Source organism: Shewanella acanthi (genome assembly GCF_019457475.1).
GTDB lineage: Bacteria > Pseudomonadota > Gammaproteobacteria > Enterobacterales > Shewanellaceae > Shewanella > Shewanella acanthi.
This window is the reverse complement of sequence record NZ_CP080413.1, coordinates 1,441,791-1,672,476: the sequence shown is the minus strand read 5'-3', so window position 1 is coordinate 1,672,476 and position 230,686 is coordinate 1,441,791. Positions and strand designations below refer to the sequence as shown.

General features: G+C 46.9%; 182 protein-coding genes, 11 tRNA genes and 3 rRNA genes (2 of these 196 only partly in view). 86 read left to right on the top strand and 110 right to left on the bottom strand.

Going from position 1 to position 230,686, the window contains the following annotated elements; translation table 11 throughout:
• The 3 genes from K0H61_RS07460 to K0H61_RS07450 form a co-directional block, all read left to right on the top strand.
• Positions 1-320 carry the final stretch of a dicarboxylate/amino acid:cation symporter gene (locus K0H61_RS07460; protein ID WP_220052056.1) on the top strand. It extends 997 nt beyond the left edge of the window, so only the last 320 of its 1,317 coding nucleotides appear in the window; its start codon lies off the left edge, out of view; its stop codon occupies positions 318-320.
• Positions 321-620: 300 nt separating this feature from the next.
• Complete coding sequence (locus K0H61_RS07455) at positions 621-1,295, top strand: response regulator (RefSeq protein WP_220052055.1); 675 nt, start codon at positions 621-623, stop codon at positions 1,293-1,295.
• A gap of 7 nt (positions 1,296-1,302) precedes the next feature.
• Positions 1,303-2,652 carry an ATP-binding protein gene (locus tag K0H61_RS07450; protein WP_220052054.1) on the top strand — a complete coding sequence of 450 codons (1,350 nt, stop codon included), beginning with the start codon at positions 1,303-1,305 and terminating at the stop codon, positions 2,650-2,652.
• A 14-nt stretch (positions 2,653-2,666) separates the two neighbouring features.
• Here K0H61_RS07450 and K0H61_RS07445 read toward each other — a convergent pair whose 3' ends face one another.
• Positions 2,667-3,362 carry a 2OG-Fe(II) oxygenase gene (locus tag K0H61_RS07445; protein ID WP_220052053.1) on the bottom strand — a complete coding sequence of 232 codons (696 nt, stop codon included), beginning with the start codon at positions 3,360-3,362 and terminating at the stop codon, positions 2,667-2,669.
• Positions 3,363-3,475: 113 nt separating this feature from the next.
• On the opposite strand from K0H61_RS07445, the gene K0H61_RS07440 reads away from it, so the two are divergent.
• The gene (locus tag K0H61_RS07440) at positions 3,476-4,738 is read left to right on the top strand and encodes an HD-GYP domain-containing protein (protein WP_220052052.1); all 1,263 of its coding nucleotides are present in this window, start codon (positions 3,476-3,478) and stop codon (positions 4,736-4,738) included.
• A gap of 69 nt (positions 4,739-4,807) precedes the next feature.
• Here the strand turns inward: K0H61_RS07440 and corA are convergent, their stop codons facing one another.
• From corA to cobB, 3 genes are all read right to left on the bottom strand, one after another.
• Positions 4,808-5,755 carry a magnesium/cobalt transporter CorA gene (corA, locus tag K0H61_RS07435; protein ID WP_220052051.1) on the bottom strand — a complete coding sequence of 316 codons (948 nt, stop codon included), beginning with the start codon at positions 5,753-5,755 and terminating at the stop codon, positions 4,808-4,810.
• Positions 5,756-5,988: 233 nt separating this feature from the next.
• Positions 5,989-6,438: an ATP-binding protein gene (locus K0H61_RS07430; protein WP_220052050.1), complete on the bottom strand. Its 450-nt coding sequence runs from the start codon at positions 6,436-6,438 to the stop codon at positions 5,989-5,991.
• Complete coding sequence (gene cobB / locus K0H61_RS07425; protein WP_220052049.1) at positions 6,435-7,169, bottom strand: Sir2 family NAD+-dependent deacetylase; 735 nt, start codon at positions 7,167-7,169, stop codon at positions 6,435-6,437. The genes K0H61_RS07430 and cobB overlap by 4 nt, the downstream gene beginning before the upstream one ends.
• A gap of 255 nt (positions 7,170-7,424) precedes the next feature.
• On the opposite strand from cobB, the gene fur reads away from it, so the two are divergent.
• Entirely contained in the window at positions 7,425-7,856 is a 432-nt protein-coding gene (fur, locus tag K0H61_RS07420; protein WP_220052048.1) for a ferric iron uptake transcriptional regulator, read from the top strand.
• Positions 7,857-7,923: 67 nt separating this feature from the next.
• Here the strand turns inward: fur and K0H61_RS07415 are convergent, their stop codons facing one another.
• From K0H61_RS07415 to K0H61_RS07390, 6 genes are all read right to left on the bottom strand, one after another.
• Positions 7,924-8,436, bottom strand: coding sequence for a GNAT family N-acetyltransferase (locus K0H61_RS07415; RefSeq protein WP_220052047.1), 513 nt, complete (start codon positions 8,434-8,436; stop codon positions 7,924-7,926).
• 335 nt (positions 8,437-8,771) lie between these two features.
• Positions 8,772-10,046, bottom strand: a complete 1,275-nt coding sequence (gene umuC, locus K0H61_RS07410; RefSeq protein WP_220052046.1) for a translesion error-prone DNA polymerase V subunit UmuC — start codon at positions 10,044-10,046, stop codon at positions 8,772-8,774.
• Positions 10,043-10,465 (bottom strand): translesion error-prone DNA polymerase V autoproteolytic subunit, encoded by a 423-nt coding sequence (umuD, locus tag K0H61_RS07405; protein WP_220052045.1) that lies wholly within the window; start codon positions 10,463-10,465, stop codon positions 10,043-10,045. Before umuD ends, umuC begins: the two co-directional genes overlap by 4 nt.
• A gap of 75 nt (positions 10,466-10,540) precedes the next feature.
• The gene (locus tag K0H61_RS07400; protein ID WP_220052044.1) at positions 10,541-11,020 is read right to left on the bottom strand and encodes a low molecular weight protein-tyrosine-phosphatase; all 480 of its coding nucleotides are present in this window, start codon (positions 11,018-11,020) and stop codon (positions 10,541-10,543) included.
• Between the two features lie 13 nt (positions 11,021-11,033).
• The gene (locus K0H61_RS07395; RefSeq protein ID WP_258406026.1) at positions 11,034-12,029 is read right to left on the bottom strand and encodes a hypothetical protein; all 996 of its coding nucleotides are present in this window, start codon (positions 12,027-12,029) and stop codon (positions 11,034-11,036) included.
• 94 nt (positions 12,030-12,123) lie between these two features.
• Complete coding sequence (locus K0H61_RS07390) at positions 12,124-13,056, bottom strand: DNA ligase (protein WP_220052043.1); 933 nt, start codon at positions 13,054-13,056, stop codon at positions 12,124-12,126.
• A 271-nt stretch (positions 13,057-13,327) separates the two neighbouring features.
• On the opposite strand from K0H61_RS07390, the gene K0H61_RS07385 reads away from it, so the two are divergent.
• On the top strand, positions 13,328-13,699 hold the full coding sequence (locus tag K0H61_RS07385; RefSeq protein WP_220052042.1) for a diacylglycerol kinase: 372 nt from the start codon (positions 13,328-13,330) through the stop codon (positions 13,697-13,699).
• A gap of 64 nt (positions 13,700-13,763) precedes the next feature.
• Here the strand turns inward: K0H61_RS07385 and hdfR are convergent, their stop codons facing one another.
• Positions 13,764-14,615, bottom strand: coding sequence for an HTH-type transcriptional regulator HdfR (gene hdfR / locus K0H61_RS07380; RefSeq protein WP_220052041.1), 852 nt, complete (start codon positions 14,613-14,615; stop codon positions 13,764-13,766).
• A 108-nt stretch (positions 14,616-14,723) separates the two neighbouring features.
• Between hdfR and K0H61_RS07375 the strand changes: the two genes are divergently transcribed.
• The 4 genes from K0H61_RS07375 to K0H61_RS07360 all read left to right on the top strand — a co-directional run bounded on the left by K0H61_RS07375 (position 14,724) and on the right by K0H61_RS07360 (position 18,112).
• Positions 14,724-15,185, top strand: a complete 462-nt coding sequence (locus K0H61_RS07375; RefSeq protein ID WP_220052040.1) for a MaoP family protein — start codon at positions 14,724-14,726, stop codon at positions 15,183-15,185.
• 23 nt (positions 15,186-15,208) lie between these two features.
• Complete coding sequence (locus K0H61_RS07370) at positions 15,209-16,177, top strand: ATP-grasp domain-containing protein (protein WP_220052039.1); 969 nt, start codon at positions 15,209-15,211, stop codon at positions 16,175-16,177.
• 387 nt (positions 16,178-16,564) lie between these two features.
• Positions 16,565-17,443: a DUF481 domain-containing protein gene (locus tag K0H61_RS07365; RefSeq protein ID WP_258406025.1), complete on the top strand. Its 879-nt coding sequence runs from the start codon at positions 16,565-16,567 to the stop codon at positions 17,441-17,443.
• A 246-nt stretch (positions 17,444-17,689) separates the two neighbouring features.
• Entirely contained in the window at positions 17,690-18,112 is a 423-nt protein-coding gene (locus K0H61_RS07360; RefSeq protein WP_220052038.1) for an HIT family protein, read from the top strand.
• A gap of 146 nt (positions 18,113-18,258) precedes the next feature.
• Here the strand turns inward: K0H61_RS07360 and sucD are convergent, their stop codons facing one another.
• The 8 genes from sucD to sdhC all read right to left on the bottom strand — a co-directional run bounded on the left by sucD (position 18,259) and on the right by sdhC (position 27,931).
• Positions 18,259-19,131, bottom strand: a complete 873-nt coding sequence (gene sucD, locus K0H61_RS07355) for a succinate--CoA ligase subunit alpha (protein ID WP_220052037.1) — start codon at positions 19,129-19,131, stop codon at positions 18,259-18,261.
• Positions 19,131-20,297, bottom strand: a complete 1,167-nt coding sequence (gene sucC, locus K0H61_RS07350) for an ADP-forming succinate--CoA ligase subunit beta (protein ID WP_220052036.1) — start codon at positions 20,295-20,297, stop codon at positions 19,131-19,133. Before sucC ends, sucD begins: the two co-directional genes overlap by 1 nt.
• A gap of 133 nt (positions 20,298-20,430) precedes the next feature.
• Positions 20,431-21,627: a 2-oxoglutarate dehydrogenase complex dihydrolipoyllysine-residue succinyltransferase gene (odhB, locus tag K0H61_RS07345; protein ID WP_220052035.1), complete on the bottom strand. Its 1,197-nt coding sequence runs from the start codon at positions 21,625-21,627 to the stop codon at positions 20,431-20,433.
• Positions 21,628-21,674: 47 nt separating this feature from the next.
• Positions 21,675-24,494 carry a 2-oxoglutarate dehydrogenase E1 component gene (sucA, locus tag K0H61_RS07340; protein ID WP_220052034.1) on the bottom strand — a complete coding sequence of 940 codons (2,820 nt, stop codon included), beginning with the start codon at positions 24,492-24,494 and terminating at the stop codon, positions 21,675-21,677.
• Between the two features lie 214 nt (positions 24,495-24,708).
• On the bottom strand, positions 24,709-25,416 hold the full coding sequence (locus K0H61_RS07335) for a succinate dehydrogenase iron-sulfur subunit (protein ID WP_220052033.1): 708 nt from the start codon (positions 25,414-25,416) through the stop codon (positions 24,709-24,711).
• Positions 25,417-25,427: 11 nt separating this feature from the next.
• Positions 25,428-27,194, bottom strand: a complete 1,767-nt coding sequence (gene sdhA / locus K0H61_RS07330; protein ID WP_220052032.1) for a succinate dehydrogenase flavoprotein subunit — start codon at positions 27,192-27,194, stop codon at positions 25,428-25,430.
• Complete coding sequence (gene sdhD / locus K0H61_RS07325) at positions 27,195-27,542, bottom strand: succinate dehydrogenase, hydrophobic membrane anchor protein (protein WP_011789070.1); 348 nt, start codon at positions 27,540-27,542, stop codon at positions 27,195-27,197.
• Positions 27,536-27,931, bottom strand: a complete 396-nt coding sequence (gene sdhC / locus K0H61_RS07320; RefSeq protein WP_220052031.1) for a succinate dehydrogenase cytochrome b556 subunit — start codon at positions 27,929-27,931, stop codon at positions 27,536-27,538. The genes sdhD and sdhC overlap by 7 nt, the downstream gene beginning before the upstream one ends.
• 415 nt (positions 27,932-28,346) lie before the next feature.
• Here sdhC and K0H61_RS07315 point away from each other — a divergent pair, with 415 nt between their 5' ends.
• The 4 genes from K0H61_RS07315 (at position 28,347) to K0H61_RS07300 (ending at position 37,362) form a co-directional block, all read left to right on the top strand.
• Positions 28,347-29,633, top strand: a complete 1,287-nt coding sequence (locus tag K0H61_RS07315; protein ID WP_220052030.1) for a citrate synthase — start codon at positions 28,347-28,349, stop codon at positions 29,631-29,633.
• A 296-nt stretch (positions 29,634-29,929) separates the two neighbouring features.
• Positions 29,930-31,006, top strand: a complete 1,077-nt coding sequence (locus K0H61_RS07310; protein WP_220052558.1) for an efflux RND transporter periplasmic adaptor subunit — start codon at positions 29,930-29,932, stop codon at positions 31,004-31,006.
• 12 nt (positions 31,007-31,018) lie between these two features.
• A complete protein-coding gene (locus K0H61_RS07305; protein WP_258406024.1) occupies positions 31,019-34,315 on the top strand; it encodes an efflux RND transporter permease subunit in 3,297 nt (1,098 codons plus the stop codon).
• Positions 34,312-37,362 carry an efflux RND transporter permease subunit gene (locus K0H61_RS07300; RefSeq protein ID WP_220052029.1) on the top strand — a complete coding sequence of 1,017 codons (3,051 nt, stop codon included), beginning with the start codon at positions 34,312-34,314 and terminating at the stop codon, positions 37,360-37,362. The genes K0H61_RS07305 and K0H61_RS07300 overlap by 4 nt, the downstream gene beginning before the upstream one ends.
• A gap of 69 nt (positions 37,363-37,431) precedes the next feature.
• Here the strand turns inward: K0H61_RS07300 and K0H61_RS07295 are convergent, their stop codons facing one another.
• Positions 37,432-38,511 carry a hypothetical protein gene (locus tag K0H61_RS07295; RefSeq protein WP_220052028.1) on the bottom strand — a complete coding sequence of 360 codons (1,080 nt, stop codon included), beginning with the start codon at positions 38,509-38,511 and terminating at the stop codon, positions 37,432-37,434.
• A gap of 12 nt (positions 38,512-38,523) precedes the next feature.
• The gene (yqfB, locus tag K0H61_RS07290; RefSeq protein ID WP_220052555.1) at positions 38,524-38,829 is read right to left on the bottom strand and encodes a N(4)-acetylcytidine aminohydrolase; all 306 of its coding nucleotides are present in this window, start codon (positions 38,827-38,829) and stop codon (positions 38,524-38,526) included.
• A 289-nt stretch (positions 38,830-39,118) separates the two neighbouring features.
• On the opposite strand from yqfB, the gene K0H61_RS07285 reads away from it, so the two are divergent.
• Positions 39,119-39,337, top strand: a complete 219-nt coding sequence (locus tag K0H61_RS07285; RefSeq protein WP_220052027.1) for a DUF2986 domain-containing protein — start codon at positions 39,119-39,121, stop codon at positions 39,335-39,337.
• Positions 39,338-39,426: 89 nt separating this feature from the next.
• Here K0H61_RS07285 and K0H61_RS07280 read toward each other — a convergent pair whose 3' ends face one another.
• The 3 genes from K0H61_RS07280 to K0H61_RS07270 form a co-directional block, all read right to left on the bottom strand.
• Complete coding sequence (locus K0H61_RS07280; protein WP_220052026.1) at positions 39,427-40,980, bottom strand: MATE family efflux transporter; 1,554 nt, start codon at positions 40,978-40,980, stop codon at positions 39,427-39,429.
• Between the two features lie 167 nt (positions 40,981-41,147).
• The gene (locus tag K0H61_RS07275; protein WP_220052025.1) at positions 41,148-41,765 is read right to left on the bottom strand and encodes an esterase/lipase family protein; all 618 of its coding nucleotides are present in this window, start codon (positions 41,763-41,765) and stop codon (positions 41,148-41,150) included.
• A gap of 315 nt (positions 41,766-42,080) precedes the next feature.
• Positions 42,081-43,322 (bottom strand): MFS transporter, encoded by a 1,242-nt coding sequence (locus K0H61_RS07270; RefSeq protein WP_220052024.1) that lies wholly within the window; start codon positions 43,320-43,322, stop codon positions 42,081-42,083.
• Between the two features lie 141 nt (positions 43,323-43,463).
• On the opposite strand from K0H61_RS07270, the gene K0H61_RS07265 reads away from it, so the two are divergent.
• Entirely contained in the window at positions 43,464-44,345 is an 882-nt protein-coding gene (locus K0H61_RS07265; protein ID WP_220052023.1) for a LysR family transcriptional regulator, read from the top strand.
• A 64-nt stretch (positions 44,346-44,409) separates the two neighbouring features.
• Here K0H61_RS07265 and K0H61_RS07260 read toward each other — a convergent pair whose 3' ends face one another.
• From K0H61_RS07260 to K0H61_RS07250, 3 genes are all read right to left on the bottom strand, one after another.
• The gene (locus K0H61_RS07260; protein ID WP_220052022.1) at positions 44,410-44,814 is read right to left on the bottom strand and encodes a YbaY family lipoprotein; all 405 of its coding nucleotides are present in this window, start codon (positions 44,812-44,814) and stop codon (positions 44,410-44,412) included.
• A 1-nt stretch (position 44,815) separates the two neighbouring features.
• Positions 44,816-45,682 (bottom strand): acyl-CoA thioesterase II, encoded by an 867-nt coding sequence (tesB, locus tag K0H61_RS07255; RefSeq protein WP_220052021.1) that lies wholly within the window; start codon positions 45,680-45,682, stop codon positions 44,816-44,818.
• 123 nt (positions 45,683-45,805) lie between these two features.
• On the bottom strand, positions 45,806-46,774 hold the full coding sequence (locus tag K0H61_RS07250) for an SDR family NAD(P)-dependent oxidoreductase (protein WP_220052020.1): 969 nt from the start codon (positions 46,772-46,774) through the stop codon (positions 45,806-45,808).
• 407 nt (positions 46,775-47,181) lie between these two features.
• On the opposite strand from K0H61_RS07250, the gene K0H61_RS07245 reads away from it, so the two are divergent.
• The gene (locus K0H61_RS07245) at positions 47,182-48,057 is read left to right on the top strand and encodes a 1,4-dihydroxy-2-naphthoate polyprenyltransferase (protein ID WP_220052019.1); all 876 of its coding nucleotides are present in this window, start codon (positions 47,182-47,184) and stop codon (positions 48,055-48,057) included.
• A 135-nt stretch (positions 48,058-48,192) separates the two neighbouring features.
• On the opposite strand, the gene K0H61_RS07240 is transcribed toward K0H61_RS07245, so the two are convergent.
• Together K0H61_RS07240 and K0H61_RS07235 are read right to left on the bottom strand one after the other, a co-directional pair.
• On the bottom strand, positions 48,193-49,008 hold the full coding sequence (locus K0H61_RS07240) for a DODA-type extradiol aromatic ring-opening family dioxygenase (protein WP_220052018.1): 816 nt from the start codon (positions 49,006-49,008) through the stop codon (positions 48,193-48,195).
• A gap of 95 nt (positions 49,009-49,103) precedes the next feature.
• The gene (locus tag K0H61_RS07235) at positions 49,104-49,583 is read right to left on the bottom strand and encodes a DoxX family protein (RefSeq protein WP_220052017.1); all 480 of its coding nucleotides are present in this window, start codon (positions 49,581-49,583) and stop codon (positions 49,104-49,106) included.
• Positions 49,584-49,777: 194 nt separating this feature from the next.
• Here K0H61_RS07235 and K0H61_RS07230 point away from each other — a divergent pair, with 194 nt between their 5' ends.
• Positions 49,778-50,680, top strand: coding sequence for a LysR family transcriptional regulator (locus K0H61_RS07230; protein WP_220052016.1), 903 nt, complete (start codon positions 49,778-49,780; stop codon positions 50,678-50,680).
• Between the two features lie 328 nt (positions 50,681-51,008).
• Here K0H61_RS07230 and gnd read toward each other — a convergent pair whose 3' ends face one another.
• Complete coding sequence (gnd, locus tag K0H61_RS07225) at positions 51,009-52,535, bottom strand: NADP-dependent phosphogluconate dehydrogenase (RefSeq protein ID WP_220052015.1); 1,527 nt, start codon at positions 52,533-52,535, stop codon at positions 51,009-51,011.
• Between the two features lie 292 nt (positions 52,536-52,827).
• On the bottom strand, positions 52,828-54,735 hold the full coding sequence (locus K0H61_RS07220; protein WP_220052014.1) for a propionyl-CoA synthetase: 1,908 nt from the start codon (positions 54,733-54,735) through the stop codon (positions 52,828-52,830).
• A 224-nt stretch (positions 54,736-54,959) separates the two neighbouring features.
• Between K0H61_RS07220 and K0H61_RS07215 the strand changes: the two genes are divergently transcribed.
• The 10 genes from K0H61_RS07215 to K0H61_RS07170 all read left to right on the top strand — a co-directional run bounded on the left by K0H61_RS07215 (position 54,960) and on the right by K0H61_RS07170 (position 67,126).
• A complete protein-coding gene (locus K0H61_RS07215; protein ID WP_220052554.1) occupies positions 54,960-56,672 on the top strand; it encodes a L,D-transpeptidase family protein in 1,713 nt (570 codons plus the stop codon).
• Between the two features lie 328 nt (positions 56,673-57,000).
• On the top strand, positions 57,001-57,408 hold the full coding sequence (locus K0H61_RS07210) for a MerR family transcriptional regulator (protein ID WP_220052013.1): 408 nt from the start codon (positions 57,001-57,003) through the stop codon (positions 57,406-57,408).
• Positions 57,409-57,684: 276 nt separating this feature from the next.
• Positions 57,685-58,854, top strand: a complete 1,170-nt coding sequence (locus K0H61_RS07205) for an isovaleryl-CoA dehydrogenase (RefSeq protein WP_220052012.1) — start codon at positions 57,685-57,687, stop codon at positions 58,852-58,854.
• Positions 58,855-59,054: 200 nt separating this feature from the next.
• Entirely contained in the window at positions 59,055-60,668 is a 1,614-nt protein-coding gene (locus K0H61_RS07200; protein ID WP_220052011.1) for a carboxyl transferase domain-containing protein, read from the top strand.
• Between the two features lie 17 nt (positions 60,669-60,685).
• On the top strand, positions 60,686-61,525 hold the full coding sequence (locus tag K0H61_RS07195; RefSeq protein ID WP_220052010.1) for an enoyl-CoA hydratase-related protein: 840 nt from the start codon (positions 60,686-60,688) through the stop codon (positions 61,523-61,525).
• Positions 61,526-61,594: 69 nt separating this feature from the next.
• Positions 61,595-63,640 (top strand): acetyl/propionyl/methylcrotonyl-CoA carboxylase subunit alpha, encoded by a 2,046-nt coding sequence (locus tag K0H61_RS07190; RefSeq protein WP_220052553.1) that lies wholly within the window; start codon positions 61,595-61,597, stop codon positions 63,638-63,640.
• A 23-nt stretch (positions 63,641-63,663) separates the two neighbouring features.
• Positions 63,664-64,596 carry a hydroxymethylglutaryl-CoA lyase gene (locus K0H61_RS07185; RefSeq protein ID WP_220052551.1) on the top strand — a complete coding sequence of 311 codons (933 nt, stop codon included), beginning with the start codon at positions 63,664-63,666 and terminating at the stop codon, positions 64,594-64,596.
• 193 nt (positions 64,597-64,789) lie between these two features.
• Entirely contained in the window at positions 64,790-65,488 is a 699-nt protein-coding gene (locus K0H61_RS07180; protein WP_220052009.1) for a CoA transferase subunit A, read from the top strand.
• Between the two features lie 35 nt (positions 65,489-65,523).
• Positions 65,524-66,180, top strand: a complete 657-nt coding sequence (locus tag K0H61_RS07175) for a 3-oxoacid CoA-transferase subunit B (protein ID WP_220052008.1) — start codon at positions 65,524-65,526, stop codon at positions 66,178-66,180.
• A 181-nt stretch (positions 66,181-66,361) separates the two neighbouring features.
• Complete coding sequence (locus K0H61_RS07170) at positions 66,362-67,126, top strand: sulfite exporter TauE/SafE family protein (protein WP_220052549.1); 765 nt, start codon at positions 66,362-66,364, stop codon at positions 67,124-67,126.
• A gap of 41 nt (positions 67,127-67,167) precedes the next feature.
• Here K0H61_RS07170 and K0H61_RS07165 read toward each other — a convergent pair whose 3' ends face one another.
• The gene (locus K0H61_RS07165) at positions 67,168-68,199 is read right to left on the bottom strand and encodes an HD-GYP domain-containing protein (protein ID WP_220052007.1); all 1,032 of its coding nucleotides are present in this window, start codon (positions 68,197-68,199) and stop codon (positions 67,168-67,170) included.
• Between the two features lie 186 nt (positions 68,200-68,385).
• Here K0H61_RS07165 and K0H61_RS07160 point away from each other — a divergent pair, with 186 nt between their 5' ends.
• Positions 68,386-69,960, top strand: a complete 1,575-nt coding sequence (locus K0H61_RS07160) for an ATP-binding response regulator (RefSeq protein ID WP_220052006.1) — start codon at positions 68,386-68,388, stop codon at positions 69,958-69,960.
• Positions 69,961-70,137: 177 nt separating this feature from the next.
• On the opposite strand, the gene K0H61_RS07155 is transcribed toward K0H61_RS07160, so the two are convergent.
• The 7 genes from K0H61_RS07155 to dapA all read right to left on the bottom strand — a co-directional run bounded on the left by K0H61_RS07155 (position 70,138) and on the right by dapA (position 85,404).
• Positions 70,138-70,815, bottom strand: a complete 678-nt coding sequence (locus K0H61_RS07155; RefSeq protein ID WP_220052005.1) for a type 1 glutamine amidotransferase domain-containing protein — start codon at positions 70,813-70,815, stop codon at positions 70,138-70,140.
• Between the two features lie 633 nt (positions 70,816-71,448).
• Positions 71,449-77,802, bottom strand: a complete 6,354-nt coding sequence (locus K0H61_RS07150; protein ID WP_220052004.1) for a transporter substrate-binding domain-containing protein — start codon at positions 77,800-77,802, stop codon at positions 71,449-71,451.
• On the bottom strand, positions 77,799-78,590 hold the full coding sequence (locus K0H61_RS07145; protein WP_220052003.1) for a substrate-binding periplasmic protein: 792 nt from the start codon (positions 78,588-78,590) through the stop codon (positions 77,799-77,801). Before K0H61_RS07145 ends, K0H61_RS07150 begins: the two co-directional genes overlap by 4 nt.
• Positions 78,591-78,866: 276 nt before the next feature.
• Positions 78,867-81,962: an efflux RND transporter permease subunit gene (locus K0H61_RS07140; RefSeq protein WP_220052002.1), complete on the bottom strand. Its 3,096-nt coding sequence runs from the start codon at positions 81,960-81,962 to the stop codon at positions 78,867-78,869.
• Positions 81,959-83,041 carry an efflux RND transporter periplasmic adaptor subunit gene (locus K0H61_RS07135; protein WP_220052001.1) on the bottom strand — a complete coding sequence of 361 codons (1,083 nt, stop codon included), beginning with the start codon at positions 83,039-83,041 and terminating at the stop codon, positions 81,959-81,961. Before K0H61_RS07135 ends, K0H61_RS07140 begins: the two co-directional genes overlap by 4 nt.
• A gap of 373 nt (positions 83,042-83,414) precedes the next feature.
• Positions 83,415-84,515 carry an NlpB/DapX family lipoprotein gene (gene bamC, locus K0H61_RS07130; protein WP_220052000.1) on the bottom strand — a complete coding sequence of 367 codons (1,101 nt, stop codon included), beginning with the start codon at positions 84,513-84,515 and terminating at the stop codon, positions 83,415-83,417.
• A gap of 4 nt (positions 84,516-84,519) precedes the next feature.
• Positions 84,520-85,404 carry a 4-hydroxy-tetrahydrodipicolinate synthase gene (gene dapA / locus K0H61_RS07125; protein ID WP_220051999.1) on the bottom strand — a complete coding sequence of 295 codons (885 nt, stop codon included), beginning with the start codon at positions 85,402-85,404 and terminating at the stop codon, positions 84,520-84,522.
• A gap of 172 nt (positions 85,405-85,576) precedes the next feature.
• Here dapA and K0H61_RS07120 point away from each other — a divergent pair, with 172 nt between their 5' ends.
• Together K0H61_RS07120 and bcp are read left to right on the top strand one after the other, a co-directional pair.
• Entirely contained in the window at positions 85,577-86,128 is a 552-nt protein-coding gene (locus K0H61_RS07120; RefSeq protein WP_220051998.1) for a glycine cleavage system transcriptional repressor, read from the top strand.
• Positions 86,128-86,595 carry a thioredoxin-dependent thiol peroxidase gene (gene bcp / locus K0H61_RS07115; protein ID WP_220051997.1) on the top strand — a complete coding sequence of 156 codons (468 nt, stop codon included), beginning with the start codon at positions 86,128-86,130 and terminating at the stop codon, positions 86,593-86,595. Before K0H61_RS07120 ends, bcp begins: the two co-directional genes overlap by 1 nt.
• A 201-nt stretch (positions 86,596-86,796) precedes the next feature.
• Here bcp and K0H61_RS07110 read toward each other — a convergent pair whose 3' ends face one another.
• The gene (locus K0H61_RS07110; RefSeq protein WP_220051996.1) at positions 86,797-87,888 is read right to left on the bottom strand and encodes an AI-2E family transporter; all 1,092 of its coding nucleotides are present in this window, start codon (positions 87,886-87,888) and stop codon (positions 86,797-86,799) included.
• Between the two features lie 246 nt (positions 87,889-88,134).
• Positions 88,135-88,356 carry a sulfurtransferase TusA family protein gene (locus K0H61_RS07105; protein ID WP_220051995.1) on the bottom strand — a complete coding sequence of 74 codons (222 nt, stop codon included), beginning with the start codon at positions 88,354-88,356 and terminating at the stop codon, positions 88,135-88,137.
• Between the two features lie 135 nt (positions 88,357-88,491).
• Here K0H61_RS07105 and bepA point away from each other — a divergent pair, with 135 nt between their 5' ends.
• From bepA to K0H61_RS07085, 4 genes are all read left to right on the top strand, one after another.
• Complete coding sequence (bepA, locus tag K0H61_RS07100) at positions 88,492-89,961, top strand: beta-barrel assembly-enhancing protease (protein ID WP_220051994.1); 1,470 nt, start codon at positions 88,492-88,494, stop codon at positions 89,959-89,961.
• A gap of 122 nt (positions 89,962-90,083) precedes the next feature.
• Entirely contained in the window at positions 90,084-90,434 is a 351-nt protein-coding gene (gene arsC, locus K0H61_RS07095; RefSeq protein WP_220051993.1) for an arsenate reductase (glutaredoxin), read from the top strand.
• 43 nt (positions 90,435-90,477) lie between these two features.
• A complete protein-coding gene (locus tag K0H61_RS07090; RefSeq protein ID WP_220051992.1) occupies positions 90,478-90,861 on the top strand; it encodes a DUF2069 domain-containing protein in 384 nt (127 codons plus the stop codon).
• A gap of 356 nt (positions 90,862-91,217) precedes the next feature.
• On the top strand, positions 91,218-93,170 hold the full coding sequence (locus K0H61_RS07085; protein WP_220051991.1) for a hypothetical protein: 1,953 nt from the start codon (positions 91,218-91,220) through the stop codon (positions 93,168-93,170).
• Positions 93,171-93,244: 74 nt separating this feature from the next.
• Here K0H61_RS07085 and hda read toward each other — a convergent pair whose 3' ends face one another.
• Together hda and K0H61_RS07075 are read right to left on the bottom strand one after the other, a co-directional pair.
• Positions 93,245-93,955: a DnaA inactivator Hda gene (hda, locus tag K0H61_RS07080; protein WP_220051990.1), complete on the bottom strand. Its 711-nt coding sequence runs from the start codon at positions 93,953-93,955 to the stop codon at positions 93,245-93,247.
• Between the two features lie 75 nt (positions 93,956-94,030).
• Positions 94,031-95,113, bottom strand: a complete 1,083-nt coding sequence (locus K0H61_RS07075; protein WP_220052547.1) for a DUF2066 domain-containing protein — start codon at positions 95,111-95,113, stop codon at positions 94,031-94,033.
• A 216-nt stretch (positions 95,114-95,329) separates the two neighbouring features.
• Here K0H61_RS07075 and K0H61_RS07070 point away from each other — a divergent pair, with 216 nt between their 5' ends.
• A complete protein-coding gene (locus K0H61_RS07070) occupies positions 95,330-96,568 on the top strand; it encodes a uracil-xanthine permease family protein (RefSeq protein WP_220051989.1) in 1,239 nt (412 codons plus the stop codon).
• A gap of 127 nt (positions 96,569-96,695) precedes the next feature.
• Here the strand turns inward: K0H61_RS07070 and K0H61_RS07065 are convergent, their stop codons facing one another.
• Positions 96,696-97,028 carry a Grx4 family monothiol glutaredoxin gene (locus K0H61_RS07065; protein ID WP_011622353.1) on the bottom strand — a complete coding sequence of 111 codons (333 nt, stop codon included), beginning with the start codon at positions 97,026-97,028 and terminating at the stop codon, positions 96,696-96,698.
• A gap of 371 nt (positions 97,029-97,399) precedes the next feature.
• Here K0H61_RS07065 and sodB point away from each other — a divergent pair, with 371 nt between their 5' ends.
• The 4 genes from sodB to K0H61_RS07045 all read left to right on the top strand — a co-directional run bounded on the left by sodB (position 97,400) and on the right by K0H61_RS07045 (position 103,056).
• The gene (gene sodB, locus K0H61_RS07060; RefSeq protein ID WP_220051988.1) at positions 97,400-97,984 is read left to right on the top strand and encodes a superoxide dismutase [Fe]; all 585 of its coding nucleotides are present in this window, start codon (positions 97,400-97,402) and stop codon (positions 97,982-97,984) included.
• Positions 97,985-98,237: 253 nt separating this feature from the next.
• Positions 98,238-100,172: a PrkA family serine protein kinase gene (locus tag K0H61_RS07055; protein WP_220051987.1), complete on the top strand. Its 1,935-nt coding sequence runs from the start codon at positions 98,238-98,240 to the stop codon at positions 100,170-100,172.
• A 67-nt stretch (positions 100,173-100,239) separates the two neighbouring features.
• Positions 100,240-101,511, top strand: a complete 1,272-nt coding sequence (locus K0H61_RS07050) for a YeaH/YhbH family protein (protein ID WP_220051986.1) — start codon at positions 100,240-100,242, stop codon at positions 101,509-101,511.
• Positions 101,512-101,520: 9 nt separating this feature from the next.
• Entirely contained in the window at positions 101,521-103,056 is a 1,536-nt protein-coding gene (locus tag K0H61_RS07045; protein WP_220051985.1) for a SpoVR family protein, read from the top strand.
• A gap of 79 nt (positions 103,057-103,135) precedes the next feature.
• Here K0H61_RS07045 and fadR read toward each other — a convergent pair whose 3' ends face one another.
• The gene (gene fadR / locus K0H61_RS07040; protein WP_220051984.1) at positions 103,136-103,858 is read right to left on the bottom strand and encodes a fatty acid metabolism transcriptional regulator FadR; all 723 of its coding nucleotides are present in this window, start codon (positions 103,856-103,858) and stop codon (positions 103,136-103,138) included.
• A 303-nt stretch (positions 103,859-104,161) separates the two neighbouring features.
• On the opposite strand from fadR, the gene nhaB reads away from it, so the two are divergent.
• The 3 genes from nhaB (at position 104,162) to K0H61_RS07025 (ending at position 109,297) form a co-directional block, all read left to right on the top strand.
• The gene (gene nhaB / locus K0H61_RS07035; RefSeq protein WP_220051983.1) at positions 104,162-105,766 is read left to right on the top strand and encodes a sodium/proton antiporter NhaB; all 1,605 of its coding nucleotides are present in this window, start codon (positions 104,162-104,164) and stop codon (positions 105,764-105,766) included.
• A gap of 94 nt (positions 105,767-105,860) precedes the next feature.
• The gene (gene dsbB, locus K0H61_RS07030) at positions 105,861-106,388 is read left to right on the top strand and encodes a disulfide bond formation protein DsbB (RefSeq protein WP_220051982.1); all 528 of its coding nucleotides are present in this window, start codon (positions 105,861-105,863) and stop codon (positions 106,386-106,388) included.
• 218 nt (positions 106,389-106,606) lie between these two features.
• Entirely contained in the window at positions 106,607-109,297 is a 2,691-nt protein-coding gene (locus K0H61_RS07025; RefSeq protein WP_220051981.1) for a PDC sensor domain-containing protein, read from the top strand.
• 6 nt (positions 109,298-109,303) lie between these two features.
• Here K0H61_RS07025 and K0H61_RS07020 read toward each other — a convergent pair whose 3' ends face one another.
• From K0H61_RS07020 to speA, 8 genes are all read right to left on the bottom strand, one after another.
• Positions 109,304-109,684, bottom strand: a complete 381-nt coding sequence (locus tag K0H61_RS07020; RefSeq protein WP_220051980.1) for a SpoIIAA family protein — start codon at positions 109,682-109,684, stop codon at positions 109,304-109,306.
• Between the two features lie 470 nt (positions 109,685-110,154).
• Positions 110,155-110,529, bottom strand: a complete 375-nt coding sequence (locus K0H61_RS07015; protein ID WP_220051979.1) for an iron chaperone — start codon at positions 110,527-110,529, stop codon at positions 110,155-110,157.
• 456 nt (positions 110,530-110,985) lie between these two features.
• Positions 110,986-111,342 (bottom strand): DUF3802 family protein, encoded by a 357-nt coding sequence (locus tag K0H61_RS07010; protein WP_220051978.1) that lies wholly within the window; start codon positions 111,340-111,342, stop codon positions 110,986-110,988.
• A gap of 117 nt (positions 111,343-111,459) precedes the next feature.
• Complete coding sequence (locus K0H61_RS07005) at positions 111,460-112,059, bottom strand: YceI family protein (RefSeq protein ID WP_220051977.1); 600 nt, start codon at positions 112,057-112,059, stop codon at positions 111,460-111,462.
• Between the two features lie 151 nt (positions 112,060-112,210).
• On the bottom strand, positions 112,211-112,663 hold the full coding sequence (locus K0H61_RS07000) for a YaiI/YqxD family protein (protein WP_220051976.1): 453 nt from the start codon (positions 112,661-112,663) through the stop codon (positions 112,211-112,213).
• 76 nt (positions 112,664-112,739) lie between these two features.
• Positions 112,740-113,378 carry a pyridoxamine 5'-phosphate oxidase gene (pdxH, locus tag K0H61_RS06995; protein WP_220051975.1) on the bottom strand — a complete coding sequence of 213 codons (639 nt, stop codon included), beginning with the start codon at positions 113,376-113,378 and terminating at the stop codon, positions 112,740-112,742.
• Positions 113,379-113,581: 203 nt separating this feature from the next.
• On the bottom strand, positions 113,582-114,517 hold the full coding sequence (locus K0H61_RS06990) for an adenosylmethionine decarboxylase (protein WP_220052546.1): 936 nt from the start codon (positions 114,515-114,517) through the stop codon (positions 113,582-113,584).
• 230 nt (positions 114,518-114,747) lie between these two features.
• Positions 114,748-116,661: a biosynthetic arginine decarboxylase gene (gene speA, locus K0H61_RS06985; protein ID WP_220051974.1), complete on the bottom strand. Its 1,914-nt coding sequence runs from the start codon at positions 116,659-116,661 to the stop codon at positions 114,748-114,750.
• Positions 116,662-117,848: 1,187 nt separating this feature from the next.
• Here speA and K0H61_RS06980 point away from each other — a divergent pair.
• The 5 genes from K0H61_RS06980 to K0H61_RS06960 all read left to right on the top strand — a co-directional run bounded on the left by K0H61_RS06980 (position 117,849) and on the right by K0H61_RS06960 (position 121,808).
• Positions 117,849-118,691, top strand: a complete 843-nt coding sequence (locus K0H61_RS06980; RefSeq protein WP_220051973.1) for a CvfB family protein — start codon at positions 117,849-117,851, stop codon at positions 118,689-118,691.
• A 132-nt stretch (positions 118,692-118,823) separates the two neighbouring features.
• On the top strand, positions 118,824-119,492 hold the full coding sequence (locus K0H61_RS06975) for a YceH family protein (protein ID WP_220051972.1): 669 nt from the start codon (positions 118,824-118,826) through the stop codon (positions 119,490-119,492).
• A 40-nt stretch (positions 119,493-119,532) separates the two neighbouring features.
• Positions 119,533-120,363 (top strand): ABC transporter permease subunit, encoded by an 831-nt coding sequence (locus tag K0H61_RS06970; protein ID WP_220051971.1) that lies wholly within the window; start codon positions 119,533-119,535, stop codon positions 120,361-120,363.
• Positions 120,360-121,265: an ABC transporter ATP-binding protein gene (locus K0H61_RS06965; RefSeq protein ID WP_220051970.1), complete on the top strand. Its 906-nt coding sequence runs from the start codon at positions 120,360-120,362 to the stop codon at positions 121,263-121,265. Before K0H61_RS06970 ends, K0H61_RS06965 begins: the two co-directional genes overlap by 4 nt.
• A gap of 264 nt (positions 121,266-121,529) precedes the next feature.
• Positions 121,530-121,808 (top strand): HU family DNA-binding protein, encoded by a 279-nt coding sequence (locus K0H61_RS06960; protein WP_220051969.1) that lies wholly within the window; start codon positions 121,530-121,532, stop codon positions 121,806-121,808.
• A gap of 595 nt (positions 121,809-122,403) precedes the next feature.
• Here K0H61_RS06960 and K0H61_RS06955 read toward each other — a convergent pair.
• The 9 genes from K0H61_RS06955 to K0H61_RS06915 all read right to left on the bottom strand — a co-directional run bounded on the left by K0H61_RS06955 (position 122,404) and on the right by K0H61_RS06915 (position 127,644).
• A tRNA-Leu gene (locus K0H61_RS06955) sits at positions 122,404-122,490 on the bottom strand.
• A gap of 125 nt (positions 122,491-122,615) precedes the next feature.
• Positions 122,616-122,702: transfer RNA gene (locus tag K0H61_RS06950), tRNA-Leu, on the bottom strand.
• A 61-nt stretch (positions 122,703-122,763) separates the two neighbouring features.
• Positions 122,764-122,837, bottom strand: a tRNA-Cys gene (locus K0H61_RS06945).
• Positions 122,838-122,858: 21 nt separating this feature from the next.
• Positions 122,859-122,934 (bottom strand) — tRNA-Gly (locus tag K0H61_RS06940).
• 236 nt (positions 122,935-123,170) lie between these two features.
• Positions 123,171-123,719, bottom strand: a complete 549-nt coding sequence (gene pgsA / locus K0H61_RS06935) for a CDP-diacylglycerol--glycerol-3-phosphate 3-phosphatidyltransferase (RefSeq protein ID WP_220051968.1) — start codon at positions 123,717-123,719, stop codon at positions 123,171-123,173.
• Positions 123,720-123,763: 44 nt separating this feature from the next.
• The gene (gene uvrC, locus K0H61_RS06930) at positions 123,764-125,596 is read right to left on the bottom strand and encodes an excinuclease ABC subunit UvrC (RefSeq protein ID WP_220051967.1); all 1,833 of its coding nucleotides are present in this window, start codon (positions 125,594-125,596) and stop codon (positions 123,764-123,766) included.
• 103 nt (positions 125,597-125,699) lie between these two features.
• Entirely contained in the window at positions 125,700-126,344 is a 645-nt protein-coding gene (gene uvrY, locus K0H61_RS06925) for a UvrY/SirA/GacA family response regulator transcription factor (RefSeq protein ID WP_220051966.1), read from the bottom strand.
• Between the two features lie 541 nt (positions 126,345-126,885).
• Positions 126,886-126,976 (bottom strand) — tRNA-Ser (locus tag K0H61_RS06920).
• A gap of 577 nt (positions 126,977-127,553) precedes the next feature.
• Positions 127,554-127,644, bottom strand: a tRNA-Ser gene (locus K0H61_RS06915).
• A 221-nt stretch (positions 127,645-127,865) separates the two neighbouring features.
• Here K0H61_RS06915 and K0H61_RS06910 point away from each other — a divergent pair.
• Both K0H61_RS06910 and fabA read left to right on the top strand, forming a co-directional pair.
• Complete coding sequence (locus K0H61_RS06910; RefSeq protein WP_220051965.1) at positions 127,866-129,593, top strand: AAA family ATPase; 1,728 nt, start codon at positions 127,866-127,868, stop codon at positions 129,591-129,593.
• 74 nt (positions 129,594-129,667) lie between these two features.
• Complete coding sequence (gene fabA, locus K0H61_RS06905) at positions 129,668-130,183, top strand: bifunctional 3-hydroxydecanoyl-ACP dehydratase/trans-2-decenoyl-ACP isomerase (protein ID WP_220051964.1); 516 nt, start codon at positions 129,668-129,670, stop codon at positions 130,181-130,183.
• Positions 130,184-130,282: 99 nt separating this feature from the next.
• Here fabA and rmf read toward each other — a convergent pair whose 3' ends face one another.
• The 5 genes from rmf to rlmKL all read right to left on the bottom strand — a co-directional run bounded on the left by rmf (position 130,283) and on the right by rlmKL (position 136,820).
• Positions 130,283-130,459, bottom strand: a complete 177-nt coding sequence (rmf, locus tag K0H61_RS06900; protein ID WP_220051963.1) for a ribosome modulation factor — start codon at positions 130,457-130,459, stop codon at positions 130,283-130,285.
• A 184-nt stretch (positions 130,460-130,643) separates the two neighbouring features.
• A complete protein-coding gene (locus tag K0H61_RS06895; RefSeq protein ID WP_220051962.1) occupies positions 130,644-132,476 on the bottom strand; it encodes a DUF3466 family protein in 1,833 nt (610 codons plus the stop codon).
• 28 nt (positions 132,477-132,504) lie between these two features.
• Complete coding sequence (locus K0H61_RS06890) at positions 132,505-134,430, bottom strand: ABC transporter ATP-binding protein (protein WP_220051961.1); 1,926 nt, start codon at positions 134,428-134,430, stop codon at positions 132,505-132,507.
• Between the two features lies 1 nt (position 134,431).
• Positions 134,432-134,656 (bottom strand): glutaredoxin family protein, encoded by a 225-nt coding sequence (locus tag K0H61_RS06885; protein WP_258406042.1) that lies wholly within the window; start codon positions 134,654-134,656, stop codon positions 134,432-134,434.
• Between the two features lie 22 nt (positions 134,657-134,678).
• Entirely contained in the window at positions 134,679-136,820 is a 2,142-nt protein-coding gene (gene rlmKL, locus K0H61_RS06880; RefSeq protein ID WP_220051959.1) for a bifunctional 23S rRNA (guanine(2069)-N(7))-methyltransferase RlmK/23S rRNA (guanine(2445)-N(2))-methyltransferase RlmL, read from the bottom strand.
• A 255-nt stretch (positions 136,821-137,075) separates the two neighbouring features.
• Between rlmKL and K0H61_RS06875 the strand changes: the two genes are divergently transcribed.
• The 3 genes from K0H61_RS06875 (at position 137,076) to K0H61_RS06865 (ending at position 137,401) form a co-directional block, all read left to right on the top strand.
• A tRNA-Met gene (locus K0H61_RS06875) sits at positions 137,076-137,152 on the top strand.
• A 62-nt stretch (positions 137,153-137,214) separates the two neighbouring features.
• A tRNA-Met gene (locus K0H61_RS06870) sits at positions 137,215-137,291 on the top strand.
• 33 nt (positions 137,292-137,324) lie between these two features.
• A tRNA-Met gene (locus tag K0H61_RS06865) sits at positions 137,325-137,401 on the top strand.
• A gap of 341 nt (positions 137,402-137,742) precedes the next feature.
• Here the strand turns inward: K0H61_RS06865 and K0H61_RS06860 are convergent.
• Together K0H61_RS06860 and K0H61_RS06855 are read right to left on the bottom strand one after the other, a co-directional pair.
• Positions 137,743-140,133: a TonB-dependent receptor gene (locus tag K0H61_RS06860; RefSeq protein ID WP_220051958.1), complete on the bottom strand. Its 2,391-nt coding sequence runs from the start codon at positions 140,131-140,133 to the stop codon at positions 137,743-137,745.
• 233 nt (positions 140,134-140,366) lie between these two features.
• A complete protein-coding gene (locus K0H61_RS06855) occupies positions 140,367-141,794 on the bottom strand; it encodes a Na+/H+ antiporter NhaC family protein (RefSeq protein ID WP_220051957.1) in 1,428 nt (475 codons plus the stop codon).
• 231 nt (positions 141,795-142,025) lie between these two features.
• On the opposite strand from K0H61_RS06855, the gene K0H61_RS06850 reads away from it, so the two are divergent.
• The 7 genes from K0H61_RS06850 (at position 142,026) to atcC (ending at position 148,288) form a co-directional block, all read left to right on the top strand.
• A complete protein-coding gene (locus K0H61_RS06850; protein ID WP_220051956.1) occupies positions 142,026-142,862 on the top strand; it encodes a helix-turn-helix domain-containing protein in 837 nt (278 codons plus the stop codon).
• Between the two features lie 108 nt (positions 142,863-142,970).
• Positions 142,971-143,750, top strand: a complete 780-nt coding sequence (locus K0H61_RS06845; protein ID WP_220051955.1) for an enoyl-CoA hydratase/isomerase family protein — start codon at positions 142,971-142,973, stop codon at positions 143,748-143,750.
• A 12-nt stretch (positions 143,751-143,762) separates the two neighbouring features.
• Positions 143,763-145,133: a phenylacetate--CoA ligase family protein gene (locus K0H61_RS06840; RefSeq protein WP_220051954.1), complete on the top strand. Its 1,371-nt coding sequence runs from the start codon at positions 143,763-143,765 to the stop codon at positions 145,131-145,133.
• 517 nt (positions 145,134-145,650) lie between these two features.
• Complete coding sequence (gene atcJ / locus K0H61_RS06835) at positions 145,651-145,935, top strand: cold adaptation protein ActJcold adaptation protein ActJ (protein WP_220051953.1); 285 nt, start codon at positions 145,651-145,653, stop codon at positions 145,933-145,935.
• 146 nt (positions 145,936-146,081) lie between these two features.
• Complete coding sequence (atcA, locus tag K0H61_RS06830; protein ID WP_220051952.1) at positions 146,082-146,624, top strand: cold adaptation protein AtcA; 543 nt, start codon at positions 146,082-146,084, stop codon at positions 146,622-146,624.
• A complete protein-coding gene (atcB, locus tag K0H61_RS06825) occupies positions 146,624-147,382 on the top strand; it encodes a cold adaptation protein AtcB (RefSeq protein WP_220051951.1) in 759 nt (252 codons plus the stop codon). Before atcA ends, atcB begins: the two co-directional genes overlap by 1 nt.
• 9 nt (positions 147,383-147,391) lie before the next feature.
• On the top strand, positions 147,392-148,288 hold the full coding sequence (atcC, locus tag K0H61_RS06820) for a cold adaptation protein AtcC (protein ID WP_220051950.1): 897 nt from the start codon (positions 147,392-147,394) through the stop codon (positions 148,286-148,288).
• 151 nt (positions 148,289-148,439) lie between these two features.
• Here atcC and K0H61_RS06815 read toward each other — a convergent pair whose 3' ends face one another.
• Together K0H61_RS06815 and K0H61_RS06810 are read right to left on the bottom strand one after the other, a co-directional pair.
• Positions 148,440-148,817 (bottom strand): TonB-dependent receptor, encoded by a 378-nt coding sequence (locus tag K0H61_RS06815; protein WP_220051949.1) that lies wholly within the window; start codon positions 148,815-148,817, stop codon positions 148,440-148,442.
• A gap of 145 nt (positions 148,818-148,962) precedes the next feature.
• Positions 148,963-149,352, bottom strand: a complete 390-nt coding sequence (locus tag K0H61_RS06810) for a hypothetical protein (RefSeq protein ID WP_220051948.1) — start codon at positions 149,350-149,352, stop codon at positions 148,963-148,965.
• 222 nt (positions 149,353-149,574) lie between these two features.
• Here K0H61_RS06810 and K0H61_RS06805 point away from each other — a divergent pair, with 222 nt between their 5' ends.
• Positions 149,575-149,925: a DUF2200 domain-containing protein gene (locus tag K0H61_RS06805; RefSeq protein ID WP_258406021.1), complete on the top strand. Its 351-nt coding sequence runs from the start codon at positions 149,575-149,577 to the stop codon at positions 149,923-149,925.
• A 125-nt stretch (positions 149,926-150,050) separates the two neighbouring features.
• On the opposite strand, the gene K0H61_RS06800 is transcribed toward K0H61_RS06805, so the two are convergent.
• Together K0H61_RS06800 and K0H61_RS06795 are read right to left on the bottom strand one after the other, a co-directional pair.
• Positions 150,051-150,446, bottom strand: a complete 396-nt coding sequence (locus tag K0H61_RS06800) for a hypothetical protein (RefSeq protein WP_220051947.1) — start codon at positions 150,444-150,446, stop codon at positions 150,051-150,053.
• 95 nt (positions 150,447-150,541) lie between these two features.
• Complete coding sequence (locus tag K0H61_RS06795; protein ID WP_258406020.1) at positions 150,542-151,141, bottom strand: GNAT family N-acetyltransferase; 600 nt, start codon at positions 151,139-151,141, stop codon at positions 150,542-150,544.
• Positions 151,142-151,413: 272 nt separating this feature from the next.
• Here K0H61_RS06795 and K0H61_RS06790 point away from each other — a divergent pair, with 272 nt between their 5' ends.
• Entirely contained in the window at positions 151,414-152,322 is a 909-nt protein-coding gene (locus K0H61_RS06790) for a LysR family transcriptional regulator (RefSeq protein WP_220051946.1), read from the top strand.
• A gap of 115 nt (positions 152,323-152,437) precedes the next feature.
• On the opposite strand, the gene K0H61_RS06785 is transcribed toward K0H61_RS06790, so the two are convergent.
• Positions 152,438-153,061, bottom strand: a complete 624-nt coding sequence (locus tag K0H61_RS06785; protein WP_220051945.1) for a 2OG-Fe(II) oxygenase — start codon at positions 153,059-153,061, stop codon at positions 152,438-152,440.
• 216 nt (positions 153,062-153,277) lie between these two features.
• Positions 153,278-155,416 carry a M3 family metallopeptidase gene (locus K0H61_RS06780; protein ID WP_220051944.1) on the bottom strand — a complete coding sequence of 713 codons (2,139 nt, stop codon included), beginning with the start codon at positions 155,414-155,416 and terminating at the stop codon, positions 153,278-153,280.
• Positions 155,417-156,019: 603 nt separating this feature from the next.
• On the opposite strand from K0H61_RS06780, the gene K0H61_RS06775 reads away from it, so the two are divergent.
• Positions 156,020-156,757, top strand: a complete 738-nt coding sequence (locus K0H61_RS06775) for a YccT family protein (protein WP_220051943.1) — start codon at positions 156,020-156,022, stop codon at positions 156,755-156,757.
• A gap of 132 nt (positions 156,758-156,889) precedes the next feature.
• Here the strand turns inward: K0H61_RS06775 and rrf are convergent.
• The 6 genes from rrf to gmhB form a co-directional block, all read right to left on the bottom strand.
• A 5S ribosomal RNA gene (gene rrf / locus K0H61_RS06770) occupies positions 156,890-157,005 on the bottom strand.
• A gap of 171 nt (positions 157,006-157,176) precedes the next feature.
• Positions 157,177-160,069 (bottom strand): 23S ribosomal RNA (locus K0H61_RS06765).
• A gap of 269 nt (positions 160,070-160,338) precedes the next feature.
• Positions 160,339-160,414: transfer RNA gene (locus tag K0H61_RS06760), tRNA-Ala, on the bottom strand.
• Between the two features lie 43 nt (positions 160,415-160,457).
• Positions 160,458-160,534 (bottom strand) — tRNA-Ile (locus K0H61_RS06755).
• Positions 160,535-160,604: 70 nt separating this feature from the next.
• Positions 160,605-162,147 (bottom strand): 16S ribosomal RNA (locus K0H61_RS06750).
• The 16S, 23S and 5S rRNA genes sit together here with 2 tRNA genes alongside, the layout of an rRNA operon.
• 731 nt (positions 162,148-162,878) lie before the next feature.
• A complete protein-coding gene (gene gmhB, locus K0H61_RS06745; protein ID WP_220051942.1) occupies positions 162,879-163,436 on the bottom strand; it encodes a D-glycero-beta-D-manno-heptose 1,7-bisphosphate 7-phosphatase in 558 nt (185 codons plus the stop codon).
• 296 nt (positions 163,437-163,732) lie between these two features.
• On the opposite strand from gmhB, the gene K0H61_RS06740 reads away from it, so the two are divergent.
• Both K0H61_RS06740 and K0H61_RS06735 read left to right on the top strand, forming a co-directional pair.
• Positions 163,733-164,404 carry a GntR family transcriptional regulator gene (locus K0H61_RS06740; RefSeq protein ID WP_220051941.1) on the top strand — a complete coding sequence of 224 codons (672 nt, stop codon included), beginning with the start codon at positions 163,733-163,735 and terminating at the stop codon, positions 164,402-164,404.
• A gap of 89 nt (positions 164,405-164,493) precedes the next feature.
• Positions 164,494-165,564, top strand: coding sequence for a ketoacyl-ACP synthase III (locus K0H61_RS06735; RefSeq protein ID WP_220051940.1), 1,071 nt, complete (start codon positions 164,494-164,496; stop codon positions 165,562-165,564).
• 135 nt (positions 165,565-165,699) lie between these two features.
• Here K0H61_RS06735 and K0H61_RS06730 read toward each other — a convergent pair whose 3' ends face one another.
• Entirely contained in the window at positions 165,700-166,320 is a 621-nt protein-coding gene (locus K0H61_RS06730; protein WP_220051939.1) for a lecithin retinol acyltransferase family protein, read from the bottom strand.
• A 221-nt stretch (positions 166,321-166,541) separates the two neighbouring features.
• Positions 166,542-167,537 carry an NADP-dependent oxidoreductase gene (locus K0H61_RS06725; RefSeq protein ID WP_220051938.1) on the bottom strand — a complete coding sequence of 332 codons (996 nt, stop codon included), beginning with the start codon at positions 167,535-167,537 and terminating at the stop codon, positions 166,542-166,544.
• A 237-nt stretch (positions 167,538-167,774) separates the two neighbouring features.
• Here K0H61_RS06725 and K0H61_RS06720 point away from each other — a divergent pair, with 237 nt between their 5' ends.
• On the top strand, positions 167,775-168,203 hold the full coding sequence (locus K0H61_RS06720) for a MarR family winged helix-turn-helix transcriptional regulator (RefSeq protein WP_220051937.1): 429 nt from the start codon (positions 167,775-167,777) through the stop codon (positions 168,201-168,203).
• A 54-nt stretch (positions 168,204-168,257) separates the two neighbouring features.
• Here the strand turns inward: K0H61_RS06720 and K0H61_RS06715 are convergent, their stop codons facing one another.
• The 11 genes from K0H61_RS06715 to smc form a co-directional block, all read right to left on the bottom strand.
• A complete protein-coding gene (locus tag K0H61_RS06715) occupies positions 168,258-168,944 on the bottom strand; it encodes an exonuclease domain-containing protein (protein ID WP_220051936.1) in 687 nt (228 codons plus the stop codon).
• On the bottom strand, positions 168,944-170,806 hold the full coding sequence (locus K0H61_RS06710) for a DUF294 nucleotidyltransferase-like domain-containing protein (protein WP_220051935.1): 1,863 nt from the start codon (positions 170,804-170,806) through the stop codon (positions 168,944-168,946). The genes K0H61_RS06715 and K0H61_RS06710 overlap by 1 nt, the downstream gene beginning before the upstream one ends.
• Positions 170,807-170,944: 138 nt before the next feature.
• Entirely contained in the window at positions 170,945-172,681 is a 1,737-nt protein-coding gene (locus K0H61_RS06705) for a sodium:solute symporter family protein (RefSeq protein WP_220051934.1), read from the bottom strand.
• A 12-nt stretch (positions 172,682-172,693) separates the two neighbouring features.
• Entirely contained in the window at positions 172,694-172,960 is a 267-nt protein-coding gene (locus K0H61_RS06700) for a DUF4212 domain-containing protein (RefSeq protein WP_220051933.1), read from the bottom strand.
• 461 nt (positions 172,961-173,421) lie between these two features.
• Positions 173,422-174,060, bottom strand: coding sequence for a thiol:disulfide interchange protein DsbA/DsbL (locus K0H61_RS06695; protein WP_220051932.1), 639 nt, complete (start codon positions 174,058-174,060; stop codon positions 173,422-173,424).
• Between the two features lie 157 nt (positions 174,061-174,217).
• Positions 174,218-175,069: a Rossmann-fold NAD(P)-binding domain-containing protein gene (locus K0H61_RS06690; RefSeq protein ID WP_220051931.1), complete on the bottom strand. Its 852-nt coding sequence runs from the start codon at positions 175,067-175,069 to the stop codon at positions 174,218-174,220.
• A gap of 66 nt (positions 175,070-175,135) precedes the next feature.
• Positions 175,136-176,341, bottom strand: a complete 1,206-nt coding sequence (locus K0H61_RS06685; RefSeq protein ID WP_220051930.1) for an HD-GYP domain-containing protein — start codon at positions 176,339-176,341, stop codon at positions 175,136-175,138.
• A gap of 225 nt (positions 176,342-176,566) precedes the next feature.
• Positions 176,567-177,040, bottom strand: a complete 474-nt coding sequence (locus K0H61_RS06680; protein ID WP_220051929.1) for a DUF2919 domain-containing protein — start codon at positions 177,038-177,040, stop codon at positions 176,567-176,569.
• Between the two features lie 165 nt (positions 177,041-177,205).
• Entirely contained in the window at positions 177,206-179,275 is a 2,070-nt protein-coding gene (gene ligA, locus K0H61_RS06675) for an NAD-dependent DNA ligase LigA (protein ID WP_220051928.1), read from the bottom strand.
• A gap of 94 nt (positions 179,276-179,369) precedes the next feature.
• The gene (gene zipA, locus K0H61_RS06670) at positions 179,370-180,386 is read right to left on the bottom strand and encodes a cell division protein ZipA (protein WP_220051927.1); all 1,017 of its coding nucleotides are present in this window, start codon (positions 180,384-180,386) and stop codon (positions 179,370-179,372) included.
• A gap of 26 nt (positions 180,387-180,412) precedes the next feature.
• Entirely contained in the window at positions 180,413-183,832 is a 3,420-nt protein-coding gene (gene smc / locus K0H61_RS06665) for a chromosome segregation protein SMC (protein ID WP_220051926.1), read from the bottom strand.
• 208 nt (positions 183,833-184,040) lie between these two features.
• On the opposite strand from smc, the gene cysZ reads away from it, so the two are divergent.
• Complete coding sequence (gene cysZ / locus K0H61_RS06660) at positions 184,041-184,820, top strand: sulfate transporter CysZ (protein ID WP_220051925.1); 780 nt, start codon at positions 184,041-184,043, stop codon at positions 184,818-184,820.
• Between the two features lie 107 nt (positions 184,821-184,927).
• Here the strand turns inward: cysZ and K0H61_RS06655 are convergent, their stop codons facing one another.
• Entirely contained in the window at positions 184,928-186,049 is a 1,122-nt protein-coding gene (locus K0H61_RS06655) for a beta-ketoacyl-ACP synthase III (protein WP_220051924.1), read from the bottom strand.
• A gap of 900 nt (positions 186,050-186,949) precedes the next feature.
• Here K0H61_RS06655 and cysK point away from each other — a divergent pair.
• Complete coding sequence (gene cysK / locus K0H61_RS06650; RefSeq protein ID WP_220051923.1) at positions 186,950-187,918, top strand: cysteine synthase A; 969 nt, start codon at positions 186,950-186,952, stop codon at positions 187,916-187,918.
• Between the two features lie 415 nt (positions 187,919-188,333).
• Here the strand turns inward: cysK and yfcC are convergent, their stop codons facing one another.
• Entirely contained in the window at positions 188,334-189,812 is a 1,479-nt protein-coding gene (gene yfcC / locus K0H61_RS06645; RefSeq protein WP_220052540.1) for a putative basic amino acid antiporter YfcC, read from the bottom strand.
• 308 nt (positions 189,813-190,120) lie between these two features.
• The gene (gene focA, locus K0H61_RS06640) at positions 190,121-191,083 is read right to left on the bottom strand and encodes a formate transporter FocA (protein ID WP_220051922.1); all 963 of its coding nucleotides are present in this window, start codon (positions 191,081-191,083) and stop codon (positions 190,121-190,123) included.
• A gap of 1,121 nt (positions 191,084-192,204) precedes the next feature.
• Here focA and pflB point away from each other — a divergent pair.
• Both pflB and pflA read left to right on the top strand, forming a co-directional pair.
• Positions 192,205-194,487, top strand: a complete 2,283-nt coding sequence (gene pflB / locus K0H61_RS06635) for a formate C-acetyltransferase (RefSeq protein WP_220051921.1) — start codon at positions 192,205-192,207, stop codon at positions 194,485-194,487.
• A 62-nt stretch (positions 194,488-194,549) separates the two neighbouring features.
• Positions 194,550-195,290 carry a pyruvate formate lyase 1-activating protein gene (gene pflA / locus K0H61_RS06630; RefSeq protein ID WP_220051920.1) on the top strand — a complete coding sequence of 247 codons (741 nt, stop codon included), beginning with the start codon at positions 194,550-194,552 and terminating at the stop codon, positions 195,288-195,290.
• A gap of 37 nt (positions 195,291-195,327) precedes the next feature.
• Here the strand turns inward: pflA and yfbV are convergent, their stop codons facing one another.
• Positions 195,328-195,771: a terminus macrodomain insulation protein YfbV gene (gene yfbV / locus K0H61_RS06625; RefSeq protein ID WP_220051919.1), complete on the bottom strand. Its 444-nt coding sequence runs from the start codon at positions 195,769-195,771 to the stop codon at positions 195,328-195,330.
• Between the two features lie 141 nt (positions 195,772-195,912).
• On the opposite strand from yfbV, the gene ackA reads away from it, so the two are divergent.
• From ackA to K0H61_RS06605, 4 genes are all read left to right on the top strand, one after another.
• A complete protein-coding gene (gene ackA / locus K0H61_RS06620) occupies positions 195,913-197,112 on the top strand; it encodes an acetate kinase (protein WP_220051918.1) in 1,200 nt (399 codons plus the stop codon).
• Between the two features lie 110 nt (positions 197,113-197,222).
• Positions 197,223-199,370, top strand: coding sequence for a phosphate acetyltransferase (gene pta / locus K0H61_RS06615; RefSeq protein WP_220051917.1), 2,148 nt, complete (start codon positions 197,223-197,225; stop codon positions 199,368-199,370).
• A gap of 474 nt (positions 199,371-199,844) precedes the next feature.
• Positions 199,845-200,276: a hypothetical protein gene (locus K0H61_RS06610; protein ID WP_220051916.1), complete on the top strand. Its 432-nt coding sequence runs from the start codon at positions 199,845-199,847 to the stop codon at positions 200,274-200,276.
• A gap of 540 nt (positions 200,277-200,816) precedes the next feature.
• Complete coding sequence (locus K0H61_RS06605; protein ID WP_220051915.1) at positions 200,817-201,041, top strand: hypothetical protein; 225 nt, start codon at positions 200,817-200,819, stop codon at positions 201,039-201,041.
• Positions 201,042-201,222: 181 nt separating this feature from the next.
• Here K0H61_RS06605 and K0H61_RS06600 read toward each other — a convergent pair whose 3' ends face one another.
• Positions 201,223-202,140, bottom strand: coding sequence for a class I SAM-dependent methyltransferase (locus tag K0H61_RS06600; protein ID WP_220051914.1), 918 nt, complete (start codon positions 202,138-202,140; stop codon positions 201,223-201,225).
• A gap of 6 nt (positions 202,141-202,146) precedes the next feature.
• Entirely contained in the window at positions 202,147-203,217 is a 1,071-nt protein-coding gene (locus K0H61_RS06595; protein WP_220051913.1) for an AI-2E family transporter, read from the bottom strand.
• A 97-nt stretch (positions 203,218-203,314) separates the two neighbouring features.
• On the opposite strand from K0H61_RS06595, the gene folX reads away from it, so the two are divergent.
• Positions 203,315-203,683 (top strand): dihydroneopterin triphosphate 2'-epimerase, encoded by a 369-nt coding sequence (gene folX / locus K0H61_RS06590; protein WP_220051912.1) that lies wholly within the window; start codon positions 203,315-203,317, stop codon positions 203,681-203,683.
• A gap of 115 nt (positions 203,684-203,798) precedes the next feature.
• The gene (locus K0H61_RS06585) at positions 203,799-204,689 is read left to right on the top strand and encodes a TIGR01777 family oxidoreductase (RefSeq protein ID WP_220051911.1); all 891 of its coding nucleotides are present in this window, start codon (positions 203,799-203,801) and stop codon (positions 204,687-204,689) included.
• Between the two features lie 136 nt (positions 204,690-204,825).
• Here K0H61_RS06585 and K0H61_RS06580 read toward each other — a convergent pair whose 3' ends face one another.
• The gene (locus K0H61_RS06580) at positions 204,826-207,366 is read right to left on the bottom strand and encodes an ABC transporter permease (RefSeq protein ID WP_220051910.1); all 2,541 of its coding nucleotides are present in this window, start codon (positions 207,364-207,366) and stop codon (positions 204,826-204,828) included.
• A gap of 2 nt (positions 207,367-207,368) precedes the next feature.
• A complete protein-coding gene (locus K0H61_RS06575) occupies positions 207,369-208,124 on the bottom strand; it encodes an ABC transporter ATP-binding protein (protein WP_220051909.1) in 756 nt (251 codons plus the stop codon).
• A 61-nt stretch (positions 208,125-208,185) separates the two neighbouring features.
• Here K0H61_RS06575 and K0H61_RS06570 point away from each other — a divergent pair, with 61 nt between their 5' ends.
• The 9 genes from K0H61_RS06570 to K0H61_RS06530 all read left to right on the top strand — a co-directional run bounded on the left by K0H61_RS06570 (position 208,186) and on the right by K0H61_RS06530 (position 221,231).
• Complete coding sequence (locus tag K0H61_RS06570) at positions 208,186-208,764, top strand: arylesterase (protein ID WP_434086615.1); 579 nt, start codon at positions 208,186-208,188, stop codon at positions 208,762-208,764.
• 181 nt (positions 208,765-208,945) lie between these two features.
• The gene (locus K0H61_RS06565; RefSeq protein WP_220051908.1) at positions 208,946-210,013 is read left to right on the top strand and encodes a DUF3083 family protein; all 1,068 of its coding nucleotides are present in this window, start codon (positions 208,946-208,948) and stop codon (positions 210,011-210,013) included.
• A 377-nt stretch (positions 210,014-210,390) separates the two neighbouring features.
• Positions 210,391-213,012: an SO2930 family diheme c-type cytochrome gene (locus tag K0H61_RS06560; protein WP_286670289.1), complete on the top strand. Its 2,622-nt coding sequence runs from the start codon at positions 210,391-210,393 to the stop codon at positions 213,010-213,012.
• A gap of 178 nt (positions 213,013-213,190) precedes the next feature.
• On the top strand, positions 213,191-214,462 hold the full coding sequence (locus K0H61_RS06555) for an SO2930 family diheme c-type cytochrome (RefSeq protein ID WP_220052536.1): 1,272 nt from the start codon (positions 213,191-213,193) through the stop codon (positions 214,460-214,462).
• Positions 214,463-214,730: 268 nt separating this feature from the next.
• On the top strand, positions 214,731-215,567 hold the full coding sequence (locus K0H61_RS06550) for an alpha/beta fold hydrolase (protein WP_220051907.1): 837 nt from the start codon (positions 214,731-214,733) through the stop codon (positions 215,565-215,567).
• Positions 215,568-216,135: 568 nt separating this feature from the next.
• The gene (locus K0H61_RS06545; protein WP_220051906.1) at positions 216,136-216,507 is read left to right on the top strand and encodes a hypothetical protein; all 372 of its coding nucleotides are present in this window, start codon (positions 216,136-216,138) and stop codon (positions 216,505-216,507) included.
• A 709-nt stretch (positions 216,508-217,216) separates the two neighbouring features.
• Positions 217,217-218,329, top strand: a complete 1,113-nt coding sequence (gene aguA, locus K0H61_RS06540; RefSeq protein WP_220051905.1) for an agmatine deiminase — start codon at positions 217,217-217,219, stop codon at positions 218,327-218,329.
• A gap of 219 nt (positions 218,330-218,548) precedes the next feature.
• Positions 218,549-220,255, top strand: coding sequence for an amidase (locus tag K0H61_RS06535; protein WP_220051904.1), 1,707 nt, complete (start codon positions 218,549-218,551; stop codon positions 220,253-220,255).
• Between the two features lie 760 nt (positions 220,256-221,015).
• Positions 221,016-221,231 (top strand): hypothetical protein, encoded by a 216-nt coding sequence (locus tag K0H61_RS06530; RefSeq protein WP_220051903.1) that lies wholly within the window; start codon positions 221,016-221,018, stop codon positions 221,229-221,231.
• A gap of 55 nt (positions 221,232-221,286) precedes the next feature.
• On the opposite strand, the gene K0H61_RS06525 is transcribed toward K0H61_RS06530, so the two are convergent.
• The 3 genes from K0H61_RS06525 to K0H61_RS06515 all read right to left on the bottom strand — a co-directional run bounded on the left by K0H61_RS06525 (position 221,287) and on the right by K0H61_RS06515 (position 226,164).
• Positions 221,287-222,306, bottom strand: a complete 1,020-nt coding sequence (locus K0H61_RS06525) for an AraC family transcriptional regulator (RefSeq protein ID WP_220051902.1) — start codon at positions 222,304-222,306, stop codon at positions 221,287-221,289.
• A 244-nt stretch (positions 222,307-222,550) separates the two neighbouring features.
• Positions 222,551-223,567, bottom strand: a complete 1,017-nt coding sequence (gene sohB, locus K0H61_RS06520) for a protease SohB (protein ID WP_220051901.1) — start codon at positions 223,565-223,567, stop codon at positions 222,551-222,553.
• A 113-nt stretch (positions 223,568-223,680) separates the two neighbouring features.
• Entirely contained in the window at positions 223,681-226,164 is a 2,484-nt protein-coding gene (locus K0H61_RS06515) for a VolA/Pla-1 family phospholipase (RefSeq protein ID WP_220051900.1), read from the bottom strand.
• 262 nt (positions 226,165-226,426) lie between these two features.
• Here K0H61_RS06515 and K0H61_RS06510 point away from each other — a divergent pair, with 262 nt between their 5' ends.
• Positions 226,427-227,164, top strand: a complete 738-nt coding sequence (locus K0H61_RS06510) for a YciK family oxidoreductase (protein WP_220051899.1) — start codon at positions 226,427-226,429, stop codon at positions 227,162-227,164.
• A gap of 80 nt (positions 227,165-227,244) precedes the next feature.
• Here the strand turns inward: K0H61_RS06510 and rluB are convergent, their stop codons facing one another.
• The 5 genes from rluB to rnm form a co-directional block, all read right to left on the bottom strand.
• Positions 227,245-228,120: a 23S rRNA pseudouridine(2605) synthase RluB gene (gene rluB / locus K0H61_RS06505; protein WP_220051898.1), complete on the bottom strand. Its 876-nt coding sequence runs from the start codon at positions 228,118-228,120 to the stop codon at positions 227,245-227,247.
• Positions 228,113-228,709, bottom strand: a complete 597-nt coding sequence (gene scpB, locus K0H61_RS06500; protein WP_220051897.1) for an SMC-Scp complex subunit ScpB — start codon at positions 228,707-228,709, stop codon at positions 228,113-228,115. The genes rluB and scpB overlap by 8 nt, the downstream gene beginning before the upstream one ends.
• A 3-nt stretch (positions 228,710-228,712) precedes the next feature.
• Positions 228,713-229,501, bottom strand: a complete 789-nt coding sequence (locus K0H61_RS06495; RefSeq protein ID WP_220051896.1) for a segregation and condensation protein A — start codon at positions 229,499-229,501, stop codon at positions 228,713-228,715.
• A 222-nt stretch (positions 229,502-229,723) separates the two neighbouring features.
• Entirely contained in the window at positions 229,724-230,344 is a 621-nt protein-coding gene (locus K0H61_RS06490) for an L-threonylcarbamoyladenylate synthase (protein WP_220051895.1), read from the bottom strand.
• A protein-coding gene (gene rnm / locus K0H61_RS06485; protein WP_220051894.1) for an RNase RNM crosses the window boundary here: on the bottom strand, positions 230,341-230,686 show its final stretch. 515 nt of this gene lie beyond the right edge of the window; the window shows 346 of its 861 coding nt (coding positions 516-861); its start codon lies beyond the right edge, outside the window; the stop codon is at positions 230,341-230,343. The genes K0H61_RS06490 and rnm overlap by 4 nt, the downstream gene beginning before the upstream one ends.

Here is a 230,686-nt window from a genome sequence, read left to right as displayed (position 1 = left end):
CGATTACCGATTATGCCGCCGTGGTGGTGACCGCGACATTAGCCTCAATTGGTACTGCGGGTGTCCCAGGTGTGGGATTAATTATGCTTGCCATGGTACTTAATCAAGTGGGATTACCTGTTGAAGGTATTGCGTTAATTATTGGCGTTGACCGCCTACTGGATATGGTGCGCACGGCCGTTAACGTCACCGGTGATTGTGTGGCTACAGTGGTGATTGCAAAATCCGAAGGCGAATTTAATGAGGTGGTATTTAACAATACTCAAGCAGGTAAAGTTGCCAGAAATTTTGACGAACAAGTTCACCGCGCTGAAACATAATAAGCGTCATTAATATGATACTGAATTAATAAAAACGCCCAATTACTGGGCGTTTTTATTTATCCTTTTAGAAGGATAGCATTTATATTACGTTCAATATTTTCATCGAAACATTCGCAATTATTGAACCTTATTGCCTCTCAAAACGAGCAAATTGACTAAAACTGCTTATCGATTTCACACAAATACTGCCATTGGTCAGCCATGGTTAAGTTCAATAAAGGTATCATAAGGCGAAATTTGGCTCATTACGTACAATTTGCGTACACTGAGTGCAATCGACATAAAGGCAAGTAGATTATGAGAATTTTGGTTGTAGAAGATGATCTGATTTTATCCCATCACTTAAAAGTGCAACTGAGTGATTTGGGCAATCAAGTTCAGGTTGCCATGACGGCCAAAGAAGGTTTTTATCAAGCCACTAACTACCCTATCGATGTGGCGATCGTGGATTTAGGCTTACCCGATCAGGACGGTATTAGTCTTATCCAGCAACTGCGTGATGCGGGACAAAAAGCGCCGATTCTTATCCTGACAGCACGGGTTAATTGGCAAGATAAAGTCGAAGGACTCAATGCAGGCGCCGACGACTATTTAGTGAAACCATTCCAGAAAGAAGAACTGGTTGCCAGACTCGATGCCCTAGTACGTCGCAGTGCTGGCTTTGTGAAACCTGTCATCACCAGTGGTGAATTAAAGCTCGACCTTGCAGCTAAGCAGGTGACCCTCAATGATGATGTGATGGAAGTGACCGCCTTTGAGTACCTTATCCTTGAGTATCTGATGCGCCATTGCCACGAGGTTGTCGCAAAACAACGGCTGCTCGATGTCATTTATGGCGATAAAGAAGGCGATCCCAATACCATCGAAGTGATGGTCAGCCGCCTGCGTAAAAAACTCACCCGCGATGGCATTGATAATCCGATAGTCACTATTCGTGGTCAAGGATATAAATTTAATTTGCCATGCCACTAATTGCACCATGCCACTAAAACTTAGACTCAAGAAACGTCTGCTCACACGGATGTTTCTCACCTCGCTGTCAATTATCGCCCTCGTTGGTTTTGGCCTAGCGTGGATGGTAAATATTCTCCATGCACAAAACAGCTATAACGAAGAAACCGCCAAACTGATTGCTGAAATTCCCCAAGTTGCGGCAGAGCTTAGGGAACATGACCTGATCCCCGACACCAGCGAATGGCTTGAGGAAAACAATAAGCAGGCACGCTATATCATCGCCAGCTGTGATGAAAAATTTAAACAGGTCTGGACCTCTTCCCTTGCGGTCGACCGCGGGCTATTCGATACCTGCGAACGCTTCAACGAAATCCGTAACGAATCCCCCCCCTATTACCTCACCATGGCCGATGATAGAGGCTATTTCGTTTACCTGTTGGCGGTTGAAATTGCAGGTGAACATTACAATCTTTTGGTCATGAAGGACGCCGCTAAACTTGAGCAGGAATACAGCAAATTCAGTAAGCGCACCTATATTCGCTTGACCATGGTTTTGGCATTAGCGCTCGTGTTACTCATCAGCGCCGCTTACTGGGGAATGCGTCCTTTGGTGCGGATGCAGAACGAACTGCAATCCATTAACCAAGGCAAAACTAAGTCATTATCCGAGGGCTATCCGGTTGAACTTGAAGGTGTAACCCAAGCGCTTAACCAAATGTTACAGCAATCGAGCGCCCAGCAGCAGCGTTATCAAAATGCAATGAACGACCTTGCCCACAGCCTCAAAACCCGCCTCGCTGCGGTGCATGCCATCACAGATGACAGCAGCCTTAATAAACAGGCCAGTGATGAGAAAATCATGGAACAAATCAGTCAAATGGATCAGTTGGTTAAATATCAGCTGAAACGCGCCATGCTGGGACGCCAAGGTCTTAAACATGAGAAGACCTTGATCCTGCCAGTGGTTGAACCACTTGCCCAAATGCTCTTTAAGATTTACCGCGAAAAACAGGTGCAATTTGAATGTAAGATCGCCAGCGAGTTGCTATTTCCCGGTAACAAGGGCGATTTGATGGAGTTGTGCGGCAACCTAATGGAAAACGCCTTTAGATTGTGTATCAGTCGCGTCAGAATCACTGCCCAGCACAATGAACGTGGGGAGTTTGAATTAACAGTCGAAGACGATGGACCCGGGGTTGAAGAAAATCTACGCCAAAAGATTTTGCAGCGAGGAGTTCGTGCCGACACCCAATCTCCCGGACAGGGCATTGGACTGGCGGTGTGTGACGAGATTGTCAGTAGTTACGGCGGCACGCTGAGTATCGACGAAAGCCCACTCGAAGGAGCCTGCTTTAGGATCAGACTCCCAGTTTAAGCCCTTATAATTGCTTAACTTTGAACCGAGTATAACTGCTCTGCACGGTTAAACATCAGCCATGACGTTGCAATATACTTATCATTACTAATGGGCATATTGCCGCGGTGTGAGTGGGTAAATCCAGCAGGTGCAATCACCATAGTGCCCTTTTTCGGGCGGATTTTACGCTGCTGATAAAAAAATTCGGTCTCGCCTCCCTCCTCTACATCGTTCAAATAGAACATGTAAAGCACCACTCGGTGCAGCGCCTCGTTGTGGCCTGCCTGAGGAAATTGCTCCGAATGCCAGTGGGGGTAACCGCCCTTATTTTGCTGGTATTTTTGAATATTAATGGTGCCGCTACGGTACAGATATTTCACAATAGCCTGTGCCCTTGGCATCCCCAAACGTTGAAAATTATCGGGGACAAGTGTTACAGCTTTACCCTGCTCGTCAGCAACAGCCACCGAAACGGCTCCCATCAATGCCATTGAATATTTTGCAAAATAATCGGTTGCGCCCTTTAATGTATAGGAGAGCAGCTCATTACGAAGGGGATGCATATCCGCATGGAGGTCAATTGTGAGATCACGACTTACCTTTTTTTCAGGATCGACGCCATAACCCGTTTGGCCATCGACAACGCCAGCATGTTGATTAAACGCCTGCATCAAGCGGTCGCACAGGTCATCGGGAATGGCATTTGGGTATACTTCAATAAAGTCCATACTTTCTCAATCTACAGCTATTTCAACGTCGATATGCTGACATGTAAGTTAAGTAATTGTAAAGCTGCATCATTAATATAAAATAACCACCATGGCTTTTTGATAACAAAAATATGAAGAAAAGTTGTAAAGTGTCAGTCAGTCAATTACAGATCGGAAACTTTGTACGTTTGCCAGTCTCTTGGAAGGATCACCCCTTTCTATTCAGCAGCTTTTTGATTAAGCAGTCTGCACAAATTGAACTGATCAAAAACCTCGGTATTCAGTTTGTTATTGTCGATTTGGAACGCAGTGATACACCGCCATTAACCGCTGCAGCAATCAACCCTCTAACGCAGCCTGCCAGTGCTGAAATCAATCAACTGAAAAAGGATATGGACGACTATAAGGCGGAACAAATCGAAGTCCAGAAAAAGCTTCGCCGTGATATCCACAAAACCGAGCAAAATTTTAATCGCTCTATCGCGATGATGCGAAACCTCATCGCCAAGTTGAGAAGTCGCCCCTTAAACGCGGTTGATGACGCGAAAGACTTAGTCAATAGCATTGTCGATCAGCTATTAACCTCAGATAACTTAGTGTTGCACTTAATGAGTGATGCTAAGCAGGATGAGGGAATTTATTATCACTCTTTAAACGTGTCGATTTTGGCCATGCTACTTGCAAAAGAATTTGGTTGGAATCGCAGTGAAATTGAACTTATTGGTTTAAGTGCGCTATTCCATGATGTTGGCAAATTAAAAATTCCTTCGCAAATCCTTAAAAAAACTACGGCTTGGACGGCACCTGAACTGAACTTTATAAAACAGCATTCACTCTTAAGCGTTGAACTGTTGAAGTTAGCCGAAAACTTTCCCCAAGAGGCGCTGCGCATTATTACCCAGCACCATGAATTTCTTGATGGCAGCGGCTATCCCAAGGGACTCTCTGAACAAGAGCTTGATAAGGTATCGCAATTATTAGCTGTTGTGAATGAATACGACTCACTCTGTTACCCGAGTAACCAAAGTAAACCGCGTATGCCTTATATCGCTCTAGGCTACTTATATAAGCATTACAAGACTAAATTGAATCAGGAATACGTCGGACAAATAGTAAAAATGCTGGGGATCTATCCACCGGGCAGTGTGGTCGAACTGTCGAGTGGCCAATATGCAATGGTGATGTCGGTCAATTTGAACAAATTACTTTGCCCTAAAATCATGGTCTACGATGCCATGATCCCTAAGGACCAAGCGCCAATTGTCGATTTAGAGCATGAAGGGATCAGCATTGTACGCTGCCTACCGCCCTCTGCATTACCCGAAAAAGTTCACGAATACTTAAATCCACGGGAGCGGGTCAGTTATTACTTTGGCAACGACAGCCGTAAATAGCCAACTGCGTTCAGTCGCCCATAAAAAAGCCGGATTAAATCCGGCTTTTTTATGGTGGTTAATTCTTAGTTAGAGCCAATGTTTACGCTTAAAGAAGAAGTAAGTGCCCGCGGCACTCGCTAACATCATTAATATTGCCATCGGGTAACCGTATTGCCATTCAAGCTCTGGCATGCTGCTAAAGTTCATCCCATAACTGCTGGCAATTAACGTAGGCGGTAGAAACACCACTGCGGCAACCGAGAAGATTTTGATGATCCGGTTTTGCTGCAAACCACTGAAACCCATGGCCGCATCCAGCAAAAAGTTTAATTTATCGAAAATAAACTGACTGTGGGGCATCAAGGATTCGATGTCTGACAACATTTCCCTTAGGTCTTTTAAATGCTCATCTGACAATTGCCCGCGGTAGTAGCGCTGCATATAACGCAGCGAACGCTGGGTATCGAGCAGACTCAAACGAATTTTACCGTTCGAGTCTTCCTGTAAGGTAATGAGTTTAAACACATCATCGAGCTCTTCACTGTCGAATACCTGCTCACCCACATTTTCGAGCACGGTATAGACATCCTCAATAAGGTCGGACAAATAATCTACCTTGAGATTAAACAGCGCGAGGAACAATTCCTGCGGGGTTGAAACCTCTAAACGCCCTAAACGCAGGTAGTTACGCAGCAAACGAATAAGACCCACATCCTCTTCACGGATAGTGAGCAAAAAATTACTACGTAAGTTAAAGGAGACGTTCACGCCGCGCACATCCTGCCCCACGCGCTGTGGGAACAGGGAATTAATATGCAGGCCATCGCTGTTTTGATAAAAACGCGCCGACGCCTCAATCTCATTGATATCTTCTTCGTCGGGGACTTCTTCAACGGAGAAATGACTTAACCATTCACGCTCTGCATCATCGGGTTTATAGAGATCTAACCAAATGGTCGAGGCAGGAATACTGTCATGTAGGTTGATTTCGGTCATCGTAAGCTGACGATTTTCATAGACATAGGCAGTAATCATTTATCCTCCTGAAAAAAACTTAAGCGAAAAAGCCACTTAAGTGCAGGCTTAAAAATTGTCGCTAGTTTACCGCAATCAATAACAATGAAAAGGCGAGCCAAGCTAAATTACTAAAATAAATGTCGGTTTATAGCTCAGTATTGGCGTGATCAGAGCAGTACGAAATGCGATTTACCACCTTGGTCAACTTACGTCTGCTCAAGCTATTTCTAGAACAACTTTACTGATGTCGTTTAAAAAGGCTCAAAGAGCTTCGCCATCCGCTGGATCTGATTAAGGGGAACTTGGTGCTGATTGCGCTCAGCGCACTGACGCTGGTGCGCCATATCAAGTGGATTACCAATGAGCATCATTCGTACCTGGTAACTAAGCGCTTTGGCCGCCGCCACATAAGCCATGTATTCCCAACCACAGATATTGGTATTATCGCAGATAACGATGGGCTCATTACGACCAAGTGCTTGAATAAATGCACTAAGATTACGCTGATGGTATTCGGGCAACTTTTTGGCATCAAAACGGTATTCCCCATCCTGATAAAAATAGCTATCAGTTGAGAAAATACCATGTTGTTTTAACCTGATGGCTTGCTCGAGCGGTAAACCTTGAATAAATTGGGTTATCCAATGGGATTTACCGCTCCCAGGTAGGCCGCGCATGATAATCGCAAGGCCTTGACTCATGATGCCGCCAAATCTGTTCCGACGACATTCCCCGATAAAATTACCTCCACCAGCTTAGGCACAATATCCCCCGCCTTGCCGGTTAAATGATATTGGAATTGACTGTGTCTATCGGCGGGCATTAGGTTCACTTCTACCGTTTGTTTACCGTGGTGATTAACAATATCGACAAAACCTGCGGCCGGATAAACCGTCCCCGAGGTGCCAATAGCAATAAACAAATCACAGTTGTCTAGTGCTTGATGAATTTTGTCCATGCCCAAGGGCATTTCACCAAACCACACCACATGTGGACGTAGACGCTGCGCAGGAATACAACAAGTACAGCAATTATTGGGCCCATAGGGCTCCCGCAGAGTAAAGGTTTGTTGGGAACGCGGGCAACGACCCTTTGTCAGTTCACCATGCATATGTAACAAGCGCTTTGAACCAGCTCGCTCATGGAGGTTATCAATATTCTGGGTAACCACTAACAACTGCCCAGGAAATTCCGCCTCTAATTTCGCTAACGCGACATGGGCAGCATTAGGTTCCACCGAGCCACTATTCAATTGCTGCCACCGACTGTTATAAAAACGCTCAACTAATTCGGCATCTTTTGCATAACCCTCCGGTGTCGCCACATCCTCAATATGATGCTCTTCCCACAGACCATCTTGATCGCGAAAGGTCCGTAATCCCGACTCGGCCGAAATCCCAGCCCCTGTTAATACCACAATATGCTGGTACATACTGTATCCCTTGTTTTTAATTATTGGTCTATTGTCACGAATTTTACCCTTCGTGAACATTATTCCTTTGTATAACCATACAAATACTATGCTTGAATTGCCGTAATTTATTGCAATTGCGCACTAAATAACACAATTTATCTGCATATAGTTCCATAAAGCATGATCAAAGGTTTCAGTTTTTAAACTGACCCCCTATAATGGCACTCACTATCCACGGATGAACCTATTGGTTCTGCAATCAAGAGATTAGCAATGACAGATGGAAATCAAGCGCTAAAAAAAGCCGGTTTGAAAATTACTCTGCCGCGAGTCAAGATCCTCGAACTGATGCAAGGACCTGAAAACCAACATATCAGCGCAGAAGATTTATATAAAAAACTGCTCGATTTGGGTGAAGAAATTGGTCTAGCGACAGTTTACCGTGTGTTAAACCAGTTTGATGATGCAGGTATTGTGACGCGCCACCATTTCGAAAGTGGCAAAGCCGTATTTGAGTTATCAACTCAGCACCATCACGATCACTTAGTGTGCCTCTCCTGCGGCAAAGTGATTGAGTTTTCAGATGAAGTTATCGAACGTCGCCAAGACGAAATTGCCATGAAGCACAATATCAAGCTGACTAACCACAGCTTATATCTTTATGGCCATTGCACTAATGAAAGTTGTGACCATAACGACGAATAACCTCAAATTGCATCTTGTTTGATGCTCACACCTTAATTAAAAACCAGCCTCGGCTGGTTTTTTACTGCTACACTTCTATCGCTGATAAATGCTTAGCGTATACATTAACCCTGTGGCCCATAAACTCATTCTGCTCACGCCATTGCATCCCCACCCGTTTGGCCACCATCTCAGAGCCAATATTCCCCTCTAAAATCAGTGCAATGGTTTTATTTATCCCAAACTTTGGGAAAGCTTTTAATGCGGCCTCAGCGGCTTCCGTTGCAATCCCTTGGCGCCAATACTCAGGGAAATAACGATAACCTATTTCCACTTCGTTGTATTCGGGAATAAATTTAGGGCCGCAGAAACCAATCACCTTATCATCGGCTTTGTGCACTACCGCCCAACGCCCAAAACCGTGCTGTTTATAATCCTGCTGGATAACTTGATGAAATATTTCCATCGCCTGCTCAGTGGATGTCAACGGCGCCATCGGAATATAGGTCAGCATTTCAGGGATGCTGTTCATCATAAACAGCGCATCTACATCCTCCTCACAAAAGGGGCGTAAAATCAGTCGTTCGGTTTGGGTGATCATTGCTATTATCCTTGGTGGAGCCGCCGCTTATTGACTAAGGTGCAATAACATGAGGCATTAGGTCCTGCTACGCCATTAGCTTAAAATCGTTAGCTTATTAATACTAAACAGTTTTTATTGAAATAACACCTCAAGATTACTGGGCCTTACTCACGCTGTATGACCCTGCTTCAGTATTATGCCTGCCACTCCTTACCCTCTTGTTAGCCTTTGTTGGGGAAGAACAATCGACTAGGCCCGTTTTGGGTTAACACGATTCTTTAGCCAACGCATATACGATGCGCTGTCGAATGCCCTCGCTGCGACGCAATATTAAACTCACTGGCAATCGGAGACTACTTAACAACAGGTAACTGCGTCCACTGGGTGGTATAACTCGGTGACAGATGTTCGCGCTTCATACCCCAAGTTTGAGCGATCCCTTGACCAGCAAAACTAATTTTGCCTAAACCACTGTGATTCACCCTATCGAGTAATTGCATCAGCTCCTTACTCTTTGGCCTCGATGCCACCCCGTCAAAGAGCTCCAATTGGTATACTCCTGGAGCATAAAAATCGCCGAGCATTACCCCAGCCTTAGCATAGGCATGACCTTCCCGCCATACACCTTGTAATAACGACTGCCCTAAGGCGATAAAGTCACGGGTATCATCGCTAGGCCGGACAAGGCTAGCTGTCAATGTTTTACTGTACTGCGGTGTGTTATCACTAAAGGGGCTGGTACGAATAAACACCGACATCGCCTTAGCATATTGCCGTTCGAGCCGTAATTTCTCACAGGCTCGATAGGTATATTCATTGATCGCCTGCTGCATGTCGGTGAACTCAAAGATTCGTTCACCAAAGGAGCGAGAGCTGATAATTTGCTGCTTAGTTGCCGCCTCAGGCTGTACATCCGCACAGGCAATACCATTTAATTCCCGCACCGTTCGTTCAACCGTCACCGAAAAAGTATCACGGATTAATTTGGGATGGGCATCGGCTAATTGCAGTGCAGTGTTTATCCCCAACGCCGCCAGCCGTTTTGACAGTCGCCGACCAATACCCCATACCTCCTCCACAGGTACCAACGCCATTAATCGACGTTGCCGCGCACTATCACGAAGATCGACCACGCCCTGTGTCGCGGGATATATTTTTGCGGCGTGATTTGCCAATTTCGCCAGAGTTTTTGTCGGCGCAATTCCAACACAAACCGTTATCCCAATCCACTTTTGAATACGACTACGGATCTCCAATGCAAGCTTCGGCACGCTAAGGCACTTGTCCAAATGTGCCATATCCAAAAACGCCTCATCGATGGAATAGACTTCGACTTGGGGCACCATTTGCTCGAGTGTGGTCATCACCCTCGCCGAGATATCCGCATAGAGGGCATAATTGGAGGAAAAAACAGCCACACTATGTTGCTCTAACAAAGAGCGCACTTGAAAAGCTGGCACTCCCATTTTAATGCCCAGTTGTTTCGCCTCTGCCGATCGCGCCACGATACAACCGTCGTTATTTGACAGTACAACGATAGGACGGCCAATCAGATCAGGCCTGAACATGCGCTCACAACTGGCGTAAAAATTATTGCAATCCACATGGGCGAAGAGCTGTGGTTTCATCGCAATTTTTTCACCACATTGGTCACCACCCCAAAGAGGCTCAGTTCAGACTCATCGTGGAGCATTATTGGTGAAAAGGCACCGTTACACGGATTCAGCTGTACTCGAGGATGGAGCTGCAATTGTTTAACGGTAAATTCGCCATTAATAGCCGCCACAACGATGTCACCATGGATGGCATCTAAGGAGCGATCCACCACCAGCACATCACCGTTGAAAATGCCCGCCTCAATCATCGACTCGCCCAGTACCCGTACGAAAAAAGTTGCAGCAGGGTGCTTGATGCACAGCTCGTTCAGATCAAGAGTTTGTTCAATATAATCCTGTGCAGGGGAAGGAAAACCCGCCGCCACTAAAGAGTTAAACAGTGGCAACTCAAGCCTAGTTTGCCCTTGGAAATCACCTAAGAATATTATCATGGTAAAAATCAACTATACTGTACATAAATACAGTATAGTTGATTTTTACCATGACGTGAACGTGTAAAAGAACTCCTAGTGATGTTGAGACGATAGATTATCGAGAAGTGCCTCCATACTCTCTTCTAGCAGATCAAGCACCCGCTCAAATCCTTGAGGGCCACCGTAATAGGGATCAGGAACTTCAGTCACACTGGCGTTCCCATAGGAAAGCATAAGTTGTAACTTATGCTGGTATTCACTTGGGCAGCGTTTACGCAATTCTGAAAGATTATGATTATCCGCAGCGAGGATAAGATCAAAGTGCTCAAAATCGGTATCTATGACCTGTCTAGCGCGCATGCCATTAAAGTTAAAACCGCGCTTTTTACCGGCTGCCATTGTGCGGCTATCGGGCGCATTACCTTGGTGATAATCGATAGTGCCTGCCGAATCGACTTCGATATCTAAGCGACGCGCAATAATTTTGGCGCGGCATACGGCCTCCGCAGTTGGCGAGCGGCAGATATTGCCCATACACACCATTAAAATTCGTCTTACAGGTTGATTTTTCATCGCCTAAACCTCGTTATTTTGTCACTACGGTAACTTGGCCAAAGGCGGGGGAAACACACTTCTTCACCTCGAAGTGATAACCATAGGGTTCCTTTTTTGCCTCAGTTATTTCCAGTATTTCATAATCATTGAGTTCAACCACAACTGAGTTTGGCAATTTCTCACAGCGGCTGCGCCCATCGGCTTCAAATTTATAGGCAAAGGAAGCTATCAAGCTGCGAATGCCGGTGTAATAGTTATGGCCGATGGCTTTAAGGGCTTGGCTGTCCTTTGAATCCGTTAAGGATTTTGAGGCTGAATGGTTAATTGCAGCTTGTTCGTTCATACCTGCTGCGTCATTTAGCTGGGCTTGTTTAGCCGCTTGCCGTTGATTAGACCAATCCGTTAGCCAATTTTCGCTGTCACTAATAATGATAAGGTTCGCCAGCAAAACCACTGAGAGTATTAATCGCACTAATGCGGTCGTCACCACAAAACGTTTTTTAGATCCCTGTTGGGAGGACTCTATACCTAGCAATTTAAGGCAAACATGGAAAAACAAGTAACCAGGGATGAATAACTGCAGCAGTAATAGGGCAATGATCGAAATCCCCACAAACCAAATAGGCAGATACAACAAAATCGCGAAGTTATGGGTATAGGACAAGTGTGAAGCGGAAACGCCAGTGATCTCATTCACCACACTGCCACTTGCTGCGAGGGCAAAATTGGCAATAACGGCATAAAACAACAGGAAAATCGCTTTACCCGCGAGGGAATGCCAAGCCACTGCAAATTTAGGCCAAAATTCGAGAATAAGTGCCAAAGCGGTAATCGTTGCCGCCAGCCAGACGTCATCTTGAAATATGATTAATGCTGATAGCGCCAAGAAGTAGTAACGCTGGGCCAATGACAGACTAAGGATAAATTGCCGTAACACCCTCAGCCTGTGTTTAATCACAGAGCCAATGGCGGCAGGATGAGTCAAGCCTTGAAAGGCATTACTGAGGCGATGACGCAGAGTAGCCAAGGTGTGCTCCATTAATTGTCGTCGTAATATCAATACGATAGCAAGGAATATCACATCTCGCTACGGGATTAGCCCCCTAAAACTGAGTTTCAAATTAAGGCGTAATCGGTACCTCATCACCTTGAGCTTCACTGTGAAGATCGCTGCGGATCCGTAAAAAACTCGCAAAACGCGGCAAACCATTTACGGTAAGACCGAGATATTTATAGGTTACAACGCTGCCGATTGCAGGGGGATGCTGCCTTTGCGCAACACTAAAACCAGTGCCTATGCTAAATATCCGTCCGTCAGCTGTTTTCACCTTCAGTGCCCCCATCTGCCCACTGAATTGGCCCTTTCCCTCAACATAACCAATAACCTCTGCCTCAGCATCTAAATAGCGTTTTAATTTCATGAGATGTGGGGTTCGGCCGACCTGATAAAGCGATGACTTTTTGTGGAGCATCACGCCCTCACCGCCCGCTTCGACCACCTCATTGAGTGTGTGATACAACGCATCAATGCTAGGTAAGGTCAACTGTTCAATCACCTGAATATAGGTTGAATCGTCGTTAACCAGTTGTAATGCTTGCTGATACCTTGAGGCAAAGTCCCCCTCGGCCTTGGGTAAATCAAACACCATAAAATGCACTTGACGCCAATCCTCATCCTTGGATTGAAATTGTCTGACGAGTGAGGAAATGGCCTCAAACTGACCTCGGCCAATCCAAAGCTCCCCATCCAAGGGCACAGGCGGAAAATCAGCAGTAAACCAGCTCGGCGCCGCGATCAAATATCCTTGGCGGGTATATAAACGCGTGCCATCCCAATAGCCACGAACACCATCGAGTTTCTCACTCACAAGATAGTCATCGATATGATAAACATCCTCGGCATTAAACACAGTCGCTAATTGAATTTGCGGTGCCATTTTAGTGGCTGCAGCTAGAGATGTGGCGTAAACCGCGGATAAAAGCACAAAAACCGTGACAACAGTGAATAGCCAATCCCTTATATGCCAGATGCAACATTGAATAAAAAGAGTCATTCCCTTGCCTCCTTCGCGTAGTGCTTAGCACCAAGCTTAGTCCCCACCTACCGATGTTGCGAGCTATGTTGCGAGCGATGTAAAGGACTTCAACGACGTGAGCACCCAGTAGATGGCCCGATTACAATCTCGGAGCTGGCTATTTATGCCAAGACTATATCGGGCTATACTGCGACCATTTTTGTATACGTATCGAAATAAAAACGCTATTTCATCATTGATTCAAATAGGAAATATCCTAAGAACTCACGTAAAACTCAATGGAATTATTATGAAACCCGCCAATAATCACGGTATCAAACGCATCTTCAGAGCAACGGGCTTTTCAATGAAGGGATTAAAATCGGCCTGGGTACATGAAGCCGCTTTCAGACAAGAGCTCATCCTTGCACTATTAATGCTTCCGATTGCACTTTTCGTGGATATCAGCACCATGGAACGCTTAATGCTGATCCTAACCCTATTTATTGTACTTATTGTTGAACTACTCAACTCCGCGATTGAGGCGGTAGTCGACAGGGTTGGCAGTGAAATTCATCCCTTAAGCGGTCAGGCGAAGGATATTGCCTCGGCGGCGGTGTTTATGAGTTTAACCCTATGCGGACTAACCTGGCTAATCGTGCTACTCCCACACCTATTTTAAGCAGTTGATGTAGCCTATGAATTGCAACGCCATTAGCTAAACACTAAAGGCGTTTTTGTATGAATTACAGACTTTTTTTATCGGTCAAAAATCGAATCGCCTGCTGAATTTGCTCTAATCTGTCGTTCTCGGCCCAATAGGCCACATACACGCTGCGGGAAATGGCGCTCGCCCCATTGACTAAATGTAACTGGCCATCCCTCAATAGTCCCTGTACTTGATGCTCAGGTAAAAATGCACACCCCCCATTATTCAAAATAAAGTCTAAGGCAATTCGGGCGGAGCTTGTATGCAGGGTTGGCACTGGCAATGCGGCATATTCCTGGGCATGAATAATGTTAAAAGCCGTGCCCCAATCGACCTTAACATATTGCCCTGGCGCTATACTGGCGGCGCTTAGATTAGCGGTACTTGAGACCAGCAATAAATTGATTTGCCCAAGTTGCACTAACTCAAATTGATCGAGTTTGGGAGGGTCAAACGAAATTGCTAAATCCAGGGTTCTGTCCATTAGTTGTCGGGTCATTACCGTTAATGGCAACACTTCGGTGCGAAGCGCCACCCCAGGTAACCCCACGTGCAAATGCTGTAAATGCCCCTGTAAATAGGCATCCCAAATATTAGGGCCTGCACCAATGGCAAGTTGCGTCGATTGTAGCTGGCTTAGGGATACGTCCTGTTTCGCCCGTTCCCAAGCCGTCAACACAGCTTCAGCATGGCCCAGCATGCGTTCACCCGCGGGAGTAGGCTGAATATTATTACGTTGTCGTTCAAATAGAGCGACGCCTAAAATGCCCTCAAGCTGTTTGACCCGAAAGCTTACAGCACTGCGGGTAAGGTACAGGTTTTCGGCGGCTTTACCAAAATGACGGGTACGGGAGACTTCAAGAAAGGTCTTTAGTAGATCGGTGTCCATAAAAATTCTTGACCAACATTGGCAAATTTTTTTGATTTATAAATCAATAATACTAGCCAATACTCCAGTTGCAAATCTTTGTATATCAAAAACTAGAAGGTCACTGCCATGTCTGAACAGTCATTTTCAAACGCGAACAAAACAGCAGAGTTATTAAACGGCCCAGTGTCGAGTTTTGCGTCCAATAAACGATTTTACGACGATGCCAATTTCCCCAAAGGTTTTAAACGCAGCGGCGACTTTACCAGTAGAGAAGCCGAACTCCTCGAAATGCATGGCCATGCCATGAAAAACCTCGCCGAAGGTAAGATCCTTCCCGTCAGTGCCGACGAGGCGCAATTTGTCGAAGTCATCAAAGGAAATATCGCTCCTAGTAGCATGTTGGAGCAGATCTGGTTAAAGTACCGCAGGCTCGCGCTAGGCAAACCCTTTTATGCCGTGGTGGGTACGGTACATTTACCGCCCGCGAAACCCGCCGAAGTCGAGCCCGAAGCGGCATTCGATGATGTTGATGTGGATGTCGAGATTGATGAAGAAGTTCAGGATGAGTCTGAACCCGAGGATAAATGATGAAAACTAAGGTTTGCGATTAAATGCGTGGTTGGATTTTATATAAAGAAACCGCGACTCAGCTAAAACCTGAATTGTATGAGATTGAACGTCTGTTAGCTGCTGCCAAAGCCGATAACATCGAGCTTGAGGTGTATGCGCCCGATGAGTTCGATCTCACCGTGACCCGTGAAGACAACAAAAGTATTCTGCTAAATGGTCAACCCGTTGAATTACCAGATTTTATTATTCCACGCATGGGCTCTGGTACCACCTATTTTGCCCTTGCGATTATTCGCCATTTAGAAAGATTAGGGGTCTATTGCCTCAATCCATCCAAGGCTATTGAGATTGTCAAAGACAAACTCTTTTCCCAACAATTGTTGGCTGAAAAGAATTTGCCCACACCTAAAACCATGCTGGTGAAATTCCCAGTCGACATCGAATTAGTCGAACGTCACTTAGGTTTTCCGGTGGTAATTAAAACCCTGTCGGGTTCCCAAGGGAGCGGCGTGTTTTTATCCCATAAGGCCCGAGAATTCGATGACTTAATGCAATTAATTGAGGCGACTAATAAAAACGCTAACATTATTCTGCAGGAGTTTATCGCTAACAGCCATGGCCGTGATTTACGGGTGTTCACTATTGGTGGTCGTGTCGCTGGCTGTTATGAACGCCGCGGACAGGAAGACAGCTTTAAGGCCAATGTCAGTGCGGGTGGTTCGGCGCGTCCATTTGAAATCACTCCCGAAATCGAGTGGCTTGCCACCCAAACCGCGAACATTTTGGACTTGGATGTCGCAGGTATCGATCTGTTGTTTGATAACGGTCACTATAAGATTTGTGAGGCTAACTCCTCACCAGGGTTTGAAGGCCTAGAATCTTGCCTAAACGTGGATATTGCCGCGCAAATTTTGCACTTTATCCGCATCCGTCTAGGGATGTTCAATAAGGATGAACCAAGTGCTGCAACGGCACGCACAGAGATTGAGCCAGCTGTTAACGCGAAGTAATCTCTCCTGCGGCTAACACTATGTTAGCCGCATTTATATCACCACTTAACCCACTGCTTACTCGTTTCATCCCAGTATATGGCGTTTTTAGCCTACAGACTGCGGGAAAAATACTAACGCTAAACCTAAGTAAACCACTCCTATCAACGGTTTTGCCTTTATTACGGAACCTGATAAGGTGCTGTGATTAAGCCCCCAAACTACCCGGCTATTCCCTACTATCGCAGCCATTATTGTTTTAAATCATAAAAAACTCATTTTTTTAAACAATTAATTCACAATCTGAAATATGCTGTTACACTCCAATTGACCTTCAGTAAAACCACCTTGAAATTTATTTAGACCCTATGTAATCGCAGGAAACAATAAAAACAGCTTGGAGTGACTTTGAATTTCTTACGCCCTATTTCACTGGCTAACACGCTGGCATTCGCAATATTGCTAAGCAGCAATGTCAAGGCAGGCGATCTGAGCATCGAGCTGGGTGGATTTTATTCGCAGTCTGATACCAATATGCAGGTCACTAATCCTTCCAGTGGAAACACCTTTACCCTAGATTACGAAACCGATTTGCAATTGGCAGAGAATGAGTTTTTACCCTTTTTTGAAGTCAATTATCACTTCTCTGAACGGCACAATGTTTACTTCGACTGGAAACAATTACACCGCAATGCCGAAACGTTAGCCCTAACAAAGCCCTTCCAAATTGAAATCAACGATACCATCTACGATATCAAGGCGGGGGGAAAGTTAAACTCAACCTTAAACATTGATATTCTGCGCTTAGGTTATGGTTATGATGCACTTCAAGGCAGCAATTACAATGTGGGCGTTTCCATTGGTTTACATACTATGTTTATCAAAACCGGATTTGAGGGCGTGATTGGCGTTTGCTCTGCATCTAATCTCGTAAACAATGTCTGCTCAAGCCAAGCGATTCCACAGATTATCGATGAAAATGTCACTGCGCCACTGCCAGACTTTGGACTGTACGCGAATTATGAATTCACGCCAGGTTGGAAGCTGACAAGCCACGCCCAATACTTTTACATCAAGCTCAATGATGTCAAAGGCGAGTTAGTGGATGTAAAGTTAGGCCTCGAAGCGCAAATAACCCCAGCTTGGCACATGAGCGTCGCCTACAACTACTACAAAGTCGATGTGGATATCGCCCAAAACTCGCCGGAAAAAGACACTCAAATTGCCGATTACAACATCTATTACAGTTTTATCGGCCCTATGCTATCGGTGAGTTTCTCCTTTTAAATATTAACCCACTACGTTTAGCCAAATTGGCGTACTGTAATGGGTAACACCAACACTCACTACCCACACTCAGAATCACTGCAATTAACACCTTAATTGGGCAGTTATTGCCTGATAAAAAGAAATACTTGATGGATGTTAGGTGCGCTTTTCAATCGCTTATCCATTTTGTATCTTAAGTACTGGATTAATATCACTGTGCTTAGTACCCGCACTCGCATGTCGCACAACATAAAGGAGTCTTAAGTGCACGAACCCTATGATAATGACAATGTCTTCGCCAAAATCCTTCGCCAAGAAATCCCCTCCATCAAAGTTTACGAAGATGAACATACACTGGCATTTATGGATGTGATGCCGCAGATTGATGGCCATGTTTTAGTGATCCCAAAGGAGCACGCGGCCACGATATTTGAACTGTCAGACACCGCTGCCCTTGCCTGCATGCGCACAGTGAAAAAGGTCGGAAAAGCGGTACAGGCTGCGATGGATGCGCCAGGGATCACCACCTTTCAACAAAATGGCAAAGGGATTGGCCAAACCGTGCCGCATTTTCATATCCATGTGTTACCCGGCTCATTACAGAATCTTCGCGGGCATGCGGTGCAATTTGCCGATCCAGAAGTGTTAAAAGCCTTTGCGGCAAAGATCATTTCCCATTTAGATTAAGCACTATCAATACGTTCACGCAGGGGAAACAACAGAGCAATTTAGACATTCAACTTACTGGTTTACTAAGTTGCCTACAGAGAAAAGTGCATAAATATCAACAACAAAAAAGGCGCCCTAGGGCGCCTTTTTTACACAAGGTTAGATTACCAACCTGTTTTTTCACGCAGTGCTTTACCGATATCAGCTAAAGAGCGAACAGTTGTTACGCCAGCAGCTTCTAATGCAGCAAATTTGTCAGCAGCAGTACCTTTACCGCCAGCGATGATCGCACCAGCGTGACCCATGCGCTTACCAGCAGGTGCAGTTACACCAGCGATGTAAGAAACAACAGGCTTAGTCACGTTTGCTTTGATGTAAGCAGCCGCTTCTTCTTCAGCAGTACCACCGATTTCACCGATCATCACGATGGCTTCAGTCTGTGGATCGTTTTGGAACATTTCCAATACGTCGATGAAGTTAGTACCTGGGATTGGGTCACCACCAATACCTACGCAAGTAGATTGGCCGAAACCTTCGTCAGTGGTTTGCTTAACCGCTTCATAGGTCAGCGTACCTGAACGAGAAACGATACCCACTTTACCTTTTAAGTGGATGTGACCTGGCATGATACCAATCTTACATTCACCTGGGGTGATAACACCTGGGCAGTTAGGACCGATCATGCGAACGCCAGTTTCTTCTAGCTTCACTTTCACTTCCAGCATATCCAGTGTTGGGATACCTTCAGTGATACAAACGATCAGCTCAATACCACCGTCGATTGCTTCAAGGATTGCATCTTTACAAAATGGTGCTGGAACGTAGATAACAGAAGCAGTCGCGCCAGTTGCAGCAACAGCGTCTTTCACAGTGTTGAACACTGGCAGACCTAAGTGCTCAGTGCCGCCTTTACCTGGAGATACACCACCAACCATTTGCGTACCGTAATCGATAGCTTGTTGAGAGTGGAAAGTACCTTGACCACCGGTAAAGCCTTGGCAAATTACCTTGGTATCTTTGTTAATTAATACAGACATTATTTGCCCTCCGCAGCTTTAACTACTTGCTCAGCCGCATCAGTCAGACTGTTAGCTGCAATGATATCAAGACCTGATTTAGCTAATACTTCACGGCCTAATTCAGCGTTAGTACCTTCTAAACGAACAACAACTGGAACCTTAACGCCAACTTCTTTAACAGCGCCAATGATACCTTCTGCGATCATGTCACAACGTACGATACCACCGAAGATGTTAACCAGAACGGCTTTAACATTGCTGTCAGACAGAATGATCTTGAATGCTTCAGCAACACGTTCTTTCGTCGCGCCACCACCTACGTCGAGGAAGTTAGCTGGCTTGCCGCCGTGCAGGTTAACGATGTCCATAGTACCCATCGCAAGGCCAGCACCGTTCACCATACAGCCAACGTTACCATCTAAAGCAACGTAGTTCAGTTCGAACATTGCTGCGTGAGCTTCACGGGCGTCATCTTGAGATGGATCGTGCATTGCTTTGATCTTTGGTTGACGGAACAGTGCGTTACCATCGATACCAATTTTACCGTCTAAGCAGTGCAGGTTACCTTCAGTGGTGATAACCAGCGGGTTGATTTCTAATAGAGCGAAATCGTGATCAACGAACATGTTCGCCAGACCCATGAAGATCTTAGTGAATTGCTTCATTTGAGTTGGGTTTAAGCCCAGTTTGAAGCCAAGATCACGTGCTTGGTATGGTTGAGGACCTGTCAGCGGATCGATGATCGCTTTGTGGATGAGTTCTGGCGTTTCTTCAGCCACTTTCTCAATCTCAACACCACCTTCAGTTGACGCCATGAACACTACACGACGGGTAGCGCGGTCAACGACTGCACCTAAGTACAGTTCATTAGCGATGTCGGTGCAGCTTTCTACTAAAATTTTAGCAACCGGCTGACCTTTCTCATCTGTTTGATAAGTAACCAGGTTTTTACCTAACCAGTGTTCAGCAAAAGCTCTGATTTCTTCTTTATCGCCAGTAACTTTAACGCCACCCGCTTTACCGCGGCCGCCTGCGTGTACTTGACACTTAACAACCCATAAATTTCCGCCAATACGACCCGCTGCTTCTACTGCTTCTTGAGCTGTATCACAAGCAAAGCCTTCTGACACTGGTAAACCATATTCGGCAAATAGAGATTTTGCCTGATACTCATGCAAATTCATGATGATCTATCCGTAAACTTCTAATCAAATCCAACTGGCCCTGTTATTAAGGCCAGTCACGAGGGTATGTCTTGCTATTGTCTTAAACCAGACTCGCGATGACCGAACTTTATCGGTCACCTATCGAGCTAGATTACAGATCCAGCAGCAGACGAGTTGGGTCTTCTAAGAAGTCTTTAATCGCAACTAAGAAGCCAACAGACTCACGGCCATCGATAATACGATGGTCATATGAGAGTGCTAGGTACATCATGGGCAGGATTTCAACCTGACCATTGACTGCCATTGGGCGGTCTTTGATGGCGTGCATGCCTAAGATCGCGCTTTGTGGCAGGTTCAGGATAGGTGTTGACATTAAAGAGCCAAACACACCACCGTTAGTGACTGTGAAGTTACCGCCAGTCATGTCGGCAACAGTCAGCTTGCCATCACGGCCTTTGATAGCCAGATCGCGCACTGCTTTTTCGATGTCAGCCAGGCTCATGGTATCGGTGTCACGCAGCACTGGCGTTACCAGACCACGTGGAGTCGAAACCGCGATGCTCACGTCGAAGTAATTGTGGTAAACGATATCGTCACCGTCGATAGACGCGTTAACTTCAGGGAAGCGTTTCAGGGCTTCAGTCACGGCTTTCACGTAGAAAGACATGAAACCTAAACGGATACCGTGGCGCTTTTCAAAGATATCTTGGTATTGCTTACGGATATCCATGATTGGTTTCATGTTCACTTCGTTGAACGTGGTGAGCATCGCGGTAGAGTTTTTCGCTTCGAGCAGACGGTTAGCGATAGTCTTACGTAAACGTGTCATTGGAACACGCTTCTCGCTACGACCTGCAGCTAAAGGTTGTACTGCTGGCGCTGCTGCGGCAGCTGGTGCTGCTTTTGGTGCAGACTTGATGAAGGCTTCAACGTCTTCTTTGGTCAGACGACCACCCACACCGGTGCCTTTGATTTTGCTGGCATCTAAGTTGTGCTCAGCCAGTAAACGACGTACTGATGGGCTTAACGCATCGTTAGACTCGTCAGTCGTAGCGGCAGCCGGCGCTGCAGCTTCGGCTTGTGCTTTAGTCACTTCTTGACCAGAAACCGCTCCGGCGATGAACTTAGCAATCACTTGCTCGCCCAGCACTGTGTCACCTTCTTGGAACAGGAACTCGCCGATGTGACCATCTTCTGGTGCAACAACTTCAAGAACAACTTTATCAGTTTCAATATCAACCAGATTTTGATCACGAGAAACTGGCTCACCCACTTTCACGTGCCAAGTGGCGATAGTTGCGTCGGCAACAGATTCTGGCAGTACGGGTACCTTGATTTCGATACTCATGAAAAACGATCCTTTTTATAAAATGTCTATGACTACAGTCTTAGCTATTACAGCTTTAGGGCACTGTTCACTAAAGATTCTTGTTGGTGAGCATGCAGCTCTGGGTAACCACAGGCTGGTGCAGCAGAAGCTTCACGGCCAGCGTAGGTCAGTTTTGCACCCTCAGGGATAGCAGCCCAGAAGTGATGTTGGCTAGAATACCAAGCACCCTGGTTTTGCGGCTCTTCCTGACACCAGACAAAATCCTTCACATGTTGGTAATCAGCTAATGCTGCAACCATTTCTTCATGTGGGAACGGATATAACTGTTCGACACGGATTATTGCGATGTTATTGATGTTTTCTTTACGGCGTTTTTCCAGTAGCTCGAAGTACACCTTACCGCTACAGAACACGACGCGATCGACTTTGCTCGCTTCTAACGTATCGATTTCACCGATCACGTTTTGGAAGGTGCCATTAGCCAATTCTTCCATGCTAGAAACCGCTAATGGGTGACGTAGCAATGACTTAGGTGACATCACCACCAGTGGACGGCGCATTGGGCGCACCACTTGGCGACGCAGCATGTGGTAAACCTGTGCTGGCGTTGATGGCACACACACTTGCATGTTGTGGTTAGCACACAGCTGCAAGAAACGCTCTAAACGGGCGCTTGAGTGTTCTGGACCTTGACCTTCGTAACCGTGCGGTAACAGCATGGTCAGACCGCATAGACGGCCCCACTTCTGCTCACCAGAAGACAGGAACTGGTCGATAACCACTTGGGCACAGTTAGCAAAATCGCCGAATTGAGCTTCCCAAATCGCTAGGCCACCAGGTTCAGCTGTCGCATAACCGTATTCGAAGGCCAGTACTGAGGCCTCAGATAATACTGAGTCAGTGATGTCGATTGGACCTTGGTCTTCAGACAGGTTGCGCAGTGGTAAATAGGTTGTCGCATCGTTTTGGTTATGCAGCACTGCGTGACGGTGGAAGAAAGTACCACGGCCAGAGTCTTGACCCGTAATGCGCACACGTTTTTTATCTTCAAGAATCGTTGCGTAAGCTAAGGTTTCAGCAAAGCCCCAGTCAAGCAGCTTCTCACCCTTTGCCATAGCAACACGATCGCCGTAGATTTTGGCAACACGTGAATGCAGTGGATGACTTTCTGGCACGTAGCTCAGTTTTTCTGCCAGATTTTGCAGACGATCAAGTGGAATAGCCGCTGCGTAGGTTTCGTCCCACTCACGGTTTAAGTAAGGGGTCCAATCCACAGTGTGCAGCGTCATTGGACGCCATTCTTTCACCACACAGTCACCTTGGTCTAAGGCGTCACGGTAGTTGTTGATCATCCCGGTCACTTCATCGGCAGCGATGCTGTTTTCGGCGATCAGTTTGTCAGCGTAAATCTTACGTGGCGTTGGGTGTTTCTTGATCTTGGCATACATCAGCGGCTGAGTTGCACTTGGCTCATCAGCTTCGTTGTGGCCATGACGGCGGTAACACACTAAATCAATCACCACGTCACGTTTGAACTCGTTACGATAATCAACAGCCAGCTGTGCAACAAAGGCAACAGCTTCTGGATCGTCAGAGTTAACGTGGAAAATAGGCGCCTGAACCATCTTAGCGATGTCAGTACAGTATTCAGTAGAACGCACATCGGTGTGGTTAGATGTGGTGAAGCCCACTTGGTTGTTAACCACGATACGGATGCTACCACCCACTTTAAAGCCACGGGTTTGAGACATGTTGAATGTCTCTTGCACGATACCTTGACCGGCAATCGCAGAGTCACCGTGGATAGTGATTGGCATCACTTGTAAACCGTCTTTGCACCCACGTCGGTCTTGACGAGCACGTACAGAGCCCATCACCACTGGGTTAACGATTTCAAGGTGAGACGGGTTAAAGGCCAGTGCTAAGTGCACGTTGCCGCCCGGCGTTTCAAAATCTGAAGAGAAACCTTGGTGGTATTTAACGTCACCAGAACCATGGGTATCAGCATGCTTACCCGCAAACTCGTCGAAGAGCTCTGCAGGACGCTTACCCAGAATGTTGATCAATAGGTTCAGACGACCACGGTGAGCCATACCCACGACGATTTCTTTTGTGCCCGCTTCACCTGCACGATAAATGATTTCGCGCATCATAGGCACCAGCGCATCACCGCCTTCTAGCGAGAAACGTTTTGCACCTGGAAATTTTGCACCAAGATATTTTTCAATACCTTCTGCAGCGTTCAAACCCTCAAGAATACGTGTCTTAACACCTTTGTCGTAGTGCGCTTTACCTAAGGTTGGTTCGAGACGTTGTTGGATCCAACGCTTCTCATCAGTATCGGTAATGTGCATGTACTCAGCACCGATAGAACCACAGTAAGTCGCTTTAAGCGCTTTAACGAGATCCGCAAGCTTCATGGTTTCGCCGCCGTGGGCGAAAGAACCTGTGTTGAATTCACGATCCATATCTTCCTTGGTCAGACCATGGAAGGCGGGATCTAAGTCAGCAACCGGCTCACGTTTCCATAGTTCGAGGGGATCAAGGTTAGCACCTTGGTGACCACGGAAACGGTGCGCGTTGATTAACTGCAACACTTTTACTTGCTTCGCATCTAACTCAGGATCGGTCACACGAGCAGCACTCTTATGACGACCTTCCATCGCGAGACTACGGAAGTAATCACGTACTTTTGAGTGGGCCGCTTCAGGCGCGTCTTTTGAGGCACCATTTACCGGAGGGAGGTTATCAAATACCGCACGCCAGTCTTCAGTAACTGACAATGGGTCTTCTTGATAGGCTTCATACATCTCTTCTACGTAGGTCGAGTTTGCACCACTTAAGTGAGATGATTCGAGCCAGGCTTTCATGATGCCTTGGTGCATTTCTATTCCTTTCAAACTATATACACGTGCTTTGCCATAGTATTGATATGCAATCATAAGCGCTGAACTTTGACGCATAATGTTTGCCGCTCTAGATTCCCAGATGTCACGGCGCGTAGTATTCCATCACATACACAAAAGAGTCACCTTCTGCAAACCAGAAAGTGACTCTTTAAGAGCTATATTGTTGTTAGACTTAGCTCGGGTTCCTGCATTACACAGCTCGCTTCAACAGCATTGACTTAATGTGGCCAATTGCTTTAGTCGGATTCAGACCTTTAGGACATACGTCCACACAGTTCATGATACCGTGGCAACGGAACACACTATAAGCGTCGTCTAGTTCAGATAAACGCTGTTCAGTCGCTGTATCGCGGCTGTCGATCAGGAAACGGTAAGCATGTAGCAGACCGCTAGGACCGATAAACTTATCAGGATTCCACCAGAATGATGGGCAAGCCGTAGAACAACATGCACACATGATACATTCGTACAGACCGTCTAAATGAGCACGCTCTTCAGGAGACTGTAAGTGTTCACGGGCAGGTTTCTTCTCATCGTTGATGAGGAACGGTTTGATCTTCTCGTACTGCTTGTAGAACTGAGTTAAATCAACGACTAAGTCACGAACCACTGGCATACCTGGCAGTGGACGGATTTCCAATTTCTTACCTTTGAAGGTCGAAACCGGTGTAATACAAGCCAGACCGTTTTTACCGTTCATGTTCACACCGTCACTACCGCAAACACCTTCACGGCATGAGCGACGGAACACTAAGGTTGGATCCTGTTCTTTTAACTTGATCAGTGCATCGAGCACCATCATGTCAGAGCCATCAGCCACTTCTAGGCTGTAATCCTGCATGTAAGGTTTGGTATCTACATCAGGATTGTAACGATAAACTGCAAATTCCAATTTCATCTATGCAACTCCTAGTAGGTACGTTTCTTCGGCGGGAAAGCTTCACGTAACTTAGGCGCCATGTTTACAGCACGACGATCCATGGTTTCAGTCACAGGATCAAACAGGGTGTGACATAACCAGTTATCATCATCACGCTCTAAAAAGTCTTCACGTGAGTGAGCGCCACGGCTCTCAGTACGGAAGTTAGCGGCATAAGCGGTGGCAATCGCCGTCGCCATCAGGTTGTCCAGCTCTAAACATTCAATACGTTGAGTGTTGAATTCACGAGAGTTGTCAGACAACTTGGCATTTTCTAAACGCTTACGGATAGCCTTTAACTGCTCTAAACCTTCTGCCATTGCATCGCCACGGCGGAATACAGAGAAGTTTAATTGCATACACAGTTGCAGATCTTTACGGATTTGCGCTGGATCTTCACCGTCTTTGTTGCTTTCCCAACGGTTCAGACGAGCCAGAGAAGCTTGAATTTCTGCATCGGTCGCATCTTTAGGATCCGCAGTCTCATCGAGCGCTTTACCTAAGTGTTGACCCGCAGCGCGGCCAAATACCACTAAGTCGAGCAGTGAGTTACCGCCTAAGCGGTTAGCGCCGTGTACAGACACACAGGCAATCTCACCTACTGCAAACAGACCCACAACGTCTTGCTCGCTGCCATCGTCGTTCTTACGAATAACTTGACCGCTCACCTTCGTTGGCAGACCACCCATCATATAGTGACAAGTTGGCAGTACTGGGATTGGACCATCGGCCGGATCGATATGCGCGAAGGTACGAGATAATTCACACACGCCAGGTAGGCGGGCTTCTAAGGTCTCTTTACCTAAGTGATCGAGTTTCAGTAAGCAGTGTGGACCTAATGGGCCATCTAAACCGCGGCCTTCACGAATTTCAGTCATCATTGAACGTGCTACTACGTCACGTGATGCTAAGTCCTTCGCGTTTGGCGCATAACGCTCCATGAAACGCTCGCCGTCTTTGTTTAGCAGATAACCACCCTCACCACGGCAACCTTCAGTCACGAGTACACCCGCGCCTGCAATACCCGTTGGGTGGAATTGCCACATTTCCATATCTTGCATCTGAACGCCAGCACGCATTGCCATACCCACACCGTCACCGGTATTGATGTGTGCGTTAGTGGTTGATGCGTAGATACGGCCTGCACCACCTGTTGCTAGAACAGTGGCCTTGGCTTTGAAATAAACGATTTCGCCGGTTTCAATTTCAATTGCAGTACAACCTACAATTGCGCCGTCGTCGTTTTTCACTAAATCGAGGGCATACCATTCAGAGAACACTTCTGTTTTGTGTTTTACGTTCTGCTGGTATAAGCAGTGAAGTAGCGCGTGACCAGTACGGTCAGCCGCGGCTGCAGTACGTGCAGCTTGTTCACCACCGAAGTTTTTAGATTGACCACCGAAAGGACGTTGGTAAATCTTACCGTTATCGAAACGAGAGAAAGGTAAACCCATGTGCTCGAGTTCAATAATGGCTTCTGGACCGGTTTGACACATAAATTCGATAGCGTCTTGGTCACCGATAAAATCAGAACCCTTAACGGTATCGTACATGTGTTGTTCCCAGTGATCTTCATGCGCGTTACCTAACGCAACGGTGATACCACCCTGCGCTGATACGGTATGAGAACGCGTTGGGAAAACTTTCGATAAAAGCGCACAGCTTTTACCTTCTTTAGAAATTTGCAGTGCTGCGCGCATACCCGCACCACCGGCGCCGATGACTACAGCATCAAATTCGCGTACTGGAATACTCACTTAGACACCCCACACAATAACAATGCCGGCCGCTAAATAGCAGAAAACGGTAACGACAAAGGTGAACTGTAAAACACCACGTAACGACGTGCACTTGACGTAATCGGTCAGCACTTGCCACACACCAATCCAGGCATGAACCAGCAGCGCAACCAGGGCAAGCAGTGTGAACACTTTCATAGGCAGAGCGCTAAACAGGCCATGCCATACGTCGTAGGTGAGAGGGGAACTACATGCAATAAAGCCAACCAAGAAAATGGTGTAACAGGCAAGAATCACTGCACTAGCGCGTAATAAAATGAAGTCATGAACACCACTGCGTCCAAAACTTGCTGCATTGGTTACCATACCCATAACCCCGCTAAAATTGAAAAGGCTACCGTCAACACAAACACAGCTTTTGCTGAGGCATTACCAGAAGCCAACTCTTCCCAACGACCAGTATCCATTACTAAGTGGCGTAAACCACCGAATAAGTGATAGGTCAACGCAGTCAAAATACCCCACATGATAAACTTCACAATGAAGTTATCGAACAGAGTTTGCACTGCCGCGAAGCTTTCAGCGGAAGCTAAAGATGAATTTAGCAACCAAATCAGAATGCCAACTGCAAATAGCATGATGACACCCGAAACACGGTGAAGAATTGACACAATCGCTGTTGCAGGAAGGCGAATGGTCTGCAGATCTAAATGGACAGGTCTTTGCTTTTTCACGTTCTGCTCACTCAGCTCCATTGAGCATTTTTTTTGTTATTTGAACCGCTTTTGTACAAACTTTAACCGTGATCGATGTCACAAAAAAAGTAAACACAAAAGCAAAGTTAAAACAAACAGTTAACTAGTTGAACACTCAATCATTTAACATCTAAATGTAGGGTATTTTATCGTCAATGTTTGCGGCCCTTATTAGGCGGAGGCAAGTATACTCGCGCGAAATGTCAAATACAAACATCACAGAATGCAAATTTTGTTTTTTTAGTGAGTTTTTGGCTTAACTGCCAGCGGTAAAGCGGGAAATAAAGCGGTTTATACCATGGTCTAACAAATTTAAACGCTTATTTAAATTGAAATGTGATCTGGATTGGCTGTAAAGTATTGCCCGTTTGACATGCCGCACTCAGCGATAAGAACGAAGTAAGGAGAACGGGGTATGGCTGAATTAAAAGCCAAATTAGAATTACCAGGTAACGACTCGATAGAATTGCCAGTTAAGCAGGGTTCCGCTGGTTTTGACGTAATCGACATCAGTAAGCTTGGCAGCAAAGGTTACTTTACTTTTGATCCAGGTTTTCTTGCGACAGCCTCTTGTGAATCTGCAATTACCTACATCGATGGTGATCAAGGTATATTGTTACACCGTGGCTATCCGATTGAGCAACTCGCCGTTGACTCCGATTACCTAGACCTATGCTATCTGCTGCTTTACGGTGAATTACCGACTAAAGAGCAATATGCTGAATTTGTTCACACAGTGAAAAACCACACCATGGTGCACGAGCAATTAGCCTTCTTCTTCAGAGGCTTCCGTCGTGACGCGCATCCTATGGCGATGTTATGTGGTGTCACTGGTGCATTATCTGCATTTTATCAAGACTCTCTCGATGTCAACGATCCTCGCCACCGCGAAATCGCTGCCTATCGTTTAGTGTCTAAAATGCCAACGATTGCAGCTATGTGCTACAAGTACTCTTCTGGCCAACCATTCGTGTACCCACGCAATGACTTGAGCTACGCAGGTAACTTCCTGAGCATGATGTTTGCTGTACCTTGCGAAGAATACAAAGTTAACCCAATCGTTGAACGTGCAATGGACAGAATCTTCATTCTGCACGCTGACCACGAGCAAAACGCTTCTACATCTACTGTACGTTTAGCGGGTTCTTCGGGTGCGAACCCATTTGCGTGTATCGCTGCAGGTATCGCTTCTCTGTGGGGTCCTGCCCACGGTGGTGCTAACGAAGCCTGTTTGCAAATGTTGGAAGAAATCGGTTCTGTTGACCGTATTCCTGAATTCATTGCTCGTGCAAAAGATAAGAACGACCCATTCCGTCTGATGGGCTTCGGTCACCGCGTATACAAAAACTTTGACCCACGTGCCAAAGTCATGCGTGAAACCTGTCACGAAGTGCTGAACGAACTGAAAGTCAAAGATCCATTATTAGATGTTGCAATGGAACTTGAGCGCATTGCGCTTGAAGACGAGTACTTCATTTCGAAGAAACTCTATCCAAACGTTGACTTCTACTCTGGCATCATCATGAAGGCCATTGGTATTCCAACGAGCATGTTCACTGTACTATTTGCATTAGCACGTACCGTAGGTTGGATTGCTCACTGGAAAGAAATGTTAGATCAACCAGGTCACAAGATCAGCCGTCCACGTCAGTTATACACTGGCGCGGTTGCCCGTGAATTTGTGAGCCAAGACAAACGCTAATCCGCGTTCGCCTTGATTGAGTTAAAGCGCCCAATGGGCGCTTTTTTTATGCCTTAACCATACTGGCCATCACCTCGAACGCGCACCCTGCCCTATACCGTATTTCACTTGGTCATTTAAACCTCAATCCGATTAGCAATTTTCATCACTTTTTAAACTTTTTAACTACATTTAGTAAATTCCATTAATCAGATTGTCATCAAATCAATGTAATTAATTGAAAATAAACACTTTAATTATTGGCACAGTTCGTGCTTTATGATGGCATCATAAAAATGACAATAGGTAATACCCCAATGGAAAACACCAAAATTGCTAAGTTTGCCCTCCCCGTGCTTTTAGTTTCGATGCTGGCAGGCTGTGGCGAAGAGGAAGTGGCCAAAAAAGAAGAAAAATATGCCATTCCCGTCGAAACCACCACAGTTGTGCAAGGCAATGTTTCCTCCTTCTACAGCACCACTGCGACACTCGAAGCGCCGCAGGAAGCCAATGTGGTTAGCCGTATCGCCGGATTAATTGAAGCGATTAATGTGGAAGAAGGCGACCGCGTTAAAAAAGGTCAGGTATTAGCTGTGATCGATGCAAAACGTCAACAATACGATTTAGACCGCTCCATTGCCGAGGTAAATATCATCGAGCAGGAACTAAACCGCCTGAAAAAGATGAGTAATAAGGAATTTATTAGCGCCGATTCCATGGCCAAACTGGAATACAACCTGCAAGCTGCAATCGCTAAACGGGATTTAGCAGAGCTGCAGGTAAAAGAAAGCCGTGTTGTTTCGCCCATCGATGGCATTATTGCTAAGCGTTATGTCAAAGCAGGCAATATGGCACAGGAGTTTAGCGAACTGTTTTACATCGTCAACCAAGATGAGCTACACGGCATAGTGCATTTACCCGAGCAACAATTAGCGAGTTTGCGTTTAGGCCAAGAGGCACAGATTTTCAGTAATCAACAGGCAAAAGAAGCTATTCACGCCAAAGTGCTGCGCATCAGCCCTGTGGTCGATGCACAAAGCGGTACCTTTAAAGTCACCCTTGCCGTTCCTAATCAAGACGCAAAACTAAAGGCCGGTATGTTTACCCGCGTCGAGCTTAAATACGATACCCATGAAAATGTTATTACCGTTCCTTACAGTGCACTGATTAATCAGGACAACAAACAAGCGCTCTATGTTATCGATGGTACTAATGCCGACCAGCACGCCAACCGCCGTGAAGTACAAATTGGTTACCGTGAAGGTGACTCGGTAGAAATCATTTCAGGTATTCAACCTGGCGAGCAGGTGGTGACCCGTGGTCAACAAAACTTGAAAGACCAATCCCTAGTTGAAGTGATCACCCCACTCGACTTAGCTAGCGCTAAGCAGTGATAGGAGTCTTTCATGTCGATGATTAGCACCTCGGTCAAACGGCCTGTCACCGTCTGGATGTTCATGCTGGCAGTAATTTTATTCGGTATGGTGGGATTTTCTCGCCTTGCCGTGATGCTACTGCCCGATTTAAGTTACCCCACCCTCACCATTCGTACTCAGTATGAGGGCGCGGCGCCCGTTGAAGTAGAACAGTTAGTCTCCAAACCCATTGAAGAAGCCGTTGGCGTCGTCAAAGGCCTACGTAAAATCAGCTCGATTTCACGCTCTGGCATGTCAGATGTGGTGCTTGAATTTGAATGGGGCACCACTATGGATATGGCGAGTCTCGATGTGCGCGAAAAACTCGACACTATTACCCTGCCACTCGATGTGAAAAAGCCGCTTTTACTGCGCTTTAACCCCAATCTTGACCCTATTATGCGTCTTGCGCTGTCGGTGCCCAACGCATCTGAAACCGAACTTAAGCAGATGCGTACCTACGCCGAAGAAGAGCTAAAGCGCCGCCTAGAAGCGCTCTCTGGCGTTGCTGCCGTGCGTTTATCGGGTGGCCTTGAACAGGAAGTCCATATTCAACTCGATCAACAAAAGCTCTCGCAACTAAACCTCAATGCCGACGACATTAAAAAGCGCATCAATGAGGAAAACATTAACCTCTCTGCCGGTAAAGTGATCCAGGGTGACCGCGAGTACTTAGTCAGAACCCTTAACCAATTCAACTCCTTGGAAGAACTAGGACAAGTGATTGTCTACCGCGAAGGACAAACCCTAGTGCGACTATTTGAAGTCGCGACCATCAGCGATGCCTTTAAAGAACGTAGCGACATCACCCGTATTGGCAGTCAAGAATCCATTGAACTGGCTATCTATAAGGAAGGCGACGCCAACACAGTCGCGGTGGCAAAAAAGCTGCGTGACGAGCTGGCGAAAATCAATCAGGACCCTGCGCAAAATAAATTAGAAGTGATTTACGATCAGTCCGAGTTTATCGAAAGCGCTGTCAGTGAAGTTACCTCATCGGCACTCATGGGCAGTATATTATCGATGCTGGTGATATACCTGTTCCTGCGCAATATCATCCCGACCCTTATTATCTCAATCTCCATCCCCTTTTCGGTGATTGCGACCTTTAACATGATGTACTTTGCCGAAATCAGCTTAAACATCATGTCCCTGGGCGGTATTGCGCTGGCCATTGGTCTGTTAGTCGATAACGCCATTGTGGTGCTCGAGAACATTGACCGCTGCCGCAGTGAAGGCATGAGTAAACTCGACGCTGCAGTTAAGGGCACTAAGGAAGTCTCGGGCGCTATTTTTGCCTCGACCCTGACAACCCTAGCGGTATTTGTCCCCTTAGTCTTTGTCGATGGTATTGCTGGCGCTCTGTTCTCAGATCAAGCCCTGACCGTCACCTTTGCTTTGCTCGCATCACTCCTTGTTGCCCTCACCTCTATCCCCATGCTGGCATCCCGTGAAGGCTTTAATACCCTGCCAGCGCTTATAAAAGCTCAGCCTAAGGATAAACCGACCACTAAAATGGGCAAATTAAAACACTACAGCGCCACCGTGTTTTCTCTCCCCATTTTGCTGCTATTTAGCTATGTGCCAAGCCTGTTACTGACGCTAGTCATAATCATCGGTCGCTTCGTATCATGGCTACTGGGTCTGGTTATGCGCCCATTATGTGCAGGCTTTAACTTTGTCTATCACTCAATTGAGCGGCTCTACCACAAGCTACTTGCCCAGGCGCTGGCAAAACAGTTCGCCACCCTGTTGCTGACTCTGGGGATTACGCTCTCCTGCATTAGCTTGCTGCCACGCCTTGGCATGGAGCTTATTCCACCGATGAATCAGGGGGAATTCTACGTTGAAATCCTCCTGCCACCGGGCACAGCAGTAAGCGAGACCGATAAAGTGCTGCAACAACTTGCCATGTCGATTAAAGACAGAGCGGAAGTGAAGCACGCTTACAGCCAAGCGGGTAGCGGCGGCTTAATGACCTCGGATACCTCACGTGGTGGTGAAAACTGGGGCCGGTTACAGGTGTTACTCAACGATCACACGGCGTTCCCTCAAATCACCCAAGTGCTGCGTGACGCCGCTCGCCGTATTCCTGAGCTTGAGGCAAAAATCGAGCAGCCAGAACTCTTTAGCTTCAAAACACCGCTGGAGATTGAGCTTACGGGTTACGACTTAAGCCTGCTTAAACGCAGCGCAGATACCCTAGTCAAAGCCCTGTCCGACTCCGACCGCTTTGCCGATGTGAATACCAGTTTGCGTGATGGTCAGCCAGAACTCAGCATTCGTTTCGACCATGCCCGCCTTGCCGCGCTGGGGATGGACGCGCCAACGGTCGCCAATCGTATCGCCCAGCGCGTAGGTGGCACTGTCGCAAGCCAATATACGGTGCGTGACCGCAAGATTGATATTTTGGTGCGCAGTGAACTGACTGAGCGCGACCAAATCAGTGATATCGATGCACTCATCATCAACCCAGACAGTGCCCAGCCGATAGCCCTGAGCGCGGTGGCCGAAGTCTCACTGCAATTAGGCCCATCGGCAATCAACCGTATTAGCCAGCAACGGGTTGCGCTGGTTTCGGCAAACCTCGCCTACGGTGATTTGAGCGATGGTGTGGCTGAGGCTGAAAAAATCCTCGCCCAGCAAGTACTTCCCGCTTCGGTACAGGCACGATTTGGTGGTCAAAACGAGGAGATGGAGCATTCCTTCGACTCTTTGAAAATCGCCCTCGTTTTGGCGGTATTCCTCGTTTACTTAGTGATGGCAAGTCAGTTCGAATCCCTGCTACATCCACTGCTCATCCTAGTTGCCGTACCTATGGCGCTCGCGGGCAGCGTGCTCGGACTTTTTATCACTCAAACCCATTTAAGTGTGGTGGTGTTTATCGGGCTTATCATGTTGGCTGGGATTGTGGTGAACAACGCCATTGTGCTGGTTGATAGGATTAATCAACTGCGCGCCGAAGGGGTCGAAAAGATTGAGGCAATTCGTGTTGCGGCAAAATCGCGCCTGCGCCCCATTATGATGACGACCCTCACCACCACCCTTGGCCTATTACCTATGGCACTGGGGCTGGGCGATGGTTCTGAGGTACGCGCGCCTATGGCGATTACGGTTATCTTCGGCCTGAGTCTTTCAACCCTACTAACACTCATTGTGATCCCAGTGCTCTATGCCCTTTTTGATCGTAAGGAGTTTGACCGCAAGGAATGTGAGCCCCTAGTAACCACGGCAGACCCCGAGGATACGCCGGTCGATACTGAAGTGGCTACGGAGGTTCGCCCATGAACCTCACCCATCTCGCCATAAAAAGGCCTGTGACCACTAGCATGTTTTTCCTGGCGATTCTGTTGTTTGGTCTTGCCTCAAGCCGGATGCTGCCGCTGGAAATGTTTCCCGGTATCGATATACCGCAAATCGTGGTGCAGGTGCCCTATAAGGGCTCGACCCCCGCCGAGGTTGAGCGCGATATCACCAAAGTGCTCGAAGAGTCCTTAGCTACTATGGGCGGCATCGATGAACTCGAATCCGAATCTTCCCAGGAAGGTTCGGAAATCGAGATCAACATGAAATGGGGCGAAAACGTCGCCACTAAAAGCCTAGAAGCGCGAGAAAAAATTGATGCGGTGCGCCATCTATTACCCAAGGATGTTGAGCGAGTGTTTATCCGCCAATTCTCCACCGCCGATATGCCAGTTCTCACCATTCGTATCTCGAGCGATCGCGAACTTTCTGGCGCCTTCGATTTACTCGACAAGCAGCTAAAGCATCCGTTAGAGCGGGTTGAGGGCGTCTCTAAGGTCAATCTTTACGGCGTTGAGCAAAAGCAAATTGAGGTGCGCATCAATGCCAATCGCCTTGCCGCCAGTGGTTATTCAGCAACTGATCTGCAAAGCCGTCTCACTCGGGAGAACTTTGTGATTAGCGCAGGCACACTGCGTTCTAACAATCTAGTGTACCAAGTCTCGCCCAAGGGGGAATTTAGAAACCTTGAGGATATAAACGCACTGGTTCTGCTTCCAGGCCTCACCCTTGGCGATATTGCCGATGTGCAATATGCCCTGCCCGAGCGCGGCGAAGGTCGCCATCTGGATCAGCACTACGCCGTGGGTCTAGATGTGTTTAAGGAATCGGGCGCTAACCTAGTGGAAGTGTCCGACCGGGTTCTGAAAGTGATTGAGCTTGCCAAACAGGATCAGCAGTTCCAAGGTATCCGACTGTTTATCATGGAAGATCAGTCGGCGGGGGTAAAATCGTCACTGTCCGATTTGCTAATTTCGGGCCTCATGGGGGCGCTACTGTCCTTTGTGGTGCTGTACCTGTTCCTGCGTAACTTTAAGATGACCTTGATTGTGGTGTCCTCAGTGCCTATCTCGTTGTGCATGACCTTAGCGGGCATGTATTTGCTGGGTTATAGCCTCAATATCCTGTCGATGATGGGCCTCTTGCTCGCCGTTGGTATGCTTATCGACAATGCGGTGGTGGTTACTGAAAGCGTGCTGCAGGAAAAACAAGGCAAGTCTTTGCAGCAGGCTAATGCCAGTGCGGTGATTGCAGGGGTCGATAAGGTGAGCATTGCGGTACTTGCAGGCACGTTAACCACCGCCATCGTATTTTTACCCAATATCTTCGGGGTAAAAGTTGAGCTGACCATTTTCCTCGAACATGTGGCCATTGCGATTTGTATTTCCCTCGCCGCATCCTTGTTAGTGGCTAAAACGCTTATTCCATTGATGTTGACTAAGTTCCACTTCGACATCACACCGGATAAGGAGCCCGGCAAACTGCAGCGCATTTACAACCAAAGTCTTGAATGGGTGTTGGTTCACCCTTGGCATTCTGGGGTGATTGCGCTGCTGTTATTGGCCTCAACCGTACTGCCGCTTAAACTCGTTAAACAGGATCAAGAGGATAGTCAAAGCAAGGAGCGAATTTACATCAACTACCAAGTGCAGGGTCGCCATCATCTGGATGTGACTGAAGCCATGGTGAGCCAAATGGAAGCCTATCTCTATAGTAATAAAGATAAATTCCATATCGACTCTGTCTACAGCTACTACGCACCCGATGACGCATCGTCGGTGATTCTGCTAAAAAAAGACCTACCGATGCCGCTCGACCAATTGAAAAAAGACATTCGCAGTGGCTTCCCTAAGTTCTCCATTGCTAAGCCACAATATGGTTGGGGTAACGATAACTCAGGGGTGCGTGTCACATTAACGGGCCGCTCAACCTCCGAACTCATCACGATAAGTGAACAAGTTATTCCGCTGCTCACAAACATTAAGGGCTTACAGGATGTACGCTCCGAGCTCAATGGCGCCCAGCAGGAAGTCGTTATTCGTATCGACAGACAGATGGCTGCAAGGCTCGACCTTAAACTTAATGAGGTTGCCTCAAGCATTTCGATGGCACTTCGTGGCTCGCCACTTCGCTCATTCCGCCATGATCCTAATGGTGAACTGCGCATCGAAATGGCCTACGAGAAAGCGTGGCAAAAATCCCTCGAAAAGCTCAAGCAACTGCCCATAGTGCGGATTGAGGAGAGGGTTTATACCTTGGATAATCTGGCAAAAATCGATATTCAGCCGCGCTTTGATACCATCAAACATTACAATCGCCAAACCTCATTATCGATTGGCGCCAACCTTGAAGATATGACCACCGAAGAGGCACAAACCAAGATCAAGCAAGTGATGGAGAATGTCCATTTTCCTGCGGGTTACGGCTATTCGCTGAGGGGGGGATTTGAGCGTCAAGATGAAGATCAGAGCGTGATGGCCATCAATATGCTGCTGGCGATTGCGATGATTTATATCGTGATGGCGGCGTTGTTTGAGTCACTGTTACTGCCTACGGCGATTATCACTTCCATTCTGTTTTCAATCACCGGAGTATTTTGGGCACTTCTACTCACAGGCACACCGATATCTGTGATGGCGATGATTGGTATCCTGATTTTGATGGGGATTGTTGTGAATAACGGGATTGTACTGGTTGACCAAATCAATCAGATGACGCCCGATTTGGATAAGTTATCGCAGACCATTCGCGAGGTGTGTATCACTCGCCTGCGCCCCGTACTGATGACCGTCGGCACCACAGTGTTAGGTTTAGTGCCGCTGGCAATGGGCGATACTCAAATCGGTGGTGGCGGCCCCCCGTACTCGCCAATGGCAATTGCGATCATTGGCGGCCTGTCATTCTCAACCGTGACGAGCCTTTACTTAGTCCCGCTATGTTATCAAGCCTTCTATCGCATGCGTCACCGCGCCGCAATTCGCCTAGGTGAGTCTAACCGTATCGCCCAAAAGCTATTACCTTGGACGGTATAATACCCTGAACCAGTCATAAAAAGATTGGACATAAAAAAGGCTGCATTGCAGCCTTTTTTATTTTAACTATTACTGCCTTAGCGGCACCACCATGACTTTACCTTGGGCAGTTTTAGCCCCCCTAAACACATCGGTTCCATTTAATGATAACAAAATGCCCGTAAATGGGTCTTCGGCTAAACGATACCAACGTCGTTCACCTGCTAAGGTAGAAAAGGATCTAAATGGCATAGGAAATACTTTTCCCTGAGTAAAATCAGTCTGCTCCTCAATATCATAGGCCAGCATGCTAAATACTTCTTGCATTCCCTCCTCAATATATTGGCGAAGTAACTTGCCATCCTCTGCTAACCATATTTTTGCCTGTTTAGCGGCAAGGCTGGCCTCATCCAATGGCTTATCCACTGCGGCTAACTCTCTATTGCGCTTTTTAATTTGCTTTAAACGCTCGCGATCATCCTTCGATAACGTCGCATACTTCGCATTGACTTGCTCAATGTAGGCCTGCTTTTCATCGTCTGAGCGAGCGTTATCTACGTAGGCATTGCCCTTAGATTGGTATAAAAAGCGATTTTGATACAGTAACTTTGGCTTTTCCCTGACGTCTGCACCTTGATATAATTGCACCTGTAACATCACATGCAGCATAGTGTTATCGGGCGTTAAGCTATATTCAGGCGTCAAGATCAATGCGGTGTCTTGCGCACCCAGTCCTAAACCTTTAACTCCCTTAACAGGAGGCTCCTGATAAACTTTAACAGTATTGTCAGCGAGTTGCGGCAAAGTAGTGATCAGCATTTGATATTGATGTTCATAGGCTTTTTGCAGCGTATCATCAGCTAACAATTGACGAATTTGCCCAATCGCCTCTTCGGCATCCGTTTCCCTGGATTCGTTTACCGCGGCTTCTGTTAACCCCACAATCAAACCACCAAGCGCCCCACCTGCAACCCCTGCTGCACCTAAAGTCCCAGGAGCACTTGTGAATACGTTGTATTGCGCACCTAATTGTTTATTCGATAGATCAACTACCAATTTTGCATTGTCGAACTTCGATTGCTCTTGGGTTTCAAGGTTCTTTTTGTAGGGTGTCATAGCACAGCCTGACAAGACACTCGCAGTCATTAGCGCAAGTACCGCCTTCTTCATTTCATTTCCTTATTATTGTTTTTTAGTGACGTAAAATTGGATCAAAAAGAGTTGTTCAACTTTTGGATAAATCTCGCTTATCACTTGGTGCAGCTCGGCTAAGCTCATATTTTCCTGCTGTGCATGTTCATCATTTAGCTCATAAAACTTAAGCGGTGTGACTGAAAGGATTTCGATATCACAAAACCAGCGGTCATCTTCAAAGGTCGAGACAGCGACTATCTGCCCAGCCTCGAAAGAGGATTCAGCCTCATCCCGCAGCGTAATGGTTTTTGCGCCGCTAAGAATGTCCGTTTCAAAGCGCTCGAAGAAGGTCATTTTACTTAACAAATCTGCACCCTAACATCTTGAATAAACAAGTCATAATCCGATTGCAATATAACGATTAATTAACAAATAAAACAGTGATTCAGGGGGGATAATGGCAACTTTTTGCCCGTCTTTTACTGACCATCAAGTGGAATGAGTAAACATGGAGGATTTTTCAGTTTTAGGGTAGAATCCATCCTCACTTGTGTAAAAGATTAGGCCCTGTTTGAAAGATTGAATAGCAGGATTTAATCACTAGGCGCTTGTCTTGGCGAGCGTAAACAGAATTAGAGATGTTATGAACAAGAAGCAAAAAATCGTTAAGAAAATGGCTAAACGCGAAAAAGCCAAGCAAAACAAGATTGAGAAACCAAAAGTTGGCGCCAAAGCCAAGTACATTTCTAAGGCTGAGCGTGCGCGTTTAGAAGCTGCTGAATTAGCGGGCGAAAGTACTCATGAAGAAAGTACTCAAGCTGAAGCGACGACTGAAGCTACTCCAGCAACCGCAGCCGAATGATCGACTAGGCTGGCTTTAGTCAACTTGGCGTTCATTAACAGCTGGTTTTGAACGTCCTCTGACTGCACGGCATCACGCCAGCCCCTAATCTATACGCCTTGGGTTTTCCCCTTATCAAATTCAATCGGGTTTGCCGCCTCACATTCCTGCTCCTCGGTCATTTGCCCCATTTGAGCTTGGGAAGAGGATAACGGACTGGTCGCCGTCGGCATATTCTGGCCTAGGCACTCGGCAATCTCGTCCTCATTTCCGTCAAGTAATTGCTGACATTTGGCCTTGGGATCAGTCAACTCTGCCGACGTCTGCTGCTCGCTTACGGCCCTCGCAGCTACCTTATCCACCAAACGGTAAGCCACCCACACACCTAAAACCCCAAACACAATCGAGCCCAGCACTTGGCCAATTAACACCCCATAAACACCGCCCCACTGCGCCCCAAAATACACAAAGGGCACAGTACCAATGGTCGCCTTACCCACATTAAATAGGGTTGAATACTTGGCCTTACCCAGATTATTAAAGGAAGCATTCGCGACAAACAAAATGCCCGAAAAGGCAAAAAATACCGCGATATAGCTGCAGAAAAACTCAATGAGCGCGGCGCTATCGCCTTTCATATCAAACAGGCTCACCACTTGGGATTTAAGCAGAAACAGCACCAAGGACATGCTCACCACATAGATGCTACAAAATCCGATGGCCTTAGTCAGGCTCTCCTTTACCCTATCGAAGCGCTGCGCACCAAAGTTTTGGCCAACGATGGGGCCAATTGCCCCCGACAGGGCGAAAATCATCCCAAAAGTGACCGGAATTAACCGCCCTAATACCGCCCAGCCCGCCACGAAGGCATCACCAAAATCGGCGATAGCGCGGGTCACAAAGGCGTTGCCGACAGGGGTCGCGATATTGGTCAACATCGCAGGGCCTGCGATGGCAAAGATAGGTTTTAAATCGGCTTTAAAGTGCGCAAAATTAAATTGTCCTAATAACTGATGTTTTACCACCACCCCACGTCCGGCAATGATAAACACTGTCACCCTCGCCAATACTGAGGCGAGTGCCGCGCCCTCAATCCCCATGGCAAGGAGGAAGATAAAAATCGGATCGAGAATCGCATTTACCGCGCCACCAGCGAGTGTCGACATCATCGAAAGTTTGGCATCCCCGACTGCACGCAGCGCGCCACCCAGTGCCATAGCAAGGCAAATAAAGGGTAAAGATGGCACCAAAATATACAGATAACTTGCGGCAAGTTCAGCCGTATGGCCACTCGCCCCCACTAGGGTTAACAACTCAGGAATAAAACAGGTCACTATGATACTCACCAACACGCTAATGATGGTCGTTACGGCGGCGCTGTTTAACAGTAATCGCTTGGCGAGAGTCACATCCTTAGCGCCAATCGAGCGAGACACTAATGCCCCCAAGGCAATTGATAATCCAATCCCAATCGATGTAGTGAAAAAGGAGATACTGCCCGCATAACCCACAGCAGCGGCGAGTTCATGTTCACCTAAGAGGCTTAAGAAAAAGATATCGAGCAAATCAACCACGAACAGCGCAGAAATCCCCACTGCGGCGGTCGAACTCATCACTAGGATATGGCGCAGAATCGAACCTTCAACAAACTTAGCTGGCGTCATTGTTAGGTGTAACCTCTTCCTTGGTATAGATGGCTGGTATAGACAAACTTGTTATAGGTGACTGGCATGCTGCTTTAACGATAAGGCATTTATGCAGCTTTGTTTATGATAACAAGGATTAACCGAATGTCTGCGAATTTATCATCACGTTTTTTGAGCATCACGCCTTACATATGCAAGCGCGCTAAAATCACTCCCGCAACCTGCTTACTGGAGGGCAAAAAGCTGTGAACTATGGGCAGCTTGACTTCATCGGTTAACCAATCGGCACTCACCTCTGATACAGACACCACCCCATCATTTTCGTCCCCATGAAATGGACCCTGTTTCCACGAAATTCCCATCACGCCCACAATACTGGTGGTGGGATATACGATGGCACCCACCGCCGCCATGCGCTCGCTTGAGGCGAGCATCTGCCCACAGTCACGGGTGAGGGTTCGAAACAATATATTGGGCGAAAGTTTTTGTGCCAATCGCGAAGGCATTATCGGCGAACCCAGCAGAAACACATGTTCGGGGGCGGGGATCATATCTTGCTGCAATCTGCCTAAGGCGGCTCTGATTAACACTCCACCCAAGGAGTGTCCAACAAGAATATAAGGGCCAAATGAGGCAAGTTCGCAAATGCGCTTTTCAAGCCTTGCCTGAATCGAACTAAAGGGCTCGATACAAACCAAATAGCCAAAACTTTGGGTATGACATCCCGCCTGCTCAAGCTGGTACATAAGCGGCCAACCCGAGAGAGGCGAGCGACCCATGCCATGAACAAAGAGTACGTTCATCTTTCCCCCAATTGTCATTAAAACATCTAACTTTCCTTTCCAGTACAGAGACAAGCCCCATTACACCATGTCAGTATGGGCAGGATAATGATGCTTGTAAGCTATCAATAGGCTTAGCCCATTTAAAACCATATCCTCAAATTAAAAGTCGATAAGCGTTTCGATTAAATATTGCCTAGAACAGCCAGCTTTCTTGATTTAACGATATTCGTCAGGCATTGCAATTCTATCGCCCTAGCTTGGCGGGGTTGAAGTAACATGAAAAAGCCAACACACTGGTTGGCTCTCACTCCTAACTCGACGCAAATTCAATTCCTAAGGTACCACTACGGTTTTCATCTGCATCTGATGGTACCTTAAGCGAATAATAGCCAAGGCAATAACTGCCAGCAGACTGATTGAACCAACCACGACCCCCGGCCATTCCGCCTCATGCCAAAATAGCATCAAATAAGGGCCACCAAGGGCAGCGCCTAGGTAATAACAGCAGAGGTAAAGTGCCGTTGCCTTAGCGCGGTCACGGCTGGCGCGCATGGCAACGAAGGAGTTGCAGCAGCTATGGGTCAAGAAGAAACCGCAGGCCGTCATCAAAAAGCCGATGCTAATCGCCAGTGTGGTATCGAGTAGGGTTAACAAACTGCCGCATAACATTAAGCACCAAGACCATTGATACAGCTTATGTTGGCCAAAACGAGCCAACCATTTGGCGGTAAAGTAGGAGGCCACAGTGCCGCTGGAATAACACAAGAAGATCAAGGTCGCCTGAAAACGTGTCCAGCTATAGGGCTCGGCCATCAAATGCAGCTGGATAAAGCTAAATTGATTCACCATCATCATAAAGGTGATGCCGCCGATGGCGTAGGCTAAGCGCATTTGCGGATCGGTAAGATGATGACTAAAACCATAAAAATCCTGCAGTAAACGCGAACGTTTAGACACAGCGGTCGTTTCACGGCTAAAGGCCTTTACCGCCCCCGAAGGCAATAAATAGTGACTCAGTGCAACGCCTGCAAGGGTGACTAAAAACATTAGCCACATGGACTCCTGCCATGTCAGATACTGGGACATCAAACCGCCAAACAGCCGACCGATAATGCCACCAATGCTGTTGGCCATAATGTAGATACCCGCCGCCTTAAGCAAAATGCTCGGCGATAACTGCTCCTTAAAATAGGCCATGGCAATGGCAGGCACCGCTGCGAGCAACACGCCCTGCAGTAACCGTACCGCCAGCAGCGCGGTAAAATCCCCCACCCAAATCAAAAGTAGGTTAGACAAGGCTAACAGCCACAGGCTAACGACAATCGGTGTATGGCGGCCGATTCGGTCAGAAACGATGGCGTAAATCAGTAGCGAAAACGCCAAGGAAAAACTGGTTGCCGAAAGGATAAGCGTCGCTTTCGAGCCTGTTACAGAAAAATATTCCGCGATCAGCGGCAACATACCCTGCATCAGATACAGATTCATATACACCACCACCGACGCCACACACAGGGCCCAAGTTAATCTGCTATCTCTTTGCTTAGTATCAATAATGGTATCTAACACGGCTTGCACATTCGCCTCTAAAACGTGGCAATCACTGGATAGACAAAGGTTAGCACCGGGCATAACATAACAATAATAGATAATTTATATCGATATTATTGATTTTTGTTATACAGCTAATTCGTTGATATCAGAGTATGGGTCACAGCCATGGATATTCGCCAACTCAAGCACTTAGACGCGCTTGCCAACACGGGCAGTTTTACTGCTGCGGCCAAAAAGCTCAATATGGCACAACCTGCCCTAAGCCAAAGTATCAAAAGGCTCGAACAGGCTTTAGGAGTAACGCTTATTAATCGCACCAGTAATAAAAACGATAAATTACTTGCGCTGACTGCCGAAGGCCTAGTACTGCACCAACACGCAATGCAAATCCTAAAACAAATCAAACAAGCCGAGGCGCAAATTCGCGCCATGGCTAACCTCACCTCCGGCGAAGTGCGCATTGCCGTGCCAGGCATGTTAGGTTCATTCTACTTACCCTCACGCTTGATGGCCTTTCGCCACCACTATCCCGAATTAAAACTGTCGCTATTTGAGGGCGGTACACGGGATGCGCTGCGGATGTTGCAACAGGAAGAAGTGGATATCGCCATTATCACGGCGCAGGACCTACAAAATGATTTTGATAGTCAGCTACTTATCCGCGAACAAGTCGTGATTGCCATGGGAACAGAGCATCCCTTGGCAGACCAGCCTTCGGTAACCCTTACAGACTTTTTCAACCACGAATTAGTGATGTTCAAGACGGGCTATTTTCACCGTGAATGGATTTTGTCACAGGCGAAGGAGCTTGGCATTAAGCCGAATATTGGCTTTGAAACAAATCTGATTAACTTGATAAAACAGATTGTGTCCCAAGGATATGGCATCACTACGGTCTTAGAAATGGCGATTAGCCAAAAGGATGACATTCTCGCTAAACCCTTCGACCCGCCGGTATTTTTAAACCTGCATATTGCTTGGAAAAAAGAGCGCCCCGTGAGTCAGGCTGACCGCGCCTTTGTGGAGTTTTTAATTAAAAATCGCTAAGTAAATGGCCATCTATCGCCTTTAAATCGCCCTTTCGACAAACATCGAAAGGGCCGAAGTTTACTCAAGGAGTGATCATTACCGCTTTCATCAACACTTCGGTGGTGAATTTGCCGTTATTGATCACCGGGAAACGGTCATAGGTTTGGAAAATCACTCTATCCTGGTATTTAATCATCGCAACCACGCCATAATTAATGCGCTTATCGATGGATTGAGCTGGCAGGAAAAATTTAAATGGCACAGGAGCGCGCGCGATTTGAAAACTCTTTTGAGCGACAATCACGCCAGGGGTATTTAAATCAATGATTGCAATAGTGATCTCACTCCCCTGTGGCAACAAAACCTTTTCTAAATAGCCTGCAGCACCATTGACCACTACAGGTTGTTCAGGTTCGACGGTGACACAAGCGCTCAACCCCAATGTCATCAGTGATAACAAAAAAAATAACCTAATTTTCATGAACATATTAATTACCTTTTACCATACGGATCAGCCCTTCTTGGGTCGTCGATGCCACTAATTGCCCCTGCTGATTAAAAAATTGTCCTCGCACAAACCCGCGGCCACCACTAGCATTAGGGCTATCAATGCTATAGAGCAGCCACTCGCCCATATTAATCGGTCGGTGGAACCACATTGCATGATCAATAGTCGCCATACGCATACCCGGCGTTAAAAACGACACGCCATGGGGCTGGGCTGAGGTCACCAAAAAATTAAAGTCCGAGGCATAGGCAAGTAGATATTCATGGATATGGGCATCGGTTGGCATAGTGCCATTAGCACGCAGCCACACATAGCGGTAGGGTTCTTTTTCCTTCGGCGCGAAGGGATGCAGCGGATTAACAAGGCGCATCTCAATTGGCGCATCGGCCATAAACTTCTCAAGAATGCGTGCTGGCACTTTATCGCGAAGAGTCAATGCCAGCTCGTTTTGATTGAGTAGCCCCTCCGGGCCTGGCACTTCTGGCATCACAGCTTGATGCTCAAAACCCTGCTCTGGGGCTTGGAATGAACAGGTCATATAAAAAATGGGGCGCCCTTTTTGAATCGCACGGACCCGTCTGGCACTAAAACTGCCGCCATCGCGCATATTTTCGACTTCGTAGACGATTGGCAACTTTTCATCGCCGGCACGCAAAAAATAAGAATGCAGAGAATGTACCTGACGGTCAGCGGCAACGGTTTGTTTTGCCGCACTTAAGGCTTGTCCCATCACTTGGCCACCAAACACGTGACCGAATCCTAAATCCTGACTCTGACCGCGGAAAAGACCGTTTTCAATCTGTTCGAGGGAAAGTAATGATAAGAGATCGTCCAATACCTGACTCATAGTGTCCTACTGTAAATTAGTCATTGAAGCTAAAGGGTAACTCAGTTCGACTAGGGCTGACCAGTAGTGCCACAAGATTGTTTATTCCAAAGTGGAACAAGTCATTCGCGAGCGCTATTGCACTTATTTAATTTTAATATGGTGTTCATGTGCACTCTGTTTTGCCCAAGCGAGCACCTTATCTTCTCCGCTCTGATATAAGTTGATAGGAAAAGCGCGGTAGAGCTGTGACCAAAGTTTGCCAAGCTTATCCGGCGTGCATTGCCCCTCAGAAAAATAAATAGGCTGAAACTCAGTGAACATGCCATGACTCACACTGCCCGCCCCCGCCAAGAGATGCTGACCATTGGGCGCGGCCTCACTCACTAAGAAAGCAGCTGTGGCGCACAGGGTCTCGAAGGAAAACAGCGGCTGAATCGCAGGTGCAAGGTGATCCCGCGTCATCGCCGTCAGTGCCTCAGGGCATAAACTATTCACATGAATATTGGCGGACTCTCCCTCCATAGCAAGACTGTTAACCATACCCACCAGAGCCATTTTCGCCGCGCTTAACTTAACCTGATGCAAATCACCAAAGAGCGCCGATACCGCCGTTGTCATCAAAATACGACCGTAGCCATGTAACTTCATCACAGGCCAAAGTGCTTGAGTCAGGTAAAAGCTGCCAAAGACATCGACATCGAACTGACGCTGCCAATCGGCGTCGCTGATATGCTCGAAGGCACGTGCGCCATACACCCCAGCGTTATTGATCAGGATATCAACGCGCTGCCAATATTTGAACACGTCATTAAGCATGCAATCTATGTCATCATTTCGACTCACATCGAGCTCATAGTAACGGCACTGAGCCCCCAATTTGACTAAGGTGTCATAGGTTTGCTGTAACTCATTATTGGTCCCATGCCATTTTTCACCATAAGGCATAGTGACTGCACAAGCATGAGTGACACTAGCGTTAGCATTACTAGCAATCTTGGGCTGATCGATAAGCACGAGTTTGGCTCCTCGCTCAGCCAGCATGATAGCATAGGCCCGCCCAATGCCAGCGCCAGCGCCAGTGATTAAGGCGACTTGATTATCGAAACGCATCTCTATCAATCCTTTTGATGATGCAACGAGTAAACCCAGCGTTTAATGATTTAGCGAATAAACGAAGGTGAATTGCGCACTTGTTAGAAATCGCAGTAGCGATGAAGCCAGCTATCTGCCTCATTACCCTCAATTGAATAGGGATAACATTATGGATTTAGCCTACTGCGGTAACCGCGTGCTTTTCCTCGCCATTTTTTGGATGGAATTTAAACTATAAAAACACAGGCAAGGGAGATTTTCTTTGACCTTGGCGACAAAATTTCGCCCTAAGTCCCTGACAATTGTGCGTCATTTCAAACTCTACTACATGCGTTTATTAGAGAGTGCTCACTTTCATGCAAAATCTTGTTATGCTAACAAGCCGCTTAAAGGATGATTTCTTCCCCAGATAACGACAGGACACCATGAATCCCTGGATTTTAGCCATTAGACCCCGCACTTTACCCGCAGCCATTGGCCCGCTGCTTATTGGTAATATTCTTGCGCTCCAACTTAACAGTTTTAGTTGGTTAGTCGCAGTGACCTCAATGTTGTGCGCAGTTTTACTGCAAATTGCTGTCAATCTTGCCAACGATTACTTTGATTTTAAAAACGGTATCGATACCGAAGCACGCATAGGGCCGGTGCGAGTCACCCAAAGTGGCATGATACCGCCTCATAAGGTGCGAAATGCCATGACCCTTTGCCTACTCTTAGCACTTGCGGTCGGTTCTTACTTGATTTTGCACGGTGGCTGGCCAATTGCCATTTTGGCGGCTGCAGCCATGCTTGGCGCCCTGGGGTACAGCGGAGGCCCCTACCCACTGGCCTCCCACGGTTTAGGTGAAGTGGCCGCCTTTGTGTTTTTTGGGCTCGTTGCTGTGGTGGGCAGCTACTATCTTCAAGCGGGTGCAACCACACTCGATGCTTGGCTATTGGGCTGCGCAATCGGTCTATTTAATGCGGCTATCATGCTGGTGAATAACACCCGCGATATCCAAACTGATACCCAAGCGGGTAAAAATACGCTGGCGGTTCGCATCGGTGAAGCGCAGGCTAAAGTGCTCTATCAAGCTCTTATTTATCTGCCATTTGGATTAGTGATTGCGGGATTTTTGTTGGGCATTCTTCCGGGCCTTCCGGTGCTGCTTGCGGGGCTGTCGCTGCTTATCGCCCGTAAACTCAGTGCCGATTTCTATGCGGAGTCAGGCGAAGCCTTAAACCCACTCCTTGGGCGCACCGCCAAACTGACGATGATTTTCAGTGCCCTGTTTAGTGTGGGACTCGTGTTTAGCGCCTAAGCACGCACATCGATACGAAATTAGATACACACATCCATAAAAAAGGTTCGCTCCACTCACTGGAACGAACCTTTTCTTTTGCCTCATCACATTTTGCGTTGTCACATCATCGCCCGTGACTAAAAGAAGCAAGGATTATTGCCACAGGTAACCAGAAATCCATGCATTAAACAGCGTGCCATTAAATACATGCTGCACTTTCGAGCTTCCCGCATGGGCTGCACCAAAACACACCAGCAGGGGTAATAAATGTTCTTCCCTTGGATGGCAGTATCGCCCCTCTGGAGCCCTTGACCAGTCATTCAACTTTAATGCTGGCGTCATTGCCGCAGAGTCAGCCATTAAGCTGTCCGTTAGCCATTTATCAAATGCACGGCTGCGGCTAATCACGGCACTGTCGCCCGAGAAAAACCCCCGCATATTGTGAAAAGACATTCCCGAACCCACGATTAATACGCCCTGCTCACGAAGTGGCGATAGCGCCTCGCCAATGGCGATATGGGTTTTAGGATCTAATCCCTGTACCAGCGACACTTGCACAACGGGAATACTAGCCTCGGGATACATGAGTTTCAAAGGCACAAAGGTGCCATGGTCAAAGCCTCGCTCATTGTCCAACTTAACCGCGATGCCCTTTGCTGCCACTAACTCGGCGATTGTCGTGGCTAATGCTGGATCACCTTGAGCTGGATAGGTCAGCGTGTAAGACTCGGGCGGAAATCCGTAATAATCGTAAATCATTCCAGGCGCAGGATTAGAAGAGACAGTAAATTCGGCCTCCTCCCAATGGGCGGTAATAAGCACAATCGCCTTAGGTGTAGGCAAAACCTCTGGCATTTCAGTTAAAAATGCCCGTAGCTCATCATGGTTTGCATCATTGAGCAGGGGTAAAGGCCCGCCGCCATGGGGTACAAACAGCACTGGCATTAAATTGTTATCGGTAGCTGACATCACATATCACCTAAGGCTTTATCGTTATTGTGGGTAAACATCATACTGAGCAGCATTGAGATGCGATCAGTGCTTTACATGATCAGTGCCATCATCTAAGAACCTAGGGCTGATTGTAATAACTGCTGTTGAAACCGCACCATTTTATCGACGGTTTCATCTAACTTAATGATCAAAAATAACACCGCCGAAAGGGTGAGTGCTGGAACGGCCTGAAATGCGGTTTCATAACTAAAGTGGTAATAAAGTGCACCCATCATGATGGCTAACAGCGCACTAGCCGACACCACTCGATAATCCCTAAATCCAAGTCCGAATGCGGCAACCACTTCAACGAGCCCCACGACATAGCCAAAACCCGTCGGCAAATTCATTAGGGTAAAAGGCACGTGGAAAAACGGCAGACTCAGCAATTTACCCATTCCTGAAATAAAAAATACGATGCTGATGGCAAGCGTTATAACAGCTGCCGCGCGATTTAGGGTGTGGGCGCAAAGGTACAGTTGTTGCGGATCCTTTGTAGACAAACCTTGCCCATCTTTGATTTTTGTAAAACAAGGATTAAACGCCGCCATAACCGCCTCCACATACTTTTGACTCATTAAAATTTCACATGCCCAGTAGCATCTTATGATGACTATCACCCTGGCGAGTCAAGATTATCCACCGACTAAAGTTAAATTAATATCGAATAATATCTAACAACTCATAAACTAAAAATTTATATGTTGAGTAGTGAATCATCGATGAAGGATAGGAGAGAAGGTAAGTGACCTTAGATCAGTTGCAAATGTTTAAATCCGTTGCCCTTTCGGGTTCACTTAAGGCAGCAAGCGATAAGTTGCATAAGACTCAGCCCGCGATCAGCCAAGGAATTAAGCAGCTAGAAAGCCAACTCGATATCGTGCTCTTTGACAGGCAAGGTTATCGGCTAGTATTGACTGAGCCTGGCCACAAACTCCTGCAATACGCCAAACGAGTACTCAACGAAGCCCAGGAAATGCGCCAAGTCGCCAAACACTTAGCTCGGGGCAATGAAGCCAGTGTTACCCTCGCCTTTGAAGCATCCTTTAACCTTGCCCGCATCTTGCCCATTCTTGAGCGTACCCAAAACGAATTCCCCTATACCCAAATCATTCTCAAGCAGGAGTTTTTAACCGGTGCGCTCGAATCCCTACAGACAGATAAAGCCGATATCGCCATCTCCGCCGGCGGAATCGAACCGATACGCGCAAGCCATGTTGAATCGGCTTATCTATTTTCAGGCAACTTATTGGATGTCGCTGCCCCGCGTTTGCTTGAACGCCACCCCGATCTTTCGGATGCAAGAGAACTCGTCAACGAATACCAAATCGTGATTCAAGATACGGGCGCTGGCACCGCCAATATTGAGTTCGGAGTACAGGATGGCCAACGAAAATGGTACGTCAATGACTTTTATACTAAAAAAATGCTTATTCAAAGCGGTATGGGCTGGGGAAAATTACCCCGCTACATGATCGAAGATAGCCTATCACAGGGGCATTTGAAGGCATTAGAACTACGCGAGCGCCAAAACCAAATCCGACTGAACTACTATGTAATGCGTAATCCCCACTCTCCCCTTGGTCCCGTTGCCGAAGCGCTGTGGCAACAATTAGTGGAATTCCCATCGACACAAAAACACACTTAATCTGAAATAAATCAATAAGCTGAACTTGAATACGCTTTATTCACAGATTAATTCTGTCTTCAAGTAATAAATGACTTATCACTTAACAATATTTATTTGTCATACAATACACGAAAATTGCACACTTAATTTGTAATACAATAAAAAATCGATACGTCATATTTGTAATACAATAATGCTTAATTCAATATTTGAGCAATTAACATCGGTAATTTAATTAGCCAGATATTTTAATTAATGTTAGCGACTGGATATTAAATCCCATTATCTGATTGCCAATAAAAACGCCCCTGTATGAAGGGGCGTTTTATTAGAGCAAATGAGCAAGTTAAACCTTAGAAAGTTTACGCTCCTTAGCGCTCCAATCTAAGTGGTATTTCTCACCCGCTGGGGTATCGATGCGCTCAAAGGTGTGTGCACCGAAGAAATCCCGCTGGCCTTGAAGTAAGTTAGCTGGCAGGGTTTCGCTACGATAGCTGTCGTAGTAGGCCAGCGCAGAACTGATACAAGGCACTGGAATACCCTGCACAATCGCCGCCGACAGCGCAGTGCGCCACGCACCTTGTTTTTGTGATAGCTGCTCAGCAAAGCTATCAGCCATCAATAAACAACTTAAATCTGCTTTCGCTTCATAGGCTTGAGTAATCGATTGCAGGAAAGTCGCGCGGATAATACAGCCTGCACGCCAAATCTTGGCAATTTCAGCGAAATCGAGTTGCCATTCCTGCTCTTTTGCCGTCATCGCCATCAGTTGGAAGCCTTGGGCGTAGCAGCACACTTTGGCGCAGTAAAGTGCACTCTCAAGTGCTTCAATCAATGCCGCTTTTTGCGCGTCATCTAGCGTGATAGCCGCAGGCCCTGCAAGTTTTGAACTCAATTGCACACGCAGGGATTTTTGAGTACTGACCGCACGGGCATAAACCGCTTCGGCAATAGTCGGCGCGGGGCAACCAATCTGTAAACTGCTCACTGCCGTCCAAAGACCCGTGCCCTTTTGACCGGCTTTATCGAGGATCATCTCAACCAGTGGCTTACCCGTCATTGGGTCAGCCTGTTTCAACACCTCTGCACTAATACCCATTAAATAGCTGTTTAAGCTACCTTTATTCCAACGTTCAAACACATCACCCACTTCGTCGGCGCTCATACCAAGGCCGTCATGGAGCAATTGATAAGCTTCACAGATAAGCTGCATATCGGCGTATTCAATGCCGTTATGCACCATTTTGACATAGTGGCCAGAACCCGCTGGACCAATATAAGTCGTGCAAGGCTCGCCTTCAGTCACAGGATTACCCGGCTCAAATCGCTCAATCGGCAGACCCGTTTGGGGATCAACCTTAGCGGCAATCGCCTGCCAAATCGGTGCCACATGTTGCCATGCCGACTCATCGCCGCTTGGCATTAATGACGGGCCAAAACGGGCGCCTACTTCACCACCTGAGACGGCGGAGCTGAAGAAAATAAACTGACCTTTGTAACGGGCTTCGCGCTCAACAGTGTCGGTCCAAAGGCTGTTACCGGTATCGATAACGATATCATCGGCTTCAATCCCTGCACTGATAAGGGCCTGACATACGCCATCGACCGGCGCACCGGCGGGAACAGAGAGAACGAAAATTCGGGGCTTAGCGAGACTTGCTAGCATTTCTTGGAAATTGGCGCAGCCTGTTATACGCAGTTCTTGGCCATTACGCTCTTGTTTTTCTTGCTGTAAAACACCATCAACTTTGGCGGTATCGAGGTCGAATGCACTGACGCGATATTGATTGTCTGCAATATTCAGTGCCAGATTTTTACCCATTACACCAAGACCAATTACGCCAACATCATTAAGTTTGCTGTGGTTTTGCATTATTTATTTCCCACGGGTCACACAGGTTAGATATAACCAATTTGGGGCGTGATTATATCGGTCTTTATAAGATAAATGCTAGCTGCATTCGGCGATGCATACGATTGGTATAATCGATTAATTGACAATTTGCTTTATTTCATTCCGAAATATCCAATTTATCATCAGCCTTAAATGTGAATCGCAATTTATCGAAATAAGGTAGGCGTCAAATACAGGTTAAATAATATTCATCACGATGAAATAAAAAAGCGACGGATATTTTCCATCGCTTTTTGAGTTGAGAAGTTAACTATTCGACTAACGCGTCGGCATACCCCATGCGTGTCAATGTGGTTCGAACGAGCTCTAAGGTTTGCGGATCTTCAATGGTTGCAGGTGCAGTATATTGCTGATTGTCCGCAATTTTGCGCATGGTTCCCCTGAGAATTTTACCCGAGCGGGTCTTGGGCAGCTTTTGAATCGCGCTCACTAATCGAAATGAGGCCACGGGACCAATTTCCTGGCGAACCAAGTGGATCAACTGTTGATACAACTCTGCATCACTGATGGTCACCCCCTTTTTTAATACCACTAGCCCGAGCGGTACTTGACCTTTGAGTTTATCCTCAACCCCTATCACCGCGGCCTCAGCCACGTCTGGATGCTGGCAAAGTACTTCTTCAAAGCGGCCAGTCGACAGCCTATGCCCTGCCACGTTAATGATGTCATCGATGCGGCTCATGATGTAAAGGTAGCCTTCGGCATCCTTGTAACCCGCATCCCCAGTAAGGTAATAACCCGGATACATAGATAAATAACTGTCTTGATAGCGTTTATCATTTTGCCAAAGGGTGGTAAGCGTACCAGGTGGTAGCGGCAATTTAATTACCACGTTACCCGACACATTGGCGGCTACCTGTTCTCCCATTTCATCAACCACTTCCACTTGATAGCCTGGCACGGCGCGACCTGGCGATCCCGCCTTCACGGCAATGGGTGATACGCCCATTAAATTAGCGGCCACCGGCCAGCCCGTTTCGGTCTGCCACCAATGGTCAATTACAGGTTTATGCAATTTTTCTTCCGCCCAGTGCAAGGTGTCAGGATCGCAGCGCTCTCCCGCGAGGAATACATTTTTCAAGCAACTCAAATCCAAACCTGAAACGTATTCAGCTTGGGGATCCTCACGTTTAATCGCACGAATAGCCGTAGGCGCAGTAAAAAAACTCTTCACGCGATATTTAGCAATGGTACGCCAAAACGCGCCCGGATCGGGTGTGCCGACAGGTTTACCCTCGTAAAGCAGGGTCGTTGCACCCGCCAATAAGGGTCCATACACAATATAGGAATGCCCCACGACCCAGCCCACATCGGAGGCTGCCCAAAATACATCGCCAATGCTGATATCGTAGATATTGGACATCGACCAACTAAGCGCAACGGCATGGCCTCCATTATCGCGCACCACACCTTTGGGTTGCCCCGTTGTACCTGAGGTGTAGAGAATATAGAGGGGGTCGGTCGCCTTCACCGTCACACACCCCACAGGCGTGGCGTCTTTAATGGACGTTTGCCAATCCCTGTCTCGCCCATCTTGCATTTGCGCCTCATACTGCGCTCGATTGAGGATTAAACAGTGCTCAACTTTATGCACCGCTTCATCTAAGGCTTTATCGAGTAGGGGTTTATAGGGAATAACTCCGGAAGGTTCGACCCCGCAGGACGCCGACATCACCAGCTTTGGCTTAGCATCGTTAATTCGTGTCGCGAGTTCATTGGCTGCAAAGCCGCCAAACACCACCGAATGAATTGCACCAATACGTGCACAGGCTAGCATCGCATAGGCCGTCTCGGGCACCATGGGCATATAAATCACCACCCTATCACCCTTTTCGATACCAAGACTCGTTAAATAGCCTGCGAGCCGTGACACCTGCGCCTGTAGCTCTTGGTAACTGATACTGTACTCTGTATCCGTGACCGGGCTAACATAATGAATCGCAATCTGCTCGCCCCTACCCGCAATGACATGCCTGTCAACGGCGTTATAGCATGTATTGAGCTCCCCCCTCGGAAACCAGCGGTAAAAGGGCGCATTCGTCTCATCAAGGATCTGCTCGCTGGGTTTAACCCATTCCAATTCCTTGGAGGCCTCTTGCCAGAACGCTTGTTTATTCTCGATAGAAGTTCGATGTAATTGTTGACCGACATCCAACATAGGGCCTCCCCAAATATGCATCATCTGCAGCGCAGATATTCCCCAAATCCTGTAGAGATTATGACGCGACCAAACACATTTCCCCATTAGACTAAGGGATAAACCATTGGTTGAAATCGCCAGAAATTTGAGAATAAAAAACAGTCAATTAACCTTGCTGAGGTTAACTTTTACACGGTATCTTATAGCGGAGAATGGTTTTTTCATGGAGAGAAATGCGTACTATGCCCCTATATCACCCAATGAAACGCTACTTGCTGTTGCTTCTCATGCTGCTTAGTTACAGCACTTTTGCCACCCCTTCACAGTTACAATCTTTACTTGAACCCATCACCATTGGCGAAAGTAATCAAATCGTCAACACCCCCATAATCAGCGCTAAGTTGCTTAATCATATTTATCAGGTCAGACAATACCAGCCACTGTGGAGTGATAAAGCCTATGCAGGCACTATGCTCGATGTGATTAAAAGTGCAGATGACGAAGGACTTGCGAAGGAAGACTATCACTATCAGCAGTTGGTTGAGTTATACGCCGAGCTAAACAGCTCAAATTGGGAAAATGACCTTCAAAGCAGCAGTTTCGAGCTACTACTGAGTGATGGCATTATTAGCTATGCCGTACATATGCTAAATGGCAAAATTAATCCAGGGATGCTGGGTAAAACATGGAACTACGATGAAACCCATCTGGATTTTGATACCACGCTTAAAAAGCTCGAGCAGCATATCCAAAACCACACAGTAGCCGCCGCTATTACTGGCCTTGCGCCAAAAATTGCTATTTATCCAGAGCTTAAGAGGCAACTGGCCCACTACCGTGAGCTTGCAGCCAAATACCCCTTTAGCGAGATCCCCTATACCGAAGTCATTAAGCCGGGGATGACCTCACCCTCACTGCAAGCCATTGCCACACGCCTTAGCCAATTGGGTTACCTTGAAGAACGACCCACTTTAACGGCAAGCACCACATCGCCTGACAATACTGTCGCGTCAGAAAACACCACAGCGCTCAGCTACGACAAAACGTTGGTCGATGCGGTGAAGCAATTTCAGTTTCAACACAGTTTGAATAATGATGGGGTGATTGGCGCAGGCACGATGGCGGCGCTAAACGTGCCCTATTCGCGCCTTGCCGATCAGATCCGAATTAACCTCGAACGTGCCCGTTGGCTGTCAGCGGATCTGTCGGCCAACTACTTAATTGTGAACCTCGCGGGTTACGAGTTAATGCTGTTTAGGGATAATGCCCTCAGCTGGCGCACCGATATCATCATTGGCAAAATCAACGCTAAGACGCCGCTGTTTAAGTCAAAGTTGAAGTATGTGGTCGTCAATCCGACGTGGACTGTCCCTCGCAGTATTTCATCTGAAATCATTAATCACCTGCGTAAAGACCCTGGTTATCTTGAGCAGAAAAACTTCAGCGTGGTCGATGCTGCAGGTAAACCAGTGGACGCCAGCGGTATTGACTGGTCAACAACCACCCGTAAAAACTTTCCCTACTGGTTTGTTCAGGGGCCAGGCAAAACCAACTCCCTCGGTGAGGTCAAATTTATCTTCCCGAATCAATACGCGATATACCTTCATGACACGCCAGGCAAGAGCTTATTCGATCAAACCGAAAGAGCCTTTAGCCACGGCTGTATTCGGGTGAAGGATCCGTTGGTTTTAGCTGACAAGTTATTAAGTGCCAATGCCAATTGGTCAAATGCGGCATTGCAGGAAAAACTCGCAACAGGGAAAACCGAGAATCTGTTCCTCGATGAGCCCCTCGATATCTTGATCATGTATTGGACCGTGGCAATTAAGGACGGAAATTTGAAGTTTTACAACGACGTCTATAAGCGCGACCCCGTACTCATTGACGCCCTAAACCGACCTGCGGCGCTGAGCGTGATGGCACAGGATGATATGGTTAATACCCTAGAAGAGTAATTCCAACTGCCCGTGGGCGTGACACCCCATGGGCATATTCCATTCACAACTACGCCAAGAAATGTAATAAAACTTCCACTGAATGGGTGATTTCATCCAAAATCCAATCCATCCCCTGCCATCATGTGATGCTCACGCAGTGCTTCGACAAACGCTAGCACCCACAAACCAGAAAAATTAAATACATAAATATTAGAAAGTTACAACCTCACCTAAGGTGCATCTGGCAACTAGGGTTGACAAAATTGGCACTACATGAACGACGCAATCTTTACCTTTACGTAAACTTCATATATCTTGCTAGGAAATGATTAATCAAGGTGCATGAATGAGCTCGAATAATACGTCACAAACGACTTACTCTATCAGTGATCTGTCAAAGGAATTTGATATCACGACCAGAAGTATTCGTTTTTACGAAGACCAAGGGTTATTAAAACCGAAACGCCGTGGCCAGACACGGATTTACAGTCTAAAAGACCGCGTTCGCTTAAAACTTATCCTACGTGGTAAACGCCTTGGTTTTTCCCTCGCCGAAACCCGTCGTTTATTCGAGCTCTACGATGCCGATAAGAGCAGCACCACACAACTACACACTATGCTAGCGCTGGTCGAAGAGAAAAAATCGGCACTGCAACAGCAGATGGATGACATCAAGGTAGTGTTGATGGAACTCAATTCGGCCGAGCAGCAATGCCGTCAAGCACTCGAAGAAAATAAAACCGTTAAAGCTTAATAAGATTCCCCCACGGTAAAAACCGTATGACGGGAACAAGCACTTACGGCTCTCTTAGTAGAATCAGTAAGTCGGTTCAGTTCGAGCCTTTATCAAGACTAATTTAACAAGACTGATAAAACAAAACGCTTCAACGAGACGTTTTGACATCGTTTTACCGCACTGCCACCGCAAGTTTTCATAGATAAAAAGTGGTAGTGACACAAAAATAATTAAACAAGACTCAAGCACTTAAATCATAAAAAAGCTAAAAAATGACCACAAAGGACACCAGCAATGAGCTCTCTCTACACTAGCCTTAACTTTGGCCTCGGCGAAGACGTCGATATGCTGCGCGACGCCGTTCAGGCCTTCGCCCAAAACGAAATCGCCCCTATCGCGGCTAGCGTCGACCGGGAAAATGCCTTCCCCAATGCCATGTGGCCAAAACTGGGTGAAATGGGATTACTTGGCGTTACCGTCGGTGAAGAATACGGCGGTGCCAACATGGGCTACCTCGCCCACGTGGTGGCCATGGAAGAAATCTCCCGCGCCTCGGCCTCAATCGGTCTAAGTTACGGTGCCCATTCAAACCTGTGCGTCAACCAAATTCACCGTAACGGTAATGCGGAGCAAAAGGCCAAATACCTGCCAAAGCTCGTCAGCGGTGAGCACATTGGTGCACTGGCAATGAGTGAACCTAATGCCGGCTCAGACGTAGTTTCAATGAAACTTAATGCCCGCAAAGAAGGCGACCGCTACATCCTTAACGGTAACAAGATGTGGATCACCAACGGCCCCGATGCCAATACCTATGTGATTTACGCTAAAACCGATTTATCAAAGGGTCCACACGGGATCACCGCCTTTATCGTTGAGCGCGGCTTCAAAGGCTTTAGTCAGGCACAAAAGCTCGACAAATTAGGTATGCGCGGCTCTAACACCTGCGAACTGGTGTTTGAAGACGTTGAAGTGCCAGAGGAAAACATCCTCGGCGGCCTCAACAATGGCGTAAAAGTCCTAATGAGTGGCCTGGACTACGAGCGCGTGGTGCTCTCAGGTGGCCCACTTGGGATCATGAACGCCTGTATGGATATAGTCATTCCATACATCCACGAGCGTGAGCAATTTGGCAAATCCATCGGTGAATTCCAATTAGTCCAAGGCAAATTAGCCGACATGTACACCGGCATGAACGCGGCTAAAGCCTATGTTTACAACGTGGCTAAATCCTGCGATCGCGGCGAAACCACCCGTAAAGATGCGGCAGGCGCCATTCTTTATAGTGCAGAGCTCGCCACAAAAATGGCATTGGACGCCATTCAATTATTAGGTGGAAACGGTTACGTCAACGAATACGCCACCGGTCGCTTACTGCGTGATGCCAAGCTTTATGAGATTGGCGCTGGCACCTCAGAAATCCGCCGTATGCTCATTGGCCGAGAACTATTTAACGAATCTAAATAGTCAGTACGGTTGAAGCCTTGCCCTAAAGCTCAGCCAAGTTTGGGTGTTTAGCCAACTTCGATATAACAGAGTGCTAAACGCCCTAAACCAAGAGCCAGTACCAAGCGCCCTTAATTAGAGTAAAGAGCGAGAGTAAAAAGCAAGCGCAATGGCCCCAGCACCCATTGATACTGAATTTCCGCTTTAGAAGGACATAAAAAGTGACGCAATTAAGCAGTCGTATCAACGCCCGTAGCGATGAATTTAAAGCCAAATCCGACGACATGGCCGCCCTCGTGGCCGATCTCAAAACCAAACTTGCCAAGATTGAGCTTGGTGGCGGCCCTGTAGCACTTGAGCGCCATATCGCCCGCGGCAAGTTGTTACCCCGACAGCGGGTTGAGAAACTGCTCGATGCCGGTTCGCCCTTTTTAGAAATCTCCCAATTTGCCGCCTTCGAAGTGTACGACGAAGAGGTCCCCGCAGCGGGAGTGATTGCCGGTATTGGCCGTGTAAGTGGTGTGGAATGCATGATCATCGCCAACGATGCCACAGTGAAAGGCGGCACCTATTATCCGCTCACCGTGAAAAAACACCTACGCGCGCAAGACATTGCCAGCCGTTGCCACCTACCCTGTATCTATTTAGTCGACTCGGGCGGTGCTAACCTGCCCCGTCAAGACGAAGTGTTTCCCGACCGCGATCACTTTGGCCGTATTTTCTACAATCAGGCGCAAATGTCCGCCAAGGGCATTCCGCAAATCGCCGTGGTAATGGGGCTTTGTACCGCAGGCGGCGCCTATGTGCCTGCCATGGCGGACGAATCCATAATTGTGAAAGAACAAGGCACTATCTTCCTCGCAGGCCCACCATTGGTGAAAGCCGCCACGGGTGAAGAAGTCAGCGCCGAAGAATTAGGTGGCGCTGAAGTGCACACTAAGATTTCAGGCGTTGCCGATCACCTAGCGCAAAACGATGAGCATGCCCTTGAGCTTGCCCGCCGTGCGGTGCTGCGTCTCAATCACCATAAAGAAGTCAAAGCGCTACTAAGTCCTAAGGAAGTTAAACCGCCCAAATACGATATTAATGAGCTCTACGGCATCGTCGGGACCGATCTTAAAAAGCCATTTGATGTGAAAGAAGTGATTGCCCGTTTAGTGGACGATTCGGATTTTGACGAGTTTAAAGCCAACTACGGCGCGACCTTAGTTTGCGGCTTTGCCCGTATCCACGGCTATCCCGTCGGGATCGTGGCCAACAACGGCATTTTATTCTCAGAATCGGCGCAAAAAGGCGCGCATTTTATTGAGCTCTGCTGCCAGCGCAAAATTCCGCTGCTGTTCCTGCAAAATATCACCGGTTTTATGGTGGGTAAAAAGTACGAACACGAAGGCATAGCCAAGCACGGCGCTAAGATGGTGACCGCGGTGTCCTGCGCCAATGTACCTAAATTTACTGTGATTATTGGCGGCAGCTACGGTGCGGGTAACTACGGTATGTGTGGCCGCGCCTTTGAGCCCACCATGATGTGGATGTGGCCAAATGCCCGTATCTCGGTAATGGGCGGCGAACAGGCAGCGGGCGTATTAGCGACAGTACGCCGTGACGGTTTAACCCGTAAGGGTGAAGTGTGGTCAGCGGAAGATGAAAAGGCCTTTAAGGCACCGATTATCGCCCAGTACGACAAAGAGGGTCATCCTTATCATGCCAGCGCGCGCCTGTGGGATGACGGCATTATCGACCCTGCGCAAACCCGTGATGTGGTCGGCCTTGCCCTGTCAGCGGCATTAAATGCCCCTATCGAAGACACCCGTTTCGGTGTGTTCCGTATGTAACTAACAGGGTAAAAATAATGAACTCAAATAACCACACATTAGATACGCTTCAATTTGTCGAATATCGCCTGAGCGGCGGTGTTGGCGAACTTATACTTAATCGCATCAATGTGCACAATGCTTTCGATGAAGTGATGATTGGCGAGATGATTGCCGTCATCGATTACTTTGCCAAGTGTGATTACTGCCGGCTGCTCGTGCTAAAAGCCAATGGCAAAAACTTCAGTGCAGGCGCCGACCTTAATTGGATGCGTAAGCAGGCCAAAATGGATTTCGAGCAAAACCTCGAGGATGCCAAATGCCTTGCTAAGTTAATGCACGACTTAGATACCTTTCCAAAACCGACGCTCGCCCTCGTCCAAGGCGCAGCCTTTGGCGGCGCACTCGGACTGATTTGCGCCAGTGACATCGCCATTGCCACAGAGCGCGCCAGTTTCTGTTTAAGTGAAGTTAAATTAGGGCTTATTCCTGCGGTCATTAGCCCCTATGTTGCCCGAACGATGGGAAGCCGCGCTTCACGCCGTTACATGCTTACCGCCGAGCGTTTCGATGCCAACACCGCATTAAATCTGAATGTTATCCACGAGATAAACGATGATCTTGATGCCGCAGCCAAACCCATTATCGAGGCGCTACTTGCCAATAGCCCTCAAGGCATGGCGTGGGTAAAGTGCCTACTCAAGCGTCTTGAGAACGGCGCTATCGACCAAGAAACCATCGATTACACCAGCGAGCGCATCGCCCGCATTCGGGTATCCGCCGAAGGCCAAGAAGGCTTAAACGCCTTCTTTGAAAAACGGCCACCAAATTGGCAAAGCAGCCACCTGCCTGCCAACGATATCCAAGGAGCACGCTAGATGTCTCAGACTCTGATCCCAAACAATGTGACCCAAGCACAGACAACGATTCAAAAAAAAGAGCCCAGCATGTTTACTAAGCTATTGATTGCTAACCGTGGTGAGATTGCCTGTCGCATCATTAAAACCGCGCAGCTCATGGGGATCCGAACCGTTGCTGTGTACTCTGATGCCGACTGCAATGCCCGTCATGTCGCCATGGCCGATGAGTCCTTCTATTTAGGTGGCAGCGCCCCAAGCGACTCTTATCTAAAGGGCGAATTGATTATTGAAATTGCCAAAAAAGCAGGCGCTCAGGCCATTCACCCAGGTTATGGCTTCTTATCGGAGAACGCCGAATTTGCCCGTCAGTGTGAACAAGCAGGGATAGCCTTTGTGGGCCCTGGCAGTGACGCCATTGATGCCATGGGCAGCAAGAGCGCCGCTAAGTCAATTATGAGCCGCGCCAATGTGCCCTTAGTGCCTGGCTATCATGGCGATGACCAATCCGATGCCACCTTAAAATCTGAAGCGATAGCGATTGGCTTTCCACTGCTCATTAAAGCCGCATACGGTGGCGGTGGTAAGGGCATGCGTATCGTCGAAAATGAAGGCGAAATCATCGAAGCCATTAATTCGGCGCGCCGTGAAGCACAGTCCTCATTTGGTAATGATAAGTTATTGATGGAGCGTTATTTACGCGAGCCACGCCATGTCGAAGTTCAAGTTTTTGCCGACACTTTAGGAAATGCAATTTACCTATCCGATCGTGATTGCTCGATTCAGCGCCGCCACCAAAAAGTGGTCGAAGAAGCGCCAGCACCAGGCTTAAGTGATGCCCTTCGAACCCAAATGGGTAACGCTGCCGTTGCCGCAGCCAAGGCCATCGACTATGTCGGTGCAGGTACGGTGGAATTTTTACTCGACAGCGATGGCAGTTTCTATTTTATGGAAATGAATACCCGTCTGCAGGTCGAGCACCCCGTCACCGAAATGGTGACCGGACAGGATTTAGTGAAATGGCAATTGTTGGTCGCCTCGGGTCAGCCCCTGCCCCTTAAGCAGGAAGAAGTACGCATCCACGGCCATTCCTTCGAAGTGCGTATTTACGCTGAAGACCCACAAAATGAGTTTTTACCTGCCAGCGGCAAACTCAACTTTTTGCGTGAGCCCGAGCAAAATAAACATGTTCGTATCGACTCAGGCATCCGCGAAAACGATGTGATCAGTAACTTTTACGATCCAATGATCGCAAAATTGATTGTCTGGGATGAATCGCGCCCACGAGCCCTGCAGCGCCTTGTGCATGCGTTAGAGTCTTATCAAATCAGTGGGTTGAAACACAATATCGAGTTTCTTGCCAACATCGCCGAGCACGCCGCCTTTGCCAAAGCGGACTTTAGCACCGACTTTATCGGCCGCTACGGCGATGCGCTTATCGGCAGCGCTGCGAGTGAAGCCGACACTGCCATCGCCTTCGCCGTGCTGTACCAAGTGCTTGCACGTAAAGAAGCTGCAAAATCACAGGCAATTAACAGCGCCGATCCCCACTCCCCTTGGGGACTGGTCAGCGGCTTTAGATTAAATAGTACTAGTCAACATTCGGTTGCCCTAATTGATGACAACCATCACCTGCAACAGCTAGTACTGCAGGACTTAGGCCAGGTCTATTTACTGCCCGTTAATGGTGATATCTGGAAATTACGTGGCGAACTTAAACAGGATCTGTTGCTCGCTGACATTAATGGCCACAAGAGTAAAGTGCCTGTTAGCGCACAGGGAGATGATTTCACGCTGTTTTTGCCTTCTGGCAGTTATCACTTTAAAGCCGTGCAAACCTTAGTCGTTGAAGAACAAGTCAGCAGTGAAGATAAACTCAAAGCACCGATGAATGGCACTGTAGTGACCCATCTTGTGGAGGTGGGCGCGCAGGTGAAAGCAGGACAAGGCCTGTTAGTCATGGAAGCGATGAAGATGGAATACACCATCGAAGCGCCGTTTGATGGCATTGTCAGTGAGTTTTATTTTAACACTGGCGAACTGGTGAGCGATGGAGCGCTGCTACTCAATGTGGAACCACTGACTGCTGATGTATCAAGCCTTGAAAGCGAAACTACCGGCGCCGAGGAGGCCTAATGTCGGCAGTCAACCTTGAAGCAATGCACCTAGAAACATTCGCCACTGAAAATGCAAGTCGACCCGACGTTAGCTTATTCGAAATGGGGCCGCGTGATGGGCTGCAAAATGAAATTGCAGTACCAACAGCGGCCAAAATCGCCCTAATTGAGGCCCTTGCCGATGCGGGGATTAAACGCATAGAGTCAGGCAGTTTTGTGTCACCTAAATGGGTGCCACAAATGGCCGACAGCGGTGAAGTGCTAAGCATGATTAATCGCCGCGAAGGTGTGGTTTACAGTGCACTAACCCCGAATGTTAAAGGCTTGGAGCTGGCGCTGGATGCAAAAGCTTCCGAAGTAGCTATCTTCGGCGCAGCCTCCCAAAGCTTTAGTCAGCGCAATATTAACTGCTCCATTGAAGAGTCGATTGAACGCTTTATTCCGTTGATGGAATTGGCTAAAGCACACAATGTACCCGTGCGTGGCTATGTGTCCTGTGTATTGGGCTGTCCCTATGAAGGTGAAATTGCCGTCAGTGAAGTGGCCCGAGTGTCTGAAATCCTCTACAAAATGGGCTGTTACGAAATTTCGCTAGGCGACACTATTGGTGTAGGCACGCCGCTAAAAGCCCGTAAAATGCTTAAAGCTGTTAGCGAGCGTGTTCCGATTGAGAAAACGGCGCTGCATTTCCACGACACCTATGGTCAAGCCCTTGCCAATATTTTGGCCTGTTTAGACTTAGGTGTGCGTAGTTTTGATGCATCGGTTGCTGGACTCGGTGGCTGCCCCTATGCCAAAGGCGCATCGGGCAATCTTGCCAGCGAAGATTTAGTGTATATGCTCCACGGACTCGGCCTGAAAACCGGTATCGATTTAATCAAATTAGCCCGTGCCGGTGAGCAAATCAGCAACCAATTAAAGCGTATCAATGGTTCTAAAGTAGCCAACGCTCTCTTGACTACTGATGTAGCATGAAATGAATTACAGAATTAAACCTCAACTTAGTGAAAATTAATAATAAAAGCTAAGTAGTGGTATGAATTTAAAAACAAAAAAGTAATAATTAACAATCTTTTCACACCCATAATCCCCAGCGTTGCAGTAACCAAAGCAGGACTGCAAGCTAGTGTAGAAGGGTATAGTTAGCGCGAATGGAGAAGGATAGAAAATGGCAGGACTCAATAAAGTCGTCGGCAGCTATGAAGAAGCATTAAAAGGCTTAACCGATGATATGACCATTATGGTCGGCGGCTTCGGCCTGTGTGGTATCCCTGAAGGCCTAATCAATCAGATGGTTAAGATGGAAGTTAAGGGCTTAACCGCGATTTCAAACAATGCGGGCGTTGATGATTTCGGCTTAGGTTTACTGTTAAAACACCGCCAAATTTCAACCATGATTGCCTCCTATGTTGGCGAGAATGCGACCTTCGAGCAACAAATGCTCTCAGGTGAACTTAATGTGATCCTGACCCCTCAGGGCACGCTGGCGGAAAAAATTCGCGCAGGTGGTGCGGGTATCCCCGCCTTTTTCACCGCAACAGGTTACGGCACACCTGTGGCTGAAGGTAAAGAAACCCGTGAAATCAAGGGACGTCACTATGTACTCGAAGAGTCACTGACCGCCGATTTCGCCCTTATTCGCGCTTGGAAAGCCGATACCATGGGTAATCTCGTTTTCCGTAAAACCGCCGCCAACTTTAACCCTATGATGGCAACAGCGGGTAAAATCACTGTGGTTGAGGCTGAGTTTATTGTTGAGCCGGGCGAGCTTGACCCAGATCATATCCATACTCCTGGCATTTATGTCGATCGCGTCATTCAAGGCAAGTTCGAGAAACGCATTGAGCAGCGCACCGTAAAAGCATAAATAAAAGGTCAGGCAAAGAGTAAAGGATAACAATCATGGCATTATCAAGAGAACAACTGGCCCAGCGCGTCGCCAAAGAATTACAAGACGGCTTTTATGTTAACCTAGGCATCGGCATTCCAACGCTGGTTGCAAACTACATCCCAGCAGGAATGGAAGTGATGCTTCAATCGGAAAACGGTCTTTTGGGCATGGGCGAATTCCCTACCGAAGAAACCATAGACCCAGATTTAATCAATGCGGGCAAACAAACCGTAACCGCCGTTAAGGGCGCATCATTTTTCTCATCGGCGGAAAGCTTTGCGATGATCCGTGGCGGCCATGTGGACTTAACCGTGCTGGGTGCCTTTGAGGTCGATGTCAACGGTTCTATCGCTTCATGGATGATCCCAGGCAAGTTAATTAAAGGCATGGGCGGCGCGATGGATCTGGTGGCTGGGGCTGAAAACATCATCGTCACCATGATGCACGCCGACAAATACGGTAACTCAAAGCTACTGCCGGTATGTGAGCTGCCATTAACGGGTTACGGGTGCATCAAACGCGTAGTGACCGATTTAGCCTTTATCGAAATTAAAGACGGCGCCTTTCACCTACTCGAGCGTGCACCAGGGGTGAGCGTGGAAGAGATTGTCAGTAAGACAGCGGGCAAATTGATTGTGCCTGAGCATGTGCCTGAAATGGTGTTCTAAGCACATTTAACCGTTAAGAGCACGCTTCTATCCCAAGCCCAGAGCCAAAACTTTGGGCTTTTTTATTGATGCAAGTTTCCCTTTAGCGATAACTGCAAATTGTCTGTAACACTTTCATTATTTAAATCAGCCTGTTAGCTTTATGTAGCGCATTTTACGAAGGATGCAGGAGGGGTAAACTATAGATAACCTGATTATTGTTATTGCAGGCTTATTTGCGGGAATGCTCAATGCTATTGCAGGTGGAGGCAGTTTCATTACCCTTTTTGCACTGGTGTTTGTAGGCTTGCCCCCACTTACAGCCAATGCCACAGGTACTGCCGCCCTGCTTCCTGGCTATCTCGCCAGCGCTTGGCGCTTTCGCAAAGACATGGTGTACCCAGCCAATTTAAACCTTAAGCAGTTATGTTTGATTGCTATCGCAGGAGGCTGCATTGGCGCAGGACTTCTGCTCAGTACCTCAGTTACCCTGTTTTCCCACTTAGTGCCCTGGCTGATATTGCTCGCAACCGCCGCCTTTGCCCTGCTGCCGTGGTGGTTTAAGCGCCGAGTAACAGTTTCCGTCTCTAAGGTAGATACGACGGCCCTCTCCCCAATCAATAGTGTTATTGTGCTTGCCATTGTCTGTATTTACGGGGGCTATTTTAATGGCGGGCTTGGAATTATTTTGCTTGCAGCACTAGGACTTATTGGCCAAAGCCAGTTGCATGGCATGAATGGCATTAAAAATTTACTCTCGGCGATACTGAGCCTGATTGCGGTACTCATCTACGCTTTTGGTGGGCTGATTGATGGGCAACATTTATTTCTTCTCACCATCATGGGTATGACTGGTGGCTATCTTGGTGCTGCCCTCAGCTATCGTGTGTCGCAAACACTCCTTAGGCGATTCATTATCATCGCAGGACTATTGATGGCTGTAGGATTTTTGTTAATTAAGCCATAGGGAAGATTTAAGCTGTGATGGTTCAGTGGCAATCGACCGGACTAGGTTTCAGCAAATTTGGCTTTGACCTGAAGGATCTGGGGCACAATGCGCTTAAACAACTCCACCAAATCGGGGTCAAAGTGTTTACCCGACTGCTCTGTGATATAGTCTAGAGCCTGCTCGACTGTCCAAGCCGATTTATAGGGCCGCTCTGTCGTTAATGCATCAAACACATCTGCCAGCGCCACAATCCTAGCTTCCAAAGGAATATCCTGACCCTTAAGGCCAAAGGGGTAACCACTGCCATCCCATTTTTCATGGTGACTGGCGGCAATCAACTTCGCCATCCCCAGCAGATCAGAACTGTGGTTACCCAATATTTCGGCACCGTAAAGGGTGTGCTGCTTCATAATTTCCCATTCTTCACTATCGAGTTTTCCTGGTTTAAGCAGGATCCGATCGGGTATGCCGATTTTGCCGATATCGTGCATAGGTGCGGCTTCCTCAAGCCTTTGGCACCACTCCTTTGGCATACCCAACGCTTCTGCCAGGATACTCGAATAATGGCTCATCCGGATAACATGCATGCCAGTTTCGTTATCCTTAAACTCAGCGGCGCGCCCCAAACGTTTAATGATTTCAAGGCGGGTTTCGGTGAGGTTCTGAGTACGTTCTCTGACCTTTTCTTCCAGTTCTCGGTTTTGATCGTAAAGCGCTAAATGGGTACGCACTCGAGCAAGTACAATTGGCGGACTGATGGGTTTAGGAATGTAGTCAATCGCGCCTAACTCAAAACCGCGCTGTTCATCGGCAATATCGCCGCTAGCGGTTACAAATATCACTGGAATATTCGCGGTTTTAGGATCCTGTTTAAGCACATTAATCACTTCGAATCCATCCATCTCTGGCATCATTACATCAAGGAGGATCAGATCAGGGGACGGGATTTTAGCAGCAATCTTTAACGCACTTTGGCCATTGATAGCCGCTTTCACGCGATAATGAGGCTGCAAAACAGCCCTAAGAATATCAATATTTTCCGATCTATCATCGACAATTAACACTGTTCTTGGATCGTTTGACAATGTCATCTGGGTTGTCCCCCTAGGTTAAAGCTTATTTTTTGATTTCCTTGCGTGGGCAACTCATTTATGTCCTAAAATGATAACAATTCATAAATCTTTATTAACTCTTACAGTTACGCTGCGGCATACAGTCAAACCTTGTATTCAGTACCAGTTGAATTAAGCATAGTTGCATTACTCTAAGTGTGGAAAATGAATAATTACTTATCAAAAAATTTTCTTATCGTTGATGACATGGAATTGGTACGAAAAACGATCAGGGATGGGCTGTACAAACTCGGCTATAAAAACATTACTGTTGCCGATAACGGCCAAGAAGCGCTCAATATTCTCGACAATCAACCCATTGATTGCATTCTTTCGGACTGGAATATGCCAGGTATGTCTGGACTCGAACTACTGCGTTTGGTGAGAGCCTCGGATAAATATAAGAAAATCCGCTTTATGTTGGTGACGGGCCTTGGCGATCGCAACAGTGTCAACTTAGCGATTGTCGAAGGTGTAGACCAATTTCTAGTCAAACCCTTCAATCAAGCTAGCCTTGAGAAGAAAGTACGAATGATGTTGAGCCGCCCTGCCAATCAGGCCCTCAATGACAGCAGAAGTGGCGACAGTGCGGGGAGCTCGACGCTCGCACTCAGTGAAGATACCGACAATACTGCCCCTTCTCCAGTACCCGAAGTTAACAAGAAAAATGGCCTGATTTTGGTCGTTGACGACATCAGCAGTAACATCGACATTCTCGTTGGACTTCTACAGGATGACTATAAAATTAAAGCCGCACGTAGTGGTGCCGCTGCATTAAAAATTTGCCAAGGTGATACTCCGCCCGACTTGATTTTACTCGACGTAATGATGCCAGAGATGGACGGTTTTGAGGTATGCCGCCGTCTCAAGGCTGACCCCAATACCCAATATATCCCGATTATCTTTATTACAGCCAAAACTGAAACTGTGGATATCACCCAAGGCTTTGCTCTTGGCGCTGTTGACTATGTGACTAAGCCACCACAGCCCGAAGTGCTAAAAGCTCGGGTGAACACCCATATCAATTTGAAGCATTCCCGAGATGAATTATTAGATCGCATTGACACTGTGTTAGAAAACGCCCGCCTGCGGGAAGAAATTGAGCATATGACACGTCATGACCTTAAAAACCCACTCTCGGTGCTTATTAACATCGCAGATGAGTTAATTGATGACCGCTGGCTTGCCATTGAACAGCGAATGAAAGTTGAAGACATGCGTACCGAAACCTATAAGGTACTGAGTATGATCAACCGCTCTCTCGACCTGTATAAAATGGAAACCGGCACCTACAAGCTACAGCTTCACCCCTTTAACATCGTCGAAACTCTACTTGGGGTGGTCAAAGAGGGTCGTGCTTACGGGCAGAAAAATCATATCAAGGTGCTTTGTAATACCCCTGATAATGTGACTGTAATGGGGGAAGAATCCTTGTGCTTTACCATGCTAAGTAACTTGCTACGTAACGCGATTGAAGCCTCAGGTGCAGACAAAATTGTTAACACTGAACTTAAAGTGGAAGATGGGCAAGCTATCATCCAAATTCACAATGAAGGTGTCGTGCCGGTGGAGATACGCGATAGCCTCTTTGAAAAACATGTCACCCACGGCAAACGAGGCGGCACCGGATTAGGCACTTACTCTGCCAAACTAATGGCGCATATCCAGCAGGGAGATATCGACTTTGTGACTTCTGAGAAAAACGGCACCATCTTCAAAGTGAACATCCCCTTGGCATAAATAAGTAGCATTGGGCTCAGTATAATTGCCTCGATTATTAGCTCGTAAGCATGTTCTACCTCATCAAACTGCAATCATTTATCCATCAACTGTTACGCTGTTATGGAATATAAACTCGTTAGTCGGCGCTTAAAATTTGGCAAGCCCCAAAAGCTTTTAAGGCCTATTTTTTATGATTTAGGATAATTGTTTGAGTAACGCCAATGCCGCAGGTTCAGAGCTGGCAGGGTTTTGACCTGTGATAAGGTTGCCATCTTCAATCACATATGGCATCCAATCTTGGTTTTGTTGATAGTGGGCACCAAGACGAATAAATTCATCTTCAATCAGAAAAGGGACAACATCGGTAAGTTGTACCGCCGCTTCCTCGCCGTTGGTAAAACCGGTTACATGGCGTCCTTTTACAAATGGCTCGCCATTGGCCGCTTTTACATGGCGTAGCACTGCGGGAGCATGACACACAAAGCCTGTTGGTTTCTTCGCGGCTGAAAATGCCTCAATTAATTTGATTGAATCCGCTGAATTGGTTAAATCCCACAATGGACCATGTCCACCAGGATAAAACACTGCATCAAAATCTTCAGCCTTGACGGTTTCTAACGTTACGGTGTTTGCCAGCGCCTGCTGCGCAGTCGAATCTTGATTAAATCGTTGGGTTAACTCGGTTTGAAATTCATCCAACGTACTCTTAGGATCGACTGGTGGTTGTCCACCTTTTGGCGAAGCTAATACAATTTGGGCGCCTGCGTCTTTGAAGGTGTAATAAGGCGCTGCAAACTCTTCTAACCAAAATCCGGTTTTGTGGCCTGTATCGCCAAGTTCGCTATGGGAAGTTAAAACCATTAAAATTTTCATTATTCATCCTCGTCAGATTTTGCTGATTGTTAATTCGTAAAAACTAAACGTTAGAAAGCGTAGCTAAAGACGCATGTTTCTGCCGTTAAGGTACACGTAAACGAATACTAAAAGCCCATTTTTACACTGACTAACGACTGTTTTGACTGTTTTGACTGTTTTGACTGTTTATCTAGTGAATACGATGTCAGTTACCATACAAGAAGCGTCAATACCACAAGGGATAACGTTTCTATAGCCAATTGAGTCACTTAGTTATGACATCATTCATTGGTAAGCCTGATAATGTTGGATAGCAAAAGACTGTTGCGGCTAGCTAACGTCAACTGATAAATGGCCACTCCCAGCGTAAAATTAACATGGTTCTATACCATCGCTTCACCTGAGTGTTGTGCAGTTTAACCGAGCATAGATTGACAAAATCTCTCACGGCATGTTCATGCATCTCTTTATCAACACTCAGTATAAACAATGTGCAATCTACGAGTTTTGCGCTAAAAGACGGGCTCTTATTGTGGTTGAGCAGATAAATCAGAAGCCACAGTTAAGCTTCAACTTGGAATTGTCATCAGTGGATACTTGGCTTATGGCAAAGCTATTGACGTGCCAGATTTGATAACTGTTAAGTGTTAACTAACCCAATCTTGCTTTGAACTGTTCAAGCTGCAACGCTGCTTGGTCAAAATCATACTCACCGATGGATTGAATTAATTCCTGAAGCATCGCCCTATATTGGTTAATGCCTGGCAATTGCAGCATCTGCTCGAGCACATCATTTGCGTGGGTATCAAAATCCGCCAACAGCAATTCAAGTTCAGTAATAAACTCATTAACTTGTTTGGTATCGAGTTCAATATTCGCCTCCATTGAGGCAGGTTTTATCGGGCAGATATCAAGCCCACGTATTGCCTCACATACTATTTTTAGCTCTTGCTCCACGACTTGGAGTTTGTCCATCAAACTCAGCCTTTCAATGGGGAAGGTTTTACAAACATTTTCAAGTTCAGCGGAGGCAGCCTGTAATGTTTTAGCCCCTAAATTACCGGCTATCCCCTTTAGGGTATGGGCAAGACGTTCGGCCTCAACATAAGCCTGAGACTCACCTTGCACTTTAGGTGCATCCTGCTGGGGTTGAGCTAGCGTCTCAGTCATATCCTGCGGTAACGATGCTAAGAACTGCTCAGCAAAGTCAAACTGACTCATCAAGAACTTACTCAATAATCTAGTATAAAGTTCCCTGTTGTTTTGGGTCGTCGCTAATCCCGCTTCGATGTCGATGCCCTGCAGTGTGGGGAACAGCTCAGCGGATGCATTACTTACTCCCGTTGCTTGGTCTTGAGGAGACTTGGCATCATTTTGCCTTAGCGTTAACAACACCGCTTTCCTTAGCGGATCGGTGCTACCAGTTGATTCAAGCTGAGCTGAATTCTCATCATTGACCTTAATCCATTTCGCCATTGTCTCGAACATATCGTCGACATTAATCGGTTTACTAATATGATCATCCATGCCCGCCGCTACTACTTTTTCACGATCCCCCACCATGGCATTTGCCGTCATCGCAATGATAGGCAACCTCGCCCATTGCGGTTGCTGACGGATCTGACGGGTCGCCTCATAGCCATCCATCACGGGCATTTGGCAATCCATTAACACCCCATCAAAATCACCATGCTGTAAACACTCAAGCGCCTCTTCCCCATTGTTCGCTAAAACTACCGACAAGCCATTACTGGTCAATAACTCGAGTGCAAGTTCTTGGTTAAAATCATTATCTTCAACTAAGAGTATTTTAGCCCCCTGCAATGTTGAAAGTGCCTGATCGGTAACGCCATGGCGCTTAGCATGACTTGCGCTGGTTATGCGCGCCTCTCCAAGAGCATCCATAATACTGTCTAGCAAACTCGATGGGGTTATTGGCTTATTCAAGTAACCACAGAAGTAGTCTTTGGGATTAGCATGGGCAATTTCAACACTAATATAGGAAGAAACCATTAAAATGGTTTGCGTATTAAAAAGCTCGAAACCCTCACCGTTTAATAGTTTAAGCTGAATAGGCTCCATACCTGGCACGTGCCAATCAAGCAGGATAATTTGATAGGGATCGCTGCCCTTGTGTTTGTCAACGAGCGCCTTGGCCATATCTAAATCGAACGCAAAATCGACTCTCATCGCAAATGAATCGAGCATCACACCTAAGATCTGCCGCGAGGTGCTATTGGCATCAACGACTAATACACGAACTTCATCTAATTTGGCTAAGGGGGGCCATATACTCGACATCGACTGAATTTGTTTACCAAGGCGCACGGTAAAATGGAACTGACTGCCTTTGCCCCACTCACTTTCGACCCATATTTTGCCATGCATTTTCTCAACTAATCCTTGGCTGATCACTAAACCTAAGCCAGTACCTCCGTATTTGCGGGTGGTTGAAGTATCCGCCTGAGAAAAGGATTTAAACAAGGATTGTAACTGGTCGGGCGACATCCCAATACCCGAGTCTTCAACATCAAACTTCAGCACAATCGATTCATCATCCTGCTCTAACACATTCACTCTGATAACAATTTCGCCTTTATCCGTAAATTTCGCGGCATTATTGCCTAAATTGATTAATATTTGACTCAGTCGTAGTGGATCACCAATCAACGATTTGGGTAATTCTTTAGGAAAATCAAATAATAACTGCAACCCCTTCTCATCCGCTTTTAGACCAACAAGATTAGCCAAACTGTCGAAGACATCATCGAGTTGAAACGGAATATGCTCAATTTCGAGTTTGCCCGCCTCTATTTTCGAAAAGTCTAAGATATCATTGATAATGCCTAATAATGATTCGGCTGAGCGATGTACCTTTTGGACATAATTTTTCTGCTGTCGAGTCAAGTCAGTTTGTAACGCCAGATACGACATGCCAATAATGGCATTCATGGGAGTGCGAATTTCGTGGGACATATTGGCTAAAAATTCTGATTTAGCCTTAGTCGCCTCAAAGGCCTGCTCCCTTGCTTCGACTAACTCTGAAATATCCGATGAGATCCCTCCTACAGCAAACACCTGATTGTCATCATCAAAAATGGGAAATTTGTAGGAAATAAAGGTAGTAACTTTGCCATCGGGTCTATAAAGTCGCTCTTCAAACTGCAGGGTTGTACGCTTATTGATAACCGCCAGATCATTCTCCCGATACTCCTTAGCAATGGCCTCTGGCATCAATTCCTCATCCGTAAAACCTATCGCCGATAATCGAGAATGATGCACTACCTGCTCCCATACCTTGTTAACCAACATATAGCGGCCGTGAAGATCCTTAAGAAAAATCACCGCTGGCGAATTATCCAGTACGGTTTGGAACAGGTTGCGAGACTCTGATAACGCTTTTTCTGCCGCCCTTCGATCGGTAATATCCCTCAGCGAGGTCGCTATCAATGTCCCCTTTTCAGACGCAATTGGACTAATACTGATTTCTACGGGGATCACTTGATGTTGACTGGTAAGGGCTAGGGACTCAATTCGCCTCTCTCCCTGAAGCCCACCTTCAGAAACTTGGTCAGCGCCATCGTAATGGTAGTGAATACGAGCTTCTTCAGGCACTAACTTATCTATTGACTCACCAATCAACTGGGCACTGCTGTATCCAAACAACCCTTGGGCGCGGGCGTTGAGCATGATTATGTTCCCTTCAGTGTCAGTCACCACCATTGGATCGGGAGCCGACTCCAATAAGTTTGAAAATTGATCCTTACTCTTACGTAGCTCTTCAGTGCGCGCCTCTACTTTGGTTTCAAGCTCATCCCGTGCCCGAATAAGCGAACGATTTGCACGCCGGCTAAGCCAAGCGTTCGTCGCCATCAGGCTGAAGGATAAAAACAAGGTGACCGCAAGGACTGAATACATGGTATTACGGGAAATATTGTATGACTCTAGGGATTCGTCTTCGGTCATATCGGTAATGATCCCGAATCCATATTCGCTATCCCAAACCCAGGCACTCAGCACGTCGGTGCCGATATAACCCGGCGTACCCTCAATCTGAACACCACTGGAGCCAGAAATCACCTCTTGAACCGTTTGAATGAGAGTTTTATCTGCGCTTAGATTATCCTCTTGTCCTGCAGTGCCAACCTTATCAAGCCTAAAATTTAACGACGAAATGTCGTATTTTGAGATCATCCCCTTATCACGAAGGGTATCGATAAATCGACTCTCAGACAGCAACGAGCCCGATTCGTTAACAATGTACGTTTCGCCTGTTTCGCCCACTTGGCCCTGCAACAAGATTTTGGCGTATTCACTATGCGGGCTGGTCGAAGCAATCACGGCAGCAATAATTTTGCCCGAATAGTCAAATACGGGGGCGGCGAAATGAATAAAAAATGCACCGTTTTCAGGATCCTGAGTAGGCGGAATAAACAAACTTTCGCCCTTGAAAACATGTTGACTCAAGAGTTCCATCAAATGGTTCATCGGACGGGCATTATCGAATATCGAAGTGCCGTCGGTGAGCAACATATTGAATCGCCAATTATCGTTATTGAAAAAATTCGTGGCGAGCATCCCATTTTTTCTAATCCCACTGATATCAAATGTCTGGTCTTGGCTCTTTTGATTAAGGTTGAGCAATGTCTTTAACTCCGCCTCGTTAGCCAAAAATTTCACATCTTGGATTTTACTTTGGATCCAGTAACGCAGCATGTTGTGGGTTGAATGCAAAATAGTCACTAACGCCTGTCCGCTTTTTTGTCGCGCAATCAATTCTTCCCGCTTGAGCGAATGCCATGTCAGTGCCCAAATGGCAATAAGCAGCGCCGTTAAACCTATCATGCCAAACGCACGCAATTTGCCCGATTGATAGAGCTTAAGCACATCGGTGCTTCGATTGCTCAGTAACCAAGCGATAATGAAAAAAATCAGAGCAGGCCCAAGTGTCAATAAAATCAGACCCGCTATCGGTAGCTGTTTGTTGTCTTCACTTAAGCTGGGGGCTAAAACAGTGTCTAACTCAGCGTCAATCCATTTACGTCTATAGCTATCACGTTGTGCAGGGGGGATACTCTCTAGAATACGATTAATTATCGAAACAAATTCAGGCCAATCCTGTCTGATGGCGAACGAGAGTTTATATTCAAAATCCGAACGAAAATTAATTCGCAAATTCCCTAGCGCCAACTCATTCATGCGATCGACAACACTGAATTGATTGGCAAGAACGGCAAATAATTTGCCCTCAGAGACCAGTCTTAAACCTTCTGCAATACTGTCTATATAAACAATATGTGCCTTGGGGTATTTGGTCTGAATCCATTCAGTTGTGGCATACCCCCTGATTAAACCTAAGGTATTTTGCTTTAGATCATGAATACTTGCCATTTGGGGTGATTGGCGCTGGGTAATTACGACGGTAGGAATTTGCAGATAAGGAATGCTAAACAGAAAATCCTGCTTACGTTGATGGGTTTCAGTTACCCCAGGCAAAATATCAATTTGCTTAACTTTCGCCAGTTCAACGGCATCTACCCAAGTTTTGGTGGGTTTCAGCTCAAATGTAATCCCTGTCTGCTCAGCGATAAACTGAATATATTCCGCAATGACACCCCGATATTCGCCATTACTATCGATGAACTCAAAGGGACGCCAATCACGATCAGCCCCAAAATAGACCACGGGATGCGCCTTTAACCATGCGTACTCTGCCCCAGTCAAATCTATCTTAGGTGTATTGTCTGAGGTGGTTTCCCCAATGTGGAGCCATTTAGACAAGATATTAAAGCGTTCAACGGGCGTCACAGAGACAATTGCCTTAGTTAAAATGCTGTTCAGTATGGGCTTCTCACCATGGACTAACATCCTCAGCGGATGACTGCCCAGTTCACTCGGAAAAGAGCGAAACCCAGTCAGAACATGCTCCCTTAGGAAAAACTCCACCACACTCTTGGCATCCAGCAGGGCATCCACTTTGCCTTCCAACAACAACTGAATGGCATCCATCACCGAATCTGTCTCAACAATTTTTACCCTAGGCATAGATGTAGCGATAAGATGCATGGTGGTATAACCCGCAGGTATTGCGAGGGTTTTACCATCAAGATCCGCCATAGTCCGAATCGTCGAATCATCACGAACATACACATATTCATTCAATATAATGTAGCCCGGCGTATGAAAAGCATACTGACTGCGGTCTTCAGAATAATAACTGGCGCCGATTAGGTCGATATTGCCGCTAGCGAGCATTTTTTGCAGCTGAGCGAATGTGGCAGGTTCGGAGTAATAAAACACTAAACCCGTTTTTTTGGAGATAAGGTTTAACATATCCACCGTGAGCCCAACATGTTGTCCTTGAGCATTGGTGTAATTAAATGGTGGCCAATCCACCTCTCGACCCACACTGATTGTGGGATGCTCACTGATCCACTGTTTTTCTTCCGCTGTTAATAACTCATTATGCTCTTCTTCATCCCGTGCTTCGTGACGGTGATCAATAATAATTTGCCTGTTTATATCCTCTGTTAAATCACTTATAACATCATCAATAGTGGATATTAGTTTGACTTCATTTTCGTTGTACTCGACCGAAAGCAATAAGGATAAGCCTTCTTGACTTTGTCCCTTAATTACCAATTCTTTGGTTTTTTCCTCTAGGAGATGCAGGGCGTTATTCGCCTCGGTGATTGTTGCGATAGCCTGTGCTTTTTGTTCACTCAGCAGTGCCGTAACTTGCGTCAGGACTTGCTGAAATCTTTCTACCGCCAGTTGATAATCATCGAGGGCAGTCTCTGTGCCTGTGTAGGCAAAGGAGGTGATCGCTTTTGTACTTGCTTCATCCTGTAATTTTAGCTCTTGAAAAAGCTCGACTAATCGTGGCGTAGGAGTGGTATTTACCGCCTTCTCATGGGCAAATACGATCCCTAGATGGAAAATACAAAAACAAAAATAGAGCAGCCGTCGCGGGCATCGACCTAAGAGTCGAAGGATAGCGTTCATTGCCCACCCTGTAATTCTGCAGTTTTTGGATCAAAACCATAGCGAACTAAAATGTCACGGTAGGCTTCTGTCTGACGAAATTGCTTAACTTCCCTATCAAGTTGTTGAGTCAAACTATCCGCTGATGCGAACATTTTGGACACTGCTATCGTGACGGGTAAGTGAACTACTGAGGGATTTAACACCTTAAAAGCTTTGGAAAAACCAAGGGTCTTTGAAAGGCTTAAAATAAACTCACGGTTGTTGATTGCTACATCAAAATCCCCCGCCAAAAGACCTATAAGCTGTTCTTCTGAAGAATTTACATTTTGACGCCTAATGTAGTCTGCAGAATCAAAGTAATCGCCATAGGTCCAGCCCCAGATGGTCCCAACACGGTATTGCGATAACTGGAACAACCTGCCGCTGTAATCAATGTGACTGTCACGGCGAATGATCAAATCCTGCGTTTCGTAAATGTGGGGGACTGTAGTAAATTGCGCCACTTTTCGTCTCGATTCTGTGGCACTTAAATTTGGAACCACATCAACAGTCCCCTGGCCAACCTGCAACATTAATTCCTTCATGCTGCTGAACTGTGTCGTCTGTACTTTGTACCCAAGGGACTCGCAAAGTTTGACCACTATTTCGTAGGACGCCCCAGCGTAGTCGCCATCCTCGTTTGAAAAATAGAAAGGGGGGAAATCATCGGCTATTCCCATTCGAATAACAGGCACAGCGGCTTGGTCCAGCGCGCACAAGGGCTGTGATAGCGTCAGAATACATGCCGTGAACAACCACTTTCCCATACACAGTTCCTGTACGTTACGTCGTCACTATAAAGCGAAAGCGCGCGACCAAAGTTCGATAACTGCAAGTTTAGTATAGAATTCTCGACTACGAAGACCATTCTTAACGGGGTTATATCCAAGGCATACATGCCAATCTGATGCTGAGTAACTGGGCTGTTGTACGCTTTGAGAGCTAAATGAATACCGTTTGCTATCTAATGCAAAGAAGGCAATAAAAAAGCGCCTAACCAATCTCTTGGTTAGGCGCTTAATGCGTTAACAGTTAGAGAAGCATCAACCTTCGGCCAGTTCCTTCTCTAATTGCTGAGCAATCGCCTCCGGCGAGCCGCTGTTGCGGGCAAACAAGCCATAGGCGGATGGGATAACATAGATGGTAAATAAGGTCGCCAGCATAATGCCCGAGAGCACAACCACACCAATCACGAAGCGAGTTTCAGCGCCCGCACCTGCCGCCATCACCAGCGGCACAGCGCCTGCTGCGGTGGTGATCCCTGTCATCAGAATCGGGCGTAAACGCTGACAGGACGCTTGGATAATAGCCTTATCAAACTCTACCCCCTTATCCCGCAACTGGTTAGCAAACTCGACAATCAGGATACCGTTTTTAGCCGCAAGGCCCACCAGCATGATAATGCCTATCTGACTGTAAATATTGAGACTTTGATCGGTAAACCATAGACCAATCAAGGCTCCCACTGTCGCTAATGGCACCGTTAGCATAATCACCATAGGGTGAATATAGCTCTCAAACTGAGCCGCTAGCACGAGAAATACAATCCCAAGCGCAAGCACAAACACAAAGTACATCGAGCTGCCCGACTCTTCGTAATCTAAAGACTGCCCCTTATAACTGATCACGGCTTCAGCGGGCAAATAGGCTCTGGCCACTTGATTTAAGTAATCTAGTGCCTCACCTAAGCTGTAACCGTCGGCTAAGCTAGCTTCAATCGTAATCGCGCGCATACGATTGTAACGGTTAAGCGAGCTTGCATCGGCAAACTCCTCCACCGATACGAGGTTCGACAGCGGGATCAGTTCCTTAGTACGTTCTGAGCGAACATAGATATTCTGCAGATCGGTAGCAGTGTTTTGATTCGCACGCTCGCCTTCAACAATGACATCATATTCCTCACCGTCACGCATAAAAGTGGTCACAAGACGAGAACCTAACATCGACTCTAAGGTTCGGCCGATATTTGAAATCGACACTCCAAGGCTCGCTGCCCTGTCCCTATCAATCACCACCCGAAGCTGTGGTTTCGTCTCTTTATAATCATGATCTAGGCCGAGAAGTTTTGGATTCTCGCCCGCCTTCTCCATCATAATGTCGCGCCATTTAGCTAACTCTTCATAGCTTGGGCCACCGATAACAAATTGCACCGGTTTACCTATACCGCGGCCAAAGGCTTGACGCATTATCGGGAAAGCTTGAACCCCGGCTAAGTCGGACAAGCGCTTGTTAATGTCGCCAATCACTTCCTTAACTGGGCGGCGTTGACCCCAATCCTCAAGCACAATAATCGCCATACCGTTGGAGAAATCCGCCGCACGGCCAAAACCGCGAGGAGCACGAATGAGCAGACGTTTGATATCGCCACTGTCCACTAATGGCATCAGGCGATTTTCGACCTCATTCATATAGGATTCGATGTACTCATAACTCGCGCCTTGCGGGCCATTGACCATCAGGAACAACGAACCTCGGTCTTCCTGTGGCGCAAATTCCTGAGGTACTTTTTGTGCCAACAGCACACTGCTCGCCAGAGCAATAATTACCAGCACCGACATCAACAAAGGCTTGGCCATCGCCCCTTCGAGGGAACGTTGATAGCGATTAGTCACCGCCGTCATAAGGCCATCAACCTTGCGCACTAACCACGAATCCTGGGAAGAGGACTTGAGCAGTTTTGAGCACATCATCGGACTGAGTGTGAGTGCCACGATACTCGAGAACATCACAGCGGCACTCATGGCCACGGCGAACTCCTTAAAGAGCTTACCAATATCCCCCTCAAGGAAGGTAATTGGCATAAATACCGCAACCAGTACGAGTGTGGTTGCAATCACCGCAAAAGCCACTTCACGGGCTCCGAGGAAGGCAGCCTTTAATGGCGTATCCCCTTCTTCAATACGTCGGTGAATGTTCTCAAGCATCACAATCGCATCATCCACTACCATACCGATGGCGAGGATCATCGCAAGTAACGTCAGCAAGTTGATAGTGTAGCCAAGGGCATAAAGCACAATAAAGGTGCCGAGCAAGGATACCGGTACCGTTACCGCGGGAATGAGCATCGCGCGCACACTACCAAGGAACAGGTAAATCACGATGATAACCAGCACCATCGCCGTGAAGAGGGTTTGATAAACCTCTTTAATTGAGGCTTCAATAAACACTGAGCTGTCGTAGCTGCGTTTGATTGACATCCCTTCAGGCAGGGTTGGATTAATCTTATCGACGAGGGCATTGACCTGACGCGCCACTTCTAAGGTGTTAGCGGTCGATTGCTTTGACACCCCCAGACCAATCATGGATTCCTTGTTACCGCGGAACATGATGCGCTCTTCTTCTGAGCCAATTTCGACCTTAGCTACATCGCCAAGCTTAACTAAATAACCGTCTTCACCTTGAACAATCACCAGATTAGCAAAGTCTTCTAAGGTGCGATAACTGCGCTCTAAACGCACCGTAAAGTGGCGTTCCTTCGACTCAATCGAACCTGCAGGTAACTCAACGTTTTCAGCCCTTAATGCAGCTTCCACATCCGCAACGGTTAAACTGCGTGATGCCAGCGCTTGCCGGTCAAGCCAGATGCGCATCGCATACACCTTACCGCCACCGATACGAATGGTTGAAACACCATCCACCACAGAGAAACGATCAGTTAGATAACGACGGGCATAATCGGTAAGTTCTAGCGTGGTCATTTGATCCGACACTAGGTTTAACCACATGATGACTTCATCGCCACCATTGGCCTTTTGTACCTCTGGAGGATCGGCCTCCTCCGGCAGGTTATTTAGTAAGCCCGAAATACGGTCACGCACATCATTAGCCGCATCTTCAATATTACGGCTGATATCGAATTCTAAAGTCACCTGCGAGCGGCCATCGCTGCTCGATGAGCTGACATGGCGAATGCCCTCAACACCACTGATCCTATCTTCAACAAGCTGGGTAATTCGGCTCTCCACTACAGAAGCACTAGCGCCGCGGTAACTGGTCTCGATAGACACAATTGGCGGGTCGATATTGGGATATTCACGTAGCGGCAACTTACCAAAGGCCACTAGGCCAAAGGCAACAAGCAATAAGCTTATCACCGAGGCAAACACTGGTCGTTTAACCGAAAGATCTGTCAGGATCATACGTTAGGCTCCGCATCATCCTCAGTAAGATAAGTGAACTTTTCAGACACTTGTGTCTTTACCGTATCACCTGGACGGACTTTGAGCAGACCACGGATCACCACATTTTCGCCAATCTCTAGACCATCCAAAATCTCTACCCAACCGCGAGTACGAATGCCTATTTGTACCGCCTTGCGCTCAATGACATTGTCGCTATTGACGCTATAAACATAGTGTGATTTTTGTAGTGGAATAATCGCTGACTCAGGCAACATTATCGCCTCACGGCTGCGCTTGATGAGTTTCACCTTCATCAACATACCCGGCAATAAACGTAGCTTAGGATTCGGTATTTCTGCCCGCACGATAACCGCGCGGGTCGTTGGATTTACGCGGCTATCAATCGAAATCACTTTGCCCTTAAAAATCTCAACGGGGAAGGCGACAGCCTTGGCCTCAACTTGTTTACCGGGCTGAAGATCTTGAATAAAACGCTCTGGCACTGAAAAATCGAGTTTAATCTTAGAGATATCATCTAAGGTGGTGATTTCGGTGCCAGGGGATACTAAGCTCCCGACACTCACCTGACGCAGACCTAAACGGCCATTGAAAGGGGCTACAATACTGCGATCATTTAACGCAGATTGCGCCTGCTCCAGTTCGGCGCGAGTAGTATCGATTAAGGTTTGCAGGCGGTCACGCTCAAGTTCAGCCACAGTACGGCTCGACACTAATGAGCTAATACGCGCAAGTTCACGCTGATTGTCAGCCACTTTGACCTGCGCCGCCTTCACCTTGGCAATTTGCTCAGCATTTTGCAGTTGAACTAAGAGATCGCCCTTTTTGACGATGTCACCATCGTCAAATTTAAGGGATGTCACTACATCGGTAACCTTTGGGGTAATAGTCACCGATTCATAGGCCTTATTAGTGCCAATTGCTTCAACTTCATCTCGGACGGGCGCCATTTGCACTGTTGCGATGACGACATTGGGTACAAGTTTGACTCGGGATGTTTCCATCACCTTAGGTTGCATGGCTTGATAGCCAAACCATGCGGACGCGACAATTGCGCCAGTTATCATTATTTTTTTCATCTGGTTTCCAAATGATGGCATGCATTAATGACCGCTAGTTTACCCGCTCAGATCATCCCAGCAATAGATTTAACTTTTACTTACAAATTACGACCCGAGTGAAAAATCATTATATTTTTCATGGTTTTTAGCTATTTTAGCCAATGACTGTGTAAATGCGTGGGGATTACTGTATTTTTAAGATATTTACAATGCAGTTTTAGTTTTTTACAGCAGTATTCACTAAGACCAAACCGTTTATACGAGCCTAACAAAGGCTTGTACTAAAAAGTAGCGGATAACAATATTGAGTCATTATTAAGCGCTAATTCAGTAAACTCGGAAACAGGCATAAAAAAAGGGCGATGATTCGCCCCTTTTAACCGCAGATATTTTAACGACGCAATTTGCGTTCCTCTTTCATCAGGCTAGCTAAGGATTGGTAGACATTCGATACCACATCATTATCTAACGGCTGATCTTCTGCATTACGGAGGAAAATTTTCGTTTCAGCTGCCGATTCGCCATCCTCAAGCAATAAGCGATAGCTGCCATCTTTCAGGGCTAATTTCTTGTCGTTCCACAATGAACTCCAGAAACCTGAGTTATCAGCAAACTTAATGAAGAACAGACCCTTGGAGTTATCCATATCTGAGATTTCGAAGCCCATTTCAGGCAACACAATCCGCAGACGATCCCAAACTTGTTTATAAGAGGCCTTGGCTAACCAATAGGTCGCACCTTCTTCCGGATTAACAAGATCGACATCGATACCTAAGGTTTGTTTCAAGCGATTAGCCTGGATCATCTGCTCACGCTTCACGCTCATGTAAGCGATGGCACTGTTGAGCATATCGATAGTGTAACGCTGTTTGTCCTCGCCACTTAGCATGACATTTTGAGCTTTATCATCATAAGACTCTTGGTGTTCAACTAAATTGATAACGATGTTGGCGGTACGACCGTGTGGACGGGTTTCCACATCGAAGCGGTAGCGTTGACGCAGTAGATATTCTTTATCTGCACCCCACATGCTCGATTCGAGCACTTCTCGGTTTTCAATCCAATCGGTTTCGATACTGCCCTTGTCGAAGTCGCGGCTGCGGACTGGAATAGACTGCTTAGCGAAGAAACCATCCAGCATAGTGAAGAGCTCTTCTTTGAGATCAACACTGTTGTCAATAGATTCCACTACAATCTTGATGTTGTCGCTGCCCTCTTCTACATGAGTACCCTCTGCCATTGGCAGAACCTGTAGTGGAGGACGAATGTCGAGATTTTTCCCAACCAGTGCAGGATTGGCCTTAGGACCGAGTGCAGGCACCGCATATTCTTTGTTATAGGGCGGCGTTTTTAATCCCTCGGGGATTTTTAGCATTGGAGCTTGCTCAGCCTGCACATAGTCTTCAGTGCCGTTTGCTTGGCGACGCTCGAGTGGCGTGCTGCAAGCCGCAACGGCAGCAACTAGGAACAGTGGGGTGACTTTCTTTAACATTTAATTATTTAACCTCTATCTGGGCGCGAGTCATCGAGTCTAACAACAGACCATGGCACTGCTCAGAAAGTTCAGTCAAAGGTAAACGAATATGGCCACATTCGATTAAGCCCATGCGATGCGCAGCCCACTTAACCGGAATTGGGTTAGCTTCGCAGAACAGAGTGCTGTAGAGACCACGCAGAGGTTCGTCAATGGCAGCAGCTAACTGTGCATCACCAGCAAGCGCCGCGTCGCACATGGCTTTAAATGCCTTTGGCACTATGTTGTTAGCCACTGAAATGACACCATTACCGCCACGCAACAAAAACTCTCTGGCGGTCGCATCATCACCACTGTACAGCATAAAATCATTGCCACACAGTTCACGAAGACGTTTAACGCGGGATAGGTCACCGGTCGCTTCTTTTACACCGATAATATTGCTGACACTGACCAATTCGGCAACGGTTTCAGGCAACATATCGACCGCAGTACGGCCTGGGACGTTATAGAGGATTTGTGGTACGTCGGTGCTTGCCGCAACAGCTTTGTAGTGGGCAATCAGTCCTTTAGGAGTGGGTTTGTTGTAATATGGCGTCACACCTAACATGGCCGCTACACCGACTTTTGACAGGGCTTTTGTGAGTTCGACAGCTTCCGATGTCGCGTTGGCACCATTGCCACCAATCACAGGGATACGACCAGCAGAAAACTTCACCGTATGCTCGACCACAGTAATGTGCTCATTCATAGGCAGAGTCGCAGACTCACCGGTTGTCCCTACGGCGACAATTGCGTCCGTACTCTGTTCGATATGAAATTCAACTAATCTTTCAAGACTTGCAAAATCTACTGAGCCATCACTGTTCATTGGCGTGATTAAGGCTACGATGCTTCCGTTTATCATCTGGCTTCCCCAAAAATTCAGGATTCGCTATGGTACTGATGCCAATCATTTATGACAAGCATTAACGGGGATCTCAAATGGATTTAGTTATGGTAGCATTACCACCCCGCACAAAAACTCAACATAAAACCTGAGTTTTCGCTCCATGATATCGAAAAAGTGAGGACTATTCATGACCAATTATCTGGTCGTTACCGCGATGGGCCAAGATCGCCCTGGTCTTGTAAGTAAACTAGCACGCCTTGCCAGTGACTGCGATTGCGATATCGTTGACAGTCGTATGGCTTTATTTGGAAACGAATTCACCCTAATCATGATGTTGTCTGGTTCGTGGGCATCAATAACGAAAATTGAAAGCTTGCTCCCGAGTCTCAGTGTTGAATTAGAACTGATGACCGTCATGAAGCGAACTTCCAAACACACGCCGCAAAATTACTTATCACGTCTCGAAGTACACTTCACGGGTAAGGATCAACGCGGCACGATGAAGCGGATCACCCAATTCCTCGCAGACCGCTCATTAGATTTAGCCGCCGTTCGCTCCTTCTCCGAAGAGTTGGAAAATGGCAATCAAACTCAGACCATCTCGTTAACGATCAACATCCCTGAAAAAGTCGAACTGGAAAAGCTTGAACAGCTGATTTATCAACTGTCTGAAGAAATGTCGCTGGCTTGCACTATTCGCCGAATGGAAGGCACAACCTCAAAAAGGGAGCAAAATTAATGAATACATTAACCAAAGGGTGTAAAGCACCGTTATTTAGCCTGCTGGATCAGAACGGTAATTCCGTAGCACTCACCGATTGTCTTAAGTCAGGCCCGGTTTTGGTCTACTTTTATCCAAAAGCGTCAACCCCAGGTTGTACCTTACAGGCCTGCGGTCTACGTGACAGCAAAGCACAGCTTGATAACCTCCAAGTCACTGTGCTCGGCATCAGTCCAGACCCGATAGCAAAATTGGCTAAATTTGCTGAAAAACAAGCCCTAAACTTTACGCTGTTAAGCGATGAAGACCATAGCGTGGCCGATGCATTTGGCGTTTGGGGTGAGAAGACCTTTATGGGCAAAACCTACGACGGTATCCATAGATTAAGCTTCCTTATCAATACCGATGGTACTATCGCACACGTATTCGATAAGTTTAAGACCAAGGATCACCACGAAGTGGTGCTCGCGCAGCTTGCTGGCTAAGGCTTCGCTATATTCCTTTGCAATCAGTTAATTAAATAAAAAGGCTCCCGTGGGAGCCTTTTTATTTAATGCTTATTCATCGAATGCCGCGAAGGTTTCGCTCTCAAGAATAACACTCTCTTGGTTGGCATGTTATGGGTTTGTTATACAGCTTAAACTACATCGACACTCCAAACATTAAGCGTACTAGCGATTGACTCATTAAATCTTAGCTTCCAATTGAGCATCAAATTCGCTATCAATTTCCGTTTTGGGCCAGACATTGATTACAGCTTTTACCAGCGAAGCTAAGGGAATAGCGAAAAACACTCCCCAGACGCCCCAAAGCCCGCCGAACACTAATACCGCTGCAATGATAATCACCGGATGTAAATCCACCGCGTCGGAGAACAGAACCGGCACCAATAAGTTTCCATCCAGCGCCTGAATAATGCCGTAGCCGACAATAAGATAAGTAAATTCTGAACTAAATCCCCATTGAAAAAAGGCCACCAAAATAATTGGCAGTGTCACCAGCGTCGCCCCCACGTAGGGGATCAACACCGAGAGCCCCGTTAATACCCCAAGTAATGCCGAATATCGCAGCCCCATAAAGATGAAGAAGATATAGCTCGCGGCCCCTACAATCACAATTTCAATCACTTTGCCGCGGATGTAGTTAAAAATTTGTTGGTGCATCTCAAACCAAACCTTGCGGGCAAGTTGCCTATTAGCAGGAAAAAAACGCTTACTACCTTTAATGAGCAGGTCTTTATCCTTTAAGAAAAAGAACACCAATAACGGCACCAAAATCGCGTAGACCATCAGAACCAATAGTGATGCTGAGTAACCAATCAACTGTTTAACAATATCGAGTAAATGCTGGGTATCGAGCAGTTTTTTAAGCTCGGAAACCATTAAATCGAGCTGCTCGGTACTCACAAACTGTGGGTATTGGGTAACTAATCCCTGCAGGGTCTGTAGCCCCTTATCAATCATGTTGGGCAAGTCAGTCAATAGACTCACGCCCTGGCGCCAAACACTCGGAATCACCCCTAGGGTTAAAAATGCCACTAATCCCAAGAACACCACCAACACGATGGATGCGCCCATAGTGCGATTAATGCCCACTCGCAGCATTTGCGCCACGGGCCATTCAAGTAAAAAAGCCAGCACTAACGCCACCAACAATGGCGCCAGTAAATCACCTGCAAAGTAAAGAATAAGGGCTAACCCCACCAAAATGGCAAGGAGTGTAATGGCCTGGGGATCGCTAAAGCGTTCTTGGTACCAACGGGAGAAAAAAGTAAACATGAATTCATTCCAATGACGTGGTCTATGTCCAAATGCACAAGAAGGAGACAGCTTGAAGGTTAACCATATCCCATCCACACAGGCCTGTATATGGTTAAAAATCAACTTACTGCCGTATTAGCTAGCAAGCCTAAACACTCGACCATGAAACACTGCGGCCATTCAGTTAGTGCCCTAGGGCTATTGTTGCAACCGACCTTCTTTGTTTTGTGATTGAATCACGTCGCACTGCTTTTTACGCCTAATTCAGCGCGATTTTGTGATCACTATGCACAACCGATTTTCATCGTCCTGAATAATTTCAACACTGTGGCCCTGATTTTTAAAAAATGTGGGAACATCTTGGCGGGAGCCGGAGTCAGAGAGTTGTACATGCAAGCTATCGCCAACATCAATAGCCTTGACAGCCAACTTGAGTTTAACGAGGGGAACTGGGCAGCGATCCGCTGTGAAGTCGATAAAAATCATTATGCTCTTGCTATGAATGAACTAGGACTATTATCCTAGGTCGCGACTCAAACTACAAGCTAAGTGCATGAACCTAAAAACCTGATTTAATAGGTCAACCTTAGTTGAGATAATTTAGAAAAATAAAGGATCCACTTGCGCAACTCGACGTTTTTGACCCGATGTAAACCCTTTGCCCTGAGCCTGTTATCACTCATGATGCTCGGTAGCACTGCAAAGAGTTTTGCCAATAACGACTTACCTGATCTCGGTACTGCTGCGGTTAATACCTTCAGCCTCGAAAAAGAAACGGTCTACGGTGATGCCTATATGCGCGTCATTCGATCTTCGGCGCCAATGCTTAACGATCCGGTTTTGAGTCAATATCTTACCGAGATTGGCAACAGGTTGGTTGCCCATGCGACTGGCGTAAAAACCCCCTTTTATTTCTTCCTGTTACAGGTCGATGAAATTAACGCCTTCGCCTTCTTTGGCGGCCATGTGGCGGTGCACACAGGACTCTTTCTCAATGCTGATAATGAGAGTGAGCTTGCATCGGTACTCGCCCACGAAATCACCCACGTTACACAACGTCATTTAGCTCGCTCCCTCGAAGCACAACAAAAAACCGGTCCCGCGGCTGTTGCCGGTATGCTTGGCGCAATTTTATTAACCCTTGCGGTTCCACAGGCGGGTATGGCCGCGCTGGCGACGACCCAAGCGTTGGCCACGCAGTCGAAAATCAATTACACCCGTCTGCATGAGAAAGAAGCTGACCGGATTGGCATGCAAATTCTGGTCGATGCCGGTTTTGACCCCAATGCATCGGCAAACTTCTTTGGTAAACTCGCCAGCCGTTATCGTTTTACAACGACACCACCTCAGATGTTACTGACTCACCCTTTACCAGAATCACGAATTACTGAAGCGCGAGACAGAGCACATCAATATCCATTGAAATACGTACCTGATTCTTTGAACTTTCAATTAGCTAAAGCACGTATTCAGGTTCGTTTTTCGAGCTTTAACGACCAGGCTGTATTGGGGCTGTTTGAAAAGCAATTAAGTAGTCAAAACTATGGTTTTAAAGAAGCGGCGCTTTACGGTAAGGCATTAGCCCTGTTTCGTTTAAAGCGATTCACTGAATCGGAAAAGATTATCGACGAGCTATTAAAAGTTGACTCGGATAATCTGTTCTTTCTCGATACTAAGACCGACCTATTAAACGAACGTAGGGAATACGCGCGGGGGATTACCTTGCTTGAAGCCCAACGAAAAATGAAGCCGACTTCACAGGTCATTAATGCCAACTTAGCAAACCTCTATATTGAAGCTGATCAGCCCGCGAAGGCGATTCCCCTACTTGAGGATATGATTTTCCTCGATAAGCAGAACCAATTGCCCTATCAATTGCTCAATCTCGCATACAAAAAATTAGGCAATCAGGGAATGGAGTATTACTCGAATGCCGAAATCATGGCGCTGGGTGCAAACTATAAGGGCGCCATCGATCAGCTTAACTTTGCCTACCGAGCATCCGAGAATAATCCCCTACAAATGGCGCGAATCGAAGCCCGAATTCGCCAATTTAAGCAGGCGGATAAAGCCATGGATGCCTTTAAATAGGCCCCGATAGTTCGCTTAGCTTTACAGTCTGTTGTCAACATTGCGCCCCGAACTTCCTGACGGGGCGCAGTTTTTTCTGATATTATCTGGCCATTCATTTCAGCCAATGCGAGCCTAATTTAATGACTCAAGCGACGATTTACCATAACCCACGCTGTTCTAAAAGCCGTGAAACCTTAGCACTACTCGAACAGCAAGGGTGCCAAATCACGGTCGTGGAGTACCTGAAAGCTGTGCCCTCCGCCGACGATATTCGTACACTATTGACCAAACTCAATTTGACCGCCCGCCAACTGATGCGAACCAAAGAAGACGAGTATAAAGAGCTAGGACTTGCCGACGCCAATTTGAGTGAAGAAGCCTTGATCGAGGCTATGATTGCTACTCCAAAATTAATTGAACGTCCAATTGTGCTGGCAAATGATAAAGCGGTTATTGGTCGTCCACCTGAGAATGTGTTAACAATTCTCTGAACGTCTGACTACCCAGCGTCTCTGTCTTGCTAATAGGTACAATATGAGCACAAGCACCCTGCTAACCCTAAGCCGCTTAGGCTATCTAGCCCTCGTACTTCTTCTTGGAGGATGGTTTATTGGTCAAGGCATCAATGGTGAATATTCCTTGCTATTCAGTCTATTGTGGCTAGTTCCTCTATTTCTGCCCCTTCGCGGTATTTTAAAGGGCAATCCCTATACTTACGCTTGGGCAAGTTTTATCCTTTGTTTGTATATGCTCCATGGTCTCACCTTGCTATATGTAACTGTGACTGCCCGTGCGTTCGCGTTCATTGAAGTGTTACTCATTACCCTGCTGCTCATAGCTTTCCCATTCTATGCCCGCCTTCGGGGGCGTGAATTAGGATTAGGGTTAAAGAAAAAGTCAACGAAAACGCAGGACTAAGACTCTTAATTAACGAATTCTCTAGCTTCAAAATCCGAACAACGTTGCCAATATGTTTTTGGCACTAAACGTTAGCTAAATACATTAAGCGCAGGCCTATGGTATATCATATCGTGCTGCGCTTTTTATTTGTCTTTACCCGAAGCAGTTTTACGCACCTTCGTTAATTTGCCCCATACTTGAACCGATGGTAACCAACTTAAGCTTACTCAAAGCATTCACAGTTAAGTTACAACATGCGACTTTTTGCAACTAGATGAACATGTTATAGTCACTTCCACGATGGTAATTTGGTTCTAGGTCAACCAAATACCCCTGTATCTGATTATAAAAGTCAGTAAATTGGAGCAAGAAATATGGGAATAGGATTAGCACTTAAGCGGATTGCCCTGCTAACAACCGCAACGGCACTCAGCGCCTGTGGCGGCGGAGGTTCTGACAATAATACTAGCAGCGATAATGGCTCAGGCTCATCTACGACAGTGCAACGCTGCGCCACAGCCAACCCTCTTATCACCCAAGATGACTCCTCGGTCCGCTTTAGCACCCAAGCCAGTTATGTTGCAGGCCAATCCAGTGTGATCATGGCCAGTTTGATTGGCTCAAATTCTCAAGGCTTACAATTCCGCTGGGAACAATTAGAAGGCCCCAATTTATCCCTTGTTAGCCAAAATAGTCCGGTGCTCGGTTTTGATATCCCAAACTCTGGCAACTATCGTTTTAGCGTGCATATATCAGGTAACAATACTGATGTGACTGGTGAGATAGGCATTACCGCCGACACGGCTGTCGAGGGTTTCCTTAATATTCGTCAAGATCATCAAGTGGTTGAGGGCAACAATGTCAGCCTAAGGATTGGACAGCAGGCGGGATTATCCGCAGCCAATATCAGTTGGTGTATTGCTGAAGGACCGGATGTCACACTGGATTTAACCGATCCCTTCAGACCACAATTTGTGGCGCCGACGGTCAACCAAGATACTGTCACCCACCTTAGGGCTAGTGCCACCATTAATGGTAATCAGGTGAGCGATGACGCCTTTGTATTGACGACTGCGGAGCCTGCTATTAGCTCAGATTACTTTGATGAACCAGTCGCCCGCACCCATGCCTATCGACAAGATTCCCCCTACGCCGACGTACTGGCAAGCTGTGTTTACTCCAACCAGTTAACCGATGCTTGTAGTATCAGTAAATTACCCCTAATTGGCCAAGCATCTAGCCAGATTGATATCAATTCGATTCTCGATAGAGTGTTAGTATCCCACGACTGGATGGGGGACAATTTTGCCAATTATCTGCGCGCTATGGATCCCAATAGTGACTTTGCCACCTTGCTGCAATCAGTCACTGCAGTGGTGATTAGTTACGATGTACGCCCCTCTTTCTATTGGGTGCTAACGGGCGCCATTTACCTTGACCCTTCCGATCTATGGCTAACGCCTGAGCAGCGAGACACCATTAACGAAGCGCCGGATTATCGTAGTGAATTCGGTAATGAGCTAAATTTCTTGATGCCTTGGCGCTATGTGAAAAACAACCAATATGCTTCGCCCAGTTTTCCCATTACCACTCGGGCGAATCGCACCTTCAATCAAATTAACCCCGATTTAGCGTCCCTGCTCTACCATGAGTTGGCCCATGCCAATGACTTCTTCCCAAGAAGTGCCCATGCGTCACTCACAGGTCCAAGATTAGTCGATGACTTTAGTCGCCGCGGTGCGAGTAAGAGTCTAATTTCAGACCAAGTGACTGCCAACTATCCGCTAACGAGCAGCGAAATGTTTGCGCTGGGTAAAGTAAGCTTTCAAGGGGAAAAGGCTACGGCTAGCCAAAAGGCCTATCAACCTGCAGACATCACCTCTTTCTTCTCCAATGATATTGCCAGCGACTTTTATGCTTACTCGAGTACTCGAGAAGACACGGCAATGTTGTTTGAAGAAGCCATGATGAGCTATCGCTATCAAATTCTGCGGGATGTGGCTGTCACTAACGCCCCAGATGTGGTGAATTCGGATACCGTGATTGTCGATTGGGGACAAAGGGGCCGTATCGGTGATGACAGTTTACAGGCTCGCGCAGCATTAGTTATCGATGGTATTTTGCCAGAACTCGATGGTGATACTTTGGTAGCGGGATTACCCGAGCCTATCGCCATGCAAAGCGGTAAAAGCTGGCGGGCAAACTTAAGCCTCTCGTCAAATGGCTCGCCATTGAGAATAATGGGCGTTGCTGAGCAAAACGTGGGCGACAGTAGCGAGCATGAACTTCGCCTCAGTGGCGATCGTCATCGTCAGCCACAGCAATAAAACGGCTTTAAGCAGAAATCAAAAGCCCGTCTTGATGACGGGCTTTTGATTTAAAGGATTTCTAGCGCAAGCTGCTAAAGGTGAAGCATTTCCTTAGCAAATGGGATGGTCAATTTACGTTGGTGCACTAGTGAGGCTTTATCGAGCTTATCGAGCACATCGAAAAGAGTACGAAGATCCCGCGCCATCCGATTCAGTAAAAAGCGGCCCACATCTTCGGGCAACTGTAAACCACGCATCGCCGCGCGGCGCTGCAACGCCGCAAGCTTTTCATCATCCGCCATAGGCTGTAATTGATAGTTTAGCCCCCACTGCATTCTGGACACTAAATCGGGCAATAAAAAGCCGGCATCGGCGGGTGCAGAACGACCACTGACCACTAGGGCACACTTTTTATTTTCCGAGACGCGGTTATACAGGTCAAAAATAGCCTCTTCCCACACGGGATGGCCCGCAATGGCATCAACATCATCGATACAAATAAGGTCGAGTTGTTCTAGGCCTTCCAGCAGCGCGGTAGAAATACTGGCATGAATACCAAGGGGCAAATAAAAACTGCGACGGTCAAGCTCATTGGCATGGGCACAGGCAGCATGCATTAAATGGGTTCGACCAGATTTGATTGGCCCCCAAACATAAATGGCAGCATTACCAGAACCTTCGGCATTGGCACGTAATTTTTGAATTAGCTCGTCATTACCCGCTGCAGGGTAATAACTGTTAAAGGTTTCATCGTCGGGTAAATATACCGGCAATGAAAGTTGTAACGGTGAGTTTAATGGCACTCGTACTTCTCAATCTTTAAATTAATGACTTTCCCACATCAGGCTAAGCAATCAGACCCGCCTATACGGGAAGTATTAGGGTAAACGCCATTCAAACACGGGTTTACTCGCAGGGCTGGCACTTGGGGAAAACTCACCCTGTGCAACAACCGAAATGCGCGGTTCAAGACTCAGTAAACGCTGGAAATCGGTTTCGGAGCCAAATAATTCCAAACTGTAGGTCACTTTATTCCCCTGCATGCGGGACAAGGTAACATTTTTAACCGCACTCAATTGTTTTAAGTATTTTTCAATTTCAACCAATTGCGACATTTTATCGATATTCACGAATGTCACGCTTGACCCCACCTGCGCCCCTGTATCGGCAATGGCATATTTAGTGAAATAAAAATCCCCTAAGGCCGACATCATATCCGTTACAGCCTGAGACGTTGTCGAAGCCATACCATTGTATGTGAACAGCGGTTGGGTGCCCGAATCGATAGTCGCCTTTGTATAGAGATTGAGACGATAACTAAATTGCCCAGGATTGCCCTCAATAGACACTAAGGCTAAAAAATCCGCCTGATAACGTCCCGACACACTAGACACAATATCGGCATACATGCCTTTGACATCATTAGGATTAATCCCCATCAGCTCATCGAGATCTAACATTGGTAATAATACGGGAATACCGCGGTCATCCGAAAATGAGCTAAAGGCGCGACGTTCGTCTGAAGTTGCAGAATCCGCCAAAAGTGCAGTTTCACCATCGATGGGTAATGCTACCCAAAATAGGGTTAATGGGCGCTGAACACCCCAGACGGGTAATTGCGCTTGACGTAACAGGGCAATAATGCGGCGATGTTCAAAGCTGGCTTTTAGCGACAACTGACCGTTTTGCTCAAAATAACCATACTGGCTTAAAAGCGCATCTGGATTAGCAAGCTGTGACTGGATAACCCCATTCTGCAATGACTGGGCAGAACCGGTGTTTTTGATGATGACTTTTTCCAATGTTTTTCTCAGCGCTTGGCTACGCTCGCCATTGTCACGGGACGATACTGGGACATCGGCCTCGTCCAATTTACTGACTTCAACAGCATGCAAGCTATTGATGGTAAACAGGCAGAAGAAAAACGCGAGTAAGCTTGGCTTTAATAGGAATTTCAGCATCTTTTGAGTAGTTGAAGTAACGTCAGATAGTGCAAAGTGTACCATAGATAACACCGTTAGCGAATCTTGCCCTTTATTAAGCCGATAAGTTGCTCATTGACGAAAAATGCCACACAAAACAGTGATCCCCCACCATAAATGCAGCATTTAATTAGGATACCAATGCCATAAACTGCTATCATCCCGCGGTTTGCCCTACATCCATGAGAAAGATAAATGAAAACACTCGCTATTCCACTTCAGGGAGCGCAAATGCTGTTTGTCGCATTTGGCGCCCTAGTACTGATGCCACTGCTAACGGGCCTAGACACTAGTGTTGCACTCTTTACCGCAGGTATCGGTACCTTATTGTTTCAACTGATCACCAAACGCCAAGTCCCCATCTTCCTTGCATCTTCCTTTGCCTTTATTGCCCCCATTTTATATGGCGTGCAGACTTGGGGCATTCCAGCAACGATGGGCGGGTTGATGGCAGCAGGTTTTGTTTATGTCCTTTTAGGCGCCGTAGTTAAAGTTCGCGGAACCAATTTTATCCATAAATTATTACCCCCTGTCGTTGTCGGCCCAGTGATTATTATTATCGGACTGGGGCTTGCGCCGGTTGCCGTCAATATGGCGCTAGGGAAAAGTGGTGATGGCAGCTTGATTTTAGTTGAGAGCAACACGGCGCTCATTATCTCCCTTGCGTCACTCTCTACCACGATTGCGGTCGCGATTTTCGCTAAGGGTCTGTTGAAAGTGATGCCGATTTTAGCCGGCATTGTTGTTGGTTACAGCCTCAGTCTCGGTTTTGGCATTATCGATTTTGCGGTGGTGGCTAACGCAAGCTGGATTGCCCTGCCTAACTTCGTTGCCCCTGAATTTAACTGGCACGCCATTGCCTTTATGATCCCCGTTGCAATCGCCCCAGCGGTTGAGCATATCGGTGATATCTTGGCAATTTCTAACGTAACCGGTAAAGACTTTATGAAAAAACCGGGTCTGCACCGCACCCTAACAGGTGACGGCGTGGCAACTATTGCCGCGGCGGCCTTCGGCGGTCCACCAAATACCACTTACTCTGAAGTGACTGGTGCGGTCACCTTAACCCGTAATTTCGAGCCCAAAATCATGACTTGGACTGCGATTACCGCTATCGTGCTAGCCTTTGTGGGTAAACTTGGCGCGCTAATGCAAACCATTCCTGTGCCAGTGATGGGTGGCATCATGTGTTTGCTGTTCGGCTCTATCGCTGCCGTGGGGTTAAATACCCTCATCCGCAATCATGTGGATTTATCGGAGCCACGTAACTTAAGCATCGTGGGGGTCACACTGGTATTTGGTATCGGTGGTATGGCCTTTGGTATCGGTTCATTCAGCCTGACGGGGATCAGCCTTTGCGGCATCGTGGCCATCGCCATGAACCTGCTGTTACCGGCCACAAAACCCCATGCGCAGGATGTGGCTTCACACTAAGTCGCCCTTTCTATCGCGCATTTCCCCACTCTCGAGCATCAGAGTGGGGATTAAGTAATTAAAGGTAAAAAATCTATAAAAAAAGCCGCGTAGCATCTCTGCTACGCGGCTTTTTTATGGAAGCTTATTATTCTGCGGTTTTGTACTTGTCAGCAGTCGCTTTGATCAGTGGCTGTAATTCGCCCTTCTGATACATATCAACCACGATGTCACAACCGCCAATCAGCTCACCTTCAATCCATAATTGTGGAAAGGTTGGCCAGTTAGCGTATTTTGGTAATTCAGCACGAATATCAGGGTGCTGGAGAATGTCCACAAACGCGAACTGCTCACCACAGTTAATCATGATCTGAGCGACCTGAGATGAAAAACCACAGCTTGGTAACTTTGGAGAACCCTTCATATAAACGATGATTGGGTTTTCGGCGATCTGCTGTTTAATCTTCTCTACTGTTTCCATTTTCATTCCTATGTTCGAGGACATTGACTCAATAGGGCTATTGTACGACAGCTAAGCGCAGAACAAAATCCCACAGAGTGTAGGGGTATGCTTTGTCAAAGCAAAAGCGGGGATTTAACACAATAGAATGTACATCAAACACATTATCTTTCGCTAAAAATACCCTAATTCATAGGGCATAAAGTCGTAGATACTGATGGAGTCGCACACAAAATTACCATAACGAACAAAAACTAAACTAGTCTTATTCCGTTATATCGCGCCGGCATGGCAAATAGCCAAACAATGATTCACATCACAAATATTATCGGTACAATAGACCCCAGTGAGCACGTTTAAAAACGATAACCTAAGACCATGGAGAGAGACTAATGGCTTTCGAATTACCCGCATTACCTTATGCAAAGAACGCACTTGAACCACATATTTCTCAAGAAACCATCGAATACCACTACGGTAAACACCACAACACTTACGTTGTTAAGTTAAATGGTTTAATCGAAGGCACTGAGTTTGCTGGTAAATCATTAGAAGACATCATCAAAACTTCTACTGGTGGCGTATTCAACAACGCAGCTCAAGTTTGGAACCACACTTTCTACTGGAACTGCCTAGCGCCAAACGCTGGCGGTGAGCCAACTGGCCCTGTGGCTGACGCCATCAACGCTGCGTTCGGTTCATTTGATGCATTCAAAGCCCAGTTCACCGATGCAGCCGTAAACAACTTCGGTAGTGCTTGGACTTGGTTAGTGAAAAAAGCTGACGGCACTGTTGCTATCGTAAACACTAGCAATGCTGCAACGCCACTGACTGACAGCACAGTAACCCCAATCCTGACTGTGGATGTGTGGGAACATGCTTACTACATCGATTACCGTAACGTACGTCCAGATTACTTAGCGCATTTCTGGCAGCTAGTTAACTGGGACTTCGTTAACCAAAACTTCGCCGCTTAATTCTTGTTAAGCCCCGAATTAAAAAAGAGCCCCTAGCGGCTCTTTTTTATTGCCTATTGTTTTTCCCATCGCCGCACGCCCCTTATTGTCACTCCATGGCTACAACTGCAACTATTGCATTTGCAATCATTTGTTATTGTTTTTATTTAATATTTTTTTGACACTGCCTGCAAATTTGTGTCTAAGATTAGTATAGGAGACTGAAAAATCAGCCATCCATACCATGACATCACTGGCGTTTCAGGGGGTTTATATGGGCATTTTCGAGCATTATCAAAAGCGCTACGAACAAAAACTCGATGAAGAATATACTTTGCAGGAATTTCTCGATATCTGTAAAGAAGATCGCAGCGCATACATGTCAGCATCGGAGCGTTTACTGCTCGCCATCGGTGAAGCAGAAGTCATAGATACGGCAAAAAATCCAACCTTAAGCCGTATTTTCTCAAACCGTTTGATCTCCCGTTATCCTGCTTTCAAGGATTTCTACGGGATGGAAGATGCGATTGAACAAATCGTCGCCTACCTTAAACATTCGGCTCAAGGGCTGGAAGAATCCAAACAAATTCTCTATTTACTGGGCCCTGTCGGTGGCGGTAAATCCTCACTTGCCGAAAAACTTAAATCCTTGATGCAAAAAGTGCCTATCTATATTTTAAGCGCCAACGGTGTCAGAAGCCCAGTAAACGACCATCCATTCTGTCTATTCGATGTCGAAGAAGATGGGCAGTTATTAAAAGATGAATTCAACATCCCACATCGCTATTTAAAAACCATTATGTCTCCTTGGGCGGTCAAACGCCTGCACGAATTTGGCGGCGATATTTCCAAATTCCGCGTGGTCAAAGTCTTTCCCTCTATTCTTGACCAACTGGCCATTGCGAAAACCGAACCTGGTGATGAGAACAACCAAGATATTTCATCCTTGGTTGGTAAAGTCGATATTCGCCAACTTGAACATTATTCCCAGGATGATGCCGATGCCTACGCCTATTCAGGGGCGCTGTGCCGTGCGAACCAAGGGATGATGGAATTCGTGGAGATGTTCAAAGCGCCTATTAAAGTGCTGCATCCACTCTTAACCGCCACCCAGGAAGGAAACTATAACGGCACCGAAGGCTTATCAGCCCTGCCCTATAACGGCATAATTTTAGCGCACTCCAACGAGTCCGAATGGTCCACTTTCAAAAACAACAAAAACAACGAGGCCTTCCTCGACCGGGTCTATATCGTCAAAGTGCCCTACTGTTTACGTGTGTCTGAAGAACTGCAAATTTACAAAAAACTGCTGGTTAACTCTGAGCTGTCCCAGGCGCCCTGTGCCCCAGGCACCTTGGAAACCCTCGCTCAGTTCAGCGTGCTTTCTCGGATTAAAACACCCGAAAACTCATCGGTTTACTCGAAAATGCGCGTCTATGATGGCGAAAGCTTGAAGGATACCGATCCTAAAGCAAAATCCTATCAGGAATACCGCGACTACGCGGGAGTTGATGAGGGCATGAGCGGTCTATCAACCCGTTTTGCCTTTAAAATCCTCTCTCGGGTATTTAACTTCGACCACACCGAAATCGCCGCCAACCCAGTGCATTTGTTCTATGTGCTCGAGCGTCAAATTGAGCAAGAACAATTCCCTGGGGATACCGCCGAACGTTACCTCGAGTTTTTAAAGGGTTACTTAATTCCTAAGTATGTGGAATTTATCGGTAAGGAAATCCAAACCGCTTACCTGGAGTCCTACTCCGAATACGGCCAAAATATCTTCGACCGCTATGTCACCTATGCTGATTTTTGGATCCAAGATCAGGAATACCGCGACCCAGAAACCGGCCAACTGTTCGACCGTGCCGCCCTTAACGCCGAATTGGAGAAAATCGAAAAACCTGCGGGGATCAGTAATCCGAAGGATTTCCGTAATGAAATCGTTAACTTTGTGCTACGCGCCCGCGCGAGCCATGAAGGTCATAACCCACTTTGGACCAGCTATGAAAAACTGCGCACTGTGATTGAGAAAAAAATGTTCTCAAACACAGAGGATCTGCTACCCGTGATTTCCTTTAACGCCAAAACCTCGAACGACGATCAACGTAAACACGATGACTTCGTCAATAGAATGATGGAGAAAGGCTATACCAAAAAACAAGTCCGACTCTTGTCAGAGTGGTATTTACGGGTACGTAAATCCTCTTAAACTGGCGCTCACTTAGTACAAGGCTTTGGTGCGACTAAAGCCTTTCGCTGGGGTTTGGGAGGTGCGTATGGCGAACTTTATCGATAGACGGTTGAATGCGAAAGGTAAAAGCACAGTCAACCGCCAACGCTTTATCAGTAGATATAAGCAGCAGATCAAAAAAGCCGTCAGCGACGCGGTCACACGTCGCAGTGTAACGGATGTAGATAAAGGCGAGAAAATCAGTATTCCCACTCGGGATATTAGTGAACCTATGTTCCATCAGGGTAAAGGGGGCGTGCGAGACAGGGTTCACCCTGGTAACGATCAATTTACCCGTGGTGACAAAATTGAAAGACCTCAAGGGGGCGGCGCTGGCGGTGGTGCGGGCAAAGGCGATGCCTCCAATTCAGGTGAAGGGAACGATGACTTTGTATTTGAGATCTCAAAGGATGAATACCTCGAACTGCTGTTTGAAGATTTAGAGTTGCCCAATCTGCAGAAAAACCGCCTCAATAAATTGATCGAGTATCAGGTTTATCGGGCTGGTTTTACTAACGATGGCGTTCCCGCCAATATCAATATCGTTCGTTCATTACGCTCGTCACTTGCGCGGCGTATCGCCATGACGGCGGGTAAAAAGAAACGACTTAAAGAGTTAGAAACCCAACTTGAGGAAATGGAGAATATCCCAGGCACAAAAGCTGAGCTCATTATCGATTTAAAGACCGAAATTGAGGATCTTAAGCGCCAGATTGCTAAGGTGCCTTTTATCGATACCTTCGATTTGCGCTTCAATAATTTTGCCAGACGCGAAATCCCCTCTAGCCAGGCGGTGATGTTCTGTTTGATGGACGTGTCGGGCTCGATGGATCAAGCCACCAAGGATATGGCAAAACGCTTTTATATCCTCTTGTACCTATTCCTCACTCGCACCTATAAAAACCTAGAAGTAGTCTATATCCGCCATCACACGCAGGCCAAAGAAGTAGATGAGCACGAGTTTTTCTACTCCCAAGAGACCGGTGGCACTATTGTATCGAGCGCCCTAAAGTTGATGCATGAAATCCAACAGGAACGCTATCCAGCGAGTGAATGGAACATCTACGCTGCGCAGGCATCGGACGGCGATAACTGGGCTGATGACTCTCCTGCATGTCGGCAATTATTGGAACAAAAAATTCTGCCGCTGGTGCGCTACTTTAGTTATATCGAAATCACTAACCGTGCCCACCAAACCCTATGGCGGGAGTACGAATCCCTTCAACAGCACCATGACAACATTGCAGTACAACATATTCGCCAGGCTGAAGATATCTATCCCGTCTTTAGAGAATTATTTAAAAAACAGGCGGTTTAAGGGGGCGCTATGGGGACAAAGACTGTGAAGAAACACCCAGCACTAAGCGACGGTCCAGACTGGAGCTTTGAGCTGCTGCAGGATTATTTAAGGGAAATTGAGCGGGTTGCTGCGATTTACAAGTTAAACGCCTATCCCAATCAAATCGAAATCATCACCGCCGAACAAATGATGGACGCCTATGCAGGCATCGGTATGCCTATCGGCTACACCCATTGGTCGTTCGGCAAACGCTTTATCGAGACCGAGCAGGGCTATAAGCGTGGTCAAATGGGACTTGCCTATGAAATTGTCATTAACTCTAACCCCTGTATCGCCTATCTGATGGAGGAAAATACCATCACCATGCAGGCATTAGTGATGGCCCACGCCTGCTTTGGTCATAATAGTTTTTTTAAAAACAATTATTTATTCAAAACCTGGACCGATGCGAGTTCCATCATCGATTATTTAGTGTTTGCCAAAAACTACATCAGCGACTGTGAGCAAAAGTACGGTGTCGATCAGGTTGAGAGTGTTATCGACTCCTGCCATGCGTTGATGAATTATGGTGTTGATCGCTATAAACGGCCCTCGGAAATTTCCTTTCGCGAGGAGCAAGCCAGACAAAAGGACCGTGAAGCCTATTTGCAAAGTCAGGTCAATGACCTATGGCGCACGATCCCGATGCAGCAGAACCAACCGTCCGCGACTAAACGGCGCTTCCCCGCAGAGCCGCAGGAAAACATTTTGTATTTTATTGAAAAAAATGCTCCTCTGCTTGAGCCTTGGCAACGGGAAATTATCCGTATTGTGCGTAAGATGGCGCAATACTTTTATCCTCAAAAACAAACCCAAGTGATGAACGAAGGTTGGGCAACCTTCTGGCATTACACCATATTGAACCATCTGTACGACGATGGCGTGGTCTCCGACCGCTTCATGATGGAGTTTCTGCAGAGCCATACTGGCGTCGTAGCGCAGCCTGACTATAACAGTCGTTATTACAATGGGATTAATCCCTACGCCTTAGGCTTTGCTATGTTCACCGATTTACGACGCATTTGTGAGCACCCAACGGATGAGGACAGGGAATGGTTTCCTGACATTGCTGGCAGTGACTGGTTAGAAACCCTGCACTTTGCCATGCAAAATTTTAAAGATGAGAGTTTTATCAGCCAATATTTATCGCCACGAGTGATTAGGCAATTCAAACTCTTTGGGATACACGATGATGAGAAACGCAATTACCTATCGGTGTCGGCGATTCACGATGAACTGGGCTATCAGGATATTCGTACCCTGCTCTCGCAGCAGTACAACCTGTCAAATTTAGAACCCAATATTCAGGTGCACAATGTCGAAATCAATGGCGATAGGTCGTTAACCCTACGATATATCCCGAGCAATGACATTCCACTCGCCAATACCTATAAAGAAGTACTTAAGCATTTACACAGGCTCTGGGGCTTTAGCGTGAGTATTGAGCAGCTCAATAGCGATGGTAGTGTGAGTATATTAGGCGCCTGCCCTGAAGTCGCCAAAACCGACAGCCATCAAATTTAAGCCACAAAAAAGCCGTTTCAAAGTATAAAACACCTAGGAAACGGCTTTTATTTCAATCTCTTTTTAAGAGGTCAAGGAATTACTGATTAATATCTTGGGCAATGGATGTTGGCATATCATCACGTAACAACAGCCACATTTTGCCACTGTTAATGCCGTAGGTGCGCATCAATGCAGGAACATCGACATAATTTTTAGATTTCGCGAGGATTTCTAATTCTTTATAGAAATTTAATGCCAATTGGCGCGCATCGGCACTACTAAAATAATAACGACCAACGCGGCTGTAGAGTCCCTTAAAGCCATTTAAAATTAGCACATACAGTGGGTTACCCGAAGAGAAAGCCAGAGTATGGTGCAGTAAGTAATCGTATTCAGCGAAGGATTCAGCGGTATCTTCTAACTCATGGATTTTGGCGAGCACGTCAACAGCGGTATCAGGGCTATTGCGAAGTGCACCACGGAAATAAATCGCACTGACATTGGTTCTGGCCGACAGTAATTGATCCACCAGCACAGGGAAGCCCTCAGGGTTGAGGTCGGCAATGGTTTCAAGGATATTCAGGCCTGAAGTTTCCCAGAAATTGTTCACCCGAGTCGGTTTGCCATGTTGAATTTTCAACCAACCATCACGCGCCAAACGCTGTAACACTTCCCTTAGGGTCGTACGTGTGACACCGATTAACTCTGAAAGCTCACGTTCAGCCGGTAAAATGGACCCAGGTGGGAATTTATTTTCCCAAATTGATCTCACAATATACTTCTCTGCAAAGCTTGCAGGTCCTTTGGCATTGATAATCATCAGCCCAGTTATCCAGTTGTTGTGCTTTTAATGGTTACTGATCATACCAGAGCGACGCAAAATGAAAACCATTGACTGATCTTACTGGCATCAAAGGTATACAACTGTGTTAAAAACGTTCAAAAAAACGACATTTAACTTCTGAGAATACCTAAAAATTGCTGATTAGCTCCGCTTTTTGAAATCTCAGCGTAAGCAGTACGTTACATTAGCAATTCCTTTCAGCTAGACTGATTTTCTATAACATGCGCCAATAGAAAAACAATCGGTGCAATATTACACATAACTAGAAGAGAGGAAGTCATGCCGGTGACCATGAGCCAGGCGTTAATTGGGAACTTCTTAGGTAATTCGCCTAAGTGGTACAAAATCGCCATACTGTCGTTTTTAATCATCAACCCATTACTCTTCTTTTATGTCAGCCCTTTTGTGGCTGGTTGGGTACTCGTCATTGAGTTTATCTTCACCTTGGCAATGGCGCTCAAATGCTACCCGCTGCAACCCGGTGGTCTGCTTGCGATAGAAGCCGTTGCCATAGGCATGACTTCGACCAGCCAAGTGCTTCATGAAATTGAAGCCAACTTGGAAGTACTGTTGCTGCTGGTGTTTATGGTGGCGGGCATTTACTTTATGAAACAGCTACTGCTGTTCGTGTTCACCAAAATGATCACTAAGGTTCGCTCTAAAACCTTAGTGTCGCTGATGTTCTGTCTGGCTTCAGCTTTTTTATCCGCCTTCCTAGATGCTTTAACCGTTATTGCAGTGATTATCACAGTGGCAGTGGGTTTCTATTCGATTTACCACAAAGTCGCTTCGGGTAAAGATTTTTCAGCCGACCACGACCATACCTCTGAAGGCAAAAACGATGAGGGTGAAGCACAGCTTAATGAAGATGAACTGGAATCCTTTCGTGGTTTTCTGCGTAATTTGTTAATGCACGCCGGCGTGGGAACGGCGTTAGGTGGCGTGTGTACCATGGTTGGCGAACCACAAAACCTGATTATTGCAGCTCAGGCTAACTGGCAATTTGGCGAATTCGCGATTCGAATGTCACCTGTCACTGTGCCAGTGTTAATTGCAGGCGTGCTGACTTGTTTCCTCGTCGAAAAATTTAAAATCTTTGGCTATGGCGCTAAGTTACCCGAAGCAGTGCATAAAATCCTTTGTGATTATGCGGCCTATGAAGATGCACGCCGTACAAACAAAGACAAAATGAAACTCATTATTCAAGCACTAGTGGGGATCTGGCTCATTGCCGGCCTTGCGTTACATTTAGCTTCTGTAGGGTTAATTGGCCTTTCGGTGATTATTCTCACCACCGCCTTCAATGGCATCACAGATGAACATGCGCTAGGTAAAGCCTTCGAAGAGGCGCTGCCCTTTACAGCACTACTCGCTGTTTTCTTTGCTGTTGTTGCGGTAATTATCGACCAACATCTGTTTGCGCCAGTTATTCACTGGGCGCTTAATCACGAAGGTAATACCCAATTAGTTATCTTCTATATAGCCAACGGTTTACTGTCGATGGTCAGTGATAATGTGTTTGTGGGGACTGTTTACATTAATGAAGTAAAGGCAGCATTAATCAATGGTCAAATTACCCGTGATCAATTCGACCTGCTAGCCGTTGCCATCAATACGGGAACTAACCTACCGTCAGTGGCAACACCAAACGGACAAGCAGCATTCCTGTTCTTGCTGACCTCGGCACTTGCTCCACTCATTCGCCTTTCCTACGGCAGAATGGTAGTGATGGCACTGCCCTATACTATCGTGCTATCAATTGTGGGTGTACTGGCCATTCAAACTGGTTTCCTAGAGGAAATGACCCAGCATTTTTATGACGCCCATACGATTATTCACCACAGTGCGAAGGAAGCTCTCTCACCAGTGGTCACAGGACATTAGCACTTATCTCTGAGTTAACTGAATTTTATTTCTTGAGTAAATTCCAAAAACGCCCTATCTTCAGGGCGTTTTTTTCATGATATGGAGTTCACTTTTGACAGCACTCGTTCGCTTTGCCCATTCCCGCATTTCTTGGAGTATTCTTACTGGCAGTGCGATAGCGCTTGAGGCCAGTGCGTTATATTTTCAATACGTGATGAACTTAGAGCCCTGCGTCATGTGCATTTATATCCGCCTTGCGGTATTGGGTGTTTTAGTCGCAGGCCTCATCGGGATGATTGCCCCAAGTAAGCTATTTGTACGTGTTATCGCTTCCATTGGTTGGGCTGTAAGTGCGACGTGGGGATTAAAACTCGCTCTGCAATTAGTCGATATCCAGACCAATCCATCCCCCTTTGCAACCTGCTCATTTTTACCAGAATTTCCAGAATGGATGCCGCTACATGAATGGTTACCCTCGGTGTTTATGCCAACGGGAATGTGTACCGATGTACCTTGGCAGTTTATGAATGTCACCATGGCTGAATGGATGGTATTTGGCTTTAGCGGTTATCTGGTTGCGCTACTGCTGTTTTTAGTTCCCATCCTCACTGGCTCAAAAAAACCTTCCCTGTATAAATAATTGGCTAACTCGGTTAGGTCACCCTAACTGATAGCTGATTTGCGAGTTATAAATAGGTTAAATGAAGATCCCTAGGCAGACTTTAGGTCTGCCTTTGTTTTGAATAAAGGCCGCATAATCATTTAATCTCATTAGCGAAGAATGAACTAAGCCAATGGCAAATAGGCCAAAAAAAGCTAAACTGGCTCCATAATAGTCGCGTTGGGAATACGCAGCACATGGATATCAGGTCGATTATTGCGCCCAAGACCCAATGGCATAATAGTTTGCCGTTTAAGCTAAGCCTTATTCAACTTATCATCGCTACTCTGCTTATTTTCAGTACCGCATGGGTGATCCTCACCATTCAGTCCCAACAGCTTAATGAACAACAATCGCAACTAAACCAGAACCAAGGTCAGATGGTCATTGCGAAACTTCAGGAAATGACCTCCCAAATTGAAACTCAGGTCAATAGCATCAGTAATATTGCCAAGCTATATCGTTATCAACCCCAAGCACTTAAACTCAGTATTCCCGTCCTGCTCAACACCGAAAGCCACAGAGACATCGTCCTTGGCGGTGGTGTTTGGCCAGAGCCCTATGCCTTTGACCCACAAAAGCCGCGCGACAGTCTTTTTTGGGCGCGGGATGCAAAGGGCGACCTGCAATTTATTAATAGTTACAACGATGAACCCCACCCCAATTACCAAAATGAAGAATGGTATCGCCCCACCCGCCTGCTACCCGCTGGCAAAACCTATTGGTCAAAATCCTATATCGATAAAGCAACACATGAGCCGATGGTGACTGCCGCGAGTGCAATCTGGATGGAACATCAGTTTATTGGCGCGGCAACGACCGACATCAGCTTAGATAAACTCAATATCCTCCTTCGACATGCGATGGCCGATGTTAGCGGTTATGTAATAGCCCTTGACCGTCACAATCAAATTCTTGCCTCGCCGCCAAGTCCATATGCTAGCAATGCTAAAACACCGCCCCAAACAGCATTGCTCAACTTTAGTGCCATGACTGAGCAACAAATTGCCTTTACCCCTATATTGCAGGCGTTACAAATGGCAGATGAGGCGTTTATTGCGCAATCAAAATTGGTACGAGTCTTTAGTGATAAACAATTAGCCAATCTCAAATATCCTAGTCATGCCATGAAACAAGGGGACGTATCCACTGGTGTTGTCGATGAGAACATTGTTCAAGACAATGTTATCGAAGCCGATGAGCCCAAGGCGAACTTGCTCGAAGCGGATTTACTCGAAGCCATAGTCAACGATAATGCGACGCAGCAGTTTTCAACGCCAAGACGCATCGCATCCGTTAGCATCAAGGATGATCCTCTACTTAATAGTCCCGCGATAGCCTCGATATTTTTAATGCCTCACACCTATTGGAAAATTGTCGTGGTAACCCCCGTCGCCCCACTTGAAGATACGGCCAAAACCTTAGTAGAAAAGGTAGGGCTCTACCTAGTGTTAATCCAAGTTCTGGGGCTGTTCTTGCTGTTTATTCTGCAGCACAAATTGGTTATCAAACCGATTATCGAGATGGTAAAAGCCCTTAAACACAATGACCCTGCAAAGCTCGAGCATCAAGCCTCGAACCGGAGTGATGAAGTCGGCTTGCTGGCTAAATCCTTAATTAACCGTACCGAGCAACTCGAAGTCGCCATGGCAAGTTTGGATGCCAGCAACCTTGCGCTGGAGCAGCAATTGCAGAATCAAGACCGGATCCAACAGCAGCTAAAAGGGCATAAGGAGCAACTAAATTCACTCTTAGAGTTCTCTCCTAATATTGTCTATATCAAAAATAGGGAAGGAAAATACACGCTAGTAAACGACAAGTATTGCGCCCTACTTGCCACCGAACGTAAAAAAATCCTTGGGGTAACAGACTTTGAACTCTTTCCGAGCCAAATCGCCGAGCAATATCGTTTAGGCGATCTACGGGTCAATCACAGCAGCGAGGCCATCATTTATGAGGAATCCTTTGCAAGTCCGCAGGGGGAACTGATTTATCAAATCACTAAATTTGAAATCAAAGATGAAGAGTTTAATCCCATTGGGATTGGTGCCATCGGCATCGATATCAGCCTAAAAAAACGCCATCAAAAAGAACAGGAACAGGTCATTACACAGCTTCAAACCCAATTGGAACAACAGCAACTGCAAACGCAATTAGCACTTCAACAAATTGGGCAATGGCAGGCAAAAATTGAAACCAAAGATAATGAAATTGCTAAACTTCGCCAACAGCTCACAAGTCAGAAGCATAGTCAAAAGCTGATCCAGCATTTCCTTGCCGAATTAATGCCTCAACTGGTACTTGAACAGGATCAAGCACTGGCGATGCTGTGCCAATCGCCCCCCCTTGCCAATACGCCGCAGCAAGCCCACATTGCTAACATGATGAGCGAGCAAGCCACACGGCTCAGACAAATTGCACCGCTTTTTATCGATGAGGCAAGCAACATTCGCCCTTTACATCTTAGCCAATTTATTAACAGTGTCCTCTACCTGCTAGCGCCGACAATAAAACGAACACAGGTTACAGTAAATTACCAATGTGACGAGCATCTAGTGATTGAGGCTAGTGTATGGCATTACCTGCAATTATTTTATCGCTTGCTGAACAACAGCCTACAACACGCGTTTAAGGAGCATCAGCAGCACCGTCAACTTAATCTCACGATTGAAAAACGGGAAAATCAGCTGCAGGTCAAACTGGAGGATAATGGCTGTGGGATCCCATCACAGCAATTAATCCACCTCCATCAACAAATGGCTCAGGGGGTCTGTGTTGGTAGCCTCAGCTGTTTAAATGTGTGGATCCACAATGAAATGAAGGGAGAAATGCGTCTTTCGAGCGAACTTAGCAAAGGCACCTGCATTTTGTGTCATTGGCCAGTATAGGACCAATTAAACGGTCGCAATCGATGATTCATCCAACCAACTGCGTGCATTGTCACGATCATTGGCCGAAAAAACCTTGACTGGACACGGCAACATAAACGCTAAGGTATTCACCATAGTGCCTATTTTTTCCATATTAGCAATCATCACAACTCGGGAAAAATCACCGAAGTGGAATACGCTGAGTAAGGCATCATCCCAAAGTGCTCCCACGGTTAACCCTACAAACTCTTCAGTAAATTCATACCATAAGCGAATGCTAGCGTGATCCTTTAACTTAGACTCAATCGCTGGGATTAATAGATCATCGATATCTTTATGGGTAACCTCGCCGCTGATCTTGATAACCAAAATGTCGTCGGCATAACCTGAATTCATTGTCAGCATAAATTCCCCCTAGAGTGTCTAAATGCTTCACAAAGCTCCGCGCTAACTTAAAGATACACCGAGAAACGGCATTGGCGATAAAATCAGCAAAAAAAAATCATCTCAGATAAACAACAAGTTGAATAGCAAACACTGCACCCGCAACAGCACAACATGGGGTTTATTCCGTCTAGGCGTAATGTGTATTAATAGGTCTTCTATAGGGAGAAATTAGGCAATAGGTACAGTTCAGATGAAGTTTATACGTTGATAACGCATCAGTACTTTTTGAGGAGGATAGCAGTGTAAAGGCACGTAAAAGAAGACTTCTAATGCATCTACTAACTCAGTAACTAAGGTCAAAAATTGATATCAATCGTTGTACTCTAATAGCTTTTGCACTACATCAGCTATTACAAGTGTGGGGCAATAAAAGCACAAATCAACTAACCCCTATACTTTTAGCTTAACACGATGACTTAAATAGTTATTTACCAAAAATTGTCATCGTTTCTAGTGCTTACCAGTTGCAGCTGTGTCGTGGCAATTGCCATCACTAAAGACTTAGGCAACGCTTTACGGTAAGGGATTTTCAAGATCCCCCTTTGGGTTATCTCAAAGTCCTTAACTTGGGCTAAGTGGGGTTCAATTGCGGCATTAGTAGTGGCAAAGCCCATATGTTCCTTGTGGGCTGAAAAGGAAAACAGAAACCTTGGCTCGATAAAAAATGGGTGACCCCATTTAATGGCCTCTTGCGCGTTTGGCGCAACAGTTTTTAAGATGATATACATTTCTTCAAGATGTGCTCGGCATTTGGGTGCCGCATTTTCAATATATTCAGCAATGGTTTCAGGCTTATTACTCACATTAAGGTTCTCCAAATCCTAAACACTTATCATATCTGAAAAATATCTGGCTTGGGCAAAGCCAATATCTAAAGATATACGTCAATCACTCTTTGACGAAAAACGCCTATTGCGGCTCATAAATCCAAGGTAGTAATGTTAATCAGATAAACTGATGCCCCTGACCATCCACGAACTTTTGTTAAATCCATGGCTGTATTAAGTATTAAACCAGCATTTTAACCATGGCTCTGACTTACCACTGTTGTCTGTGTTTTGTATGTCTTAAGTTGTTTAAACTATCACAGGGGGTCCCCGTTTATGCGCTGAATGAGTAGTTAGAGCGCATTGCACTTTAAGCTCACAATATCAACTGCTCAGCGGAGTCATCATCACAGCGCTAGGCTTAAGAGGCAAAACCATGAGAAGAAAGCTTAACCCAAATCCGACCTAAGAGTTGGCACAAGGGGATTTTAATTAAACGTGTGTAGGCAGTTTAGCGATTTCCTGATCGAATAGATTTTTTATCAGACCAGCAAATTCGGTAATAAAAAGTGTCTGTTCTGGGGTAGCATTATGATTCGCTACCGATGCCAGAATTTCTTCTAAATCATACACTATGGCATCAACTTCACGAATGAGTGTATTGCGTTCACTGAAGGTCAGTGACGGATTTTGACCACAAACCATAATAATTTGTGCCGACAGTTGCTCTTCAAATAATTCCATCACAGTATCGTCTGACACATGCGCTTTATCTGAGGTCTCAAAAAGCCCCAAATGCTCAGTCAGATACTGAATGAGATGCACGTAACCGTCTTTATCTGTGACCATAAAAATGAGTACCTTGTAACCCTAACTCGTTCTATTAATGTTGAAATGTCAAAACACTCTAAACTTTGTTCGGCGATAGGTCATCTACTTTGTGACACCGAGAACCATAGGATAATGCTATTGGGTCAGAGTCAGTACGAATGACACAGGTACGGCTTGACTTATGGTCGACAGTCCTGCTATTTCACGTAATTTTTCGACTCCAGCCACTAAATTAAATTCATTTGCATTGACAATCACAGGCTGAAAACTCAGTACAACCATTTTATTATCAGACACTTTTGTCAACATTACTGAAAAAGTTTTTGTCTGTTCTTTTCCATGCAATTTAATTTTTCCGTCAATTTCAACGATCTTACTGGCACCAACAACGAGAGCATTCAAGACAGCACTATCAAGCAAGGCAGAGACATTTAATTCTGGGAAACGTGCCACTTCAAATAACAGGTTTTTCAGCCGATCGTCTCGCACTTCAATGCCAGTTACTACACTCACTAGCGGAATGCTCAATTCGAATTGACCATTATCTTTTAACTGACCTGCCACCTGTTTAAAGTAATGCACCTCACCAATATCGCCTTTTTTTACCGAAATAAAACTAACTCTGGATTCAGGCTCAATTACCTGCCACTTTGCCGCGCTACTGAAACTCACCAACGAGAATGCGAGTGTGGTGACGAGCATTGATGGTACTAACACTAAGCTCTTTTTCATCATATCCATCCTTCATGATTGCGCGTTGGGCGGTATCGCCATACCTCGCTAAATTGCCGCAAATGGTGAGGTATTCCTAGACAAAGCAACCCAGCGTTATTTAAAGATACTCGGTTTATCCAAGACCGACCAGATAACCATATAAATTCGTAAGTTAAACTCGTATTAACCACTTATCTAAACTGTTGGCAAAGGCCTGTTTATCCGCCGCGCTTAAGGCACTTGGGCCGCCGGTTTGAATGCCGGAAGATCGCAACTCATCCATAAAGTCACGCATCGTGAGTTTTTGCCGAATATTATCCGCGGTATAGAGTTCACCCCGCGGATTTAAGGCTAGTGCACCCTTTTCAATCACGGCACTGGCTAAGGGAATATCAGCGGTGATCACAAGATCCGTTGCCGCCACATGATCGACAATATATTGGTCGGCAACATCAAAGCCCGATCCCACCCTAACTTGACTAATAAATGCAGATGGCGGAATTCGGATAGTCTGATTGGCCACCAGCACCACGGGCAAAGATTTACGCTCGGCAGCTCGGAATAACATCTCTTTTATTGGATTTGGGCAAGCGTCGGCATCGACCCAAATTTTATGTTGTTTCAACTCACGCTCTCCTAAACCACAGCTTCTGAACTACTGACTTCTAAACTAAAGGCTCTTAGACTACTGCCATCCAATCTTAAGGTGCGAGACGGTCAATCTCCCAATTATCGCCCTCTTTGGTATAGATAAAGCGGTCATGCAGTCTATTTTCACCGCCCTGCCAAAATTCAATACTGGTCGGCTTAACGAGATAACCGCCCCAAAAACTGGGCAGCGGCACATCGCCCTTGGCAAACTTAGCTTTCATTTCAAAGAACTTGCCTTCGAGAACTTGTCTGGCACTGAGTTTGCTCGACTGCGCCGACACCCAAGCCGCAATCTGACTATCCTTCGGACGGGTCATAAAATATTTAAGCACCTCAGCGGTAGACAGCGCCTGCGCCTCACCCAGCACGGACACTTGGCGCTCGAGCGGATGCCAAGGAAAGTGCAAACTCACTTTGTTATTGCTACTGATATGTTGCGCCTTACGGCTACCCAAATTAGTGAAAAAGACAAAACCTGTTTCATCGAAGCGTTTGAGCAGCACGATACGCTGATAAGGCTGCCCCTCATCATCCACGGTTGCGACACACATGGCGGTGGGATCGCTAAGCTCGGCGGTGCGCGCCTGCTCCATCCATAATTCGAATAACTTCATCGGATCTTGCGGTAAATCGGCGCGGCGTAATCCGCCTTTGGTGTATTCGCGGCGAATATCACTGAGATCTGTCATAGGGATTCCTTATCGGGGCACCTGTAAACCCCACTTTTAAAGCCTAATGGTTTGGATATGATGGCTTGGGGGCTCGCTGTATTCTGACTTAAGTTTACCATAACTTTGAGGGGCTTAGCGCCCTTTCGCTCTCTCTTGAGCATAAAAAGCCTGATGATGACCTAAGGGGCTTGCCACCAAGATAAACGAATGAAAAAGCACGTTTAAAGCAACTGCGGAATTAAGGTTTCGGTGTCACACTGCTGGAATTGGCGAAATCCAATAATTGTACCTAACACGGTCGTCAATTTACTTTGGCTTAAACAGGAATATTGAGGTTGATTGATAGTCAAGGATGGCAGATTTAACTCAATCACATCCCAGCCTGATGGTGAAAATAATCCTAAAAGATGGCCTAAGAGTGCATTGAGCAAGGATTGACTGTTTAAATTGGTTTCAAAGCTCACATAGGAGCAATTATCCTGATGTTTACCCTGCGGGGTAATATGCAAGCTGAGGTAATCCTCACCTCTAATGCCATTAAGGGAAAACCCGAAAGGGCTAAAACAATGGCTATCGAATTGAAAGTCATTCAATAACCCATCGAATTGAAGTCGTTTAAGTACGCCTTCTTCAGTCTGCACCGCTGTGTTTAAGTAATCGGCCAGTTCGCCTCGAATATGGTACATCAACAGCTCGAAGCGGCTGTCACTGCTTACTTTTGCGTGTTCTGCAAAGAAGAAATAGTGATGGTGTAAATCTAAGTGGCCTAGTCTGTAGGCCAATCCCGGTAAATAGTGGCGTAGCTGACTAATATCGTCGGCAAATGTGCTCGCCTGCAGCTGGGCTTGATATTCATTTTTGCGTTGATACCTAAGGCTTGCAATATCATCGACAGCCAAATTTTCAATTACCCAAGTTGCCGCTGTGACTAAGGTACTTTTGCCGCAGGTAAGGAGTAGCAGTCTGTCGTCCCAGACAAAGAGGCTTGATTCACTTAAGAGATAGGCATCGCAAAAATCGTTGTGGATATGGGATAGGATTTCGGCATTGGCACACGCCACAAATTCAGCCCAGAAGGGTTGAGGTAATTGACGCAAACTTGCAGCCGCCGATTTAAGCTGCAGTTCCAGTTTTTTCTCGGCGCCTTCGAAAAACAGCAAATCCTGCTCCTAATTCCTTTTGATACCTAATTCTTTCAATGCAGCATCACAAGATACCTAGACAAAGGATTGTACACTGCAATCCTAGGGTGCAAAACAGTAAAACTAGGGGATCAAAAATCAACTTGGCGGTTAAATAAGACCCTAAAAACAAAAAATCAGCCTAGGTTTCCCTTGGCTGATTTTTCAGATTGACTACCTTAATCCCTTATTAATTAAGAGAATAATTAAGAGAAATCTTCTAAATAGGTGTAACCCTTAAGACCAATTTGCAGCTCTTCAAGGATCTGCGCACGCTCATCTTCAACGATATGCTGATTCACCAATTCTTCATAGGTACGCATAAAGGATACGGCGTCTAAGTTCACGTATCGAAGTACGTCGGCCACTGTATCACCCTCAAGTACTGACTCGATATTGGTCGCGCCATTGTCTTCGATACGCACCACAGCGGAGTTAGTGTCACCAAACAGGTTATGCATATCACCTAAGATTTCTTGATATGCACCCACCATAAAGAAGCCGATTAAATATGGGCTTTCGGCGCTCCACGCAGGCACTGGTAAGGTGGTTTCAATACCTTGACCGTCCACGTATTGGTCAACAATACCGTCCGAGTCACAGGTAATGTCTAGCATCACAGCGCGGCGCTCAGGGGCTTTATCCAGACCAGATAACGGCAGTACAGGGAACACTTGGTCGATACCCCATGCATCCGGCAGCGATTGGAATAGGGAGAAGTTGACAAAGAATTTATCCGCTAACTTTTCGTTTAATTCATCGATGATCGGTCTGTGGTAACGGTTCTTCGTGCTCAGCAAACCTTGCACTTCGTGGCACACACGCAGGTTAGCCTGCTCTGCCCATGCGCGCTCGGCTAGGCTTAATTGACCTAGAGCGAACAGTGATTGCGCTTCTTGCAGGTCACTCTGACTGTCGTGGTAAATTTCAATTAACGCACGTTGGTCAGCGCGGCCGCTGAGCTCGGTCCATGACTGCCACATGTTATGTAATAGCTGTGGCGATTCTTCTTCAGGTGGCTGAATTTCTTCCACTTGATAGGCTTCTGTACCGATAACATCTGTGATTAACACCGCGTGGTGCGCCGTCAAATGACGACCCGATTCTGAAATAATACGCGGCATTGGCTGCGCGTATTCATTACAGATATCGGTCAGTACGTTAACGATGTTGTTAGCATACTCAGTTAAACCGTAGTTCATTGAGTTGTTACTTTGGCTGCGAGTACCATCGTAATCCACCGCTAAACCGCCGCCCACGTCGAAACAGTTGATGCTGGCACCTAATTCACGCAGTTCACAGTAAAAACGCGCCGCTTCGCTCACGCCCTGACGAATGTCGCGGATGTTGGCGATTTGCGAACCTAAGTGGAAATGCAGTAATTGTAGAGAATCTAACATATCCTCTTGTTTTAACTGATCAACCACGTTGAGGATCTGCGCTGCTGATAGACCGAACTTCGATTTTTCACCACCACTTGCCTGCCACTTACCCTTACCCTGGAAGGCAAGACGCGCACGCAGACCCAGACGGGGTTTCACCCCGAGACGCTTAGATTCGGCCAGAACCATTTTCAGTTCCGACAGCTTCTCTAGAACGATATACACCTTGTGGCCGAGTTTTTCACCAATCAGTGCTAAGCGAATGTATTCGTTATCTTTATAACCATTACATACGATCACTGAACTGGCTTTTTGTGCCATAGCAAGGACGGCCATCAGCTCAGGTTTACTACCCGCTTCAAGGCCTAATTGTGGTACTTCTTTTGATGCTTGGCTGGCAAGGATCTCTTCTACAACCGTTTTTTGTTGGTTTACTTTGATGGGGTAAACCAGCAAATAGTCCGCCTGATACTCGTATTTTTGTATCGCTTGGTCAAACGCTTGGCACAGACTGTTCACTCTGTGGTGTAGAATTTGTGGAAAACGAACCAATACAGGTAAAGCAACGCCTGCTTTAACCATATCCTTTGCGAGCTCGTTTAAGCCAATTTTGTAATCAGGATTTTGCGGATCCGGTGACACAGTCACCTCACCTTGGTCGCTGATCCCATAAAACCCTTGGCTCCAGTGAGTAACGTTATACCCAGCTCGCGCCGCATCAATAGACCAATCATTCATTTTTAGTTAGCCCGTCAATAAAAAAATGGGATAAACGGTGAGTATCATACCCTACCGCCCGTTCGACAAATCCAGGTAAAGTTATCTTTACCTGACATTCACAGAGGTGAATTCACGCCTGTGATGTAATATCGCTTCTCTAGATAGAGGTGCGATATTACGGATTTCGTTCGCGCTCAAAGACATTGCTAAGAAACATTCTTAAGAACAGTGCTTAGAAACATAGCCTAGAAGCGTTGTTCAAGACGAAAAGGAAAAACACTTTTCCTTATCGCCCTGTGTTTTTTCACCCTATGCTTTTTGCATAGTGGCGTTAACCATAGCTCGATTGGAGGTTAAAAAACACCCAAACTCAAACTGTGGATGGCACATGACGCCCCAATAAGCTATCGCGAAAACGCCGGTCTTATTAAGGTGCTGCCTCTTGTTAGCTAAAGAGGGCGGCCGATTACAGATAACACTAAAGGAACAACATTACGGATTAAGTGGCGGCTAAACGCACGCTTGACTTAATCACAGGCAAGGAAGGTTTACGTGGGGACTATTGGCTTCTTCACGGCCAGAATTGATACGAATTAACGTGAGGTGCTTAAGGCCTGTATCGTCATAAGGAAGGACGAGTGAACGAAGGCACTGTGACGCCTTCAGGCAAAGAGCAAAAAATGGGTGCTTGTGCATTAGCTAAAAAAAACCTCTTAACCCCATATAACAACAAAAAATATTGGTTTTAAAGGTGAATGCTTTTTACACCTTAAACCTGTTCTTCTCACGGATTAGTTGTCGTATTTAAACGAGTTGGCTCGTTAAAACGGCGCAATTAAACCGCGCAATGTCACAGAATGCAAGCATGAATCACATTTAATATTTTTCATTAAAAAATAACACACGCCGGAACAACATAACGACTACAAAAAAAGCACGCTACCCATTAATAATCAACACGTTAAAAAACTTAAGCACATCTTAATGTTCAATATTTTTTAATAGTTACGTACCCTAAATCGAGCACATTTTCTCAACAAGTCAGGTTTCAACCTCAAATGGAAACCCTCAATGACAGTTTACAGCTCGCCACTGAGCCCTTCTCGCTTTTAGCCGAGGGATAAATCAACGGGGTAATAAAGCTGATGTTTGGTTGTAAAGCAGTTATAATCAGCGCCGAATTACATCTATATACAGAGAGCTCCATGGTACAACTAGGTAAAACCTGTAAACTCGAAGTCGTCAAACAAGTCAGCTTCGGCGTCTATTTAAATGCCCACGATTTTGGCCAAGTATTGCTGCCAAATAAAGTCGCCCCTAAGGATTGTCAGGTCGGTGACTGGCTCGACGTTTTCCTGTACCTAGACTCTGAAGATATTGTGATTGCCACTACCCGTAAACCCTTTGCCCAGGTCGGTGAATTTGCCTATTTAAAAGCCGTTTCTACCGGCAATTACGGCGCCTTCCTCGACTGGGGTTTAGACAAAGACCTGCTGCTGCCCTTCGGCGAGCAGCATAAACCCATTGAAGAAGGCCGCTCTTACTTAGTGTATGTCCACACTAACCGCGCCGATGAGCGCATTGTGGCTTCCTCAAAAATCGATAAATTCCTCGACAAAACCCCGGCAAACTATCAAGTCGGTCAGCAGGTGGATTTATTTATCGGCGGCACCACAGATTTAGGTTACAAAGCCATCATTAACCATGCCCATTGGGGCGTGATTTATCAAAACGAAGTGTTCCAAAAGCTGCGTTTCGGCCAGCGCCTTAAGGGCTTTATCAAGCAGGTGCGCCGCGACGGTAAAATCGATTTAGTGCTGCAACAAGGCAGCAAGCAGGAACTCGACAAGCACGCGCATATCATTTTAAGCAAACTCAAACATGCCGGCGGCTTTTTACCATTGACTGATAAAACCGATGCCGAAGTGATTTACGAGCAGCTAGGCATGAGTAAAAAAGCCTTTAAAAAGAGCATCGGTGGCCTATTCAAAGCCGGTGAACTGAGTATCGATGATGACGGTCTGCGCTTAACAAATAAGGCTGAATAATCAATCTTATGTGGGTGTTAGTGGTTTAATTGTACAACTAGCCCCTGTTATCAAGAGTTTGCCAGACAAGCGCTAGGATATTAAGCATGGCTCTGTTATAAACAAAGCCATGCTTTTTTCTTTGGAGCTTATATGGAACTCACGTTACACGAAGCCAGAGTCATTGGTTGTCTACTCGAAAAAGAAGTCACCACGCCAGAGCAGTACCCGCTTTCCCTTAATTCTCTAACCCTTGCCTGTAACCAAAAAACCAGTCGCGATCCCGTATTAGATTTAACCGAGTCCGAGGTTCAAGATGCCCTCGATTCCCTCAATAAAAAGCGTCTTATTAGCGAGCAGTCCGGATTTGGCAGCCGCGTGGTGAAATACAAGCACCGCTTCTGCAACACTGAATTTAGCGAGTTACAACTCTCAAGCCCCGCCTTCGCCATTATCTGTTTGCTGCTCCTTCGTGGCCCACAAACCCCTGGGGAATTACGTACCCGCAGTAATCGCTTACACGAATTTAAAGATGTGCTCGAAGTTGAGGCCTGCATTAAAGAGCTGCTCGCACGTGACAAGCCTATCCTCAAGCAATTACCGCGGGAGCCGGGTAAAAGAGAGTGTCGCTACGTGGAATTATTCTCAGAAGGCGCTGCACAACACCTTGGCTCGAGTGAGCAAGCCTCAGATTCATCGACCAGTCATTCTCACCATGTGAGTGAAGTTGAAACTGAACTCGCCAGCAGAGTCAGCGAACTTGAGCGCGAAGTTGCCGAGCTTAAGGAAAAACTCGAACACCTTATCGCCTCTTTGGGTTAAGCATTCTTTCACTGACATAAAAATATTATAGAGACAGCGTATGACTGCCATCCAATCCAATACATTCAGGAACACGCTTATCATCGCTGTCTTTGAATGCCAAAAATTTCTCTTTAACCGCCGCGGTATCGTAGCGCTTATCGCCTTCGCCCTCGTCTGGGGGATGATTTTGCTCTACCCGATTAAAGGCGCAACCAATTTGCTCGTGCAGCCCAACTTTAAGGACTTTATCGACAGTGTCCTTGGCAGTCAGGCATTAAATAAATTGTTTGAATGGCCGGTGGCTGAGATGGCCATTTTCTGGTGTTTCGCCCTGTATCTGTTCCCGATGTTCAGCATTATGATTTCGGCCGATCAATTTGCCTCGGATAAAACCCGCGGCACACTGCGGTTTTTCACCTTTAGAACCAGTCGTGACAGCCTATTGCTCGGCCGCTTTCTAGGTCAAATCTTGCTGCAAAGTATTCTGATTTTATTAACTATTCTCGCAGCCATAGTGCTTGCGATGAGCCGCGACGCTGCGCTTGTGCTCCCCGCCATCAACTCCGGAGTGATGGTAGGCCTTAATTTGCTGATTGTGATTTTACCCTTCACCGCCGTGATGGCCGTATTGTCCCTATGTGCCCGCAGCGCAAGGCAAGCCATGATCTGGGCAACCATTCTGTGGACTGTACTTTCCTTCGTGCAGCTCTTTATCGGCGAACAGTCACTCTTAAATACAGTGTTTGATTGGCTGATGCCGGGCTCGCAGCTCTCGCAAATGTTAAATAACACCGCCGCAGCGAGTTTTAGCTTCGCGCCAATCCCATTAATCCAAGCCGCAGTCGCACTCCTACTTGGCCGCGTTTACCTGCAAAGGAGTCAACTATGAGTCTTATTCAATGTCAGGGGTTGTCGAAGCAATTTGGCACTAAGCAGGCGCTTAATAACATTAATCTCACCCTCGAAGCTGGGGCACCTATCGCTCTCGTTGGCCCAAATGGCGCGGGTAAAACGACGCTTTTTAGCCTGCTCTGCGGTTACCTCAAGCCAAGCACTGGCTCAATCACCATCATGGGAGAGGCGCCAAGTAGCCCCAAACTTCTCGGTAACATCGCCGCCCTCCCACAAGATGCACAGCTTGATCCGAACATCAGCATAGTGCAGCAACTGAGCTACTTTGCCCGCCTGCAGGGCATGGACAACAAAGCCGCGCAAATGGAAGCGATGCGGGTACTTGCATTAGTGGGCTTAAGTGATATTGCTCAGCAAAAACCGAATCAGCTTAGTCACGGAATGGGTAAACGCGTCGCTATTGCTCAAACCTTAATTGGTTCACCCAAACTGATTCTGCTCGATGAGCCAACCGCGGGGCTTGATCCCGCGAACGCGAAAAAAGTCCGCGATTTGGTGAAAAGCTTGTCTAACAGCACCACCTTTATGATCAGCTCCCATAATTTGGATGAGCTCGAAAAACTCTGCGATCAGGTGATCTACTTAGATAAGGGTGAGCTCAATCAGGCAATTTCGCTGCGAGAAAGCAACTACGATAGCGAATATCTCACCTTGACCATGTCGCACTGCGATGAAATCGCCCTTAAACAAGCATTATCAGCCATGCCAGCGGTGTTGAATGTAAGCTCGAACCAGTCTCAGGTCTTCATCATTCAGCTGCAACCGAGCCTTGCGCCCTATCAGTTTGAAACGGCGTTGCTCGAACTGCTTCACGAACATCAATGGCAATATAAGATGCTGCTAAAGGGAAGAACCTTAGAAGAAACCCTGTTCTCGTAAGCTTAACCACTAACATTAAGGCGCCCAATTGGCGCCTTAATTTTTTCGATTCGCAATAAACAATTAGCTTAAAAAATTTAAGCTACTCAGACTAATTAATATTCAGGTAGAATCAATGGCTGTCACTTAACCTATTTCCAGCATTAGTTATCAATAAAGCAGCAGTTAAACGCCTATCGAACTTATCACCTTTCAATCCTTAGCTCAGCTTGTTATAAAGCCCCTTTGCGCGATTCGCGCATGTTGTTGAATTAGGAGGTATCAATGAACAAAGCACAACTCATTCAACATATGGCCAGCTCACTCAATCAGTCGAAGGCAAGTACTAAACTGGCGCTCGATGAGATTTTACGGCAGATCCACATTGCACTAAGTGAAGGTGAAAAGGTATTTATTCCCCAATTTGGCACCTTTGAGCTGAGATACCATTTACCTAAAACCGGTCGCAATCCCCAAACCGGTGAAACATTAGAAATCGATGGCTACAACCAGCCAAGCTTTAAAGCGGCGACGGCATTTAAACAAGCCGTGAATGGTGAATAAGCTGATTGACTGAAGTGGTTGTTCGAACAAGAGCCTCGATAACTATCGGGGCTTTTTTACGGGAGAATGAATCGCTTGGAGTTTTTCGCTGAAAACACAAATAAAAAAGCCCCGACTAATGTCGAGGCTTTCTTACTATTCACATGGAATAATGGTATCGAGGCCAGACTCAAGCTTGTATACATAAGGCACGCCCAGCGTGACAGCTCAAGTTCAATCCATCCCGTAAGGTAAATTTTTCAACACAAATAAAAAATCCCCGACTAATGTCGAGGCTTTCTTACTATTCACATGGAATAATGGTACCGAGGCCAGACTCAAGCTTGTATACATGAGGCACGCCCAGCGTGACAGCTCAAGTTCAATCCATCCCGTAAGGTAAATTTTTCAACACAAATAAAAAAAAACCGACTAATGTCGAGGCTTTCTTACTATTCACATGGAAAATGGTACCGAGGCCAGACTCTAGCTTGTATACATGAGGCACGCCCAGCGTGACAGCTCAAGTTCAATCCATCCCGTAAGGTAAATTTTTCAGCACAAATAAAAAAGCCCCGACTAAAATCGAGGCTTTTTTACTATTCACATGGAATAATGGTACCCGAGGCCAGACTTGAACTGGCACGCTGTTACCAGCGAGGGATTTTAAATCCCTTGTGTCTACCGATTCCACCACTCGGGCAAACTCTGTCTATCTTAGGATTTACCTTTGATAGTTAACTCTTTTTCTTCTTTGCAATTATTTTTATTAAATAAAGCTTCGAAGTTTAACGCTTCAGTTCATTTGAACTGTCACCATTATAATAATGGTACCCGAGGCCAGACTTGAACTGGCACGCTGTTACCAGCGAGGGATTTTAAATCCCTTGTGTCTACCGATTCCACCACTCGGGCAAACTCTTTATATTAACGACGGGAATCATGTCGCTAATAGTTGATACCTTAGTATCGAATATGGAGGCGCGACCCGGAGTCGAACCGAGATCGACGGATTTGCAATCCGCAGCATAGCCATTCTGCCATCGCGCCATCTTTCCAATCATTTAAGATTGGAGCGACATATCGGGTTCGAACCGATGACCTATACCTTGGCAAGGTATCGCTCTACCAACTGAGCTAATGTCGCCTTTTAATTTATGCTACATCTGCTTTTAACATTAACAAAGGTATCGTCTTTCAACCTTTATCAACTGAGCTAATGTCGCATGGTGTACTTAGTACAATTTGTAGATTCAGATTTCGTTTCACACCGTCTCTTGTCTACGGGGAGGCATTCTACCTATTTACCATGCAGTGTCAACCGCTGTTTTGTTGATAACTTACTGCTTGCGCACTAAATAATCTCTTTGATCTTTTATTGCGCTATTCAGCCGTTAAATCCTTCCAAGCGGCTAAAATGTAACTCATCATCGACCAGAAAGTTAATACGGCGGCGATATATAAGAGTACAAAAGAGGCTTGGATCATCAATGGATTGTATTGCCAGAGTAAACCGATAATCGCCACCATCTGCGCAGCAGTCTTATATTTACCAATCCAAGACACAGCCACAATCCCACGCTTCCCAATTTCCGCCATCCACTCACGTAGCGCCGAAATCACAATTTCACGGCCGATCATAAATAGCGCAGGCAAGGTAAGCCAAATATCGGCGTATTGATCCACCAATAAAACCAACGCGGCCGTCACCATCAATTTATCGGCAACGGGATCGAGGAAGGCGCCAAAACGGGTCAATTGTTTTAATTTACGGGCGGCATAACCATCTAAAGCATCGGTGATCGCAGCCAGCCAGAATACGAATGCAGTGACAAAGGGAGTCCAACTATAGGGCAAATAGAAGAGCACCACAAAAATCGGCAATAAAAACAGCCTGAAGAGAGTTAAGGCGATAGGTAAATTAAAAGGCATGATCGAACCAGTTAGTCAAAAGCAGCGCCAATCTTGCCTTAATTTTATCCCCCCCGCAATGCATCGTGGATGGTTTGTGCCATTTCTATGCTGATCCCAGGCACTTTAGCTAATTCACTCACACTCGCGCCCTTCACCTCTTGCAAACCGCCTAAATGCTGCAGCAACGCTTTACGCCGTTTAGGCCCGATACCGGCAATCGACTCAAGCGTTGAGGTGTTACGGGTTTTCTGGCGGCGGTTACGGTGGCCAGTGATCGCAAAGCGGTGGGACTCATCACGAATATGCTGAATAAGGTGCAGCGCAGGTGAATCGTCCTCGAGTGAGAAACTCGTTTCAGTGTCCCCAAGGATTAAGGTCTCAAGACCCGGTTTTCGGCTCTCGCCCTTAGCCACGCCAATGAGTTGCGGCGCCCTATCGAGCTTAGCAAACTTCTCGTCGACAATTTGCTGGGCAATACGAAGCTGCCCAAGGCCACCGTCGATAAACAGGATGTCGGGAATTTTGCCACTGGCATCAATCTTATCGAACCTGCGACTGATGGCCTGATTCATGGCCGCATAATCATCGCCTGGGGTAATGCCGTCGATATTATACCTGCGGTACTCGCCCTTATTTGGGCCTTCGCGGTTGAACACAACGCAGGAGGCAACCGTACTCTCCCCCATGGTATGACTGATATCGAAACATTCCATACGCTGTATTGGCGAAGTGAGTTCGAGAATTTCTTCTAGCAGCACAAAGCGTTGCTCAACTGTGTTCTTATGGGAGAGACGAGTCATCACCGCATTGGTCGCATTAGTGAGGGCGAGGCGCAAAAAGCTTGCCCTGTCGGCGCGCACATTGGTTTTAATGCTGAACTTTTTGTTTAACGCTTCGGATACCGCGGCTTCTAACTCGTGTAATTCTTCAAAGTTATGGCTTATGACCACTTCTTTGGGGATAGTGCGCTGGATATCGGCATTTAAATAGAACTGCAGCAGGAAGGAGCGCAGCACTTCGTCAATATCGGTTTGCGCTGGCACTGTTGGATAATAGCTGCGGCTACCAAAGATTTTCCCTTCACGAATAAAAAGAAGATGAAAGCAGGCAACGCCAGAGGCGTAATGCACGCCAATCACGTCCATATCGCCCTTGTTGTTTGAGACTTCCTGCTGCTCAGCAACACGGCGAAGCGCCATAATCTGGTCGCGAAAACGCGCAGCCTGCTCATAGGCTTGCAGCTCTGCCGCCTGTTCCATCTTGGCGACCAGCGCGCTGATCACTTGTTGGTCTTTGCCCTTTAGGAACAGACTGGCTAATTTGACCTGCTCGTCATAATCGGCATCAGTTACCTTACCGACACAGGGCGCACTGCAGCGGGATAGCTGATACTGCAAGCATGGTCTGGTGCGGGATTTATAGTAGAGATCGTCGCACTGGCGAATCGGAAACAACTTTTGCATTAAATGCAGGCTTTCACGCACCGCGCCGCCATTAGGATATGGGCCAAAGTACTGGCCTTTTTCACGCTGCGGGCCGCGGTGGTAGGCAAGTCTTGGGTGGTGGTGATTACTGAGCAATATATAGGGATAAGATTTATCGTCACGCAGCAATACATTATATTTAGGCATGTATTGCTTGATGTAATCGTTTTCGAGCAGCAAGGCATCGGTTTCGCTGTGGGTCAGCGTCACATCGATATGATGGATATGGGAAACTAAGGCTTGGGTTTTTACGTTGCCAAGATTTTTACGAAAATAAGAAGACAGGCGCTTTTTAAGATCCTTGGCTTTACCCACATAAATGACATCCCCTTTGACATCATACATGCGGTACACACCCGCTGAAGTAGAAACCGTACGTAAAAAGCTTTGGGCGTTAAAACCGCTAGACATGATTCACACCCATCAAATTCATCAACAAGAACATCATGGAAAAGAGGACACATAAAAAGCAAAAGGGCTAACCCTAAAGTTAACCCCATTATCTCACCACTGATTATAGGTGGCCAGCATCTAACATTTTATAGCGAATCGCTAAACGGGTCAGCTCAACATCACCGCTGATCCCCAGTTTGGCAAACAGGCGGTAGCGGTAACTGTTCACGGTTTTAGGGCTTAAGTTAAGCTGCTCAGAAATGTCGTTCACCTTCTCGCCATTGGTGATCATCATCATGATTTGCAGTTCACGTTCCGACAAGGCCTTAAACGGGTTCTCATCGGCGGGATTAAACTGACTTAGCGCCATTTGCTGGGCAATCTCTGGCGCGAGATAACGCTGACCACGGGCAACCTGACGAATCGCCTGTAAAACCTCTGGCGGCTTAGCCCCTTTGGTTAAGTAGCCCGACGCCCCTGCCTGCATCACCTTACTCGGGAACGGATCTTCAGTATGAACTGTGAGCACTATAATCTTCGCGTGGGGCTGATAACGTAAAATTTTACGCGTGGCTTCTAAACCGCCCATCCCCGGCATATTCATGTCCATTAGGATAACGTCGGCTTCATTTTGTCTGGCCCATTGCACGGCAGTTTCACCGTCTGGTGCCTCTCCGACCACTTTAATACCACGCTCATCTTCGAGCACTCGGCGGATCCCTGTTCTCACTATTTCATGGTCATCAACGAGATAAATCGATATCAACTTAATCCACCTTAACTCTATCATCGCCAAAGAGGCGCATTACACCAGAATAATCTCTCTGGTTTCGGGATCATTCGGTTAATTTATCCCAACAATGCTAATTCGCAAAGCACAAAATGATATTTGTTAACTAGATGATAAATAAAGAAACAGCTCAGAATATCGTACCTTTAAATCCGTTTTAAATGGAATGATGCATACTAAATAATGTCAATCCTAACGGGCATTTTACAAAGGTAGCAATGGAACTTAAGTCTGACAAAATGTTTAAAACACTTTTGGGATTTTTATTTGTAAATAATCCAAAAATGCCGCTATTCATTTAGCAGCCTTTTTGACTGAATATGGGCGATGGAGCTGCGCTTAAAATCAGAAACCCTAGGGTTTAAACGACAAAAACAAAAAAGCCACCATTGCTGATAGCCTTTAGGTGGAATATGACGCAGGAGCTGCGCTTCGCATGAGGAACCTTAGGTTCAAATGACATATACAAAAACAATAACAAAAAAGCCATCATTGCTGATGGCTTTTCCGTGAAATATGGCGGAGGAGCAGGGATTTGAACCCTGGGTGGGCTATAAACCCACGCCGGTTTTCAAGACCGGTGCATTAAACCACTCTGCCACCCCTCCGAACGAGCGCAATAATATCTATCTCTATCGTCGCTGTAAACCTAATTTTATGATTAATTGAATTGATTGGTTATTTCGCAAGCAAACTTGAGTGTATTTAAGCATTTATCGTATTTTTACACCAATCCTGTATGCCTAAATGGTATTTCGACGCTCAACTTACTTAAGTAGATGAAAACTAGCCTCCCTGTTGTGGGTAACGGCGTGGCCGCTATCACTAAATATGTACATGCTTTAGGACAGGTCGCCAAAGCTCACATTGATTAATTTGGTTGTTTACTAGAGATAAATGTGAGTCATCTTCCCAAAGCAAAGAATCCTATCTGGCTAAGGTGAAATGCTAAAAGGCCGCTCATTACTTAGTAGCCTTTTTGACTGAATATGGCAGTGGAGCTGCGCTTAAAATAAGGAACCCTAGGTTCAAATAACATAATCAAAAACAATATCAACAAAGCCATCATTACTGATAGCCTTTACGTGGAATATGACGTAGGAGCTGCGCTTAGAATGAGGAACCTTAGGGTTCAAATGACAAAAACAAAAAAGCCATCATTGCTGATGGCTTTTCCGTGAAATATGGCGGAGGAGCAGGGATTTGAACCCTGGGTGGGCTATAAACCCACGCCGGTTTTCAAGACCGGTGCATTAAACCACTCTGCCACCCCTCCGAACGGCGCAAATAATATAAGTAACACCCGACCTTGTAAACAGCAATTTATTAATAATTGATTGAATGCTCATCTTATGCGCATCACGCCGTTTTTTTGGCCGAGCATTCGACAAAATTTCAGCAATCCTTGAGTAAAGCACAGCAAAAACACCTATACAGTAAGAGACTTGCCGTCATGGTATGGTAAAATCGAGGCAACTTTTCACGGTAAATGCTTATATGAATTCACTCTTGATACCCACAGCTTCACTTGCCCCTAAATTTACTCTTCCAACCCTTTCTCAATCGGTTACGGGGTTAAGTGCGTTACTTCTCGGTCAAGAACGAGCCTTGGATGCTTTTAAGTTGCATCAGGCTATCCCAGAACAACAGCTATATCTGGCGGACTTTCCCGGTATCGACAGGCCATTGTTCATTGATGCCTTAATGGAAACGGTAGCGCCTATACCGCCAGCCTACTTAATCGCAAATCCTCAAGCAGAGGAAGGCACGCCATTAATATGGCAAAACGAGACAACCGATGCTTCGCCCATGGCCGTTAAAAAACGAAGCCATCAATACCTAAGCGGTAATATTCGCCGCGCCGATTTACTGGGACGCATGGTAACAACGCCGGACGGCCCATGCTATCAGGCTGGTAGTCTTGCCGAGTGCCACTATTTATTCATTTGTGTCGAGTCATTGTGGAAACGTGAAAGCTTGTGGGATTTGGTCATGCAAATCCTTACGCAAAAACAATATCAGATAAGCAATAGTCTTTCGCCTATTCCCCTCAATTGTAAGATTATCCTTGTTGGTGCTAGCCTTATCTACAGTCAAATTCGTTCCGAAGATTGGCAATTCCAGCGCCACTTTAGTTTATTAGCGGAAATGGCGAGTGAGATAGACACTAGCCTTTATTCCACTGAGCAATATGCAAATTGGCTGCAAACCATTGCCCAACGTGTGAATGTGGCATTGGAGCCTTCAAGCCTTGCCCCACTCTTTAAGCACAGTGCCCGTTTAACCGAGCATCAGCGCCGCCTAAACCTGTCTATGCTCGATTTCACTCAGCTCATCGCACAGGCGGCCGCTTACCGTGGCAAGCCAAGCATCGATGCTGAAAGTATTGCTAAGGCGATAAGTCAATCAAACTATCGCCATAACAGTTCTGAGATGTTCTCCGGCCAAAGTTTTGATGACAATTTCATAAATTTGCCAACTGAGGGTGCTATGGTGGGCCAAATTAATGGCTTAACCGTGATTGACTCGGTCGATTACAGCTATGGCGAACCGGCGCGGATCACGGCAACCGTGCATTACGGTGACGGTGAAGTAGCGGATATCGAACGCAAATCTGAACTTGGCGGTAATATTCATGCTAAAGGGATGATGATCCTCTCGGCATGCCTATATCGCATTTTTGGTCGCGATGCTCCGCTGCACCTTAATGCCAATATCGTATTCGAACAATCCTATCAGGAGATTGACGGCGATAGCGCCTCACTCGCCGAATACTGTGCATTAATGTCCGCGATTGCCGAGCAGCCCATTATTCAGTCATTAGCGATAACCGGCGCACTAGACCAATTTGGTAATGTGCAAGCGATTGGTGGCATTAACGAAAAGATTGAAGGCTTCTTTAATCTGTGTCAGCGCCGTGGCTTAACAGGTGAACAAGGCGTCATCATGCCTAAATCAAATGTACTGCAACTCAATCTTTCTCAGGAAGTGATTACAGCTGTAGGCAATGGACTATTCCATATCTACGCCGTCGAGCATATGGACCAAGCTGTCGAGCTATTAATGCAAATGCCTGCGGGTGTCGCAAACGAAGATAATGATTTTCCGGAGGATTCATTATACGGCTTAGTGCAAGAGCGTCTCGATCGATTGGCCGGAAACGGAGAAGAAGAAATCGGCTTTATGGCGCGATTATTAGCAAAATTAGGCTTTTTTAGAAATTAATTAGCTGATCGGAGTTGTTTAGCTTACACGTGTTCGCTAATCTTGGCGGCTCTTATTGCTGGAGAAGTAAAACAATGAATAAAGCAAACAGTTTCAATAAAGAAGAACTCATCGCCTGCGGCCATGGGAAGTTATTTGGACCCAATTCCCCCCGCCTACCAGTGGATAATATGCTGATGATTGACCGTATCGTCACAATTAACGACAACGGTGGTGAGTTTGGAAAAGGTGAAATTGTTGCTGAACTCGATATTAATCCAGATCTGTGGTTCTTTGGCTGTCACTTTATTGCCGACCCTGTAATGCCAGGCTGTTTAGGCCTAGATGCCATGTGGCAGTTAGTGGGCTTCTACCTAGGTTGGGAAGGCGCAGAAGGTAAAGGCCGTGCGCTAGGCGTAGGTGAAGTGAAATTTACCGGTCAAGTATTACCAGGAGCCAAGAAAGTCACCTATAAGCTCAACATTAAGCGCACAATCCATCGTAAACTGGTTATGGGTATCGCAGATGCGATTCTTGAAGTCGATGGCCGTGAAATCTACAGTGCTACCGATTTAAAAGTTGGCGTATTTAGCGATACATCGACCTTCTAAACCAAGACTCGCTGGTTTTAGCCACAAAAATGCCCTCATATGAGGGCAATTGTGCTGCATTACTTCGTTCGAACTGGATGATTTACCGTAGTGAAGCCACTACTTATTAAATAATCCATTTATTCGGCCATCCACACCTTCACGCCAACCACCTAACCACTGTGAGCGTGAATCAAGATTTGCATAAGGACAAAGCTCCTTAGAGCGCCCCCCAATCCCAGCTTGGAAACCTTTGGAAAAAGCTCTGTCTAAACGATCTCGTTTTTGTCTTTTCATGCAAGCGTCCTCTGTTCTACAAAAATAGAAGCATCAGCTTCATCCATAGAAATAGTGCTTTTCCGCGCTGAGATCAATTAAAAAAACGTTCATTTTATCGGCTAATTATTAAACTATTGAGATCATGATTAAAAAAATCGAGGCAATTGCCTCGATTTTTTAGTGACTCAGTATTTACTGACGATTAACGTGCCCGACGACGCAACCACAACAACGGCAATGCAAATAACCAAGCAAACGAGGCGGCACCTTTACGCTCATAATTTCCGGTTTCTGAGCTGTCATTCACTGTACAAGCCGTTGAGCCATTCGACGCGGGTTTAAGCACTACCATACGCGGAACATAGTTAGTCACAGGATCGCCACTGCCACTGAGTTCAAACAGTGGTAGCCCATTGTCACCTAGAACGATATTACCGTTATCATCCAACTGATACGAAGGCTTACGTACCAGTGCGGTACCAACGATGGTGCCATCTTCATTGATGCTGGCAGCCTCAGCAATTTGAATACTGGCTTCATAAGACAGAGTCTTCCCTGATCCGTCTTGCAGCTCAACCTTATGGCGAGCCCAGTTACCTTCACTGTCCTGTTCAAAGCCTTTAGAGCCACAAGTCAGCAGATCATTGAGATTACTAAATTCACCGGATGATTTCTCATAGAGGAAACCCGCCTTAGGACGACGTTTCTCTTTGTCGTAGGTAGTGTCGATATAACCCACGACTTGACCTTTGTTGTTAATATCCTTGGGTTTACTCGACAAGTCCGTCAGACTCGTCGCAAAATCATTGGGAGTGACATAACCCGCATCTGGATTATTGATATCAAAGTAGAAGAATTTATCACGTAGATAACCTTGGATATAGCTGCTGTAGCTACCGACAACAATACCGTCATCGTTCACATCGTACGCCACTGAGCTATAGATAGAATCACCCATGGGGATCCAATGGTATTGGTAATTACCGTCGGTGTCCTTCATCCAGTAGGCCGCATCTTGACGCAGTCGATTGGTATTGCCATTACGGTATACATGTGAGCGACCCGCAACCACACCAGTATCACTCACACCTAAGGCTTGCGCCGTGAAAGTTAAAGTACTATCGGATGCAGGTGTTAAGCCTAAAGGTAATTCAGTACCAATTGCTTCGGCATTCTCAATTTGCCAAACATAGGCGCGTGTTTGATATTGGATATTGCGAGAGCCAGTACTGGTTGGATATTGCTCACGCTGCACACACACATCCAATGGCAAGGTATTGTCATCACTTAAACAGTAATCAACACGAGTTGCACCGTAACTGCTGATCCCCGTACTGGCATAGCCTACCACCAAATTACTATTGTTTACCGCAGAAGCGGAAGACCAACCGCCCAGCTCAACAGTCTTATCATCTTCACTGACATACTGGGTATAGGGTGGCGGTAATGGAATTTCAACATTGCCATCCATCGCCACACCGCGGAACTCAAAGTCACGGTAATACCAAAGATCTTCTGCGTCATTTTCTGTTGCTGTATTGTCCGCAGTTTTTTGTGGGGCAGTCATACTGCCCACTTTGATGCCCGCATCATTAATACCGTAATAGAAGGTATCTACCGAATTGGTAGCAGAAGTATCAACGGGATTGGTTGTGCCACTAATGCTTTCAAAGGTTGGAACCCAAGCTCCAGCAGCACCATTTTGGGCCGCAACGAAGGCATAGTTGTTTGCCACAATGGCCGTCGTAATCGAGTAAGTGATGGTTTCAGTCTCAGTAATACCATCTTCTAAATCGATAATGTCACTTTCAGCATCACTGGTGGTTAGCTTTTTCTTGCCTTTGGCCACACCAACCAATTCGTCGTTACCGTTAACGCCTAGGGCATAACCAATACGCGTTCCGTCGAGAGTCCCTTTTAAATCATAGTCTTCGATATTGACCACTTCATAAACTGGTGCAGCTTGGGCGCTTTGTAATACCCCAATAACACCTAGGGCAACTAAGGACAGGGCTTTATCCAACTTTGACTTCATTAATTCAATTCCCATTTTTATTATTGGTTTACTTCAGTGACTCAAGCTCTTCCCATCGCTCGAAGCAAACTTCCAATTGCTTTTCTTTATCCGCCAACAGGCTGAGTGCCTGATTGATTTTGTCCTGTGACTGGCTATAAAAATCGGGCTTACCAACTGAAGTTTGTAACTCAAGGATTTCGGCCTCGAGTTTTTCCATCAGCTCAGGCAACGCCTCTAACTCTCGCTGTAATTTATAGGACAGCTTTTTCGCCGCTTTTGCAGGCTCCGCCACCTTCACTTCGGTCACGTTCACTGTTTCAGCAGGAGCTTCGACCGTGTTTGACTGACTAGGTTCCTCTGAATAAAATTTTGCACCTTGATCAATGGCATCCTGATAGCCGCCCACATACTCACTCCAGCGGCCATTACCCGCATACCACCAGCTGCTGGTCACGGTATTATCGATAAAGGCTCTATCGTGGCTCACCAATAAAAGTGTGCCCTGATATTCGGTTAGCAGCGACTCTAACAATTCTAGGGTCTCAATATCAAGATCGTTTGTTGGTTCGTCGAGAATGATAAGGTTTGCTGGTCGAATAAGTAACTTAGCGAGTAATAAACGATTTTTCTCACCACCCGATAATGCCTTCACGGGCGTACGGGCACGCATGGGCGAGAACAGGAAGTCCTGCAGGTAACTTAGAATATGACGATCCTGGCCATTAATGGTGATGGTCTTTTTGCCCTCACCCACGTTATCTTCAACGGTTTGCTCAGGATCTAACGCCTCACGGTATTGGTCAAAGTAGGCAATCTCTAATTTAGTACCGACTTTCACTTCGCCCGATTGTGGCTGTAACTTTTCAATCAATAGCTTAATTAACGTCGATTTACCGCAACCGTTAGGACCGATTAATGCGATACGATCGCCACGCAGAACTGTGGTGTTGAAGTCTTTAACCAGGTTTTTATCAACCAAGTTGTAGTTTAAGTCTTTAACATCAAACACTAACTTGCCTGAACGCTCAGTATCAGCCACCGCCATTTTGGCGTTGCCTTGACGATTCAAACGCTCACTACGTTCCTGGCGCAGTGCCTTTAAAGCACGCACGCGACCTTCGTTACGGGTACGGCGAGCTTTAACGCCTTGTCTGATCCACACTTCTTCTTCGGCCAAGCGCTTATCGAATAAGGCGTTTTTCTCGGCTTCAACACGCAGCCATTCCTGCTTGCCATCAAGGTAAGCTTGATAGTTACCAGGCCATGAAGTCACCACCCCGCGGTCTAAATCGACAATCCGGGTCGCCATGCGGGCAATAAAGCCCCTGTCGTGGCTAATAAAGACAATGGCGCCTTGGAAATCCATCAAGAAGCGCTCAAGCCACTCGATGGTATCGATATCCAAATGGTTGGTTGGTTCATCGAGGAGCAGCAAATCAGGTTCACTGACTAATGCACGGGCAAGCGCGACCTTACGCTGCCAACCGCCGGATAATTCACTCAAGGATTTATCGGGATCAAGGCCTAACAGCTCACAATTTTGTTTAATACGCGAATCTAGCTGCCAACCGTTGTGATGATCTAAGGTTTCCTGCAGCTTTTGCATTTGATTGAGCATACGCTCCATTTGCTCAGGCTCGGCAAATGCCACATCGTGGGATAATTGGTGATATTGCTCTAACGCCTCACCCACTTCTTGTAAGCCCGCGGCAATATAAGAGTAAACTGAGCCCTGCTCTGCCTTTGGCGGATCTTGCTGTAATCGGCTGACCGTTACGCTGCCATCGATGTTGAACTCACCTTCATCGAGCAGCACATCGCCGGATAAAATCTTTAATAGACTCGATTTACCCGCGCCGTTACGGCCAACAATACACACCCGTTCACCACGCTCGATGGTGAAATCGGCATTCTGTAATAGTGGGGTGTAACCATAGGCTAACGAGCCATTATTGATACGAACCAGACTCAAACTACGCTCCTAAAAATGCTTGTAATTGTATTGCGTCAAAGGGCCAATATAGGCAGCGTTCATCTGCGCCTTTAAGCACAGGAATCGACACGCCGTAAAGCTTGGCTAAGGCTTCATCATCGCAAATATCGATGGCGGTATAATCGACCTCGGCAGCATTCAATAATGCCGCCGCCAGTTCACATAAATGGCAACCATCTGTGTGGTACAGCACATAATCTACCATTGCCACCTCTGTATGCTCCACATTAAGCATGGGTGATGAGCCAAGTGTTATGGATATGTGGATTGCGCTTGTAATCCATTGGCAGGGTAACATCATCGATGTTCTCGACCTTAATGTTCATCTTGGTCAGCGTCTCAGTGTCCATCTTGAACTTACGTTTATTGTTTGAGAACACCAGCTCGCCATTCGGGCTTAGCAGCTTAATCAGCATGCCCAGTAAATTCACATGGTCACGCTGCACATCGAAGGAATCTTCCATGCGCTTAGAGTTAGAGAAGGTTGGCGGATCGATAAAAATCAGATCGTATTGGACAGATTTATCGCGAGTGCAATCTCTGATCCACTGTAAGCAGTCAGCTTGAACAAACTCGTATTGCTTGCCACTTAAGTTGTTTAGCGCAAAGTTTTCCTTCGCCCAAGCAAGATAAGTGTTTGACATATCAACCGTTGTCACCGATTTTGCACCACCTAAGGCAGCATGCACAGAGGCTGAACCCGTATATGAGAACAGGTTCAGTACGCGGCGTCCCTTAGATTTTTGGCCAACCAAACGGCGGGTTAATCTGTGGTCGAGGAACAGACCCGTATCTAAATAGCCTGTGAGGTTTAACTTAAATTTAGCACCATATTCTGTGGTGATAAGCTCAAGCTTACGTTCATCGAGCTTTTGATACTGATTGGTGCCCTTTTGACGCTCGCGGGTCTTCATGGTGATTTTATGAGGATCAACCCCGATTGCCGCAGGCAGTGCTAACAGCACATCGCTTAAACGGCGTTTGGTGATAGCCTCAGGAATGCTGGCTGGCGCCATATATTCCTGCACCACTACGTAGTCGAGGTATTTATCGACCGCCACGTTGTATTCAGGAATATCCGCATCGTATAGACGGTAGCTGTCGATACCTTCTTTTTTCGCCCACTTTTCTAACTGCTTAGCATTTTTCTTAATGCGGTTAGCAAAGGCTGGTGCGATATCCGCAATGTCCACCCCTTCGGGTAACACAGGCGTATCACGGCGGGTGCTTTGTGCGTGCAGCGTATAAAGGTTGAAGGCACATTCGAGTGCGCCGTTAAACATCTTCATTTGTTTATCGGCTTTAAGTTTTAGGGCCGACATCAGCTCGATGTCGCTACACAGCATAGCCACTTTCCAGCCGCCAAATTCCTTCTTGAATTTGTCGCCTAATTGGTAATAAAGCTGCAAGAGTTCAGACACGCTGCCTAAACGCTCACCGTATGGCGGGTTGGTAATGAGGTAACCTTCGGCAACAGGTGGCTCCACATTGAGCGCGTTAGCCACGCTAAAGTCGATAAGCTCAAGCACGCCAGCATTTTGGGCATTACGTTTTGCCAAGGCAACGAGGCGTGAGTCGATGTCTGATCCAAAGAACTTAATCTCGCAGCGTTTTACCCCGAGGGATGCGCGGGCTTTGGCTTCTTCTAAAATTTCCTGCCATGCGGCTTTATCGTGGCGACGCCAATGCTCAAAGCCATAACGGCTGCGTTGTAAACCTGGGGCGATATCGGCAGCCATCAATGCCGCTTCAATTAATACAGTCCCACTACCACAGAATGGATCAAGTAATGTCGTAGGCGCAGCTTTCCAGCCACTGCGAACCAGCATGTTAGCAGCAAGGTTTTCTTTAAGCGGCGCTTCACCTGTGGTTGAACGGTATCCACGCTGATGTAATGAGGGACCAGAGAAGTTCATCGCAATGGTAATAACGCCATTTCTAAAATGGGCATCCACTTTAATATCGGCGTCGATACGGGCAACGTTCGGCCGGGCATCGCCATCGTCACGGAAACGGTCAACGATCGCATCTTTAATCTTTAACGCACCAAACTGAGTGTTATTAATAAAACCACCCGTACCGTGGAAATCAATGCTAAAGGTATTGCGATTCGAGAAATGGGCAGACCAATCGATACAGTAGGCAGCATTATACAATTGCTCCGCCGACTCACAGGGCCCTTTATAGATAACCAACACGATACGGCTGGCTAAACGTGTCCATAAAGTGATTCGGTACGCTAAGGCTAACGGCGCGGTGAAATACACACCGGCAACGCTTTCCTTAATCTCGGTCGCACCAAACTCTGTCAGTTCTTGGGCTAAGCTATATTCAAAGCCCTTAGGGGCGGCAGCAAAAAAATTCAGCATGGGATCATCAATACGCAGTCAAAACCAAAGCGACATTATACCTGCGATGGGGCATAAATGATAAACAGTTCTTCGAGCAAACTCGAATTAGTCAAACAGTTACATACTTTTAAATGGCTAATTTGCCCAAACGTGAGATTATTGTCCGAATTTCCCCCACTACGCTTTATATTTAAGCACTCATCGACTTTTTTGAAATTCCTCCTTGCATTGCCTGTTCGCTGCCGTTATAGTTCGCCCCGCTTTAGAGACGGACGCGGGATGGAGCAGCTTGGTAGCTCGTCGGGCTCATAACCCGAAGGTCGTTGGTTCAAATCCAGCTCCCGCAACCAATTTAAAGCCAAGGTGATGATATTCAAAAGGATATCAAATCTTGTAAATCATCAATATCGGACGCGGGATGGAGCAGCTTGGTAGCTCGTCGGGCTCATAACCCGAAGGTCGTTGGTTCAAATCCAGCTCCCGCAACCAATTAATGAGTAAAGCAAAAAAGTAATAATCGGACGCGGGATGGAGCAGCTTGGTAGCTCGTCGGGCTCATAACCCGAAGGTCGTTGGTTCAAATCCAGCTCCCGCAACCAATTATCAACTTGATAACATAGGCCAGCTAACGCTGGTTTTTTTGTCTCTAAAAATTGTTGATAACAGCATACTTGCCATTGAGATTATGTCTAAAACCATGAATTAAAAGACTAAAATAGAACGATTAATCAACGAAATTTTATCAATAATGCCCATCCATAAATGCCATCGTTCTGCCTTTCTGGCTATTTTCCACGCCCCAAACGTATCCAAAAATCATTTCCCACTTTTCTAGTTGTGCCGTAGCGTCTTTCACACATTTGGCGATTTCAATAAAAGAAAAAAAATACGCCAGCGAACTGACGTATTTTGGGAATGATTATTTGAGGCAAATGTGCGGTTAATTCCAGTTGTAGTTGAATGTCACTCCAAAGGTGCGAGGATCGCCATACAACTCATGGAAGGTTTGCAAGCCATTGTCCGACACACGTGTGCGATACACTTCATCCAACACGTTCTCTGCATAAACGCTGAACGACCACTCTCCTGCCATATCACTTATCGTTGCTCTCATACTCAGCAAGCCATAGCCATCTTCACGCAGTAAGCCACGTTCTGCATTATTGGTCACGAGCAAGTGGTCAAAAGCCGAACGGTAACTGTAATTCGCTTGCAGACGACCTAATAAGGAATCACTTAACGGCGTTTCATAGCGGGTCAACAAATTAGCGGTAAATTTGGAATATACCGGCGTATTGGTTCCTTCCAATGATACCTTAGGCATAGTTGGCAAGGTTGAGGAAACCAGATCGCTATCCACAATTTCTGAATCTGTGTAGCCTAGGCCTGTCTCGACATACCAGTTTTCAACAGGTATGTAATTAATATTCAGTTCAGCCCCTTGCGCACGGATATCACCAATATTGGTTAGACGCGAAATAGCGACAGCACCGCGATCGTCGGTGGCACTTTGCTGTACACCTGTACGGTCGTAATAAAACACAGAGCCATTGGTTCTTAAGCGCCCTTGCAGCCAGTCTCTTTTCACCCCAACTTCATAGGCTAAAATGGTTTCTTCTTCATAGGGGTCGAGCGACTCCTCTGACATCACAAAACCACCGAAGAATCCCCCGGTCTTAAAGCCTTCAGAAATACTGACGTAGGCTAAACTGCTTTCCGCGAAATTCCATTCTAATGCCAGCTTACCACTTAAATTCTCAAATTTAATCTCGTCTTTCTTAGCAATAAACGGCAACGGATCCATATCACCTTTACTGAATGCGATGAACTGTTCCACGTCAACCGACACATCAGAATTGGTGTAACGTAACTCCGCCACTAGATCTAACTTGTCTGTTAATGGGTATTCCAGATGACCAAAAGCAGCAAAGGTATCAGTACTTTGTAAAAATGTCTGCAGACCAATATCCGGTGCAGACGAGAAATTGGGGTTAGCGAACAAGAGAGGAAGCAGACCTTGAGTCGCAATGGCTCCGGAGTTTTCATCAACGTCATCAGAGGCGAAACTTACCCCGGCTAACCAGCTCAACCCTCCCGTTTCATCGAAGGCCATACGGAATTCTTGAGACCAAGAACTAATGTCGGTGTTGTAAAAGAAATCACCATGGGTTTCAACAAAACCGTCTAAATCGACATAGCGATGATAATCTATCTGGTCGACCGCAGAAATCGAGGTATAACTGTAATCACCATGATCCCAGTTAACCATTAAACTGGCACCGGACCACTCATTGTCTAATCGGCTTAAAACATCCGATGCGGACTCGAAGCGGCTATCTTTATCCGTCCCGAGGCCGTAATCCAAGATCGTTTTCCCTGTTGACGTGGCACAACTGGCAGGATCGCTGCCTTCCCCCCGTAAAATGGATTCACAGAGCATGCCATTCATCATGCCCGCAGACAGGTATTGTGCATTGGGAACCGGTACTTGGTAATCGGCCAGTGTGCCAATGTCGGCATAAACGCCAACGGGTCTTAACAATGGGTTTTCCGAACTATCTGTACCACCGTGAAGTTTCAAGTGAAAATCAAGGTTATCCGTTGGTTTATACTCAAACTGAAGGCGGGCAGCACCTCGGTCAATTTCACCATGGTCAAAGCCTGCGCTCACACTTTCGTATTGACGCTCATCGCTTTTTGCCCATTTACCAGCAACACGTGCCGCAAATTTATCAGAAATGGGTAATCCAACTGCGCCTTCAGCTTCTAATAAACCATAAGAACCCGCACCAAGGCTGAAATAGCCGTTGAGTGGATCATCAACATCGGCTTTATTGGAGATGACTTGAATCGCACCTGCAATAGTGTTGCGGCCATAAAGTCCGCCTTGTGGGCCTTTTAGCACCTCCACCCGTTCTAAATCGAACATGGTGAAGTCCGCTGAAGCAATAGTGGCCTGATAAACATCATCGACATAAAATGCGGTGGTCGGGCTGTCATTCAAGCGGAAATTCTGTAAGCCGACACCGCGAATAATCAAAATGGGAAGACCACCACCAGACACATTGACAAAGTTAACGTTAGGAATGGCTTTAGTTAATTCGCCGGCATTTTCAATCCCCAATTCCTTAAGGCTATTACCTGACAAACTCGCCAGACTAATACCGACCTCTTGAGCGCTCTGTACTCGTTTTTGTGATGTCACCACTATGGTCTCGATGGCGCTATCATCGCTTTGCTCATTTTTTGTAGGCTCTGCACTGACGGCTGTAGCAGAAACTCCCGTCATGAGAGATGGCAGTAAAGCCATTGCTATTTTACTGAGTCTCATATCGTCTCCCCATTTTCATTTTTAATAATTCTTATTTGATCCAGCAAAATACCGGAGCATGATATTGAGCCTAAAAGGGTGAGTAGCGGCAAACAATGACAAAAAATGTCCATTTTGTGACGCAATATGAGTATAAAGCTAACTTACTGTTAGAAAATGAAAAATCCCGCTTATCGCAATGAGTTCAGCAACTAAGCGGGATCCTGAAAAGCAACTTCCTTCTCGTGTTAGGCTTACAGCTTCTCTTCTTCCTGCTTACGGCCTTTTCCAGTCAAGACGCTAAACGTCATTACGGCCAAAATCATCAGCGGATAGAAAGTAAAGACAAAAAAGATGGTTGAGTTGGGTACAGCTAAAAACGGGTATTCAGGCAACAGCGACTTTACGAACATAATCATGATTAAGGGCCAGACATTCCAAGGCACTATGTAACTCAGGCTATTGGCGGTAGCATCCAACAGATTCGCTCGGCGAACCGGGTGGATATTGAATTTGGCTCCCAGCTCATTGACGATAGGGCCGGCAATCGCTGTAACCCGAGTGTTTAAACCAATCAGTAAAAGGCTTAACAGCAAAGTAATGGCCATCATGGTCAATTCGGCTTTTTGGACGGTACGGGCAAAAGCCGCCTGCAATTTATCGACGATAAGCTGCAATACGCCGTAGGCTTTCATAATGCCATAAGCCCCCATCATCAACAGAATCATCATGATGGTATTAATGTTTTTGGTCACACCCTCCACCAGAACACCTTTTACGGTTCGTTGCTCTACATACAATAACTGATGCGGCGTCAACAGGCCGGTAGACAAAGCCAGCACTAGTCCTAGAACTATGCCCCAGGTTAGAGAGTCGTAAACACTTTTGCCTGCAACCGCACAGCCCACCACCACACACATCGGCAGTAACATTACTAAGCCCAGTGGATTAGCCGTCAGGGTCGAAGCTAATTGCGGGGGTTGAAGCTGCTCTGTTGTCAGAGAATAGCCACATACCACATAGCCAATACAAGCCAGAACAAAAGCGGGTATTACATATTTAAACCGGCCTTTTACTACATCACTGACCTCAGCGCAGCCCTCTTTCGATTTATAACTTTGGGTACTGGAAGAAATGATGGTAGTGTCAGATACAGGTGCAAAATGATCCCCTGTGGCAGCCCCGCTTAAAATAGCACCCAGTACTAGAAAGGGTTCAGCGCCAACAGAATAAGCCGCCGGGTAAAGTATGGGCGTCATCACCATAATGGTACCCAATGAGGTGCCCATCGCAGTACCCAGAATGGAGCAGATCACATAGACAAACAACGGGTATAACGCTGCATCCAGTTGTAACGAAGTCGTCAGCCAGATAATGCCGTCGGTCAATTTAGCTTCGGTTAGCATTTGGCTATAAATACCGACGATCAGGAAGAGTTTTAAAATCAGAATGCCAGTCGGCTCTGCCAATGATTTTGCTGCGACGCCCCAGTAACTCTTGCTGTCGCGGGACAACAAAGCTCCGACCATTAATCCGATCACGCCAAAGGTCACCATCATCTCGGCAGACAAAACGCCTTTAGTGCTCAGATAAATTGTTGGCAGAACCATAATCAGTAAAGGAATCACGGCCAACCAATTGGACAGGTAAAAACCGGACGACAATGTATTGCGGTTTAACATAAACAGCCACCACTTGTTATTTTTTTCTGGCGCTTGATGCAAACAAACATCAAGGATATTGTTCTAACGCTTAACGACTCTGCGCGATGTAAAAGCAGCACAAACTAACGAAAATGAGCAGAGCAGTACAGACCATTTTGTGTTAAACGCACTATTTTTCCATGACAAAAAAAGTCCATATTGCCCATTCGTAGGGCGTTAATATGGCGTTAAGAAACACAGGAAGTGAGAATGAATGCACATCAGAATAAACAAGGTTTTGCGCACGCACTTAAATTCTGGCGCACAGCACGCAATATCAGTCAGGAAGAGTTAGCACTGCGTATAGACTCGGCGGCTCGGCATATTTGTCGCCTCGAGCGTGGTGATGCTTTTCCGTCGGTAAAAATGCTCGATCGTATTGCGTCGGCGTTAATGCTTGAACAAACAGACAAAATCAACCTGTATTGCAGTGCCGGATTTAGCGCTGGACTTTCTGCCACCGATATCCACTTACCTGAATACAGCGTGCGAAAATCTGAGCTGATTAAATTTCTGAAATGTTCTGAGCCCTACCCCGCTGTAATTTGCGATGTGGCAGGCAACTTTGTGATGGTTAATCGGGCTTGGCTGGGGTTATACGACCTGATGGTGCCTAAAGCCCAACAACAACCATTGCAGAATGTATTAAGCAGTCTATTCGACTATGCGGCGATGCATATGCCGCACGACGACTGGGCCAGCACCTTATCGGTGTTATTGCTGTCAGTGCAGCAAAATTTAACCTCCAGAAACACACCTCAAGACCAAAAGCTGCTGAAACAATTAATGTCTTTACCTTTTATTCCCGCTAACTGGCAAGAACTCGCCGCGCAAACCCCTGTCGGCCGAAAATTTAATATCAAGGTCAACATCAAAGGGCAACAGGAAACCTTTACGACCTTCACCCAATCGACCGGTCTGAAAGGGCCTTTGGTCCATTCATCAGTACCAGATTTACTGACCATTGTGTTTTATCCCGAGCGCGATGAATTGGACTTAGAACCGTTAGTCGACCCAGCATCCAGCCATCCCTTACTGTTTTATTGACAAATTCTTAAGCTAATCGCTCACAGCCAGCCTGACATTTTTAGTCATGGTTCAGCCAGATTGCTGATTTTATGATGGCCACACTAATAATTAAAAAGTGAGGCCATAATGTCCCTTGTTCAATACGCCTGCCAAGATCATGTCGCAACGATTACTTTAAACCGTACAGAACAGTTGAATGCGTTCAACCCTGAGCTTTATCAGGAATTTAATGCCGCCACAAAACGCTTCAAAGACGATCCTGACGCTTGGGTTGCCATCATTTGTTCTGCCAATGAGCAGTATTTCTCTGTTGGTGTCGACATCAAAGCTCTGGCCGTCGTAATGGCCTCAGGTAAATCCAAAGAAGAATTGGAAGCCATCTACACAGTGGATTTGGAAAGCGAGTTTTTCTCTGACAAGCCAATTATTGCGGCCATCAATGGCTATTGCGTGGGTGAGGGCTTAAGCCTAGCGCTGGGTTGTGACATGCGTATCGCCAGTAAAAATGCGGTGTTTTCACTGCCTGAAGCCAAAATTGGCGTGCCTACAGTCAATGCCGCTATCCATGGCACACGATTAATTGGCAGCGCCTACATGATGGAAATGCTGCTGACCGGCGATAAAAAAGATGCCGCCTGGGCAGAAAAAACTGGCTTAGTGAATCAAGTGGTCGACAATGAAGATCTGATGCCCACCGCATTGGCGCTGGCTAAAAAAATTGCGGCCTTAAGCCCTTTGGCAATCCGCGCTACCAAAGAAGCCGCCAAAAAAGCTGACTATCTTTCGTTTGAACAAATCAGCCAAATGATGCAGGTGAAAAAAGCCCAGATTGCCGTGTCAAAAGACTTCCGCGAAGGTCAACAAGCCTTTTTGCAAAAACGTGATCCTGTATTTACCGGCGAATAAGAAGGAAGCGGAATGAATAACGAATTATGGAATGAATTCAGCCGCCTGCCGATTGATTCTCCCAAGCTGCGCCAATACCAAGCCGAAGAAACCCGTAAGCTGCTGCTGTACGTGTACGAAAATTCGCCTTACTACAAAGCGAAATTTGATAAAGCTGGGGTCAATCCCTATGACTTTACCTGCCTAGAACAACTGGCGGATTACCCCACCTTCGACAAATACGAAGAGCGGGAGAGCCAAGCACAATCACTCAAAGAACTAAACCATCCTCTGGGCATGCATATCACCTGTGATATTCGTCAAGTAAATCGCATGAGCGCTTCCTCAGGCACCACTGGCACGCCCAGTTTCCAAGGCCACACTAAAAATGATCGCCAGGTGATCTTTAAAAATATGGCCCGCTTGATGGACATGGGCGGCTGCAAGCCCGGCGACAAAGTCCTCATGGCCGGTGTAATGAGTATGTGGGTCGCTGGCATTCCAACGGTCGATGCACTGTTAGACTTTGGCGCCAATGTCATCCCTATCGGTGGCTTGGTCGGCACAGCCAAAGTGGCTGAGATGATAGTATTAACTCGGCCGGATATTATTGTCTGCACTCCCTCTTTTGCACTTAATCTGCTGCAAAAATCCCAGGCAGAATATGGCATTGATTTAGCTGCACAGGGCATAAGCAAAATTTGCGTCTACGGTGAACCTGGCGGCAGCATTCCAGAAATTATTCAGAAACTGGAAGCCGGCTTTGGCGGTGCAAAAGTCTTTGATATGGCCGGTGGCACAGGTGCACTAAATCCAATCTTTACTTCCTGTACCGAGCAGGATGGCATGCACTTTATCGCACCCGATGAATGCGTAATTGAACTTTACGATCGTGAAACTAAAAAGGTACTGCCGTGGCAGGACGGCGCCATTGGCGAATTTGTTTATACCGGCCTGCACCGCGAGTGTGGTCCGCTCATTCGTTTTATGGACGGAGATCTGATCCAAGTGAACTTGAAGCCTTGCAAATGTGGTTATCCCGGCATGCGGATCAAGTTTGTAGGACGAGTGGACGACATGTTGCTGGTCAAAGGTGTGAACGTATTCCCCACTGCCATTCGAGATACTGTTAGCTCGATGGGACCTGTGGTGACCGGCAATATCCGCGTGGTCAAACCCTCGGCCTCTCCTGTGGTCGAGCCGCCGCTACACGTGAAAGTAGAAACCACAGGCGAGTTATCTGCCGAGCAACAAGCCGAACTGATTGACGCTATCAGCGCAAAAATTCAGCGCCAACTGCGCTTTAAAGCCAAGATAGAACTCTTCGCCCAAGGCAGCTTAGTGATGGAGTACGGCGCCACAGGGAAAGTAAAGTTGATTGAAAAAGCCTACCAGGAAGAATGACGCGCTGAATTTAGTTGATCTATTTCTCCAAAGCTTATCGAAAACCTGCCTAGATGGTGGGTTTTCTACATGTACACTGTTAGCTCGTTGCACTCACCCTTCTATAAATTGGCAATGGCCTTATTTCAAATCAAGCTCCCGCTAACAATTAACTTCTTATTGAATAGGCCAGCTAACGCTGAATTGGATCGTTTCAATTGGTGAATTTATGCAAGCATGCTTCAGGCGTGCAGCCGAATGGATTGCATTAAACAGATTTAATTAAATGAATTTAGTTAAACTAATTAATAAACGCCTCTCTCATCGAGGGAGTTTCGTTATATCTCTTTCGGCCATGCCCCCCGTAAGTTGATATAAAAGCACCAGATTCCCCCCTTAAATCCCCAAAGTGGCGTTTGCCGCTCATAAAGCCTTTCTGCTATGATCCAAGGCTGACTAATCATAATTCCACATAGTGTAAATAAGCAGCATTTAGCCTTTATCTTGCGATAGCAACCCATCGCCTACAGGTACCAATATGATTAACCACTTTAGTGTGCTTGGCATTAAACCTAGCGCCAAAGAAGACGATATTAAAAAAGCCTATAGAAGGCTGTCGAATAAATACCATCCTGATAAATTGATTGCTGCCAGCGAAGATGAAAAAGCAGAAGCTGCACAACAACTTGAACGAGTAAAGAAAGCCTACGAAGTGTTATCTGATCCAAAACTTCGCAGTGCCTTTATCCGAGATTTCAATAATGTGATAGTGACCGATCCTTCTAGCGCAATGCGCGAACTCTGGGATCAGTTCTACCCTTAAATCTGTTGGGTCAAACAGACCCAAGTGCGAATTAGCGTTAACACTGAGATGAAGTGCCAATACATTGGGTAGTATCCAAACGCCTATCGTAATCGACTTTATCCCAGCGCTTTATTTTATAAAGCTTTTATGTAGAGACATGCCAAATGGCCAAAAAACTGAATATCTCACGCATCAATGAGCTGAAAACTAATGCTTACGAAAATATCGAGTCATACGATGACCCTGATACACCAAAGGCATTGGAGCAGTTCACTAGTCAAATCAAGAAGGTGCTGCAGGCTGACCCTGCTATGCTCGAGTCTGTGCCCGAGTATCTGCCGGTTGCACTCTATGGCCGCGTTAAGTTTCCAAGTGAAGCCAAACTGAAATGGGCACACTGGATTAACACTGCAACCCAACCCGAATGGGATGAATTTAAGGTCACCATCGGCTTTAACAATGCCGACCTTCCCTTAGTACTGGCGGTACGTGCCTACTCTGAAAATTTACTGATCGAGAGCTGCGCTGTTTTATATCTACTCGAAAATGAAGGTAAATCTGCGCCCGCACCTAAGCGTAAAGCCGATGATGACTTTGACGACGAAGACAGCGACTACGATGACTATTCGGGTTCCGATTACGCCGACGACGATGAAGGCGAAGAGGAAGATGGCTACTACGATCACTACGATGATGAGGACCGCTAATGAACACCAGTCTCATAGAGATAACCGTTGCCGAGATCAAAGAACTCGCTGACGTAGAACCCAAACAGGCCAGTAAACGCTTCGAAATCATCGCCACCACAATGAACGATGAGCAGTTAGTCGAAGTGATCGAACAGATGGACATTGTGACCCTGACCCAAATCAACAGTCACCACGATATCTCCTGCCCTTCCATCATGTCTGAGCTGATGACGCCGGAGCAAATTCGCGACATCGTTTGCCAACAGCCACTGTACTGGGAAGAGAAAATCAAAAACAATGCGGAAGAACTCATTCAGCATACCTTTGATTTTTTAACCTATTTAATTCGTGTCCAAGAAAACGAAGAAAAACAGGCGGCAATTTTAGAGTGTATCGCCGAAGATCCTGCCGGTCTCTTCTACCTATCTATCCCCTTTATCGAATTGATGCTGGGTGAGAAACACGACGATGAAGACCACTACAACGACTACTACGACGATGAAGAAGATACCGACACTGTTGGCTACGATAGCCGTGTGTCGAGCGAAGATGCCCATAGCTTAAGCCTCGATGACCCACGTAGTCTGATGGCGCTTATCCATGAGCTGGCACCGGATGTTGAAAAAGCCATTAAAAACCTGCTGCGTAACGAAAGCTCTGGCTGGGAAATGATCATCAATAAGTTCGTTAACGAACTGGTTATCCAAGCGAAAGAGAAGAACCAAGTTGCGGACGAGTACGCAGAAGTGGATGATATGTTTAGCTTTTTAGATTAAGGATCCTGCATGCAACTGGTACTGCGTGATATAGACCAAGGCCCATACCTAAGTAAGGTATTGGCTAAAGGCCAAGCAGACGACACCCTAACAGGTGAGCAGCTCGCCCAAATCAAATCCAAGGCCATTTTGATGAGCCTGAAGTTAGCCGACAAATTCTACAACAAATACAAGATGCACCTGCTTGAACAAGCCGCGCACGATGTGATTGGTGTAGTGAGCCTCGGCCTATTTGAACTCTCGAACCAAGATCAACAGCAAGCGCTGAACCTGCTCATCACCCCTGATGGTGTGGTGAAGTGCTTCCAAAAGGGTTGGAGCATGCTCAGCACTGTGAGCAAGCATAAGCTTGCCAATGGCAAGTCTCTCTATGGCGATGTAGATAAATTCCTCTTGGAACAAGTCTCTACTCCACCGGATGCGGAAGAATGGATCGGCTATGAGGCCTATCAGGATGCGCTCGCAGAGCACCAACGTCAGCAATCGATTGCGGCATTGATGGCGCAGTTTTATGCCCAAAGTAGTTTCGATCCACTGGACTTTCTAAACCTTGAAAGTGTACTCGCCGAAGCCGTGCTCTATCGCATGCTGTTCGAGAATGCCAAGGTCAGACAGGATCTCAAAAAACGTATCGCTAAGGTGAGTTTGCCTGAAGAGTGGTTCAGCATTGAGTATATTGAGCTGCAAACCCAAAAGGCATTGGCCGAATTACCAAACGAACTTGCCGAGACGATTGCTAAGGACTTAGGGAAAAACTTTGCACCAGCTCTGCTTCGCACCCTGCACTTTGCCAAGAGTTACCGTGAGCTGCTGTTAAGCGATGCATCACCCGAGCGTTTAGAGCGATTCGAGCATAAAGAGGGCTTAATCGGTCTGCTCGGCTGGCCACTTTATATCGTGCTTTAATGATGGCACGCTATTAATTACACACTCGTGATTGTGTTCAAGAGCCCTTTCCTAGCCTAAAGCAAGACAATTCGAATAAAATAAGCACCTTTTTAGGTGCTTATTTTTTCTCACTAAATAGGTAATCCTTGCCCTAACCGTTTACTCGTCACTAATGCGCTCTACCGGTGCGGATAAATTCCACCATCATCAGCACTATTCCAATAAAAACAATAATCGACCCACCAGCAAGAATCGGGTCAATCGTTTCTAGGGCAATAAATTGGCCGTAGAGTAAAAACAGCCCAACAAAAACGATGACTGAACCTATTTGATGTAGATAGAACTGAATGACAGCGAGTTTGGAGTGGGAATTGTTGAGCCACAACCTGTGACATAGGCCATAGATAAAGGACAACACAAAACCAATCAACATAATATGGGCATGGGTCACGAGTTGACCGTGATTTTTTGAGGCCGCCATATAGATCCCAAGCATTAATCCCAATATCCCGTAACTAAAGGCGGACAACACAAATTTGCGGTCCATACTAAGACATCCAGTAACAGTGTTTCACTGAGTGTAGTTCAAGGCGATGGAAGTATTTTTAAACGTCTCTATCTATTTAAAGACCTTTCTTGAAAATCCTTAGCCCCCTTCCAAGTCGCTTAGATAAGTTCGGCTTAACATGAAATTAAGCAGTAAGAGCACCGAAGAGGCTTAAACAACTCACTGAAAACAAGACCACCGCTTGAAGGTAAAACCGCTTAGTCGACTCAGGATTACTCAGCATAGCCACATACAGATTCCAAATAGCAAAAATGCCAAAGTTAAGCCCAATAAACAGCAGCAGTGAAAAAGCGTACATACCGGAGATGAGTTTTAAGGCACAAATGAGCAGCACCGCCGCGGAAGTTAAGTAAAATACCGACTGGCAATACAGTAAACCGCGAAGCATTTGCTTAGAAGCACCATCAGTCAGAGTGTTACCATCACTCATCCCCCGCAGCTTGCGGCTATCAAAAATATGAAGTCCACTTAGCCCTACACTGAGTAACGCTGCTATTGATAACCCGATGATCATACCCAATCCTCTTATATGCCTTTATCATGATCTTTATTCTGTGATGTCATGAATTCTATATTTTATTAATCTACATGTTTTAGCGTTTTAGTGACCCGTAAATTAAGGGTGCCTTACGGTTTGTTTCAACGGGCACTTTACGATATACGCTGAGCGTTAAAAATAAGACCTGATTTTCGACATTCCGATTTCCACATTTAGCACGATTCACAAAGGATTGTTATGAACAACGATCACCGTATTCCTAGAATGCCTTTTTCAAAGGTTTATCCTCTCTATATCGCTAAAGCGGAGCGTAAACAAAGGACTAAAGCGGAAGTCGACCAAATTATCTGTTGGCTGACAGGATACAGTGCCAATGAGTTACAACGGCAAATTGCGATAGATAATGACTTTGAGGCTTTCTTTAACGAAGCGCCAGCACTGCATCCAAACTGCTCGCTGATTAAAGGCACTGTCTGCGGCGTCCGGGTTGAAGATATTGCAGACCCTTTAATCCAAAAGGTGCGATATCTAGATAAGTTAATCGATGAACTCGCCAAGGGAAAAACACTAGAGAAAATTCTGCGATAAGGATTGAATTCGTATCCTCTCACAACCTAGCAACAGTAAAGATACCGTCAGTAGACCAAAAATACTAAAGGAGCCTTAGGCTCCTTTAGTATTGCTGCTGCAACTCACGCATTGTCGAATCAAGATTACATGGTTGCCATGGTCCAGTAATCTAAACGTTTTTGAGGATCGGCCAGCAAATTCTTACATTCTTCTTTGTACTTACTCATCAGCGCACTCAGGTTACCCGAGCCTCCTAGGCTTTGAATTTGCTTATCCTTAGCCTCGCTCACCGCTTTAGTGACATCTGCCTCGCTTTGGTATTTTTTGGCGAGGTTCTCCGCTTCCACTTTTGAGTTTTTAAGACGCTCACCCACGGCCTGCATCTGCGGAGCATTCATCGAACCAATCGCCTCTGAACTAATCTGATAATAAGCCGCGCACTCAATAGCTTCCTGACTAAAGGCCTTCTCAGCCTCATCGGCAAAGGCTGCATTGCTCACAATTAAAGCGAATCCGGCAACAATAAATGCTTTCAACATTTTTTTATATCCCTTTTGAATGTAAATTAAGAATAACCTACTTAAGCGGTCAATTAATCTCAAGCGAATGATCATAAATTAATTTTTACGTTCACTCATTGCAAATGCTGCTTGAGGCGAAAACCTAAATGCTGCTTCACCGTCGGCCACTCGCTTTCGATGATGGAAAACACCACAGTGTCACGAATCGTACCGTCTTTGAGAATTTTATGGCTGCGCAGCACTCCATCCTGCTTGGCCCCGAGGCGAGTAATAGCTTGGCGAGAGGCTTGATTATGCCAATGGGTTCTAAATTCGACGGCAATCGCTTTTAAAGTTTCAAAGGCAAATGTCAGCAGGAGCAATTTAGTTTCGGTGTTTATGCCCGTGCGCTGGGCACGTTTGGCGTACCAGGTATAACCAATCTCAAGACGGCAGTGCTCAACCTCGTAATTGCAGATGCGGGTGCAGCCCACTATTTGGCCCGAGTGTTTATCACGCACTGCAAAGGGAAAACTCTTACCCTTTGCTTGCTCATCAAGCGCCTGCGCAACGTAGGCTTTCATCTCATTAGGCTCAGGCACGCTAGTGAACCAAAGCCGCCAAAGTTCACCGTCCGTCACGGCAACGCTTAATGCCGCTACATGGGACAGCGTTAAAGGTTCAAGCACCACATGCTCACCGCTTAAGATCTCGGGTACCTTAATCATGTCCATCGCCATGCCTCCTTTTGCAGTCAAAACCGTGCTCTAGCGCACAATTTTTACTAGCCTAACATTATTCACTCAAAAATAAATACCTTATTTTTCAGCGGCATTTGATTAAAAGTAGTAGGGAAACATCCTAAGCCTACTTTAAGCCATTAAGGATAAAATAGCCGGTTGCTCTAAGCAGAATGTCTATCATGTGGCAGAAATTGAGACTTGCTAAGCATCACTCATGTGAATACCATAAAACCTTATATTCATTTGATGAATTTAAAAATTCAATGAAGCTACATCAATTCGACCTCAATCTCCTTCGCGCCTTCGATGCGCTGATGATTGAGCGTAATGTCACTAAAGCGGCGCAGCGGGTCTTTTTAAGTCAGCCCGCCATGAGTCACGCCCTAAACCGTTTACGGCAACACTTTAACGATCCCTTATTGGTGCGAACCCCCCAAGGTATGCTCCCAAGCGCTAGAGCACTTGCGCTGCACAGTGGGATCCAACAGGCATTAAAACTGCTTGAACAGCAGCTGGATGAGCCCGACATTTTTGAACCTGCTAACAGTCAACGCCGCTTTGTGATAAGCACCACCGACTATGTGGAGTGCGTACTGATCCCGCCGCTCATCTCACGCTTAAAAGCTATCGCGCCGGGCGTGCATATCGAGATAGTGATCCTGCGGGAGCAAATCCCCGAGAGTGAACTCGCCAATGGTGAAATCGACTTGGTATTAGGCTTTGATGAATATATGGCGGTACCTAAGCACCTGATGCGCGAAACTTGGTTAACAGAACCATTAAGCGCCTTAGTACGTGAGGGTCATCCCGAGATTGGCAATCAGCTTAGCCTTGAGCAGCTTGTGGCAACGCCACATGTGTTCCACTCCCCTTTAGGAACCCACGAATCGATTATCGACCGTTTTTTAAGTACCCAAGGACTAACGCGGCAGATTTCGGTTAACAGCCAAAGCTATATGTCGGCTGCGGCGATTGTCAGTCAGTCCGATCATTTACTGGTATTGCCGCAAAAAGTTGCACAGATGCTCGCCAGTCACTGGCCGCTAAAACAAGTCAGCCTACCTTCGAATATGCCAAGCTATCACTTAAATTGTGTTTGGCATCCAGTGCAGCAGAGTCAACCTGGGCTGCAGTGGCTTAAGCAAATTATGCAGCAAATAGTCACGATCTAGCGGGAAACTGATTAACCGAATACAGTTGCCATCAAATGCAAAGGGCTGCAAGCGGAAACGATTGCAGCCCTAGATGTTGAAACACTTCGATTGTTTAAACAGCTTTGAACTGTGCTTAAAAACCGTGAACGCTATTACTCACCCGAAACCAACCGGCGATACTATTACGCTGCGCAAGGGTTTTACTCACTTCATGGGGGAAGCGCTCACTTAAGAAAATTACAAATTGCCCTAATTTAGGGGCGACTCGCTCGATTTCATTATCGTCTTCATCGTAAATAATTAGCTCGCCGCAATCGGCAGGTGTCCAATCAGGATTTAAAAAGAACACAGTCGTCAAAATGCGGTTCTGACTGCCCTTTAGGGCATCGACGTGTTTTTTGTAAAAAGCCCCCGGTTGGTAAACCGCATAGTGGCTTTCGTAATCGAACAGCCCCATATACAAACGGCGATTTAAACCGTCCTTGAGCTGCGCCATTAAATCCAAATACAGGGTATCAATTTCATTCTCTTCTTCGAGCCACTGAATTCGATCACGGCGAATATCGGCGTTTAACTGCTGCTCGGCGCCGCGGCCAATTGAAGCGGCCTTTAAATCATGTATCTGGGTGGCTTGAATTTTTTCTAACAATATTTGACTGATTTCATTAGGAATTAACTCATTAAGACAAATATAGCCTTTGTCTACCAAGGCGTCAGCAATCACATCCAGCACTGCTTCACTTAATTGCGAAACCATAAATGCTACATCCAATAAAAAAGCTACGCTTTGCTGTACTCAAGGGCTCACAGGGGATAGAGCCTGATTTTCGAGGGGGGCGTCGAAACGGGATAGGAACCTATCCCACAGTAAAAGTGCGCGGATTTTAGAGTAAAGAATTACCAAAGACAATAGGCAAAAAAAAGGCTTGAGAGGTTGCCCTCACAAGCCTTTGGCTTTTTTACAATGATCGGTCTAGTCGACGAGGCCGCGGCGTTTTAACAGCGCATCGGTCGTCGGTTTGCTACCAGTGAAATGGATGTAATCCTGCATTAAATCTTCACTGTTGCCCTTTGAGAGCACGGTCTGACGGAATTTATCGCCATTATCTAGCTTTAAACCACCCAGCTCTGTCATATAAGCAAATGCATCGGCGGCAAATACTTCGGTCCACAGGTAAGCGTAGTAACCTGCAGAATAACCACCAGAGAAGGCATGGCTAAAATAGCTCGACTTATAGCGCGGTGGAATTTGCGCAAAGTCGATGCCGTGTTTAGCAAGGACTTGGTGTTCAAATTGCTCTACATCGCTAATTTGGGTATCGGCACTGATGGAGTGCCATTCCATATCCAAAAGTGCTGCTGTAAGATACTCAACGGTATCAAAACCTTGGCCAAACTTGTTAGAGGCTAAGATTTTATCGAGCAACGCCTTTGGAATCGGCTCACCGGTTTGGTAGTGTTTTGCATAGTTTGCGATAACCACAGGATCGATATCCCAATCCTCGTTTACTTGGGATGGGAATTCAACGAAATCACGCGCCGTTGAAGTACCAGCAACACTTGGGTATTTCACCTTAGAGAACAGACCGTGCACCGCATGACCAAATTCATGGAACATAGTGGTCACTTCATCGAAGGTCATTAGAGTCGGGCCTTCGGCAGGTTTTGGAATGTTCAGCGCGTTGTAAACCACAGGCTTATTGCCTAATAAATCGTTTTGGGTCACGAACTCATCCATCCATGCACCGCCACCTTTACCTTCACGGGCGTACGGGTCAAGGTAGAAAAGACCGATAGAACTGTCGTCCTTATCAAATACCTCAAAGGCATACACATCACTGTGCCAAACGGGTAAATCGGTGCGTGGTTTTACCGTGATGCCATAAAGCTTGTGCATCGCATAGAATAAGCCGTCTTTAAGTACAGTATTAAATTCAAAATAGGGCTTAATGCTGCCTTCATCGAGGGCATATTTTTCCTTACGCACTTTTTCAGCGTAATAGGCCCAGTCCCAAGGTTGCAGGGTAAAATCACCACCCGCCTTGTTGATTTCAGCTTGAATATCAGCCGCTTCTACCTTGGCTCTCTCTAACGCTTTTGGCGCCAGATCATCAAGAATTTCGTATACCGCCGTCGGGGTTTTCGCCATTTGATCGGCAACCGCATAGGCCGCCCAAGTATCAAAACCTAACAGATTAGCTTTCTTCGCGCGTAGCTGAGCCATTTTCACAATCAGTGGACCATTGCTTGCAACCGCTCTGTGGGCTGAGGTTTCCCACACTTTTTGGCGCAGTTCACGGTTATTCAGGCTTGCAAGAATCGGCTGACGCGTGGTGTTAACGAGAGTAATCAGGTAACCCGTTTTATCCGCAGCCTTTGCAGCTGCCGCAAGGGTCGCGATTTCAGATTCAGACAGACCATCAAGCTGCGCTTTATCAGTCACAACAATCACATCATTTTTAAATGATTTTAAGCTGTTTTGTGAAAACTCAGTTGATAGGGTCGCAAGCTCCGCATTCAAGTCCCGCATCTTAGCCTTATCTGCATCGGATAATTTGGCACCGGCACGTACGAACTGATCGTAATAGAACTCAACTAAACGTTGATCCTCGGCATTTAAACTCGCCTTTTGCTGATAAACAGCATCAACACGGGCAAATAATTTAGGATCGAGATAAATGTTATCTCTGTGGGCTGAGAGTACGGGCGCCAGGTCGGCTTCAGTCTTCTGCAGCACATCGTCTGAAATTAACCCCGCCATATTGAAGAAAGTGCGAGAAACGCGGCTTAACAGTGAACCCGAAGTTTCCATTGCAAGAATGGTATTCTCAAAGGTCGCAGCTTGGTTATTAGCTACAATTGCCGCAATTTCCGCCTCATGCTCTTTAATGCCCAGCTCAAACGCTGGTGCATAGTCAGTGTTGTGAATCAGGTCAAACTGCGGTGCCTGATCCTGAAGTGGGCTCTTAGTTAGTAATACATTGGCCGCAGTAACAGTCTTGTCTGTCTCTGCTGATGCATTAGGAGCTGGGTTAGTAACTTCTGGTTTATCTGAGCAGGCGCTCAGTAAAAGCGCCGCAGTAACGGCAGCAGTAATAACGGACTTACGCATATGGTCTCCCTAATATTTACTGCCCTTTCTTAGTTTTTATGTGATGAAAGGTGCATGTAAATCGATTTTGGCTTCTTTCCAACGGGTGCATTTATCAGGATGCACTTTTGATTTGCGGGACAACCTTAGCAAGTAAGGCCATAGTAGCCAAACTTTCTCGCATTAAACTCAAAGCCAATTTGTATCACTATATGTGCAACAAGCCATTCATAGCGAGTTTGCATGCTGATAAATAGCCATTTACAGCTTAATGAATTACATCAAATATTCTATCAAGTGTATCCATTAATAATAAAAACATTTAAATACAGATATATATAAAACGTTGTGGCGACAATAAAAAAGTAAAGTAGGCATTCAGACCGATAAAAATGAATGACGACAGCAAATAACTAACAAATATTAATTCTTATTCATTCATACATTAAGTGATGAAATATTCTACTAAGGTTAAGGATTATTCCGATAAGATCATTAGTGCTAAGATGAACAATAAAGACAATCCATGTCCATCATGTACGATGCCCTCTGTTTGTATTCCTTACTATCTCACTTATTATTTGTGAACTATCTAGCTCAATATTAGCAATGAACGAGTAATCTATGGCAAATCAAAATAGCCTTTGTGTAATCACACTGATGGGGTTTCTGGCTGCGCCTGTTTTCGCTGGCGTTTCCTTAACCCTTCCAGAAAATGTGGAAGTTATCGCTATTAACGGTCAGTTGGCCTCGAGTCAAGACAAGTTAAACCTAAACGATGGTTTACATCAGCTGGCATTTCGCTATAACGCGCAATATCGTCAGCAGGCTAACGCGGTGCGCTATCAATCTGAGGTGGTTATTATTCGCTTTAATCAAGCCGAACAGGAGCTAACACTAAAGCTTCCCAAAATCAGCTCAAATAAAGATGCAAAACAATTTGATACCGCACCTCAGATCGCGTTATTTAATGCCAACAATGACAACATAAGCTTCGAGTGGGATATGTTAGTTAAAAATGGCCTGCAAATTGGCCGCAATTATGAGCAAGAGATACTGCAATATAATCTCGCTAACAAGGTTGCTGCCATTCCGGTAAGCCAGCAGCTAACCAATATGAATACCGCGGTTGTCTCATCAACGGCCAACCAATCAGACATAGCAGTAAACTCTGCCCCTGCATTAACGCCAACGCCCCAAGCGCCAGCCTCGACGACAATATCTTCTTCAACGATAGCAACGCCAGAAGCAAAGGTTGAAGGACCCACCCAAGCGGAAATCAGTCATATGCTCGATTACTGGTATCAACAGGCTGATGAGGCGACGAAGAAACGCTTTAAGGCAAAGATTAATAAGCAATAGAATGGCTAAAAAGAGTCGATGATGATGCACTAGCGGAATTGGATATTGCACTAACGGAATTAACTGAATCGCAAATGCAAAAAAGCCAGCTTCTTCAGCTGGCTTCGTTACATCTCATAGAGATAATTTGGCGCTTGGCGATGACCTACTCTCACATGGGGAGACCCCACACTACCATCGGCGCGATTGCGTTTCACTTCTGAGTTCGGGATGGGATCAGGTGGGACCACAATGCTATTGTCACCAAGCAAAAAATTGTCTGGAACAATTTTTAACGCGCTTTAGCGCGGCCCGTTAGGGTCAACTACATGGATGTAATTGATAAATTTTTATTCCAGTTAATTCGGAAAGCTGTTTGAGTCACTTCTTAAGTGTTTGTATTCTATCTAAGCACGCTTAGTAAAACCCATCTGGGTTGTATGGTTAAGCCTCTCGAGTCATTAGTATCAGTTAGCTCAACGCCTCACAACGCTTACACACCTGACCTATCAACGTCCTAGTCTCGAACGGCTCTTTAGTGGACTTATAGTCCAAGGGATGACTCATCTTGGGGCTCGCTTCCCGCTTAGATGCTTTCAGCGGTTATCGATTCCGAACATAGCTACCGGGCAATGCCATTGGCATGACAACCCGAACACCAGCGGTTCGTTCACTCCGGTCCTCTCGTACTAGGAGCAACTCCCCTCAATCATCCAACGCCCACGGCAGATAGGGACCGAACTGTCTCACGACGTTCTGAACCCAGCTCGCGTACCACTTTAAATGGCGAACAGCCATACCCTTGGGACCGACTTCAGCCCCAGGATGTGATGAGCCGACATCGAGGTGCCAAACACCGCCGTCGATATGAACTCTTGGGCGGTATCAGCCTGTTATCCCCGGAGTACCTTTTATCCGTTGAGCGATGGCCCTTCCATTCAGAACCACCGGATCACTATGACCTACTTTCGTACCTGCTCGACGTGTCTGTCTCGCAGTTAAGCTGGCTTATGCCATTGCACTAACCGTACGATGTCCGACCGTACTTAGCCAACCTTCGTGCTCCTCCGTTACTCTTTGGGAGGAGACCGCCCCAGTCAAACTACCCACCAGGCACTGTCCTCAACCCCGATAAGGGGCCAGAGTTAGAACATCAACACTACAAGGGTGGTATTTCAAGGACGACTCCACGAGAACTAGCGTTCCCGCTTCAAAGTCTCCCACCTATCCTACACATGTAGGGTCAATGTTCAGTGCCAAGCTATAGTAAAGGTTCACGGGGTCTTTCCGTCTAGCCGCGGGTATACGGCATCTTCACCGCAATTTCAACTTCACTGAGTCTCGGCTGGAGACAGCGTGGCCATCATTACGCCATTCGTGCAGGTCGGAACTTACCCGACAAGGAATTTCGCTACCTTAGGACCGTTATAGTTACGGCCGCCGTTTACCGGGGCTTCGATCATGAGCTTCTCTTGCGATAACCCAATCAATTAACCTTCCGGCACCGGGCAGGCGTCACACCGTATACGTCATCTTGCGATTTTGCACAGTGCTGTGTTTTTGATAAACAGTTGCAGCCACCTGGTATCTGCGACTGCCGTCAGCTTAGGGAGCAAGTCCCATCACCAACAGCAGCGTACCTTCTCCCGAAGTTACGGTACCATTTTGCCTAGTTCCTTCAGCCGAGTTCTCTCAAGCGCCTTGGTATTCTCTACCCGACCACCTGTGTCGGTTTGGGGTACGATTCCCGCTAACCTGAAGCTTAGAAGATTTTCCTGGAAGCATGGCATCAACTACTTCAGTCCCGTAGGACCTCGTCATCAGCTCTCAGTGTATAGTGACCCGGATTTGCCTAAGTCACCCACCTACCACCTTAAACGCGGACTACCAACGCCGCGCTAGCCTAGCCTTCTCCGTCTCTCCATCGCAGTTAGCGGAAGTACAGAAATATTAATCTGTTTCCCATCGACTACGCCTTTCGGCCTCGCCTTAGGGGTCGACTCACCCTGCCCCGATTAACGTTGGACAGGAACCCTTGGTCTTTCGGCGAGGGGGTTTTTCACCCCCTTTATCGTTACTCATGTCAGCATTCGCACTTCTGATACCTCCAGCGTGGGTTACCCCTTCACCTTCAACGGCTTACAGAACGCTCCTCTACCGCGCAACCCTAATGGATTGCACCCGTAGCTTCGGTGGTATGTTTAGCCCCGTTACATCTTCCGCGCAGGCCGACTCGACTAGTGAGCTATTACGCTTTCTTTAAATGATGGCTGCTTCTAAGCCAACATCCTAGCTGTCTAAGCCTTCCCACATCGTTTCCCACTTAACATACACTTTGGGACCTTAGCTGACGGTCTGGGTTGTTTCCCTTTTGACGACGGACGTTAGCACCCGCCGTCTGTCTCCCGGATAGCACTCTTTGGTATTCGGAGTTTGCAAAGGGTTGGTAAGTCGGGATGACCCCCTAGCCTTAACAGTGCTCTACCCCCAAAGGTGTTCGTCCGAGGCGCTACCTAAATAGCTTTCGAGGAGAACCAGATATCTCCCGGTTTGATTGGCCTTTCACCCCCAGCCACAAGTCATCCGCTAATTTTTCAACATTAGTCGGTTCGGTCCTCCAGTTGATGTTACTCAACCTTCAACCTGCCCATGGCTAGATCACCGGGTTTCGGGTCTACGCCTTGCAACTAAACGCGCAGTTAACACTCGGTTTCCCTACGGCTCCGCTATTCGCTTAACCTCGCTACAAAACGTAAGTCGCTGACCCATTATACAAAAGGTACGCAGTCACGGTCTCAAGAACCGCTCCCACTGCTTGTACGTATACGGTTTCAGGTTCTATTTCACTCCCCTCACAGGGGTTCTTTTCGCCTTTCCCTCACGGTACTGGTTCACTATCGGTCAGTCAGGAGTATTTAGCCTTGGAGGATGGTCCCCCCATATTCAAACAGGATATCACGTGTCCCGCCTTACTCGATTTCATCAAAGGTTAGTTTTCGTGTACGGGGCTATCACCCTGTGCCGCTGGACTTTCCAGACCATTCCACTAACACCCCTCTGACTTAAGGGCTAATCCCCGTTCGCTCGCCGCTACTAGGGGAATCTCGGTTGATTTCTTTTCCTAAGGGTACTTAGATGTTTCAGTTCCCCTCGTTCGCCTCACTACACTATGTATTCATGTAGTGATAACAGCTTATGCTGCTGGGTTCCCCCATTCGGACATCGTTAGCTCAAATGCTTGTTACTAGCTCGCCAACGCTTTTCGCAAGTTACTACGTCCTTCATCGCCTCTGACTGCCAAGGCATCCACCGTATACGCTTAGTCGCTTAACCATACAACCCAAATGAGTTTCACTTGAATTGTTGCGACCAGCTGGTTTTACTTGTCTCATCTTCGACCAAGAAGATGGACTCGCCTTAGACTTGAATATTCAAGACACTTAAAAAGTGTTTTAAGAACTCAATTTTTTTCGTATTAACACAACGACAGACATCATTGTATTAATTACTATCAGCTTTCCAAATTGTTAAAGAGCGGGCTTAAAAAAGCCAAAGATAATTTTTCAGTTTATCTTTGGCATCTCTAACCAGATTGCAGTAAATGGTGGAGCTATGCGGGATCGAACCGCAGACCTCCTGCGTGCAAGGCAGGCGCTCTCCCAGCTGAGCTATAGCCCCATTTACATGCAGTGCGAGTATCAGATGTCCAACCCTTAAGGATTGGTGGGTCAGAGTGGACTTGAACCACCGACCTCACCCTTATCAGGGGTGCGCTCTAACCAGCTGAGCTACAGACCCATCGTTTACTCTATCTTCTATCAAGTAAATCTGTGTGAACACTCAACAAACATCGAGTTAGTCGTATAGGTAAGGAGGTGATCCAGCCCCAGGTTCCCCTAGGGCTACCTTGTTACGACTTCACCCCAGTCATGAACCACAAAGTGGTGAGCGCCCTCCCGAAGGTTAAGCTACCCACTTCTTTTGCAGCCCACTCCCATGGTGTGACGGGCGGTGTGTACAAGGCCCGGGAACGTATTCACCGTGACATTCTGATTCACGATTACTAGCGATTCCGACTTCATGGAGTCGAGTTGCAGACTCCAATCCGGACTACGACGAGCTTTGTGAGATTAGCTCCACCTCGCGGCTTTGCAACCCTCTGTACTCGCCATTGTAGCACGTGTGTAGCCCTACTCGTAAGGGCCATGATGACTTGACGTCGTCCCCACCTTCCTCCGGTTTATCACCGGCAGTCTCCCTAGAGTTCCCGCCATTACGCGCTGGCAAATAAGGATAGGGGTTGCGCTCGTTGCGGGACTTAACCCAACATTTCACAACACGAGCTGACGACAGCCATGCAGCACCTGTCTCAGAGTTCCCGAAGGCACTAAGCTATCTCTAGCGAATTCTCTGGATGTCAAGAGTAGGTAAGGTTCTTCGCGTTGCATCGAATTAAACCACATGCTCCACCGCTTGTGCGGGCCCCCGTCAATTCATTTGAGTTTTAACCTTGCGGCCGTACTCCCCAGGCGGTCTACTTAATGCGTTAGCTTGAGAGCCCAGTGTTCAAGACACCAAACTCCGAGTAGACATCGTTTACGGCGTGGACTACCAGGGTATCTAATCCTGTTTGCTCCCCACGCTTTCGTGCCTGAGCGTCAGTCTTTGTCCAGGGGGCCGCCTTCGCCACCGGTATTCCTCCAGATCTCTACGCATTTCACCGCTACACCTGGAATTCTACCCCCCTCTACAAGACTCTAGTCGACCAGTTCGAAATGCAATTCCCAGGTTGAGCCCGGGGCTTTCACATCTCGCTTAATCAACCGCCTGCGCACGCTTTACGCCCAGTAATTCCGATTAACGCTTGGACCCTCCGTATTACCGCGGCTGCTGGCACGGAGTTAGCCGGTCCTTCTTCTGTAGGTAACGTCACAGCTGCAAGGTATTAACTTACAACCTTTCCTCCCTACTGAAAGTGCTTTACAACCCGAAGGCCTTCTTCACACACGCGGCATGGCTGCATCAGGGTTTCCCCCATTGTGCAATATTCCCCACTGCTGCCTCCCGTAGGAGTCTGGGCCGTGTCTCAGTCCCAGTGTGGCTGATCATCCTCTCAGAACAGCTAGGGATCGTCGCCTTGGTGAGCCATTACCTCACCAACTAGCTAATCCCACCTAGGTTCATCCAATCGCGGAAGGCCCGAAGGTCCCCTCCTTTCCCCCGTAGGGCGTATGCGGTATTAGCAGTCGTTTCCAACTGTTATCCCCCACGACTGGGCAGATCCCTAGGCATTACTCACCCGTCCGCCGCTCGCCACCTCAGGAACAAGTTCCCTTGTGCTGCCGCTCGACTTGCATGTGTTAGGCCTGCCGCCAGCGTTCAATCTGAGCCATGATCAAACTCTTCAATTAAAAGTTTTTTGTTTAACTCGCGTTAAACGACTCAATGAATTCTGATTTGCTGCTTCGACTCGAAAGTCAAAACAAACTGTACATATTGCTATGAACACTCATTCATTGATTTAATTCTTTGATTACTCGCCAAACGGCAGAGTAATTTCGATTAACTCAACACCTGTGAGTGTCCACACAGATTTACTTGATAAATTGTTAAAGAGCTTGGCTAATTACCTTGAACTCAGTTACTTGAACTTTGTCTTAGCTTTCACCGTTGACCTCACTGGGTCAGTGGATGCGCATTATAGGGATGCCAGATTTTACCGCAACCCCTTTTTTAAGATTATTTGCCAAACTCGGTTTAACTGCACACTTTTTAAACCAAAACGTCATTTCAGCACTCGATTTGCTTAATTTTTAGTCACAAATCATGGCGCAAATGGTTATGCACTGGTGTTTGACGTGAGTGATAGAACCGTTATGTCATAACGTTCACATTTATATACTGGAATCTATACAGCTATTGGCTGCTATATAGTTAGTAAAAAATAGGAAGTAATAAAATTGGAAGTAATAAAGCTCGAAAATAGACGAGAGAGTCAATGAAAGTGAAACAAAGGGCTAAGGATGAGGATGGGGCTGTTCGAAGATAATGGAACCGTAGCGGATATCAACTATGGTTCCTAATATACTCACTTCACTATTTCAGACGTTTTAAAATAAAGCGCAATAGATAGAAATTACGATTACTTCAAGCTCATTAGGAATGCAGGCACATCGACAATACTATCGAGCACGACAGTTGCTTCACTGTCGTCCGCAATGTCTTTGCCACTACAGACTAAAATACGTGTCGGAACGCCTGCGGCTTTGGCGGCGAGCATATCATCGGCTTTATCACCTACCATCACAGAGTGTGACAGGTCGAGTTTGAGGAATTTGGCCGCATCATTTAGCATGCCTGGCTTTGGCTTACGGCAGTCGCAATCCACTTTATATTCGCCGATGCCCTTTTCTGCGTGGTGAGGACAATAATAAATACCGTCTAAGTCGACGCCCTTGTCAGCGAAGTTCCAATCCATCCATTCGGTAAGACTGTGGAACTGATCTTCGCTGTACATACCACGGGCAATACCCGATTGATTGGTGACGACCACCAGCTTATAACCCATTTGCTTTAAGCTTAAGCAGGCGTCAAAGACGCCTTCGATATATTCAAAGTCATCCACCTGATGCACATAACCATGATCTTTATTAATTACACCATCACGGTCTAAAAATACGGCTCGATTGACTGTACCCACAGTACTACTCCACTTACATAAAACATCGCCAATAGCGTCATGGCGCTATTATTCCATCCATTACAAAAAATTGCACCGCGAACTTGTGCATTTCACTCTGCAATAGCGCAAAGCGAATTTAATTGCTATTGAATTTGACTTAAAAACTGCGTTCATTTCCGCCTAAAAGCCCTGCTGGCTTGGAATGTTGTCGGGTATAAGGTCTGGTCTAATCGGTTTTTCCTTTATTTGTGTGGTCTTTAACGGTAATCTTGCCGCGATAACAATAAATCAACTTTAACAATTAGACGGTCAGAATGAGCCCAGCCACACCTATAGTCCACAAAACCCGCACCCAATTAGTCGTAGAAGTGCTGAGGGAAAGAATTCTTTCGGGTGACATAGCTGCAGGGGAACCACTCAGACAAAGCGCCTTGGCTGAAGCGTTAAATGTGAGCCGTATTCCAGTACGCGAAGCATTACTGCAACTCGAAGCCGAAGGTTTAGTTAAATTCGAACCCCATAAGGGCGCCACAGCGACAGAATTGTCCGTTGAACAGGTCACTGAGCTGTTTGAGCTACGTGCCATGATCGAGACCGATCTCCTCGCCAAAGCCATTCCCCGACTACAGGAAGACGATTTAGCCAAAGCAGAGCGCGTACTCGAGCAATTGGAATCGGCCTTCAAGCACGAAGATGCCGTTGCCAGTTGGAGCGAGCTTAATACCCAGTTCCATACCTGTTTGTATCAGGCGGCCAATCGCCCGCACACCATGGAAGTCGTGCACGGCCTCAATACAAACTGCGACCGATATATTCGTTTGCAATTACTCCATGCCGGCGGCATTCCCGCGGCGGAACACGAGCACCGCGAGCTGCTCAACTATTGCAAACTCAAACAAACTGAAAAAGCCACGGCGTTACTGCGACATCATATTTTGCATGCCGCGATGACAATCCGCGAACTTGTCGCCAAACAGGTGGTATAGATCACGGACAGTCTTACATTATACCGATAAGCTTTGTTGTCGATTTAGGCAGCGCTAATGTTCTGCCTTTTTATTTGAGAGAAAACACCATGCAGTACGCCACAATCACAGGTTGGGGAAAATGCGTTCCTCCCGCCACATTGACTAACGATGATCTTGCAACCTTTATCGAAACTTCCGATGAATGGATTAAAACCCGAACAGGGATCAGCCAACGTCATATCAGTCATGTGAATACCTCAGAACTGGCTTCCGTTGCCGCTAAACGCGCCCTGGCTGCAGCAGGTATCGAAGGCAGCGAACTCGATATGATCATTATGGCCACAGCCACCCCAGATACCTTAGTACCGAACATTGCCTCAACCGTACAAGCCAATATCGGTGCAAGCTGCGCCGCTTTCGATATCAACGCTGCCTGTAGTGGTTTCTTATATGGTTTGGGCCTTGCCAGCTCACAAATTAGGAGTGGGCAAAGCCGTAAAGTGCTGGTGATTGGCGCCGAACGCTTATCTTTTTATTTAGACTGGTCACGCCGCGAAACCGCAGTGCTATTCGGTGATGGTGCGGGTGCAGTAGTTGTTGAAGCCAGCGATATTGAAGGCGGCGTATTAGGTTACGAGCTTCATAACGATCCCGATGGGCGTGAATTCCTCAAGACAGGTTTCGGTACGGCGATGGACAGATTCGAAGCGTCGTCACTGGATTTCTATCTGCAGTTCGACGGCCAAGAAATCTTTAAACGTGCTATCCACGGGATGAACAATTTAAGCACTAAAGTCCTCGAGAAGTGTGCAATTGATAAGGATGATGTGGATCTCGTTATCCCACACCAGGCCAACGAACGCATTATCGATACCTTAGTGAGCCGTATGAAAGTGCCGAAGGAAAAAGCCTTCGTCAACATTGCTAACTACGGTAATACTTCGGCTGCGACAATTCCAATTGCGATTTGTGATGCGCTTGAAAAGGGCGTTATCAAACCGAATCAGACTATTTTATCCTGCGCCTTTGGTGCTGGCTTAACCTCCGCCGCATTGTTACTCAAGTGGGGGGAGCGCGTAACGCCAATCGCGGTGAGCGATGCCGAATTACCACCTTGTGAAATGACCGGTATTGAACTGGTAAAACGCGCCGTGGATTATTTTACGAATAAGCAGTAAGCTTCGCGGTTGTCACTTATAAAGCCATCTTCGGATGGCTTTATTGTTTTGCGTGAATAAGTTTTTAGCATTCACCGTATTGGCATCGCTTAATTAAAGCTCGTTATTTATCTCATTCGACTAATTCAAAATGTGCTAAGACTTGAGTTTAATTTCATCCCAATAAATGCCCTGCTTAAACAATCCCGCAAGCTTTTGATTAAGCGCCATAAATCCTTTAATAGATTCCTCATCGCCGGTCAGGCAAAACCACACGAATCGATGGCAATTATTATCGAACAGGTCATAGTCACGGTATTGGTATATAGCTCGCCCCGCCCGCTCGATAACACTCTCATCCGTACTAACGCCAAAAGTTTTTGCAATATCTTCAGCCACCAGTGGTTGATGTCGATGATTACAGGCGATAAAGATTTGACTGCCCGTACGCCCCGCTAAGAATCGCTTTACCGACACCGCTCGAATAAGGCCCGAGCCGTGAAGTTCGACAATACAATCATCATCGAGCCAAATCCCCGTGTGTTCTATCACTCCAAAAACATAGCAACAGACTATCGCGCCGGGAATGGGCGACACGGTTTTAAATCCCTTTTGCCATTGACTCGGAGCAGCTATCAAAGCGGTATTGGCGTTCACCGTTTTCGGCGCGCGCCCAAGTAAGCGATCGTGTTCTAACAGCTTACGTTTATCACGCTCATCGGCAAGCACTAACGCACCAAGCGCTGCGCCGCCCAAATAGAGTAAAGGTAATGGCATATCCACTCCTTCGACGGGATTATTAGGGTTTATCTTCTCCCTTGAAATAGCACGAAAAAGCCCCGTAGACAATGCTCGCAGCCCCGCTTCGATGCCAAATGAAAATCAGCACAAAAAAGTAAAGCCCATTAACCGAGGTTAAAGGGCTTCATCAAATGCTACTTTAGTAGCGGGCTTCGCCTAGATTGGCAATTTAACCCATGCTCAAGCTGAATATTTGTTTATAGCTTAACCAGCATCTTACCTTTGTTTTTGCCTTCAAACAAACCAAGGAAAGCCTCAGGGGCATTGGCAAGACCTTCGTAGACGGTTTCTTCCGATTTCACCTTACCTTCCATCAGCCATTGACCCATTTGCGCAGCAAATTCGTCAAATTGGTCGAAGTAATCAATCACGATAAAGCCCTGTAATGTCAGCTTTTTGATGTTAATCATCATCAGGTTAGATGGACCTGGGATTGGTGAGGCCGCGTTGTAGTCGGCAATCATGCCACAAACAGGAATACGACCGTAATCGTTCATCACGTTTAGTGCCGCTTCTAAATGCTCGCCGCCGACGTTTTCAAAGTACACATCAATACCCTGGGGTGCTGCCGCGCTTAAGGCTTCTGTTAAATTAGTAACCGTCTTGTAGTTAATGACCGCATCCACACCTAAACCGCGCACTAATTCTGCCTTTTCTTCAGATCCTACAGATGCGACAACAGTGCAGCCGTGTAACTTCGCAATTTGGCACACTACCATACCCACAGCGCCAGAAGCCGCTGACACAAATACGGTATCAGTTGGTTTAAGCTTGGCCACTTTCATCAGTCCCGACCACGCGGTGAGACCCGGCATACCAATCACGCCTAAGAAATATTGCTCCGGAATGCCAATTGCAGGCAACAGAGTTAAGTCGGCGCCATCGCTGATAAAATGAGTACGCCAACCACTGATGTTGCTAACTTTTGAGCCAACGGGAAACTTAGGGTTTAAGGATTCGATGACCTCACCAATGGCACCACCTTCCATCACCGCATCGATTTCAAAGGGCGGAATATAGGATTTACGCTCCATCATGCGGCCACGCATATAAGGGTCAACCGACATCCAAGTGTTTTTAATCAGCACTTGTCCCTCTTTCAGCGCAGGAAGTTCAACATCAACTTGCTTAAAGTTGGCCGCTGTCGGCATACCAATTGGACGAGAAGCTAAATGAATTTGATGGCTAATCATGTCATTACCTTTGATATAAACAAGAAAAAATCAACGAGTGCGTTATCGGCAGACCTTAATAAAGTCGAATTGCATTTGTTAGCCTGCAAATAGTTTGCGCACAAATTATATGCGGGTAAATTAACGTGTTCGAATCTAAAATGCAATTCATTAGCCTAAAAATAATTTGTGCACAAACTATCTTGTCCAACTGAATTTTGTTACTCTGCTCGTCCATCAATCATTATGGATAAGCGCATGCCTCAACAACTAGCCGACAATGTGTGTTTTGCCCTCTATACGGCAACCAACTCCTTGGTTAGAGCCTTTCGCCCCATTTTGGATGAATACGATCTCACCTATCCGCAATATATCGTGATGCACTCACTCTGGTATCAAAACGAGGTGAGTTTAAAGGAGTTATCGAACGACACTAGGCTCGATTCAAGCACCCTCACCCCTATTGTTAAACGACTGGAAAACAAAGGATTACTGACACGTAACTTGTCGGATTTAGACGAGCGCAAAAAAGTGATTTCCTTAACGGATAAAGGGTGGCAATTGCAGGTAGAGGCAACAGCACTCACCGAAAAATTGGTTTCACGCTCGAGCATGTCAGCGGACAAAATTGAACAATTGCGTTTACTCTGCCTAGAGCTCGATACAGAACTGTCAAAAGCAGAGTAAAGACACTGAAGCCTAACTTGAAGACGTAAAGCAATCGAATGCTTTAAAGTCAACTTAACCAGAACGCGAAAGCAGCTCAGCGACTTGTGTATCTTCATCATTTCCCATCGCTGCCACCTGTGCGAGTAATAACTCGGCGCAGGCTAAAGCATCGGTTAGTGCACTATGGGCCGAGTAAACCGGCAAAGCATAACGTTCACGGCAGGCGCCTAAACGCAGCATCCCCTCTTTGAGTACCGAATGTTCACGCAATAAACGTGTCCTTTCAATCATTAGGGTATCAATAGTAGGTAAGATCAAACGCGCTTTGAAAATCGCCTGAATATTGTGCTGCAAAAAACGGCTATCGAGGGGGGAATAGTGGGCAACAAGTACACGGCCACGGGTTTTTTCCATAAACCAGACCATAGCTTCTTCGATACTTACCGCATGGGTTAATTCACTGTCGACAATGCCATGAATGGTTGCGCTTTGACCGACACTGCCAGTAATTTGTACTAAACACTGCTCAGCGCCACTTAACTCAATCACACCTTTATTAATCGGAATGAGGCCAATGCTCAAGATCTGATCCTTGATTGGATCAAGCCCTGTCATCTCCAAATCCATTGCCATTAAAGGTGCTACGCGAACAGGTAATTCCAACAATGGTAGAAGGGATTCATAGTAATCCTTAAATTGCGCATGACGGCAGCTCATGGCCTTCAGTGTTAATTTGGCCTTTGCCCACAAAACCGACATCAAAAACTCCGCATAAACTTCATTTTCATTCCCGACTGCGCGTCATGTACCACCTTAAAAGCATCCCGTAATTGGTGGCGAACTAAAGCAGAAATATTTCCGGGTAATAAATAGTTAGTTATCTTAAGTCCTTGAGTATATTGATGACCTTGATTAGATAGACGCATATGACCAATAAATTCGTGGGCATCTGCCAAATTAAGTGCATCCTTGCGGTTAATGATATTTGCATCCATCAATGCGCGGATCCTTTTCGCGGTATTCACCTCTTTTATCCCCGCTGACAATGCGTACACCCTAGCAATATCATTAATCAGCGCACTGCCCTTATGTTTTAAATCGATGCCCTTAACCTCACTGCCGTCACGCTCGAGCACAAATTTACGGAAAAATCCAAGGGGCGGCGATTCCATCAATGAATTCCCCGTCATGCCCGCAAGGAAAATATCGTTATCCCGAGTTTTGGCCAGCACTGGATCCTGCAGCGCATCAAACAGTGACTGTGGTCCATACACTGAGCGCATATCGAAGAAAATACTCGCGTGCATCAGTGCCTTGGGATCGGGAGTTGTCACCCAATTATCAAATACACTTTGCCACGCTTTGAGTGACATCCGCCATTTAGGATTTTGCGCCATAATGTCACCCGGGCAATAGGCATAACCGCATTGGTCTAACCCCGCACACACACCGTGGGTAAGTGCATCAAAATACCCCTTAGCGAAATCGTCCATCTCCTCAGCAACAAGAAGGCCATTATCTTGATCCGAGCAGGCAGCCTGATCTTGCCGTCCTTGGGAGCCGAAGGCCAACCAGCAAAACGCCATTGGCGGTTCACCCAACATTTGTTGATTGAGCACAATTAACCGCCGAGTTAAGGCATCGGTGACCGAGGTCAATACCCGTCCAATTTCTTCTGATCTGGCATCGGCACTAATAAGGTTTTGCAGCAATAACGGTATTTGTTTGCTAACGCTAATCAGACTTGGCACATCCTGTTGACGTTCGATTTCACCAATCAGTAACAGTGGTTGTGAGCCCTGACCACGCAAAATATCCGTGCTGGTCACCATACCAATGGCTTTCACTTCATCAGAATTGAGTTCATCGATGATGGGTAAATGGTGAATATTATGCTCACTCATTAACAGCATAGCCTCGAAAATCAGCGCGTTGGAGGCAATGGAAATCGGTGAGGTTGTCATCGCTTGGTGTACAGCTAGGCTGCCATCTAAGCCTGCGGCTAACACCCGATTGCGCAAATCCTTGTCGGTTAAAATTCCCACAAGCCTGTGATTGTCAGTAACGAGAAGAGATGACACTCGGGCGTTTCGCATGAGGAGAGCTGCTTGAGTTACGGTTGAATGGGCATCGATGCTCACAGGGGCTGATGAGATTAGGGTGCTGATACGGCTAGTTGTAGTGAGGTCTTTGGCCCGAAATCGCACCTCATTACGTAAACGATTGGCAAAAGCGCGGGTAAAAAAACGGTCGAACTCGCGGCTTTCGCCCCGCATCTCATTAAATAGTGTTTGAGGTAAGTGATAAACCAAACTGTCTTCGAGTATCGCGACCCGATTGACCACCTTTTCCCCCGATAATAGCGTCGAAAAACCGAAGAACTCCCCTTCTGCCACCCTATCGACTAATACACCCTCGGGGTCACGTACCTCAAAGGCACCGCTTCTTACCAAATACAATTTAGGGGCTTGAGCATCAAAGGTGACGTAGGCAGTGGCTTTGCTGTAGTAACCAATACTGACAGCTTTAGCACAGCGCAGCAGCTTATCTTCGGATAAGGCGTTAAAGGGATGTATCGATGCTAAAAAGTGTACGACGGGTTGCAGTTCGCTCGCGTTCATAGGCGACACCTTGGCTTAGGTGAATATAAATTGACTATAACCGTTTGGATTAAAAGGCCATATACGACTAAAGTCAGTCCTAAAGATAACAAAAAGGACGCCGAAGCGTCCTTTTACTCAATCACATAAGAATTAAGATTAGTGGCTGCTCGCGCTACCCGCACCTTTAGGGAAACGGATTGACTCAACCATTTCTTGAACATGGACTGGGGTTGCAGCAGTGACTTTACTCACAACAAGTGCCACTACAAAGTTCACGACCATACCAATCATACCGATACCTTCTGGCGAAATACCGAGGAACCAGTTAGCAGAGACGTTAGCCGTTGGGTCTACGAACTTGAAGTAGATGATGTAACCGGCAGTGAACAGTAAACCTGTGATCATACCTGCGATAGCACCTTCTTTATTCATCGACTTAGAGAAGATACCCATGATGATTGCAGGGAACAGTGACGACGCCGCTAAACCGAAGGCGAACGCCACCACCGCAGCCACGAAACCAGGTGGGTTAACACCAAAGTAACCGGCAATCACAATACCTACGCCCGCAGCGATACGCGCAAACATCAGCTCTTTCTTATCAGAAATGTCTGGCATTAGGTTTTTCTTGAGCAGGTCATGGGACACTGATGTAGAGATAACCAATAACAGACCCGCTGATGTTGAAAGTGCCGCAGCTAAACCACCTGCAGCCACAAGTGCAATTACCCATGCTGGTAAGTTTGCGATCTCAGGAGTTGCCAACACAATGATATCGTTGTCGATTTTCATCTCGTTAGCGCTAGTAGCATCTTCCATTTTGCCCTTGGCATAATAGATTTTGCCGTCACCATTTTTGTCATCCCACTTGATAAGGCCGGTTTTTTCCCAGTTTTTGATCCAGTCAGGCGCAGTCTCATAGGCAACACCCTTCATGTCTGGACCATTAATGGTTTCAATCATGTTCACACGAGAAAACGCAGCTAATGCGGGAACGGTTGTGTACATGATGGCGATAAACACCAATGCCCAACCCGCAGAGATACGCGCATCCTTCACTTTAGGTACAGTGAAGAAACGCACAATAACGTGGGGTAAACCTGCTGTACCCACCATTAACGCGCCAGTGATACAGAACACGTCAAAGGTACTCTTAGAACCATCGGTATAGGGGGCAAAACCCAATTCACCAGATAGGTTGTTCAGTTTTTCAAGTAGATACACGCCAGATTCATTACCCGCAGCGTCGACTAACTGAGCACCGAAACCGATTTGTGGAATGATATGGCCTGTCATCATTACAGATAAGAAGATAGCTGGAACCATGAAGGCAAAGATCAATACGCAGTATTGCGCCACTTGCGTGTAAGTAATCCCCTTCATACCACCTAATACCGCGTAGAAGAACACCACGGCCATACCGATGTATACGCCGGTATCCACTTCCACCTCAAGGAAACGAGAGAATACCACGCCCACACCACGCATTTGCCCAGCAATGTAGGTAAAGCAAATGAAGATGGCACAGATGACCGCCACGGTACGCGCCGCTTGAGAATAGTAACGCTCACCAATAAAATCAGGCACAGTGAACTTACCAAACTTACGAAGGTAAGGTGCCATACAAAGCGCAAGTAAAACGTAACCGCCAGTCCATCCCATGAGGTAAACACTACCATCATAACCGACGAAAGACACAATACCCGCAAGCGAAATAAACGATGCCGCAGACATCCAGTCAGCCGCCGTTGCCATACCGTTTACGACGGGATGAACGCCACCACCCGCAACGTAGAATTCCTTGGTAGAGCCTGCACGAGACCAAATTGCGATCCCGATGTAGAGCGCAAATGAGAGCCCCACAATCAAATAAGTTAATCCTTGAATACCCATTTATGTATCTCCTTAGTCTTCATGTACGTTATATTTTTTATCTAAGGCGTTGGCTTTTGCCGCATAGACAAAAATAAGCGCAACAAAGACATAAATTGAGCCCTGTTGTGCAAACCAGAAGCCTAACTTGAAGCCCATAAAATGGATTTCATTGAGTACATCCACAAACAAAATGCCGCAACCAAATGAGACGGCAGCCCATATAGCTAATAAGCCCAAAACGAGACGTAAATTCTCGTTCCAGTAACCTTTTGCTTTATCATTATTTTCAAATGCCATAGCAACTCCCCTGTGCTGATTTATTTTTAAATCTTGTTAAATCTAGCAATAGCATTTGTGACGACAATCACGACCTTAGTCTAAGAGATTGATGCAAACAACTAACAAACAATTATTTAATTAAAATTATCAATTACTTATGAAAATATCTAGATATTGATTTTTTGTTTGTTTTTAAAGCGAGTTAGACGAAGGTCGAACAATTAAAATAACGAAAAACTCATAAATCATGGAATAAGCAAAAATTTAAGGACTAAATATCGGACAAATAAAGATAATTTATGAAGGTGATGAACCCATCACATAGCACTTAAACACAGATTGACGTAAAGAATTGAATTGCACTTTTACAAAATGACAAAAAAATAGCCCAGAATAACTCGGGCTATTTTTAAAGGGATTGGGAAGCACTTTTAACGATTTTAAAACTGACTTCTCAAAAATATCGGCTTAAATTGGCGTTATTTTTTAGCGGCAAGGAATTTTACTAGTTCAGCCAGCTCCTCTGGGCTGCGGGAGGTGCCTTTTAACATATAACGACCGTTCACTAACAGGCTTGGAACCCCTTTGATTCCCGCCAGTTCTGCCTGGGAGTTGTAATTCATAAGCGTAAACTTAGCATCTACCGACGCCATCGCCGCATCAATGTCTTTAGCTTGCGCGCCTTGGGCAAGGAAAAAAGCTTTAACTTGATCAGGAGTCGTAAATTGCTCACCCTTTTCATGGATTTGTTTAAAAATCGCCTCATGTACTTGCGTGGTCATTTTCAGCTTTTGCGCCAAATAGTATGCCAGCTGACTTAACTCCCACGCAGGGCGCCCAGCCCCTACAGGGGTACGCTCAAACTTTACACCCTTACCGAGCAGTTTTACGGTCGCCGCGACAATGGGCTCCTGCCTAAAACAGTGTGGACAGTTATAGGAAAAGAACTCCCTTAACACCGGCTGTTCTGCCTCAGTAATCCCTTTTACAATGTCATAATCTTTGCCTTCTTCAAAGGTCGCCGCCTGAAGGGCAAAGCTCGCGCTGAGCACCAAGCCACAGGTCAACACAGCGAGAGGACGAACGAAATTAGACACACTTTTCGCTACATTAAACATAGTTTCTCTTCTTATTTTTACGGTAAATTTTCAATCAACAGTTAAAGCCTGCGCTATCAGTTAGATAACAGCATCATGGGCAACAAGATACCTTAAATTCGGTTACTTGACCTTCAACATTTGTTAACTTTTATCCTATGACTAAAGCTGCCATCGACTAACAGGCGGCAAGCATCTCAAGGGGAGAAGCAAAACGGTAGCGAAAGTGAAGATCGGCCTGAAATGCTTCACTGCTAATGATTTTACTTGGCATTTCTACCTGATTAAAGGTCGGAGCGATTAAGCCTAAATCTTCGGCTGCCTGGGTATAAAACTCGGCGCGAGTTGGATGCTGCGGGGCGCAGACATTATAAATAGCCGCCACCGGTATGCCCTGTGCTTTGGCCTCGATAATCTGAGTCACCGCTGCCACACAATCCTCAATATGTACGAGATTAACCGCAGCATTCCCACCGGACACATCGGTTTTACCGGCAAAGAAGCGACCAGGATGACGTTTAGGGCCCACAAGTCCCGCAAAGCGAACCACACAGGTTTCAGGCTTTCCGCCAAACAGCGCTTCGGCATCAAGCAAGATCTGCGCGCTTTGCGATTCAGCCCTCGCATCCGCTTCTGTCATCGTTTTAGATTCGGTGGGATACACGCCCGTGGTACTGATAAAGATGATACCTTGGTATTGACGGTTTTGGGTGAGTGCGAGTAACAGTTTAAGTTCATTAAGATAATTGCTGTTACCCTGTTTGAGCCTTGGGGGAATATTGACGACCAGAAAATCTGTCTCAAAGAGTCCTGATAATTGTGCAAGGTTGGGAATAACATCAGCGTCTTCACCTAATTGCAATTGATAGGCATCAATGCCGACATCCCTCAACGCTGTTAGGCTGTCGAGTTGTTGTTTGGCACCTGTAACCCTAAAGCCCTTTTCGACCAAATGCTTTGCGAGGGCAAAACCAAACCAACCACAACCGACAACTGCAACACTTTTCTCTGCTACCTGTATTTGTTCCATTAACCTAACCTATTTGTCCTAAATGAAAATCTTAGTCGTAAGGATACGGAACTCTACTTCCTAGGTTCAAGGCTGGAGCGAACTAAAATAAAAACTAATGCCCTTATCGACCTGTAAAGTACGAATCGCCCCTTCGGTTAACTCATCGAAGCGCAGGGTCTTTTGTACCGTTACCCCCTCGTCAATTAAAAATCTTAATGATGCTTCACTGCCATCGGCCTTACAGGCCCAAACCTGTGGTTGACTCACTTCCTTGGTGGTCATGATCACCTTAGCCACACTGTCATCGGAAAGTAACACTATGGTTCCAGGGGGATAGATCCCAAGGATCTTAACTAACACGGCAATTAAGGCTTCGGAATGTTTAGAAGCACGGTTTTTAAAGAGATAGCCTAGGGCAATTTGAGGAGAGGTATTTTCTTGTCCAGTTAACTGATGGTCATAGTCATTAGCAAGGCTAACTATTTGAGTGACCATGGGAATTTTATTACCCACTAAACCATCGGGAAATCCAGAACCGTCAATAAATTCATGGTGATGCAACACGATATTGAGGACTTCTTTAGGAAACAGCCCCGAGCGGCCCATCATCTCATTACCAAAGTTGGGATGCATTTGAAGGTAATTTGCCTCATGGGTCGTTAAGGCTCCACGCTTGTTGCGTATAATATCGGGGACTTTTAACTTGCCAATGTCGTGGAATAAACTCCCTAGGGCGATATCCCGCAAATCCTTGGCAGGTAAATCGAGGGCTTGACCAATCATCATCCCAAGCACTGCAACTGACATACTGTGCTGGGTAACGCTGACATTTTTCTCATCCATCCCTACTAAGGTCAAAAACGGTTTTTCTATTTCCTGCAAATGCCCGAGTAAGTTTTCGACTAATTCAGAAGAGAGACGATATGCCCCTTCAGGATCACTGACAATTTTGCCAAACGCACTACGACAATGATTAACACCCTCTAAAAATCGTTTTTGACTCAAACGCATGGCTTTTCGGGTATCGGCTTTTAAATCTCTTTGTAGGGGTAATTCTTCAATTGCTTCCACGGGCGCGAGTTCTTCGTCAATGACTTCCTCACTCACTTCACCGGAAAGTAAATAAACGAAAGGCACGCCGAGTCCGCGGATCATTTCAATTTGGGCGGCACTGTTAATATCAACCCGATTCCACAGAAAAGGATGCTCAGTCCAAGACAATGGCAGTTTTACCCGCATTCCCAATTGGAGTTCAGAAAGCTGTAATTTTTTTTGTGCCGCTTTTGTCACTCAATATGACTCCTTTCAAATGCACCTTCGCACGGGCAACCGCCCCAAACTGCTGTATTACATTTAAGCTAAGTACATATAACTATAGATGATTCTATAAAATCAGTAGGCAATGGTAAAAAAATGCTTACTAAAATGAGTGATATTACACAAAAAATTTACATATAAACAGGTGTTAAAAATATCCATTTAATAACAATCACATAAAACAGTATAGAGGCCTGATTAATTACGATCGTCCTTCGGCCAATCGTTCAGGTAATACGAAAGCCTTTTCGATTGCAGAATATACATACAAGACCAGAACAGCACTAAAGCATCGAGCGCCAAACTCCAATGGAATAAAAACTGACCATGGTATAATCGTTGCCACAACAAAGCCGCATCGACAATCAGCAACAATCCAAGCCCCAACCGAAGCTGTGTAAACATGGGACGAACCCAACTCGGGGCGCGTCGACGCTCGGCAAGCACCATAAAATAGAGGACAACCGCCCCCGCACCTGCGGCCAGCGACATTATAAAGTCGGACTTTTCGGGGTAAAACAGCCTGACTAACTCGGAACGATCTGAGGCTTGGGTAAGTGATGCAACAAAAATACACCAGCCACGGGCAAGGAAGGCCAATATGGCATACAAAAATATCGGCGGTTTGATATGGCCTTTATCATCAAGCCAAGTGATGTGACTGAAATTCAACAGCAATCCATTTAGTAAAACTCACGTTATGTTAACTAAATGGTGACATAACGCTAAATTTCAATGGCTCACAGATGAAATCATGCAACTAAGTCGGACGCAATTTTAAATAGAAAATAGCAGCCCCGCGATGCAGGGCTTAGAACAATGTGCAAATGTGCCTAATTAGCGGTTTGCCGCTAACAGGGCCAATAACTCATCCTCCCCCATCACCATAATGCCCAGTTCTTGGGCTTTCGCAAGTTTAGAACCCGCGGCTTCACCGGCAACTAAACAGTCAGTATTTTTGGAAACGCTACCCGCAACTTTAGCACCTAAGGCCTGTAACTGCGCCTTGGCATCGTTACGATTAAGCTGGTTTAAGGTACCGGTTAATACCCAAGTTTGGCCCTTTAATGGCTGCGCATCTTCATTTGGTGCTTCAATCGCAGGCCAATTAACGCCCGCCGTAATCAGCGCATCGATAACCTCTAAGTTGTGGGGCTGGGCGAAAAAATGCGCCACATGCTGCGCCACAACTTCACCAATATCTTCAACCTCCATTAACTGCTCGATGTTAGCCACTCGCAGCGCATCTAAGCTACCAAAGTGACTGGCTAGATTAGCAGCCGTAGCCTCTCCCACCTCACGGATTCCAAGGGCATAGAGGAAACGTGGCAAGGTGGTGGTCTTAGCCGCGTCGATGGCAAGGGCTAGGTTCGTCGCTGACTTCATTCCCATTCGATCAAGCATCGTCATCATAGAAGCGGTTAACTTGAAAAGATCCGCAGGGCTTTGCACCAACTCTTTATCGATAAGCTGCTCGACGATTTTATCGCCCATACCATCGATATCTAATGCCTTACGGGAAGCAAAATGTTTGATCGCTTCTTTTCGCTGCGCCTCACAGAAAAGGCCGCCACTACAACGGGCAACCGCCTCACCTTCGATTCGCTCTACTAAACTGCCGCAAACAGGACAGTGTTGCGGAAAGGCAATGGCCCTTGCATCTTCAGAACGGCGCTCAGGGACTATCGCCACGATTTGCGGGATAACATCGCCGGCGCGGCGAATAATCACAGTATCGCCAATCATGACACCTAATCGCTCGATTTCATCGGCGTTATGCAATGTCGCGTTCGATACAGTCACACCGCCAACAAACACTGGCCTTAAGCGAGCAACCGGGGTGACGGCACCCGTGCGGCCGACTTGAAAGTCGACATCCTCGAGTAGCGTCATCTCTTCTTGAGCGGGAAATTTATAGGCAATCGCCCAGCGCGGCGATTTCGCCACAAATCCTAAGGTTTGCTGCTGGGCAATATCATTCACTTTCATCACTACCCCATCGATTTCGAAGGGGAGATCGCTTCGTCTAGTTAAAATATCCTGATAATAAGCAAACACTTGGCTTAACTCATCGCAAACTTTGATTTCGCTACTGACGGGTAGACCCCAAGATTTAAGCTGCTGCAGCTGCTCATAATGGGTTTGGCCAAGTTCATGGGTTGTCGGCTCAACCACGCCTAATGCATAGGCATAAAATGACAGCGAGCGCGAGGCAGTAATTTTACTGTCAAGCTGGCGTAAACTGCCCGCAGCCGCATTACGCGGATTTACAAAAAGCTTTTCATTCTTTAAACGTGCACGCTCGTTTAACGCCTCAAAAGCCGCCTTTGGCATAAAAGCCTCACCGCGTACTTCAACCAGTTCAGGGTAATCGTCGCCACGCAGCTTAAGTGGGATTGATTTAATGGTTTTAACGTTTTCGGTAATATCTTCGCCCACAGTGCCGTCGCCACGGGTCGCTGCGCGCTCAAGGACACCGTTGCGATACAAAATACTCACGGCTAAGCCATCGAGTTTGGGCTCACAGCAAAAACTCACCTCACCCGCCCTATCGCTGACCCTTTTGTGAAACGCGGTAAAATCTGCTTCATCGAAGGCGTTATCCAGACTGAGCATGGGTTTTAAATGGGTGATTTGCTCAAACTTCGCTAATGCCATACCGCCGACGCGTTGGCTTGGCGAATCAGCCTGCACGTATTGAGGAAACTCGGTCTCAAGCTGCTTAAGCTTTTGCATCAGACGGTCATATTCAGCGTCGGTAATGCTTGGCGCATCATCGACATAATAACGAATGTTATGCTCGTTTAGGGACTGACTCAGCATCTCAATCAAAGGCTGTACATTGTCTGAGGTAATCTCTTGATTAAGGCGTTCAGAAAGGCGTTTATCGAGTTGAGTGTCTTGCATAGTGTTTTCCAGAAGTCTTAAGCAATAATTTTGTACAACAAATGAGGCCGCATTTGCGGCCTCATTGGTTTAACACCGCTACTGGCGGTATCAATTAAGCATTAGCGCGGATACGGTGTAAATAATCTTGTTTAGTAAATTCGCCCCAGGGCTCACGTTGTCCATCGAGTACCACGGCATCGATATCATCTGCTAATTGGCGTGCAGAATTGAGCATAATGGAGAAGTTCATTAGGGCATCACCGTAGCAAGGTAAGGTCATGAAAAACACCACGCCTTGAGTACTAAACTGCTCCATATTGTCGGGGTCAAAAATGCCAGGTTTAACCATATTGGCAATTGAGAACAACACCTTACCGTTACCTGCGTTGTCAACATGGCGATGGAAAATATTCATGTCACCATATTTAAAGTTCAAGGATAAAAAGCAAGGTAATAACTCAGCACCGTTAAGCTGTTGACCGTCTTTAGCGACCACGTGCAGCACTAGCACATCCCTAGGTTCACCTAATTCGTCCTCTGGGGTCGCAGCATTTTGCTGAACAGGCACAGTTTCTTCATGGGTTTCGGGCTCATCGAACAACCCTGTTTGCGTTGGCATATGAGCCTGCTCCTGTGCTGCGCGCTGGGCAACCATGGCTGCATGGGACTGACCCATCTGATGTTGTAACACTGGCTCCTGGCGTGAAGCTTTAGGGCCGCGGTGCTGCTCTTTAGGGCTTGGCGCCTCTAGGCTGAAATCGGGCTCGCTATCATCTTGTTGCATATCCGTAGCCCCCTGATAGAGAGGCTTTATTTCTGTGTGGGGCTCAACCTTTGGCTCAGGTTTAGCCTCTTGCTTTAAATAGGGATTAAATGCTGGCGTTTCAGTCGCTTGTGGCTCACTCGCTTTGCGAACACGTACCGCGCCAATGCCATCGGCATCAAAACCGTCCGCGTCGACTCGTTTAGGGGCATCGCCGCGCTCGGACTGCTTTTTATAAAAATTGCCCATCGGGCTATCTTTCAAAGACTTAGGTTGTTGTCTTCTGATTGACCAAAATCCATGCACCAGCACAGCAACTATGGCTATGGCGCCTAAAACAAACAGAACTAGTTGCAAATCTTCCATTGGTTACCCTGTCTTTCTTCTAGTTATCAAGCGTCGGCCATTGCTACCGCTTGTTCTAAATCTACCGCAACTATGCGAGATACACCTGGCTCGTGCATAGTCACACCAATAAGTTGATCAGCCATCTCCATGGTGATTTTGTTATGGCTAATATATATAAACTGTACGCTTTGTGACATTTCTTTTAGCAAGCGACAGAAACGCTCTACGTTGGCATCGTCTAAGGGGGCATCCACTTCGTCTAGCATACAGAAGGGCGCTGGATTTAACCTGAAAATCGCGAATACCAATGATAAAGCGGTTAGTGCTTTTTCACCACCGGAAAGAAGATGGATTGTGCTGTTCTTCTTACCTGGGGGCTGGGCCATAATGGTCACGCCCGTTTCCAATAAATCATCTTCGGTTAATGCTAAATAAGCACGGCCACCACCGAACACCTTAGGGAATAAACGCCCAAGATCTTCATTGACGGTATCAAATGTGGCCTTAAAGCGAGTGCGGGTCTCCTTATCTATTTTGCGAATGGCTTCTTCAAGGGTAGCTAAGCCCTTGTTTAGATCTTCATCTTGATGATCCAGATAGGATTTTCGCTCACTTTGTTGTTCAAATTCTTCGATTGCCGCTAGGTTAATTGCGCCTAAACGGGCAATTTTCTGACGGATCTGATCTAAATCACGCTGCCATTTATCCACTTGACCATCAATAGGCAAAGTTTCGATAACCTGCGCCAGCATAATTTGATGTTCTTCAAGGGCGCTTAATTGTGTATCCGCCTGCCCTTTTAAACCCTCACGACGTAACTTTAACGTGCTCAGACTTTGAGTCAAGCCCTCAAGCTTACCAAGCTCTTGTTTTTGCTTTATTCCTATCCGATTTAATGCGTCGGAAAGGTCCGTCTGCTGGGCGCGAATGGTATTCAAATTTTGCTGCTGAAATTGCTGCCGGTTTAACAGCTGACCCAGTTGCTCTGTTAAAAGTCTGCCCTGTGCCAGACCATTTTGTTCTGCGGAATTGGCAAGTTGCGCTTCCAGCGATTGCTTGGCATGGATAAGTTCATTGACTCGCAATTGTTGCAATTCTATCTGTTCTTTACCCACCGCCATTTTGGTCGAAATGGATTGTAAATTCACACTTAAGGTGGATAAACGTCGGCCGCCTTCGGCGATTTGTGCTTTTAAGGCCTGATGACGCTGCAAATCACCTTGAGCATTCAGATTAAGCTGCTGCTCCTTGGCCACGCTCTCTTCTAAGTTATCAGCAAGCTGCACCTCCTGTTCCTCAAGGATTTCGTGCTGCTCTGTAAGTGCTGCAAGTTCCGTCTGCAATTGCGCTAACGCGACCTCCAACTGAACGCGCTTAAGCGCCGTTAATTTGGCCTGCTCTTGGGCATTATGCAGCTGAGTGCTTTTACTGACTTTATCGAGCTGAGTTTGATGAAGCGATTGGGTGAGCAAATTGAGTTGTTCACGCAACGCTTTGAGCTGCTCTGTCGACTCAATTAATACTTGCTGTTTTAGAGAACCGGTCTGCTCAAGAACTTGAATGTCTTGCGCTAACTGTTCCTGCTCCTTACTCAGCTTTACCAATGACTCGCTCGAGTCTTGTTTTGCAATTAAAAAACCTTTGCCAAGCAGAAATCCATCGGCGGTGACGATGCGCTCATGATCTTGCAATTGAGCCAGTGCAGCTTTGGCTTCATCCAAATCCTTTGCCCACTTAAGGCCAAATAGCCAAGGGGCTAAATTCACATTGGATTGAACTTTGTGCGCCTCGTTAGACATTGACGAAACAGGCTTGTCAGCCCGCTCAAAACCTAACTCGGCATAATCAACACCCACAGGTAGGGTCAATAATCCTTGCAGCGCAAGCTCAGCAGCACTCTCCCAGCCATTGTCTACAACAAGACTTTGCCAAAGCTGTGGCTTATCGCTGACTTCGCGCTGCTCACCCAGCCATTGTTCGACTAAGTCAAATCGAGCCTTGAGTGAGCTTAATTGCTGCGATAGCTGCTGCGCATCGACTCGGTGGGTTTCGAGGGCCGCCGTTGCCTCCACAAGCCTAGCGTCTACAAGCTGACGCTCAGCTGTCTGCTCGGCGATTACCTGTTCGAGCGTGTTGATGTCATTTGCTAGTGAGTCATCAATTTCAACATCAGTCTGCAAGCTTTGGAGCTCGGTCTCCAGCCCTGTAAGCTGTTGCTGCTTATGGCTTAACAGTTGCTGATGATGCAGGGATTTACTGCGCACCAGCTCAAGTTGCAGTTTATTGTGAGCGACTGCTGCGGCTTGTTGGCGCAATGCCTCGGCATGCAAGTCACTGCGCTCAAGACTGACGTCCAACTGCGCCTCAAGCTCATCCATCAGCTCCCGCTGCTGTTCCTGCTGGGGAGAAAGCAAATTAAATTCCGCTTCAAGCGTGGTCAGACTCGCCAAGAATCCCTGCAATTTATTGGTATTCTGCTCGATATGGCCTTCTGTCTGCTTCAATTGGGCATCAAGCTGGTCATCGCGTTGCTTTTGACTTTGTAATTGTTGTTCTAACTTGGCTATTTCGGTGCCCGTCTGATAATAAGCTTCTACAGCACGCTGCTCCTGCTCGGCGAGTTGACCAAGTTTGACCTGTAATTCGGTGGCCTGGAGTTCATCGGTTTGGGCTAAAGATTGCGCGGCGGCCTGCTGCACTTCAATCGCGCTAATTTGCTCAGACAGCTGCGCCATCTGTTGTTGCAAATCTTGATAGCGCATCACCAATAGCTCTGCATGGGTGTTACGCTCGGCCTGTTTAAGTTCGCGGTACTGTTTCGCCGCCTTGGCCTGTTGGCTTAACTTATCTAACTGCTTGCCTAATTCGCTGCGAATATCTCCAAGACGCTCTAGGTTTTCACGGGTATGGCGAATGCGGTTTTCGGTTTCCCTGCGACGCTCTTTATAACGAGAAATCCCCGCAGCTTCTTCAATAAAGGTGCGCAAATCTTGGGGCTTAGATTCAATCAAGCGTGAGATTGTGCCCTGCTCGATAATGGCATAGCTGCGCGGCCCAAGACCCGTCCCCATAAAAAGATCAGTAATATCCTTACGGCGACACTTTTGGCCATTGAGGTAATACCAAGACTCACCATCGCGGCTCACTTGGCGTTTTACGGAGATTTCTTCGTAGCTGGCATATTGACCAGCGAGACGCCCTTCTTTGTTTTCAAAGATAAGTTCCACCCCGGCGACTGACACTGGTTTGCGAGCGCTAGAACCGTTAAAAATCACATCGCTCATAGAGTCGCCGCGCAGGTGTTTGGCCGAGCTTTCACCCAACACCCAACGCACGGCATCAATCACATTCGATTTACCGCAACCATTTGGACCGATAATGGCCGTTAATGCCTGTAAAAAAGGGATTTTGGTGGGATCGACAAACGACTTAAAGCCGGCAAGTTTTATCTGTTTTAATCTCATAGTGCCAGTTAGCGCGTCTCAGAAGGGTGACCACATTAAGTCTTAAAATGCCAAAAAAATGTCAGTGGCCACTTTAGCAAAGCGGGCAGTATTTTGTAACGCTTTTTATTGAATTCATATGGCTTTTCCCTTGTCATCTGGTGAGGAGTTGATCACAATCGCATTTATCTGTAGCTCAAGCTGTATCTCAATTGATTGGAAAGACGATATGACACAGAAATCTACACCTAAGCTCCCAGCAAAAAGTGGAGTGAATTATTTTTTCGATGGCTTTAGCCTCATCAAGCGAAAGGGGCTTCGCACCTTCGTATTTATCCCACTTATGATCAACCTTGTACTGTTTGCTGGAGTCATTTACTTGGCAGTGGGACAACTGGACTTATTTTTTGCTTGGATGGAGGCCCAGTTACCCGAATACTTAAGTTGGCTTAATTTCCTGCTTTGGCCTTTGGCAGTGACCACTATGCTAGTGATGCTCGCCTTTGTGTTTAGCTCAGTCATGAATTGGCTTGCCGCGCCCTTTAATGGCTTACTGGCCGAAAAGGTGGAACAGCTACTGACGGGCAAGCCAATGAACACTGGCTCGGGTGTCGATATCATCAAAGATTTGCCCCGCATCCTTGGTCGTGAATGGATGAAACTTAAATATTACCTGCCCCGCGCACTGGTATTCTTACTGCTGTTTTTGGTACCTATGGTGGGACAAACCCTAGCGCCGATTTTATGGTTCCTCTTCAGCGCTTGGATGATGGCGATTCAATACTGTGATTACCCCTTCGATAACCATAAGGTCAGCTTCAAGGATATGCGTTTCGCCCTCAACCAAACCCGTGGCAGCAGCTTTAGCTTTGGCGCAACCGTGACCCTATTCTCAATGATCCCTGTAGTGAATTTTATCGTGATGCCAGTCGCCATTTGCGGTGCCACCGCCATGTGGGTCGATAAATACCGTGAAGCCTACCGTAATCCCCGAGTGTCACCAGAGTAATAAATAGCTAATGCCTTAATAATGAGCAGGCTTCCCCAAGCATTTACCCAAATAAAAAGCCCCAACGTAAATTGGGGCTTTGTATTGAATTAACGCAAATCTGCGAATTAGCGCTTCTTCACAATCACGCTACCGATCGAGTAGCCAGCACCGAAGGAGCTTAACAGCCCCAAATCACCTGCCTCAAGGTCTGCTGAATATTTGTGGAAGGCAATCACAGAACCCGCAGAAGCCGTATTGGCGTACTCATCGAGCACTGTTGGCGCAGTTTCCGGTAAGACATCATCCCCAAGGAGCTTACGCACCACAAATTGGTTCATGTTGATATTCGCTTGATGTAGCCATAAACGCTTGAATGACTGCGGCTTTAAGGCTTCGGCCGCTAAATGCTCATCTAAATGCTGATAAATCATCGGCAATAACTCTTTAAACACCTTACGACCCTGTTGGTGGAATAGCTTATCTGCTTGGTGTGCAGTACTAGGATCGCAGCGGTTCAAGTGACCAAAGTTACTGCGGATGTTGTTCGAAAAATCGGTAAAACAGCGGCTAGAAACAATTTTAAAGCCCTTGCCTTCGGCCACTAAACTCTCTTCCTCAAGTACCACTGCAGTGGCCACATCACCGAAGATAAAGTGACTATCACGGTCACGGTAGTTCATTTGCGGCGAACAAATTTCGGGGTTAATCACCAGCACACGTTTAGCTGAACCGGTCGCAATTGCATTCGAGGCTTGCACAATGGCAAAGGTAGCCGAAGAACATGCCACCAGCATATCGTAACCATAACCGCGGGTGCCTAATTCACGTTGAATTTCAATGGCCATCGCTGGATATGCGCGTTGGGTATAGGCACAGGCCACGATCACTAAATCGATATCTTCAGGCTTAAGGTTGGCATTTTCCAGCGCCATACGGGCAGCATCAATACCAATTTCGGCCTGCATCGACAACTCTTCGCTGCTGCGCTCAGGGATCAATGGCATCATGATTTCAGGATCGAGAATACCGTCTTTCACCATCACATAACGATGCTTAATACCCGAAGCTTTTTCAATAAACTCGCTGGATGAATAGGACAAGGCCGCAACATGGCCTTGTTCAATTAACCCTGCATTTTCAAGGTTAAACATATCAACATAGGCATTAAAGCTTTCGACTAACGCTTCATTCGAAATACTGTGGGGCGGTGTATATAAACCGCTTCCAGAAATAACAACCTGTTTCATGGGTGCTCCAAACCGGTGCTTGTTGAAAAGTGAGCGAACAATTAAACCGCCCGCGAGGCATGGCTCTAGCCTGATTTTTGTACGGTTACCGACGGTAAACTTCGCTGCTTTGTTGCTCTAAAATCACTGCTTTTTAGCATTTGCGCCAAGTCTACCACGAGTGTGGCAGATTTTTTATCCTGACAACATTTACAGGACGCAAAGCGAATTTTTTGCACCAAATTGAATCGTGCTATGTGCAGATCCAACTGCGGAGAAATTTCGAGTCATAAGATGTTTTGAGGCTCTTTTTTTACTCAGCCGGCGTTTGAGCGATTATATCAAGCTAACATTTGAAAATGATAAATTAAAAATAAAAATATCTAATAATCATTAGGTTAATAAAATACCAATTCATCATAACTTAGCTAAAATATGGTCCCATATCCCGATAAGGAAACAAATTTCACCCATCAAACTTGGGATTGGTCTGATCAGTTCAAAATTAGCCATCTCCACGAATCATATGGCATTGGTATTGCAGTAATTTCAAATAGCAAAAAATAATATGTAATTGATTTTTATTAAAATACCCGTGTAACGGAAGGTTTAATGTATCATTTTGTAGCAAACAATCTAATTGGTGACAAATTCAGCACTACCGCTGTTTAGCGCTCAAAGCAAAATCGCTTTTAGGGCATTACAGAAGCTTAGGTTGTCGTCCCACAGATGCCATCTACAATAAGGGATGTAAAGTTTACGCATCGCGCATCGCATCAATCAGTTAGGCTTAAGACCCTGCATTACGAATAAAAGGCTTAGTTGTAATAACAAAATGGAATAACGAAGAACAAACTGTCACTTCTCAAAGCATTAAAGCCGATTATGATTCAATAGTGCAAACATAGGAGCAAGCATTCCATGAGCAAAATTTTCGAAGACAATTCATTTACGATTGGCAATACCCCGTTAGTGCGTTTAAACCGTGTCAGCCAAGGCAAAGTTTTAGCCAAGGTTGAGGCACGTAATCCTAGTTTCAGTGTGAAATGCCGTATCGGTGCCAATATGATTTGGGATGCCGAGAAAAAAGGTCTGCTCACAAAAGATAATGAACTGATTGAACCGACCTCTGGTAATACAGGTATTGCACTAGCCTATGTGGCCGCGGCGCGTGGCTACAAGCTGACGCTTACCATGCCAAACACCATGAGCTTAGAGCGTCGTAAACTGCTTAAAGCCCTAGGCGCAAACCTAGTACTGACCGAAGGTGCTAAGGGCATGAAAGGCGCTATCGATAAGGCAGAAGAAATTCGCCAATCAGCGCCTGAAAAATACATTATGCTGCAGCAGTTCAATAACCCTGCTAACCCGGAAATCCACGAAAAAACCACGGGTCCTGAAATCTGGAATGACACCGATGGTGAAGTCGATGTATTTGTTGCAGGTGTGGGTACCGGCGGTACTATTACCGGTGTAAGCCGTTACTTGAAAAAAGTGGCTGGCAAAGCCATCACTTCCGTTGCGGTAGAACCCGCTGACTCGCCAGTGATCTCGCAAACCCTCGCAGGCCAGCCTGTACAGCCAGGCCCTCATAAAATCCAAGGTATCGGTGCGGGTTTCATTCCTGGCAATTTAGATCTGGAACTAATCGATCGCGTTGAAACTGTAACCAACGATGAAGCGATTGAAATGGCTCGCCGCCTCATGCAAGAAGAAGGCATCTTGGTTGGTATTTCATCGGGCGCTGCCGTGGTTGCAGCGAACCGTATCGCAGCACTGCCTGAATTTGCCGACAAGACTATCGTTGTGGTGCTTCCATCGGCTGCAGAGCGCTACCTATCTTCGGTCTTATTTCAAGGCCAATTTGGCGACGAAGAAAACATCCAGTAATCGCCCAATCAGCTAGTGCAATACCATCAATAGCAAACTCATTCACTAAAATACCCAGCCGAGTCTGGGTATTTTTTGTCTCAACGACACTCGATTCACCGCTTAACTGGCGTCAGCCAAAATGCTGATTTTTGGATAGATACCAACTCACATCATAGTGTTACAAAGGAATACTGGTTTTTTATAAAGGGGTTAATGATAAAAAGTATATCGCCACTTGAAGGACTTATTAAACCTTCTTCAAGCTTGGTTCTATGTCGATGAAGACACTAACAATATTGGCCTTGGACATATATTGCTGCGCTGCAAATGTAAACCTTAAAATCCACACTATATTCCTGAAGCAATCCCATCAAAAAAAAACGGCATCAGTGGATGCCGTTTTGACTTAGATAATTGATGATATTTATAGGATTTAGCTTAAGCCTATAAAGTGGGCTCCAAGCACAATCAGGCTCGATAACAGCATCAGGTACAACATAAAACGCCAGACAAACTTAAGCCAACTGCCCCAATCAACACGGCACACGCCAAGGGTTGCCATTAAAGATGCTGAAGTCGGCACAATAATGTTGGTGAGCCCATCCCCTAACTGGAAGGCCAGTACCGCTACCTGGCGCGTCACCCCAACGATATCGGCAAGGGGTGCCATTAAAGGCATGGTCAGCGCCGCTTGGCCTGAACCTGAAGTCACAAAGAAGTTAAATACCGATTGGAATAGCAACATAAACCAAGCAGATAAGGCATCAGGTAAATGCCCTATCACGCCGCCAGCGGCATTTAAAATGGTGTTAAGCACACTTGGCGCTTTAGGGTCGGCGCCGCCCAGCATCAATAAAATACCCGAGGCGCAGCCCACCAGCAGCGCAGGCTCGAGCATGGTCTTTGCGCCATCTTTAAAACTTTGCGCCATCATATTGAGCGTCATGCCATTGAGCTTAAACAGCGTAGCAATTACACCTGAGATTATCCCCATGGTAAAAAATTGACTGGCAATTTCAGGAATGAACCACGCCTTAACCACTACGCCCCAAATCACCCACACCATAGTCGCTACGAGCGTTAGCAGGATGAGCATATCCCCTAGGTTGAAGCGGCTCTCAAGTTTTGCGTCCCCTTGCTGGGTGCGGAAAAATGCATCGGTGTGATAACTATGGGAAAGCTGAGGTTGAACTTGAATACGACTTGCGTAGCGCATGGTAAAGACAATGCCAAATAGGGTAAAACCCACCCACATAGGGATGCGGAACTCACTTGCCGATAATACCGGAATCCCCGCAATCCCTTGGGCAATCGCCACACTAAAGGGATTCATCCAAGAGCTTGCAAAGCCAATTTGAGTAGCCACATAAGTGACCATTACTGTGGTGATGCCGTCATACCCTAATCGGATCATCAGTGGACAAATGATAATCGCAAAGGCAATCGCCTCTTCACCCATACCAAATACAGCGCCGCCCAATGAGAACAGGGCAAATATCACCGGAATAAATAGCTTCTCGTTGCCGCGGGTTTTATCGATGAGTTTGAGGATACCGTTATCGATAGTGCCCGTTGCCATGACTACCCCAAAGGATCCACCAATGACCAGCATAAACATGATGACGCCAATCGCGGTGCCCCACTTAGAACCCGATGTCAGCCCCTCAAAGGCAAAGTTAAACAGCCCAATGCCACCTTCACCTTTAAACAGGGCGATAGGTTCAAGCTTAGGCTCACCAGCTTCATTAAGTTGGTAGGCAAAGGAGTTAGGGTCTACAACAGTGCGCGCCTTTTGTACCCCATCGGCAAGGTAGTGAACCTCTTGGGTTTGGAAGGAGCCAATGGGTACCAGATATGTCAGCAGCGCTGCGAATAGGGCGACGAAAAAGATGATGACTAAGGTATCTGGCATTTGGAATTGTGTCGCTGCAGCAGACTTTGACGACTTTAAAACCTGGGCTTGGGTTGGATCATCCGAGGGGGTATTTGATATAGGATTTTGCTGGCTGTGCGGCTTATTCATTATTTATCTTATGGGTCAATCAAAATTGACCGCACTATAAACTAAACCGACCGCACGATAAACCAAACCGATTTGATGCTATGTCAAATCCAAGTGAAGGGCATCTCGATTAATCAGTGAATATGCAGCCCGACAATGCGTGAAATTACAACGATTCAACCCTGAAAAACGGGGCTGAATCGTTAGAGACAATAGGGTTACTCCTGTGAAGATTTTACTTTCGAATGCGAGCTAACTGTTGATTGTAAATGGGGTAGCGGCTTTTGCACCGCCGGCTGGGGAGTCGCATTCTGTTCAATCCACCAATAGCCAAGCCCCACAATGACGCCGCCACCAACGATATTTCCAAGGGTGACAGGAATAAGATTATTCAAGATAAAATTCGCTAGCGTTAAATCTGCAAATTGACTCTGTGTTACCCCAAGTAAGTTAAAAAACTCAGGGCTAGCGAATGTATTAATGGCAATCCCAAGGGGCACCATAAAGAGATTAGCAATACTATGTTCAAAGCCGCTACTGACGAACATGGTTACAGGTAACACCAATAATAGGGCTTTAGTTAACGGTTCACGGCTCGAAAATGTCATCCAAACACCCAGACACACAAGCATGTTACATAAAATGCCAAGGCTGAATGCCTGCCCCCAACTATGATGCAATTTATGTTGGGAAACCTTTAATGCATTTAAGCCCCACTGCCCGCCATCGAGCTGGTACATCCCAGCAGCCATGATCAGCGCAACCATGAGTAACGCCCCGACGACATTACCAAGATAAACGCGGCCCCAAAGACGCAGCAATTCACTGTGGCTCACCTGCTTTTGTGCCCAAGCCACAGTGCTAAGCACTGAGCTAGTAAACAGCTCACCACCACAAACCACAACCAGAATTAAACCTAAGCTAAAGGCGATCCCACCGATAAAGCGCACTAATCCCCAGGGACTATCGCCGGCACCGGTTGTCACCGTTAAGTAAAATACAAAGGCTAATGAAATAAAGGCGCCTGCAAATATCGCCAAGCCAAAGGATTGTTTAGGCGCTTTGACAACTTTACTTTTTCCATAGATTTCAGCCTGATGATAACAACTGAAATGGGCTGATACCTGCAAAGATTCCTGCGCCGAAACCGGTGATGAAGTACTAACATGTGGGTCTTTCATAGGGAACTCCAATGCCTGATAACCAAATACGTACCTGCAACATCAAGCTGCACACAATATGGCCGCAGAATCAAAACACCATTATTGCTTTCATGTTTAGCCTCTATCATGTTTAGCACTCAGCCTTTATAAATTCAGGGAAAACTTAGGCATAAATGCCCATCTAAGTTAACCCTAGGGCTAAAACATGACTTGCTAATGCCGGCTTTGTATCACAAAGCCCCACAAGAGGTGACGCTCCGATAGTGAAAGCGTGATGCTATTCACAGGGAAAAGCTGAAAACTTTGAAGTCACATGCAGCAAAGGTTAATTGGTATTACCAATTATTGCGAATTATGATGGGATTTTTATCAAGGTTATATGCGCTAGATTACCTGTTGATGAACTCGAATTAATCCACACTGCTGCCGTTACTCACCTTTGCCTTAACCAATGGAGGATAAGCCGTTAGCCTGCAATCCTCTTGCTCTGGCCTAGATTCAATTGCGACTTTCCGCCTATTTCCAGCACCCGCTTTTATGCGCTTTGATAGAGCGAAAGCCAAACAACAATAGTTGCCATTCTTTTCCCTACAAAGGGCGGTCTGATCCCTATACTGAATCGCATAGGCCATAGGTAAATCTTCAACTTGTGGTAATGGCTTGCGGTAATGGCTTTAGGCACTTGAAACAACAATTCAAGTATGTTGAGAACATGAACAAACTGCTGATGCATGTTCAAGTCAAATGGATATGGCGTTGCTTTGGTTGAGGCAAACCGCTGCTGCACAGTAAAAAATGATACCTCGCTAGCAAATTTGTGATGAAGACCAGCAGATTTCCGCGGTTTAAGATGCGAGTCATTAGTCACTGTGTTAATATTGGCATGGTTAATTGGTCTTACCAATTATAGTGTGCAATTTAGAATAGAACGATAGCCGATATCAGGGCTCAGCGCATATTTGTCATCTTATCGGGTATCAATAGAGACACTTGGAGTGAACCGCCCTCCAAGCTCCAGTTCCCATCATAGGGCGTTAACTTGAGGGGAGCTTAGGATCAGGAATTAGCGATTGGCCTATACTCACCATGGGTTCCACATAAGCCAATGACCTTTATCTTAACCAAAAGGTATTAGTACGATGACCGACACAACTGCACTGTTTGCCAAAGCATGGGAAGGATTTACCTCAGGCGATTGGAAAACTGAAGTCAATGTACGTGACTTTATTCAACAAAACTACGCTCCCTATGAAGGTAACGAATCTTTCCTAGCCGGTGCCACCGAGGCAACTACGTCACTATGGGCGAGTGTCATGGAAGGCATCAAGCAAGAAAACCGCACCCATGCGCCCGTTGATTTCGACACTAAGATGGTATCGACCATCACTTCCCACGATGCGGGTTACATCAATAAAGATTTAGAAACTATCGTTGGTCTACAAACCGATGCACCGCTGAAACGCGCCATGCTGCCAAACGGTGGTATTCGTATGGTAGAAGGCTCATGTGCCGCCTATAACCGTGAACTCGACGCCGATGTGAAATACATCTACTCGGAGCTGCGTAAAACCCACAACCAAGGCGTGTTCGACGTTTATACCCCAGAGATCATGGCTTGCCGTAAGTCTGGCGTATTAACCGGTTTACCGGATGCCTATGGCCGTGGCCGTATTATCGGTGACTATCGCCGTATCGCACTTTACGGTATCGACTTCCTGATGAAGGATAAGTTTGCCCAGTTCAGCTCACTGCAGGCGCAGTTCGAAGCAGGTGAGGACTTATCAAACGTTATCCAACTGCGTGAAGAAATTGCCGAGCAGCACCGCGCATTGGCGCAAATGAAAACCATGGCAGCTAAATATGGCTGTGATATTTCACGTCCTGCGACCAATGCTCAAGAAGCGATCCAATGGACTTATTTTGGCTATTTAGCCGCGGTTAAGAGCCAAAATGGCGCGGCGATGTCATTAGGCCGCACCTCATCATTCCTCGATATCTATATTGAACGTGACCTGCGAAACGGTGTCATTACCGAAGAGCAAGCACAGGAAATGATTGACCATTTCGTGATGAAACTGCGTATGGTGCGTTTCCTACGTACCCCAGAATACGACGAGCTGTTTTCAGGCGACCCAATTTGGGCAACCGAGTCTATCGGCGGTATGGGCTTAGATGGCCGCACGCTGGTGACTAAATCAAGTTTTCGTTTTCTGAACACCCTATACACTATGGGACCAAGCCCAGAGCCAAACATTACCGTGCTCTGGTCAGATAAACTGCCCGTCGGTTTTAAAAAGTACTGCGCTAAGGTTTCTATCGATACCAGCTCTATCCAGTACGAAAACGACGACTTAATGCGTCCCGATTTTGAGTCAGACGATTATGCTATCGCCTGCTGCGTAAGCCCTATGGTTGTGGGTAAGCACATGCAGTTCTTCGGTGCCCGTGCAAACTTGGCGAAAACCATGTTGTACGCCATCAACGGCGGCGTGGATGAAAAACTGAAAATCCAAATTGCGCCAAAAGCCGACCCCATCAAAGATGAAGTGCTGAGCTTTGACGATGTGATGAATCGTTTAGACGGCCTGATGGACTGGTTAGCGACGCAGTACGTCACTGCACTTAATGCGATTCACTACATGCACGACAAATACTCCTACGAAGCGGCGCTGATGGCACTGCACGATAGGGATGTACGTCGCACTATGGCCTGTGGTATCGCAGGGCTTTCAATCGCCGCCGACTCATTGTCAGCCATTAAGTATGCCCAAGTGAAACCCGTGCGCGACGAAAACGGCATCGCGGTAGACTTTGAAATCAGTGGTGACTATCCCAAATTTGGTAACAACGACCCACGCGTTGACGATATCGCCTGCGATTTAGTTGAACGTTTTATGTCGAAAATTCGCGACCGTAAAATGTACCGCAATGCGATTCCAACCCAGTCAATTCTGACCATCACCTCTAACGTGGTTTATGGTAAGAAAACCGGTAATACCCCAGACGGTCGCCGAGCTGGTGCGCCATTTGCGCCGGGTGCAAACCCTATGCATGGCCGTGACGAAAAAGGCGCAATCGCTTCATTAACATCAGTGGCAAAACTGCCCTTCGCCCACGCACAGGACGGTATCTCTTATACCTTCTCGATTGTGCCAAATGCACTGGGTAAAGACGAAGACGGTCAACGCACTAACCTTGCGGCGCTGATGGACGGATATTTTGCTCATAACGAAAAACATGAAGGTGGTCAGCACCTTAATGTGAACGTTATGAATCGCGAAATGCTAGAGGATGCTGTCGTTAACCCAGACAAGTATCCACAATTGACCATTCGAGTGTCTGGCTACGCAGTGCGCTTTAACGCCCTGACCCCAGAGCAACAGCAAGATGTCATTACCCGTACCTTCACAAAAGGTCTGTAAGCTATATTAGACAAGGCTGTAGTACACTGTGCTACAGCCTCGTTTTTTATACAGGAGTCACAATGGCCACTCTGGGTCGCATTCACTCGGTAGAATCCTTCGGCACCGTCGATGGTCCCGGCATTCGGTTTATCACCTTTATGCAGGGCTGTCTGATGCGTTGCCAGTATTGCCACAACCGAGACACTTGGGATCTCGATGGCGGCAAGGAAATCAGCGTCGATGAACTCATGGGCCAAATCATCAGTTACCGTCCCTTCCTCGATGCTAGCAATGGTGGCGTGACCGCCAGCGGTGGTGAGGCCATTCTGCAGGCTGAATTCGTGGCCGAACTCTTTAAAGCCTGTAAAAAAGATGGCATTCATACCTGTCTCGATACTAACGGCTTTGTGCGTAAATACACCCCCATCATCGATGAACTGCTGGATAACACCGATCTCGTACTGCTCGACATCAAACAGATGAACGATGAGAAACATATAGAGCTGACTAAGGTCAGCAACCACAGAACCCTGCAATTTGCCGAATACTTAGCAAATCGCAACCAAGCGACTTGGATCCGATATGTGGTTGTTGGTGGCTTTACTGAGGATGAAGCCTCGGCTGAATTACTTGCCGACTTTATTGCGCCGATGAAAAACGTCGAGAAAGTGGAGCTTTTGCCCTATCACGAACTGGGCAAACACAAATGGGAAGCCATGGGTGAAGACTATCAGCTAAACGGCATATCGCCCCCGAGCCGAGATACGATGGAAAAGATAAAGGCAGTATTTGTGGCGCGGGGCATTAACGCCGTCTATTAGTCACATTTGAGGTTGAATAGAAGTACCAAGGAAGAGCCTAAAGCTCTTCCCAATAACTGGCATCTAAGCGCTCAAAGGCTATTTTTAAAATGAGCGCCATGTCGAGGTAACAGGCCTTGGCACCCAAGGATTGGCAATGAATGCCCATGGAAGTCAGTTTAGCGCTTAGCTGGTTACTCCAGTCGAACAGCGATAATGGCAAGGGATGGCGGGCACGCCAACCTAACCAGAGTAAACCCTGCAATGGCAGGCTAATAAAAAATAATGCGATGGTGATTGCTTGGGGCAAAAATGCCCAACCGTAAAAATACAGCTGGCTCACCCCCGCAATAATCGCCAGCACTGGCATCACCAGTAAGGCGAGCTGAGTGGCTCTTACAACGCGATACTCAGGAAAATAAATACCCAGTTGTCTAACCATAGGCCACGTCTTCATATACTGACGACCATCACCTAAGGTTTTGAGAATATTGATACTCAATTTTAGACACCTACAACAGAGGAACACTGCTTTTACCATAGCACAATCTGGTCCTGTGTCCCAAGACCGATACTGTGTTTACCCAGTGTTTTACTCGAATTTCGATTCTTTATTTTACATACCAAGGCAAAAGGTTCACACATGTCTAATAAACTGGTTTTAGTACTCAATTGCGGTAGCTCATCCCTTAAATTCGCCGTTATTGATGCCCAAACGGGTGATGATCAAATCTCTGGCCTCGCCGAATGTTTTGGCCTAGAAGACTCACGCATCAAATGGAAAATTCAGGGTGTAAAACATGAGGCGTCCCTAGGTGCCTTTACCGCCCACCGCGAAGCTGTGGAATTTATAGTGAATAAAATTCTGGCAGAACAACCTGAGCTGGCGGCACAGATTCAGGCCGTTGGTCATCGTATTGTCCATGGCGGTGAAAAATTTACCCGCTCTGTGATAATCGACGAGCAAGTGATCAAGGGCATTGAGGAATGTTCGTCTTTGGCGCCACTGCATAATCCAGCCCATCTCATTGGTATTCGTGCCGCGATGGCCTCTTTCCCTAAACTGCCACAGGTTGCCGTGTTCGACACCGCCTTCCACCAAAGCATGCCAGACAGAGCCTATATCTATGCCCTACCCTATAAGCTTTACCGTGAGCACGGCATTCGCCGCTACGGTATGCACGGTACCAGCCATTTATTTGTGAGCCGTGAAGCCGCCAAACTGCTGAATAAACCACTTAGCGATACCAACGTAATTTGCGCCCATTTAGGCAATGGTGCTTCAGTGACTGCGGTTAAGGGCGGTAAGAGTGTTGATACTTCGATGGGGCTAACACCACTAGAAGGACTGGTTATGGGTACGCGCTGCGGCGATCTCGACCCTTCCATCGTCTATCACTTAGTGCATCAGTTAGGTTACACCCTTGAAGAGGTGAACAATCTGATGAACAAACAGAGTGGTTTACTGGGGATTTCTGAGCTAACTAACGATTGCCGCGGCATCGAAGATGGTTATGCCGATGGCCATAAAGGCGCCACCTTGGCACTGGAAATCTTCTGCTACCGTCTGGCCAAATATATCGCTTCTTATACTGTGCCGCTCGGCCGTTTAGATGCGGTGGTCTTTACCGGTGGTATCGGTGAGAACTCGGATCTCATTCGCGAGAAAGTACTAAATATGCTGCAAATCTTTAATTTCAGCGTAGATAGCGAGCGTAACAAGGCGGCACGATTCGGCAAACAAGGGATTATTACCAGTGAAGGCAGCCCAGTTGCCATGGTGATCCCAACCAATGAAGAATGGGTCATTGCCGAAGACTCAATTAAACTCATTAGCAAATAATGCGTTCTTAGGGGCCGTTCGTGCATGCAAGTGGCTCCATTTTTAAGTCAGCGAATTAAGCTGTAAGTTAGCAGAAGCCGCTCTGCAAAAGTAACAAATTAGGGGTTTTTATGTCTCGAAATATTATGTTGATCCCCATAGGTACGGGCGTTGGCTTGACGTCATTAAGCCTTGGGATGGTGCGTGCCCTTGAGCACCATGGGGTAAAAGTGCAATTCTTCAAGCCCATAAGCCAACTTCGTCCTAACGATAATGGCCCAGAACGCTCGACCACCATCTTAAGTAAATCGCCAACGGTTAATCCGTTAGAACCCTTCGACATGGGCCACGCCGAAGCACTTATTCGTACTGATCAAACCGATGTGTTGATGGAGCAGATTATTGCCCGCGCAGCCGAATGTGCCACTAACACAGAAACATTGATTATCGAGGGCTTAGTGCCTACCCGTAACCATTCCTTTGCTGATGATGTGAACTATGCCATCGCTAAGGCTATGGATGCGGACGTGATTTTTATCGCCACTCCTGGCAGCGACAGCCCTGCGGGTCTTATGAGCCGCCTAGAGATAGCCTATAACTCCTGGGGCGGAAAAAACAATAAACGTTTGATCGGTGCCATCATCAACAAAATCGGCGCGCCGGTGGACGATGAAGGTCGTACACGCCCTGATTTATCAGAGGTATTTGACCACAACACTACGCCTAAGAACGATGTTGCCAGCATGCTGCAACTGCCCGGCAAAAGCCCACTTCGCATCTTAGGTAGTGTGCCCTATAACCTTGATTTAGTGGCGCCGCGCGCATCGGACTTGGCGAAACATTTACATGCCCGCATTATCAATGCCGGTGAGATGAATACTCGCCGTCTACGTAAAGTCACCTTCTGCGCCCGCAGTATTCCGAATATGGTGACCCATATTAAGACCGACTCACTGCTGGTCACCTCGGGCGATCGCTCCGATGTGATCGTATCGGCCTGCCTTGCGGCCATGAACGGCGTCAAAATCGGAGCACTGCTATTAACGGGTAGCTATGTGCCAGAACCCGAAATCCTCAAGCTGTGCGAACAGGCCTTTGAAACCGGATTGCCTGTTTTCCTTGTCGATACCAACACTTGGCAAACCTCACTTAATATCCAACGCTTCGACCACGAAGTCCCTGTAGACGATGCGGTACGGATTGAATTAGTTCAGGAATATGTCGCCAGCCATATCGATCAGAGTTGGATTGAAAGCGTCACCAAAAACTCCCCCCGTGAACATCGCTTATCGCCACCAGCATTTAGATACAAGCTCACCGAGCTTGCCCGCGCCGCCCATAAAACCGTAGTGTTACCCGAAGGTGACGAGCCGCGCACCATTAAAGCGGCCGCCATCTGCGCTGAACGTGGGATTGCTCGCTGTGTACTCTTAGGTAAAAAAGACGAGATCCTCCGTATCGCTGCCCAGCAGGATGTCGTGCTCGGCGATAATGTGGTCATTGTCGACCCCGATGCCGTCCGCGACCGTTATGTCGAACCTATGTTAGATCTTCGCCGCGGCAAAGGCTTAACCGAAGTAGTCGCCCGTGAGCAGCTCGAAGACAACATGGTACTCGGTACTATGATGCTGGCGCAGGATGAGGTTGACGGTATTGTGTCGGGTGCGGTCAACACGACGGCCAACACCATCCGCCCACCCCTGCAGTTAATCAAAACCGCACCGGGTTCAAGCTTAGTGTCATCCATCTTCTTTATGTTGATGCCGGATCAGGTACTGGTCTACGGTGACTGCGCGATTAACCCTGACCCTAACGCCGAACAGCTGGCGGATATCGCCATTCAGTCGGCGGAATCAGCCAAGGCCTTCGGCATCGAACCAAGGGTTGCGATGATTAGTTACTCAACGGGTAATTCAGGCACGGGCTCAGATGTGGATAAAGTGCGTGAAGCGACTCGCATCGCCAAGGAAAAACGCCCCGATCTGGTTATCGACGGCCCACTGCAATACGATGCCGCGGTGATGCCGAATGTGGCACGTTCCAAAGCGCCAAACAGTCCAGTCGCGGGCCAAGCAACCGTGTTTGTATTCCCCGATCTCAACACAGGCAACACCACCTACAAAGCCGTTCAACGAAGTGCGGATTTGATCAGTATCGGGCCTATGCTGCAAGGAATGCGTAAGCCGGTGAATGACTTATCCCGCGGTGCTTTGGTCGATGATATCGTATATACCATCGCCCTGACGGCCATTCAGGCATCACAGAATGACAAACACTAAAAAATTATTACAGCGATAGCATGGTAATACTAAAAAGCACAGACCTCGGTCTGTGCTTTTTTATGGTCAATATTGACTGCAATCTAGTGAGCAATTTTTTAGCATTTAGCTCTAATTTAAGGGAGGAAATAGCATAATTGGCTTGTTTAATAAAATGTCAGCCTGTGAATAGACTCGCAAAAAAATTAAAAATATCCACAAAGAAAGGAGAAAATTCAGCGGAAGATAAAAGGCGTCACTTTTTAACCAGCGAAGAAAGCAATATTATTTCAGTGCCTTATAAATTATCCATCTAGTCTTCAACACACTTTTCCACAGATTCTGTGGATAACCTTATCGACTTATCTCCAAGTATATGCCATAGCATTTAACTGACTGTCAACCAAAGTAAGACGCTCTGACGCTGACCGACAAAAACTTGAACAAGTTATCCAAAATCGCGATACTCAAATCAAACCCATCTGATTGAATATTATGCGTACTTTACTTATTCTCTGCTGTTTTTTGCTACTGGGTTGCAATCCCTCAAATAATGAGCCACGTATTCTGACACCAGAAGAAGTCAGTATGGGCTTTTTCAGTGCCATCTACATCGACCGCGATGTGGAAAAATCTAAGCAATATGTCATTGATCCCATCAAGGAAGTCCTGAGTCATTACTTCATTGCTGCTGCAGTGCAGCGCAATATGCTCAGCTTATCCATGACCAATGTCGAGCTCGAAGTAGACGACATCAATATCGACTTCTTCCGCAAGTTTACTAAGGATGTGTTAGTGGTAGTCAAACTTAAAGGACTTAAGGGCGGCCAACCTTGGACAGATACTCGCACAGTCAGACTCCATAAGACAGGTGAAACTTGGATTATCGTCGAACTGATGCCCGAAAAGCGCAGGGTTAATGGCTAACGGGCGTCAAAAACACAAATAGCAGATGAAAAAATAGCAACCCTAGGGTTGCTATTTTTAATGCTTGTAATTTGTTACTTCCGACTCATTTCTACTGTCTTAGCTTTCAAGCTTGAACTTAAACCGCTTCTTCTTCGCTTTCTGTCGGTAAAGACGCCATGACGTCGTCTTTTACTTGATAGTAAGCGTTTTCGTATTCATGAACTTCCATAACAACTCCGGCTCGTTTAGTAAGGTCGCAAAGGCATGCCGTCTTATGCGGTCATTTTGCCCCTGAGGAAAGGCTTTTCCATGACGGCGATTATACAGAAACGCAGATGAATTACAAAAAACTTTCAGGAATGTTTGACATAAAATGCTGAAAACGGCATTTAACTGCTCAAAAATCAAGCTATTTGATTTTAAAACTGAAAGGCTTTCACGTTTAGGCAACATTATTATGCTCTAAAGGTATTAGCAATCCCTACTTACAAACAAAGAATCTAGGAAACTTGACACAAACTGCTATCAATTAAGTAATGATACGAGTAGGAGGTTGTTATGAACGCTATCATCGAATTTGAAGCGGCCAAACTCACCACGTTGTTCAGTAACGGTGATGTGCTTGGGATCCGCATGTTTATGGAGCACATGAACATCCCCCTCGATGTCCAGGATAAGCTCTATGATGAAATCTCTTCCCTTAAACAGCTCGACACTCAACATGTCAGCCAAGCAATTGAACAGGTTGGCCAATCTCAAATTTCTGAGCGTCTAGGTTACTAATTGCCGCTTGTTGAGGTCACGGGTTTTACCTATTGAATACACAACAATATGCGACAGCTAACATGTTTAGATGTAACAAAGGCCAGTATCACTGGCCTTTTTAGTGCGCTATTTTCGATAACTAATTTTTACCGATGAATTTCAAACGACGACGTTTTTAAAGCATTTTGAACGATGGACTTTAAACGCGCTCTTTTAGGCGATAGTGCAGCACCTTAAGCGACTTTTCCTCAGACAGGTCCACAAAGGCACTAGGGTTTGCCAAACGAGCAATATATTCAAGCTCGGGCGCCGCATCCTCAACCTGTTGACGCAAAAACTGGGTGTCTAATTCAGGGGCATTTAAACACAAAAGCACATCGGCATTCGGTGCCAGTAATTCGGGTAAATGGCGGATAAGACGGACATAATCCTTAGTCGCCACAAAACTACCCTTCTGATTACTCGGCGGATCGGCAACCACGATATCGTAGGGGCCGAGTTTACGCAGTTTGCCCCACGAGCGAAAAATATCGTGACCAAGAAAACGCGCCCCTGCACAAAAACCATTGAGTAAATGGTTTTGCTTACCTATGGCCAGCGCACCTTTACTCATGTCCATATTCACCACTTCATCGGCGCCGCCCTGAAGCGCTGCAACCGAAAATCCGCAGGTATAGGCAAAGAGGTTTAACACTTTTTTATGGCGGGCATTATCGCGCAACCATTGTCGACCATTGGCCATATCGAGGAACAGACCATGGTTTTGACCGCGCAGTAAATGCACTTGGAATTTGGCGCCATTTTCACTGACAACATGGGGCTCTGGCACACTGCCAGCCAATAGTTGGGTGATCGTTTCGCCACCGCTGCGGAACTGATACACCAGATTTAAGGGGCTTGTCGGTTGAATTTGTTGCCAGCGGACGGCAATCGAGCGATGACAGGCGTTAATGTCAGCTTCCTCAAGGGGAATAAAACTGGTCAGCAGCAACACAGGGGCAAACCAATCTAAACAAATATGCTCACTTCCCACATAATGGCCACCACGGCCATGGAACAATCTAACGGCATCTTCGCCCACCTCAATGGTGGCCAGTGCATCTATAAAACTCTGCATTATTTACTACTTACTCTCATTTGATTCGGAGTTTACCAAATGTTTATCGTCCCCATCGTCCGACAACAAAATGGCTATCCATTTACCGCCCTGACTCGATTCGAGGGCGATTTTAACGACCATAGTCAAAGGCACTGACAATAACATGCCCACGGAGCCCATTAACCAGCCCCAGAAAATTAACGATAAAAACACCACTAATGTGGAAAGACCGAGGCCACGGCCCATAAATTTAGGTTCAACCACATTACCCATCACCATATTAGTCGCGATATATAATAACGCAGTCCCCCCCGCCGCCGCAGGGCCTAATTGAATAAAGGCCAATAGTAGTGCGGGGATCGCGGCAATAATTGAGCCGATATTGGGAATATAATTAAACAGGAAGGCAATCACCGCCCAAAGCAGCGCAAAATCCACACCGATAAGAGATAAACCGATTCCAACAACGAGCCCCGTGCCTAAACTCACGAGCGTCTTGATTACCATATATTGATTAACCGACTGCAAAAAACGGTCGATTTGCTTTAACCGCATGTCAGGGTCATCGAGGGCAAAGTGTAATTTCTTGGGAAGCGATGACGCCTCAAATAACATAAACACCACGGTCAAAATAATCAGGAACAAATTCGCCATCACACTCCCCATCCCCGAGAGCATATTGGTGGTCATGGAGAGTGCCATACCTGGGTCAAAGTAGGCCAACACCTGTTCCTTGGAAATTTGGATATTAAATGTTTGTAGTTTCTGGATAATCCAAGAAAATTGTTCGACCAATTGCGCACGATACAAAGGCAACTGCTTGGTAAATTCATTAATGGAGCTGCCCACCAAAGATGCTACCCAAAGTCCCATCAGCACAATAAAGCCCATCAGCAACAGCACAGCTAATGCTTTAGGTACGCGGTACTTGGTCATCACCCCAATCGCGGGGTTACAGATCATCGCGATAAAACTCGACAATACAAAGGGTACAACAATCGGACTGGCGGCTTTAATCCCTGCCAAAATAATCACCACAAAGGCCATCACTGCAAACCCCCGATAGGCTGCAGAGGTAGTACTTGCTCGGGTCATTTGTTAAAAATCCTTCTTTGTCGAAAGTAATGTTGCTAGGCTAGATAAAGAAAACAGTCAAACTCAAGCACCTAGCATCAAAGAGTAGAATGTCATTATGAAACCAGAAACCGCAATTATACGCATTAAAAACTTAAGACTTCGCACTTTTATTGGCATCAAAGAGGATGAAATCCAAAATCGTCAGGATGTCATCGTTAACGTGGTCATCCATTACTGCGCCGAAAAAGCCCGTAATAGCGACAATGTCGAAGATGCACTTAACTACCGCACTATCACCAAAAAAATTATCGAGCTGATTGAAAACAATCGCTTTTCACTGCTTGAAAACCTTACCAATCAAACCCTCGCCATTGCCAGCGAACACCCTTGGGTCGAATTTGCCAGCGTCGAAATCGACAAGCCCCACGCACTGCGCTTCGCCGATTCAGTTTCCATGGAACTGTGCTACCAAAAGATGCAGTAATCGCCCACAGGTCTTAACCTAACGCTTAAACAAACGCTCAGATTTCAGCTACTTTTATTGAAGATAATGACGCTAGTCAAAGCTAAACCAACAGGTTTAACAAGGAATTATAAGCATGAAAATACTGATAACGGGCGCAAGCGGTTTTATCGGCAGTCGCTTAGTCGAAGCGCTTAACGAAAACCACGAGTTAACCCTACTCACAAGGCAGCCCGGTAAAACCCGCCAGCAATTGGGCGGACAACACCACTACCTTGCCAGCCTCGATGGGCTAGAGGATTTAAATGATATTGATGCAGTGATTAATCTTGCGGGCGAGCCAATTGTCGCCAAACGCTGGAGCGAGCAACAAAAACAACGTATCTGCGAAAGCCGCTGGAATATCACCGCCAAACTCAGCCAACTTATCTTAGCTAGCAACAGAGCCCCACGGGTGTTTATCAGTGGTTCCGCCATTGGCTATTATGGCCGACAAGGTCAAGACCATATCGATGAAAGCGCTTCCTTTCATAATGAATTTAGCCATGAAGTGTGCCAAAAGTGGGAGCAATTGGCCCTCGATTCAGCACTCAATACGCGGGTCTGCATAGTCCGAACCGGTATTGTTCTGGGTCAAGGCGGCGCCTTAGCGAAAATGCTGCCCCCCTTTAAACTAGGCGCGGGCGGCCCCATTGGCGATGGCAAACAGGGCATGAGCTGGATCCATATCAAGGACATGGTCAGGCTGATTGAATACCTGCTGACCCACGAAACCTGTCAGGGCATTTTTAACGCCACAGCTCCTAATCCCGTCAGCAACGCTGAGTTTTCCAAGACATTAGGCAAAGTGCTTCATCGCCCCGCCGTCTTACCCGCCCCCGCCTTTGCATTAAAACTCATGCTCGGGGAAATGGCAGAACTGCTTATAGAAGGACAATATGTGCTCCCAAAACGTGCACTCGATGCAGGCTTTAACTTTGAGTTTACCGAGCTAGAAACGGCGCTTTACGATGTGCTTGGGCGTTAACAGCCACCTTGCCTTGAAGCGCTTGGGTAGAAGCTCTTGGCTAGAAGTTTTAGATAGAAAGAATTTTCAATGAAAAAGCACTGACAATTCAGTGCTTTTTCATATGGGCATGAGCCTCACGCCTTACCCTATCGGCTTAAGCCTCGGCCTTTAACAGCGCCGAGCAGGACTGATTCAAAAGGTTTCGGCAACGCCAGAATCCCAAAAATGCTACCAACAGCGCGCCGCTAAGGGGCGCAATTACCCACCAAGGCCAGTGCATATACACATTGAGTTCAAACACTTGGGTTTTAAGTAGATAGAGCGCAAATTCGGCTACGATGACAGCTAATACCCCCGCTATGCCACCAAGGAGCGCAAACTCAAGTCCCGTCGCACTGCGAAGTAGCCAGCCAGAGGCGCCAAAGGTGCGAAGCACCGCCAGCTCGCGCTGCCGTGTTGCCATCCCCGCCTCGGTTTGGGCGATCAGCACTAAGGAGCTCGCCAGCAGCACGAGCGCCAGCACAAGCGTGAGCGAGAGTGACACCTGCTCTATAATCTGCCGAAGCTGCGCCACCATAGCGCCCACATCGATGACGGACACGGTTGGGAACAGGCGGATCAATTCAAGAATCACCCTATCCTGCGGCTCGCCCGCCGCGACGTTGATAGTATCAGCACTGCTTAAATAGAAACTCGCCATTGAGGTATAGGCAAAGGGGGCTAAGGCCTCGCGGGTAAAAATCATAAAGAAATTTGGCTGTAGGGTTTCCCAATGCACAGCGCGAATACTAGTGACTTTTACCGTGAGTTCCTGATTATCAATCACATAGGTAAGCTTATCCCCAAGACCAATGCCTAAACGTTCGGCCACACCGGATTCGACAGATACTTCATCGGCGGCGCGATTAAACTCCCCTTCGAGCAGCTCATTGTTTTTGGGCATGGCATCACGCCAAGTCAGATTCAATTCACGGGAAATCCCCACTCTGCCCTTTTCACCCGCTTCGGCCTGCTCGTTAGAAATCAGCGTCTCGCCATTGATCTGGGTTAATCTGCCGCGGATCACCGGATAAATATCGGTCGCAGCAATGCCCTTACTCGCCATAAAGTCGTTTAAGGGCTGCACATCTTCGGGGGCGATATTCACCAAAAAGTAGTTCGGCGCATTCTCGGGTAGCTGCTTTTGCCACTCATTGAGCAGATCCTCACGTAGAGCAAAAATCGTCAGCAGCAACACTAGCGCCGAGCTAAAGCCCACCAATTGCACCGCATTTTGCCGCGCGCGGCGTCTCAGCCCCGCCAAGGCAAGCTGCATCGGATTGGTGGTTTTCATCCCTACACTGTGGCCTAGGCGGATCATCGCAAAGCCGAGCACACTCAGTAATACACCGAGCAGTATCACGGCCGCCACCACAGTGAGGGTTAACGCCCAGCTGCGGGAATACAAATAACCCAGCAGCGCCATCGCGCCAAGACTTAGCAAGAGATGTAACCACATTCCAAAGGGCAAGCCCTCTAGCTGACGCTGTAATACCCTTAAAGGAGGAATCGAGAGTAAACGCAGCAGCGGATAGGCGGAAAACATAAAGGCACTGATAAGCCCAGTACTTATGCCCAAGATTAGCGGCCGAGTGTAAGGCACTGAGTAAGCTGCAATCTCGGGTGGCAGTAATTGGCTAATGCCCGCATCGAGTAACAGTCCGCCCACTAGGCCAAGCGCAATCCCAACTAGGGTGACCAGTAACAAATGCAAACTAAACAGGAAGCGGATTTGCTTAGCCGATGCTCCAAAGGTTTTCAGCATGGCCACGACATCGTAATGACGCTGGCAGTAACGTGAAGCGGCAATGCCAATCGCGGCGCAGGCAAGTGCAATCCCAAGTAAACTCGCCAGCAGTAAAAATCGCTCCGAACGTTTCACCGCACCCGCAATCGGTGAATCCCCGGACTGCACATCGACCCAGCGCTGGGAGTTATTCAAAAGTGGCTTAACGCTCTTTTCAAAGCTGCTGAGTACATCTTCTTTACCGGCAAACTGATAAAGGTAAGTCACCCTGCTTCCCGGTTGAATAACACCGGTTTTTGCCACATCGTCGATTTGCATCAACACCACGGGGGAAGAGGCAAAGGGATTAAAACCCGCATCGGGTAGGCGACTAATTTCTTCGGTTAACGTAAATTCGCTATTACCCAACTCTAGGGTTTTGGGGTAACCGAGTAAGCCACCGAGGCGGCTCTCATACCAAATCTCGCCGCTTGCGGGTAAGGCTTGGGTGCGGCCCTTTTCAAGCGAGCTCTTCACCGACTGTTCTGGCTCAGTGCTGTTAAGCTCGCTGCTTTTAAGCACAATGGTGCCCTTAAGCGGATAACCTGATTCGACCGCTCGCACTGTCACTAACTGAAACTTATCCCCCGAATACACCATGGAGTTAAATTGCATATTAGTGACAAACTTAAGCCCCATGTCCTTGGCAGTATCCAGAATTGCTGGGTCTAATTTAACGGGGGAGTCGATAATACGATCGGCGGCGATAAACTTCGACGCCTGCCCATTAATCGCCACCTGCAGGCGCTCACTGACCCGCGCAAGCCCACTGACAGACAGCACCGCCAGAGTAATCGCCAGAATAATCAGTAGCAGTTGCCCCTGCTGTAACTCGCGCCTAAAGAGGCGCCATGCGAGAGTCAATCCCATGCTTACGCCTCCTTAGCATCGGCAAGCGCAGCGGAATCATCTCGAAGCTCGGTCACTTCAACAGCCGTTGTATCTTCAGATAGATGCCCGTTTTCCATCATCAATTGCCTTTGACAGCGTTTCGCCAGTTGCAGATCGTGGGTCACTAAAATCAAAGTGGTGTGGCTCTCTTTATTGAGTTCAAACAGCATGTCGGCAATTTTATGGCCATTGGCCGCATCTAAATTGCCCGTCGGTTCGTCGGCAAATAGCACCTTCGGCTCGCAGATAAAGGCGCGGGCAATGGCAACCCGCTGCTGCTCTCCACCAGAAAGCTGCTTAGGCAAATGATTTAATCTGTGGGATAACCCAACCCGCTCAAGCATAGCGGCGGCTTTTTCCTTCGCGTTGTTAATGCCTGAAAGCTCAGCGGGCAGCATCACGTTTTCGAGCGCCGTTAAGGTATCGACCAACATAAAAGATTGGAAAATAAAGCTGACTTTTTGCTTACGCAGCTTCGCCTTTTGCTCCTCGTTAAGCCCAGATAAGGCTTCACCGTCCAGCCAAATCTCGCCTGCAGTGGGCGTATCGAGGGCGGCCAATAGGCCTAGTAGGGTCGATTTGCCCGAACCCGACGGTCCTAAAATGGCGACGCTTTCCCCTTGCTTGACTTCTAGGTTAATGCCCTTGAGGATAGTGAGGCGTCCTTCCTGAGTCGTAACGGTTTTTTCGAGGTTAACAACATTGATGGCACTAGAATTTAAGACGATGTTAGACATAGGTTCCTTCTCATTTAAGTCGTTTTTCAACCCCAAACGCAGCAAACGCTTCACCAGCTTAATGCTGATGCTGACTGCCTTGGCGGTAAGCCCTGCCCAAGCGGCAAAGGTATTGATCCTCGGCGACAGCCTAGGTGCCAGTTACGGCATGTCCCAATCGGTCGGCTGGGTAGCCCTATTACAAAAAAATGTTCCAGAGCATGAATTTATCAATGGTTCTGTCAGTGGTGAAACCACCGCAGGCGGCCTAAGACGCCTACCTGCCTTACTCGAATCCGTTGAGCCTCAACTGGTTGTGGTTGAACTGGGCGGTAATGATGGATTACGTGGTTTCCCCCCGACGCAAGTTGAAAATAATCTAACCAAAATCATTACCCTTGCGAAAAACAGCGGTGCAAAAGTGTTATTGACCGAAATCATGGTACCGCCTAACTACGGCCCCCGCTACACTCAGCAGTTTACCCAAGTGTATCAAGACATTGCAAAGGAAGAAGACATTGAACTCATTCCCTTCTTTATGGCCGAGATTGCTCCCTATCCAGAATTAATGCAGCGCGATGGTATCCACCCCAATGAAAAAGCGCAGGCTAAAATCGCTAACTGGATGCAGCCTTGGATAGAAAAGGCGCTTAGCCAATAACGCCCACTATGGCTTAAGTCGTTGGCTGCGACTGATAGGGTATGACACTGTAGCCGCAGCCGATTTACTCAAGCTTAAATACGTTAACATATCGGTTAAAAACATGCGTTAACGCAACATTCCTCTATCTGTGCAAAGGTAAAATACGACTCAAACAGGGTTAACCCATCAAGGAGTCACTATGTCCCTTAGCCATCAGCAAAAAGTGTACATCCCAAAGGATGCACGTACTAACCAGTTCATCACAGCAGAAATCAAACTCACCGATGAATTACTGGCACAGTACTGCGATTATTACAGCTGTTATCATTCTTTAAGTCGCCTTATTTTCAGCTTGGCAGAACAACACGATCTTCGAAATGTCCATGTGATCACCAACGATAAATTGCCTGTTGTTCGTTTCCATACGGAGGCGTATTGCTTCCAAACCACTGAGCAAATTCTGTTTTTCTACAATCCCGCCTACCATGAGGCGCAAAACCTGTTTAGCGATGACAACAACCGCGCCCGTAAAATTCGGATTGTATTTCTCGCCACGGGCGATGAAATTCGCAGTAATTCGGCCCATTTCCACACTCGTGTGAGAGCGCTCTTGAGCGAGCTGATTCCCAAGCTGCCGATACGACACGTTAGGATTAAAATCCGCGATCACCAGCATTTATCCTACGATCTTTTCGCCAAATCTAAGGGCAACAAGGAAACCTACGGCTATAAGCTGCGCTCCATTGTACCGCGCTATAAATCCCGTCAATGTGAGTTGCCAGATAATGTCAGTTCGCTCACCTATGTCACCGCAAGTTTACCCTTAAGCCGCAAGCTCAAACAAAAATGGCTTAAGGATCTTGCGACCGACTTTACCCCGCTTTATCAACATCTTGAGGAATGCTTTTTAACGGCGGCAGACAATAAGCAGCTAACACGCCTTTCGATGATCGCCAATGGCTTAACACCGCTGGTGCGTAACAGTAAATATGAGCAATTAGCCTCAAAGACCGAAGTGCAGATGATAGGCTTTGACCCTAATGCCAGTGAGCAACAACTCATTTGCCGCTGGGATGGCGATAACTTAGTCGAAGCGGCGCACTTTACCATTGTGGCTGGGGCGAAGGATTGCGATGACTCAGGTTACGGCCGCTTTATGAATAATGTCGAAGCCGCCTTCAAACAGTTCGCCCATGAGCTAGGACTCGATCCTGAGCGCGAGGATTTAGTGCTGCGCTTCCACCAGCATATCAGCTACAACCTGTGATCCATTGGGCCAGGCCTTTCTGTGGCACTGGCGCAGGCTTAAAACAGCGAACCACTATCGGTATGAAGGGGCTAATAAAGCCCCTTCATACCTGTTCGTTGCCCTTACGCCCCATCAGTGAGCCGTCGACTTCGACTTTCCCCTTTTCCCCACACCTTCGCTTTAAATGTCCCTAGCAGCTTGGTTGCACCATTTTGGCCATATTTCACATTGCCTTTTATTGCCCTTAACGCATCCTGTTAACGAAATAATAACAAAAACGGGAGCAACAAATGTTCAACAAGCACGTTAATCCAGCCCAACTTAAGGTGAATCCCCTTAAGTTAGTTAAAGCGCAACGGGGAAATAAAAAGCGCGCTGGCAATCCAAATTGGCTAATGCCCACGGGCCTTGCCATGCTAATGGCCTTTAACCTTTCGGGATGTTTCTCAGACGACGATGATCCCGTCGTGGACACCACACCGCCGGTGGTAGAGCAACCCGCAGCGGAGCCGACTTTCCCCGATGGCGCGATTAAAATTGCCGCCGGCGAAAACCTCACCCACCGCATCCAAGAAGCACTGATCAACGCCCAAAGTGGCGCCGTGATTGTGCTGCCAAAGGGCACCTTTAATATCGATTCAACCCTGTTGTTCGATGGTGACGTTGACGGGGATGGCAGCTATGCCAAAAACGTCACTATCATGGGCTACGGAATGAATGACACTATTCTGAACTTTGCCCAAGCTGATTCTGGCGATGGTATTTTCGTGCAAAACGCGATGAACATTACCATTCAAGACTTGTCGGTGAATGAAGCCAAAAACAACGGTATCAAACTTAAAAATACCAACGGCATCATCCTTCGCCGCGTAAGCGCAATTTGGGAAGGTGAACTCGACAAAGACAACGGCGCCTACGGCCTGTACCCTGTAGAGTGTGAAAACATTCTGATTGAAGACAGTTATGTGCGCGGCAGTGCCGATGCGGGTATCTATGTCGGTCAGTCACAGTACATTGTGGTGCGCCGCAACATCGCCCATGAAAACGTGGCGGGTATCGAAATTGAAAACTCGAAATACGCCGACGTCTATGATAACGAAGCGACCTCCAACACTGGCGGTATCTTAGTGTTCGACTTGCCGATCAATAACCACAGATACGGCTCGAGCGTACGGATTTTCAATAACAAGGTGTATAACAACAACACCCCTAACTTTGCTAACGCCTCGGCTAACCCTGCGGGTGTGCATATTGTGCCGCCGGGTACGGGGGTGATTATCCTCTCGACCGCCGATGTGGAGATTTTCAATAACGACATCGCCCACCATGACACCCTTGGCGTGACCGTCAGCAGCTTCTTTATTGCTGAGCCGGACATTTCAACCTTCGTGGCTAACTATGGTCAACCAGGGCAGTCAATTGAAGATGGCTGGCGCCCTGTGCCACGCAATATCTACCTGCACGATAATACGATTACCGACTACGGTAGCAAGCCTAAGGGTTATCTGATTCAAGACATTATCCGCGCCTACATCATCAGCCACGGCACTTTGCCGGGCGTGCTCTATGATGGTTTAGGGGAAATGCTGGCTAACAATGGTACCGCCGCTTACTTAGGCTTGAAAGAATTGCCATTTGCCGAAGACGGTAGCGATAACGTTTGCGCCAGCAACAACGGTGATGTGTCATTCGGTCGTCTTTACGCCAACAGCAACACCGACATCAGCATTGCCGACGTGCAATACGAGAAGACCCAAAACACCCTGATGAAGTGTTCTCAGGTGAGCTTGCCGGTTCACACTGTGACCTTTAACGGCCAAGTGTTTGGCTGCGGCGTGGATGACAATACCGAAGGCTGTGACGGCGGCGTTTTAGTCGGTGGTGGCGGCACTATCGGTGAGGGCGAAGTGGGTCTTATCGGTGATGGCGATCAAAGCCTGTGTCAAGCGACGGGCTCAAATGTAAGTTGGGATGCGCTGCTCAAGGCAAACTGTCCAAATCTGTCAGACTACAACCTGTTTAGCGATGCGAAAAACCCAACAGCAGCGCCTAATTCGGGTGGTGTGCCCTACGATTTGAACACCCAGCTATTTACCGACTACGCTAGCAAGTATCGCTTTGTGTACCTGCCAACGGGTGAAAAGGCGACCTACTCTGAGAACGAATCCTTCGATTTCCCAGTGGGCACCGTTATCGTGAAAACCTTCGCCCTACCAAGCGATACCAGCAAGCGCGGCATCGAGAATGAAAGCCTGATTGAAACCCGACTGCTTATCCATCGCTCGACGGGTTGGAGCGCCCTGCCCTATGTGTGGAACGCCGAGAAGACCGATGCGACCCTCGCCAAAGCTGGTGCGATCAGTAACCAATCGCTGACCCACAATGGTGAAGACAAGGTCTTTAACTATACAGTGCCAAGCATGAACCAGTGTAAGCAGTGCCACCAGTATAAAGCGGATGACAACACTAATGCGGTGTTCGTCCCTATTGGTCCAAAGGCGCGCCACTTGAATAAGCTCTACAGCTATCCAGATGGCAGCATGAACCAACTGCTGAAATGGGAAAGCTTAGGCCTTCTCCAAGGTCTGCCAAACCTGAGCCAAGTACCGCAGGTACCTGCCTACAACGACGGTGACGAGGCCAAGTTAGCCAGCCTAAGTGATGCCGCCCTGATGCAAACCGCCAAGGGATACCTAGACATCAACTGCGCCCACTGCCATAGACCCGAAGGTAACGCCTCTAACACAGGTCTTAAACTCGAGTACTGGCGTGGTTACGGCGATGATGCTGGCTTCTCCCACGGCACCTGTAAGTCACCTGTGGCCTATGGCGGCGGTAACTTAAGCTTTGACGTAGTACCAGGTAATGCCGAAGGCTCAATCATGCACTTCCGTATGCAAAGCACCACCCCTGGCGATCGTATGCCAGAGATTGGTCGCAGCCTCAGCCATGCTGAAGGCGTTGCACTTATCGGTGAGTGGATTAAGCGTCTACCTGCGGCCAGCTGTTCTAACTAATAGTTGCTCTAACTAATCGCTTAGCTGGCTAATAGCTAGGCTTAGAAGGAACCGATAAAAGGCTGACTCTGTCAGCCTTTTATTTCACTCGATTATTGTTTACAGCCAATGGCTTTCACCCTAAATCTTTCAACTAGCGTGATAAGTTAACTGTGATGAGTTATAAGCGAAAAATATGATGCAAAACCGCCTATTAACCAGTTTAGTGATTATCTTCTGCAGTCAACTGCTTGCCTGCGGCGGAGGAGAGTCTGACACAACCCCACCTCCAACAACGCCAACTACACCCACAGTCCCAACCACACCAACAACACCTGAGAGTGCCTGTGATGCACAATCCTCTGAGGTCAATTGGCAGGCGTTGATGACTGAGGATTGCCCGCGCTTAAGTCAATATCATCTCTTTACAGACCCGAGTAATCCCACAACCGCGCCGCAGGCGCCCGGCTTTGGCTATCAGCTGGCAAGTCAGCTATTTACCAATTACTCCACTAAGTATCGTTTTATTTTTCTGCCACAAGGCACGGCCATGCACTATCAGCCCCAGCAGGCCTTTGATTTCCCTGAGGGTGCGGTGCTAGTCAAAACCTTTGCTCTGCCGCTCGATACCGCCCTAACTTCTACAGCAATAGGCGCAAGCTTTGATACCGCTAATGAGACCTTAATTGAAACCCGCCTGCTGATTAAACGCGCTCAGGGCTGGACGAGCCTGACCTACCAGTGGCCCCTTTCTACAAACAAAGAGGCGTCGAACGGAGAGTCGTTAAACAAAGAGGCGTCGGGGGATGCAACTCTATTAACCGCAGGCGCCACTGTTACGCATACGCTCACTAACCAAGGGCAAACCCAGACCTTCGAGTACAACATTCCCAGCCGCGCCGAATGCAAGGTTTGTCACCAATATAATCAAGGTGATAGCAGTCTGATTATCCCGATTGGCCTTAAGGCGTATTTGCTGAACCGTGATATTCCAGTCGAAGGGAGTGTTGAAAGCGTTAGTACAAATCAGTTAAGTCTTTGGCGCGATCGCGGCCAGCTTTTGGGTCTGCCAGACCTTTCAACCGTCGGTAAAACCTACCCCATTAATGATGCCAGCGCGGATTTAACGGCGCGCGCTAAGGGATACTTAGATGTGAACTGCGCCCACTGCCACAACCCCAACGGTTATGCCAGCATCTCGGGATTACGCCTCGGATTTTATGTCGACCACACCACCTACCCCTACGGCATTTGCAAGCAACCCCCAGGATGGGACGGCGGCCCACGAGGACTCAACTACGATATTGTCCCCGGCAATGCCGACCATTCAATACTGCTCTATCGCCAAACCCTATCCGAACCCAAAGACAGAATGCCGCCGATTGGCCGTGCCCTCGAACACCAAGAAGGCGTCGAACTTATCGGCCTGTGGATTGATTCGCTATCGCCCAGTTTAGGGAGTTGTATTTGATAAACTGCGCTGATTTATTTAAGGTTTTCATGAATAAAGCGTGTATATTTCAGCATCACCCAATACACAGGCCTATTCTGGAACCCCCTGAATGGGATGACGATTCTGCCGCAATTTACTAGGCGTGAATCCGTTATTTTTTGTAAATGCGGTCTTTTCAAGAAATGTATTTTAAGAATTACCATCGGGGTAGCAAAGTTCAACACTCAGCACACTTAATAACTGTAATGTTCTGAGAACAGGCATTTTATCAAAATAAGGAAAAAGCTTGAAAAATCAGTCTATCCATCGCAATCAGTTCCACTCCCGTGGCCTAACCCTATCTTATTTGGATACTGCGCCCGATGATAAAGCGCGACCTGTTGCATTATTTGTTCACGGATTTCCTGATACTGCGGACATGTGGCTTACACAAATGAATGCACTGCATACTGCGGGATACCGCTGTATCGCGCCTGATACTGTGGGCTGTGGTGAGTCACAAATAGCACCAGCACTAAGCGACTATAACGCGCGCACAATCGCTGAAGATCTAACGGCACTGCTCGATCATCTTCAAATGTCACAAGTCAATGTTGTTGGCCACGATTGGGGCGCTGCACTGGCTTGGCTTTTAGCCGCCTATCACCCAGAGCGAGTAAGACGTTTGGTGGTGCTCTCCGTGGGTCATCCCATGGCCTATGCCCGCGCCGGCATGGATCAAAAATTCGCAGGTTGGTACATTGCTTATTTCTGCCTCGCTGGTCTAGCCGAAGCGCTGCTGCCCGGTCATGGACGCTTTAGCCTGCGCCGCGTATTTGGCTCTCACCCCAAAATTGAGGAAGTGATGGCGCGCTTAGCTAGCCCTGGCCGTCTCACTGCGGCGCTACGTATCTACCGAGCCAGTTTAGTCACTATGTTGTGGCGCAAGCATCCCAAGATAACAGTGCCTACGACGGGTATATGGAGCCGAGGCGATGCATTTCTAGTGGAATCACAAATAAGGGAGTCACGCCACTACGTCGATGGAGCGTGGCAGTGTGAAGTCATTGATGGTGGACACTGGATTTCGTTAGAACACCCAAACTACCTAAACTCCCGCCTTTTAGCTGCATTCGATGACTAACTCTTAATATATGTTCTCAGTTGCAGGCTCAGCTGCGCGTTAAAGACAGGCTGGGCCGATTTCGCCTTCCAAGCAAAGGGGCATTTTACTCTATCGCCAAACCCTATCCGAACCTAAGAACAAAATGCCGGCCATCTACCGCAGCCTAGATCACCAAGAAGGCGTCGAACTTATCGGCCGGTGGATCGATTCGCTATCGCCATGCTTTAGGAGTTGTATTTAAGGCTTAAAGCAAAGAAAGACGTCTGTGGGTAAAACCTGCGAGTAGTTAAATTGGCAAGATTGCCCCGGTGACACGCTAGCCCTTCTTTCAAAAGAGTCTTTCCTGAGGGCTCTACTAAAACATCCTTGTTTTAGAAGGTCACTGGTTCAACAATGCCAATTTCGATTAGGTGCGGAGTTATTAAGAAAAATGGAGTTAGTACATTAAGGTTTCATTAAAGTCTTTTATGACGTGGGCTTGCTTACATTTGCTTGCAGAACAACAGGCAGCGAAACTAGCGCCTGTGTCGGTTCAGACCTACCTTTACTTTGATTATTAGCAAGTGATGAAGAAAGGAGGTTGAAAATGAAATTGGTAAAGTTAGCAGGTTTGTCTGCCACCCTCTTAAGCTTACTGTTCGTAAACGCTGCGAAAGCAGATGATGAATATACCGAAGCCTTTCCGCTGGTATTTCTAGAGGTAAATACCAAAAGCGCTGACACTTATCTGCAGTACCATGGCAAGGCTCTCACCAAGGTAGGAACTGGTGTTTACGAAGAATACCGCTGGGGCGGTACCTCCTGTGGCCTTAGGGTGCTGGCTGCTGAAGAGGTTTTGATGCTGCAAGGGGCATTAGATAACCCCAATGTGAAGGTCGCTATGCGCTATCAAGACGGGCAGGGGCAGAGCAAGTGTATAGTAGGCTTCTCTCTTGTACGTAAAGGATATTCCGAGTAACTCATGCCCCATCGGCCCCATTTGGTTTGGGGCCGAAACGTAGTGGGACTTTTCGACGGTTTAATCAGGCTCGCTGCAAGGTATACTCAATCCCACATTTTATCTCTGCAATCTTTGGTATTGGAATCTCGAGCATTGCGGCATCATTCACCATCGGCGACATGCAGCTCATTCACATCTAGCCCATAGGGATATGGGAAATGCCACTATGAAGTTGGGAACATCATTGGCCATGTGAACGCAGCATTTCAATTTCTTGCAATTTAGCCTTGCACATCAACTGTCGCCGAGCCTACAGGAATTTTTTTAAGCAATAAGACAGAATCTCAATGGGGAAACCATGGCACTCTACGCCACGTAGAACTAACTTATTCAACTTCTTTTATCTTTTATCTTTTATCTTTTATCTTTTATCTTTTATCTTTTATCTTTCAGGCACCTTATCTTTTTCCCATATACCCACACAGCTTCATTTGCTAGCCTCTCTGCCATAAACCTAAGTATTCACGCTACAAATACAGCCATTCGATTTATTCATTTGATTGATGTGACGTAAGTTCCTATTCTAACGGCTATGTTTGAGCACACACCCATCGCACTCAACTAATGCATTTTTTAGAGCTAGTTTTAAGAGCTAGTATTAAAGCCTGTTCAAGGCAGTCTTAATCGTTAGTGAGTTACTTTGCAGAATCTAATGGAGACAAATCTTATGACACAAGTGAATGTGGCTGCCACGCCGTTATCGACTAAACCTGCTCAAGATGGTTTTACTATGCCAGCCGAATGGGCGCCGCAGCAGGCTGTGTGGATGATTTGGCCATACCGTCCTGACAACTGGCGCGCGGCGGGTAAGTATGCGCAGGCGACCTTTGCTAAGGTGGCCGATGCAATTGGCGGTGCAACGCCTGTGTTTATGGGTGTTCCAGCAGAGTTTATGGCAGAAGCTAGAAACGTGATGCCAGCGCATGTGACTTTAGTTGAAATGAACAGCGACGACTGCTGGGCGCGCGACACTGGCCCAACGGTGGTGGTGAACGCTGATGGCGAGTGCCGTAGCATCGACTGGGGCTTTAACGCTTGGGGTGGTCATAACGGCGGTTTGTACTTCCCATGGGATAAGGACGAAAAGGTTGCTGCGCAAATGACCGCTCAGCACGGTTTTGCCCGCTATGAAGCGCCGCTTATCCTCGAAGGTGGTTCAATCCACGTTGACGGTGAAGGCACCTGCATGACCACGGCCGAGTGTCTGCTGAACACCAACCGTAACCCAGAACTGACCAAAGAGCAGATTGAAGCGCACCTGCGTGATTACCTCAATGTCAGCAACTTTATCTGGTTGCCAGACGGGGTATTTATGGATGAAACCGACGGCCATATCGACAACATGTGTTGTTTCGCCCGCCCAGGCGAAGTCATCCTCCACTGGACCGATGATGAAACCGATCCACAATACCCACGCTCAAAAGCTGCCCTCGATATCCTAGAAAACACCGTCGATGCTAAGGGCCGTAAGTTAAAAATCCACCTGCTGCCGCAACCTGGCCCACTTTACTGCTCGGACGAAGAGTCTCAGGGCGTGACCGAAGGCACTGGGGTGCCGCGCACTGCGGGTGAGCGTTTAGCGGGTTCTTACGTGAACTTTTTAATCACCAACAACCGTATCGTATTCCCACTGCTTGACGTAACGACCGATGAGATTGCCGCACAGAAGCTGCAGGAAATCTTCCCAGAGCATGAGATTGTTGGCGTACCAGCCCGCGAAATCCTCTTAGGTGGCGGCAACATTCACTGTATTACCCAACAGATCCCATCGGGTAAGTAAGTCCCAACGAGCAAGTAATACGTGAGCTCATTTGCTAATGAGCTAGCTAATTAAATCAGTTATCAGCAGAAAAGCTTTGATACATAGCACTGATACATAGCTTAACTAGATCAAGGCATTGGGTAAATGGCATTTAAAACATGAACCAATGCCTAAACGATTTGAGCCAAAAGCATTAAGAAAGCAGGGAGAGCACAAAGCTTTCTTTGGGAGGGAAAAATGTTCGAAGTCACTGAAGTTTCCATAGCCGAGCTGCGCAGCGCGCTAGAATCTGGCCGCACCACGGCGGTCGAACTGGTGAAATCCTATTTAGCGCGGGTCGATGCCTATGACGGCCCAGCCACCAAAACCAAGCTCAATGCCTTGGTGGTGCGTAATGAAGACGCCATTAAAGAAGCCGAGGCCTCAGATGCGCGCCGCGCCCGTGGTGAGACACTCGGCCCGCTCGATGGTATTCCTTACACCGCTAAGGACAGTTATCTGGTCAAGGGCTTAACCGCTGCCTCGGGCAGCCCAGCCTTTAAAAATCTGGTCGCTCAATACGATGCCTTTACCGTTGAGCGCCTGCGCGCCGCCGGAGCCATTTGTTTAGGCAAAACCAATATGCCACCGATGGCGAACGGCGGCATGCAACGTGGTCACTATGGCCGCGCTGAAAGCCCCTACAATGGCGACTATTTAACGGCGCCCTTCGCCTCGGGTTCGTCCAATGGCGCGGGTACGGGAACGGCGGCAAGTTATTCGGCCTTCGGCCTTGCCGAAGAAACCTGGTCGAGTGGCCGTGGTCCTGCATCAAACAATGGCCTTTGCGCCTACACCCCCTCGCGCGGGGTGATTTCGGTGCGGGGTAACTGGCCTTTGACTCCGACCATGGATGTGGTTGTGCCCTACACCCGCACTATGGCCGATATGCTCGAAGTGCTGGATGTGATTGTGGCCGATGACCCTATTACCCGTGGCGATTTGTGGCGTATGCAGCCTTGGGTGAATATCCCTAAGGCATCGAGCATTCGCCCTGCCTCTTACCTAGAACTTGCCGCTACTAGCGAGAACTTAAAGGGCAAACGCTTTGGCGTGCCGCGCATGTTTATCAATAAGGATGAACTTGCGGGCACGAGCGAAAATCCAGGAATTGGCGGCCCAACGGGTCAACGAATCCATACCCGCGCCTCGGTTATCGATTTATGGGAAGCGGCGCGCAGCGCCTTAGAAACCGCTGGCGCCGAAGTGATTGAGGTGGATTTTCCGCTGGTATCAAACTGTGAAGGTGACCGTCCGGGTGCGCCAACCGTATTTAACCGCGGAATAGTGAGCCCTGAGTTCTTAAACGATGAGCTGTGGGAATTATCGGGCTGGGCCTTCGATGAATTCCTGCGCGCCAATAATGACCCCAAACTCAACAAACTTGCCGATGTTAACGGCCATCTGATTTTCCCACACGATTTAGGCACACTGCCAAACCGTGAGGGCGACTTAGCGGCGGGCATGGACGAATACGTCAATATGGCGAAACGCGGCCTTAAATCCTTCGATGAAATCGACAGCATTCCCGATGGTCTGCGAGGGCTTGAAAAGACCCGCAAGCTCGATTTAGAAGACTGGATGGATGCGCTTAAACTCGATGCGGTGCTGTTCCCGACCGTGGCCGATGTGGGTCCAAGCGATGCGCACGTTAACCCAGCGTCCGCCGACATCGCTTGGAGCAACGGGGTTTGGGTCGCTAATGGCAACCTCGCCATCCGCCACTTAGGTGTCCCGACCGTGACAGTACCTATGGGCGTGATGGCCGATATCGGCATGCCTGTGGGCTTAACCTTCGCAGGTCGCGCTTACGATGATAACAAGCTGCTGACCTTAGCGGGCGCGTTTGAATCAACGGGTAACAGACGCATAATTCCACCACGCACGCCCGCGCTGGGGGAATAAGTCACAGCGATAGTCTTTATGCGAAAACGGGATAGGTGAAAGCCTATCCCGTTTTTTATTGTTTTACTTATCGCATTGTTTGAAAAAGTTTTTTATAAAAGACTACCGGATTTATCACCGATATCAGTCTTTAGCATCGAAGGGACTATCTGAATCACATGGAAGAAATCGTCGCGTTCATCGTTAGGTTAGCTATAGGGCAGCTGAGGACGATATGGGTGTTCTCAGAGGCAACAAGCAGTTTTTTTGAACGAATATCTGCTTTGGGGATTTGTCTGGATTAGCTGCAGGCTTGATAACCTTGGCCGTTTTCCCACATAGGGATTACTGGATTTCAATGATGCGGGCATAAGAACGAGCTTAGTAGTTATCTGTATCGGAATTGATCATGGAATATTGTTGGTGTGGTTGCTTGCTAAATTAGCATCCCATTAGAGTTGTCCACTAAGCAGCTTATCTTCCGTAAGTCGGTTCAAGCATTTACCACTGCCGAAATAATCGACACCCAGTGCGGTATCGCTACGTTATCCTACATACTTTTGTTTGACTGTTTCTGCCGTTGTGGTGGAATAGCGCCGCGCGACTTATTCGCTGACTGCAACACTAAGTCCAACACTTAGTTCTGCATTTAGTTCAGCACTTAAAACATAAACAACGTCTCTTAACTCAATAACAACCAAGCATCGCTTTACATTCTTCTCGACCCTTATTCCGGTCGACGAAGGGACATAAGCCAGCAACAGGACACGACAGGTACACTATGGCGCGGTTGAAACGGTTTTTACTCGCGATTTTGTCCCACTGCTATATTTACATCATTATCTTCGCCATTATCGGCCTAGTGACGCTACAGCCTTTTCATTTTCCCTACCGTTTTATGCATATGGTCGAGTCACTGCTGTTAAGCTTTATTCTCGGCATTTTAGTGATTGGCATTATCCTGCTTGCTATTTCTAAATGGGCAAAACCCGACTAACTGTCTGAGAATTGTCTGGAAAGCTTACCCATTAGTTTGTGACATCATTTTTAAGCTAGAGACTGTTTAACCGACTGAAATACCCTGGCGGATGGCCAATCCAATGCTTAAAGGACTGGCGAAAATGGCTCACATCGCTATAGCCCATTGTTTCGGCAATGGCACCAATACTGAGCTCGTTCGCCAAAATGAGTCCAATCGCCCGCTGGCAGCGTACTTGATCCACTAAGCGTTGGTAGCTCGAACCTAGCTGCGCCAATTTACGCCTAAAACTGCGGGCACTCATATGTAACTTGGCCGCCATATCATCAAGATTAAGTACCTCGGGGAAGCTCTCTCTAATCGCATTTAACACTGTATCAATAAAAGAGCCGTGATCCACTTGATTAGCGGTATCGATATGAAATGGGAATGTATAGTTGATTGGTAATGCCAATTGGCTCAGGGCAATCCGCCACTCGTAATATTCGGCATTAAAATGAATCTGAGCCCCCGTCACTCGAGTTAAAAACGCCTCATTGCGCGCTGGCTCAGCGAGGAATATTTGCACAAGCTCAATAGGCTGACCGGTTAATTCACGGGCGAGCCCCAAAAGCGAACCTATGCTATGGAGGAACTGAAAACCATATTGAGCAGGCTCAATCCGCCCAGTGTTGAGCCAGCGCACGCAGAGCTTTTCATCTTCGATTCGAAGCAGCGTATCGGTGAAACTGCCCACCAACTGCGGATGGTTAACAACAAATTGCAGGCACTCCTCTAAGGAATCAAATCGCGAAAGATGAGGAAGCAACACATCTAAACTGTCAACGCGGTAACTCAAGCCAAGCCTTGTGCCGATATCGGGATCGGCGCTTTGGGTTTGCAGATAAACCATGGCGTATTCCACCTGCCAGACATAGACAAATTGACAGTGGCCAAGTTCAAGGCGGCCAACGCCTAGGTGCTGGCAAACTAGCTGCTGCGCTGAGGTTCCTAACTCCAGTCCAATAAAATCCAGAATATTACGCAGCTCAAACGCCGGATAAGTTTGATCGCCCACCATTAAATTGGTCTTATAATCGACGCGCGCTAACATGCATCACCCTTTGCTTTGTTGTTATTTTTCTTTTTTAGCGCTTGGCCTTTTGCAATTAAGCTTAAAAGCCAAATCACTCGCTCCCCGTCGCTCTAGTGTCTCGGATCTGCAAAAGTTTGAACAGCTTAAAAGTAAATTAATTGTAAATATATTGTGTTGATTTTTTAAAGGTGAAATCGCAGGCATAAAAAACGCCTGCAAGGGCAGGCGTTTTTAGGAGTTATTTGATAGGTTAAGAGTGCTATTACAGCGGGCGGTTCTTTTCCATCAGACGATTAAAAATCGCATTCACCGATAACGAGGCGCTGTGGGCGATCTTATCGGCAAGTTTTTTACGCACCTGATAACGCAGTTTGTAGACGTCACGATCACCCGCCAGAGCCATGAGCACATCGTCACTGGTAGAGATAGCATCAATTAAACCCAGCTCGATTGCCTGCTGACCATACCAATGCTCACCGGTCGCAACTTTAGCTAAATCCAGTTCAGGGCGGTATTTGCTCACAAAGCCCTTAAACAGTTCATGGGTCTCTTCAAGTTCCTGCTGGAATTTCTGTCTGCCCTCGTCGGTGTTTTCACCAAATACGGTGAGGGTACGCTTAAAGTCACCAGCAGTGTGCTGCTCGTAATCGATTTCATGCTTTTTCAGCAGACGATTAAAGTTAGGCAACTGCGCCACCACACCGATAGAGCCGACAATTGCAAAAGGCGCTGCGTAGACTTTATTGGCCACACAGGCCATCATGTAGCCGCCGCTCGCCGCTACTTTATCGACACACACAGTTAATGGGATCTCGGCCTGACGTAGACGGTCAAGTTGGCTCGATGCAAGACCATAGCCATGTACCATACCGCCGCCACTCTCGACATTCACCACGACTTCATCGCCCTTTTCGGCGATGGTTAAAATGGCGCTAATTTCTTCACGTAGGGAAGCGACTTCAGCGGCATCGATGCTGCCCTTAAAATCGAGCACAAAAACTTTGCCCTTAACAGCTTCTTCCTCGGCCTTCTCTTTGGCTTTCTCATCCGCTTTAAGTTGTTTTTCATAGGCCTTAAATTGCTTTTTGGTCAACAACTCTTCCTTAAGGCTATGTTTCAAATCTTCTAATTCTTCGCTGAGATTAGTGATCCTAAGCTCACCCTTATCTGACTTGTGCTTGACCGTCGACGCCAACACCACAATGATTACTGCAACAACCGCGACCACAATCGTGATGGCCTTGGCCAGAAACATGCCATATTCGTATAAAAATTCCAAAGTGATCTCCCTTGTGAGCCTTACATTAGCCCTTTTAGTGCGGGCTATTCTAACAGCCTAAAGCGCCATAAAAAAACCCAGCATAGGCTGGGTTTTTAGCATTTTAAAGCCGTTTAGTTAGCGCAAGTGGCGATCACGCTGTTATCGCTCACTAAAATCGTGGCTTCACCTTTACTCGCAGTGAGGGCATAGGTTGCAGCTTGTGTTTGCATTTCAACCGTGGCCTGTGCTGCCATACCGTCAGTAGCTGCGTTTTCACTTGGGTCGACAATCGAGCTGTGGTGCCCTTTACTGAAACGCACCACACCAGAGCCTTTAGTGGTAGCATCCACGCAAGGTAAACCCAGGCTAGCGATCAGCGGCTCAGTGCCCGATAACGGGAAGCTTGCATCGCCATTTGGTAGCACTTGATCGGGTAAGTTACCGTTGCCATCGCCAACGATTTCCATCAGGTGAACTGGCAAGCCAGTTTCTTTAAGCATAGCTGCATGGTTGATAGGGTCCGCCGAATCAATTGCCGTTTGCACCGCAAAGGCGAAGGTTGGGATGAACTTAGCGTACACGGCCTCCACTAATGCCGCATATTCTGGGCTACCCATCTCATATCCTGCAGTATTGGCCGCATTAACCATCGCTTTAAAGCTATCCGATGCAGTGACATTGTCAAACAGGACTGGACCAAAGGTCGCAGATGCAGCAAATGTACCCGCTAAACCGCCAGCTGGAGCAGCAAGAGTCACCGCATTGATTGCGTAAGGATTTGGCAATGCATCACCCGTCATCGGGTTAGTCATGCCAGTACTTGCGTAGGTCGCAAAATCGGTACCGACAATCGCACCTAAGCTTAGACCCTGAGCACTAATCTTACTCACATCAAATAGTTGTGGTGCACTTGCCTGGGCTAACGCTTGCGCATAGCCGGTTAACGCTAAGCGCAGCGCTAAATGGTCCATAGTGGCCTGACGGAAGTTGTCACGTACTGATAAGGTACTGCCGATATTCACAAACACCAGCGGATTACCGTTTGTAAAGGCATCGGGTTTCCCAATCACACTGCCGTAGGATGGATCGCTCGCTGAAACCTCATAAACGCCATCGCCATTGGCATCGAACGAACGCTCACCGTGCAGCGGCATATCAATCGCGATAGTCGCTACGCCCATGGCGGCGTAGGAGCCCGCATAGGCTAACGACATTTCTTTACCGCCACCTAAACCGTGCAGCGCAATCGTTGTAGGCCAGCCATTAGTTGGCACAGTGAAGGTTAAACCCTGCTGCTGATAGAAGGCTGCGAGCTTAGTCGCGTTCGGCACGCTAATCAGCACAGATACTGTTTCATAACCTTTAATCGCAGGGATTGGGTTGAATTTGGTAAGGTGCTTAGTTTTATCCGCAGCAGTGCCATCGTCTAACAGCCAAGTTTTACCCGCCATTAGCGCAGGATTAGCAAGAGCATCGGTAGGGTTAGCAATACCATTCGCTACGGCCTGTGCAGCAAAGTTAGTCTGACTTAAGGTACCTGCTTGCAACGCTAGAAGCACAGATACAGGGCTGTCACCCTGCGCCATCCAGCGTCCATTAATCAATGGCTCTCCCGCTGATGACAGACAGCTAACTGATGAACACTCACCATAGATTGGCAATTTAATTTTCGCGGTATACACATCCGCTAGATTTGAAACCACATAAGCTGCGCCATCAGCTGCAGTTAAACCCGCAGCTTGAGCAACTGTAATACCCGCAGCCATTGGCGCTTGGGCAAAGCTTGGGGCATAGGGAGCACCTTGCGCCATAAGCAGCTTGGTTGTTTCATAGACATCAGTGACCGACTGAGTCGTGAATAATCCCGAGTAAGTAATCGTCGAAGTATCGACATTGTGCGCTGAGGCAATGCCCTTAACGTAACTGTTGATCAGCGTTTGCAGCATCAGCTGATCGGGCGTCTCTAACGGCAGAGTATCGATATCCATCGACACCGATTTATAGGTCGAAGATGGCGCAATGCTGCGACCTTCGGAATCTTGAATAAGGTTGGTAGTCGCGTAAACATAAGATTGACCCGCTTTTAAGGGCTTAAGTGGAATAATAACCACTGAATTGCCTGAGGCCATCGACACAAAGTCGACACCAAATTGCAGCTCATCACCCACTTTACAGGCTGAAACCGATGGTTTAGCGGTACATTCAGCATCCGAAGACAGCGGGCCACCGACAGTTGCTTCAAATACGCGCACGGCGCCAGGCTGTGCAACAGAAGCCGCCATCAGAGTCAGCGGCATGCCATCGCGCGTAGTCGCTAAATTAACATCGATAGAAATCGGCGACGTGGTAGACCAGCCGTCTAATCCACCAAGGGCGATTTGTGGATCGGCGTAATTACCAGAACTTTCACCAGGGATAGTTAAGGTACCATCATTTGTGCCACTGAATAACAAGTCATTGGGTAATGGTACTTTCGCGTTTGCGGGGTCAAATACCATTGTTGAGAGTGGCGTGAGGGATTCAGTGTTGTCTTTAATATCGTTATAACTGTCCTCTCCACATCCCGTGAGGCCCAATGCTGATGCAATTGCCACACATAAAATGAGTCTTTTCATGTTTATTCCCCAAATCTTGTTGTAATAATTTTGTTTTCCCCAAAAAATTTAGTCACAATAACGCGAACGCAACGGACTAAATAGGGCTTATTTTTGCCCTAACTCGTTCCAAGTTATCGTAAAATTTTTGAGTTAGCTACAAGTTTGTTACAAACAATCTCACTATTTGCAACGGGCATTCATGCGATTGTTTCAAACAATTGTTTACTTATTCAACAGTGCTAGAAAGGGCGGGCATTCTCGCCGCGGGGAATTAAATTTCATGTTGGAATATCAAGCTGCAAAAGATTTACTTAAAGGTAAAACGATTTTAGTCACGGGGGCTGGGGCAGGCATTGGCCGTGCTGCCGCCGTTGAATTTGCAAAACATGGCGCCACTGTGATCCTACTGGGTAAAACCGTGAAAAAACTCGAAGCGGTTTACGATGAAATTGAACTTGCTGGTTACCCTACTCCTGCCATAGTACCCTTAGATATGAAGGGCGCCACCGAGCAAAACTACCGCGATATGGCTGATACCATTAGCGAACAGTTTGGGCATTTAGATGGCCTGCTGCATAACGCCAGCATCCTAGGCGCACTTGGCCCCTTCGAGCATATCGATATTCAATCCCTTGAGGACGTACTGAAAGTTAACGTGACGTCTCAAGTCATGCTAACTAAAGCGTTACTGCCGATTATGCGCCAAGCACCTAGCGCCTCGATTATCTTCACCTCTAGCAGTGTGGGTCGAACGGGCCGCGCTTATTGGGGTCCCTATGCATTTTCTAAATTTGCCACCGAAGGCATGATGCAGGTGCTCGCCCACGAGTGTGACGGCAGCTCAGTTCGAGTAAACAGCATTAACCCAGGTGCGACCCGCACCGAAATGCGTGCAATGGCCTATCCAGCTGAAAATCCAATGGATCTTAAAACCGCAGAAGACATCATGCCAACCTATCTGTATTTAATGGGTCAAGATTCGTTAGACGTGAATGGTCAGCAATTTAACGCGCAATAATGGGTGTTTAGCAAAATAAACGGCTACAAAAAAGCCGCACTGTTAAGTGCGGCCTTTTCACTAATCAAGCGTATTTGTGATTAGCTACGTTGACGGGTTGGCTTCGGCTTACCCGTTGAAGTGACTTTGTGCTTACGCACGGCGCGGCGGATTTTCGCACTCTTTACTTGAGCACGGGCCACGCTGTGTTTATCGGCAGCCAACATAGTACGGGTTTCAGGCTCGAGACCCGCTAATTGGCGTAGGTAGTTAACCTGCTCGATTGGCAATTCAACCCAACCACCGCGTGGCAGTGACTTAGGTAATTCCACCATACCGTAACGCACACGGATTAGACGGCTTACTTGAACCTCTTGGGATTCCCATAAACGGCGCACTTCGCGATTACGACCTTCACGCAGACAAACGTGCCACCATTGGTTCATGCCTTCGCCGCCAGCGGCTTTAATGGCATCGAACTGGGCTGGACCATCTTCTAACATCACGCCGGTACGCAGACGCTGCACCGCAGCTTCTGGCACTTCACCGAAGGTACGTACTGCGTATTCACGCTCGACTTCGTTCGATGGGTGCATTAAACGGTTAGCGAGTTCACCGTCTGAGGTGAACAGCAATAGGCCTGACGTGTTGATATCCAGACGGCCTACCGCAACCCAGCGTGAGTCACGCACTTTAGGTAAACGGTCGAACACGGTTGGACGGCCTTCAGGATCCTTACGGCTACAAATTTCACCTTCAGGTTTGTGGTATGCCAGCACACGGCAAATCACATCATCGGCTGACTTTAGCGATATGGCTCTGCCATCAATACGGACTTTCGCATCAGCTTCGATACGATCACCTAGATTGGCGATAACTCCATCGATACTAACTCGACCTGCAGCAATCCATGCCTCCATCTCACGACGGGAGCCATGGCCTGCACGGGCCAAGACTTTCTGCAATTTTTCACTCATTAGTACGTTGCTCTTCTGACTGTTCGGGCGCTGATTTCAAACCTGAAAACACCGCCTGCAATGACTCAGTATCCGTAAGCGCAGGTAAATCCGCCAAGGTATCTAAGCCAAAATATGCTAAAAATTCTAAGGTAGTGGCGTACAGTGCTGGTCGCCCAGGAACTTCTTTATGGCCTACTACTTTAATCCATTGTCTATCCGACAAACTTTTTATGATGTGGCTGCTAATGGCCACACCGCGCACCTGTTCAATATCGCCGCGGGTCACAGGTTGACGATAGGCGATAACCGCCAGAGTCTCTAATGTTGCCCGCGAATATTTAGGTGCTTTTTCCTGCCACAGGGGCTGCAAAAAAGGACTCAGTACTTCTAGGGTCTGGAAGCGAAAACCCCCAGCGACTTTCACCAGTTGAACACCCCGTTCCTGATAATCCTGTTGCAGCTCGTCTAATGCGGCTTTGATTTTATCTCGGGAGACACTGAAATCCGCCAAAACGGTTTCCTTCAATGTCTTCACCGACATGGGTTTCCCCAACACAAACAGACTCGCCTCAATCAACTGCTTTAATTGAATTGGATTTATCTGCATCAATTAATAGGCCTTTACGTAAATAGTTGAAAAGGGTTCTGTTTGGTACAACTCAACCAATAGTTCTTTAACGAGTTCCATTAAAGCCAAGAAGGTCACCACCACGCCGGCACGTCCCTCTTCTAAGGTGAATAAACGCTCGAACGCCGTAAACTCCTCTGAGTTAAGCATGGCTAAGATTTGGCTCATGCGCTCGCGGGTTGACAGTTGTTCGCGTTTTACATGGTGATCCTCATAGGCATCGATACGTTTAAGCACATCACCAAAGGCGCGGGCGATTTCAAATAACGATACTTCCGGTGGGATCACCAAAGGTTTTATATTGGGCGACGGCATCGCACTTGCTTGAAACACATCCCGTTCAAGCCGAGGTAAATCATCGAGTTTTTGCGATGCCTCTTTGATCACCTCGTAGGCCTTCAATTGACGGATCAATTGCGAGCGCGGATCTTCCTCAATCTCATCTTCAAACACCATGCGTGGCAGTAACAAACGGGATTTAATTTCCGCCAGCGTTGCCGCCATCACTAAGTAGTCCGAGGCCAGTTCGATACGGGCCTGAGTGAGCATCGCGATATATTCAAGATATTGCGCGCTGATCTGTGAAATGGGTAAATCGACAACGTCTAATTTTTGCTTACGGATCAAGTACAACAGTAAATCGAGCGGTCCTTCGAAGGACTCTAAAAACACTTCTAATGCCTCGGGGGGAATAAATAAATCCTGGGGCATTTCGGTCATTGCCTGACCACGAATAACGGCTAAGGGTAAACTTTGTTGCGTGCCCTGCATCCGCTATTTCTCCGTGTTAAACCAAACGATTGAATGTCTAACCTGATGGTTTATCGCGCATTTTACCGGTAAGTTTTAAAAACTTATTTGGCCTAGTTTTGATTTAGGCTGTGCCAAACGCGGGATTATACCTGCAAATTGGCGGCGATAAAACTGCCAAATAGGTGCTTTATGCCGCTCAAGAGCGATATTCAGGACTGATTACCAGACAACAAAAGCCCATTACTGGAATGGGCTAACGTCCCCCGCACCTTCACGCAGGATTTCCATGCCGTCTTCCGACATGTCGATAACCGTCGTTGGCTTCTCACCTAAATAACCACCATGGATGATCACATCCACCTGATGTTCCAGTAAATCGCGGATATGCTCGGGATCAGACTCGGCAAAATCGCTGTTTGGCATCACCAAACTGGTGGACATCAAAGGAGCATCCAAGGCTTCGAGTAGCGCGAGGGCAATTACGTTGTCCGGCACCCGAATACCGATGGTTTTCTTCTTGTCATTTTGCAGGCGGCGTGGCACTTCCTTGGTCGCCTTAAAAATGAAAGTGTAAGGGCCAGGGGTGCAACTCTTGAGAATACGGTAGGCCTGATTATCCACCTTGGCATAGGTCGCCAGTTCCGATAAGTCGCGGCACATTAAGGAAAAATTATGGTCATTCTCAATCTGGCGAATGCGAGTAATGCGGGTCATCGCATCCTTCTCACCGATAAGACAGCCCAAGGCATAACCCGAATCTGTAGGGTAAACAATGACACCACCCGACTTTAACACGCTGACCGCTTGGCTGATTAAACGCGCCTGCGGATTGACTTCATGTACATAAAAAAACTGACTCATGGTCGTTCCATCCATGCCTGTGACTGCCAGACCCACTCTAAACCTTGGGGCTGAAAGAGATTTTTGCCTAATTCTATCCAGTTACTCGGAAAGTGGAAATCACTTCCTACCGATGCAAGCAACTGATTTTGAACGCTGAGCGCCGATAAATTGGCTCGGTCTTCCAATGTTTGCTGACCGAGCACCACTTCCATGGCATCGCCGCCCGCTTCCTTAAATTCACGCACTAAGCGTTTAAGCCATTTGCCTGAGAGTTTATAACCACTGGGATGGGCTAATACCGCAAGCCCACCCGCGCGGTGAATCACCTCGATGGCGTTGGCCATATCGCCCCAATTATTG

Excerpts from the sequence above, each read along its gene's own strand:
- K0H61_RS06565 (WP_220051908.1), top strand. The coding sequence starts at position 208,946 with ATGTCCCTTAGCCATCAGCAAAAAGTGTACATCCCAAAGGATGCACGT.
- K0H61_RS07045 (WP_220051985.1), top strand. The coding sequence starts at position 101,521 with ATGGGGACAAAGACTGTGAAGAAACACCCAGCACTAAGCGACGGTCCA.
- K0H61_RS07280 (WP_220052026.1), bottom strand. The coding sequence starts at position 40,980 with ATGACGCCAGCTAAGTTTGTTGAAGGTTCGATTCTGCGCCATATCCTA.
- K0H61_RS07090 (WP_220051992.1), top strand. The coding sequence starts at position 90,478 with ATGAGCACAAGCACCCTGCTAACCCTAAGCCGCTTAGGCTATCTAGCC.
- K0H61_RS07400 (WP_220052044.1), bottom strand. The coding sequence starts at position 11,020 with ATGAAAAATCAACCTGTAAGACGAATTTTAATGGTGTGTATGGGCAAT.
- sucD (WP_220052037.1), bottom strand. The coding sequence starts at position 19,131 with ATGTCTGTATTAATTAACAAAGATACCAAGGTAATTTGCCAAGGCTTT.
- K0H61_RS07310 (WP_220052558.1), top strand. The coding sequence starts at position 29,930 with ATGGAAAACACCAAAATTGCTAAGTTTGCCCTCCCCGTGCTTTTAGTT.
- odhB (WP_220052035.1), bottom strand. The coding sequence starts at position 21,627 with ATGAGTATCGAAATCAAGGTACCCGTACTGCCAGAATCTGTTGCCGAC.
- rluB (WP_220051898.1), bottom strand. The coding sequence starts at position 228,120 with ATGAGTGAAAAATTGCAGAAAGTCTTGGCCCGTGCAGGCCATGGCTCC.
- K0H61_RS06560 (WP_286670289.1), top strand. The coding sequence starts at position 210,391 with ATGCCCACGGGCCTTGCCATGCTAATGGCCTTTAACCTTTCGGGATGT.
- K0H61_RS07070 (WP_220051989.1), top strand. The coding sequence starts at position 95,330 with ATGAAAACACTCGCTATTCCACTTCAGGGAGCGCAAATGCTGTTTGTC.
- K0H61_RS07195 (WP_220052010.1), top strand. The coding sequence starts at position 60,686 with ATGAACTCAAATAACCACACATTAGATACGCTTCAATTTGTCGAATAT.
- arsC (WP_220051993.1), top strand. The coding sequence starts at position 90,084 with ATGACTCAAGCGACGATTTACCATAACCCACGCTGTTCTAAAAGCCGT.
- uvrC (WP_220051967.1), bottom strand. The coding sequence starts at position 125,596 with ATGTCTAGCGGTTTTAACGCCCAAAGCTTTTTACGTACGGTTTCTACT.
- yfcC (WP_220052540.1), bottom strand. The coding sequence starts at position 189,812 with ATGCCAGATACCTTAGTCATCATCTTTTTCGTCGCCCTATTCGCAGCG.
- K0H61_RS07205 (WP_220052012.1), top strand. The coding sequence starts at position 57,685 with ATGAGCTCTCTCTACACTAGCCTTAACTTTGGCCTCGGCGAAGACGTC.
- K0H61_RS06775 (WP_220051943.1), top strand. The coding sequence starts at position 156,020 with ATGGCAAATCAAAATAGCCTTTGTGTAATCACACTGATGGGGTTTCTG.
- aguA (WP_220051905.1), top strand. The coding sequence starts at position 217,217 with ATGACACAAGTGAATGTGGCTGCCACGCCGTTATCGACTAAACCTGCT.
- K0H61_RS06555 (WP_220052536.1), top strand. The coding sequence starts at position 213,191 with ATGCAAAACCGCCTATTAACCAGTTTAGTGATTATCTTCTGCAGTCAA.
- K0H61_RS06730 (WP_220051939.1), bottom strand. The coding sequence starts at position 166,320 with ATGCCATTACCTTTACTCTATTTGGGCGGCGCAGCGCTTGGTGCGTTA.
- K0H61_RS07240 (WP_220052018.1), bottom strand. The coding sequence starts at position 49,008 with ATGTCAGCTACCGATAACAATTTAATGCCAGTGCTGTTTGTACCCCAT.
- sdhD (WP_011789070.1), bottom strand. The coding sequence starts at position 27,542 with ATGGTAACCAATGCAGCAAGTTTTGGACGCAGTGGTGTTCATGACTTC.
- smc (WP_220051926.1), bottom strand. The coding sequence starts at position 183,832 with ATGAGATTAAAACAGATAAAACTTGCCGGCTTTAAGTCGTTTGTCGAT.
- K0H61_RS06530 (WP_220051903.1), top strand. The coding sequence starts at position 221,016 with ATGGCGCGGTTGAAACGGTTTTTACTCGCGATTTTGTCCCACTGCTAT.
- dapA (WP_220051999.1), bottom strand. The coding sequence starts at position 85,404 with ATGATAAACGGAAGCATCGTAGCCTTAATCACGCCAATGAACAGTGAT.
- K0H61_RS06700 (WP_220051933.1), bottom strand. The coding sequence starts at position 172,960 with ATGGCATTTGAAAATAATGATAAAGCAAAAGGTTACTGGAACGAGAAT.
- rmf (WP_220051963.1), bottom strand. The coding sequence starts at position 130,459 with ATGAAAAGACAAAAACGAGATCGTTTAGACAGAGCTTTTTCCAAAGGT.
- K0H61_RS06895 (WP_220051962.1), bottom strand. The coding sequence starts at position 132,476 with ATGAAGTCAAAGTTGGATAAAGCCCTGTCCTTAGTTGCCCTAGGTGTT.
- K0H61_RS06705 (WP_220051934.1), bottom strand. The coding sequence starts at position 172,681 with ATGGGTATTCAAGGATTAACTTATTTGATTGTGGGGCTCTCATTTGCG.
- K0H61_RS07235 (WP_220052017.1), bottom strand. The coding sequence starts at position 49,583 with ATGGCGGCGTTTAATCCTTGTTTTACAAAAATCAAAGATGGGCAAGGT.
- K0H61_RS06780 (WP_220051944.1), bottom strand. The coding sequence starts at position 155,416 with ATGCGTAAGTCCGTTATTACTGCTGCCGTTACTGCGGCGCTTTTACTG.
- K0H61_RS07085 (WP_220051991.1), top strand. The coding sequence starts at position 91,218 with ATGGGAATAGGATTAGCACTTAAGCGGATTGCCCTGCTAACAACCGCA.
- fabA (WP_220051964.1), top strand. The coding sequence starts at position 129,668 with ATGAATAAAGCAAACAGTTTCAATAAAGAAGAACTCATCGCCTGCGGC.
- bcp (WP_220051997.1), top strand. The coding sequence starts at position 86,128 with ATGAATACATTAACCAAAGGGTGTAAAGCACCGTTATTTAGCCTGCTG.
- K0H61_RS07335 (WP_220052033.1), bottom strand. The coding sequence starts at position 25,416 with ATGAAATTGGAATTTGCAGTTTATCGTTACAATCCTGATGTAGATACC.
- K0H61_RS07315 (WP_220052030.1), top strand. The coding sequence starts at position 28,347 with ATGGCTGAATTAAAAGCCAAATTAGAATTACCAGGTAACGACTCGATA.
- atcJ (WP_220051953.1), top strand. The coding sequence starts at position 145,651 with ATGATTAACCACTTTAGTGTGCTTGGCATTAAACCTAGCGCCAAAGAA.
- K0H61_RS06655 (WP_220051924.1), bottom strand. The coding sequence starts at position 186,049 with ATGAAACAGGTTGTTATTTCTGGAAGCGGTTTATATACACCGCCCCAC.
- K0H61_RS06980 (WP_220051973.1), top strand. The coding sequence starts at position 117,849 with ATGGTACAACTAGGTAAAACCTGTAAACTCGAAGTCGTCAAACAAGTC.
- K0H61_RS06695 (WP_220051932.1), bottom strand. The coding sequence starts at position 174,060 with ATGTTTAATGTAGCGAAAAGTGTGTCTAATTTCGTTCGTCCTCTCGCT.
- umuD (WP_220052045.1), bottom strand. The coding sequence starts at position 10,465 with ATGATAATATTCTTAGGTGATTTCCAAGGGCAAACTAGGCTTGAGTTG.
- K0H61_RS07005 (WP_220051977.1), bottom strand. The coding sequence starts at position 112,059 with ATGATGAAAAAGAGCTTAGTGTTAGTACCATCAATGCTCGTCACCACA.
- atcC (WP_220051950.1), top strand. The coding sequence starts at position 147,392 with ATGCAACTGGTACTGCGTGATATAGACCAAGGCCCATACCTAAGTAAG.
- pta (WP_220051917.1), top strand. The coding sequence starts at position 197,223 with ATGTCTCGAAATATTATGTTGATCCCCATAGGTACGGGCGTTGGCTTG.
- corA (WP_220052051.1), bottom strand. The coding sequence starts at position 5,755 with ATGATTACTGCCTATGTCTATGAAAATCGTCAGCTTACGATGACCGAA.
- K0H61_RS06790 (WP_220051946.1), top strand. The coding sequence starts at position 151,414 with ATGAAGCTACATCAATTCGACCTCAATCTCCTTCGCGCCTTCGATGCG.
- K0H61_RS06795 (WP_258406020.1), bottom strand. The coding sequence starts at position 151,141 with ATGGACATGATTAAGGTACCCGAGATCTTAAGCGGTGAGCATGTGGTG.
- K0H61_RS06610 (WP_220051916.1), top strand. The coding sequence starts at position 199,845 with ATGCGTACTTTACTTATTCTCTGCTGTTTTTTGCTACTGGGTTGCAAT.
- K0H61_RS06490 (WP_220051895.1), bottom strand. The coding sequence starts at position 230,344 with ATGAGTCAGTTTTTTTATGTACATGAAGTCAATCCGCAGGCGCGTTTA.
- K0H61_RS06840 (WP_220051954.1), top strand. The coding sequence starts at position 143,763 with ATGAATAACGAATTATGGAATGAATTCAGCCGCCTGCCGATTGATTCT.
- K0H61_RS07445 (WP_220052053.1), bottom strand. The coding sequence starts at position 3,362 with ATGGACTTTATTGAAGTATACCCAAATGCCATTCCCGATGACCTGTGC.
- K0H61_RS06965 (WP_220051970.1), top strand. The coding sequence starts at position 120,360 with ATGAGTCTTATTCAATGTCAGGGGTTGTCGAAGCAATTTGGCACTAAG.
- K0H61_RS07265 (WP_220052023.1), top strand. The coding sequence starts at position 43,464 with ATGGATATTCGCCAACTCAAGCACTTAGACGCGCTTGCCAACACGGGC.
- K0H61_RS06885 (WP_258406042.1), bottom strand. The coding sequence starts at position 134,656 with ATGGTAGATTATGTGCTGTACCACACAGATGGTTGCCATTTATGTGAA.
- K0H61_RS07020 (WP_220051980.1), bottom strand. The coding sequence starts at position 109,684 with ATGCTGACAATGAATTCAGGTTATGCCGACGACATTTTGGTTATCAAG.
- K0H61_RS07190 (WP_220052553.1), top strand. The coding sequence starts at position 61,595 with ATGTTTACTAAGCTATTGATTGCTAACCGTGGTGAGATTGCCTGTCGC.
- K0H61_RS07430 (WP_220052050.1), bottom strand. The coding sequence starts at position 6,438 with ATGAGTCAAGGCCTTGCGATTATCATGCGCGGCCTACCTGGGAGCGGT.
- K0H61_RS06800 (WP_220051947.1), bottom strand. The coding sequence starts at position 150,446 with ATGTTGAAAGCATTTATTGTTGCCGGATTCGCTTTAATTGTGAGCAAT.
- K0H61_RS06570 (WP_434086615.1), top strand. The coding sequence starts at position 208,186 with ATGCTGATGCTGACTGCCTTGGCGGTAAGCCCTGCCCAAGCGGCAAAG.
- speA (WP_220051974.1), bottom strand. The coding sequence starts at position 116,661 with ATGAATGATTGGTCTATTGATGCGGCGCGAGCTGGGTATAACGTTACT.
- K0H61_RS07175 (WP_220052008.1), top strand. The coding sequence starts at position 65,524 with ATGGCATTATCAAGAGAACAACTGGCCCAGCGCGTCGCCAAAGAATTA.
- nhaB (WP_220051983.1), top strand. The coding sequence starts at position 104,162 with ATGCCGGTGACCATGAGCCAGGCGTTAATTGGGAACTTCTTAGGTAAT.
- K0H61_RS07415 (WP_220052047.1), bottom strand. The coding sequence starts at position 8,436 with ATGATCACCCAAACCGAACGACTGATTTTACGCCCCTTTTGTGAGGAG.
- umuC (WP_220052046.1), bottom strand. The coding sequence starts at position 10,046 with ATGAAACCACAGCTCTTCGCCCATGTGGATTGCAATAATTTTTACGCC.
- K0H61_RS06740 (WP_220051941.1), top strand. The coding sequence starts at position 163,733 with ATGAGCCCAGCCACACCTATAGTCCACAAAACCCGCACCCAATTAGTC.
- gnd (WP_220052015.1), bottom strand. The coding sequence starts at position 52,535 with ATGCAAAACCACAGCAAACTTAATGATGTTGGCGTAATTGGTCTTGGT.
- K0H61_RS07165 (WP_220052007.1), bottom strand. The coding sequence starts at position 68,199 with ATGACATTGTCAAACGATCCAAGAACAGTGTTAATTGTCGATGATAGA.
- K0H61_RS07295 (WP_220052028.1), bottom strand. The coding sequence starts at position 38,511 with ATGAAGAAGGCGGTACTTGCGCTAATGACTGCGAGTGTCTTGTCAGGC.
- K0H61_RS06690 (WP_220051931.1), bottom strand. The coding sequence starts at position 175,069 with ATGGAACAAATACAGGTAGCAGAGAAAAGTGTTGCAGTTGTCGGTTGT.
- K0H61_RS06595 (WP_220051913.1), bottom strand. The coding sequence starts at position 203,217 with ATGACCCGAGCAAGTACTACCTCTGCAGCCTATCGGGGGTTTGCAGTG.
- K0H61_RS06850 (WP_220051956.1), top strand. The coding sequence starts at position 142,026 with ATGAATGCACATCAGAATAAACAAGGTTTTGCGCACGCACTTAAATTC.
- focA (WP_220051922.1), bottom strand. The coding sequence starts at position 191,083 with ATGAAAGACCCACATGTTAGTACTTCATCACCGGTTTCGGCGCAGGAA.
- K0H61_RS06720 (WP_220051937.1), top strand. The coding sequence starts at position 167,775 with ATGCCTCAACAACTAGCCGACAATGTGTGTTTTGCCCTCTATACGGCA.
- sucC (WP_220052036.1), bottom strand. The coding sequence starts at position 20,297 with ATGAATTTGCATGAGTATCAGGCAAAATCTCTATTTGCCGAATATGGT.
- K0H61_RS06580 (WP_220051910.1), bottom strand. The coding sequence starts at position 207,366 with ATGGGATTGACTCTCGCATGGCGCCTCTTTAGGCGCGAGTTACAGCAG.
- K0H61_RS07010 (WP_220051978.1), bottom strand. The coding sequence starts at position 111,342 with ATGGTCACAGATAAAGACGGTTACGTGCATCTCATTCAGTATCTGACT.
- ackA (WP_220051918.1), top strand. The coding sequence starts at position 195,913 with ATGTCTAATAAACTGGTTTTAGTACTCAATTGCGGTAGCTCATCCCTT.
- K0H61_RS07260 (WP_220052022.1), bottom strand. The coding sequence starts at position 44,814 with ATGTTCATGAAAATTAGGTTATTTTTTTTGTTATCACTGATGACATTG.
- sucA (WP_220052034.1), bottom strand. The coding sequence starts at position 24,494 with ATGCACCAAGGCATCATGAAAGCCTGGCTCGAATCATCTCACTTAAGT.
- K0H61_RS07120 (WP_220051998.1), top strand. The coding sequence starts at position 85,577 with ATGACCAATTATCTGGTCGTTACCGCGATGGGCCAAGATCGCCCTGGT.
- K0H61_RS06710 (WP_220051935.1), bottom strand. The coding sequence starts at position 170,806 with ATGAACGCGAGCGAACTGCAACCCGTCGTACACTTTTTAGCATCGATA.
- K0H61_RS07215 (WP_220052554.1), top strand. The coding sequence starts at position 54,960 with ATGCCCCTATATCACCCAATGAAACGCTACTTGCTGTTGCTTCTCATG.
- K0H61_RS07155 (WP_220052005.1), bottom strand. The coding sequence starts at position 70,815 with ATGAAAATTTTAATGGTTTTAACTTCCCATAGCGAACTTGGCGATACA.
- K0H61_RS07185 (WP_220052551.1), top strand. The coding sequence starts at position 63,664 with ATGCACCTAGAAACATTCGCCACTGAAAATGCAAGTCGACCCGACGTT.
- K0H61_RS07370 (WP_220052039.1), top strand. The coding sequence starts at position 15,209 with ATGCGTGGTTGGATTTTATATAAAGAAACCGCGACTCAGCTAAAACCT.
- K0H61_RS06605 (WP_220051915.1), top strand. The coding sequence starts at position 200,817 with ATGAACGCTATCATCGAATTTGAAGCGGCCAAACTCACCACGTTGTTC.
- K0H61_RS06815 (WP_220051949.1), bottom strand. The coding sequence starts at position 148,817 with ATGGACCGCAAATTTGTGTTGTCCGCCTTTAGTTACGGGATATTGGGA.
- K0H61_RS06960 (WP_220051969.1), top strand. The coding sequence starts at position 121,530 with ATGAACAAAGCACAACTCATTCAACATATGGCCAGCTCACTCAATCAG.
- K0H61_RS07385 (WP_220052042.1), top strand. The coding sequence starts at position 13,328 with ATGAAACCCGCCAATAATCACGGTATCAAACGCATCTTCAGAGCAACG.
- K0H61_RS06805 (WP_258406021.1), top strand. The coding sequence starts at position 149,575 with ATGAACAACGATCACCGTATTCCTAGAATGCCTTTTTCAAAGGTTTAT.
- K0H61_RS07275 (WP_220052025.1), bottom strand. The coding sequence starts at position 41,765 with ATGAACGTACTCTTTGTTCATGGCATGGGTCGCTCGCCTCTCTCGGGT.
- K0H61_RS07300 (WP_220052029.1), top strand. The coding sequence starts at position 34,312 with ATGAACCTCACCCATCTCGCCATAAAAAGGCCTGTGACCACTAGCATG.
- K0H61_RS07450 (WP_220052054.1), top strand. The coding sequence starts at position 1,303 with ATGCCACTAAAACTTAGACTCAAGAAACGTCTGCTCACACGGATGTTT.
- atcA (WP_220051952.1), top strand. The coding sequence starts at position 146,082 with ATGGCCAAAAAACTGAATATCTCACGCATCAATGAGCTGAAAACTAAT.
- K0H61_RS07220 (WP_220052014.1), bottom strand. The coding sequence starts at position 54,735 with ATGTTGGATGTCGGTCAACAATTACATCGAACTTCTATCGAGAATAAA.
- zipA (WP_220051927.1), bottom strand. The coding sequence starts at position 180,386 with ATGGAAGATTTGCAACTAGTTCTGTTTGTTTTAGGCGCCATAGCCATA.
- sodB (WP_220051988.1), top strand. The coding sequence starts at position 97,400 with ATGGCTTTCGAATTACCCGCATTACCTTATGCAAAGAACGCACTTGAA.
- K0H61_RS06725 (WP_220051938.1), bottom strand. The coding sequence starts at position 167,537 with ATGATTAGCCATCAAATTCATTTAGCTTCTCGTCCAATTGGTATGCCG.
- cysK (WP_220051923.1), top strand. The coding sequence starts at position 186,950 with ATGAGCAAAATTTTCGAAGACAATTCATTTACGATTGGCAATACCCCG.
- K0H61_RS07135 (WP_220052001.1), bottom strand. The coding sequence starts at position 83,041 with ATGAAAAAAATAATGATAACTGGCGCAATTGTCGCGTCCGCATGGTTT.
- K0H61_RS06735 (WP_220051940.1), top strand. The coding sequence starts at position 164,494 with ATGCAGTACGCCACAATCACAGGTTGGGGAAAATGCGTTCCTCCCGCC.
- pgsA (WP_220051968.1), bottom strand. The coding sequence starts at position 123,719 with ATGCCTTTTAATTTACCTATCGCCTTAACTCTCTTCAGGCTGTTTTTA.
- yqfB (WP_220052555.1), bottom strand. The coding sequence starts at position 38,829 with ATGACCTTCTTCGAGCGCTTTGAAACGGACATTCTTAGCGGCGCAAAA.
- tesB (WP_220052021.1), bottom strand. The coding sequence starts at position 45,682 with ATGAGTCAGGTATTGGACGATCTCTTATCATTACTTTCCCTCGAACAG.
- K0H61_RS07305 (WP_258406024.1), top strand. The coding sequence starts at position 31,019 with ATGTCGATGATTAGCACCTCGGTCAAACGGCCTGTCACCGTCTGGATG.
- pflA (WP_220051920.1), top strand. The coding sequence starts at position 194,550 with ATGGCCACTCTGGGTCGCATTCACTCGGTAGAATCCTTCGGCACCGTC.
- K0H61_RS06970 (WP_220051971.1), top strand. The coding sequence starts at position 119,533 with ATGACTGCCATCCAATCCAATACATTCAGGAACACGCTTATCATCGCT.
- K0H61_RS07180 (WP_220052009.1), top strand. The coding sequence starts at position 64,790 with ATGGCAGGACTCAATAAAGTCGTCGGCAGCTATGAAGAAGCATTAAAA.
- K0H61_RS06575 (WP_220051909.1), bottom strand. The coding sequence starts at position 208,124 with ATGTCTAACATCGTCTTAAATTCTAGTGCCATCAATGTTGTTAACCTC.
- hdfR (WP_220052041.1), bottom strand. The coding sequence starts at position 14,615 with ATGGACACCGATCTACTAAAGACCTTTCTTGAAGTCTCCCGTACCCGT.
- K0H61_RS07390 (WP_220052043.1), bottom strand. The coding sequence starts at position 13,056 with ATGACTCTTTTTATTCAATGTTGCATCTGGCATATAAGGGATTGGCTA.
- K0H61_RS07375 (WP_220052040.1), top strand. The coding sequence starts at position 14,724 with ATGTCTGAACAGTCATTTTCAAACGCGAACAAAACAGCAGAGTTATTA.
- K0H61_RS07440 (WP_220052052.1), top strand. The coding sequence starts at position 3,476 with ATGAAGAAAAGTTGTAAAGTGTCAGTCAGTCAATTACAGATCGGAAAC.
- scpB (WP_220051897.1), bottom strand. The coding sequence starts at position 228,709 with ATGCAGATAAATCCAATTCAATTAAAGCAGTTGATTGAGGCGAGTCTG.
- K0H61_RS06860 (WP_220051958.1), bottom strand. The coding sequence starts at position 140,133 with ATGAGACTCAGTAAAATAGCAATGGCTTTACTGCCATCTCTCATGACG.
- K0H61_RS06600 (WP_220051914.1), bottom strand. The coding sequence starts at position 202,140 with ATGCAGAGTTTTATAGATGCACTGGCCACCATTGAGGTGGGCGAAGAT.
- K0H61_RS06585 (WP_220051911.1), top strand. The coding sequence starts at position 203,799 with ATGAAAATACTGATAACGGGCGCAAGCGGTTTTATCGGCAGTCGCTTA.
- K0H61_RS07025 (WP_220051981.1), top strand. The coding sequence starts at position 106,607 with ATGGATATCAGGTCGATTATTGCGCCCAAGACCCAATGGCATAATAGT.
- cobB (WP_220052049.1), bottom strand. The coding sequence starts at position 7,169 with ATGTACCAGCATATTGTGGTATTAACAGGGGCTGGGATTTCGGCCGAG.
- K0H61_RS07140 (WP_220052002.1), bottom strand. The coding sequence starts at position 81,962 with ATGATCCTGACAGATCTTTCGGTTAAACGACCAGTGTTTGCCTCGGTG.
- rlmKL (WP_220051959.1), bottom strand. The coding sequence starts at position 136,820 with ATGCTGAATTTTTTTGCTGCCGCCCCTAAGGGCTTTGAATATAGCTTA.
- K0H61_RS07160 (WP_220052006.1), top strand. The coding sequence starts at position 68,386 with ATGAATAATTACTTATCAAAAAATTTTCTTATCGTTGATGACATGGAA.
- K0H61_RS06495 (WP_220051896.1), bottom strand. The coding sequence starts at position 229,501 with ATGCAGGGCACGCAACAAAGTTTACCCTTAGCCGTTATTCGTGGTCAG.
- K0H61_RS07110 (WP_220051996.1), bottom strand. The coding sequence starts at position 87,888 with ATGTTTACTTTTTTCTCCCGTTGGTACCAAGAACGCTTTAGCGATCCC.
- bamC (WP_220052000.1), bottom strand. The coding sequence starts at position 84,515 with ATGTTAAAGAAAGTCACCCCACTGTTCCTAGTTGCTGCCGTTGCGGCT.
- K0H61_RS07150 (WP_220052004.1), bottom strand. The coding sequence starts at position 77,802 with ATGAACGCTATCCTTCGACTCTTAGGTCGATGCCCGCGACGGCTGCTC.
- K0H61_RS07210 (WP_220052013.1), top strand. The coding sequence starts at position 57,001 with ATGAGCTCGAATAATACGTCACAAACGACTTACTCTATCAGTGATCTG.
- K0H61_RS07250 (WP_220052020.1), bottom strand. The coding sequence starts at position 46,774 with ATGCGTTTCGATAATCAAGTCGCCTTAATCACTGGCGCTGGCGCTGGC.
- pflB (WP_220051921.1), top strand. The coding sequence starts at position 192,205 with ATGACCGACACAACTGCACTGTTTGCCAAAGCATGGGAAGGATTTACC.
- K0H61_RS06975 (WP_220051972.1), top strand. The coding sequence starts at position 118,824 with ATGGAACTCACGTTACACGAAGCCAGAGTCATTGGTTGTCTACTCGAA.
- fadR (WP_220051984.1), bottom strand. The coding sequence starts at position 103,858 with ATGATTATCAATGCCAAAGGACCTGCAAGCTTTGCAGAGAAGTATATT.
- K0H61_RS06515 (WP_220051900.1), bottom strand. The coding sequence starts at position 226,164 with ATGAAAAGACTCATTTTATGTGTGGCAATTGCATCAGCATTGGGCCTC.
- K0H61_RS06910 (WP_220051965.1), top strand. The coding sequence starts at position 127,866 with ATGAATTCACTCTTGATACCCACAGCTTCACTTGCCCCTAAATTTACT.
- K0H61_RS07245 (WP_220052019.1), top strand. The coding sequence starts at position 47,182 with ATGAATCCCTGGATTTTAGCCATTAGACCCCGCACTTTACCCGCAGCC.
- cysZ (WP_220051925.1), top strand. The coding sequence starts at position 184,041 with ATGACACAGAAATCTACACCTAAGCTCCCAGCAAAAAGTGGAGTGAAT.
- K0H61_RS06785 (WP_220051945.1), bottom strand. The coding sequence starts at position 153,061 with ATGGTTTCGCAATTAAGTGAAGCAGTGCTGGATGTGATTGCTGACGCC.
- folX (WP_220051912.1), top strand. The coding sequence starts at position 203,315 with ATGAAACCAGAAACCGCAATTATACGCATTAAAAACTTAAGACTTCGC.
- K0H61_RS06810 (WP_220051948.1), bottom strand. The coding sequence starts at position 149,352 with ATGATCATCGGGTTATCAATAGCAGCGTTACTCAGTGTAGGGCTAAGT.
- pdxH (WP_220051975.1), bottom strand. The coding sequence starts at position 113,378 with ATGACAGATCTCAGTGATATTCGCCGCGAATACACCAAAGGCGGATTA.
- K0H61_RS07145 (WP_220052003.1), bottom strand. The coding sequence starts at position 78,590 with ATGGGAAAGTGGTTGTTCACGGCATGTATTCTGACGCTATCACAGCCC.
- sdhC (WP_220052031.1), bottom strand. The coding sequence starts at position 27,931 with ATGGAGCTGAGTGAGCAGAACGTGAAAAAGCAAAGACCTGTCCATTTA.
- K0H61_RS06525 (WP_220051902.1), bottom strand. The coding sequence starts at position 222,306 with ATGTTAGCGCGCGTCGATTATAAGACCAATTTAATGGTGGGCGATCAA.
- K0H61_RS07075 (WP_220052547.1), bottom strand. The coding sequence starts at position 95,113 with ATGCTGAAATTCCTATTAAAGCCAAGCTTACTCGCGTTTTTCTTCTGC.
- K0H61_RS06535 (WP_220051904.1), top strand. The coding sequence starts at position 218,549 with ATGTTCGAAGTCACTGAAGTTTCCATAGCCGAGCTGCGCAGCGCGCTA.
- K0H61_RS07105 (WP_220051995.1), bottom strand. The coding sequence starts at position 88,356 with ATGATTTTTATCGACTTCACAGCGGATCGCTGCCCAGTTCCCCTCGTT.
- K0H61_RS06715 (WP_220051936.1), bottom strand. The coding sequence starts at position 168,944 with ATGTCGGTTTTGTGGGCAAAGGCCAAATTAACACTGAAGGCCATGAGC.
- K0H61_RS07455 (WP_220052055.1), top strand. The coding sequence starts at position 621 with ATGAGAATTTTGGTTGTAGAAGATGATCTGATTTTATCCCATCACTTA.
- ligA (WP_220051928.1), bottom strand. The coding sequence starts at position 179,275 with ATGCAAGACACTCAACTCGATAAACGCCTTTCTGAACGCCTTAATCAA.
- atcB (WP_220051951.1), top strand. The coding sequence starts at position 146,624 with ATGAACACCAGTCTCATAGAGATAACCGTTGCCGAGATCAAAGAACTC.
- fur (WP_220052048.1), top strand. The coding sequence starts at position 7,425 with ATGACAGATGGAAATCAAGCGCTAAAAAAAGCCGGTTTGAAAATTACT.
- K0H61_RS07285 (WP_220052027.1), top strand. The coding sequence starts at position 39,119 with ATGAACAAGAAGCAAAAAATCGTTAAGAAAATGGCTAAACGCGAAAAA.
- K0H61_RS06845 (WP_220051955.1), top strand. The coding sequence starts at position 142,971 with ATGTCCCTTGTTCAATACGCCTGCCAAGATCATGTCGCAACGATTACT.
- K0H61_RS07055 (WP_220051987.1), top strand. The coding sequence starts at position 98,238 with ATGGGCATTTTCGAGCATTATCAAAAGCGCTACGAACAAAAACTCGAT.
- K0H61_RS06855 (WP_220051957.1), bottom strand. The coding sequence starts at position 141,794 with ATGTTAAACCGCAATACATTGTCGTCCGGTTTTTACCTGTCCAATTGG.
- K0H61_RS06510 (WP_220051899.1), top strand. The coding sequence starts at position 226,427 with ATGTTGGAATATCAAGCTGCAAAAGATTTACTTAAAGGTAAAACGATT.
- K0H61_RS06545 (WP_220051906.1), top strand. The coding sequence starts at position 216,136 with ATGAAATTGGTAAAGTTAGCAGGTTTGTCTGCCACCCTCTTAAGCTTA.
- K0H61_RS07050 (WP_220051986.1), top strand. The coding sequence starts at position 100,240 with ATGGCGAACTTTATCGATAGACGGTTGAATGCGAAAGGTAAAAGCACA.
- K0H61_RS07065 (WP_011622353.1), bottom strand. The coding sequence starts at position 97,028 with ATGGAAACAGTAGAGAAGATTAAACAGCAGATCGCCGAAAACCCAATC.